Origin of the sequence: Microbacterium sp. CFH 31415, assembly GCF_022538185.1 — a bacterium.
GTDB lineage: Bacteria > Actinomycetota > Actinomycetes > Actinomycetales > Microbacteriaceae > Microbacterium.
The window spans coordinates 112,021-313,024 of the sequence record NZ_JAKYXC010000005.1; the positions used below are offsets into that span (position 1 = coordinate 112,021).

195 protein-coding genes, 3 tRNA genes and 1 pseudogene (1 of these 199 cut by a window edge) are annotated in these 201,004 nt (G+C 68.8%); 104 read left to right on the forward strand and 95 right to left on the reverse strand.

What is annotated here, in order from left to right:
* The 9 genes from MK786_RS07115 to rpmH form a co-directional block, all read right to left on the reverse strand.
* On the reverse strand, nt 1–279 hold the 5' end (the start) of the coding sequence (locus tag MK786_RS07115) for a ParA family protein (protein WP_241111534.1). The gene continues 708 nt to the left of window position 1, outside the view; only the first 279 of its 987 coding nucleotides appear in the window; it begins with the start codon at nt 277–279; its stop codon lies beyond the left edge, outside the window.
* Between the two features lie 359 nt (nt 280–638).
* Complete coding sequence (locus MK786_RS07120; RefSeq protein ID WP_241111535.1) at nt 639–839, reverse strand: hypothetical protein; 201 nt, start codon at nt 837–839, stop codon at nt 639–641.
* Nucleotides 836–1,189 carry a GIY-YIG nuclease family protein gene (locus MK786_RS16530; protein ID WP_374200440.1) on the reverse strand — a complete coding sequence of 118 codons (354 nt, stop codon included), beginning with the start codon at nt 1,187–1,189 and terminating at the stop codon, nt 836–838. The genes MK786_RS07120 and MK786_RS16530 overlap by 4 nt, the downstream gene beginning before the upstream one ends.
* Before the next feature lie 449 nt (nt 1,190–1,638).
* Nucleotides 1,639–2,265: a 16S rRNA (guanine(527)-N(7))-methyltransferase RsmG gene (gene rsmG / locus MK786_RS07125; RefSeq protein WP_241111536.1), complete on the reverse strand. Its 627-nt coding sequence runs from the start codon at nt 2,263–2,265 to the stop codon at nt 1,639–1,641.
* Nucleotides 2,266–2,315: 50 nt separating this feature from the next.
* A complete protein-coding gene (locus MK786_RS07130; RefSeq protein WP_241111537.1) occupies nt 2,316–2,834 on the reverse strand; it encodes a R3H domain-containing nucleic acid-binding protein in 519 nt (172 codons plus the stop codon).
* Between the two features lie 35 nt (nt 2,835–2,869).
* Nucleotides 2,870–4,015 (reverse strand): membrane protein insertase YidC, encoded by a 1,146-nt coding sequence (gene yidC / locus MK786_RS07135; RefSeq protein ID WP_241111538.1) that lies wholly within the window; start codon nt 4,013–4,015, stop codon nt 2,870–2,872.
* An 8-nt stretch (nt 4,016–4,023) separates the two neighbouring features.
* Nucleotides 4,024–4,380 carry a membrane protein insertion efficiency factor YidD gene (yidD, locus tag MK786_RS07140; protein WP_241111539.1) on the reverse strand — a complete coding sequence of 119 codons (357 nt, stop codon included), beginning with the start codon at nt 4,378–4,380 and terminating at the stop codon, nt 4,024–4,026.
* On the reverse strand, nt 4,377–4,712 hold the full coding sequence (gene rnpA / locus MK786_RS07145; protein WP_241111540.1) for a ribonuclease P protein component: 336 nt from the start codon (nt 4,710–4,712) through the stop codon (nt 4,377–4,379). Before rnpA ends, yidD begins: the two co-directional genes overlap by 4 nt.
* A gap of 9 nt (nt 4,713–4,721) precedes the next feature.
* Nucleotides 4,722–4,859, reverse strand: a complete 138-nt coding sequence (rpmH, locus tag MK786_RS07150) for a 50S ribosomal protein L34 (protein ID WP_036304730.1) — start codon at nt 4,857–4,859, stop codon at nt 4,722–4,724.
* A 309-nt stretch (nt 4,860–5,168) separates the two neighbouring features.
* Here rpmH and dnaA point away from each other — a divergent pair, with 309 nt between their 5' ends.
* From dnaA to MK786_RS07205, 11 genes are all read left to right on the forward strand, one after another.
* Entirely contained in the window at nt 5,169–6,617 is a 1,449-nt protein-coding gene (dnaA, locus tag MK786_RS07155; protein ID WP_241111541.1) for a chromosomal replication initiator protein DnaA, read from the forward strand.
* Nucleotides 6,618–7,044: 427 nt separating this feature from the next.
* Nucleotides 7,045–8,196, forward strand: a complete 1,152-nt coding sequence (dnaN, locus tag MK786_RS07160; RefSeq protein WP_241111542.1) for a DNA polymerase III subunit beta — start codon at nt 7,045–7,047, stop codon at nt 8,194–8,196.
* A 70-nt stretch (nt 8,197–8,266) separates the two neighbouring features.
* Complete coding sequence (gene recF / locus MK786_RS07165; protein ID WP_241111543.1) at nt 8,267–9,424, forward strand: DNA replication/repair protein RecF; 1,158 nt, start codon at nt 8,267–8,269, stop codon at nt 9,422–9,424.
* A complete protein-coding gene (locus MK786_RS07170; RefSeq protein WP_241111544.1) occupies nt 9,417–9,944 on the forward strand; it encodes a DUF721 domain-containing protein in 528 nt (175 codons plus the stop codon). The genes recF and MK786_RS07170 overlap by 8 nt, the downstream gene beginning before the upstream one ends.
* Nucleotides 9,945–10,066: 122 nt before the next feature.
* A complete protein-coding gene (gyrB, locus tag MK786_RS07175) occupies nt 10,067–12,100 on the forward strand; it encodes a DNA topoisomerase (ATP-hydrolyzing) subunit B (protein WP_241111545.1) in 2,034 nt (677 codons plus the stop codon).
* A gap of 72 nt (nt 12,101–12,172) precedes the next feature.
* A complete protein-coding gene (gene gyrA / locus MK786_RS07180) occupies nt 12,173–14,782 on the forward strand; it encodes a DNA gyrase subunit A (protein ID WP_241111546.1) in 2,610 nt (869 codons plus the stop codon).
* Nucleotides 14,779–15,183 carry a DUF3566 domain-containing protein gene (locus MK786_RS07185; protein ID WP_191764977.1) on the forward strand — a complete coding sequence of 135 codons (405 nt, stop codon included), beginning with the start codon at nt 14,779–14,781 and terminating at the stop codon, nt 15,181–15,183. The genes gyrA and MK786_RS07185 overlap by 4 nt, the downstream gene beginning before the upstream one ends.
* 125 nt (nt 15,184–15,308) lie before the next feature.
* Nucleotides 15,309–15,385 (forward strand) — tRNA-Ile (locus MK786_RS07190).
* A gap of 13 nt (nt 15,386–15,398) precedes the next feature.
* A tRNA-Ala gene (locus MK786_RS07195) sits at nt 15,399–15,471 on the forward strand.
* A gap of 279 nt (nt 15,472–15,750) precedes the next feature.
* Nucleotides 15,751–16,476 (forward strand): Pr6Pr family membrane protein, encoded by a 726-nt coding sequence (locus tag MK786_RS07200; protein WP_241111547.1) that lies wholly within the window; start codon nt 15,751–15,753, stop codon nt 16,474–16,476.
* 57 nt (nt 16,477–16,533) lie between these two features.
* The gene (locus MK786_RS07205; RefSeq protein ID WP_241111548.1) at nt 16,534–16,956 is read left to right on the forward strand and encodes an NUDIX hydrolase; all 423 of its coding nucleotides are present in this window, start codon (nt 16,534–16,536) and stop codon (nt 16,954–16,956) included.
* Nucleotides 16,957–16,970: 14 nt separating this feature from the next.
* On the opposite strand, the gene MK786_RS07210 is transcribed toward MK786_RS07205, so the two are convergent.
* Nucleotides 16,971–17,444, reverse strand: a complete 474-nt coding sequence (locus MK786_RS07210) for a YbaK/EbsC family protein (RefSeq protein ID WP_241111549.1) — start codon at nt 17,442–17,444, stop codon at nt 16,971–16,973.
* Nucleotides 17,437–17,949: a DNA helicase gene (locus MK786_RS07215; protein ID WP_241111550.1), complete on the reverse strand. Its 513-nt coding sequence runs from the start codon at nt 17,947–17,949 to the stop codon at nt 17,437–17,439. Before MK786_RS07215 ends, MK786_RS07210 begins: the two co-directional genes overlap by 8 nt.
* A 98-nt stretch (nt 17,950–18,047) precedes the next feature.
* Here MK786_RS07215 and MK786_RS07220 point away from each other — a divergent pair, with 98 nt between their 5' ends.
* Both MK786_RS07220 and MK786_RS07225 read left to right on the forward strand, forming a co-directional pair.
* Nucleotides 18,048–18,620, forward strand: coding sequence for a peptidylprolyl isomerase (locus MK786_RS07220; protein ID WP_191764987.1), 573 nt, complete (start codon nt 18,048–18,050; stop codon nt 18,618–18,620).
* 15 nt (nt 18,621–18,635) lie between these two features.
* Nucleotides 18,636–19,526 (forward strand): rhomboid family intramembrane serine protease, encoded by an 891-nt coding sequence (locus MK786_RS07225; RefSeq protein WP_241111551.1) that lies wholly within the window; start codon nt 18,636–18,638, stop codon nt 19,524–19,526.
* A 143-nt stretch (nt 19,527–19,669) separates the two neighbouring features.
* Here the strand turns inward: MK786_RS07225 and MK786_RS07230 are convergent, their stop codons facing one another.
* Nucleotides 19,670–19,909, reverse strand: coding sequence for a cell division protein CrgA (locus tag MK786_RS07230; RefSeq protein ID WP_191764991.1), 240 nt, complete (start codon nt 19,907–19,909; stop codon nt 19,670–19,672).
* Nucleotides 19,910–19,963: 54 nt separating this feature from the next.
* Here MK786_RS07230 and MK786_RS07235 point away from each other — a divergent pair, with 54 nt between their 5' ends.
* Genes MK786_RS07235 through MK786_RS07245 form a run of 3 tightly spaced genes read left to right on the forward strand, consistent with a single transcriptional unit; the run spans nt 19,964 to nt 21,541 of the window.
* Nucleotides 19,964–20,746 (forward strand): class E sortase, encoded by a 783-nt coding sequence (locus MK786_RS07235; RefSeq protein WP_241111552.1) that lies wholly within the window; start codon nt 19,964–19,966, stop codon nt 20,744–20,746.
* Complete coding sequence (locus tag MK786_RS07240; protein ID WP_191764993.1) at nt 20,746–20,901, forward strand: hypothetical protein; 156 nt, start codon at nt 20,746–20,748, stop codon at nt 20,899–20,901. The genes MK786_RS07235 and MK786_RS07240 overlap by 1 nt, the downstream gene beginning before the upstream one ends.
* A 4-nt stretch (nt 20,902–20,905) precedes the next feature.
* The gene (locus tag MK786_RS07245; RefSeq protein ID WP_374200442.1) at nt 20,906–21,541 is read left to right on the forward strand and encodes an aminodeoxychorismate/anthranilate synthase component II; all 636 of its coding nucleotides are present in this window, start codon (nt 20,906–20,908) and stop codon (nt 21,539–21,541) included.
* 24 nt (nt 21,542–21,565) lie between these two features.
* On the opposite strand, the gene pknB is transcribed toward MK786_RS07245, so the two are convergent.
* From pknB to MK786_RS07280, 7 genes are all read right to left on the reverse strand, one after another.
* Nucleotides 21,566–23,242, reverse strand: coding sequence for a Stk1 family PASTA domain-containing Ser/Thr kinase (pknB, locus tag MK786_RS07250; RefSeq protein ID WP_308220029.1), 1,677 nt, complete (start codon nt 23,240–23,242; stop codon nt 21,566–21,568).
* A 96-nt stretch (nt 23,243–23,338) separates the two neighbouring features.
* Nucleotides 23,339–25,090 (reverse strand): serine/threonine-protein kinase, encoded by a 1,752-nt coding sequence (locus MK786_RS07255; RefSeq protein WP_241111553.1) that lies wholly within the window; start codon nt 25,088–25,090, stop codon nt 23,339–23,341.
* Entirely contained in the window at nt 25,087–26,544 is a 1,458-nt protein-coding gene (locus MK786_RS07260) for a penicillin-binding protein 2 (protein WP_241111554.1), read from the reverse strand. The genes MK786_RS07255 and MK786_RS07260 overlap by 4 nt, the downstream gene beginning before the upstream one ends.
* A gap of 64 nt (nt 26,545–26,608) precedes the next feature.
* On the reverse strand, nt 26,609–28,006 hold the full coding sequence (locus MK786_RS07265; RefSeq protein ID WP_241111555.1) for an FtsW/RodA/SpoVE family cell cycle protein: 1,398 nt from the start codon (nt 28,004–28,006) through the stop codon (nt 26,609–26,611).
* Entirely contained in the window at nt 28,003–29,241 is a 1,239-nt protein-coding gene (locus MK786_RS07270; RefSeq protein WP_241111556.1) for a PP2C family serine/threonine-protein phosphatase, read from the reverse strand. Before MK786_RS07270 ends, MK786_RS07265 begins: the two co-directional genes overlap by 4 nt.
* Before the next feature lie 18 nt (nt 29,242–29,259).
* Nucleotides 29,260–29,796 carry an FHA domain-containing protein gene (locus MK786_RS07275; RefSeq protein WP_241111557.1) on the reverse strand — a complete coding sequence of 179 codons (537 nt, stop codon included), beginning with the start codon at nt 29,794–29,796 and terminating at the stop codon, nt 29,260–29,262.
* Nucleotides 29,793–30,539, reverse strand: a complete 747-nt coding sequence (locus MK786_RS07280) for a DUF3662 and FHA domain-containing protein (RefSeq protein WP_241111558.1) — start codon at nt 30,537–30,539, stop codon at nt 29,793–29,795. Before MK786_RS07280 ends, MK786_RS07275 begins: the two co-directional genes overlap by 4 nt.
* Before the next feature lie 155 nt (nt 30,540–30,694).
* On the opposite strand from MK786_RS07280, the gene MK786_RS07285 reads away from it, so the two are divergent.
* Nucleotides 30,695–30,778: transfer RNA gene (locus MK786_RS07285), tRNA-Leu, on the forward strand.
* A 200-nt stretch (nt 30,779–30,978) separates the two neighbouring features.
* On the opposite strand, the gene MK786_RS07290 is transcribed toward MK786_RS07285, so the two are convergent.
* Nucleotides 30,979–32,670, reverse strand: a complete 1,692-nt coding sequence (locus tag MK786_RS07290) for a hypothetical protein (protein ID WP_241111559.1) — start codon at nt 32,668–32,670, stop codon at nt 30,979–30,981.
* Entirely contained in the window at nt 32,667–33,749 is a 1,083-nt protein-coding gene (locus MK786_RS07295) for a site-specific integrase (protein ID WP_241111560.1), read from the reverse strand. Before MK786_RS07295 ends, MK786_RS07290 begins: the two co-directional genes overlap by 4 nt.
* Before the next feature lie 135 nt (nt 33,750–33,884).
* Here MK786_RS07295 and MK786_RS07300 point away from each other — a divergent pair, with 135 nt between their 5' ends.
* Together MK786_RS07300 and MK786_RS07305 are read left to right on the forward strand one after the other, a co-directional pair.
* On the forward strand, nt 33,885–34,301 hold the full coding sequence (locus MK786_RS07300) for a hypothetical protein (RefSeq protein ID WP_241111561.1): 417 nt from the start codon (nt 33,885–33,887) through the stop codon (nt 34,299–34,301).
* A gap of 468 nt (nt 34,302–34,769) precedes the next feature.
* Nucleotides 34,770–35,024 carry a helix-turn-helix domain-containing protein gene (locus MK786_RS07305; RefSeq protein ID WP_241111562.1) on the forward strand — a complete coding sequence of 85 codons (255 nt, stop codon included), beginning with the start codon at nt 34,770–34,772 and terminating at the stop codon, nt 35,022–35,024.
* A 965-nt stretch (nt 35,025–35,989) separates the two neighbouring features.
* Here MK786_RS07305 and MK786_RS07310 read toward each other — a convergent pair.
* Nucleotides 35,990–36,223 (reverse strand): hypothetical protein, encoded by a 234-nt coding sequence (locus MK786_RS07310; RefSeq protein ID WP_241111563.1) that lies wholly within the window; start codon nt 36,221–36,223, stop codon nt 35,990–35,992.
* A complete protein-coding gene (locus MK786_RS07315) occupies nt 36,216–36,899 on the reverse strand; it encodes a hypothetical protein (RefSeq protein ID WP_241111564.1) in 684 nt (227 codons plus the stop codon). The genes MK786_RS07310 and MK786_RS07315 overlap by 8 nt, the downstream gene beginning before the upstream one ends.
* A 110-nt stretch (nt 36,900–37,009) precedes the next feature.
* On the opposite strand from MK786_RS07315, the gene MK786_RS07320 reads away from it, so the two are divergent.
* On the forward strand, nt 37,010–38,092 hold the full coding sequence (locus MK786_RS07320) for a hypothetical protein (RefSeq protein ID WP_241111565.1): 1,083 nt from the start codon (nt 37,010–37,012) through the stop codon (nt 38,090–38,092).
* Here MK786_RS07320 and MK786_RS07325 read toward each other — a convergent pair whose 3' ends face one another.
* From MK786_RS07325 to MK786_RS16430, 7 genes are all read right to left on the reverse strand, one after another.
* Nucleotides 38,093–38,593 carry a hypothetical protein gene (locus MK786_RS07325; RefSeq protein WP_241111566.1) on the reverse strand — a complete coding sequence of 167 codons (501 nt, stop codon included), beginning with the start codon at nt 38,591–38,593 and terminating at the stop codon, nt 38,093–38,095. It lies immediately after the preceding gene.
* On the reverse strand, nt 38,590–38,919 hold the full coding sequence (locus MK786_RS07330) for a hypothetical protein (protein ID WP_241111567.1): 330 nt from the start codon (nt 38,917–38,919) through the stop codon (nt 38,590–38,592). The genes MK786_RS07325 and MK786_RS07330 overlap by 4 nt, the downstream gene beginning before the upstream one ends.
* Complete coding sequence (locus MK786_RS07335) at nt 38,916–40,049, reverse strand: S8 family serine peptidase (RefSeq protein ID WP_308220030.1); 1,134 nt, start codon at nt 40,047–40,049, stop codon at nt 38,916–38,918. The genes MK786_RS07330 and MK786_RS07335 overlap by 4 nt, the downstream gene beginning before the upstream one ends.
* 251 nt (nt 40,050–40,300) lie before the next feature.
* On the reverse strand, nt 40,301–40,582 hold the full coding sequence (locus MK786_RS07340) for a DUF3892 domain-containing protein (RefSeq protein ID WP_241111569.1): 282 nt from the start codon (nt 40,580–40,582) through the stop codon (nt 40,301–40,303).
* A gap of 203 nt (nt 40,583–40,785) precedes the next feature.
* On the reverse strand, nt 40,786–43,359 hold the full coding sequence (gene lanKC / locus MK786_RS07345) for a class III lanthionine synthetase LanKC (RefSeq protein ID WP_241111570.1): 2,574 nt from the start codon (nt 43,357–43,359) through the stop codon (nt 40,786–40,788).
* Between the two features lie 180 nt (nt 43,360–43,539).
* The gene (locus MK786_RS07350) at nt 43,540–44,223 is read right to left on the reverse strand and encodes a response regulator transcription factor (RefSeq protein WP_241111571.1); all 684 of its coding nucleotides are present in this window, start codon (nt 44,221–44,223) and stop codon (nt 43,540–43,542) included.
* Between the two features lie 10 nt (nt 44,224–44,233).
* A complete protein-coding gene (locus MK786_RS16430) occupies nt 44,234–45,529 on the reverse strand; it encodes a sensor histidine kinase (protein WP_241111572.1) in 1,296 nt (431 codons plus the stop codon).
* Nucleotides 45,530–45,836: 307 nt separating this feature from the next.
* On the opposite strand from MK786_RS16430, the gene MK786_RS07360 reads away from it, so the two are divergent.
* The 4 genes from MK786_RS07360 to MK786_RS07375 all read left to right on the forward strand — a co-directional run bounded on the left by MK786_RS07360 (nt 45,837) and on the right by MK786_RS07375 (nt 48,107).
* On the forward strand, nt 45,837–46,412 hold the full coding sequence (locus MK786_RS07360; RefSeq protein ID WP_241111573.1) for a hypothetical protein: 576 nt from the start codon (nt 45,837–45,839) through the stop codon (nt 46,410–46,412).
* A 370-nt stretch (nt 46,413–46,782) separates the two neighbouring features.
* Nucleotides 46,783–46,986 (forward strand): hypothetical protein, encoded by a 204-nt coding sequence (locus tag MK786_RS07365; RefSeq protein ID WP_241111574.1) that lies wholly within the window; start codon nt 46,783–46,785, stop codon nt 46,984–46,986.
* Between the two features lie 62 nt (nt 46,987–47,048).
* The gene (locus MK786_RS07370) at nt 47,049–47,474 is read left to right on the forward strand and encodes a hypothetical protein (RefSeq protein WP_241111575.1); all 426 of its coding nucleotides are present in this window, start codon (nt 47,049–47,051) and stop codon (nt 47,472–47,474) included.
* Between the two features lie 336 nt (nt 47,475–47,810).
* Nucleotides 47,811–48,107, forward strand: coding sequence for a hypothetical protein (locus MK786_RS07375; protein WP_241111576.1), 297 nt, complete (start codon nt 47,811–47,813; stop codon nt 48,105–48,107).
* Nucleotides 48,108–48,220: 113 nt separating this feature from the next.
* Here MK786_RS07375 and MK786_RS07380 read toward each other — a convergent pair whose 3' ends face one another.
* Together MK786_RS07380 and MK786_RS07385 are read right to left on the reverse strand one after the other, a co-directional pair.
* Nucleotides 48,221–48,577 (reverse strand): hypothetical protein, encoded by a 357-nt coding sequence (locus tag MK786_RS07380; protein ID WP_241111577.1) that lies wholly within the window; start codon nt 48,575–48,577, stop codon nt 48,221–48,223.
* Nucleotides 48,578–48,960: 383 nt separating this feature from the next.
* Nucleotides 48,961–49,536, reverse strand: coding sequence for a hypothetical protein (locus MK786_RS07385; RefSeq protein WP_241111578.1), 576 nt, complete (start codon nt 49,534–49,536; stop codon nt 48,961–48,963).
* A 185-nt stretch (nt 49,537–49,721) separates the two neighbouring features.
* Between MK786_RS07385 and MK786_RS07390 the strand changes: the two genes are divergently transcribed.
* On the forward strand, nt 49,722–50,222 hold the full coding sequence (locus MK786_RS07390; protein WP_241111579.1) for a hypothetical protein: 501 nt from the start codon (nt 49,722–49,724) through the stop codon (nt 50,220–50,222).
* 80 nt (nt 50,223–50,302) lie between these two features.
* A complete protein-coding gene (locus MK786_RS07395; protein WP_241111580.1) occupies nt 50,303–50,668 on the forward strand; it encodes a hypothetical protein in 366 nt (121 codons plus the stop codon).
* A gap of 160 nt (nt 50,669–50,828) precedes the next feature.
* On the opposite strand, the gene MK786_RS07400 is transcribed toward MK786_RS07395, so the two are convergent.
* The 4 genes from MK786_RS07400 to MK786_RS07415 all read right to left on the reverse strand — a co-directional run bounded on the left by MK786_RS07400 (nt 50,829) and on the right by MK786_RS07415 (nt 54,943).
* Nucleotides 50,829–51,218, reverse strand: coding sequence for a Pr6Pr family membrane protein (locus tag MK786_RS07400; RefSeq protein WP_241111581.1), 390 nt, complete (start codon nt 51,216–51,218; stop codon nt 50,829–50,831).
* A 276-nt stretch (nt 51,219–51,494) separates the two neighbouring features.
* A complete protein-coding gene (locus MK786_RS07405; RefSeq protein WP_241111582.1) occupies nt 51,495–51,842 on the reverse strand; it encodes a hypothetical protein in 348 nt (115 codons plus the stop codon).
* A 25-nt stretch (nt 51,843–51,867) separates the two neighbouring features.
* On the reverse strand, nt 51,868–54,090 hold the full coding sequence (locus MK786_RS07410; RefSeq protein ID WP_241111583.1) for a glycoside hydrolase domain-containing protein: 2,223 nt from the start codon (nt 54,088–54,090) through the stop codon (nt 51,868–51,870).
* Between the two features lie 25 nt (nt 54,091–54,115).
* Nucleotides 54,116–54,943 (reverse strand): hypothetical protein, encoded by an 828-nt coding sequence (locus MK786_RS07415; protein ID WP_241111584.1) that lies wholly within the window; start codon nt 54,941–54,943, stop codon nt 54,116–54,118.
* 818 nt (nt 54,944–55,761) lie between these two features.
* Between MK786_RS07415 and MK786_RS07420 the strand changes: the two genes are divergently transcribed.
* Nucleotides 55,762–56,325, forward strand: coding sequence for a hypothetical protein (locus tag MK786_RS07420; RefSeq protein ID WP_241111585.1), 564 nt, complete (start codon nt 55,762–55,764; stop codon nt 56,323–56,325).
* Between the two features lie 26 nt (nt 56,326–56,351).
* Nucleotides 56,352–56,768 carry a sce7725 family protein gene (locus MK786_RS07425; protein ID WP_241111586.1) on the forward strand — a complete coding sequence of 139 codons (417 nt, stop codon included), beginning with the start codon at nt 56,352–56,354 and terminating at the stop codon, nt 56,766–56,768.
* A gap of 605 nt (nt 56,769–57,373) precedes the next feature.
* Here MK786_RS07425 and MK786_RS07430 read toward each other — a convergent pair.
* Both MK786_RS07430 and MK786_RS07435 read right to left on the reverse strand, forming a co-directional pair.
* The gene (locus tag MK786_RS07430) at nt 57,374–59,047 is read right to left on the reverse strand and encodes a hypothetical protein (protein WP_241111587.1); all 1,674 of its coding nucleotides are present in this window, start codon (nt 59,045–59,047) and stop codon (nt 57,374–57,376) included.
* The gene (locus tag MK786_RS07435; RefSeq protein ID WP_241111588.1) at nt 59,044–59,787 is read right to left on the reverse strand and encodes a tyrosine-type recombinase/integrase; all 744 of its coding nucleotides are present in this window, start codon (nt 59,785–59,787) and stop codon (nt 59,044–59,046) included. The genes MK786_RS07430 and MK786_RS07435 overlap by 4 nt, the downstream gene beginning before the upstream one ends.
* 24 nt (nt 59,788–59,811) lie before the next feature.
* On the opposite strand from MK786_RS07435, the gene MK786_RS07440 reads away from it, so the two are divergent.
* From MK786_RS07440 to MK786_RS07480, 9 genes are all read left to right on the forward strand, one after another.
* A complete protein-coding gene (locus MK786_RS07440) occupies nt 59,812–60,711 on the forward strand; it encodes an alcohol dehydrogenase catalytic domain-containing protein (protein WP_308220031.1) in 900 nt (299 codons plus the stop codon).
* Nucleotides 60,712–60,780: 69 nt separating this feature from the next.
* Nucleotides 60,781–61,545, forward strand: a complete 765-nt coding sequence (locus tag MK786_RS07445) for an IclR family transcriptional regulator (RefSeq protein WP_241111589.1) — start codon at nt 60,781–60,783, stop codon at nt 61,543–61,545.
* Nucleotides 61,545–62,285 (forward strand): IclR family transcriptional regulator, encoded by a 741-nt coding sequence (locus MK786_RS07450; protein WP_241111590.1) that lies wholly within the window; start codon nt 61,545–61,547, stop codon nt 62,283–62,285. The genes MK786_RS07445 and MK786_RS07450 overlap by 1 nt, the downstream gene beginning before the upstream one ends.
* 130 nt (nt 62,286–62,415) lie before the next feature.
* Complete coding sequence (locus MK786_RS07455; RefSeq protein WP_241111591.1) at nt 62,416–63,294, forward strand: transketolase; 879 nt, start codon at nt 62,416–62,418, stop codon at nt 63,292–63,294.
* Nucleotides 63,291–64,235 carry a transketolase family protein gene (locus tag MK786_RS07460; protein ID WP_277397360.1) on the forward strand — a complete coding sequence of 315 codons (945 nt, stop codon included), beginning with the start codon at nt 63,291–63,293 and terminating at the stop codon, nt 64,233–64,235. The genes MK786_RS07455 and MK786_RS07460 overlap by 4 nt, the downstream gene beginning before the upstream one ends.
* A gap of 292 nt (nt 64,236–64,527) precedes the next feature.
* Nucleotides 64,528–65,250 (forward strand): PfkB family carbohydrate kinase, encoded by a 723-nt coding sequence (locus MK786_RS07465; RefSeq protein ID WP_241111593.1) that lies wholly within the window; start codon nt 64,528–64,530, stop codon nt 65,248–65,250.
* Nucleotides 65,250–66,692, forward strand: a complete 1,443-nt coding sequence (locus MK786_RS07470) for an NAD-dependent succinate-semialdehyde dehydrogenase (RefSeq protein ID WP_241111594.1) — start codon at nt 65,250–65,252, stop codon at nt 66,690–66,692. Before MK786_RS07465 ends, MK786_RS07470 begins: the two co-directional genes overlap by 1 nt.
* A gap of 19 nt (nt 66,693–66,711) precedes the next feature.
* Entirely contained in the window at nt 66,712–67,479 is a 768-nt protein-coding gene (locus MK786_RS07475; RefSeq protein WP_241111595.1) for an SDR family NAD(P)-dependent oxidoreductase, read from the forward strand.
* 275 nt (nt 67,480–67,754) lie between these two features.
* Nucleotides 67,755–68,213, forward strand: coding sequence for a hypothetical protein (locus tag MK786_RS07480; RefSeq protein WP_241111596.1), 459 nt, complete (start codon nt 67,755–67,757; stop codon nt 68,211–68,213).
* Here the strand turns inward: MK786_RS07480 and MK786_RS07485 are convergent, their stop codons facing one another.
* From MK786_RS07485 to MK786_RS07495, 3 genes are read right to left on the reverse strand one after another with little or no spacing between them, the layout of a single operon-like run.
* A complete protein-coding gene (locus tag MK786_RS07485) occupies nt 68,214–69,602 on the reverse strand; it encodes a DUF4238 domain-containing protein (protein WP_308220027.1) in 1,389 nt (462 codons plus the stop codon).
* Nucleotides 69,603–69,627: 25 nt separating this feature from the next.
* The gene (locus MK786_RS07490; protein WP_241111597.1) at nt 69,628–70,524 is read right to left on the reverse strand and encodes a shikimate dehydrogenase; all 897 of its coding nucleotides are present in this window, start codon (nt 70,522–70,524) and stop codon (nt 69,628–69,630) included.
* A complete protein-coding gene (locus tag MK786_RS07495; RefSeq protein WP_241111598.1) occupies nt 70,521–71,357 on the reverse strand; it encodes an MBL fold metallo-hydrolase in 837 nt (278 codons plus the stop codon). Before MK786_RS07495 ends, MK786_RS07490 begins: the two co-directional genes overlap by 4 nt.
* Nucleotides 71,358–71,468: 111 nt before the next feature.
* On the opposite strand from MK786_RS07495, the gene MK786_RS07500 reads away from it, so the two are divergent.
* The 15 genes from MK786_RS07500 to MK786_RS07570 all read left to right on the forward strand — a co-directional run bounded on the left by MK786_RS07500 (nt 71,469) and on the right by MK786_RS07570 (nt 86,332).
* The gene (locus tag MK786_RS07500) at nt 71,469–72,506 is read left to right on the forward strand and encodes a substrate-binding domain-containing protein (protein ID WP_241111599.1); all 1,038 of its coding nucleotides are present in this window, start codon (nt 71,469–71,471) and stop codon (nt 72,504–72,506) included.
* Between the two features lie 80 nt (nt 72,507–72,586).
* Nucleotides 72,587–73,666, forward strand: a complete 1,080-nt coding sequence (locus MK786_RS07505) for an ABC transporter permease (protein WP_241111600.1) — start codon at nt 72,587–72,589, stop codon at nt 73,664–73,666.
* A gap of 1 nt (nt 73,667) precedes the next feature.
* Entirely contained in the window at nt 73,668–74,459 is a 792-nt protein-coding gene (locus tag MK786_RS07510; protein WP_241111601.1) for an ATP-binding cassette domain-containing protein, read from the forward strand.
* Entirely contained in the window at nt 74,456–75,097 is a 642-nt protein-coding gene (gene eda, locus MK786_RS07515) for a bifunctional 4-hydroxy-2-oxoglutarate aldolase/2-dehydro-3-deoxy-phosphogluconate aldolase (protein ID WP_241111602.1), read from the forward strand. Before MK786_RS07510 ends, eda begins: the two co-directional genes overlap by 4 nt.
* A complete protein-coding gene (locus tag MK786_RS07520; protein ID WP_241111603.1) occupies nt 75,094–75,930 on the forward strand; it encodes an SDR family oxidoreductase in 837 nt (278 codons plus the stop codon). The genes eda and MK786_RS07520 overlap by 4 nt, the downstream gene beginning before the upstream one ends.
* A gap of 5 nt (nt 75,931–75,935) precedes the next feature.
* Entirely contained in the window at nt 75,936–77,039 is a 1,104-nt protein-coding gene (locus MK786_RS07525; protein ID WP_241111604.1) for a galactitol-1-phosphate 5-dehydrogenase, read from the forward strand.
* A complete protein-coding gene (locus tag MK786_RS07530; RefSeq protein ID WP_241111605.1) occupies nt 77,036–78,085 on the forward strand; it encodes a zinc-dependent dehydrogenase in 1,050 nt (349 codons plus the stop codon). The genes MK786_RS07525 and MK786_RS07530 overlap by 4 nt, the downstream gene beginning before the upstream one ends.
* Nucleotide 78,086: 1 nt before the next feature.
* Nucleotides 78,087–79,025: a shikimate dehydrogenase gene (locus tag MK786_RS07535; RefSeq protein WP_241111606.1), complete on the forward strand. Its 939-nt coding sequence runs from the start codon at nt 78,087–78,089 to the stop codon at nt 79,023–79,025.
* A gap of 19 nt (nt 79,026–79,044) precedes the next feature.
* Nucleotides 79,045–79,638, forward strand: a complete 594-nt coding sequence (locus MK786_RS07540; RefSeq protein WP_241111607.1) for a glucose-6-phosphate isomerase — start codon at nt 79,045–79,047, stop codon at nt 79,636–79,638.
* A 4-nt stretch (nt 79,639–79,642) separates the two neighbouring features.
* The gene (locus tag MK786_RS07545; RefSeq protein WP_241111608.1) at nt 79,643–80,572 is read left to right on the forward strand and encodes a phosphoglycerate dehydrogenase; all 930 of its coding nucleotides are present in this window, start codon (nt 79,643–79,645) and stop codon (nt 80,570–80,572) included.
* Entirely contained in the window at nt 80,565–81,470 is a 906-nt protein-coding gene (locus tag MK786_RS07550; protein WP_241111609.1) for a MurR/RpiR family transcriptional regulator, read from the forward strand. The genes MK786_RS07545 and MK786_RS07550 overlap by 8 nt, the downstream gene beginning before the upstream one ends.
* 299 nt (nt 81,471–81,769) lie before the next feature.
* Nucleotides 81,770–82,912 carry a sugar ABC transporter substrate-binding protein gene (locus MK786_RS07555; RefSeq protein WP_241111610.1) on the forward strand — a complete coding sequence of 381 codons (1,143 nt, stop codon included), beginning with the start codon at nt 81,770–81,772 and terminating at the stop codon, nt 82,910–82,912.
* A complete protein-coding gene (locus tag MK786_RS07560) occupies nt 82,912–84,468 on the forward strand; it encodes a sugar ABC transporter ATP-binding protein (protein WP_241111611.1) in 1,557 nt (518 codons plus the stop codon). Before MK786_RS07555 ends, MK786_RS07560 begins: the two co-directional genes overlap by 1 nt.
* Nucleotides 84,469–84,485: 17 nt before the next feature.
* Nucleotides 84,486–85,484, forward strand: a complete 999-nt coding sequence (locus MK786_RS07565) for an ABC transporter permease (RefSeq protein ID WP_241111612.1) — start codon at nt 84,486–84,488, stop codon at nt 85,482–85,484.
* A 53-nt stretch (nt 85,485–85,537) separates the two neighbouring features.
* Entirely contained in the window at nt 85,538–86,332 is a 795-nt protein-coding gene (locus MK786_RS07570; protein WP_241111613.1) for an SDR family NAD(P)-dependent oxidoreductase, read from the forward strand.
* A 215-nt stretch (nt 86,333–86,547) separates the two neighbouring features.
* On the opposite strand, the gene glpK is transcribed toward MK786_RS07570, so the two are convergent.
* On the reverse strand, nt 86,548–88,047 hold the full coding sequence (gene glpK, locus MK786_RS07575; protein ID WP_241111614.1) for a glycerol kinase GlpK: 1,500 nt from the start codon (nt 88,045–88,047) through the stop codon (nt 86,548–86,550).
* A gap of 115 nt (nt 88,048–88,162) precedes the next feature.
* Between glpK and MK786_RS07580 the strand changes: the two genes are divergently transcribed.
* A complete protein-coding gene (locus MK786_RS07580) occupies nt 88,163–89,251 on the forward strand; it encodes a zinc-binding dehydrogenase (protein WP_241111615.1) in 1,089 nt (362 codons plus the stop codon).
* Between the two features lie 17 nt (nt 89,252–89,268).
* Entirely contained in the window at nt 89,269–89,817 is a 549-nt protein-coding gene (locus MK786_RS07585) for a hypothetical protein (RefSeq protein WP_241111616.1), read from the forward strand.
* 35 nt (nt 89,818–89,852) lie between these two features.
* Here the strand turns inward: MK786_RS07585 and MK786_RS07590 are convergent, their stop codons facing one another.
* Nucleotides 89,853–90,311, reverse strand: a complete 459-nt coding sequence (locus MK786_RS07590; RefSeq protein ID WP_241111617.1) for a MarR family transcriptional regulator — start codon at nt 90,309–90,311, stop codon at nt 89,853–89,855.
* A 110-nt stretch (nt 90,312–90,421) separates the two neighbouring features.
* Here MK786_RS07590 and MK786_RS07595 point away from each other — a divergent pair, with 110 nt between their 5' ends.
* Entirely contained in the window at nt 90,422–91,627 is a 1,206-nt protein-coding gene (locus MK786_RS07595; protein ID WP_241111618.1) for an MFS transporter, read from the forward strand.
* 91 nt (nt 91,628–91,718) lie between these two features.
* Here MK786_RS07595 and MK786_RS07600 read toward each other — a convergent pair whose 3' ends face one another.
* Entirely contained in the window at nt 91,719–92,648 is a 930-nt protein-coding gene (locus MK786_RS07600) for a LysR family transcriptional regulator (protein ID WP_241111619.1), read from the reverse strand.
* Nucleotides 92,649–92,747: 99 nt separating this feature from the next.
* Here MK786_RS07600 and MK786_RS07605 point away from each other — a divergent pair, with 99 nt between their 5' ends.
* Complete coding sequence (locus MK786_RS07605) at nt 92,748–93,410, forward strand: type 1 glutamine amidotransferase domain-containing protein (protein WP_374200445.1); 663 nt, start codon at nt 92,748–92,750, stop codon at nt 93,408–93,410.
* Between the two features lie 181 nt (nt 93,411–93,591).
* Here the strand turns inward: MK786_RS07605 and MK786_RS07610 are convergent, their stop codons facing one another.
* Nucleotides 93,592–93,954, reverse strand: a complete 363-nt coding sequence (locus tag MK786_RS07610; protein ID WP_241111620.1) for a co-chaperone YbbN — start codon at nt 93,952–93,954, stop codon at nt 93,592–93,594.
* Nucleotides 93,955–94,242: 288 nt separating this feature from the next.
* Here MK786_RS07610 and MK786_RS07620 point away from each other — a divergent pair, with 288 nt between their 5' ends.
* On the forward strand, nt 94,243–94,533 hold the full coding sequence (locus tag MK786_RS07620; protein WP_241111622.1) for a metal-sensitive transcriptional regulator: 291 nt from the start codon (nt 94,243–94,245) through the stop codon (nt 94,531–94,533).
* 46 nt (nt 94,534–94,579) lie between these two features.
* On the opposite strand, the gene MK786_RS07625 is transcribed toward MK786_RS07620, so the two are convergent.
* Both MK786_RS07625 and MK786_RS07630 read right to left on the reverse strand, forming a co-directional pair.
* Nucleotides 94,580–95,065, reverse strand: coding sequence for a GNAT family N-acetyltransferase (locus MK786_RS07625; RefSeq protein WP_241111623.1), 486 nt, complete (start codon nt 95,063–95,065; stop codon nt 94,580–94,582).
* A 27-nt stretch (nt 95,066–95,092) separates the two neighbouring features.
* Nucleotides 95,093–95,731, reverse strand: coding sequence for a GntR family transcriptional regulator (locus tag MK786_RS07630; protein WP_241111624.1), 639 nt, complete (start codon nt 95,729–95,731; stop codon nt 95,093–95,095).
* A 374-nt stretch (nt 95,732–96,105) separates the two neighbouring features.
* On the opposite strand from MK786_RS07630, the gene MK786_RS07635 reads away from it, so the two are divergent.
* The gene (locus tag MK786_RS07635; RefSeq protein ID WP_191765018.1) at nt 96,106–96,312 is read left to right on the forward strand and encodes a cold-shock protein; all 207 of its coding nucleotides are present in this window, start codon (nt 96,106–96,108) and stop codon (nt 96,310–96,312) included.
* A 131-nt stretch (nt 96,313–96,443) separates the two neighbouring features.
* Here MK786_RS07635 and MK786_RS07640 read toward each other — a convergent pair whose 3' ends face one another.
* From MK786_RS07640 to MK786_RS07660, 5 genes are all read right to left on the reverse strand, one after another.
* A complete protein-coding gene (locus tag MK786_RS07640) occupies nt 96,444–98,519 on the reverse strand; it encodes a bifunctional lysylphosphatidylglycerol flippase/synthetase MprF (protein WP_241111625.1) in 2,076 nt (691 codons plus the stop codon).
* Between the two features lie 27 nt (nt 98,520–98,546).
* The gene (locus MK786_RS07645; protein ID WP_241111626.1) at nt 98,547–99,812 is read right to left on the reverse strand and encodes a hypothetical protein; all 1,266 of its coding nucleotides are present in this window, start codon (nt 99,810–99,812) and stop codon (nt 98,547–98,549) included.
* Nucleotides 99,805–100,488 (reverse strand): HAD hydrolase-like protein, encoded by a 684-nt coding sequence (locus MK786_RS07650; RefSeq protein WP_241111627.1) that lies wholly within the window; start codon nt 100,486–100,488, stop codon nt 99,805–99,807. The genes MK786_RS07645 and MK786_RS07650 overlap by 8 nt, the downstream gene beginning before the upstream one ends.
* A gap of 170 nt (nt 100,489–100,658) precedes the next feature.
* Nucleotides 100,659–101,354 (reverse strand): endonuclease NucS, encoded by a 696-nt coding sequence (gene nucS, locus MK786_RS07655; protein WP_241111628.1) that lies wholly within the window; start codon nt 101,352–101,354, stop codon nt 100,659–100,661.
* A 34-nt stretch (nt 101,355–101,388) separates the two neighbouring features.
* On the reverse strand, nt 101,389–102,618 hold the full coding sequence (locus tag MK786_RS07660) for an MFS transporter (protein ID WP_241111629.1): 1,230 nt from the start codon (nt 102,616–102,618) through the stop codon (nt 101,389–101,391).
* 79 nt (nt 102,619–102,697) lie between these two features.
* Here MK786_RS07660 and MK786_RS07665 point away from each other — a divergent pair, with 79 nt between their 5' ends.
* Nucleotides 102,698–103,741: a LacI family DNA-binding transcriptional regulator gene (locus MK786_RS07665; RefSeq protein ID WP_241111630.1), complete on the forward strand. Its 1,044-nt coding sequence runs from the start codon at nt 102,698–102,700 to the stop codon at nt 103,739–103,741.
* Nucleotides 103,742–103,750: 9 nt separating this feature from the next.
* On the opposite strand, the gene MK786_RS07670 is transcribed toward MK786_RS07665, so the two are convergent.
* Entirely contained in the window at nt 103,751–105,298 is a 1,548-nt protein-coding gene (locus MK786_RS07670) for a hypothetical protein (protein WP_241111631.1), read from the reverse strand.
* A gap of 187 nt (nt 105,299–105,485) precedes the next feature.
* On the opposite strand from MK786_RS07670, the gene MK786_RS07675 reads away from it, so the two are divergent.
* The 6 genes from MK786_RS07675 to mnhG are packed head-to-tail and all read left to right on the forward strand — an operon-like array spanning nt 105,486 to nt 111,768.
* Entirely contained in the window at nt 105,486–108,407 is a 2,922-nt protein-coding gene (locus MK786_RS07675; protein ID WP_241111632.1) for a Na+/H+ antiporter subunit A, read from the forward strand.
* Nucleotides 108,404–108,949: a Na(+)/H(+) antiporter subunit C gene (locus tag MK786_RS07680; protein ID WP_241111633.1), complete on the forward strand. Its 546-nt coding sequence runs from the start codon at nt 108,404–108,406 to the stop codon at nt 108,947–108,949. The genes MK786_RS07675 and MK786_RS07680 overlap by 4 nt, the downstream gene beginning before the upstream one ends.
* Nucleotides 108,946–110,547 (forward strand): Na+/H+ antiporter subunit D, encoded by a 1,602-nt coding sequence (locus tag MK786_RS07685; RefSeq protein WP_241111634.1) that lies wholly within the window; start codon nt 108,946–108,948, stop codon nt 110,545–110,547. The genes MK786_RS07680 and MK786_RS07685 overlap by 4 nt, the downstream gene beginning before the upstream one ends.
* Entirely contained in the window at nt 110,544–111,143 is a 600-nt protein-coding gene (locus MK786_RS07690; RefSeq protein WP_241111635.1) for a Na+/H+ antiporter subunit E, read from the forward strand. The genes MK786_RS07685 and MK786_RS07690 overlap by 4 nt, the downstream gene beginning before the upstream one ends.
* Nucleotides 111,140–111,409: a monovalent cation/H+ antiporter complex subunit F gene (locus MK786_RS07695; protein ID WP_191765037.1), complete on the forward strand. Its 270-nt coding sequence runs from the start codon at nt 111,140–111,142 to the stop codon at nt 111,407–111,409. Before MK786_RS07690 ends, MK786_RS07695 begins: the two co-directional genes overlap by 4 nt.
* A complete protein-coding gene (mnhG, locus tag MK786_RS07700; RefSeq protein WP_241111636.1) occupies nt 111,406–111,768 on the forward strand; it encodes a monovalent cation/H(+) antiporter subunit G in 363 nt (120 codons plus the stop codon). Before MK786_RS07695 ends, mnhG begins: the two co-directional genes overlap by 4 nt.
* 22 nt (nt 111,769–111,790) lie before the next feature.
* On the opposite strand, the gene MK786_RS07705 is transcribed toward mnhG, so the two are convergent.
* Together MK786_RS07705 and argG are read right to left on the reverse strand one after the other, a co-directional pair.
* On the reverse strand, nt 111,791–114,412 hold the full coding sequence (locus MK786_RS07705; RefSeq protein WP_241111637.1) for a penicillin acylase family protein: 2,622 nt from the start codon (nt 114,410–114,412) through the stop codon (nt 111,791–111,793).
* Nucleotides 114,413–114,602: 190 nt separating this feature from the next.
* Nucleotides 114,603–116,045 carry an argininosuccinate synthase gene (gene argG, locus MK786_RS07710; protein WP_241111638.1) on the reverse strand — a complete coding sequence of 481 codons (1,443 nt, stop codon included), beginning with the start codon at nt 116,043–116,045 and terminating at the stop codon, nt 114,603–114,605.
* Between the two features lie 89 nt (nt 116,046–116,134).
* On the opposite strand from argG, the gene MK786_RS07715 reads away from it, so the two are divergent.
* Nucleotides 116,135–117,391 (forward strand): DUF1254 domain-containing protein, encoded by a 1,257-nt coding sequence (locus MK786_RS07715; RefSeq protein WP_241111639.1) that lies wholly within the window; start codon nt 116,135–116,137, stop codon nt 117,389–117,391.
* Between the two features lie 31 nt (nt 117,392–117,422).
* On the opposite strand, the gene MK786_RS07720 is transcribed toward MK786_RS07715, so the two are convergent.
* On the reverse strand, nt 117,423–118,193 hold the full coding sequence (locus MK786_RS07720) for a Pr6Pr family membrane protein (protein ID WP_241111640.1): 771 nt from the start codon (nt 118,191–118,193) through the stop codon (nt 117,423–117,425).
* A gap of 78 nt (nt 118,194–118,271) precedes the next feature.
* On the opposite strand from MK786_RS07720, the gene MK786_RS07725 reads away from it, so the two are divergent.
* Entirely contained in the window at nt 118,272–119,558 is a 1,287-nt protein-coding gene (locus MK786_RS07725) for an adenylosuccinate synthase (protein WP_241111641.1), read from the forward strand.
* Nucleotides 119,559–119,693: 135 nt separating this feature from the next.
* Complete coding sequence (locus MK786_RS07730; protein ID WP_241111642.1) at nt 119,694–120,875, forward strand: beta-propeller fold lactonase family protein; 1,182 nt, start codon at nt 119,694–119,696, stop codon at nt 120,873–120,875.
* Nucleotides 120,876–120,896: 21 nt separating this feature from the next.
* Here MK786_RS07730 and MK786_RS07735 read toward each other — a convergent pair whose 3' ends face one another.
* Nucleotides 120,897–122,108 (reverse strand): AI-2E family transporter, encoded by a 1,212-nt coding sequence (locus tag MK786_RS07735; RefSeq protein WP_241111643.1) that lies wholly within the window; start codon nt 122,106–122,108, stop codon nt 120,897–120,899.
* Between the two features lie 124 nt (nt 122,109–122,232).
* Between MK786_RS07735 and MK786_RS07740 the strand changes: the two genes are divergently transcribed.
* On the forward strand, nt 122,233–122,526 hold the full coding sequence (locus MK786_RS07740; RefSeq protein WP_241111644.1) for a chorismate mutase: 294 nt from the start codon (nt 122,233–122,235) through the stop codon (nt 122,524–122,526).
* A gap of 10 nt (nt 122,527–122,536) precedes the next feature.
* Here MK786_RS07740 and MK786_RS07745 read toward each other — a convergent pair whose 3' ends face one another.
* Genes MK786_RS07745 through MK786_RS07755 form a run of 3 tightly spaced genes read right to left on the reverse strand, consistent with a single transcriptional unit; the run spans nt 122,537 to nt 124,529 of the window.
* The gene (locus MK786_RS07745) at nt 122,537–123,232 is read right to left on the reverse strand and encodes a hypothetical protein (protein ID WP_241111645.1); all 696 of its coding nucleotides are present in this window, start codon (nt 123,230–123,232) and stop codon (nt 122,537–122,539) included.
* Complete coding sequence (locus tag MK786_RS07750) at nt 123,229–124,143, reverse strand: ABC transporter ATP-binding protein (protein WP_241111646.1); 915 nt, start codon at nt 124,141–124,143, stop codon at nt 123,229–123,231. The genes MK786_RS07745 and MK786_RS07750 overlap by 4 nt, the downstream gene beginning before the upstream one ends.
* On the reverse strand, nt 124,140–124,529 hold the full coding sequence (locus tag MK786_RS07755) for a GntR family transcriptional regulator (protein ID WP_241111647.1): 390 nt from the start codon (nt 124,527–124,529) through the stop codon (nt 124,140–124,142). Before MK786_RS07755 ends, MK786_RS07750 begins: the two co-directional genes overlap by 4 nt.
* A 353-nt stretch (nt 124,530–124,882) precedes the next feature.
* Here MK786_RS07755 and MK786_RS07760 point away from each other — a divergent pair, with 353 nt between their 5' ends.
* The 3 genes from MK786_RS07760 (at nt 124,883) to MK786_RS07770 (ending at nt 128,157) form a co-directional block, all read left to right on the forward strand.
* A complete protein-coding gene (locus MK786_RS07760) occupies nt 124,883–126,220 on the forward strand; it encodes a glycine betaine/L-proline ABC transporter ATP-binding protein (RefSeq protein ID WP_374200447.1) in 1,338 nt (445 codons plus the stop codon).
* Nucleotides 126,220–127,122: a proline/glycine betaine ABC transporter permease gene (locus tag MK786_RS07765; RefSeq protein WP_241111649.1), complete on the forward strand. Its 903-nt coding sequence runs from the start codon at nt 126,220–126,222 to the stop codon at nt 127,120–127,122. The genes MK786_RS07760 and MK786_RS07765 overlap by 1 nt, the downstream gene beginning before the upstream one ends.
* Before the next feature lie 138 nt (nt 127,123–127,260).
* Complete coding sequence (locus MK786_RS07770; protein WP_241111650.1) at nt 127,261–128,157, forward strand: glycine betaine ABC transporter substrate-binding protein; 897 nt, start codon at nt 127,261–127,263, stop codon at nt 128,155–128,157.
* 57 nt (nt 128,158–128,214) lie between these two features.
* On the opposite strand, the gene MK786_RS07775 is transcribed toward MK786_RS07770, so the two are convergent.
* From MK786_RS07775 to purL, 4 genes are all read right to left on the reverse strand, one after another.
* Nucleotides 128,215–129,153: a hypothetical protein gene (locus MK786_RS07775; RefSeq protein WP_241111651.1), complete on the reverse strand. Its 939-nt coding sequence runs from the start codon at nt 129,151–129,153 to the stop codon at nt 128,215–128,217.
* Nucleotides 129,154–129,229: 76 nt separating this feature from the next.
* Nucleotides 129,230–130,030 (reverse strand): hypothetical protein, encoded by an 801-nt coding sequence (locus MK786_RS07780; protein WP_241111652.1) that lies wholly within the window; start codon nt 130,028–130,030, stop codon nt 129,230–129,232.
* 75 nt (nt 130,031–130,105) lie between these two features.
* A complete protein-coding gene (locus MK786_RS07785) occupies nt 130,106–130,243 on the reverse strand; it encodes a hypothetical protein (RefSeq protein ID WP_241111653.1) in 138 nt (45 codons plus the stop codon).
* A 10-nt stretch (nt 130,244–130,253) separates the two neighbouring features.
* Nucleotides 130,254–132,602, reverse strand: coding sequence for a phosphoribosylformylglycinamidine synthase subunit PurL (gene purL / locus MK786_RS07790; protein WP_241111654.1), 2,349 nt, complete (start codon nt 132,600–132,602; stop codon nt 130,254–130,256).
* A 133-nt stretch (nt 132,603–132,735) separates the two neighbouring features.
* Here purL and MK786_RS07795 point away from each other — a divergent pair, with 133 nt between their 5' ends.
* Both MK786_RS07795 and MK786_RS07800 read left to right on the forward strand, forming a co-directional pair.
* Nucleotides 132,736–133,137 carry a helix-turn-helix transcriptional regulator gene (locus tag MK786_RS07795; RefSeq protein ID WP_241111655.1) on the forward strand — a complete coding sequence of 134 codons (402 nt, stop codon included), beginning with the start codon at nt 132,736–132,738 and terminating at the stop codon, nt 133,135–133,137.
* Between the two features lies 1 nt (nt 133,138).
* Entirely contained in the window at nt 133,139–134,119 is a 981-nt protein-coding gene (locus tag MK786_RS07800) for an SRPBCC family protein (RefSeq protein ID WP_241111656.1), read from the forward strand.
* A gap of 73 nt (nt 134,120–134,192) precedes the next feature.
* Here the strand turns inward: MK786_RS07800 and MK786_RS07805 are convergent, their stop codons facing one another.
* Nucleotides 134,193–135,263: a fatty acid desaturase gene (locus tag MK786_RS07805; RefSeq protein WP_374200448.1), complete on the reverse strand. Its 1,071-nt coding sequence runs from the start codon at nt 135,261–135,263 to the stop codon at nt 134,193–134,195.
* 249 nt (nt 135,264–135,512) lie between these two features.
* Between MK786_RS07805 and MK786_RS07810 the strand changes: the two genes are divergently transcribed.
* Complete coding sequence (locus tag MK786_RS07810) at nt 135,513–136,403, forward strand: TerC family protein (RefSeq protein WP_241111657.1); 891 nt, start codon at nt 135,513–135,515, stop codon at nt 136,401–136,403.
* Nucleotides 136,404–136,544: 141 nt separating this feature from the next.
* Here the strand turns inward: MK786_RS07810 and MK786_RS07815 are convergent, their stop codons facing one another.
* The 3 genes and pseudogenes from MK786_RS07815 to MK786_RS07825 all read right to left on the reverse strand — a co-directional run.
* Nucleotides 136,545–137,507, reverse strand: coding sequence for a hypothetical protein (locus MK786_RS07815; RefSeq protein WP_241111658.1), 963 nt, complete (start codon nt 137,505–137,507; stop codon nt 136,545–136,547).
* Nucleotides 137,508–137,700: 193 nt separating this feature from the next.
* Entirely contained in the window at nt 137,701–138,381 is a 681-nt protein-coding gene (locus MK786_RS07820) for a response regulator (RefSeq protein WP_241111659.1), read from the reverse strand.
* Nucleotides 138,378–140,195 (reverse strand): annotated as a pseudogene (locus MK786_RS07825) (DUF4118 domain-containing protein); the annotation flags it as partial. The gene MK786_RS07820 and the pseudogene MK786_RS07825, both read right to left, overlap by 4 nt.
* Before the next feature lie 181 nt (nt 140,196–140,376).
* On the opposite strand from MK786_RS07825, the gene MK786_RS16295 reads away from it, so the two are divergent.
* Nucleotides 140,377–140,505: a hypothetical protein gene (locus MK786_RS16295; protein ID WP_277397363.1), complete on the forward strand. Its 129-nt coding sequence runs from the start codon at nt 140,377–140,379 to the stop codon at nt 140,503–140,505.
* Here the strand turns inward: MK786_RS16295 and sufU are convergent.
* Genes sufU through MK786_RS07840 form a run of 3 tightly spaced genes read right to left on the reverse strand, consistent with a single transcriptional unit; the run spans nt 140,502 to nt 144,407 of the window.
* Entirely contained in the window at nt 140,502–140,945 is a 444-nt protein-coding gene (gene sufU, locus MK786_RS07830) for a Fe-S cluster assembly sulfur transfer protein SufU (RefSeq protein ID WP_241111660.1), read from the reverse strand. The two genes, MK786_RS16295 and sufU, sit on opposite strands and share 4 nt — an antisense overlap.
* On the reverse strand, nt 140,942–142,222 hold the full coding sequence (locus tag MK786_RS07835; protein WP_241111661.1) for a SufS family cysteine desulfurase: 1,281 nt from the start codon (nt 142,220–142,222) through the stop codon (nt 140,942–140,944). The genes sufU and MK786_RS07835 overlap by 4 nt, the downstream gene beginning before the upstream one ends.
* A gap of 46 nt (nt 142,223–142,268) precedes the next feature.
* Nucleotides 142,269–144,407: an APC family permease gene (locus tag MK786_RS07840; RefSeq protein WP_241111662.1), complete on the reverse strand. Its 2,139-nt coding sequence runs from the start codon at nt 144,405–144,407 to the stop codon at nt 142,269–142,271.
* 107 nt (nt 144,408–144,514) lie between these two features.
* Between MK786_RS07840 and MK786_RS07845 the strand changes: the two genes are divergently transcribed.
* Nucleotides 144,515–145,609 (forward strand): VanZ family protein, encoded by a 1,095-nt coding sequence (locus MK786_RS07845; RefSeq protein ID WP_241111663.1) that lies wholly within the window; start codon nt 144,515–144,517, stop codon nt 145,607–145,609.
* Nucleotides 145,610–145,643: 34 nt separating this feature from the next.
* On the opposite strand, the gene MK786_RS07850 is transcribed toward MK786_RS07845, so the two are convergent.
* The 3 genes from MK786_RS07850 to MK786_RS07860 form a co-directional block, all read right to left on the reverse strand.
* Nucleotides 145,644–146,873 carry an amidohydrolase gene (locus MK786_RS07850; RefSeq protein ID WP_241111664.1) on the reverse strand — a complete coding sequence of 410 codons (1,230 nt, stop codon included), beginning with the start codon at nt 146,871–146,873 and terminating at the stop codon, nt 145,644–145,646.
* Between the two features lie 290 nt (nt 146,874–147,163).
* Nucleotides 147,164–148,183: a LacI family DNA-binding transcriptional regulator gene (locus MK786_RS07855; protein ID WP_241111665.1), complete on the reverse strand. Its 1,020-nt coding sequence runs from the start codon at nt 148,181–148,183 to the stop codon at nt 147,164–147,166.
* A gap of 70 nt (nt 148,184–148,253) precedes the next feature.
* Nucleotides 148,254–149,936, reverse strand: a complete 1,683-nt coding sequence (locus tag MK786_RS07860; protein WP_241111666.1) for a glycoside hydrolase family 13 protein — start codon at nt 149,934–149,936, stop codon at nt 148,254–148,256.
* A 99-nt stretch (nt 149,937–150,035) separates the two neighbouring features.
* Here MK786_RS07860 and MK786_RS07865 point away from each other — a divergent pair, with 99 nt between their 5' ends.
* Both MK786_RS07865 and MK786_RS07870 read left to right on the forward strand, forming a co-directional pair.
* Complete coding sequence (locus MK786_RS07865) at nt 150,036–150,551, forward strand: adenine phosphoribosyltransferase (protein WP_241111667.1); 516 nt, start codon at nt 150,036–150,038, stop codon at nt 150,549–150,551.
* 156 nt (nt 150,552–150,707) lie between these two features.
* Complete coding sequence (locus MK786_RS07870; protein WP_241111668.1) at nt 150,708–151,175, forward strand: hypothetical protein; 468 nt, start codon at nt 150,708–150,710, stop codon at nt 151,173–151,175.
* A 52-nt stretch (nt 151,176–151,227) separates the two neighbouring features.
* On the opposite strand, the gene MK786_RS07875 is transcribed toward MK786_RS07870, so the two are convergent.
* Nucleotides 151,228–152,145 carry a 2-hydroxyacid dehydrogenase gene (locus MK786_RS07875; protein WP_241111669.1) on the reverse strand — a complete coding sequence of 306 codons (918 nt, stop codon included), beginning with the start codon at nt 152,143–152,145 and terminating at the stop codon, nt 151,228–151,230.
* Nucleotides 152,146–152,248: 103 nt separating this feature from the next.
* On the opposite strand from MK786_RS07875, the gene MK786_RS07880 reads away from it, so the two are divergent.
* Nucleotides 152,249–152,686, forward strand: coding sequence for a DUF1761 domain-containing protein (locus tag MK786_RS07880; protein WP_241111670.1), 438 nt, complete (start codon nt 152,249–152,251; stop codon nt 152,684–152,686).
* A 37-nt stretch (nt 152,687–152,723) separates the two neighbouring features.
* Here MK786_RS07880 and purQ read toward each other — a convergent pair whose 3' ends face one another.
* Together purQ and purS are read right to left on the reverse strand one after the other, a co-directional pair.
* On the reverse strand, nt 152,724–153,431 hold the full coding sequence (gene purQ, locus MK786_RS07885) for a phosphoribosylformylglycinamidine synthase subunit PurQ (protein ID WP_241111671.1): 708 nt from the start codon (nt 153,429–153,431) through the stop codon (nt 152,724–152,726).
* Nucleotides 153,428–153,676, reverse strand: coding sequence for a phosphoribosylformylglycinamidine synthase subunit PurS (purS, locus tag MK786_RS07890; RefSeq protein ID WP_241111672.1), 249 nt, complete (start codon nt 153,674–153,676; stop codon nt 153,428–153,430). The genes purQ and purS overlap by 4 nt, the downstream gene beginning before the upstream one ends.
* 260 nt (nt 153,677–153,936) lie before the next feature.
* Here purS and MK786_RS07895 point away from each other — a divergent pair, with 260 nt between their 5' ends.
* The 5 genes from MK786_RS07895 to MK786_RS07915 all read left to right on the forward strand — a co-directional run bounded on the left by MK786_RS07895 (nt 153,937) and on the right by MK786_RS07915 (nt 159,850).
* Nucleotides 153,937–155,211, forward strand: a complete 1,275-nt coding sequence (locus MK786_RS07895) for an ABC transporter substrate-binding protein (protein WP_241111673.1) — start codon at nt 153,937–153,939, stop codon at nt 155,209–155,211.
* A gap of 138 nt (nt 155,212–155,349) precedes the next feature.
* A complete protein-coding gene (locus MK786_RS07900; RefSeq protein ID WP_241111674.1) occupies nt 155,350–156,372 on the forward strand; it encodes a carbohydrate ABC transporter permease in 1,023 nt (340 codons plus the stop codon).
* Complete coding sequence (locus MK786_RS07905) at nt 156,369–157,286, forward strand: carbohydrate ABC transporter permease (protein WP_241111675.1); 918 nt, start codon at nt 156,369–156,371, stop codon at nt 157,284–157,286. Before MK786_RS07900 ends, MK786_RS07905 begins: the two co-directional genes overlap by 4 nt.
* 55 nt (nt 157,287–157,341) lie before the next feature.
* Entirely contained in the window at nt 157,342–158,811 is a 1,470-nt protein-coding gene (locus MK786_RS07910) for a glycoside hydrolase family 1 protein (protein WP_241111676.1), read from the forward strand.
* A gap of 25 nt (nt 158,812–158,836) precedes the next feature.
* Entirely contained in the window at nt 158,837–159,850 is a 1,014-nt protein-coding gene (locus MK786_RS07915; RefSeq protein ID WP_241111677.1) for a LacI family DNA-binding transcriptional regulator, read from the forward strand.
* Nucleotides 159,851–159,906: 56 nt separating this feature from the next.
* Here the strand turns inward: MK786_RS07915 and MK786_RS07920 are convergent, their stop codons facing one another.
* From MK786_RS07920 to MK786_RS07930, 3 genes are all read right to left on the reverse strand, one after another.
* The gene (locus MK786_RS07920; RefSeq protein ID WP_241111678.1) at nt 159,907–160,797 is read right to left on the reverse strand and encodes a VOC family protein; all 891 of its coding nucleotides are present in this window, start codon (nt 160,795–160,797) and stop codon (nt 159,907–159,909) included.
* Between the two features lie 49 nt (nt 160,798–160,846).
* Nucleotides 160,847–162,181 carry a uracil-xanthine permease family protein gene (locus MK786_RS07925; RefSeq protein ID WP_241111679.1) on the reverse strand — a complete coding sequence of 445 codons (1,335 nt, stop codon included), beginning with the start codon at nt 162,179–162,181 and terminating at the stop codon, nt 160,847–160,849.
* Between the two features lie 71 nt (nt 162,182–162,252).
* Nucleotides 162,253–163,212 carry a phosphoribosylaminoimidazolesuccinocarboxamide synthase gene (locus MK786_RS07930; RefSeq protein WP_241111680.1) on the reverse strand — a complete coding sequence of 320 codons (960 nt, stop codon included), beginning with the start codon at nt 163,210–163,212 and terminating at the stop codon, nt 162,253–162,255.
* Nucleotides 163,213–163,359: 147 nt separating this feature from the next.
* Here MK786_RS07930 and MK786_RS07935 point away from each other — a divergent pair, with 147 nt between their 5' ends.
* Complete coding sequence (locus MK786_RS07935; protein WP_241111681.1) at nt 163,360–164,889, forward strand: DHA2 family efflux MFS transporter permease subunit; 1,530 nt, start codon at nt 163,360–163,362, stop codon at nt 164,887–164,889.
* Between the two features lie 146 nt (nt 164,890–165,035).
* Here the strand turns inward: MK786_RS07935 and purD are convergent, their stop codons facing one another.
* Nucleotides 165,036–166,307 carry a phosphoribosylamine--glycine ligase gene (gene purD / locus MK786_RS07940; protein ID WP_241111682.1) on the reverse strand — a complete coding sequence of 424 codons (1,272 nt, stop codon included), beginning with the start codon at nt 166,305–166,307 and terminating at the stop codon, nt 165,036–165,038.
* A gap of 194 nt (nt 166,308–166,501) precedes the next feature.
* Here purD and MK786_RS07945 point away from each other — a divergent pair, with 194 nt between their 5' ends.
* Both MK786_RS07945 and MK786_RS07950 read left to right on the forward strand, forming a co-directional pair.
* Nucleotides 166,502–166,867: a sterol carrier family protein gene (locus MK786_RS07945; protein ID WP_241111683.1), complete on the forward strand. Its 366-nt coding sequence runs from the start codon at nt 166,502–166,504 to the stop codon at nt 166,865–166,867.
* A gap of 66 nt (nt 166,868–166,933) precedes the next feature.
* On the forward strand, nt 166,934–167,269 hold the full coding sequence (locus MK786_RS07950; protein WP_241111684.1) for a potassium transporter Trk: 336 nt from the start codon (nt 166,934–166,936) through the stop codon (nt 167,267–167,269).
* Between the two features lie 28 nt (nt 167,270–167,297).
* Here MK786_RS07950 and MK786_RS07955 read toward each other — a convergent pair whose 3' ends face one another.
* Nucleotides 167,298–167,909 (reverse strand): zinc-binding alcohol dehydrogenase, encoded by a 612-nt coding sequence (locus tag MK786_RS07955; RefSeq protein WP_241111685.1) that lies wholly within the window; start codon nt 167,907–167,909, stop codon nt 167,298–167,300.
* A 114-nt stretch (nt 167,910–168,023) separates the two neighbouring features.
* Between MK786_RS07955 and purM the strand changes: the two genes are divergently transcribed.
* From purM to MK786_RS07970, 3 genes are read left to right on the forward strand one after another with little or no spacing between them, the layout of a single operon-like run.
* Nucleotides 168,024–169,175, forward strand: a complete 1,152-nt coding sequence (gene purM / locus MK786_RS07960) for a phosphoribosylformylglycinamidine cyclo-ligase (RefSeq protein WP_308220028.1) — start codon at nt 168,024–168,026, stop codon at nt 169,173–169,175.
* Between the two features lie 6 nt (nt 169,176–169,181).
* Nucleotides 169,182–170,642, forward strand: a complete 1,461-nt coding sequence (gene purF, locus MK786_RS07965; RefSeq protein ID WP_241111686.1) for an amidophosphoribosyltransferase — start codon at nt 169,182–169,184, stop codon at nt 170,640–170,642.
* A gap of 43 nt (nt 170,643–170,685) precedes the next feature.
* Nucleotides 170,686–171,912: a CynX/NimT family MFS transporter gene (locus MK786_RS07970; RefSeq protein ID WP_241111687.1), complete on the forward strand. Its 1,227-nt coding sequence runs from the start codon at nt 170,686–170,688 to the stop codon at nt 171,910–171,912.
* A 38-nt stretch (nt 171,913–171,950) separates the two neighbouring features.
* Here MK786_RS07970 and MK786_RS07975 read toward each other — a convergent pair whose 3' ends face one another.
* Complete coding sequence (locus MK786_RS07975; protein WP_191765143.1) at nt 171,951–172,127, reverse strand: DUF3073 family protein; 177 nt, start codon at nt 172,125–172,127, stop codon at nt 171,951–171,953.
* Nucleotides 172,128–172,287: 160 nt separating this feature from the next.
* Here MK786_RS07975 and MK786_RS07980 point away from each other — a divergent pair, with 160 nt between their 5' ends.
* Nucleotides 172,288–172,830 carry a universal stress protein gene (locus MK786_RS07980; protein ID WP_241111688.1) on the forward strand — a complete coding sequence of 181 codons (543 nt, stop codon included), beginning with the start codon at nt 172,288–172,290 and terminating at the stop codon, nt 172,828–172,830.
* 60 nt (nt 172,831–172,890) lie between these two features.
* Here the strand turns inward: MK786_RS07980 and MK786_RS07985 are convergent, their stop codons facing one another.
* Both MK786_RS07985 and MK786_RS07990 read right to left on the reverse strand, forming a co-directional pair.
* Complete coding sequence (locus tag MK786_RS07985) at nt 172,891–173,499, reverse strand: helix-turn-helix transcriptional regulator (RefSeq protein WP_241111689.1); 609 nt, start codon at nt 173,497–173,499, stop codon at nt 172,891–172,893.
* Nucleotides 173,496–174,389, reverse strand: a complete 894-nt coding sequence (locus tag MK786_RS07990) for a DUF4097 family beta strand repeat-containing protein (protein ID WP_241111690.1) — start codon at nt 174,387–174,389, stop codon at nt 173,496–173,498. The genes MK786_RS07985 and MK786_RS07990 overlap by 4 nt, the downstream gene beginning before the upstream one ends.
* 138 nt (nt 174,390–174,527) lie before the next feature.
* Between MK786_RS07990 and MK786_RS07995 the strand changes: the two genes are divergently transcribed.
* Nucleotides 174,528–175,307, forward strand: coding sequence for a MerR family transcriptional regulator (locus MK786_RS07995; RefSeq protein ID WP_241111691.1), 780 nt, complete (start codon nt 174,528–174,530; stop codon nt 175,305–175,307).
* Nucleotides 175,308–175,379: 72 nt separating this feature from the next.
* On the opposite strand, the gene MK786_RS08000 is transcribed toward MK786_RS07995, so the two are convergent.
* Nucleotides 175,380–175,544, reverse strand: coding sequence for a hypothetical protein (locus MK786_RS08000; protein ID WP_191765153.1), 165 nt, complete (start codon nt 175,542–175,544; stop codon nt 175,380–175,382).
* 254 nt (nt 175,545–175,798) lie between these two features.
* Here MK786_RS08000 and MK786_RS08005 point away from each other — a divergent pair, with 254 nt between their 5' ends.
* The 5 genes from MK786_RS08005 (at nt 175,799) to MK786_RS08025 (ending at nt 181,640) form a co-directional block, all read left to right on the forward strand.
* Nucleotides 175,799–176,068: a Rho termination factor N-terminal domain-containing protein gene (locus MK786_RS08005; protein ID WP_241111692.1), complete on the forward strand. Its 270-nt coding sequence runs from the start codon at nt 175,799–175,801 to the stop codon at nt 176,066–176,068.
* Nucleotides 176,069–176,117: 49 nt separating this feature from the next.
* Nucleotides 176,118–177,086, forward strand: coding sequence for a DNA topoisomerase IB (locus MK786_RS08010; RefSeq protein ID WP_241111693.1), 969 nt, complete (start codon nt 176,118–176,120; stop codon nt 177,084–177,086).
* Nucleotides 177,087–177,137: 51 nt separating this feature from the next.
* Nucleotides 177,138–177,560, forward strand: coding sequence for a CrcB family protein (locus MK786_RS08015; protein ID WP_241111694.1), 423 nt, complete (start codon nt 177,138–177,140; stop codon nt 177,558–177,560).
* Nucleotides 177,557–177,946 (forward strand): CrcB family protein, encoded by a 390-nt coding sequence (locus tag MK786_RS08020; protein ID WP_241111695.1) that lies wholly within the window; start codon nt 177,557–177,559, stop codon nt 177,944–177,946. The genes MK786_RS08015 and MK786_RS08020 overlap by 4 nt, the downstream gene beginning before the upstream one ends.
* Nucleotides 177,947–178,067: 121 nt before the next feature.
* Nucleotides 178,068–181,640 (forward strand): efflux RND transporter permease subunit, encoded by a 3,573-nt coding sequence (locus tag MK786_RS08025; RefSeq protein WP_241111696.1) that lies wholly within the window; start codon nt 178,068–178,070, stop codon nt 181,638–181,640.
* 33 nt (nt 181,641–181,673) lie between these two features.
* Here MK786_RS08025 and MK786_RS08030 read toward each other — a convergent pair whose 3' ends face one another.
* Nucleotides 181,674–182,753 carry a DUF998 domain-containing protein gene (locus MK786_RS08030; RefSeq protein WP_241111697.1) on the reverse strand — a complete coding sequence of 360 codons (1,080 nt, stop codon included), beginning with the start codon at nt 182,751–182,753 and terminating at the stop codon, nt 181,674–181,676.
* 80 nt (nt 182,754–182,833) lie between these two features.
* The gene (locus MK786_RS08035) at nt 182,834–183,469 is read right to left on the reverse strand and encodes an antibiotic biosynthesis monooxygenase (protein ID WP_241111698.1); all 636 of its coding nucleotides are present in this window, start codon (nt 183,467–183,469) and stop codon (nt 182,834–182,836) included.
* A 59-nt stretch (nt 183,470–183,528) separates the two neighbouring features.
* On the opposite strand from MK786_RS08035, the gene MK786_RS08040 reads away from it, so the two are divergent.
* Nucleotides 183,529–184,146, forward strand: a complete 618-nt coding sequence (locus MK786_RS08040; RefSeq protein ID WP_241111699.1) for a hypothetical protein — start codon at nt 183,529–183,531, stop codon at nt 184,144–184,146.
* Nucleotides 184,147–184,585: 439 nt separating this feature from the next.
* Nucleotides 184,586–186,493: a DEAD/DEAH box helicase gene (locus tag MK786_RS08045; protein ID WP_241111700.1), complete on the forward strand. Its 1,908-nt coding sequence runs from the start codon at nt 184,586–184,588 to the stop codon at nt 186,491–186,493.
* A gap of 65 nt (nt 186,494–186,558) precedes the next feature.
* Here the strand turns inward: MK786_RS08045 and MK786_RS08050 are convergent, their stop codons facing one another.
* Nucleotides 186,559–187,224, reverse strand: a complete 666-nt coding sequence (locus MK786_RS08050) for a TetR/AcrR family transcriptional regulator (protein ID WP_241111701.1) — start codon at nt 187,222–187,224, stop codon at nt 186,559–186,561.
* Nucleotides 187,225–187,299: 75 nt separating this feature from the next.
* Between MK786_RS08050 and MK786_RS08055 the strand changes: the two genes are divergently transcribed.
* Nucleotides 187,300–188,220, forward strand: a complete 921-nt coding sequence (locus MK786_RS08055; protein WP_241111702.1) for an alpha/beta fold hydrolase — start codon at nt 187,300–187,302, stop codon at nt 188,218–188,220.
* Here the strand turns inward: MK786_RS08055 and MK786_RS08060 are convergent.
* Nucleotides 188,217–190,346 carry an intein-containing Rv2578c family radical SAM protein gene (locus MK786_RS08060; RefSeq protein ID WP_241111703.1) on the reverse strand — a complete coding sequence of 710 codons (2,130 nt, stop codon included), beginning with the start codon at nt 190,344–190,346 and terminating at the stop codon, nt 188,217–188,219. The genes MK786_RS08055 and MK786_RS08060 overlap by 4 nt on opposite strands.
* Before the next feature lie 295 nt (nt 190,347–190,641).
* Between MK786_RS08060 and MK786_RS08065 the strand changes: the two genes are divergently transcribed.
* Nucleotides 190,642–191,772, forward strand: coding sequence for a M15 family metallopeptidase (locus MK786_RS08065; protein WP_241111704.1), 1,131 nt, complete (start codon nt 190,642–190,644; stop codon nt 191,770–191,772).
* A gap of 218 nt (nt 191,773–191,990) precedes the next feature.
* Nucleotides 191,991–193,154: an acyl-CoA dehydrogenase family protein gene (locus MK786_RS08070; RefSeq protein ID WP_241111705.1), complete on the forward strand. Its 1,164-nt coding sequence runs from the start codon at nt 191,991–191,993 to the stop codon at nt 193,152–193,154.
* A 338-nt stretch (nt 193,155–193,492) separates the two neighbouring features.
* On the opposite strand, the gene MK786_RS08075 is transcribed toward MK786_RS08070, so the two are convergent.
* From MK786_RS08075 to MK786_RS08095, 5 genes are all read right to left on the reverse strand, one after another.
* The gene (locus tag MK786_RS08075) at nt 193,493–194,341 is read right to left on the reverse strand and encodes an energy-coupling factor transporter transmembrane protein EcfT (RefSeq protein ID WP_241111706.1); all 849 of its coding nucleotides are present in this window, start codon (nt 194,339–194,341) and stop codon (nt 193,493–193,495) included.
* A complete protein-coding gene (locus MK786_RS08080) occupies nt 194,338–196,257 on the reverse strand; it encodes an ABC transporter ATP-binding protein (protein ID WP_241111707.1) in 1,920 nt (639 codons plus the stop codon). The genes MK786_RS08075 and MK786_RS08080 overlap by 4 nt, the downstream gene beginning before the upstream one ends.
* 72 nt (nt 196,258–196,329) lie before the next feature.
* A complete protein-coding gene (locus MK786_RS08085) occupies nt 196,330–196,881 on the reverse strand; it encodes an ECF transporter S component (protein WP_241111708.1) in 552 nt (183 codons plus the stop codon).
* A gap of 42 nt (nt 196,882–196,923) precedes the next feature.
* Complete coding sequence (locus MK786_RS08090) at nt 196,924–197,928, reverse strand: pirin family protein (RefSeq protein ID WP_241111709.1); 1,005 nt, start codon at nt 197,926–197,928, stop codon at nt 196,924–196,926.
* Nucleotides 197,929–197,938: 10 nt separating this feature from the next.
* Nucleotides 197,939–198,259, reverse strand: a complete 321-nt coding sequence (locus tag MK786_RS08095) for a GNAT family N-acetyltransferase (protein WP_241111710.1) — start codon at nt 198,257–198,259, stop codon at nt 197,939–197,941.
* A gap of 113 nt (nt 198,260–198,372) precedes the next feature.
* Between MK786_RS08095 and MK786_RS08100 the strand changes: the two genes are divergently transcribed.
* On the forward strand, nt 198,373–200,883 hold the full coding sequence (locus tag MK786_RS08100) for an RNA helicase (protein WP_241111711.1): 2,511 nt from the start codon (nt 198,373–198,375) through the stop codon (nt 200,881–200,883).
* Nucleotides 200,884–201,004: the final 121 nt, after the last annotated feature.

Genomic DNA, 201,004 nt, shown 5'->3' on the forward strand with positions numbered 1-201,004 from the left:
TCCCAGTGCCGTCGACGCGTTTCCCTGCGGGTCCAGGTCGATCACGAGCACCTTGGCCCCGACGGATGCCAGGGCCGCTGCAACGTTGACGGTGGTCGTCGTCTTGCCGACGCCGCCCTTCTGGTTCGAGACGGTCAGCACGCGGGTGCGACCCGTGAGGTGAACGTCCGCGCTCTCGAGCGCACGGCGTCGTGCGGAGAGATCGGCGAGTTCACGTGCGAGAGGGGTGTCGTCGAACGAGAAGGATGCCGCGGCCGCCGACTCGTCGGGCTGTTTCACGTGAAACACTCTCCCTTTCGCGAGCGATCAACAACGCTTTCCACTCTATCCCGCCCTCACCCCATTCCCGTTCTCTCCCCGGCTCCCTCCCGCCGGTCGAGTAGGCGCGCAGCGCCGTATCGAGCCCCCCGCCCCTTCCCCGCCGGTCGAGTAGGCGCGAAGCGCCGTATCGAGACCCCCGGACGGCGGGCCCCGACTCGATACGCGCGCAACGCGCGCACTCGATCGGCGGGAACGGCCACTCCCAGCGCCGAGCAGGCGCCCAGCGACGCATCCAGACCCCCGCCCCTTCCCCGCCGGTCGAGTAGGCGCGCAGCGCCGTATCGAGACCCACGTGCAACGCGACTCAGTCGGAGTGACTAAGCGCGAGCCGTTTCACGTGAAACATCGCCGCCTCGACTACCGGCCCCCGAGAAGTCCTTCTTGCTCAGACCCGGCAGCTTCTCGATCCGCTCCTTTGCCAGGGCAAGCCGCTTGGCCCGGCTCCAACCCTGCACCTGCTTCTCGCGCAGATAGGCGTCACTGACACGGTCGAACTCCTCGAAATAGAGAAGCTTCACCGACAGTCGCGTTCTCGTGTAGATGGATCGCCGTGTTGGGCCAGCCTGTGTTCGAGGTTGCGCGCGCTTCCGACGTAGGGGGTTCGGTCCGAGCACTCGAGGATATACATGTACGCCATCGGCCCAGGTTGGCCGATCCACGCCCCCTGCAACCGTCTGCGAGGCCATCGGTACGAATCGCGCGGGTGTGAGAGCTGTGTGGAGAAGCCGCGATGGTGGAGGGCCTGCACGAGTCCGACCCGATGCATGCGAAGCGGGTCGCGTACCCGGCAGGTCTCGATACGGTTGCTGGCGAGCCTACCCAGCCTGCGGGGCCGGCTGCATGTTTCACGTGAAACGGTGACACTCATCGCGTGCACGCCTCGTTACTGCGCGCGCCGGCCTACTCGATCAGCAGGGATCGCGTCCGCCGATCGAGCGCGGATCGCACATATCGATGTCGCGAACGGTTGGCGCGGATCCATGCGCTCGCGCGCCTACTCGACGGGCTTGGCACGGGAAGCCGCCGATCGAGCTCGTGCGGCGCGCGTGCGTCGATATCTAGGCAAGAGGTGCAGGTCTCGATCCGGCGCTTCGCACCTACTCGACCGGCGGGGTCGCCCCCCATGTTTCACGTGAAACGAGGGCACATCGCTGCAAGTCTCCGCGCCGCCGGCGTCGGAGCCCCGATCGAGCGCGTGCGTCGGTATCTAGGCGAGACGTGGAGGTCTCGATCCGGCGCTTTGCGCCTACTCGACCGGCGGGGTCGACCTCGATGTTTCACGTGTAACGGCGAGGCGGCACGCCTCCTCGACCGGCGTTAGCGAACGGTGGCGCGCACGACGCGCGACGGCTCGGCAAGAAGGCCCTCACCGACCATCTCAACCCGCGCGTTCGTCACTCGGAACTTGCGCAGCTGCTTCTCGGCCGCCTCGATCTCATTCTCAGCGCTCGCGCCCTTCAGCAGGATCAGCTCACCACCATCGCGCACTAACGGCGCCGTGATCGGTATCAAGGTGCGAAGAGCCGAGACAGCGCGAGCGGTAACGGCGTCGAGCACAGGACCGAAGCGCCAGTCCTCTGCCCGTGCGCGAACGATCTCGACGTTCTCGAGCCCGAGCTCGCCGACCTGCTCGGTGAGCCATGCCACTCGGCGCTCCATCGGCTCGATGAGCACCCACTCGATGTCGGGCCGGGCGATGGCCAGTACCAGCCCGGGGAGCCCTGCGCCCGACCCGACGTCGCCGACGCGACCGGGAGAGAAGAGCGGTGCAATCACCGCGCTGTTCAGAATGTGCCGTGTCCACAGGCGGGGGAGTTCGAGCGGACCGATCAGCCCGCGCTCTTCGCCGTGCTCGGCCAGCGCGGTGGTGAACTGGCGCGCGAGAGCAATGTGGTCGCCGAAGATCTGGATGGCCGCAGCCGGCTCCTGCTCGAGCTCCGTCATTGATGCCTCATCCAACGCAATCCCGATGTTTCACGTGAAACACTCTGGGTTCAGCCGCGGCGGATCACCGTGTGACGGTCAGCGCCTTCGCCGTACGACTCCGACACGAACCCGCGCTCTGCCACGATGTCGTGGACCAGCTTGCGCTCGTAGCTCGACATGGCAGGCAGCGATGCCTGCGAGGCGCCTTCCTCGAGTCGTTCGATCGCGCGGTCGACAAGCGTCGCCAGCTGTGCCTGACGCGTGTTGCGGGAACCGCCCACATCGAGGATCAGACGCGAGAAGCGTCCGGTGCGGTTCTGCACGGCGATGCGCGTGAGCTCCTGCAGTGCCTGCACCGTATCGGGGTCGGCGATCAGCGACACCGAACCGCCCTCCGGCGCCTCCACCGAGACGTAGGCACGTCCGGCCCGGACATCCAGGTCGAGGTCCCCGTCGATGTCGGCGATGTCGAGCAGTCCCTCCAGGAAGTCGGCCGCAATGTCGCCTTCCTCCTCGAGTTGGGCGACGGTGGCGGGCAACCGGTCGTCGGTGGTGTCGACGGGGGCGTGCTCGGAAGGCGTGGTCATGTCGTGATCCTCGTGTGGACGTCGGGTCGGGGCCGTCAGGAAGCGGAGTCGGAGCCGCCGGAGTCGGAGTCGCCGACCGCCGCGGCTGACCCGCCCTGCTTCTGGCCAGGCTGCTTCTGCTGCTTCTGCTGGGCCTGCTTCTTGGCGCGCTGCTTGCTCACCGGCTGCTGGCGCTTCGGGGTCGCGGCACGGGCACGCTCGGCCTCTTCGTACAGACGCTTCTGCTCGGCGAGGTACTTCTCCATCGGCACGACCTTGCCCGACGAATCGATGGCCTTGCCCTTGCGAGCCAGGCGCTCCTCGCGCTCCTTGGCCGCCTCAGAGCCGGGCGTCGGCATCTCGCGGATCACGAGGAACTGCTGACCCATCGTCCACAGGTTCGACACGAACCAGTAGATGACGACACCGAGCGGGAAGAAGACGCCGGAGAAGACGAAGGCGAAGGGCAGCACCCAGAGCATGATCTTCTGCATCTGGTAGGCCTGGCCGGTCTTGGCCTCGGGGGAGAGGTTCTTCGAGATGATCTGCAGCTGCGTGAAGAACTGCGACGCGATCATCAGTACAACGAGCGTCGCAAGGATGGCGATCGCCGCGGTGTTGCCGGTGTTGACGGCATCGATCAGGGTCTCGTGCAGCGACGCGACCCCGAAGAGCTTGGCGTTGTAGAACTCCTGCGTGAGCTCGGCACTCAGCAGTCCGACACCACCGATGCCCGCGTTCGCGTGCTTCGTGACGTCGTTCAGCACGCTGAACAGCGCGAAGAAGATCGGCATCTGAACGAGCAGCGGAAGACAGCTCGAGACGGGCGTCGTGCCGTGCTTCTTGTACAGCGCCATGGTCTCGCGGCTCATCGCCTCGCGCGAGAGCTGATCGCGTTTCCCCTTGTACTTCTCCTGAACTTTTCGCAGTTCAGGAGCGATTTCCATCATCTTGCGCTGGCTCTTGATCTGCTTCACGAAGAGCGGGATCAGTGCCGAGCGCACCACGATGACGAGGCCGACGATCGACAGCACCCACGTGATGCCGTCTGCCGGCGGAAGGCCGATCGCGGTGAAGAGCCAGTGCCAGGCGACCAGCACGGCCTCGACCGCCCACTTGAGGGGCCACAGGATGGTTCCGATCAGGTCGAAGCCACCGTCTGTGGGTGCAGGTGTCGGGGTGGAGGCCAGCAAGAGATCCATGCGGAGGATCAGTCCTTTCCAGAGGAGACTGGCACGACGAACCCGTGGGGGGTCAGCGCATGCCGGAAGTTCGCGTGCGGCGGGACGTCATCGACGCCGCCCTCCGCCCAGGGATGACAGCGAGCGAGGCGGGCTGCGGTGAGCGCCGCACCCTTCAGAGCGCCGTGCTGCTGAACGGCGCCGACCGCGTACGCCGAGCACGACGGGAAGTACTTGCAGACGTCTCCGTACGTGTGCGAGATCGTGGCGCGGTAGCCATGCAGAAGCGCGAGAACGGCGTTGCGGGGGAGCAGGGGCACAGCGCGAAGCGAGCCAGAGGGCTCGAAGTGCGCGTCGCCGAGGGCGTACGCCGGCAGGACGCTCATGCCGCCCTCCGGGCCAGGCATCGGGCGACCTCGTCACGGAGTTCGCTGAACGGCGCCGTTGCCGCACTGGGCAGCGCGCGGATCACGATGTCGTTGCCGTCACGCACAGCCGGAAGCGCCTCGGCGCACAAGGCTTTGAGACGACGGCGGACGGTGTTGCGAACGACGGCCCCGCCCACCTGCTTGCTGACGATGAAACCGAACCGCGCCGGGCCATCGGCCACGGCGCTGTTCACATAGGTCACGGTGTGCGTTCCGGCACACCGACGACCCCGACGGACGACGGCCTTGTATTCCGCTCCGCGGGTGAGTCGGTTCGGCCTCGCCAGCACCGCTCGGGGTCAGGCCGAGAGCTCGGTGCGGCCCTTGCCGCGACGAGCCGAGAGGATGGCGCGACCGGCGCGGGTGCGCATGCGGGCACGGAAGCCGTGCTTCTTGGCACGACGGCGGTTGTTGGGCTGGAAGGTGCGCTTGCTCATGGGATCACTTCCGGATCAGGTGTCACCGGGACTCTGAGACCGGGGACGCTACGTACAAAGGGACTGCCGCGAGGGCATAAGTCAACCGATTTAGGGTACGCCGAGCCGCCTGAGAACTCAAACCGAGGCCGCGGGCCGGCCATTATCCACGGACCGGCACATCGACCCTGGCAACGACACACCCACCCGATCTACAGTGGAGTTTGCTCCCGGGACGCCCGCGAACTAGCGTTGCTCCGGCAGTTATCCACAGGCCCGATGCGCTCGTTCCGCGGCCTCCGGTGGACTCATCAACAACCCGGGGGGGCCATGACACCGCACGAGATTCCAGATGTTCCCGTCTGGACAGCCGTGCTCGATGAGCTCACCCGCGACGAGCGGATCACCCCGCAGCTCCATGGCTTCCTGAGCCTCGCGGTGCCGCAGGGGGTCATGGGCGGAACGCTCTACCTCGACGTCCCCAACGACCTCACGGCCGCGCAGTTCACGAAGCGCATGCGCACCCCGATCATGGAGGCCCTCGCCAACGTCGAGCAGGACGACGCTCAGCGTGCCAGCACGTTCCGTGTTGTGGTCAACCCGGAACTCGTCGACGCCCATGTCACCGCGCCCATCCCGGTGCAGTCGGCCGCGCAGCCGATCTCGCAGCCGACGGCCGCGCCGGCGGCGGTCCTGCATCCACAGCGCGAAGAAGCTCCGGATGCCGCATCCGCCGTCTCCCGCAGCGATACGCGCCTCAACCCGAAGTACACCTTCGACAACTTCGTCATCGGACAGTCCAACCGCTTCGCGCATGCCGCCGCGGTCGCAGTGGCCGAAGCGCCGGCCAAGGCATACAACCCGCTGTTCATCTACGGCGACTCCGGCCTGGGCAAGACGCACCTCCTCCACGCCATCGGCGAGTACGCGATGAGCCTCTACAGCGGCATCCGGGTGCGCTATGTCTCGAGCGAGGAGTTCACGAACGACTTCATCAACTCGATCGCCAACAACCGCGGATCCGCATTCCAGGCGCGGTACCGCGACGTCGACGTGCTGCTGATCGACGACATCCAGTTCCTCCAGGGCCGCGCCGAGACCCAGGAAGCGTTCTTCCACACGTTCAACACCCTGCATGACCACGACAAGCAGGTCGTGATCACGAGCGATGTGCCGCCGAAGCACCTGACCGGTTTCGAGGACCGCATGCGCAGCCGGTTCGAGTGGGGCCTCATCACCGATGTGCAGGCGCCCGACCTCGAGACCCGTATCGCCATCCTCCGCAAGAAGGCGCAGTCCGAGCGGCTCCACATTCCGGACGAGGTCCTCGAGTACATCGCGACGGTCGTCTCGTCGAACATCCGCGAGCTCGAGGGCGCCCTCATCCGCGTCTCGGCGTTCGCCAGCCTCAACAGGTCGACGCTCGACATGTCGCTCGCCCAGACCGTGCTGCGCGACATCGTCGACCAGGACGACGCGAACGTCATCTCGCCGACCGACATCATCACGGCGACCGCACAGTACTTCAAGCTCACCGTCGACGACCTCTACGGCTCGAGCCGTTCGCAGTCGGTCGCGACCGCCCGGCAGATCGCCATGTACCTGTGCCGTGAGCGCACCAGCCTTTCGCTGCCGAAGATCGGCCAGCTGTTCGGAAACCGCGACCACACGACCGTGATGTACGCGTACAAGAAGATCAGCGACCTCATGAAAGAGCGCCGCTCGATCTACAACCAGGTCTCCGAGATCACCGCTCAGCTGGGCCGCAACGGCCGCTGATCCGGGGTGCGGTCATATGCCGCAAGAGGTGCTTGACAGCCGGGCTCGGACAGGGCCATTATTCGCGTTCTTCACAGTGTGGAAAACCTGTGGATAACTCCACAGCCCTGCGGAAACGCTGTGGGCGACGAGTGCAAGCCTGTGGATGAATGTCGAAACGGACCGCGTCGCGCTCGAGCTGTCCAGCACGCCCTCCGCAGCCGTTCCACATCTCACAGAGATGTGATTCCCAACTCCCGTCTGGGATCGGCTGAGTTGTCCACAGTTTCCACAGCCGTTAACACCATGACAAGAAGTATTTGAAGATTCCCGGTCCGATCACCTTGACGGTGGAAAGACCGGTGGAGGGATGCTGCGTCCCATTGGACTGGCATCGTCACGGCCTACCACTAGCATTGGAGGCCCAACCGCAGTCGAGGGAGCATCCGTGAAGTTCCACGTCAATCGCGATGTGTTCAGCGAAGCCGTGTCATTCGTCGTCAAGCTCCTTCCGCAGCGGAACCCGCAGCCGATCCTCGCGGGCGTGCTGATCGAGGCATCCGATGAAGGCCTTTCGCTCGCGGCCTTCGACTACGAGGCGTCCGCTCGCACGACGATCGAAGCGACTGTCGACGAGCCGGGCACGATCCTCGTCCACGGCCGTCTGCTCTCCGAGATCGCGAGCCGGCTTCCCAATGCGCCGATCCAGGTCGAGGTCGACGACGACGGCGGCATCCTCCTCACCTGTGGTTCGGCGCGCTTCACACTCGCATCCATGCCCGTGCAGGAGTATCCGGCGATCCCCGAAGTCACGGGCGACTCCGGTCTCGTCCCGTCCGAGGACTTCGCGACCGCGATCGCGCAGGTCGCCTTCGCGGCGTCGCGCGACGATGTGACCCCGGTCCTCACGGGCGTTCAGCTCGAGGTCTCGGGCACGGGCCTCAGCCTCGTCGCGACCGACCGTTACCGCGTTGCACTCCGGGAGATCCCGTGGGACGGCGGCGGGACGGCGTCCGACGAGTCGACAACCGCGCTGGTGCCGGCGCGCACCCTGACCGAGGTCGGCAAGACCTTTGCCCACGGCGGCGACATCTCGATCGCGTTCTCGGGTTCGGGAGACCGCGAGATCATCGCGTTCACCGCGGGCAACAAGACCGTCACCTCGCTGCTGATCAAGGGCAACTTCCCGCCCGTGCGGCGGCTCTTCCCCGAGGCGACCGATCACCACGCGGTCGTGAACACCGCAGAGCTCGCCGAAGCCGTGCGTCGTGTGTCGCTCGTGCTCGATCGGTCCGCGCCGCTGCGTTTCACATTCACGACCGACAGCGTGTCGATGGATGCCTCGGGCACCGAGCAGGCGCGGGCTACCGAGTCCGTCGACGCGAACCTGGTCGGCGAGGATGTCACGCTCGGACTCAACCCGCAGTACCTGCTCGAGTCGCTGAGCGCCGTGAAGAGCGAGTTCGTGCGCATCACGTTCACCTCGAGCGACAACGCCAACAAGCTGAGCCCGGTGCTGATCACACCGCAGACGTCCGTCGACAAGGCCGGCGCGGACTCATTCCGCTACCTGCTGCAGCCGAACCTCCTCCTGCGCTGATCCCAGCGCCCCTCCCGCGCAGCGGTCGTGAACCGACCAGGACGTCGCCGTCGCTCATTAGGCTTGAGCGGTGATCGTGGAGCAGCTGAGTCTCGTCGACTTCCGCAACTACGCGGCCGCCGACGTCACGCTCGCGCCCGGTCCCAACGTCTTCGTGGGCCGCAACGGTCAGGGCAAGACCAACCTCGCCGAGGCCATCGGATTCTTCGCGACGCTCGGGTCGCATCGTGTATCGAACGATGCCCCGATGGTGCGTGATGGAGCGGATGCCGCGATCATCCGCGCCCGTCTCGCCCACGGTGACCGCCGGGTGCTGCTCGAGGCGCAGCTGAACCGGCAGGGTTCCAACAAGGCCCGCGTCAACGGCGCGCCGGTCAAGCCGGCCGAGCTCCCGCGCTACGCGCAGGTCGTGCTCTTCGCCCCGGAAGACCTGCAGATCGTCCGCGGCGATCCGTCGGCTCGGCGCCGATTCGCCGACCAGCTCCTGGTGCAGCGTGCACCGCGCATGGCCGGCGTGCTCGCCGACTACGAGCGCGTCCTCAAGCAGCGCACGGCCCTTCTCAAGTCCGCCAAGGCACGCGGCATCCGCGGTGACGCGCTCACCACCCTCGACGTGTGGGACGACAAGCTCGTCGCACTCGGCACCGAACTCATCGATGCGCGCCTCGGTCTCGCCGCCGATCTCGCCGAGCCGCTCGCCGCGGCGTACGCCGCGATCGCCGGAGCAGACCACCGTCCCGAGGCCGTCTGGGCGTTGTCGGTCACCGGCGGAGATCCCGAAGAAGGCGCGGACGCACCCGCGGCCGCGGCATCCGGCTCCCGCATCGCGGATCTCTTCCGCCAGGCGCTGGCCGCGCGCCGCACGGCCGAGCTCGAGCGCGGTCTCACCCTGGTGGGTCCACACCGTGACGACCTCGTACTCCGCGTGCGTGGACTGCCGGTCAAGGGCTACGCATCGCACGGTGAATCGTGGTCGGTCGCGCTCGCGCTGCGGCTCGCCTCGGCCGAGCTGCTGCGCGCGGAGTCGCGCCTCGGAGACCCGGTGCTCATCCTCGACGACGTGTTCGCCGAGCTCGACGCCGATCGCCGCGCGCGCCTCGCACAGCTCGCCGGCGGATACGAGCAGGTCGTCGTGACCGCCGCCGTGGAAGAAGACGTCCCGTCGGCGCTGCGCGCGCGGATCGTCCGTGTCGAGGCGGGCACGATTCTGGAGGCGACGGATGCCTGATCCTGACGTCCACGCCGAGGGCGAAGCATCCGCTCCCTCCTCCGGATCCATTCCCGAGACCGTCGCGACCTACCTCCGCCTGCGCGGGCTCGAGCCGTCGGCGCGATCCTTCCGCAAGCGCCGGCGCCGGGTGGTCGACGACGAGAACGCTCCCTTCACGCCCGGGCGTGACCCGCGCGGCGTCGGGGATGTGCTGGCGGCGCTCACCCGCGAGGCGGGCTGGGACAAGGAGCTGGCCCGCGAAGACGTGGTGCGGGCCTGGTCGGATGTCGCCGGCGAAGACACCGCGCGGCACACCAGGCCGGTCGCGTTCTCGGAGGGCACGCTCACCGTCCAGGCCGACTCGACGGCCTGGGCGAAGCAGCTCCAGCTGATGCGCGCGCACATCCTCTCGGAGATCGTCCGGCGGTTCCCCGAGGCGGGGGTCGACGCGATCCGGTTCATCGGGCCGGACGTCCCCTCCTGGAAATGGGGTCCCAGAACGATTCCAGGGCGTGGCCCGCGCGATACCTACGGATAAGTGACGGTCGGAGCTGTCTAAGGGAATTTCAGAGCCTCACAGAGGCGTGTAACGCTCGTGCTGCCCGTGTGAACCGATAGACTGTCGGGGTCCCTATCGAAGGATCCGGAGACCCCGCGAAGATGACGTCCGACACCCCCGACAACGTTCCTGAGGAACCTGAAACGCCTAACCGGGCTCCCAGCGAATACGGGGCAGACGCCATTCAGGTGCTCGAGGGCCTCGAAGCCGTCCGCAAGCGACCCGGCATGTACATCGGGTCGACCGGTGAACGCGGTCTCCACCACCTGGTGTACGAGATCGTCGACAACTCTGTCGACGAGGCGCTGGCCGGGTACTGCGACACCATCGAGGTGACGATCCTGCCCGACGGCGGCATCCGTGTCGTCGACAACGGCCGCGGCATCCCCGTCGACATGCACCGCAGTGAGGGCAAGTCGACCGTCGAGGTCGTCCTCACCGTGCTGCACGCCGGCGGCAAGTTCGGTGGCGGCGGCTACGCCGTCTCGGGCGGTCTGCACGGTGTCGGCTCATCCGTCGTGAACGCCCTCTCGTCGCGCCTCGAGGTCGAGGTCAAGCGCCAGGGGTCGGCGTGGCGTCAGTCGTATCGCGACGGCGGCCAGCCCCAGGCTCCGCTCGCGAAGGCCGAAGACACCGATGAGACCGGCACGACCATCGAGTTCTGGCCCGACGACACGATCTTCGAGTCGGTCCACTTCGACTACGACACGCTGCGCACGCGCTTCCAGCAGACCGCGTTCCTCAACAAAGGGCTGCGCATCATCCTCAGCGACCAGCGTCCCGGCTCGGCCTACGTCGCCGACGCGAAGGACGGCGGTTCCGAGGAGCGACAGCCGCACGACGACTTCCTGTACGAGCGCGGTCTCGTCGACTACGTCGAGTACCTCAACAAGGTGCGTCACGCTGAGGTCGTCAACGACGAGATCATCGAGATCGAGTCGGAAGACACGATCCGCCACATCTCGCTCGAACTCGCGATGCAGTGGACCACAAGCTACACCGAGAACGTGTTCACCTTTGCGAACACGATCAACACGCACGAGGGCGGCACGCACGAGGAGGGCTTCCGCGCCGCGCTCACCACGCGCATCAACGCGTACGCGCGTGACAAGAACTTCCTCAAGGAGAAGGACGACAACCTCACCGGCGATGACATCCGCGAGGGTCTCACCGCCGTGATCTCGGTCAAGCTCTCCGAGCCGCAGTTCGAGGGCCAGACCAAGACCAAGCTCGGCAACACCGAGGCCAAGGCGTTCGTGCAGAAGGTCGTGGGCGACCAGCTCGCCGACTGGCTCGACCGCAATCCGGTGCAGGCGAAGCGCATCATCACGAAGGCGGTCGACGCGGCAACTGCCCGACTGGCTGCTCGCAAAGCCCGCGAGACCGCGCGCCGCAAGAGCGTGTTCGAGTCGGCGGCCATGCCCGACAAGCTCAAGGACTGCACGAGCAAAGATCCGTCGATCAGCGAGATCTTCCTCGTCGAGGGCGACTCGGCCGGCGGTTCGGCGGTCTCCGGCCGCGACCCGCACACGCAGGCGATCCTGGCCCTGCGCGGCAAGATCCTCAACGTCGAACGCGCGCGCCTCGACAAGGCTCTGTCGAACAAGGAAGTCCAGGCGATGATCCAGGCCTTCGGCACGGGCATCGGCGAGGACTTCGACATCGACAAGGCGCGGTATCACAAGATCGTGCTGATGGCCGATGCCGACGTCGACGGCCAGCACATCACCACGCTGCTCCTCACCCTGCTGTTCCGCTACATGCGCGGACTCATCGAGGCCGGCTTCGTCTACCTCGCCATGCCGCCGCTGTACCGGCTCAAGTGGACCAACGCAGCGCACGAGTACGTGTACTCCGACAAGGAGCGCGACGCGCTCCTCGCGGACGGTCTCGCGAACGGCAAGCGGATCCCGAAGGACTCCGGCATCCAGCGCTACAAGGGCCTCGGCGAGATGAACGCGAAGGAACTGTGGGAGACCACGATGGACCACACCACCCGCACGCTGCGGCAGGTGACCATCGACGACGCGGCGGCGGCCGACGAGGTCTTCTCCGTGCTGATGGGCGAGGACGTGGAGTCCCGCCGCACCTTCATCCAGCGCAACGCGAAAGACGTCCGCTTCCTCGACATCTAGCGTCTCGCGCGGCGGAAGCATCCATCGCGCGCACGCGGAGCGACACGAAACGCAGAGAACGAAAGACGAGAGATGGCAGAAGACGAGCGTCCGGACCTGAACGCGGACCACGAGCACGGCCGCATCGATCAGGTCGACCTGCAGCTCGAGATGCAGCGCAGCTACCTCGACTACGCGATGGCGGTCATCATCGGCCGAGCGCTGCCCGATGTGCGCGACGGCCTCAAGCCCGTGCACCGCCGCGTGATCTACGGCATGTATGACGGCGGGTTCCGTCCCGACAAGTCCTTCTCGAAGTGCGCGCGCGTGGTCGGCGAGGTGATGGGCCAGTACCACCCGCACGGTGACAGTGCGATCTACGACGCGCTCGTCCGCCTCGTGCAGCCGTGGTCGCTGCGATACCCCCTCGCGCAGGGTCAGGGCAACTTCGGCTCCCCGGGGAACATGGGCGCCGCCGCTCCCCGGTACACCGAGACGAAGATGGCTCAGCTCGCGCTCGAGATGGTGCGCGACATCGAGGAAGAGACCGTCGACTTCCACGACAACTACGACGGGCAGACCCAGGAGCCGTCCGTCCTGCCCGCGCGATTCCCCAACCTCCTCGTCAACGGCTCGGTGGGCATCGCGGTCGGCATGGCCACGAACATCCCGCCACACAACCTGCGCGAGGTGTCGGCCGGCGCCCTCTGGGCGCTCGAGCATCCGGATGCCTCGCGCGAGGAACTCCTCGACGCGCTCATGGAGCGCATCCCCGGGCCCGACTTCCCGACCGGTGCTCAGATCCTCGGTACCAAGGGCATCCGCGAGGCGTACCGCACGGGCCGCGGTTCGATCACCATGCGCGCGGTCGTCGCGATCGAAGAGATTCAGGGTCGCACGTGCCTCGTGATCACCGAGCTGCCATACCAGGTCAATCCCGACAACCTCGCGGTGAAGATCGGCGATCTCGCCCGTGACGGAAAGATCACGGGCATCGCCGACATCCGTGACGAGACGTCGGACCGCACCGGCCAGCGCCTGGTGGTCGTGCTGAAGCGCGACGCCGTTGCGAAGGTCGTGCTGAACAACCTCTACAAGCACACGCAGCTGCAGGACAACTTCGGCGCCAACATGCTGGCGATCGTCGACAACGTGCCGCGCACCCTGCCGCTCGACGGCTTCATCACGCTGTGGCTCGAGCACCAGATCGAAGTGATCGTGCGGCGCACGACGTTCCGTCTGCGTGAGGCCGAGAAGCGCATGCACATCCTGCGCGGCTACCTCAAGGCTCTCGACGCCCTCGATGAGGTAATCGCGCTCATCCGTCGGTCTCCGACGGTCGATGACGCGCGCGAGGGACTGAAGAAGCTCCTCGAGATCGACGACGACCAGGCCGACGCCATCCTGCAGATGCAGCTGCGTCGCCTTGCCGCCCTCGAGCGTCAGAAGATCGTCGACCAGGCCGCCGAGCTCGAGACGCTCATCGCGGACTACAAGGAGATCCTGGCCAAGCCCGAGCGCCAGCGCGCCATCGTCCGCGAAGAGCTGACCGCGATCGTCGACCGGTTCGGCGACGACCGCCGCACGCAGATCATGCCCGGCTACGACGGCGACATGTCGATCGAGGACCTGATCCCCGAAGAGGAGATGGTGATCTCGGTCACCCGTGCCGGCTACATCAAGCGCACGCGCAGCGACAACTACCGCTCGCAGCACCGCGGCGGCAAGGGCGTCAAGGGGGCGCAGCTGCGCGCCGACGACGTCGTCGAGCACTTCTTCGTCACCACGACGCACCACTGGCTGCTGTTCTTCACCAACAAGGGTCGCGTCTACCGGGCGAAGGCCTACGAGGTGCCGGAGGCCGGCCGCGATGCGAAGGGCCAGCACGTCGCCAACCTTCTCGCACTGCAGCCGGATGAAGAGATCGCACAGATCCTCGACATCCGCGACTACTCGGTGGCGACGTACCTCGTGCTCGCCACGCGGAACGGCCTGGTGAAGAAGACCCGTCTCACCGATTACGACACCAACCGCCAGGGTGGCATCATCGCGATCAAGCTGCGCGGGAACGGCGGCGACGACGAGGAGGCGACCGACGAGCCGAGCGGCCCGGAGGACGAGGTCGTCAGCGCGCTGCTCGTCGACGAGGGCGACGACATCCTGCTCATCAGCCGCCACGGCATGTCGCTGCGGTTCTCGGCGACCGACGGGGCTCTCCGCCCGATGGGTCGTTCCACGTCCGGAGTGAAGGGCATGGACTTCCGCGCCGGCGACACGCTGCTCTCCGCGTCGGTCGCGCGCGACGACCAGTTCGTGTTCGTCGTGACCGAGGGCGGCTACGCGAAGCGAACCGAAGTCGCCCAGTACCGACTGCAGAACCGCGGCGGACTCGGCATCAAGGTGGCGCGTCTCAGCGAGGATCGCGGCGATCTCGCCGGTGGGCTGATGGTCTCCGAAGACGACGAGGTCCTTGTGGTTCTTGCCAGCGGCAAGGTGGTACGCTCTGCCGTGGCCGAGGTCCCAGCCAAGGGCCGCGACACCATGGGTGTCGTGTTCGCCCGTGCCGCCGACGAAGATCGCATCATCGCGATCGCACGAAACGGTGAGCGGGGCTTGGCCGACAACTCAGAGGCCGCCGACCAGGAGTCCGGCACACCCCCCGAGGCCTCTCCCGAGACCCCCGAAGAGAGTACTGACGCATGAGCACGGTAGCCGACAAGCTCGCCAAGAAGTCCACCCACCGCACGTCCGCCAAGCAGGTCCGCCTGCGCCTGGTGTACATCGACTTCTGGTCGGCCGTGAAGCTGTCGTTCCTCGCCGCGATCGCGATCGCGGTGGTGACGGTGGTGTCGTTCGTCCTCGTCTTCTTCGTTCTGCAGGCGACCAACGTGATCACGCGCGCCGACGAGTTCTTCGGCAACTTCACCGATGGCACCATCCTGCTCTCGAACTTCGTGAGCCTGCCGCAGGTGCTGGCCTTCTCGGCGATCGTCGCGATCCTCAACCTCATCGTGGTGACGGTGCTCGGTGCTGTGCTCGCCGGAATCTACAACCTGGCGGTCAAGGTGACGGGCGGCCTGCTGGTCGGCTTCACCTCGAACTGACACCTCTTCACCGAACGGGCCCGATCGACGATCGGGCCCGTTCGTGCGTCCGCCCCCGATTCGTGAAAACGGCCAGGGTCGGGTAAAGTCTCTGAGGTTGATGACGCGAAAGCGTCGCAGCAGACGGGGCTATAGCTCAGGCGGTTAGAGCGCTTCACTGATAATGAAGAGGTCCCAGGTTCAAGTCCTGGTAGCCCCACCAAATCCACAGCCCCGGGGCCTTAGCTCAGTTGGTAGAGCGCCTGCTTTGCAAGCAGGATGTCAGGAGTTCGAATCTCCTAGGCTCCACAACGCGAAGAGGACCGGCCCCCGACGGGTCGGTCCTTCTCCCGTTAACGGGCACTCAATGGACCTGCCCGTGTCGCGGAAAGCGTTTGTCGAAAACGTCCCCCAATCGGTGGACATTATGTATGTCCCACACAACGGATGCCCCATACCGGTGTTCCGTCGTCTGATTTCGACGACAGCATCTCAGCGCGCGACGTACGAGCAGCGATAAACCTTCCTCACGAACTTGGGGCACAGATAGTTCGACTGGGAAGGGGCAAGCAGATGTACTGGTCATGGATGAGGCTCGCAGCCGCGGCCGCGGGGCTGTCAGGTGCAGCCGCCGGCTATATCGTCAATGTCGACCGTGCGACCCGGCAGGGACAGGACCTCGCGGTCGTCCTCGCGAACTACTTCAGCATGTTCACGATCGTGTCCACGCTGATGAGCGTCGCCGCTCTGACCGCAGCAGCGGTGTGGGCGCGGATGCACCCGAACACGGCGCGCGAGCCGCTGGCGATCGCACTCGCGATGGGCGTCGTCACCGCTCCGATGTTGCTGCTCGGCGTGGTCTACAACATCCTGCTGCGAGGTGGACCGAGCGGTGCCGCACTGGGCGACTCTGCGGGGATCGCGATGCTCGACTCATACGCGATCGAGATGCTGCACGTGGTGCTGCCGCTGTACTTCCTGGCAGACCTGCTGTTCGCCCCCAAGCGTCACAGCATCCCGTGGTGGGGGCTGGCCGCGTTCGCCGCCTACCCGCTGACCTGGCTGCTGTACACCATGGTCCGCGGCGAGCTGGTCGCCGACCCGTCCGGCACATCCCCGTTCTGGTACCCGTACCCGTTCCTCGACCCGCACGGTCCCGGAGGGTGGGGTTCGGCGCTCGTCTACATCGCCGGGATCTTCGGGGCGTTCGTGGTGATCGGTGCCGGCATCATCGCGATCGACCGCTACCGCGAGCGTCGCAGCTCGCGCCGCACCACCTCGACGACTCCGACGATCGGCGCTGTCGCAGCGTGAGCCTCGCACCGGCGGACCCCTCCCGTCCGCGAAGGGGTTCGCCGGTTAGGCTGAAGCATGGACCTGCGCGTCGCGGCCTATGCGGTCGTCATGGACGGTGACGGCCGGCTGCTCCTCGCGCACTGGAACGAGGGCCGCCGCGCGGCGTGGACGATGCCCGGCGGCGGCCTCGAACCCGGCGAGGATCCCGAGCGTGCCGCGTGCCGCGAGGTGCGCGAAGAGACCGGCTACAAGGTCGCGATCGACGAACTGCTCGGCATCCATTCGCGGGTCATCCCTCCGGGACGTCGCCTCACCCCCGGCGTGACCGAGCCGCTGCACACTCTGCGCATCGTCTACCGCGCGCACGTCATCGGCGGCAAGCTGCGCAACGAGAAGAACGGGTCGACGGATCGTGCGAGCTGGTTCCCGCTCGCCGAGGTCGACGACCTGCAGCGCGTCAAACTCGTCGACATCGCCCGCGAGATGGCCGGGATCTGAACGAGCGGATGCCGCTACCCGGCGGCCTGTGAGATGTCGGCCACGGTCGCGCCGTAGGCCGAGATCAGATCATCGGCGTCGACGAAGAGACTGTACCCGTGGGCACCCGCCCCCATCGCGACGCGCTGACCCACCATCTGCTCGTCCGCGTAGACGGGCCAGTCGTGCGTGCTCCCGATCGGGACGATCGTTCCCCGCTCATACCCGGTCGCCTCGAGAGCGCGCTGCGGGTCGGGCAGCTGCAGTTTGTTGACCCCCACCACGGCCCGGAGCTTCGGCCAGGAGATCGCACGATCGCCGGGCACGAGCGCGAACAGGTAGGTGTCGTCGCTGCGCTTGACCACGAGAGTCTTCACGATGCCCGCAGGGGCGATGCCGAGGATCTCGGCCGCCTCGGCGAGGCTGTCTGCGGCGGGACGCTCGCGGATCTCGATGTCGAGGCCGCGAGCGGATGCCGCGTCTTTCACCCGGTCGAGGGGATCAGGCATCCGGTGCGCGCAGCGGGTCGTCGGCCACCCACAGCTCGTCGTCGGCACGGAGCGTCTGCCACGCGGCGTACAGCACGCCGAGAGCGGCGGCGACACCGAGGATGATGGCGATGACGCCACCGGCGCCCATGCCCTTCTTGACCGGTGCCGGCGCAGGCTTCTTGAAAGCCGAGAAGTCGAAGCCGCGGCCCGACGCCAGGCGGGAGCGCGTGTCGTTCGCGGCATCCCACACCGACATGGCAGACCCGACGACGGCACCCGCCGCGGGGATCACCGTGCTGTTCACGACGCGCTTGCCCTTCTCGACGTAGGGCGCGGCGTAGGTCTCGTAGCCGGCGGCGACGCGGGGCTTGACCTGCTCGCGGTTCAGGTGGCCGAGCTGCCGGCCGGCTTCTCGGGCGACCGACGCGGCCTCACCGACCAGGACCTGCTGCGACTCCCACAGGCTGGTCGCCTGTGTCTGGAGCTTGCGGAGTTCCTTCTTGCGCTTGCGGCTGAGGCTCACGATGCCCTCCTGATCGAACCGGGGATCTGGTTCGATCCATCTTGCCAGACCTGCGCAGAGGCGGGAGGGGTTGCACAGAACTCTGGAAGAATGTAGCAATGCCGATTCCCACCGCTGTCGCCACTTTCCACACCAACTACGGCGACATCGTCGTCAACCTCTTCGGTGACCACGCACCGCGCACCGTCCAGAACTTCATCGGCCTCGCCGATGGAACGGGTTCCTGGACTCACCCTGCCACCGGCAAGCCCGGCGAGGGTCCCCTCTACAAGGACGTCGTCTTCCACCGCATCATCTCGGGCTTCATGATCCAGGGCGGCGACCCGCTCGGCCAGGGCGTGGGCGGACCGGGCTACACGTTCAACGACGAGATCAGCCCCGAGCTCACCTTCACCGAGCCGTACAAGCTCGCGATGGCCAACGCCGGTCTGCGCCGCAACGCGATCACGGGCAAGGCCGAGGGCACCAACGGCTCGCAGTTCTTCATCACGGTTCCCGGCCAGGGCGGGCGCGGCCCCGAGTGGCTGCAGGGCAAGCACACCATCTTCGGCGAGGTCGCCGACGACGCCTCGAAGGCCGTCGTCGACACGATCGCCGAGGTGCCGACCGCCGCGGGCGACCGCCCGATCGAGCCCGTCGTGCTGCAGTCCGTGGACATCGCCGCGGCCTGAGGCCGCTGCCGCGTCGTGACCGCTGACGATCTCCGTCGCAACAGCGACAACTTCTGCTACCGGCACCCCGATCGGCAGAGCTTCGTGCTCTGCCAGCGGTGCCTGCGCACGATCTGCCCCGAGTGCCAGACTCCCGCTGCAGTGGGCGTCATCTGCCCGGAGTGCCTGCGCGACCAGCAGAAGGCAGCCTCACCCGCACAGCGGAAGGCGGAGCGTCGGTGGTCACGGTCGCGCCCGGTGGCGGTGGCCGACACACGGCCGCTCGTTACCTACTCGATCATCGGGATCACGCTCTTCGTCTACCTGCTCACGCTGATCCCGGGCATCGGCTCGACCATTCAGCAGAACCTGCTCTACTTCGGGCCGGCGCTGTACCCCGAACTCACCGGGCGCTTCGAGCCGTGGCGGCTGCTGACGGTCGCGCTCGTGCACGGCAGCTTCTTCCACGTCGGCCTCAACATGCTGGCGCTGTGGATGATCGGCCGCAGCCTCGAGCCGCTGCTCGGGCGCTGGCGGTTCGTCACGCTGTACCTGCTGAGTGCGCTCGGCGGCTCGGTGGCGGTGACTCTGCTGTCGTTCCTGACACCGGTGGTCGGAGCATCCGGTGCCATCTTCGGGATCTTCGGGGCGCTCTTCGTGATCGGCCGGCACATCGGCGCCAACATCGGCGGCATCGCCATCATCCTCGCGGTGAACCTGGCCATCGGGTTCGTCCCGGGATTCAACGTGTCGTGGCAGGCTCACGTCGGCGGCCTGCTGACCGGTCTGCTGGTGGCGTTCATCTTCACCCGGACGCGGTCGCGTGAGCGCCGCGGGCTTCAGATCGCGCTGCTCGTTGCGGTGTTCCTCGGGCTCGTCGCACTGCTGCTCGTGCCGGTGTTCGCGCCCGGTCTCGTGCTGCGCTGACGAGAGTTATCCACAGGTTCATCCACACATGGGGATGAATCACACCGGTGTAATTCACACCTGTCAACAACGTTGTCAACAAGTCCGCGCAGCGAAAAGCCCCGGTCTCGCCGGGGCTCTTCGATTCGTCGCGGGCGTGCGGGCTATCGCCAGCGAGTGGTCATCAGGAAGCCGAGGAAGGCGATGCCGAATCCGATCACGAGGTTCCAGGCGTCGATGCCGGGGATCGGGTAGCGCATGCCGCTCAGGTAGAAGACGAGCACCCATACGAGTCCGACCAGCATCAGGCCGATCATGATCGGCTTGAACCACACCGGGTTGGGTGCAGCTTCGCCTTCTGCGCGTTCGACGAGCGAGTCGTCCTCTTTGCCGGGTCGTGCCATGCGAGAAGTCTAACTGCCAGGCGCCCCTCAGCGTGCGCTGGCTAGAATCCAGCTGTGGAGGAAGCTGTCGCCGGCGGCCTGGGGGATGCCGGACCCCGTCGCTCACGCGCGCGTGCGCGGCCGCGCACGTCCGTCGTCGGCGTCCTCGGCGAACTGCTCATCACCGCCGGAGTCATCGTGCTCCTCTATGTCGTCTGGCAGCTGTGGGTCGGCGACCTGATCTACGGCGCCGAGCGAAACGCCACCGGCCACGAGCTCTCGCAGGAGTGGGCCGAGGCGTATCCGGGCACCAATGAGCCCGACGCCACCGCCCCCGATGAGCCGGTGACGGCCGAGCCGATCATCCTCGATGAGCCCGGCGACGGTCAGCGCTTCGGCGTGATGCACATCCCCCGCTTCGGCGCCGATTACGCCGTGCCGATGGCAGGCGGGGTGTCGCGGCCAGTGACGCTCGATCCGATCGGCATCGGCCACTACCCCGGCACGAGCATGCCGGGTGAGGCCGGGAACTTCGCGGTCGCCGCCCACCGCACGACGTGGGGCAAGCCGTTCAACCGCATCGCCGATCTCCGCGTCGGCGACGCCATCGTGGTCGAGACCGCGGACGGGTGGTACACCTACCGCTTCCGCACGCTCGAGTACGTGACGCCCGATGAGGTCGAGGTGCTGCTGCCCGTGCCGCAGAAGCTCGACGTGCCCGCCGGAACGAGCTACATCACCATGACCAGCTGCAGCCCCATGTACTCGCTCGCCGAGCGTATCGTCGCCTATGGCGTGTTCGAGTCGTTCACCCCGCGCTCCGCCGGAGAGCCCGCGTCGCTGGCGGTGATCGCCTGATGTACGCCGCGCTGTGGCGGATCCTCCCCGGTCCCTGGTGGGTGCGGGTTCTGATCCTCGTGATCCTTGCAGCGGCGGTTCTCTACGGCCTGGTGTTCTACGCGTTCCCGTGGGTCAGCCAGTTCGTCAACCCGCAGGAAGTCACGGTCGAGTGACCGCATGCCGATGAGCCCGTCGCCGATCCTCGTCGTCGACAACCACGACAGCTTCGTCCACACGCTGGTCGGGTATCTGCACGAGCTGGGCGCCGACACCGACCTGGTCGAGGCGGACGCCGTAGCCGACCCGGCTGCGCTGATCGCGCCCTACCGCGGCGTGCTCGTCTCCCCCGGGCCCGGCACGCCGGCCGACGCCGGCGCGTCGATCGCGGTCGTCCGTGCGGCCGCCGGGCGCGGCATCCCACTCCTCGGTGTCTGTCTCGGACACCAGGCCATCGGCGAGGCCTTCGGGGCCACCGTCGATCATGCGCCCGAACTCATGCACGGCATGACGTCGCCGGTGCACCACGACGGCAGTGCGCTGTACAGGGGTCTCCCCGACCCGTTCACGGCCACCCGCTACCACTCGCTCGCCATCGTGCCCGAGACGCTGCCCGACGAGCTGCTCGTGACGAGCCGCACGCCGGAGGGCGTGATCATGGGCGTTGCGCATCGCATCGCGCCCATCGTCGGGGTGCAGTTCCACCCCGAGAGCGTGCTCACCGAGGGCGGGCACCGGTTGCTGGGCAACTGGCTGGAGACGGTCGGCTACCCGGATGCCGCGTCCCGCGGCGCCGCGCTGAGCCCGCGGCGCTGATCCAGACGCCAGCCCGGCGCACGCCTATTCGCCCGAGCAGAACCCGAGTTCGATCGTGGAGTGGACGGGCACGTCGCCAGGCGCTAGGGACTGCGTCGACACGGTCGGCGGCGCGGCGGCGGGGCACGACGGATCTTCCTTGGTCGTCACGGTGAGCTCGACCGCCTCAAGGTCGCGCTTGGCCCCCTCGACGGTGTAGCCGGTGACGTCGGCGATCGTGACCTTTCCCGAGGCGACGACGATGTTCACGACCGTGCCGACGGCGACGCTCGCCCCCTCGGTCTGATCGGCCGAGATGACGGTGCCGGCAGCGAGGGCGGCGTCGTTGCGCTGCGTCACCGAGCCGAGCGTGAGCCCGGCGTCCTCGAGCGCGGCGGACGCGGCATCCTGTCCGAGACCGGTGAGGGCGGGGACGGTCGCCATCTCCTGCCCGAGCGAGACGTAGACGGTGATCGCCTGGTCGGGGTTGACCGACGCTCCCGCTTCCGGGTCGGTGCCGATGACGATCCCCTCCGCCACGTCGCCGTTCTCGACGTCTTCGCGAATCGAGAGCAGCTCGTTGTCGAGGAGCTCCTGATTCGCGCGGTCGTACGTCATACCGGCCACGTTCGGCACGAGCCGGGCATTGGCGGGCACGTTCTCGGCCGGGTTGATCGAGAGCACCCAGAACAGGATCGAGATGAGCAGCACGGCCAGCACGCCGACGCCGGCCCAGATCCACGCGACCGGCGGACCGGCCTGCGTGCGCTTCATGGTCGTGTCGGTGCTGAGCTGACGGAGCGACCGCGCGGTCTCTGCGGCCTGCTTCGGGTTCGGCCCGTACAGCTCGCTGGTGAGCGCGCCGACCTGCCGCTTGCTGGGCGACCGACCGTCGATGGTGGCGTCGAGCGCCTCGCGGAAGCTCGCCGCGTCCTGGTAGCGCTGGTACGGATCCTTGGCGAGGGCGCGCAGGGCGACCGCGTCGAGCGACCGCGGCACGGACTCGTTGACCTCTGACGGCGGCAACGGCGCTTCGCTCACGTGCTGGTAGGCGACGGCGACCGGCGACTCGCCGCGGAACGGCTGGCGGCCGGCGAGCAGCTCGTATAGGACGACGCCGGCAGAGTACAGATCGGCCCGCGCATCGACGGGTTCGCCCTTGGCCTGCTCTGGCGAGAAGTACGCGGCCGTGCCGAGGATGGCCGTGGTCTCGGCGACGGTCGACGAGCTGTCCGACACCGCGCGCGCGATGCCGAAGTCCATGACCTTCACCTGTCCGGCGTGGGTGACCATGACGTTGCCGGGCTTGATGTCGCGGTGGACGACACCGGCGCGGTGGGAGTATTCGAGCGCTTCCAGGATGCCGTCGACGTAGCGCACCGCATCGGCGACGGGAACCGGCCCGGCCGCGATGATGTCCTTCAGCAGAGAGCCCTTGACGAGCTCCATGATGATGTACGGCACGGGGTGGATCGAGCCGTCGGGATAGGTCACGGTGTCTTCGCCCGCGTCGTACACGCGCACGATCGTCGGGTGGGCCATGCGCGACGCGGCCTGCGCCTCGAGGCGGAACCGGGTGCGGAAGGTGTTGTCGCCGGCGAGCTCGCGGTCGAGGATCTTGATCGCGACGGCACGACCGAGCGTCAGGTCGTAACCCCGGTAGACGCTGGCCATGCCACCGCGCCCGATGAGCTCGTCGATGCGATAGCGCCCCGAAAGCACGCGCGGCTCAGCAGTCACAGTCTCTCCCTGCGTGGTCAACAGCCAGACTAGCCGAGCGGAGGGGCCGCGCCGTCCGGCGTCGACCCCTCGCGAGCCTCAGGGCGTGCCGCCCTCGCCGCCCTCGCCGCTGTTGTCGCCGCCGTCGGCGGGCGCCTGGATCGTCGCGCTCGCCTCGGGAGACGCTCCCGACGTGCGCTCTCCCGACGGACCGCCGCTGCAGGTGACCGTGTAGGTCACGAGCACGTTGCCCGACTGATCGTTCGGCACGGTGACCTGCGCCGACCGATCGGCCTGGCCGAACGACGACGTGGACTGGCCGTTCGCGAACGTGCCCTTCACTGCGGTGAGGTTGTATGCGCTCACCGATCCTTCACCGGGCGGGCAGGTGTACTGCGGCCAGGTGACGTTGATCGTGCCCCCCGGCGCCACCTCGGCCGCATCGAATGCGGGGGCGGACGGCGCCGGCATCGGCGTCTGCGGACCGTAGGCGGTCAGGTTGATCGTCGTGCCCTGCTCGACGCGCCCGGTGGGATTGACGTCGTAGACCAGACCCTGGTCGGCCTCGGTCGGCGCGGCGTTGCCTTCGGCGCAGTTGGCGACGAGGTCGGCACCCTCGACGATGGCGCGCGCGTCGGCGCACGTCTTGCCCATCAGTCCGAGTGCGCTCACGTCGACGCGCTCCGCGGTGGGTGTCGGGGTCGGGGTCGGGGTCGTCGGAGTGACGGAGGGCGTCGTTGCGGTGGGTGTGGTCGGCCCGGGGCCGGGGTCGTCCTGGTTCGCGAAGATCGCCCAGAGCGTTCCGCCGAGCACGAGCAGCAGCAGCACGATCAGCGCGATGAGCGGCCACGTCCACGGGCTGCGCTTCTTCTTGGCGGGCTCTTCTTCGACCTCCACCGCGTCGGCGTCGCCGGCGGGGAGCAGCATGGTCGCCGCGCCGGTGGCTCCACCGGCGGTGAGGACCTGCGTCATGTCGTCGCCGACCGCGGAGCCGGTGGCGATCGCAGGGACGGCCGCGGCGGCGGCTGCGACATCCCCCCGGCGGAGCGCGGTCGCGGCACGCGCGACAGCGGCGGCCGACGCGGGCCGGTCCTCGGGCTTCTTGGCGATCATCGCCATCACGAGGTTCTGCACCGGCACCGCCACCGTCGGCGGCAGCGGCGGCGGCTGCTCGTTGATCTGCGCCATCGCGATGGCGACCTGCGACTCACCCGTGAACGGACGTTTGCCGGCCAGGCACTCGTACGCCACGATGCCGAGCGAGTAGGTGTCGGTGGCGGGGGATGCCGGGTGCCCGGAGGCCTGCTCGGGCGAGAGGTACTGCACCGTGCCCATGACCTGACCGGTCGCGGTGAGCGGCACCTGGTCGGCGATGCGCGCGATGCCGAAGTCGGTGATCTTCACGCGACCGTCGGGCGTGATCAGCAGGTTGCCCGGCTTGATGTCGCGGTGCACGAGCCCGGCCGCGTGGGCGGCCTGGAGCGCGGCGGAGGTCTGGGCGACCACATCGAGCGTCTTGTCGGTCGACAGCGAGCCGTCGCGTTCGAGGATCGTCGAGAGCGCCTCGCCCGGAACCAGCTCCATCACGAGGAAGGCGCTGCCGTTCTCCTCGCCGTAGTCGAAGACACTCGCGATGCCCTCGTGGTTCACGAGGGCCGCGTGCCGGGCTTCGGCGCGGAAACGCTCGAGGAACCCGGGATCGCCCATGTACTCGTCTTTGAGGATCTTGATGGCGACCGTCCGTCCGATGACGTGGTCGGTCGCCTCCCAGACCTCACCCATGCCGCCGATCGCGATCCGCGAATCAAGCTCGTAGCGGCCGCCGAAGGTCACGCCCTGCGTCGGTCTCATCTGCCCAGCACCGCCTCCATGACCTTCTTTGCGATGGGCGCGGCGATGGTGTTGCCGCTCCCTGCCTGACCTTGCCCGCCGCCGTCTTCGACGACGACCGCCACGGCGACCTGCGGGCTCTCCGCGGGCGCGAACCCGGTGAACCACAGCGTGTATGGATCGTCCGGGCCGTTCTCCGAGGTACCGGTCTTACCGGCCACGTCGACGCCCTCTATTCTTGCACCCGACGCCGCGCCATCACTGACATTGGCGACCATCATCGCAACCAGCTCCTCGGCGATGCCCTCGTCCAGCGCCCGGCCGTACTCCGAGCTCTCGTACGTCTGCTGCACCGACAGGTCGGGACCGATCACGCGGTCGACCATGCGCGGATTCATCACGAGTCCGCCGTTGGCGATGCCGGCCGAGACCATCGCGATCTGCAGCGGCGTCGCCGTGACCTGACCCTGACCGAAGCCGGTCAGAGCCGTCTGCGCGTCGTCGAGCGCCCGCGGGTAGCTCGACGGCGTCGACACGAGGGGCAGTTCGAACGAGAAGTTGAAGCCGTACTTCTCGGCCTCCTCGCGGATCGCGGCATCGCCGAGCTCGACGGCGAGCTCAGCGAACGGGATGTTGCAGCTGAGGCGCAGCGCGTCGGCGAGGGTCACCGTCGCTCCCGGGCCGCACGTGCCGCCGCTCGCGTTGTGCACCACGCTGCTCGACTGCGGCAGCTGGTACGTCGCGGGATTCGGGAACGTCGACTCGGGTGTGTAGTTCCCCGATGCCAGCGCGGCCGACGCGACGACGAGCTTGAACGTCGACCCGGGTGGGTTCAGATCGCCGCCGATCGCGCGGTTCGACAGCGGCTTGCCCGGGTCGGCCACGAGCGCGTCGTAGGTCGCGTTGACCTCGGTGGTGTTGTGCGCGGCGAGCAGGTTCGTGTCGAAGCTGGGGCTCGTCACCATCGCGAGCACGCGTCCGGTGGACGGCTCGATCGCGATGATGCCGCCCTCGAGGTCGCCCAGCGCCTCGTACGCGGCGCGCTGCACGGCCGCATCGAGCGAGAGCACGACGTTGGATCCGCGCGGCGGCTGGCCGGTGAAGATCCGCTCGATCCGCGACAGGAACTGCGAGCCCGCGGTGCCGCTCAGGTACGAGTTCATCGCCTGCTCGATGCCGGTGGACGAGCCGAGCGCCGGGTTGATGTAGCCCGTGACGGGTGCCCACATGTCGGCGTCGGTGTACACGCGCTGCCAGCTGTAGACGTCGTCCGACGCGACCGACGACGCGATCGCGGCGCCGCTGGCGATGATCGAGCCGCGCTGCACCTCGAACGAGTCGTACAGCGCGCGCGTGTTGCGGGGATTCTGCGCGAGCTCCTCCGCGTTGACGACCTGGATCCAGCTGGTGGAGCCGAACAGCGCGAGGAACATGATCAGCATCAGGATGCTGAGACGGCGGAGTTCTTTCGTCACGACTCACTCCCCCCCGGAACGTCTTGCGTTGCCGGAAGCAGCGCCGCGCAGCGGTCGAGCGCGTTCATCCGATCACCACCCGGGGGCGACTGCGGACGGCATCCGAGATGCGCAGCAGCAGCGCGACGATGATCCAGTTCGCCACGAGCGACGAACCGCCGGCCGCGAGGAACGGCGTCGTCAGACCGGTGAGCGGGATGACGCGGGTCACGCCGCCGACCATGATGAACACCTGCAGGGCGATCGTGAACGACAGGCCCGTCGCGAGCAGTTTGCCGAAGTCGTCCTGGCCGGCGAGTCCGATGCGGATGCCGCGGCTCGTGAAGACCATGTAGAGGCACAGGATCGCGAACACGCCGACGAGCCCGAGCTCCTCGCCGAGCGCCGGGAGGATGTAGTCGCTCTCGGCGACGGGCGTGAGATATGGACGGCCCTGGCCGAGACCGGTGCCGATCAGACCGCCCTGAGCAAGGCCGAAGATGCCCTGCACGAGCTGATAGCTGCCGCCGTTCGCGTCGATGACCTCGGGGTTGAAGGCATCCAGCCAGTTCGTGAAGCGCCCGTTCACGTAGGACAGCACCTGCGACGCGAGCAGCGCGCCCGCGGCGGCCAGGGCCACACCGATGAGCACCCAGCTGGTCTTGCCGGTGGCGACGTAGAGCATTGCGACGAACATGCCGAAGATCAGCAGGCCCGTGCCCAGATCGCGCTGCATCACGATGATGCCGAGCGAGATCAGCCAGATCACGAGAAGGGGACCGAGTTCACGTGCCCGCGGCCAGGTCACGCCGAGGAACCGCGTGCCGACCGACGTCAGGCTCTCGCGCGTGCGCACGAGGTAGCCCGCGAAGAAGATCGCGAGGGCAATCTTGGCGAGCTCGCCCGGCTGGAACGAGAAGAAGCCGAGCGAGACCCACACGTCGGCGTTCGCGTCGGTGCCGAGGCCCGGGATGATCGGCAGGATCAGCAGGCCGATGCCCACGAAGCCGAAGATGTAGGTGTAGCGGAAGAGCACGCGGTAATTGCGCAGCAGCAGCACCACGAGCACGGCGCCGATGAGGGCGATCGCGGCCCACGCGAGCTGACGGGTCGAGAACGCCTCCCAGCCGTGGCGGTCGCGCGCGATGTCGATGCGGTAGATCATCGCGAGGCCGAGGCCGGTCAGGAGGGTCGCGATCGGCACGACGAAGGGGTCGGCGTCGCGTGCGCGCAGACGCAGCACGATGTGCAGCGCGACGACGAGCGCGGTCAGCCCGCCGCAGTAGACGAGGAAGGTCCAGTCGATCGCGTCGGTGGCGCCCAGCTGCACGAGCGCGACCGCGGATCCGTTGATCGCGAAGGCGAACACCAGCAGCGCGAGCTCGCGGTTGCGCTGCGTCTGCGGCACGCGGATGCGCCGCAGGGCGCGCACGACCGCAGTGTCGGTGGAGACCGCTTCGGTTGCGGTGGTCGGGCCGCTCATCCGCCTCCTCCCGCGGTTTCACTGATGGACTGCACGATACGACGCGCGTCTGAGAGAGAACTCGCCGAGATGGTCTGCTCGACGGTCGCCCGTGCGAACTCCGACAACGAGTCGAGCGGGATCTGCGTGTCTTCGTACGGCGTCGAGAGCGAGATCGGGCCGATGCCCTGCTGCACGCCCTGGAAGATCACGACGGTGTCTTCGTCAGCGCCGACGTAGTAGCGGGTCTGGGTCCACTGGTAGCCGATCCACAGCGCGCCCGCGAGGATCGCGAGCACGAGCAGCACACCGACGAACCAGCCGATCCGGCGCCGGCGCACGCGGCGGCGGTCCTCTTCGATGAGCTCCTCGAGGAACTCGGCCGCAGGCTCGAAGTGCGTCGGCTCGTTCGCGGCCTGGCGGTTCGGGTGCAGCCAGCTCGTCCGCCCGGGGCGCGCCGCGGGCACGTCGACTCCGACCGGGTTCGACGCGGAGCCGACCACCGTGGGGGTGCCGGAGAAGAGTGGATGCTGGCCACCGACGTCGACGATGACGATCGTGACGTTGTCGGGGGCGCCGCCGTCGAGCGCCTGCTTCAGCAGGTTGTCGGCAGTGCGGCCGGGCGCCACCCCCATGGCGAGGGCCTTCGACGTGTGCGAATCGTCGACGACGCCCGAGAGTCCGTCGGAGCAGAGCAGCCAGCGATCGCCCGGCTGCGTCGGCATGATGAAGGTGTCGAGCTCGGGATCGGGGTCCATGTCGCCGAGCACGCGCATCAGCACCGAGCGACGGGGGTGGTAGCGCGCTTCTTCGGGTGTGATGCGTCCCGAGTCGACCAGCCGCTGCACGAAGGTGTGGTCGGTCGTGATCTGGGTGAGCGCGCCATCGCGGAAGAGGTAGATGCGGGAGTCGCCGATGTGGGCGATGACGGCGTAGTCATCGACCATCACGAGTGCGCTGACGGTCGTGCCCATGCCGGCCAGCTCCGGGCGGTCGTGCACGGTGTCGATCAGCTGGGTTGCGGTGTCTCCGATCGCATCGCGCAGTTCCCGCTCCGCCTCGGCCGTCGATCCGTAGGGCCGGTCGAGAGTCTGGAGGCGGGCGATGGCGAGGCTCGACGCGACGTCGCCGCCGGCGTGGCCGCCCATGCCGTCGGCCACCACGAACAGGTTCGAGCCGGCGTACCCGGAGTCCTGGTTGTTGGAGCGCACCTTGCCGGTGTGCGAGATGGCGGCGCTCGAGCCCTGGAAGACCATAGGTGGTGGTGCCCGCCGCTACTTCCGGAGCTCGAAGGTCGTCGCGCCCACCTTGATCGGCGCGCCGATGGTCACGGGCGCGGGAGCGGTGACGCGGGCGCCGTCGTGCCAGGTGCCGTTGGTCGAGTCGAGGTCCTGGATCATCCACTGGTCACCCCACAGCACGAGGCGTGCGTGGTGGCTGGAGGTGTAGTCGTCGCGGATGACGAGGGCCGACTCGCTCGAGCGCCCGATCGTCAGCGGCTCATTGCCGAGGGGCAGCTCGATGCCGGCCTTCGGCCCGCTGGTGATGACGATGCGCGAGACCGAGCCGGCTGTGGCCGGTCCGCCCTTGGGGCCCGCGGGTGGTGCCGCGGCCTTGGCCACCGGCGCGGCGGCTCCGGCGGTGCGCCCGGCCGCGGCCGGTGCCGGAGCGCCCGCGGCGGCGGCCTCCGGCATCTTGCGCACCTTCACGCCGAAGAGATCGGCGCGCAGCGAGTAGATCACGGCGAAGACGAAGGCCCACAGCAGCACGAGGAAGCCGATGCGCAGGAGCAGGAGGGTCAACTCGCTCACGACAGCGGCCCTCCGTCGCGCAGATCGTAGGCGCGTGTGGCGTCCTCGGCGGTCATCGTCGGCTTGGGCGGAGGGGCCGCCTGCGCGATGACGTGGAAGACGATGTCGGTGCGGCCGATGGTGACGGTCGAGTCCGGCGGCAGCGCGGCCTCGCCCACCTTGCGGCCGTCGAGCAGCGTGCCGTTGGTCGACTTGAGGTCGCGGACCATGGCGCGCTCGCCGTCCCACAGGATCTCGACGTGCTTGCGGCTGGTGCCGGCGTCGGCGACGGTGATGTCGGCATCGCTTCCTCGGCCGATCACGGTGCGGCCCTTGACGAGCGGATGCCGCTTCCCGGCGATGTCGACGACGCCGCGCCACGACACTCGGCCGCCCTGCGCGGTCGACGACTCGACCCGGAGCGTGCCCGTGGCGATCTGGTCGTCGCGCTGCAGCGAGATCGAGACGGGACCCGCGAACGAGTACCCCTGCGACTTGGCGTGCTTGTGCACGAGAGTGTCGAGCTCGTGCTGGAGAGCGCCGCCGAGGGCGCCCATCTTCTCGTCGTCGGCGGGCGCGAGGTGCACGGTGAACGTGTTCGGCGCAAGGATGCGGTCGCGACTGACGACGGCAGCCTTCTTGTCGAGCTCGCTCCGCAGTGCGGAGGCGATCTCGACAGGTTGGATGCCGCTGCGGAAGGTCTTCGCGAACGCGCTGTTCACTGCGCGCTCGAGACCTTTCTCGAAGCTGTCAAGTAGTCCCACGGGGCTCCTCGGACGGGGGGTGCCGGTTGGTACATGCTAGTTGCACAGGCTGGGATGCCCGCGACCGCCTCCCGGGAAGCCCGGTTCGGGCGGGCGCGCGGTGCGTGATATCCTCGGGAAGTTGAGTTTCGCGGTGTCCTCGGATGCCGCGGCTCGCGCGAGTGGCGGAATAGGCAGACGCGCTGGCTTCAGGTGCCAGTGCCCGAAAGGGCGTGGGGGTTCAACTCCCCCCTCGCGCACAGCGGGCCGTGTGATTTTATTCACGGCCAGGTGTTCGTTTATTCGAACCGAAACCGGCAGGAGAGCCAATCTCCCGCCGGTTTCGTCGTTTCAACGCCCGCTCGGACCACACAATCCCGATCCGAGGTCCCAGCACCAACACGAGTAGGCCCTCGCGGGCCTTTTCGGTCGTGTTTTCAGTTCCGGAGCGCTCGCCGCGCTAGAGGTGCTGTAGCGGGTTCCCGTCGTCGTCGTAGTGACGGCGGTTCCGCGGAGCGGTTTCGCCGATGGCCGCCGCTGCAGCGTTGGCGATGAAGCTGACGATGCGGCGCATGTTGGATACGGCAGCCGCGATTCCCGCGGTCAGAGCCTGATAGGCGTAGCCGCGCGCTCGCCGCTTGGCGGGGTTGCCGAGGTCGCTGAACCCGTCGTGCTTGAGCCAGTAGTTGTTCTCTTCGACGCGGTTCCGCATGCCGTACCACTTGAGCCAGTCGTCGCTCCGGAGCTCGAACATCTGCAGTTGCTTGATGATGGGCAGGTGCTCGGGGACGTCGGGTGACACGGTCAGCGTCTTCTGCTTGAGGACGACCCTCTTCAGTTCCCGGCCCGTGGCGTGGTCGACGTACGCGTGCTTCACCGTGTCGATGGTCGGGTAGTAGAACCGGAAGCTGCCGTCTTCCTCGGGGCGGCCCTTACCCATGACCCGGTAGGGCGTGCGGGCCTTGAGGCGCGCGTTGTACGTGTCTTCGTCGATTTTCTTGGGGTCGCTGTCTTTGCGGCGGAAGTCGATGGTCGCGTTGATGAGGTCAACCGGCATCCACTTCAGGTACAGGCAGCCGTCGACTTCGATGGCGTCGTCAACGGACCCCCGGCTGGCCTTGTCCTTTTCGTTGGTCTCGCGGACGTCCCAGACCGTGCGGAATCCCATCTTGGCGATGGGGAGCTGGAAGTTCTCGACGGTGAGGCCGGGGTAGAGCATGTCGGTCATCAGCAGGTGACGTTCGTCGCGGGTGAACTCTCGCGAGTGGTACCACATCGCGATGCGGCCGCCGTGGCGAGTACGACCTGGCTGGTGGACCGTCATTCCGGTCGTGAGAACGGGGAACGTGTCGGGGGCGCCTGGCTTGTTGGCGACAGTGACGACGGTCTCCGCCTCCCAGCCGGCCTTGTCTGCCTCGTGCCCGACGCCTTCGTGTGTTCCTTCGCGGCTGTAGCGACCGCTCATCGCGTCGACGTTCCAGCGGTCACGGTCGTTGTGCTTCTTACCTGGGTTGGGCCTGCCGATGACCTCGATGAGGGTGGCGTCGAGGGCGACGTTGCCCTTGTAGGTGGCGCGGATGTCGGCTGGGAGCCGGCGCACGGTTGCCCGGATGACGTCGTTGATGAGCTCGTCCATGCGCGTTCGACGCTCTTCGGAGTAGGAGGCGAGGGCCTTCTGGTACTCCTCCGCAGTCGCCTTCCTCTTGCGGTCTACCGTCCACGGCTCGCAGAGGGCGAGCACCCGGTTCAGTGACCGACGGTAGCGCTGGTACCAGACGCGTTTGGTTCCTCGGAGGCTGGGGACACCCAGGTACGCGCGGGTTTCAGGGGTCATCTGGGCGAACAGGGTGCGGGCCACGGCGTTGTAGCGGTTGTCGCCGGCGTCGATGTGCATCATGTACAGGACGAGCACGGTGCGGAAGGACATGTGTGGTTTGCGGCCAGCGTTGGACTTCCGCTCAGCGCGTGCCCATGCCTCGACCTTCTCGACGACGCCGGATTCGTCGATGAGGCGAGCCCAAAGCTGGACCCGTTCGAGTGACGTGGACGCGGACTCGCGGATGCGCTCGTAGTCTTCGTGGATGTGCCCGGTTGCCTCGAGCATGTGCCGGTCGTAGGTCATGAGGACCTCGGCCTCCTGCGCCGGGGTCACGCCTGGCCCTCCTCACGGAGGAGGCGACGGTATTCGTCGTCGTCGCGGAGTTCGACGAACTCGAGGAGCCGGTGCAGGTGCTGCATCTTCTCGACGCCGATGGCTCGGAAGAGGTCCTTGATTCCGCGGGCGTACAGGTGGTGGGTGAGCCACGTGGCGCGTAGCCGGTCAGCGCGCGGCCGCTTGCTGGCGCCGTAGCTGTTCTCGGTGAATGCGGAAGTGAGGTTGCTGGTGTCCTTCCGGTGAATGTGTCCCCACAGCGGCTCGCCGGCAGGTCGGCGCCCGAGGAGGGCGACCATCCACTCTTCCCATTCCGGGAGCAGTGGGACGTCCCGCGGCGTGTCGGTGGCGACGCGGACGAGGATGCCGTTCTCGTCGGTGGTGACGTGTTCGGGGTGGATGCGGAGGATTTCGTTGGCGCGGATGCCGGCACCTGCGCAGAGGACGAGCATGAGCATCGCCCGGTCGCGCTTCTCGTCAGTGAGTTGGCTGGTGGCCCACGCGCGGAACCCGCGCATCTCCTCACGCGTGTAGGGCGCGGCACTGGTCCTGTTGCTCAGTGAGCTGAGCTTGTCGGGGTGCTCGTCGGGCAGGAGCACTTCACTGATGCGCATGAGCACGGAGCGGTAGTTTCCACGGGTGCCTTCACTCAGGTCGAGGTTCGCGCTTGTCGTGTACCTGTTGATGGCCCGAACGGTGAAGAGGAACTCCACGGTCATCGGCCACCCGCTGTCGCGTACCGCCCACACGACGTAGCGGGCGACGTAGGGCAGCGCGAGGCTGGCCGTGTACGCGGTCTGCGGCGCGGCCACTGCTACCGCGTCCCGAACGAACGCGTCCATTTCGGGGTAGTCCGCTGTTGCAGGCAGCTTCTTGGTCGCCATGACGTTTAGCGCGCCCGCGTCCGGCCTCGTCTTGGTCCTGGCCGCAAGGATGCGGGCGAGCTCGCGCGGCGGATTCGGCATGCTGAGGGAGCCGATGTACTGGGCGACGACGTCATAGCTGTCGGCCGCCCAGCTGGTGTCACCCCAGCGGGTGACGCGGTGGAGGTAGTCGGGGGCTTTGGATTCTTCTCGCATTCCTGTCCTAGGCGGAAGCTCAGGACGTCATGACGGCGACTAAGCCGAGAATCCAGTGATCTAGCCATAAAATCAGCGAGTGTCCGATAACAGGCGCGCTGAAGGGAAGAACTGCTGGTGGGATACAAGTCTGGAATGAAGTTCGAGCCCCGCTCGGTCGTGGCCAGCCCGTCGGCGTTCGGCACAGCCAATGGCGACATCGCACCCGCTGAAGGGGTTTCCGCCTCGGACCACCGGTACCGGTCGGCGATGATCCAGCATCGGATCGCGAGGAACGTCGAAAGCGGACTGAGCATCAGCGAGACGAGCCTGCCCCGATTCCTGGCGGACTTCGAGGGTGTGCCTGGCCTGAGCTTGGACCGGCAGCGCCGGGTGCTGCGTGGCGAGACCACCGCGACATTCGCCGATCTGACGTTCTGGGCGTCCCACTTCCCGCTCGTCGCTGTGTACGTCGCCCAGTACCTCGAGCAGTCGTTCTCACCGAAGTTGAGCGCGAGGACACCCAGGACCCCGGCACCTACGCCGACGCGCACAGCACCACCGCTGCGCTGATGCATGGGGTCTCCTCGCGAAAGTCACGGGATGGCATGCATCCTAGACCTGATATATCAGGTCGTAAATAGATGGCTGTGGCGCATTGGTCGCCCGCGAAGCGGTCAGTGAACGTCCCCTAGGCCGACGAGCTCAGCGAGCGCTGCGTCGAAGACTGTGCGCTGGCGTCCGCTCATTCGGGGGCGCAGCGCCGTCGCGAGCCTCGCGACGAGCAGGAAGCCCGGCTCCGGGCTTCGTCCCGCTTCGATCTTCGCCACGGCTCTCACGCGAGTTCCAGCGTCTCGCGGAGGCGAACCCGCAGTACGCGACATGGCACGATGCGCAGGCCGACACCTGATACGACTGGTCGGCGGGGCCTGCGCGCACGAACCACCGTTGGACATGTCCAACTCGTAGACTCGGGGCATGTATAACAGGCCGTATGCATAGGGTGTGGTTTTGCGGGTCCGTTGCACATCCTGTTTAGCGATGTGGAACGAAGCGAAGGCCGAGCAGTTGGGCGCCACCCTTCGCCGTCTCCGCAACGACCGAGGCCTGTCGCAGGAGTCCCTCGCCTACCAGGCCGGCATCACCAAGAACCAGTTGCAGCTCATCGAGGCGGGCAGGTCCACCGGCCGTAAGGATGGGGCTGGCCCATCCAACCCGCGCATGGCGACGCTGTCCGGCTTGGCTGCCGTCCTCGAGGTCTCGGTGGCCGGGCTCATGGCGGACGCTGAGCTCTAGCCCGCGCATGCCGTTCCCGTTCCTAGCCGGCCCACCACCTCGCGACGTAGGCAGGAGGGCGCAGGTCCACGAGCGTGTCGATGGGTGACCCGGTGGAGCACATCACGTTGTAATCCAGCATCTCGCTCGCCAAGACTTGAAGCTCGTCGTCGAACACTCCGGTCGTGGCCAGCCGGGCTGCCTGCCGACTCCACCGAGAATGTCGGCGACCTGGACGAGTGCCTCGTCGGTCGAGTCCACGAACCGCAGACCCCCGCAGGTCCGCACCCGCGTGCGGTCGGCCGAGCACCATCCCCGGGCGCCCCGCCGCATCCAGCAGCTCGGCCAGAGCGTCGGCGTCGAGGTCGCGGTACTTGTCGGCGACGAATTCGAGGGGCCCGCCCCCCAGCCGCAATGTCCACGTCTGTGGGACGGCGATGAGCGATGGCCACATCGGGTCGAACTGCCGGAGAGTTACGGGACTCGCCCGTCCCAGCGCGACCACGTCGTCATGCCGGGATGGTACGCCGCTCGTCGGCGCGATGCCGCTACCAGTGCGCACGTCGGTCGCTGCAACCGCGCATGGAAGGAGGATGGACGACACCTACTGGGGAGATTTCGGCAATCTCCACCTCCGCGACCCGGACACCCTGACCGACGACGAGCGCGGCTCGCTCGAATAACTCGATGGATTCATCGACGAGTTGCACGGCTACACCCGCGGTACGGAGGCCAGGCGCTGGTTTGTCCGCCGCCGGCAGATCATCGACTTCGTGCGGGTGCACGGTCGGCTCCCGGAGCGCGGTGACAGCGGCGTCCCGGCCGCGGCAGTGCGCTGGCTTGGCGCTCTGCGTCGTGAAGATCTCAGCTCGTTTCAGCGGCTCATGCTCGAGCGCATCCCCGGATGGTCGTGGGACTCATCCGCGGGTGAACTGTCCGGAGATCCCGGATGGTTCGCCCGGAACCGACGAGGATTCCTCGGCAGTTCAATCGCCCAGCTCGAGCAGCGGCCAGAGCTCCTCAGCCGGCGGGTCCGCGACGGTGCCGTACGTGTGGCGGAGCGCTCTCACCTCGTCGAGGAGGATGGCGCCAGCGCGGTCGATGACATAGGTCGCGAGCGCTTCGGGAAGCCCACTGCCTCGAGCGGTCGCCTCCGTGAGCCGCTCGACCACCTCCACCCATTGCCGATAGAGCACCTCGGTGTCGAAGCCCTCATCCATCACGTTCGCGTTCTCTGCGACGTTGTCGGGTTTGGTCCTGGTACCGCCTTCGCAGTCGCCGGAGCTCGGCGTGGCCTTCCTTGGTCCGTGTCAGCCCCAACCACCGGTCCATTCGCTGCACATCGCCCTCCGAGATCCACGAGTTCAAGGTGATGAGGTGCACGGCGGTGAGGAACCGGTCCCGCGGGCCGCGCAGCGCAGCCAACGCGCGTCCGCCCGACATGGGGAGCTGGTCGGTCACCCAGAGAAGCGGGCGGCCCGCATACGACCCGGCAAGTTGGTGCATCTTCCAGCTCAGTACGTCTTCGTGCCGGCCGCTGTCCAGCCGCACGCCGAGTGGGAGAGCGGGGAGGCCCAGCGGATCGGCGAAGTAGACGTTGGCGTACTCGCGCCACGTGCTTGCCCAGACGACCTCTGATCCTTCGGCGAGGACCCTTTTCACCCAGTCCACGCCCAGCCGGGAGAACCAGTGAAGCGCCCGCCACGCCTCCTCGGCGTCCCAGGACGGCTCTGCCCTCGTCGCCGTGGGGTAGACCTGACGCCGCATGGTGATCTCGAGTTCGATGACGTCTGCGGGTGCCGGACCTGGCAGGACCGGCCGTTCGAGGAGCCCGTCGACCTCGATGGCTACCACCGGGCGGTACCGCTCGTTAGATGCATCCCTCTCGCTGTCCATGTCACCTCCCCGGATGACACGCACAATAGCACCATAGAACGGGCCTGATATACATGTCCTGAGCGAGATCGTGCCAGTGGCTCCGGCAGGTATCCCGGTACCGTGGCGGGATGGGGAAGACGACGACCGCCGAGCTGGACACCGCCGCTCGACCGGCCCGGGAGTCCGTCGTCGAGATCGGCGCGTTCGTCCTCATCACCGGAGCGGTGGCGTTCCTGGTGCTCTGGCTGTCCGCTGGGATGGACTGGGTGCGGATGTGGCCCGCGACGGTGCAGGCCGGCGGGGAAGTCCTCGACGAGATCGGGTGGGTATTCGGGGTGTACGTTCCCACCCTTCTCGGCTTCTACGTCCTGGTCACCGGTGAGCAACTGGGTCAGGTGTCCAACGCGGCCTGGAGGCGACGGATCCTCGGCGGGGTGGCGGAACTGAGCTTCGCCGCCATTGTCCCGGCGCTTGTTCTCGTGGTGGTGTACTGCGTGAGCACGACCGGCATGCTGGGACCGCTGTTCGCGGTGATCCCCGCCAGCGGTGTGATGTTCTTCCTGACCGTGCAGTTGGGTGGGTTCGTCGTCTTCGAACCATCCATCCAGCTTGCTGACGCCACCCAGAGTCAGGCCCGGGCTCGCACGCAGCTGGAGGCGCTTCGACCACGCTCGCAGCGGCGTCTGTGGGCTGTGCTGACTGTCAATCTCCTGGCCGTGACGCTTGTGGGCGGGGCGGTACTCGGCGTGACGGGCGGCTGGCTATGGCTCAGCGAATGGCTGACCCTCCCCCTTCTGCTGAGCTGGGCGGCCGCGACGTGCCTGTTCGGTTCGTTCGTCGCCGGGATGCTGGCTGCGAGAACCGTAACCGCGCAGGTGCTGGCGGGCGCCGGGGTTGCGCTCGTCTGGGTGTTCACAGCTGGGATGGTGTTGAGTCTGGGCGAGGCCGTCGACCCGGCGGGGCCATTGACGGCCGCGCTCGTCGCCATCACGGCCGCCGTCAACCTCTCTGCGCTTTGGCCGTTGCGCCGGTCGCCGCGGATTCTGGTGGACTGGACACTGTCGGGAGGGTTCCGCGCGGCGCGGGCTCGACTGTGGGCGCGAAGCTACCGCGACAGCACCCGGACGATTCGGGAGCTGACAGACGTGGGAAGCGGCCCCGGGTTCCGGACGCGGCTGGGCACCGCGTGGGCGGCGCTGACAAACCGCTGACTACTTGTCCGGAGGACCGGCGGGGATCTGAAGCGTGCACAGGTCGAAGCCGAACAGCAGAACGGCCCCAGCCACCGCGGCCAGGGCGATGGTCACCACGGTGAGGTACATCGACCACCGCAGGCAACGCAGACTGGTGCGCACCTCGCCGAGCTCCCAATCCCGTAGCGCCTCCACGCTTGCGATGTTGCGCAGCGCCGGCCAGCCGATGGATGCCCGCAGTCCCAGCCCCACTGCGACCAGCGCAACCACCATGGTCACGGTCAGAACAATCAGCCCCTGCACCAGCTGACGGTCGGTTGCCTCCCGGAGCACCTCCGGGGCTGCAATGATGCCCGCGACCGCGACTGCCCCGCCCGATAGTCCAGCGCCGGTGCGCCAGCGTTCGGCCGCTTGCCGTACCGCTGGCAACTGGTTGGCGGCGATGTCCTTCAGGCGGGTGTGCGCCGCCAGTTCATCCTGTGTAGACCGCCGAATCGCCTTCACCTTGTACGTGGTCATTTCGCGACCTCCACGACGGTTGTCCATCGCTGCCCGCACCCCTGGGTGCCGGGCGGGCGGCCGGGGTGAGGTTCGGTGCACGTGCATTCGATAACGGTGACCAGTTCGCTGACACCCTGGCCGACGGGTGCCCCGGGCACGCTCGGCACCAGTTCCAGATCGACGGTGTAGTTCACCGGGCCCGCACAGTACGGGCACTTCCCGATGAAAGTGAGCCGCTTGCCTTTCGCGGAGGGCGCGAGCATGAACGACGCCTCCAGGTCGTCATTGAAGGCGGCGGACTCGTTCGGGCCCCACGTGGTGGACAGGTGCGGTGGCGTGCTCATGCTCTCGCGCGGGTCCTTCCTCGTGCGTTCAGCTGCGCCTGGGTGAGGGCGTGAAGATTGAGGTCGGACTTGCCGTGAGCGAGCAGCTCCACGGCCAGGGCGTACGTCTGTGTCGGGTACTCCTTCTTCTGCCCCTCCGTCCACGGGCTGTAGGTGTGGGTCACCACCAGGAAGTAGTTCTCGTCATCGACGTTCCACGAGTTCCCCCCTGTGCGGTACCGCCGGCAGAAGACCGTGTCAGCGCCGACTGACTGGGTCCCGGGCCTAAGGCCCGGCCTGTCGTGTCCTGAGGGCAACGGCACAAACTTGAGCCCCTGCTGCTGGCGCTGCTTCCGGGTCGGCTGCTCCCGGTAGATGGCTTTGACCTGCTCCAAGGTGAGGTTGCGGACGAAGTCCACCTCGATGTGGCAGGCGATGTAGTCGCGCCGACTGCGCCGGACGCCAGGGTCGAAGGCCACGGCGATACGAAGCTCCCGGTCCCAGCTCCCTTCGGTGAACTCGTCCGGGATAGGCAGCGGGATTACCTGGTACGAACTGCCGGCGATGGCTCCCTCGTGCACAAGAATCGCGCGGTTGTTCTCACTTTCGAGCACGTTCTCAGCCTGCGGCACCCCGTAGGCGGCGTGCTGCACGGTGGGCATGCGGTCCGGCGGCTCCGCCGACAATGCCGTCAGTGCCCGCAGCAGGTTGGCGCCGGCTGCCGGATACCGTGTGGCGATATCTGCTACTTCGTGGGCGACATACGGGGCGGCGTAGCTGGTGCCGGCGACCGCGGTGAACAGCCGCCCGCCGCTGGCGGGGGTAAGGGTGATGGTTGACACGTTCGAGTCGTTGATGAGCACGTCGTCGATGTCGTGATTCCACGCCCAGCTTCCGCCGTGACCGGCGAACTCGGGCTTCTGCCTCTTCGAACCGGTCGGTCCAGTGCGTGAGAACGGCGACGGCTGACCCGCGGTGGTGATCCGCTGCGCCCGCGGGAACCGTTCGCGGTCCGGTTCGCTCGAGTGCGCCTGGGACCCGACGGTCAGTGCCAACGCGGCCGTGCCGGGGGCAGCAACCCGGGCGTAGGACTCCCTCAGGTACGCGGGGTAGTCGTTGAGCCAGTGCTTTCCGTCGGGCAGCGCCAGCAGATTGCCGCGGTTCTCGCCTTGAGGGGGCGAGTTGCGTTGAGCCTAGTCCCGGGGTGAGCGCTCGCTCGCGCCGTCTGACCGGCCCGGCAGGACGCGCGGAGGACCGTCGGAGCGCTGATGGTAATCGGGTCGCTGAACTCAGCGGCACGTCTCGGTTGAAGGATTCGTCACGCTGTCGCGGACAGCTGAAGCTAGCTCGGGCGATTTCACTCATTCACACGAAGTCCGCACCGCACCAGCCGTCCGCTGCGTCAGAACGTTGGCAGGTTGAGCAGATTGTTCGTCCACGTTCCGTCGGCGTGCGTGCGCAGAAATGGCTGTGCTCCTGTCGGGCGGACGACGCCAACGTCGACGCGGTCGGTTCCGCTGCCGACGTGGGCGGTGTTCTCCGCTTTCCCAACCCAGAGCACCATGGTCGGTTTGTCGTTGTCGCCGGTGGTGCCGGTTTGAATGTTGGTCCATCGGTACCGGACGATGTCGTCCTCAGTTCTTGTGGTGCCACCGAATCGGACGTGGGTGATCTCTATCGCCATGGTGTTGGTCTCCTGACGGCGGTAAGGGGGTAAGTGGTGTGCGAGGCGCGGCAGTCGGTCCGCGCCCCGCACTGGATGTCAGCAGACGCTGGCGGACAGGGTGCTGACGCACGCAGCACTCAACGTGCTGGCGAACATCATGTCGGCCTTGTGGTCATCGGCACGTTCGAGCGCCTGAAGTGACAGGAGGTAGCCCATTCATCTCACCTCCCCCCTTGAACTTGGGCCGCAGCGAACGGCGTAGGTGCGAGGAAGGGAAGGCAGGCAGATTCTCGGGACTGGCCGTTCCGGTGAGCGTTGTAATCGATGAGGGTGGCGAGCACGCCGGCCGCGCCGGTGGCGAGGTCGCAGGAGGCGCGTAACACCCCGTTGCCTGCCAAGCGGACGTGGTTGCCCCGACGTATCGTGTGCAGCTCGAGAGCGCCCACATGCCGGTGCAGGGCGTCGGAGGTGGCGGGCGTGGCCAGTCCGGTGCGCTCAAGCGTGAGGAGGAACTGGATCAGACCGGCGCGGCCCTCGAGGAGACCGCTCTGGGCTGTGAACGGTGCCGTCGCTGCCGTTGCGATGCCATCGAGCAGCTCGAGGTAGCGGCTGTGGCCCGGCAGGTGTGTGAGCAGCTGCGCGAGGACGATTCCGATTCCTGCGGACCCGCTGCCAAGGTAGGGAAGCAGCCGCCACCCCTCATCGACCTGAAGTGAGCCGTCCCTCCCCGGCTGGAGAGAATGGAGGTCGAAGTCCAGAGCCTCGGTCGCCATCCGCAGATGTTCTCGGTCTCCGGTGGTCTCGTAGAGGCGCAGGCTGAAGAGCGCAGTGCCGGTCGCTCCGCGCATAAGTCCGCCTGCGCCGGTGGCAACCCGTGAGGGCGGCTCTGCCTGCCACCGATCCTGTAGCCGCGTGGCGATGTCCACGGTCGCGTCGTTGACACCCTGCGTTCTGCCGGCTTCCGCGAGCATCGTCAGCCCGACCCCAGGCAAGCCTCCATAGAGATTGGACCCGAGCCCGTCTAGGCGACTGTTCATCAGTTGGTCGAGCCGGCGGTCGGCGAGTTCGTGCAGGCCGAGCTGCCGGTATGGCCACACCGTGCCGGCGAAGCCATCGAGCAAGCCGAGCCGTCGCTCGGTGCCGGCCAGGCGTGCTTCCGCGCGTTCTACCCAGGCGAGGTGCTCCGGGGACGGCTCGATGCCTGCGTGATGAAGTGCCACAAACACGCCGAGTGCGCCGTGCGCGAGGCTTGTGGACGGCTGGCGGAACTGGGCCGGGTCCCCCGGCCATAGCCGGTCAGCCCGAGCCGGTGTTGCGTCAGCCACCAGAGTTTCGGCAACGGCGACAAGCGGATCCATGACCACAGTGGCGCCGGCGTCGGCGGCACCTCGCCGGGACAGGCTCGTAAGCTGCCGCTCGATCCACGACGGGGCGAGGTCGAACTGAGTTGCTGCCTCTCGAACCAACGCCCCAGCCTTTGCCTCGTCAAGATTCAGCAGCGGGATCAGAGGCACGAACATGAAGAGTTCGATGCAAGCCAGGGCGTACAGGTCCTGCTCGCTCCCGCTCCTGGCGTCGGGCGCGACATAGCCGGGCGCGCCGATGCGTCCGGTCGCGGAGTCATCGATACGACGAGACATCTCGAGGTCGATGAGGACGACGGTGCGGTCCCCACGGACGAGGACGTTCGCGGGATGAAGGTCACCGTGTGCTCGACCGCTGGCGTGGAGGGCCGAGACCGCGTTCCGCAGTGAGTGGGAGACCGCGGTCGCCCATTCCCGGTACTCGCGACGCTCCCGGTGGGAGGGATGGGAGTTCGCGAGCGGGTGGCGCGAGGCCACGGCGGCGTTCAGCGAGGGTGCATCGATGCGTTCCATCGCAAGGAACGCATGCCCGTGCGCGTCGTACGTTTCGACGACGGCCGGCACCGGAAGGCCAGCCAGCGATTGCAGCAGTGCGGCTTCGTCCTGGAGTCGCTGCACGGCGTCTCGCCCGTCGGGTGTACACCCCACGTGCGGGCGGGCCTCTTTCAGGATCACCGGACGGCCGTCGAGCTCCGCCTCGTACACCCCGCCAGCGTTGGAGAAGTGCAATGCACCTCGCACCTTGGGGAATCCCGCGGGCGCGTCCATGCCCAGCTGGTCGAGCTCCACCTGCAGGAAGGCCGGTATCTGCACCCACGGGGGAACATGGAAAGAGGTCTCGCGGACGTCGGGAACGAGCCGGCCGCTATCCAAGTCGCGTATCGCCGGCACATCCATGCCGTTGTCGTTGACGAACTGACGCACGAACGCGCCATACCGCACGAAAACGGGGCCTCGCTTCCACCGCAGGTCTGTGAGCACGTACGGCCCCGGCATCCCGCCCAGGGCGGTGTCGAGGTTGGTCAGGTGCGACTCGAGGTCTGCGGGCGACGTGGGGTAGATGACGATGAACTTGCCGGACAGGCGGCGGTCACCGTCTTTGGCGAGCGTTGCCTCCAGGATGCGACGCGTTCGCAGGAACTTGAACGGGAGAGCGTTGCGGTGGCAGTAGCGGGATACGTGAGCCAAGACGGCGTTGGCGGTCTGCATCGTCGCGCTGACATGGATCTTCCATCCCTGCTCGGGGAGGGTCGCTCCGCGCGGGGTGCGATGTGACCAGACATCGTCATCGGTTTGCCGCCAGCTGTCAGGCGTGAATTCGACGACCGGAGCGAAACGGTCGGCCTCGTTAGCGGCGGCGATGCGCGGCTTGTCGTAGAAGACCGGGTCGGAGGTTGCGTACAGCGGATAGGTTGCGTCCACTTGGTCCATCAATGTCGGCGAGGGTGGTTGCACGACATTCTGAAGAGCGGCGGGCAGGCTCCATCACCTCAGCCGCCCTCGCCTCGGATTGGCTGAGGAAGGACGGGACCGCTGGTTTGCGCGGTTTCGGCGCGGGACGTGGGATGCGGCGAGCCTTCGTGGGCGACGCGCTCGACGTCGAAAGTTCACTCAAATGAGTGAGTCGACGTCTCGGTCCAAGTGATTGCGGGCGCCCCAGAGGGCGAGCTGCGTACGGTCTTCCATGCCGACCTTTTTCAGGGCGGACTGCATCTGGGAGCGAACCGTGTGAACCGAAACCTGCAGGCGCTCTGCGATCTGCTCGTTGCTGGTGGTCCCGCTGGAAAGCACAGCGACGACACGCCGCTCCGCGGCCGACAGTTGCGCCACCGTCTCGGGGTTGGTCGCGCCACGCCGCGCGAACTCGCGGAGGACCGGCGCCGTGACCACACCCGACAGGAGTGCTTCACCGCGCATCGCGGCTCGGATTGCCGTGAGCAGCTGATCTGTGTCGTGGCTCTTGAGCAGGTAGCCGCTCGCGCCCGCATCGAGGGCGTCAGTGACGTAGCCGTCCAGCGAAAAGGAAGTCATCACAATCACCGCGACTGGCGGCTCGCCGGTTGGTCGGGTGAGTTCGCGCGTGGCCTCGACGCCCGTCATGCCCGGCATCTGGAGGTCCATCAGCACGACGTCAGCGTGCTCGCGGCGTGCGACCGCGACAGCATCTACTCCGTTGGACACTTCGCCGATGACGTGGATGCCTCCGGCGGCTTCCAACTGCAACCGCAGACCTTTTCGCACGGATCGGTTGTCGTCGGCAATCAGGACGCGGATCGGCCTGGGGCGAGTGGTCATCGTCTCAATCTCAGTCGGCTTGGGCGACTGGGATGACAAACCGCACCATCCACCCGCCCTCAGGAGTCGTACCGAATACCAGTGTGCCCCTCAACAGGTCGACGCGTTCACGATTGCCAGTGAGGCCCCATCCGAGGCCAAGCCCATCGACGGGGATGCTCCCAGAGGGCGACACGCCGTTTGCGATGGCCGCTTCGAGGCGGTCGTGGTGAGCGGTGATGCTCACCTCGACGCCGGAACCCGGTGCGTGCTTGGCGGCGTTGGTGATGGCCTCCTGAGTGCATCGGTATGCGGTTGTGGAGACGACAGCCGGCAGTTCGTCGATGGGCCCAGTGGTGGTCAGCTGAATGCTCATGCCTCGCTTCCTCCAGTACTCGACGAGGTCGTTCGCTTGGCGAAGGTCCTGCGTGGTCCCGCGCGGCGCGGCGCCGCCCCCGCGGCGGGCCGCCACCGCGCCCGCCCGCCGGGGCGCGGCGCAACCGCCCGCGGTGCGCCCCTCTTCGACGAGGTCCAGCGCATCCTCTGGACGCGCCGGCGCAATCGTCAACGCGGCGTCGGCCAGAGTGATGAGACCGGCCAGATGCTGTCCGGCTACGTCGTGGAGCTCCTGAGCGATCCGGGCGCGCTCTGCTTGCGCAGCTTGTTGAACGCGGGTGTCGTGCTCCCGTTTGGCAGTCTCCGCCTGGATACGCGCGAGGCGGACGCGCCGGACTTGGGTGCGCCACCAAGCGCCCAGTGCGGTCGCGGCGACGGCGGGCGCGGCGATCCGGATGAGTTCGGGCGTGACGAAGCTGATGGCAACGCTGTACGCCAACCCCATCGTCAGAGTCCAAACAAGCAGCACGGCCCCTGTCACCACCACGACCCCCACCAGCCACACGACCGAGACCGTCAACGCCCGCCGGGCAGCGAGCAGGAACAGTGCCAGGGCGATGACGAGGTACATCCCAATCAACCAGGTCGGCACTGCCAACCCCACGGTCATGCCTATGTACACAGCGGTTGAGACCAGCACTGTTACTTCTGGGCGTCGGTCGCTGACCAGGAATGCCGCCGCCTGCACGACGCAACCGAGAACGAGGACGAAGATCATCAGCGGCGGGGCAAGCGCGAGCGTCCACTCGAACTGGCCCTCGATGAGCACAGCCAGGGGCTGCACGAGCACCTGAACCGTCGTGGTCACCAAGACCGTCAGGGCCAGGACGAACGCGGAACGGCGGGTGCCTAGGAGCCGGTCAGCAGCATCGTCATCATGAAGCGAGATCGTCGAGGCATCGTCGGGGCGGGTGTCGGCGAGGGCGCTCACCCCACGACCTTAGTTTGCCCAGATGTGCTCTCACATCCTCCCCATGTCGTCCATTCGGACGAAGTCGAGTACGGGAATTCATCCGCCCGAAACCACCGTGCTGGGCTGTCCAGTGCGGTCCTCTCACCCCTTCCAGCGCAAGCCGGATGCCAACGGGCCGCGATAACACGGGGTTGTCGGGTCCGGTCCTCCTCCAGCGGGTGCCCCGCTGCGGCGCTGACGGACCGCGAGCTCCGGCATTCAGAGGCCTGCGACCAGATTTGCGCCAGCCATAGCATGCCCGCACCTGATCAAAGAGGAGTGGCCGATGTCCAGAGTCGAACCGTCCGACGTCTCACGCCGCACCATGCTGCGCGTCGCCCTCGCCGGGGCCGCGGTCATCCTGGTTCAGCCTGTGAGCGCTGCGTTCGCTGACCCAGCCCTCGCGGCCGCAGGCGGGCTGTCGGAGAACCAAGCGGCCCAGAAGGCGGCCGGTTGGTTGTCCAAGGCGGCTCTCCCTCCCGGCGCTGAACGTGCTGCCACTAGCCCGTCACCGCTTTTCGACGTGCAGCGAACCGAATGGTGGTACGAGCCGACGGTGGTGAAAACCGCCTACTGGACCATCGCAGGGGCAAGTGTCGCCGCGACAGCGAACTGGCTGGGCGCCCACCCCACGGCCGACCTGGTTGTGCCTACGCATCCCGCCATTCCGGCCGACGAGGACGTCGACCTCGTCTCGCTGGGGAACGTGCCGCTGCAGGGTGCGTTGGAAGGCATTGCGTACACCGTCGCCAAGACAGCCGACGGAGTGGCGGTGCGCGCCGAGATCGGGGTGGTCCCGGGATCAGCCTCGCTGCGCGCGCCGGGCGATGCCGGCGGCCTCGGGGCCCCGGGTCAGGGGTAGGCCGGCGGGCCTGGATTCTCACGTGACCCCGGAATGCAAGGTCGTGCGAGGCGCGGCCGCCCTGGCCGTCACGATCTCTCTGTGTGGGTGCTCCGCCGCCACCACGCCGGAGGAAGCCATCCGCCCCACCTCCCACGCGACCAGCTCGCCCACGACAACTCCGACCGTTTCGACCGCTCCCGACCCGGATCCGTCGCCGACTTCCGTCGATCCTCGAGACAGCGCGTACCTCGCTGAGATCGCTGCCTGGCCTGAGCCGCTGCCACCCGGCTTCTCCTGGCCAGAGTCACTGACGGGCACTCCCGCCGGCGAGTACCCACGCGGCGGCGACTGGGACAGGTACACCACGTCCGCGGGCATCTACCACTGCATGCTCGTCTTCGCTGCGTGGGACGCGTACTTCGTGGAGAACGACCCGGTTGCCGCCAAGGAGTACGCCTCGCGTGCCCAACAGACCACGCCGGACGTGCCCTATCCGAACGTGCTCATTGACGGAGATGGGCGCGTGCGGGACCAGGACCTCGCCAGTGAGAGCGGCGTGTGCAACGGCTTCGTCGGGGACCTGCGCGGGTAAAGCAAAGCCATCTTCACCGCCTTCACGACAGAGGCGATTCGTCTATCGAAAGGAACAACAGAATGGTCACAGTTACAACGACAGGCTCGCATGGAGGCGGAGCCTCGACCTCGGTCACCGGGGTTATCAGTTGGCCCACCATGCGCGCCATGCAGTCTGGCGTCTGTCAGGTGAAGCTCAACTGGTTCACGTGCGACAACTACAAGGATGGTTGCAACACGACCTATCGGAACCTGCCGACGCGTCTCCGCATCGGCCTCCGAAACTCTTCGAACGTCCAGGTTGGGTATGTGGAATGGAACAAGAACGAGCTTGGCGTCACCAAGAACATCAGCATTTCGCCCAGCGGGAACTTCGCGGTCAACAGCCGGTTCTTCTTTGACAACGGCACGATGTATGGGACGGCGCTGCCTGGCCAGAGCTGCTATGAGACATACCCAAAGGTCAGTTTCAGTATCTCGCTGACTTTCACCCCTTACCTTGGCTGAATCCGTGGCTCGCACTGCGCGCAGGCCCCAGCCATGCCAGTGCCCTCGCGGGCCGCTCGAATTGACCAACCACGCAACCCACAACGGAAGGACGACGTGATGAATTCACTAGCGCCTGGAAACCGTCCGCGCAAAACCGAGGATGCGGCGCCCCATTCGACGGGCCTTCGAACGCTCCTCGGGGCCGTCGTGCTGACAAGCACCCTTGCAGTGGCTGGGTGCGCGACGCCGGCGACTGGATCCCAGGCGCCCACCCCCGGCCAGAGCAGCGCCGCAGTCCCCGCATCGGCAGGCGCGGTCACGGACGCCGACACCTGCCTGGCAATCGGTGAGGTCGTGTCAGTCACCTTCAACGCCGATGCCGCGGTGGGCGAGGGTCGCATGGGCGCGCAGGAGCAGGGCGGCTGGTATCGGTTGGCAACAACGGTGCTCGCCAGCGTCCCCACTCGAACTGAGGGCCCGGTGAGCGAGGCTGTTACCGCCTTGCAGGCTGCGGTGCCGCCGGTACCGTTGGCCGCCGCGGGCCGAACCGAGATTGGATCGGACGCCTGGCATGAGCAGCTGGCCGCGGTCTTCAACGCTTGCGAGGAGGCCGGATCCGAAGTGGCGACTGTCGCGTTCACCGGCGGCTGACCGCGCTTCCCGAGGAAGACCGCTGGGAACGACTCCGCCGGCGGTCTCAGCCCGAAGTCGGCAGTCGCCGACGGTGCGCCTCGGAGGCTTGCGTACCGGTTTGTCCTCCGAGGTCACGGCGCGGGGCCGGGACCCGTGTCCCGCAGGTACACCACTCGGAACTCGACACCATCCGGTACGGGCAGGCCGTACACCCACACGGCGCGCCAGTCGAGCAAGTGGGAACCGATCTGAGTCGGCTGCTCCGACAGTCCCATCTGGTCCATCAGATCAACATGGTTCTGTCCGTTCGCGGGCCGGATCGTCACGTAGGTTGTAGCCCGGTACGGCTCCCGCCCGATTCGCGATTCTCCCACCATCGATGCACCGGTCGGCACCGTGATCAGCCACGCTGGGGGAACGGCGTCCTTGACCGTCGCCACGCCGAGCAGCTGCCATACGACATAGCCGCCAAGGACGATGAGGGTCACCGTCCATGCGACGACGCGCCCGTCCTTCCCGTTGAGCGGACCTGGCGACTGGTTGGCCCGTTCGCTTCGTAAGCTCAAGGACACCTCCTCAAGGGCGCGGGACGTCGTCGTCACCTCAAGGACGCATGGGTCCGTTGAATCGCGTAATAGAGGGGCACGAGCTTCCGACCGTAATACACGTTGCCATGCGTCTGATCACGGTGCGTGCGTCCTGTAGGTACACCAGCCGAAACCCCACACCGTCCTCCATGGTCTGTGCCACACGCCGGGAGCGCGACTCATCCCATCGGGTGAAAAATCCGCCCGAATCCCCTGTCGAGACCAAAGCTCGTACGGGCAGACCAAAGCCGTTGCGCCGCGCAAACCGCGGACGGCGGGCGGGATCAGTCGATGGCGACACTCTTAAGGCTCTTGAAATCCCCACCCCGAGCGGCAGCGACCTCGATCCTCAGAAATCCGTCGTTCGGGTCTTCGAGCACCGCCCGACGGACGGGGGACGAGTAGCCAGACTCAAGCTGGTTCAGGGAGCGTTCGACTTGCGCGGAGTCTCCGCGCAAGTGCGCCTCGTAAGCTTCCGTGGCCACCGCGCTCTGCCAGTACAGGTACACCTCGGCTGCGCCGTTGCCGCGCTCCCAGAGGACCTCGGTATCTGCAGACGAAACGCTGGTGAGGGGGTTTGTCAGGCTCGATTCCGCGGGAAAAGTCCAGCCCGAAGGCAGTGCGAAGGGGAACTTGGATGCCGCCTCCCGATACTCCGCGTGGATGCCATCCAGGGTGGTGAGGCCCTTTCGCATGGTCGCCGCCAGGTACGAGTCGACGTCTGCCGTCAGAGCCTCGCCACTCGGTCCGCTGGCTCCGAATGCCGCCCCAGGCTGCAAGACCAGGAGGCTCACCCCTCCGGCGGCAGCAACTTTGAGTACCGCTCGCCTGGAGAGAGCAATGTCACGATTGCGAGGCATTTGTTGATCCTTCGTTCGGCCCATCATCGGGCGGGGCTGTGTCGCCGCAGGACGTCACCGGGTTTCGGGTGGCGTCGTTGGGCACAGAACGTAGCACGCAGCATCTCGTCCGCCTCAACGATCTTCGGGCGGATCCGACTCACAAGCGACTGCAGCGGGTTACCGCTTTCCATTAGCATCGCCGCATGCGGTCAGCCAGCCTCACTCTCGTCGCCCTTCTCGCATTCCTGCTCGCCGGATGCAGCTGGCCGGCACCGAGCGAGAGCGAGGCACGCACCGAGGCTGCATCGCAGTCACTCATGCAAGAAGAAACCACCGGCGACCGCTGCAACCCTGGCGACGAGACTATTCCGATGGTTGATCCCATCGACAGTGGAACGCTGTCGGCGGCGCACTTTGCCCACATGCGTGACCTTGGTTCGCGGGAATTTGCCACAGGTGAAGCTACCGTGAACGCTGACGGGGCCCCCGCCACCTACACTGCCGCGCCGGGCGATGTCGCCTCTGCTGTCGCTGCGCGATTTTGCATCACCGAGATGGAACTCGACCTGCTGAACGCGGTGAGGTTCTGCGGAATCGGCATTTACCCCGGCGATGTCTACAACCTCGATCCCTATACCGTCGCCACTGCCGGCGGTAGAGCGAGCGGTGTCTGCAACAACGAGATCACGTTCTCGCTGCCCTGACCTCATCCCAATCACCGCGATCCCCCAGCTCGAGCGCGCCTTGGCGGGTGCACTCGACGTCGCCCACTCAAAGGAGACCCATGGCTTGGTCCTATGCATACCCCGGTGCGTCGCAGGGCAGTGACAATCCGGTCAACTACTACACCTGGCGGAATCTCAAAGGAACCGTGCAGTTCAGATTCATCGACATCGCTATCGACGGCGGCGCGAGGTGGTACATAGCCGCGGGCACCATCAATCTCATCGACAACAACGGCAAGGTTTGGTCCGACAAATGGGTCAATAAGGAGTGGGGAGTGACGCCAGCTTTCACCGGCCTGTGTTTCATCCCCGGCGGAGCTCTCTGCCGAATGCAGGTGACGATGCACGTGTACAACAGCAACGGGTATCCGCTTTTCAACACCTGGAAGAGCGAACTGCGCTGGGACAACTCCACCGCCAGCTGAGCGGCCTCCCCCAGCGTGTGCCAAAGCGCGCCCGCACAACGCATGCATTTCGAGGAGCGGTGGCCGCGTGTGGGCCACTTGGCGTTTCCGACAAGTCGGCCGACGTCGCTACGACTCGTTTGTGGCTAGCGAGAGCTGGAGCGTCGCGGTGCGACACGAATCAGCGGGTTGGGGAGGACGATTCGTCGTCCGCGGTCACGCGAACGGGTCGCCACGCTCCTCGCGTCCTGCTGGCTGCCCATACAACGATGCCGGCAGCCACGAGCAAGCACAGCAGGCCAGTGACGTGCAGCAAGATCGACGCGGTACCGCGTTGCGGCAGCAGAAACCCGTAGGGGACCCAGCCGTCCGTGACTCCTCGGTAGAGCGTGACCGCGAGCCAGGTTAGCGGGTAAGGCAGCACCACCCAGAGGTGCCGCCACAGTTGCGGCTCACGGTCCCCGATGACCAGCCAGTCCAGCGCCGCCGCCAGAGGAAAAATGCCGTGAAGGACGACGCTGACCCAGACGGGCGCGCTTCCCGTTCCCGGGACGAGAACGTTGTACGACACCCACGAGTATCAGGCAGGTAGTCGCGACTGCGCGAGCCGTGCATAACCAAGTGCCGAGGGCGTCTCGACGAATGGTGGCGATGCCGACGGCGATGAAGGTGAGACTCGTGAGCAGACTCGTGATGTTCGTGAAGTATCCGAAGAAATCGAGCGCGCCTCCATTGCCGGCAACTACGCGCAGCGCATACGCGTACAACAGCACCCCCGCGACGCCGCAACCAGCAGAAATTCGCCACCAACCGACGGCTGTGGTGCTCACCGCGCGCGGTTGCGACCTCAGATCCACACCGAAGCGGGGCTCAGGGTGACTGCGCCGACGATGAGAATCAGCCCGACGCTCGCACTGCACACCACGAGCGCAAGCCCGCGCAGCTTCCTGGGACCTTTCAGGCAGGTGACGGCGACGAGCGCGAGAAGTCCCACCGCGACCGCGAGATAGACGAACGCGACAGCAAGACTGACCGGGCTCTCTGGATTCCATGCGGCCGTTTGGACGAGCCCACCCGGCCCCCACGCGAGTCCCGCCAGGCTCGCCTCACCGAAACTGAGGACGCCGAACACTGTCGCTGCGATGCCCAGCGCGACCGCGCCGAAGATGCGACCCGACTGCTTGTTGGCGGGCACCTGCGTCTCAACGGAACGACTCATGTCAGCGCTGAATCGCGTAGTACAGCTGCATCCGGTTTCGCCCGTAGATCATTCCGCTCTCGCCTTGGCCGGAGTCGTAGAAGGAGTCATTGTAGCCGACGCACATCGCCATGACCTGGCTTGGTGTCATCGACCGCAGTTGCGTTGAAGTGACGCCTCCGGGACGACCAGCCTCAAGGATCATGTTGATTGCTGCGACCCTGATGCAGAACTCTTCGTCCGTGCTCAGCCTCTGCCACACCTCCCAGACGTCCTGCCAACGGGATGGGTCGTATTGGCGGGCGGAGATGAGCCCGACGTTCCGGCCGAAATTGATAGCCCTGATCCCGGTCCGCCCGAAGATCTGGCACACGCCGGTGGAACTGTCATCTGGCCCGAACTCAGGTGGCGTGTTCCCGGCCTCGAGCGCACCGTAGTGCAGCCGCACGAGCTCATCTGCAACTTCGTCGTCGGCGCGGATGACCATTCCCTCCCAGATCAAGGGAGTCATGATCAGCGCCTTGTAGCAGTTGAACTCCTGCGCTAGAGCGGTGATGTAGGCGTCGTGGGCGGCGACGCGCGCTTTCACGAAGGGACGGTTGATCACCATCTGCGCCTGCTGGAAGGGAGAGTCCTCATGCTCATAGCACTCGAGGAACCATTCCGCTTCGAACGCATCCAACTGTGCGGCGGGAATTCGAGGGTCCGAACCGACCCCGATGGCGGGCGCAAGTGATGCGACGCCCGTGTCCCGCCCCGATACGACGTTCTTGTCGATCTGAATTGCGCCTGACCCGCTCCCGAGCGTCGTGGTCTGGATCTGGTCGAAGGCCCAGTTGGCTGGCAGTGGATGCCCGAGATTGCCGGCGTACCCGGTCGACATGTCAGAGACGAAGCTGCTCACCGCGAGGCCGGCGTCGACAATCATCGTGCAGACGTCGCGAGGACCGTATACGCCGACGCGGTAATTGCGTCCGGTCCGACCGATGCGCTGGTGCACGCCCTGGAAGTAAGGGATCACCGAATCCGTGACCTGATATGGGAGTGCGTCGAAATCGACGGAGAAGTAGATGATGGCGTTGTCGGGAAGGCGGTATGCCCACGCCGCGTTGGCGGCTTCCTCGCCGACTTGCTCGCCGCGCTTGTAGTTGAAGTGGCCGATCTGGCCACCGCCGGTCTGGAAGAGAGGAAAGAGGCGTCCACCGGAGTTGAGTATCCGCTGGAGTTCGCCCTCTTTGATGCACTTGTCCAGCCCGTAGTCGGGGGTGTTGGTCAGGTACCTGCCGAAGTACATGTAGCCGGCGTTACGCAGGGTCGCAAGCTTCTCCGTGGTGAGAGTCGTTACGCAGTCCGCGCCGGTCCCGGGCCGGTCGGGGTCGCCGGTGCTGACGAGCAAAGACGCCCAGGTCTGCAAGTTGCCGGTACCCGTCTGCGGGAGAGCGGCGAACTGTTGGAACCCGCTGACCATCGTGCTCATGGCAGTGCTGAAGTAGCCGTCGAAGGGGACGGCGTAGCCGTTCACTCGCATAGCCATCTGGAACAGGTGCACGAAGAACTTCGTCGAATCAGTCGACCCGACGACCAGGTTGGCTTGCTGCTGAAGCCCCGATTTGGTCGCGGGCCCGAAGTTGCCGTTCGCTACACCGTCCGCGAGACCTACTTCGTACTGCACCGCGAAGAGGAGCGCCCTATGCGTCTCCCGCAAGAAGTATCCATCGGTAGGAATGGCGTAGAAGTCTCGCCGATGCAGGTAACGGCCGTTGAGCGCCTGCTGCGCTTGGCGGATGACGGAGTCACCTCCGGCGACCAACTTGGTCGCGTCCATCGCGAGAAGCGCCTTGAACACCTTCGGCGAGATGACGCCCGATCCGGCGGCAAGCCCCATGTCCGTTCGGAGCGAGCGGATCGCCGATTGGGACGTCGAATTCAAAACTCCGGACAGCGCGCCGTTGTCCGAGTTGTAACCCTTGCAGTACAAAGCCCCTTGTGCGATCCGCACGATGTTCGACGGCTGCGAGCCCGGATTGCTGGGAGTGACGTCGCCGAACGCCGTGAGAGCTGCCAGGGTTCCTGAACCGAAGTTGTCGGACAGGGCGGTAAGGCCGAGTTCGTGCTGAAGCGCCCGCGTCAAGGCGAACATCGTGGCCCAACCCGGCTGGCCATCTTCGGAGAGCATCGGGCCGAGCGAGGTGTTGTACTCCACGTTGTACCACTGTTGCGTGGCCAGAACCCAGGGATCACTCATGGACATGCCTCTCGAGGTGGGGACGCTACGCCGTGGGCGCGGCTTCGTAGGAGCTGAGGTTTGTGCCCGAAGTCGTCAGTGGGAAGGCATCCCAGCGCCCGGACTCGCGCAGCCCGGGGTCGACTTTGCGGTTCATCACAAGCCTTGGGACCGCTGATGGATTACTAGCGGGAGCGGAGTCCGATGACTTGTTGGTGAGTATGACCTGAACCCATTCGCCGGCCGGGATAGGTTCTGCGATGGTCAAGACGTACTCGGCCTGTTGCGCTTTGGGCTTCTTTCTTTGCGCAGTCACTGCAGTGGATGCGTTCTGGTGTCTGTCGAGGACAACAGCGTCATCGAGGACATCGGGCGCCGTGAGAACGAACGCGGTGCCTGTCGGTACCGGGCCGGGCCCGGGGCTTGAGAGAACGACCCGAGCTGGAGCGACGGCCCCGCTGAGGGAAACCCAGTCCACTGAGCTCTCGACCGACCAGGGGTTACACGCGGTCTCGGAGACTTCGAAGACGCGCTCGTCGGATATCGCGCGCTCCGGAGTGAGCAGGCGGGCAAGCGAAGGTGTCACGTCGGAAAGGTTCTCGTTGGGGTAAAGGCGCTGCGCTTTTGCGTGGACCACGAGGGATGTCACCCCCGCTGGGAGGAGCGCCTCCATGGCGTGGTCAGATTGCGCGGCCACGGTGAGCGGCTGCACGACATTGCCCGCGATGCCCAACACGGTCTCTGGGCCCGCGAACAGCCGTGGGTCCCACTCGAAGACGACGAGACCGCCCGCCCTGTTGTTGCGTATACGCAAGTTGACGGGGAACGACGCGGCTATCTGCTTTGTCCAGTTGGCGTCGTACACCTGTGTCATTGCCGCCGGGAAGCGAGCCCCCGAGAACGACGGTCCTGACGTTGAGCTTGGAGCGGAGGGTTGGGTTGTCATCACGACAGCCGCCCCCGCCGATGCCCATTGCAACAGGGTTCGTCGGGAGACGACGAGGGCGCTCAGATCGTGCATGGAACTGTTTCCTTTCAGGCGTTACGGCCCGCACTCGGGTCGGATGCCGCACGGCTGGTGATGCTCCCGACATGAGCTCGATCCCGCGCCGCATCCTTGCGTGACGCTTATCCAATCCATGCTGGAATGCGCTGTCTGTCCACCCTTCGGTGGACACTGCAAGGAGTAACCGCTTCTCGGCCGGCGGGAGCCGGCGCAGGAAGTGCCCGCTGGAGGGGAAATTCCGCGTGTTCGAGTCGTGAAGATCTCGCGCCGGCGCAAGGCCAAGACTTGGGCGAAGTTCACTCGAATGGACGACAAGCGGCTCGTTCCAGTGAGCCAGAGAGTGCCGATAGTCGGCGGGTTGGGGCCGCCGTGCGTCCGCATGAGTCCGGGCAGTCGCTCACGGCGAGCTCGGAATCCTCACGCCCTACGACCGGGACCAACGTCGACCTCCGGGGCGGGGACGGCGCGTTGCATACCTCGACGACGTCGGCCCTGGGCTGAACTGCTTCACGCCGTAGGTGCCTGAGATAACCGGAGGGGTGGACCGTGTCGCCGGTGCGCTCGTTGTGACCGGTGAGGAGTTCCGGCGGCTGGTCACCCTCGCGAGTTAGCGTGTGCTGCGGAGCAGCATTCGGATGGCTGGCGCATCCGGTCGGGGTGGCAGTGCCGCGGGAAGGAGGTGCGAGATGGACGCCGAGGCGAGGACGGTGGACGCACTCGAGAAGCGCACGATGACCGCCATCCGGGTGTGTCTCGGTGTGGTCATCGCCGGGCTGGTGATCAGCGGGCTGACCGCGTTCCCGCTGCGCGAGGAGCTCACCTTGGGCTCGGAAGTTCTCCACGCCGTCGATGCCGCGTCCTGGGTGCCAGGGTTGGCCGCGTGGGTGGACAGTGTCGCCGATGCCCTCGTTGTGACCGGTGAGCAGTACCCGTTCCTTGCATACGGGACGGACTGGCTGGCATTCGCGCACCTGCTGATTGCCGTTGCGTTCATTGGGCCGCTTCGTGACCCGGTGCGCAACATCTGGGTCACGCAGTGGGGCCTCATCGCGTGCGCCGGCATCGTGCCGCTCGCGCTCATCGCGGGGACAGTGAGAGGCCTGCCGCTCGGGTGGCAGCTCATCGACATCAGCTTCGGTGTCGTGGCCGCGATCCCGCTGACGGTTGTTCTTGTGCTGACCAGGCGCCTCGAGAAGACGGCACCGGCTGGTCCGAGGGACCCGGCGGTGCGAATGCACCCGCCCGACTGACGAGGCTGACGTACGGGGATGACGCCGTGGCGAGGGCCGCGTGGGCGACCCACCACGTCTGGTTCTCCACCTCAAATACCACCTACGCAGCGTCGGGTCCCCCCGGCTTTGGCGACTACACCGTGCTGGACCCGGCGGTGCGGGACACTCGTGGCGGGGCCCCAGGGGCGGTCGTGATCCATGCGACCTACATCGACACCGCCGGCGCCCTGTGGGTGCGCCACTACCTCTCCGACTGCGTCATCCAAGGCGAGATCTCTGTCGGGGAGAAGCTGCTCGAGGCCATGGCCAAGTTGCACGCCGACCGTTCCATGTTCCTGAGCAGCCCCGGGATGCTGGCCTACGACGCTCAGTACGCGACGGGCCGGGAGACCGCGCCCGGGACGAACAAGCGTCAGCAGATCTCTCACCACATCTACACGACACTTTCGTCGATGATCTGACAGGCGCTCATCGCCGCGGCCGGTTCGTCTGATTCAGTGAATTCAGACCGCCGCAGTCACTTCGCGTCCGCGCTGCGCATCGGGTTCAGCGCGTCGCGCAAGCTCTCTCGTAACCTCAGCTGCACGATGCTTGCCGTCGGACGCGCCCGAAGTCATCGATCCCGCATAGCTGTCGACATGACCGTAACCAACAGCCCCAACCACCCCGATCTCGAGCCTGAGAACGCCCTTGAAAAGCCTTCCGAAGCGTCCGGGATGGTCGACACGAAAACCGGCCCTGATCTGGGCCGTGGAAAAATCCGTAGCGGTTCGTGGAAAACGTCTGGAACGGTGTCGCGCGACCCCTTGAGCCGCCTGGCCTCCGGGATTTCGATACACGGCCACAGCGAAGGCCCTGTTCTTTAATCAGAGCAGCGGTTCTAAGCAAATCGAAGAAAGAAGCCGGTCGGAGGCGAAATCCTCCGCCCGGCTTCTTCGGTTTCGCGATTCGCATCGAAACGCCAACGATCCGTTGGCGTTTCCAGCCCGCACCCACGGACGCAACCAACACGAGTAGCCCCTTTCGGGGCTGCTCGGTTTCTATTCGGTTCGGGGCGTCGCGCTGGCTAGACCAGTAGCTCCGCGGCGCTCGCCGGGTGCGCCAGTCGGTTGCCGTGCTCGTCTCGGCGGCGGCGGGCGCGCAGCAGCTTCGTGGTGAGAACGGTCTTCGCCTGCTTGGTGACGAAGGTGACGATGCGGCGCATGTTCGTGACGGCGACCGCGGCTCCGACCGCGAGGGCCTGGAATGCGTAGCCGCGGGGACGGCGCTTGTCAGTGGCACCGAGGTTGGCGTGCGCGTCGTCTTTCATGTAGCGGTTGTTCGCTTCGGCGTGGCTGCGCAGCCCGGACCATGCGCGCCACTTCTCGCTGCGGTACTCGAAGGCCTGCAGGCTCTGGATGATTCTCATCGCTTCTGGGCTGTCGGGGTGCAGAGTGAGGGTCTTGCTGAGCAGTCGCGGCTCCACCTGCTTCTTGGTTGCGGGGTCGATGCACGTGAGCTTGCTCACGTCGGGGTAACTGAAGCGCTGTCGGCCTTCGGCGTCGGGTCGGCCCTTGTCCTTGAGTGCGTACTCGCTTCGGCCGGCGATGCGCGCGAGATAGGTGGCTTCGTCGATGCGTCCGTACTTGTAGTCGGGGGTGGCGGTTTGGAGGTGTTCGGGCATCCACTTCACGTATAGGTGGCCGTCGACGAGGATGGCGTCGCCGATGGCTCCCTGCTTTCCGCTGCGGTTCTTCTTGAACTTGTAGACGTGGCGGAATCCCATCATGCGGGTGGGGTTCTGGAACCGGTGGGGCTGCAGTCCGTTGTAAGCGCGGTCCACCATGAGGTAGCCGCGCTCGTCGAACAGGTCGGCGTGGAACCTCACTGCGATGAGCCCGCCGTGCTTGATTCGGCCGGGCGGGTGCAGGGTGAGTCCGGTGGTGAGGATGGGGAAGCTGTCGAAGTCGCCAGGCTTGTTGGGGACGGTGACGACGGTCTCCGCCTCCCAGCCGGCGAGGTCCTTACGCTTGCCCTTGCCCTCGTGGCGGCCAGTGCGGGTGTAGGGGCCGCTCATAGCGTCGAGGTTGAGGCGGTCGTGTTCGAGGTCGGTGACTCGGTAGTTGGGACGGCCGGCGATGGGAATGAGGGTGGCGTCGAGGGCTACGTTGCCGCGGTAGGTCGCTCGGATGTCGGCGGGCAGCCGGCGAACGGAGGCGTGGGCGAGCCGGTTGATGAGTTCGTCCATCCGGTCCCGGCGCTCCTGGCTGTAGGTTTCCAGCGCGCGGCGGTACGCGGCCGCACTGAGGAATGTGTTTCGGGGCACGTCCCAGGGACTGGTGAGGGCGAGAATGCGGTTGAGGGAACGCCAGTAGCGGATGTACCACTCGTCCTGCGTGCCGTCGGTCACGGTGATGCCGAGGTATGCGAAGCCCTCCGGGGTGAGCCGGGCGAACAGGGTCTTGGCGACGTCGTGGTACCGGTTGGCGCCGGCGTCGGTGTGCATGAGATGGAGGATGAGGAGGGCGCGGAACGGGATGTGCGGCTTGCGTCCGGCGTTGGACTTGCGGTCCTGCGTGTGCCAACGTTCGAGCGCGTCGGCGGCGCCGGACTCGTCGACGAGGCGCCCGTAGAGCTGGATGTGAGCGAGGGACGTGGGACCGACGGCGCGGACACGTTCGTACTGCGCGAGCGTGTATCCGGTGGCTTCCTGCATGTGGCGGTCGAACCGCTCGGCGGCGGCTTCCTGCTGCGGGGTCACGCGGTCGTCTCCGACCGGAGGATGCGGCGGTAGTCCGCTTCGTCACGGGCCGCGACGTGCTCGAGCAGCTGCGGCAGGTGGTCCATCTTGGCGACTCCGGCAGCCCGGAGCAGTTCCTTCATAGGGATGCCGACCGTGAGGTGGTGGGCGAGCCAGGTGTGCCGGAGCCGGTCAGCGCGGGGCGGCCGGCCGTAGGTGTTCTCGGTGAACGAGGAGGTGAGGTTGTGGGTGGTGCGGCGGTTGACACGGCCCCACAGCGACTCGTCCGTCGGGCGGCGCTCGAGGAGCACCGTCATCCATTCCTCCCACTCGAAGAGCAGCGGGATGTCGCGGGACTCGGTCTCGCTGTCGACGGTGATGAGGATGCCGTCATCGTCGACGGACACATGCTCGTGGTGGATGAGGGGGATTTCGGAGGGGCGGACGCCGGCGCCGGCGCACAGCACGAGCATCAGCATCGCCCGGTCGCGCTTGGCGGCGGTGAGCTGGCTGGCCGCCCAGTCACGGAATGCGGCCATCTCACCCCGCGTGTACGGCTCGGCGGCGTGCTTCTTGTTGAGCGGCGTCGTGCGCTTCGGGTGCTGGTCGGGGACGAGCACTTCGCTGATGCGCATGAGCAGCCCCCGGTAGTTGCGGCGGGTGCCTTCGGAGAGCTGCTGATTGGCGGAGGTTGTGTACTTGTCGATGGTGCGGACGCCCCAGATGATTTCCGGGTCCAGCGGGAGTCCCTTATCCCGCACGCACCAGGGTGACGTCAGGTCCAGATCGCCGTCGAACTGTGCGGGCTGTGCGGGTCAGACGCCCACATCTGGCGGGGCGACGACGGCTACGAATGGGTGGCCGTCGGCAGGGTGCTCGGCCACGAAGTGGTCGGAACGGTCAGCGCTCTCGGCGCGGACGTGACAGGTTGGTGCGTCGGCGACAGGGTGGTGCCCATCGCACAGACGGGGTGCGGACGGTGCGAAGCGTGTGAACGCGACTACGCGAACGGGTGCTTCGAGAAGCTCACCCTAGGGCTCTCGCGAGACGGTGGTGCGGCGCCGTACGTCTGCGTGTCAGCCACCGCGGTGGTAGCCGTGGCGGCGCACGTCCCACCGCTGACCGCCGTGTTGACGGAGCCTGCGTCGGTCGCGGCCCGCGCTGTCAGTCGCGGCAGGATCGCTGCCTCGGACACGGTCGCGGTCAGCGGGCCGGGCGCGGTCGGAATGCTGTGCGCAGTCATGGCTCACGATCTCGGTGCCGAAGTGATACTGGTCGGGACGCCGGCGGACGTTGAAGCTCGGGGGAGCCTCCTTCAGGACCTGGGCATCCCTATCGTCGCGTCAGTACCTCCAGGTTTCACTCCGGATGTGTGGATCGAGGCAGCGGGAGCTGCTGCGCTCAGATCCGCGGCGCAGGCCCTTCCTGTGGCCGCTCGGCTGGTGCTCGTCGCCCTGTACGGCAGTCCTCCCGACGCGCAGCTGAACGTGCTTGTCCGCAGGGAGATCGAGGTCATCACCAGCTACAGCTCGTTCCGCCCCGATTACGACAGAGCCGTCGACGTGTTGTCGCGGCACCCCGACCTGGGTGAGCGTCTGGTGCAGATCTTCTCCGCCGGCCAGCTCGCCGACGCATTCGAGGACATCGGACGGGGCGCAGCGGTGAAGGTGGCACTGGCGCCCTAGATTGCGTCCTGTCCCCGGCATCGCCTACGGTGCGTTGGTACGTCATGTCCGCATCGTGAGAGGAACGTGATGGCGCAGGAGGACGGAGCGGCGGGGCTGAATGTCCTCGCCAAGGCGCAGTCCGCGGTCGAGGAGATAGCCCGGCGCGGTCCACTTACCGCCGCCGATCTGGCGACGCGCCTGGACGAGCCGGCGAGCTCGGTGTACCGACTGTTGACCAACCTGACCCAGGCGCGATGGCTCGAACGCGGCGACGTCCGCGGAGAGTACCGGCTCGGCTCCCGCTTCCTCTGGCTCAGTGACCGGCTCGAAGGGCAGCTGGACGTCCGCTCGGCCGCCCTGCCCAGCCTGCGTGTCCTCAACTCCGCGACCCGCCAGACCAGCTTCCTCTGTGTGCGCAGCGGTGACCGGGCAACCTGCATCGAAAGGATTGACGGTCAGGACGTGCAGATCCAGCGGTTGCGAGTGGGTGACTCCTTGCCGCTGCATGAGGGAGCCGCACCCAGAGTGCTCCTCGCCTTCCAGCCGGAGCCGTTCATCGACGACTATTTCGCATCATCTTTCCCCAAGGCCGGCGACAGTCGCCGGGCACGTGAGGAGCTCGCCCAGATCGTCACACACGGGTACGCCGTCGCCGACGACGAAGCCGCATCAGGCATCCGCTCCGTCGGGGCGCCGATCTTCGACCACCGTGGCGAAGTGACCGCCGCCATCTCCGTCAGCGGCCTCTCCGGTCGGCACATCGTCGACAGTGACGAGACAGTTCAGCTCGTCCGCACGGAGGCCGCTGCCGCGAGCACGAGCCTGGGCTACGCACCGGACCAGGACGCCTGATGGCCACGCCATCCATCAAGGTGCTCGCGAACGCCGACGAGCTCCTCCGCGTCCTCGGGGAGGGTGGGCCGCAGACCATCGCTGATGTCGCGCGGGCCATGAGCATTCCCCGGCCGAGCGTGTACCGGCTCATGGATTCGATGGTGCACTCCGGCTGGGTGACCTCCGACGACGAGGGACGCGTGCGCCTATCGGCAGACATCCTTCGCCTGGGCGAGCGCGCCAAAGACCAGAACCCGCTGATCCGGGCATCCGAGGAGCCGTTGCGGCAGCTACGGGACAGCACCCGCCAGACGGTGTACCTGTGCATCCGGCGCGACGCTGAGATCGTGTGTCTGGATCGGTTGCAGGGCCTCAGTGTGGGACTGCTCGAGCTGGTGCCGGGTGGCACACTGCCCCCGCATGCGGGGGCCACCGCCCGCGCGATAGCCGCGTTCGACGACACCTTCGCCGTGCCCCCCGACGCGCTGACCCCGCTCACCCCGCGCACGCTCACCTCCCCTGAAGAGGTGTCCGCCGACCATCAGGCGATCCGTGACCGCGGATACTCGATCTCCGACGAGGATGTCACGGTCGGAGTCGCAGCGCTTGGTGCGCCGGTGTGGGCTGATACCGGCCGCCTCGTGGGCGCGATCTCGGTGGCCGGCATGCGGGAAGACATCCTGCGCGAGCCCGAGGTCCTGGCGGCCCGTCTGCAGGATGCAGCTGCCGCCATCACGGGCAACCTCGCCGTCGGCTGAACCTTCCGCCGCCCCGGGCCGCTGCGCGGCCCGCTTGGCGTGCGCGGATGCGAATTCTCCCATTGAGTAGACACCGTGTTCGCATCGTGATAACTTCTCTCCACGGCATGGTGGCCGAGAGGAGTAAGCAATGACGACGCTCGAAACGGACCGTCCGGTCTTGGAAGAGCTGGCGCGGCAGGGCAGATGGCATGTCATCAGCACCGTTGCAGCAAGCAAGGCGGGGCACATCGGCGGGCCGCTGTCCGCGATGGACCTGCTCACCGCTCTGTACTTCGGCCACTTGCGCATCGACCCGGAGAACCCGACAGACCCTGACCGGGACCGGTTCATCCTGTCCAAGGGACACTGCGCCATCGGCCTGTACAGCGTCCTCGCGCTGCGCGGATACTTCCCCGTCGACGAGCTCGCCACCTTCGACCACGGCGACTCCCGCCTCCAGGGGCACCCGGACATGAAGCTCACCCCGGGCATCGACGTTTCCTCCGGATCCCTGGGTCAGGGGCTGTCGGCTGGAGCGGGGATGGCGTTGGGCGCCAAGCGCGCCGGCCGCGACTTCCACACCTGGGTGATGCTCGGAGATGGTGAGCTGGAGGAAGGCATGGTCTGGGAGACCATCATCTCCGCACCCAGGTTCGGCCTGGACAACCTCACCGCCATCATCGATCTGAACGGGCTCCAGCAGTACGGGTGGCCACGCAACAGCGCGGACCGGTTCGACCGCAGCGAACCCATGGGCCACGTCGACTTGGAGGCCGTGCTCACCGGTTTCGGCTGGTCGGTCCACGTCATCGACGGTCACGACTTCGACCAGATCCACGCCGCCTACTCCGCCGCCGCGGCAGCACGAGGCGTCGACGGACGACCGTCGGTCGTCCTTGCCCGCACCACCAAGGGGCACGGCATCTCGTTCACCAGCGGCACCTACAAGTGGCACAACGGCGTAGCCAGCGGTGAGCAGTTGCGGCTGGCCCAGACAGAGCTGGGAATCGAAGGAGGACGGTCATGAAAGCGCAACGACAGGTATGGGGCGAGACCCTTCTCGAGCTGTCGCTCCAGGATGACCGAGTGGTCGTCTTGGACGCGGACCTGGCGACCTCGACGATGGCTCACCTCGTTGCCGAGGGCAACCCCAGCGCGTTCATCGAAGTGGGCATCGCCGAACAGAACATGGTCGGGATGGCGTTCGGTTTGAGCACGCTCGGCTACCGGCCGTGGCTTTCCACGTTCGGTGTGTTCCTCACCCATCGGGCGCTGGACCAGATCCGCATGCTCGTCTCGCAGACGGGCGCGCCGGTGCGGATCGCCGCCGCATACGCCGGGCTTCTCAACGGCTCCAGCGGAAAGACTCATCAGGATCTCGAAGATCTCGCCATCATGCGCGCCATGCCTAACATGACGGTCGTCTGCCCCGCCGACGAGTATGAGGCACGGGAGGTGACGCGCTGGGCGTCCACCTTCGACGGCCCTGTGTACATCCGATACGCGCGCGACGCCGTGACACCCGTCTTCACTGACGAGTACCGGTTCGACCCCGCCGCCGTTCACCTCCTCCGGCCGGGAACCGACGTCGCGCTGATCTCCACCGGCGTGCAGTCCTCCCGGACACTCGAGGCCGCCGAACTGCTGGCTGCGCAAGGCATCGACGCACGGGTCGTGCACATCCCCGTTCTCAAGCCGGCCGACGAAGCCGCGCTCGCGCAGGCGATGGACGGTGTGGCGCTGGTGGTCAGTGTCGAAGAGCACACCAAGATCAACGGACTGGGCGCTCTGGTGGCGGAGGTAATCGCGGCCCGGCTGCCGGGGATGAGGCAAGAGCGCATCGGCCTCGCCGACGGCTGGTCCGAGTCGGCACCCAACGACTTCCTCTTGGACAAGTACGGGCTGTCGCCGCAGCGCGTCGCAGAGCAGGTGGTGACCGCGACCCGCGAGCTGGTGGCAGTTCGCTGATGTCCGCGCTCATGGCCATGACGCCGCGGTCCAGCTTGGGCAGCACCGCCACCGCCGTCGTCACCCTCACCCCCCCCCGGCCATCGACCGTGTCCATCTGCTCGATGACATCGCCCTGGGGCGGGTGAACCGGGCACGGCCGGCACTGTCGCACCTCGCAGGGAAAGGGGTCAATGTCGCCGGGTCGCTGGTGCGGGAAGGCCACCCGACGTTGATGGTGCTGCCGTGGTCGGACTCGGGGGGACCGCTCCCGGACCACGCGCGAGCCGTTCACGTGCGCGCCGGTACGTGCGTGAACACCGTCCTTGTCGACGGTGCGGGAGTCACCACCAACATCAATGAGCAGCCCCCGCCGCTGACCGCAGCGGAATGGGAAGCGTTGTGCGACACCGCGGAGGCCGCCGTGCGAGACATCAACGCCCACTGGCTGGTCATCGGCGGAAGCTTCCCGGAGGTTGAAGGCGGCCGCACGGCAGCGCTGAACCGCATGCTCGCCGCCGTCTCCGCGGAAGGCGCCCGCGTGTGTGTCGACTCGTCGGGACCGGTGCTGCGCGAGATCCTCGAACATCACGGCACCCAGGTCGACCTCGTCAAGCCCAATGTCGAGGAACTCGCTGACGCGGCAGGTATGCCGGTGACAACCCAAGCCGATCTAGTGACTGCGGCTGAGGAGCTGCTCGGTCTCGGGGTGAACCGTGCGCTGGTGACCGCCGGCGCGCAGGGGATGTTTCTCATCGGCAGCCGATCTCGCCTGTGGGCGCGCAGCGGCCCGGTCCCCGTCGTCAACACCACCGGCGCTGGCGATGCCGCGCTAGCCGGCTTCCTGTCGCAGGACCGCAGTCCGCTGGCGCCGCTGTCCGCCGTGGAGAGGTCGCTCACACAGGCGATGGCGTGGGGCGCGAGCGCCGTGCAGACCGCCGCTGCGGTCCCCACGCGCATTGTCCCGCTGCCCCACGTCGAAGTCCGGGAGCCGGACCTTGACGCCTCCCTCACGCACGCTGAACCGGAGAACTGATGCTCGCTGGCCTCCCCACCGACCTGCTCATCGACGGCGACTGGCGTCCCAGCCAGACAGAACGCCGGTTCGACGTGCACAACCCCGCCACCGGGGAGGTGCTCGCCTCTGTCGCCGACGCCTCACCCGAGGAAGGGATCCTCGCGCTGGACGCCGCCGTGCGTGCGCAGACGGACTGGGCTCGGACGTCCCCGAGAGCGCGCGGGGAGATCCTCCGCCGCGCGTTCGAACTGGTCACCGAGCGAGCTGACCAGTTCGCCACGGTGATGACCCTGGAGATGGGCAAGCCGCTGCACGAGGCGCGGGCCGAGGTGACCTACGGGGCAGAGTTCCTGCGATGGTTCTCCGAAGAAGCCCCTCGCATCAACGGTCGCTACGGGCTGAACCCAGAGGGCACCGGCAACATGCTGGTCTCCCGGAGGCCCGTTGGTCCCTGCTTCTTCATCACCCCGTGGAACTTCCCGCTCGCCATGGCAACCCGGAAGGTCGCCCCCGCCCTCGCCGCAGGGTGCACGGTCGTCCTCAAGCCGGCGGCTCTGACCCCGCTCACCGCGCTCATTTTCGCTCGCACGCTCCAAGACGCGGGGCTGCCGGACGGTGTGCTCAACGTCGTCACGACCTCCCGGTCCACTGCGCTGTCGGCGCCGATACTCGCTGACACACGATTGCGGAAGCTGTCGTTCACCGGTTCCACGCAGGTCGGTGTCGCGCTGCTCAAGCAGGCGGCCGACAACGTGCTTCGCACTTCGATGGAGCTCGGAGGCAATGCGCCTTTCATCGTGTTTGAAGATGCCGACCTCGATGCGGCCGTGACCGGGGCGATGCAGGCGAAGTTCCGCAACATCGGCCAGGCGTGCACAGCTGCCAACCGGTTCCTGGTGCAGGACAGCATCGCAGGACAGTTCGCCGATGCCGTCGCGGCGCGCATCGATGACATGGTCGTCGGCGACGGCATGGAGCCGGGCACCACCATCGGTCCGCTCATCAACACAGACGCCGTGCACAGCTGCGCACGGCTGGTGGAGGACGCCGTCGCCCGCGGCGCCCGACTTGTGCGCGGTGGCTCGCCGCTGCCGGTTGCCCCCGGCACCTACTTCCCGCCGACGCTGCTGGTAGATGTGCAGCCCGGCAGCGAGATTCTCGAGCAGGAGATCTTCGGGCCGGTGCTCGCCATCTCCACGTTCACCGACGAGGCCGACGCGGTCCGCCGCGCCAACGACACCCCGTACGGCCTGGCGTCGTACGTCTTCACCGCGGATGCCCGCCGCGCCTCCCGCATGGTCGACGAGCTTGACGCGGGGATGATGGGCCTCAATGTCGGCGTCATCTCCAACGCGGCGGCGCCGTTCGGCGGTGTGAAGCAGTCCGGCCTCGGCCGCGAAGGCAGCGCGGAAGGAATCGGGGAGTTTCTGGAGACGAAGTACACGCTCACCGCGGTTTGACGCAGACAGGAGATCACACATGAACACCAGAACAGTTGTCGTGACCGGCGGGGGTCAGGGAATCGGAGCGGCCACCGGCACCCTCTTGGCCTCCCGCGGGTACCGAGTCGTCGTCGCCGACAAGTCGGAGAGCACCGCGGCCGCGCAAGCGGCGGTGCTAGACGAGAAGTTTCCCGTCGAAGGCGGACATGTCGCGGTAGCCGTCGACGTGACCGACGCCACGATGGTCGACGCGGCGTTCGCCAATCTGACAGAGCGATTCGGGAGCTTGGAGGGGCTCGTCAACGGCGCGGGGGTGCTGTTCAAAGCCCCAGCGGAGGAGACCTCCGTGGACCTGTGGAAGCTGCAGCTCGACGTGCACTTGACTGGGGCGCTCCTGTGCAGTCGCGCGGCGTTCCCCGCCCTCGCGCGGGCGGAACAGCCCGCCATTGTCAACATCGCCTCCGTCGGGTCGACGTTCGGGCTTCCCGGCCGTGTGGCCTATGCCACCGCGAAGAGCGGCGTGCTCGGGCTCACCCGGACGCTGGCCGTCGAATGGGGCAAGCACGGCATCCGCGTCAACGCTGTGGCTCCCGGGTACATCGGCACAGAGATGGTCCGCGCCGGCCTGCGCGAAGGAACCCTGGACGAGGGTGCGCTGGTTCGGCGAACGCCGCTGGGGCGCCTCGGTGAGCCGGAGGAGATCGCCAAGGTCATCGCCTTCCTACTGTCCGAGGAGGCCAGCTTCGTCCACGGTGAAGTGCTCCGCGCCGACGGCGGGATCACCATCGACGGGACATTCCAGTAACCCGGTATCTGCGGCAGACGAGCTGACGCCAGCCGCCCCTTTTCCGCGGTACCTTTCCTCATGGCATCCAACTGGCGCAAAGGCGGCATCCGCAGCATCGCCGGTCTCGTCGTTGGCGCAGTTGCGGCGGCGGGCGTCACCATCTACGTCGCGCTCATCGCCGAGTTCGCGGTCCCGCAGCCGGCGGGTGGTTCGCGCCCCTGGCGCTCGTCGAACTCGGCTGCGCCGCCGCGCTCTTCATCATCCAGCGGCGCAAGCTGCCCCGTCGACCCGCGATGGTGGTCGGCGGGATCATCTTCGTGGTGCTGCTCGGGCTCTCCCTGCTCGTCCCGCGGTTCTGGCCGGCGTGGACAGTCGCATGGGAGTTCGATGGGACGAGCCCTGCCGGGACGGGGTGCGCCGACGGCAAGACGGCGGTGATTGTTCATGAGTGGGACGTGCCCGCTGCCGCCGGGGCGGGCACGGTCGCGACCGCCCGCCAGATGTACTCCCCGGAGTGCCAAACCACCTGGGTGCGTGTGCTCACTGCGGACCCCGCCATGGCCACCCTCAAGAAGATCGGTCGTCCGGCCGGAGGCGGACTATGGGCGGTTACCACCGAGGAAGCGTTCGGTGCGCCGACGGATTTGTGGACGTACAGCGAACAGATTCACGCACCGGACTGCGCCGTCGTTGAGGTGTCGGTGCTGGCAGGGGAGGACGTCGTCGGCACCCTTGTCACCGACTGTCCGTAGTCACGGTGCCGGAAGAAGACCGTCGGGGATGTCGGCGAAGTTGATGCGGCCGCCCGCGGCACGGAGCTCGCGGAAGTGCCCCGGCACCAGCGCCGCGTCGTCGGGGTGGTGGAAGATGCGTTCATGCGCGAAGCGCACAGTGGAGTTGTTGAACCTGCTGCGCCGAACCTCGTCTCCGGCAATGGCGGCGTCGGCTTCGCCCGCGACGATGACTTCCATCCCGCCCGGCACGTGTGCGGCGATGCCGGGGTGGTTCATCTGCAGGCCGAGGCGACGGTTCAGAGGGAACAGCAGCGCAAACGCGTTGCCGAGGCCCAGCCCGGCGTCAGCTCCCAGCCGCGGGTCGGGAAGCGCCGTCAATGGAGCGTCGGACGTGATGAGGGACGGCTCGTCGAACGAGATGAGAAGCCACGGCCGCCCTATGAGAACTCCGGCCAGCTCCGGCGCGAGCGCCACAATCTGCTGCAGATGGGTCGCGGTGAGGTCCTCGGCTGAGAGGTCCGGGGACGACACACCGAGACGCTTGAGTTCCTCGGGGCTCAGTCGGCGCAGTAAGTGTTCCGAGAGCTGACGGATCTGCTCGCGGTGGTCCGGTCCTCGCAGGAACTGCAAGGTGATGAAGACGCTGAGTGTGACCCGCTCATCGTGCTGGAGCGGCCAGTAGCCGTGCGCGATCCTCGCCAGGAGGTTGGCTGCCGCGCCTTCGATCCTGCTAAGCGCATCCTCGAACGCGTCAGGGTTGGGATGGTCGGGGACCGCATAGAAGCCCCGCTGCGTGGTCGCGTCGTGCGCGGAGATCCCGTGGGCCTTCCCGGTGTGCACGTTGACGGCCGTGAGTGTGCGTCCGGAGCTGAAGCCGGAGAGGTAGGACTTCGGGACGGTGTGGTGCTGCTTCTTCCTGTTCATCCCGAGCCTCCTCTGTCGAGCGTATTTCAGCCTCCCTGTCGGCGGGCGAGGGGCCGGGCATTCCGCGACCCCTCGCCGCACCCAGTGCGACGTCAGTGTCAGGCCGGGACGCGGTGCCGAGCAGTCCGACCGTGCGCAGGTCGGCGTCCCGCACGGCGGCAGCGGTGGTGTCGGCATGTGGACGGGGATGGTGACCGCGGCTTCGATGTCCTGGGTCACTTTGTGCATGGTGTTCGTGCACAGCACGAGCAGGTCCGCGCCGGCGCGCTCTACGGCGCGAGCCCGGTTCGCGAGTAGATGCGCCGCATCGGCCCAGCGGCCTTCGGCCTGCATGCGTTCGACGTCGGCGAAGTCGACCGAGTCCAAGACGATCCGTGCCGAGTGGTAGCCGCCGAGACGGTCCCGTACCTCTTCGTAGGCGAGGTGATAGCAGTCGGCGGTGGACTCCCAGCTCATTCCGCCGAGCATCCCGATGGTTCGCATACTCGGGTTGTATCAGCCCGCCCGCTTACGCCGAGTCGCGAGCGATGGCGGAGAGCTTGTCGAAGAGCGGTCCTGAGGCGGGGATGTCGATGCCATGGACGACGGCGACCACCCGCGTCCACGAGTAGACGAAGTAGTCCCAGCCGTCGACGACCTCGACGCCTGGCTGCGCGGCCTGCTGCAGGAAGCGCCGCTCGCCCCGGTAGTTCATGTCCCACGCGATTGCGTCCTCGGGGAACCGCACGCGGTCGGTCAATGGGGACCCAGGTCGGTCCTTACCCATGCCTGTCGCGTTGACGACGACGCTCCGCGAAGCCAGTCCGGCCACAAGCCGGTCAGCTGCCTCCGCACTCTCCGTGACGTGGTAGTTGATGGGGATGCTGAACCCGATCTCGCCATGCAGTTTCCGCATCTCGTCGAGCCGGCGAGAGGAGCGAGCGGTGACGTGGATGCGGGCGGGCGCGCCGGGCGCATGGTGCAGACCGAGGGTGGTCGCGACGGACGCTCCGCCGGCGCCGAGAAGCAGCAGTTCACTGTCAGCCCAGTCATGCGGGTCGCGGATGCGGTTCAGCGCGAGCATGCTCGTCTGGTCGTCGAGCGCGGCCCCGTGCAGTTGGCCATCGCGCTTCGAGATGCAGCTGACCTCATGGAGCAGGCGGGCTGAGTCGTTGAGCTCGTGAAAGAGGTCACGGGTCGCGGCGAGGACGTTGAGCTTGTGCGTGGTGATGAGGCCGCCCAGGCCGTTCGGGTCGTCGCGGATCTGCTCGACGGCTGCGCGGTAGTCCGCGGGCGGGGCGTCCAACGGCAGATCGACGCCAACCAGGCGCGCATCGAGCCCGAGCTCCGCCGCCCACCGCGGATAGATCCGCTGGATGGCGGAGGATCCGGTGCTCACTCCGATGAAGGTGAACACGCCGGTCATGCGGGAACCTCCACGGTGAGCGGCTGGCCCAATTGAGGAATCGTCCAGTCGATGTCATGCACGTTGGCAAGGTCTCTTTCCAGGTCGGCGGGGTCGGCGGTGTTGAAACCGAACAATCCCCAGTGGTGGACGAGCAGGCGGGGGATGCCGGCCTCGCGGCAGAGGGTCAGCGCCTCGTCGAGACTGAAGTTGCCGGGCACGCCATTGCTGTTGCGGTCGGGATCGCGGCCGTTGACGGGCAGCAGGGCAAGATCCACCTCGAGGCTGCGGATGATGTCGATCTGCCCGCTGTAGGGGGCGCAGTCGCCCGAGTGGTAGATGCGGAACCCGCCGAAGTCCAGCACGTACCCGAGAAACAGGTTCTGACCGTGCTGGTCCAGCTCGATCTGCTCGTGCGCGGCAGGGACGGCGGTGATGCGCAGTCCGGGCCGTACCCACATCTGCTCGCCAGCATCCAGGCCCAGCAGTCGTGGCAACGGCACTCCCCGACTCATCGCACGCGGGGCCTCGGCCCTGGGCACTACGAACAGCGGGTCACTGGAGATCTGCAGGAACGGAATGGTCCCCAGGTCCATGTGGTCGGTGTGCCCGTGGGTGCACAGCACCGTCGACAGCCCGGTCACCTGCGCAGGCTGCACCGGGGCGTCGTGCAGCCGCCGGTGCGCGAAGCGGCGGCCGGCGTATTTGTCGGCGAGCACGTCACTCAGGTACGGGTCGATGAAGACCAGATCGTCGCGGTAGCGGATGGCGAATCCGGCCTGCCCCAACCACCACAGCGTGAGGTCGGCGTCGCTAGGGAAGCTCGGGTCGATGGGGTCTGCGCTGACAGCCATGGGCGGCTCCTTTGCTCCGGAGGAAATTTCCACACAACACTGTACACAAGAAAATCTTTCCGATATAGTGACTCGTGCTGCGGAAGTCAGCGTTGACCCGAAAGGAACCTCATGCGTTCACACACTCGCGCCGCCGTCGCCGCGACAGTGCTCAGCACCGCGGCGGTGCTGGTCCTGAGCGGATGCGCCGGAAGCGCCCCCGGAAGCGATGAACCGCTCGTCGGCCTGGTCGTGAAGACCCAGGACAACCCCTTCTACGTGAAGATGACCGAAGGCGCCCAGCAGGAGGCCGAAGAACTCGGACTGAACCTGCAGGTCGCCAGCGGCGACGGCCAGAGTGACGTGGACTCGCAGATCAAGTCCATCGAGAACTTCGTCGCTCAGGGCGCCGAAGCGATCCTCGTCACCCCCGCTGGAGACGGGATCATCCCCGCCATTCAGAAGGCCCAGGATGCGGGCGTGCTGGTCCTGGCCCTGGACTCTCCGCTCGGCGAGGGATCCGGTGTCGACGGCACGTTCGCCACCGACAACCACCTGGCCGGTGTCCTTGTCGGCCAGTGGGCCGCCGCCGCTCTCGGCGACACCGAGGCCCGCATCGCGACCCTCGACCTGAGCACCGACCAGATCCCCGTCGACGTCGCCCGCAACCAGGGCTTCCTCGAAGGGTTCGGCATCGATGTCGCCGATCCCACCCGGATGTGGGATGAGACCGACCCGCGACTGGCCGGCTACGAGGTCACCGACGCCAACGAGGCCGGTGGGCGAGCCGGGATGGAGAAGCTCCTCCAGAAGGACCCGACCATCAACCTCGTCTACACGATCAACGAGCCCACCGCCGCCGGCGCCTATCAGGCCGTGGTCGCCGCGGGGCTCGAGGACCAGATCACCATCGTCTCCGTCGACGGCGGCTGCCCCGGAGTGACGAACGTGCAGGAAGGCGTCATCGCGGCGACCTCCATGCAGTTCCCCCTTGAGATGGCCGCGCAGGCGCTGCAGGCAGTGGACGCCTACCTCGCCGACGGGACCAAGCCGGAGAACTCCCCGGGTCTGGACTTCACCAACACCGGCGTCACCCTCATCACCGACCAGCCGCAGGACGGCGTGGAGTCCGAGGACACCACGTTCGGACTGGATAACTGCTGGGGCTGAGCCCCCTCAGCCGTCCGTCCCGGGCCTGGGGCATCACGGCCCCGGCCCGTGGACGACGACGCCCAAGGAGCACCCAAACCATGAACGAAAACTCCCCTGAAGTCGCCGACCCCGTGGCCGCGCGGGTCACGCCGGCAGCGAAGCCGTCCAAGACCGGGCTCGTTGAAATCGAGCAGAGCAGCTCGCTCGGCCCCATCCAATGGATTGAACGGAAGATGCTCAGCCGGCCGCTCATCGGCCCGCTCGCCGTCCTCATCATCGCGACCATCGTCTTCTCCATCGTGTCGCCGAACTTCGGCACGCTGCAGAACTATTCGCTGATCCTTCAGCAGGTGCAGGTCATCGCGATGCTCGGCATCGCGCAGACCCTGATCATCCTCACCGCCGGCATCGACCTGTCCGTGGCAGCCGTCATGCTGCTGGCCCAGGTCGCGATGGGCAAGTTCGCCGTCAACCTCGGGGTGCCCGTCGAGCTCGCACTCATCCTGGGCATCCTCGTCGGCGTCGCATGCGGCGCCGTCAACGGGCTGGTGGTCACCAAACTCAACATCCCGCCGTTCATCGCCACCCTCGGAACGCTCAGCATCTTCTACGCGCTCAACATCTTTATCTCCGACGGCGAGAGCGTGCCTTACGCCGAGGTGCCGGCACTCTTCAACTGGCTGGGAACCGGATTCCAGGTCGCGGGGGCCACATTCACATACGGACAGGTGCTCACGCTGCTGATGTTCCTGCTGTTCGCATACATCCTCCGCAACACCGCCTGGGGCACCCACATCTACGCCGTTGGTGACAACATCGAAGCCGCTCGACTGACCGGTATCCGCGTCAACAGGGTGCTGATGAGCGTGTACATCGTCGCCGGCCTCATCATCGGCATCACCGCCTGGCTGCTCATCGGCCGGATCGGCTCCATCTCGCCCACGGCCGGTGTCGGCTACAACCTCGCCTCCATCACCGCTGTCGTCATCGGCGGAACGTCCCTGTTCGGTGGCCGCGGCCGCATCATGGGCACCCTCCTCGGCGCGCTCATCGTCGGCGTCTTCTCCAGCGGGCTCTCGCTCGCAGGCTTCGACAGCCTCTGGCAGGAATTCACCATCGGCGTGCTCATCATCGGCGCGGTCGCCGTCGACCAGCGCCTGCGCAAGATCGGACGTTGACATGACCACCACCTCCACCGAGCTCGTGATGCAGGCCCGCGGCCTGGTCAAGCGCTACGGCCACGTCGTCGCACTCGATGAAACCGACTTCGAGATCCGGCAAGGCGAAGTCCTCGCCGTCATCGGAGACAACGGTGCCGGCAAGTCCTCGCTCATCCAGTGCCTCGCCGGAGCGGTGCAGCCAGACGAAGGCGAACTGCTCATCGAAGGCGAGGAGGTCTCGCTCCGCTCACCCGTCGAAGCACGCCGTCGCGGCATCGAGACGGTCTTCCAGAGCCTGGCCGTCTCCCCGGCGCTTGACATCGCCAGCAACATCTTCCTCGGCCGCGAATTGCGCCGTCCCGGCATCGCCGGATCGCTGTTCCGCATGCTCGACAAGAAGAAAATGCGCGAAGAGGCCCTCGAGGTCATGTCGCAGCTGGGACTGCAGACGCTGCAGAACATCGGCCAGTCTGTCGAAACGCTCTCCGGTGGTCAGCGGCAGGGTGTCGCCGTCGCCCGGGCCGCTGCGTTCGGTTCCAAAGTCGTCATCCTCGACGAGCCGACTGCGGCACTGGGCGTCAAGGAGTCCGGCCGGGTCGTCAAACTCATCAAGGACATCAACGCCCGCGGCATCCCGGTCGTGCTCATCAGCCACAACATGCCGCAGATCTTCGAAGTCGCCGACCGCATCCACATCCAGCGGCTGGGCAAGCGCATCGCGCTCGTTGAAACCTCACAGATCGACATGGCCGACGCGGTCGCCCTGATGGTCGGGGCCAAGACACCCGCAGAGCTCGGGATCGCGTCATGACCGGCACCCGCACCCCGCGCGGCATCGTCCCCGTCGTCGCCGTGAACTCTGCCGATGAGGGACTCAGGCTCACCGACGCGCTCCTTGCAGGCGGCATCGATGTCATCGAGGTCACCTTCCGCACCGACGCTGCTGCCGACGCCATCTCTGCCATCACGCGGGCGCGGCCCGAGATGCTCGTCGGCGCCGGCACCCTGCTCAGCACCGAGGCCGTCGACATCGCCGTGGACGGCGGCGCCGCGTTCGGCGTCGCGCCCGGGCTGCGCCCGCCGGTGGTCGAACACGCCGTCAGCCGCGGGTGGGATTTCGTGCCCGGCGTTGCCACCGCCAGCGAACTCGAACTCGGTCTCTCCCTCGGCCTGGACTTTTTCAAGCTCTTCCCCGCCGAACCCTCCGGCGGTGTGGCGCTCATCGACGCGCTCGCCGCCCCGTACCCGAGCGCGTCGTTCATGCCCACCGGCGGCATCCGTCCCGACAACGTCGCGGCATACCTGCAGCGTCCGTCGGTTCGAGCGTGCGGCGGCACATGGATTGCCTCGCGGTCGCTCCTCGATGACGAACGCTTCGACGAGATCGCCCGCCGCGCGGCGGACGCGGTCAACCAACAGAACCTCAGCCGAAAGGAAACCGTCCGATGATTCCCGACTACCTGCCCGAGCCTGGCACCGCACTGACTGGGAAGGTCGCCATCGTCACCGGCGCCGCCTCCGGCATCGGCGAAGCGGTCAGCCGCACCTACGCCGCAAACGGCGCCCGCGTCACCATGGTCGACATCGACACCGCCCGCCTGGCGGAAGTCGCCCAGGACATCCGCGACCGCGGCGGCGATGTCGTGGAGGTCGTCGCCGACGTCGTCGACGAAGACGCCGTGCGCGCGTTCTTCGCCGACACCGTCACCCGCTGGGGCCGGCTGGACTTGCTCATCAACAGCGCCGGACGCGACTCCCTGTCGCCCCCGGTCACCGAGGTCACCCTCGAGGAGTGGAACAAGACCATCGGCCCGAACCTGACCGGAGTGTTCCTCTGCTGCCGTGAAGCGTTCCTCATCATGGAGAAGCAGGAGAGCGGCGGACGCATCATCAACATGGGCTCGTCCTCGACCCGGGTTGCCTCCGGACCCGGGCACAGCCCGTACCGCGCGTCCAAGCACGGCATGCTCGGCTTCAGCAAGAACATCCTGCTGGAAGGTGTCGGGAAGAACATCGGCGTCACCGTCCTCAACCCGTCCCACGTGCGCACCCCGATGACGGAGATCATCGACAAGGGCCTGTACGACGGAAACCTGCCGGCGTACACCGACGGCTGGCTGGACGAGCACGAGATCGAGCACGGCATCGCCGCCAGCTGCATCGACGTGTCCAACGTGGCCGAGGCGTCACTGTACATCGCCACCCGTACCCCGGACGTCACCATCCCGACCTTCTCGCTGTACCCCACTCAGAAGGCGCACCGCTACGGCATGGAGGTCTGACACGCATGCGTGCCGCAGTGTTGCGCGATGTGCGCCGCATCGACGTCGCCGACATCCCCGAGCCGGAGCCTGTCGGGGCGGACTCCGTGCTGGTGGAAATTGGCGCGGTGGGGGTGTGCGGGTCCGACGTTCTCCGGTTCGGCGTCGGCAAGGGATACGGGTTCCCGCTCGTGCTGGGCCATGAGATGTCCGGGACGGTGCTCGAGGCTTCCGCCGACGGGTCGGTGCAGCCCGGCGACCGGGTGGCGATCTTCCCCTGCCTCCCCGACCCGGCAGACCCGATGAGCGAGATCGGCGAATACGCCCTCGGCAGCGCCTACGACTACTTCGGGTCCCGCCGCGACGGTGGCCTGCAAGAGCTGCTCCGCGTCCCCGCCCGCAACCTGTTCCGGCTACGTGAGGACGTCTCCCTCATCGAGGGCGCGCTCGTTGAGCCGGCGGGCGTGGCGCTGCACGCTGTAAGGAAAGCTCCCGTCCCGCCCAACGCGACTGCGCTGGTCATCGGCGCCGGACCCATCGGCCTGCTGGCTGCGCAGTGGCTGCGAGTCGGCGGCGTCTTCCGCGTGCTGGTCGCCGACATCGATCCGCGCAAGCGCCGCATTGCCGAGCGCCTGGGCTTCGAAGCCATCGACCCCACCGACACCGGCAGCGATGTCATCGCAACGGAGCTGACCGGTGGGCGAGGCGTGGACATCGCGGTGGAAGCCAGCGGCCTGGCCGTGACGTTCCTGCAGGCCATCCACGCCACCGCCCACCGCGGCCACGTCGTGCTCCTGGGCGACCTCAGCAACGATGTCGCTCTCTCCAAGGAGACCGTCTCCCGGGTCCTTCGCCGCGAGCTCACCCTTCACGGCACCTGGAACGCCCGCATCGCTCCCCGCGGCAACAGCGAATGGGACATGGTCGTCGCAGCAGTCGGACGCACCGTGAACGTGCGTGACCTGGTCAGCGACGTGGCGCCATTCGAGGACGCCCAGCGAGTGTTCGAGGATCTCGCTGACCGGCGGGTATGGGCGAACAAGACGGTGTTCGCGGTGTCCGAAGCAGCCCGGACCGAAGCGCCCGGCCTGTTGGACAAGTCCGCGTCTCACGCGGAGGCCAAGCGATGAGAGCGGCTGTCTTCCACGAACCGGGTCGCATCGAGGTCACCGACGTTCCAGTTCCAGCCCTCGAGCCGGGCGACGTGCTGATGCGTGTGCGCGCCGCCAGCATCTGCGGAACCGACCTACGCATCATGAAGCACGGGCACTTCAAGATCCCCGCCGGCACACCGCGCGTGCTCGGTCATGAGGTGGCGGGCGAGATCGCGGAGGTCGGGGACGGGGTCAGCGACTACCGCGTTGGTGACCGCGTCAGCATCACCCCCAACGTCGGATGCGGCCACTGCGAGATGTGCGTGCAGGGCTTGAACCAGCTCTGCCCGACCTACGATGCGTTCGGTATCACCTTGGACGGCGGGTTCGAGGAGTACATGCGCGTGCCTTCCTGGGCCATCGCCCGAGGAAACCTGGTCCCCCTCCCGGACGCCGTCCCGTTCGACAAGGCGGCGCTGATGGAGCCCGCCGCGTGCTGCCTCCATGGCCAGCGGAAGATCGACGTCGGACCTGGCGACGACGTCCTCATCATCGGCGCTGGCCCCATCGGCTGTCTTCACACCCTCATCGCCAAACGGCGCGGTGCGCGCAGGGTCATCGTCGCCAACCGGCGACAGTCGCGCCTGGACATCGCCGCGACGATGGGCGCGGATGTGCTTGTGAACGTCACCGACACGGCCCTCCACGAAGAGATCATGCGACTGACCGAGGGACGGGGGGTCGATGTGGTGATTACTTGCGTGTCCAACCCGGACGTCATCGCCTCCGCAACAGACCTGCTGGCACGACTGGGTCGCCTGAATGTCTTCTCCGGGCTGGGTGACGCCGCCCGCCCCGCCATCGACGTCAACGCGCTGCACTACCGAGAGTTGGTGATGACAGGGACGACCGGTGCGAGCAACAAGGACTACCGGGACGTGCTGGACCTGCTCGGCCGCGATGACGTGGACCTGTCGCCCATCATCAGTCAGCGGTTCTCCGTGGAGGACATTCAGGCAGCCTTTGACCACGCCGCGTCCGGGGCCGGCATGAAACCGCTGATCTCTTTCGAAGGAGCCTGACATGGCGACCGTGTACACCCCTGACACCCTCGAGCACGCGCACGAGCCGACGTTCTCATTCATTGGTGTGACGACTGGGTCGTCCTCCATCATGCGTGTGTTCCCGGCATGGGCGGACCACCTCGGTATCCCCAGCCGCATTGTCGGCGTCGACATCCCGCTAGACGCGTCCCCGGAGCAGTACCGCAGTGTCGTGTCGTTCATCGCGTCCGATGAGAACTGGCGCGGATCGCTGGTGACCACGCACAAGCTGAACTTGTACAACGCCACCCGCGACATGTTCGCGGACGTGGGGGAGTCAGCGCGGCTGCTGGACGAGATCAGCAGCATCTCCAAGGGCCCCGACGGGCTCCACGGGCATGCCATGGACGACGTCACAGCAGGCTTGTCCTACCAGGACGCGGTTGGCCCGGGGTTCACCGGCGAGGTGCTGCTTCTGGGCGCCGGCGGCGCGTCCCTCGCGCTGACCCTCTACCTGCACCGGCGTCAGCAGGCGGCGGCCCCCGTCCCGTCTCGACTGGTGGTGACCAACCGTCGCCCCGCGCGGCTGGAAGAGATGCGTGACCTGCACCGCCGCCTGGGGTTCCGGATTCCCGTCGAGTACCGGACCGCAGGTCAGCCCGAAGCCAACGACGCGGCGCTGTCGACGATGGCCGAAGGAACTCTCGTCATCAACGCCACCGGACTCGGCAAGGACCGCCCCGGATCACCGCTCACGGCGCAAGCGGTGTTCCCCGCGGGCGCGGTCGCATGGGACTTCAACTACCGCGGAGACCTCGTTTTCCTCGACCAGGCGAAGGCGGCCGGTGTTCGCACCGTCGACGGCTGGTTCTACTTCCTCCACGGCTGGACCCGGGTGATCGCCCAGGTCTTCGACCTGGACATCCCCACCAGTGGGCCGCAGTTCGACGAACTGGCCCGCATCGCCCGCGCTGCATGAGCGCAACGAAAGGACCATCATGAGCACCCCCAACACCGTTCCCACCACCGTCGCGGTCGGCACCCAGTTCGACCTGACCACCGGCCTGGCCGACTCCCGCCCATCCCTCCGGCGTCCGCTGTCGGCGATGCGCGGCATGTACGCCGACACCGACGCGTTCGACGCCGGCGTCGCCGCCGGAGACCCGCTCACCTACGAGTTCTACGACATGGGTGTCCCGTCGTTGGAGACGGAGATCGCGTATGGCACGAGCATCACCTATCCCGGCAAGGTCGGCGACGAGTACCACATGACCAAGGGGCACTTCCACGAGCGGCTCGAATCGGCCGAGATCTACTTCTGCATCTCCGGGTCCGGGCTGATGCTCATGGAGAGCCCGGAAGGTGATGTGCAGGTCGAGGAGTTCGTCCCCGGTCGCGCGGTATACGTGCCGGGCCGTTACGCGCACCGCAGCATCAACACCTCGCCGGACGAGCCGCTCATCACGTTCTTCGCTTTCCCCGGAGACGCCGGTCACGACTACGGCACCATCGAGACGAAGGGCTTCCGCAAGATCGTCGTCGAGCGCGACGGCCAGCCGGTGCTCCTGGACAACCCGCGCTGGGGAGCGTGACCTCATGACCGACCGTCCCCGCGTCATCGTCACTCCGCGGTCAGCGCCGGGCCATCCGTCGCTGACCCGACTAGCCCAGGCCGGCTACGACGTCGTCTTCCCGGCGCCGGGCCGGGTCCCTTCTGAGGACGAGCAGCGGAGCCACCTGGCGGGGGCGGTCGGTTATCTCGCCGGTGTCGAGACCATCTCACGGGACACGCTCACCAGCGCACCCTCCCTGCGAGTTATCTCACGCAACGGGGTCGGAGCCGATGCCATCGACCTGGCCGCGGCCGAGGAGCTCGGCATCGAAGTCCTGCGGGCACCCGCAGCCAACGCCCAGGGCGTCGCCGAACTGGCTGTCGGACTGATGCTGGCCGCCGCCCGGCACATCCCGCTGGCGGTAACGGCCATCGCCAACGGCCAGTGGACGCGTGAGATGGGCACCGAACTCGCTGGTCGCACCCTCGGAATCATCGGATGCGGGAACATCGGCCGGCGCGTGGCCCGCGTGGCCGCAGCCATCGGCATGCAGATCATCGGCTACGACGCCTACCCTGACCCGCAGTACCGCCAGGACGGATTCCGGTACGCCTCACTCGATGAGGTGCTCGAGACCGCCAACGTCATCACACTGCACGCGCCGCCCGCCGACAGGCCACTCATCGATGACGTGGTTCTCACCCGCACCAAAACCGACCTCATCCTCGTCAACACCGCTCGTGCTGCACTCGTCGACGACAATGCGGTACTGGCCGCGCTGAACTCGGGACGTCTCGCCGGCTATGCCGCGGACGTGTTCGACCCCGAACCGCCCGGTGAGACCGCCCTCACCCGCCATCCGCGTTTCATCGGCACGCCCCACATCGGCGGTTTCACCCGCGAAAGTGTCGATAGGGCGATGGATGCTGCCGTAGATCAGCTCATCGACCGCCTAGACTCGGGCCGTGGATGACGCGCCAATGAGCACCAACCTGCTCCACCGGATCTCGCGGAAGTCCACGTCGCTGAGCCCCGCGCTGCGCGGTGTGGCAGATGTGATCCTCGCCCACCCTGAGGAGGCGCAGGAACTGTCCATCACCGAGCTCGCCAACCGTGCCGGTGTCGCCGACTCGACGGTGTCCCGGTTCCTCCGAGAGCTCGACCTCGACGGCTACAACCAGCTGCGTCTGGGCATCGCCCAAGCCATTTACTCCAGGGACCCCGCGCCCGCGGAGCAGCGGTCCAGCTGGGTATATGAGGGTGTGCTCAAGGGAGACAGCACGGAGCAGATCGTCGACAAGGTGCTCCACGGCAGCCTCGACTCATTGCGGCGGACCACCGAGCGCCTGGCGCCGGAGGTCATCGACGCCGTCATCGAGCGCATCTACGACGCACCCGCGCTCTACTTCTCAGCAATGGGCGCCTCGTCCACCTCGGCGGAGAACGGCGTGATGCGGTTCGTCCGCGCCGGGAAGCGGTGCCACCTCTTCCGCGACCAGAGCATCCAGTCGATGGGAGCTGCAACGCTGCGTCCCGGTGATGTTCTTATAGCTATCAGCGACTCCGGCGAATCGACCTCCGTTGTCACGACCACCGAGATCGCTAGTTTCCATGGCGCGTTCACCGTCGCCATCACCTCTAACCTCGCATCTCGCCTTGCGCACGCGGCCGACACCGTTCTACTGACTGCGTCCTCCGTCGCCAGCAGCGACGTGTACGGCGAGAGCGTTACCTCCAAATGGGGACAGATGCTGGCCATCGACGCCCTGTACGCCGCGTACGCATCCCGGTACTACGAGGAGACCGCCGACTACCTTCAAGAGGGTTATCTGTCGGTCATCAAGCCCACCCGCGGTCCCGCGGGAAACTGATACCTGCGCTGCGGCGGCGCGTTCCTAGTGCCACCTAGTCGCGGATCCCGTTGCGGCCGACGCCCCGGGCGCCGTCCACGCTGCCCCTCCGGCGTGCAAGGTCATCCGTGCGTCGACCTCCCTGGACGGATATGGACTCTGTCGAAAAAATATCGCACGGCACCTTGCGATAGAAGAAACTTCTAGTGAATACTGGCTGTGCCCGAAAATTCCCGAGATCGTCACAGCCGACGGTCCCGGCCGGAAGCAAAGGAACGATGATGTTCACTTACGTACACGCGCGCGCACGCGCCATCCTGGTGGGAGTCGGCGCCGTCGGTGTCGCGCTGACGTTGGCCGGATGCGCGGGCGGCGGCGCCGAAGCAGGGTCCTCGGCAGGCGCCTCCGACTCAGACGTTGCAGCGTTCACCGAGACCGCTCAGACAGCTGTCACGGAAGCGTCGGCACCGCAGACGCCCGAGACTGCCCCCGTTCCTGCCGGCGGCCCGGCACCGGCATCGGACGTCAGCGTCACCATCATCCCGTGCTCGATGGCGGTGGAAGGCTGTGCGCGTCCGGCCCGGTCCGCACAGGACGCCGCTGAGGAGCTCGGCTGGTCGGCAACCATCGATGACCCGTCGACCGGGCAGGGCGGTGCGTCCGCTGCGGTGCAGCGAGCCATCGCCACCGGCACGGACGCCATCCTGTTGACCTCCATCGACGCCGGAGCCATTCGCGCAGATGTGCAGGCCGCGCGCGACGCTGGCATCGTGGTCGTCGCCAACATGGCCGGAAACGCCGACGACCTCTACCAGGCCGTCGTTCCCGAGCTCGAGGCGAACTTCGACGCCGGCTACCTTCTCGGGCAGCAGGCATTCGTCACCGCCCAGGAGCGCTATCAGCAGCCGGTCAAGGCCATCATCTTCGAAGACCAGGAGTTCGCCACCGTCAAGGAACGCGTTGCCGGATTCGTGCAGTTCATCGACGATTGCAGTGCCGCTGGCGCCGGGTGCGAGGTCCTCTTCCAGGGCAAGCACCTTGCCGCAGACATCGCCACTACCCTCCCGAACCAGGTCGTCCAGACCATCAAGCAGCACCCGGACTACAACACCTTGTTCCTCGGCTTCGATGCCGCGCTGAATGCTGTCGTGACACAGGGACTGCTGCCCGCTGGTCTGGCGGATCCGACCAAAGCACAGGGCCTGTCCGTGGACTGCGACGTCGCCAACGCCACGAGCATCGCGGAAGGTGGCTACCAGACCGCGTGCGTCGGGTTCGCGTTCCTGCGCGCCGGCTATGGCCACATCGACAACATCAACCGGCTCCTCGGCGGCCAAGAACCGGCCGAACAGGGCCTCGTTGGAAAGCTCATCACCGAGGACAACGCCGCCACCGACGGGCAGGCCTGGGACGGCGACTTCGACGCTGTGGCCGAGTACCGGGCCGCGTGGGGCCTGGACTAATGACCGACCACGTCTCCGAGGACCCCCGCACCGTACTAGCGGTGCGGGGGCTCTCGAAGAGCTTCACCGGACAACTCGCGCTCAACGACGTGGACCTGGACGTGCGCGCCGGTGAAGTGCACGCACTCATCGGTGAGAACGGTTCCGGCAAGTCCACCCTCATCAAGTGCCTCGCCGGGTTCTACGTTCCCGACCCCGGGGGAGCGGTGGAGCTCGACGGGCGCTCCATCGCCCTGCCGCTCACGACAAGCGAGGCAGCACGACTGGGTCTGGTCTTCGTCCACCAGGACCTGGGGCTCATTCCCACGCTGTCTGTCGCCGAGAACTTCGCCATCGCCCGCCGATACGAGACAGGGATCCTCGCGCAGATCCCTTGGAAGAAGACCCGGGCACACGCCCGAGCGGAGCTGAGCAAGCTCGGGTGCGGGCACATTGACGTGGACGTGCCGATGTGGCGGCTGCCCATCGCGGTCCAGACCATCGTCGCCATCGCTCGCGCCCTCAGCTCAGCGGAGGCAGGCGCCCGGGTGCTCGTACTCGACGAGCCCACTGCTGCACTGCCAGACGCCGAAGCCGAACTGCTGTTCGACGCCATCCGAGAAGTGACCGCGCAGGGCGTCGGCGTCGTCTACGTGTCCCACAAGCTCGACGAGATCATCCGGCTTGCCGACCGGATCACGGTCCTGCGCGACGGGGTCAAGATCGAGACGGTCCAGGCGGTCGGTCTGCGCGAATCCGACCTGGTGCGCATGATTGTGGGCCGGGCAGTCGACCTCGCCGAACGGGAGGCGCGCGCGGTTAGCACCCGCAAGGTGCTCTCCGTACGTGGGCTTGCTGGCAAGGCGCTCGCGGACGTTTCGTTCGACGTCCACGGCGGAGAGATCGTCGGGTTGTGCGGCATGCTCGGATCCGGTCGAAGCGAACTTGCCCGCACGCTTTTCGGCGCGCAGCATCCGCGAGGGGGAGTCATCGCAATCGACGAGTCCCCGCAAGAGTTCCGCTCGCCCGCAGACGCCATGCGCGCCGGCGTGGCCCTCATTCCCGAGAATCGACGCCGCGACGGTGGGGTGCTCGACCAGTCGCTGGCGGAAAACATCACGCTGCCGTCGCTGCGGCAGTACACCAGGCTCGGTCGTATCTCTGCATCGGCGGAGCGTCGAAGCGTCGCGCAGCTCACCCGCGACTACGGCGTCCGACCGGCGATGCCTTCCCGGGCGTTCAAGTACTTCTCCGGCGGCAACCAGCAGAAGATCGTCATCGCCCGGTGGATGAACCGCACGCCGAAGCTCATCATCTTCGACGAGCCCGTCCAAGGCGTCGACATCGGAGCCCGCGTGGAAATAGTCGGGCACGTGCGAAAGGCCGCTGCAGGAGGCGCGGGAGTACTGCTCATCTCGACAGAGATCGACCTGATGCTGAGCGTGTGCGACCGGCTGCTGGTACTTCGAGACGGACGAATCATCGAAGACATCGCGCACAACGAAATGGATCGAGCAGCGATCTCAGAGCTGGTCTACTTCGGCCACCTCGACGACCGCACGACAGGAACATCATGACCACTCCCATCGCCACAGTGCCCCTCGACCCCGCCGAACAGGGCCGCACCATCCGGCTTCCCGGTGGCCGCCGCGAGCCGGTATCGATCTTCGCAGCACGCATCGCGCTCCCCGCGCTGCTGGTCCTGTTCATCATCGTGTTCTCCATACTGCGACCGGACACGTTCTTCACCGTCGCGAACCTCACCACCACCCTGGCGCTTCAGGCCGTGCTGGCCATCCTGTGCCTGAGCCTTCTGCTGCCGTTGATCGTCGGCGAACTGGACCTGTCCGTAGCCGCGGTGCTCGGCCTGTCGGTCGTGCTCGTGACAGGGCTCACCTCACAGAACGGCTGGCCGCTGCCGCTTGCCACCCTCGTCTCACTGGCGATCTGCGGTGCAATAGGGCTGGTGAACGGCCTCCTCATCGCAGGCGTCGGCGTCAATGCGTTCGTGGTGACCATCGCGATGTCCGCCCTCGTCACCGGCGCTATCGGCGCATACACGCAGGGAAACGTCTTCTACGAGAACATCCCGCAGGGCCTCGTTGACCTCGGTCGAGGCGACTTCTTCGGGATTCCAAAGCCCGTCGTGTACGCCGGCGTCATCGCCGTGGGTCTGTGGTACCTCCTGTCCAGCACTCCGCTGGGCCGCTACCTGTACGCCATCGGCGGCTCGAAGGACGCCGCAGCGCTGAGCGGTATCCCCGTCAAGCGGCTGACCGTGCTGGCGTTCACCAGCGCGGGGCTGCTCGCCGGTGTGGCTGGGGTGGTGCAAGCCGGAATCCTCGGCAGCGGCAACCCCACCGTGGGCGCGCCATTCCTGCTTCCCGCCTACGCGGCTGTCTTCCTCGGGGCTACCGCTATCCAGCCGGGCGTATTCAACGTCTGGGGCACTGTCATCGCGGTTCTGACGGTTCAGGTCGGAACGACCGGCCTGGTACAGCTCGGCGCGCCATTCTGGATTCAGCCGGTCTTCGAGGGCACCGCGCTGCTCATCGCGGTCATCGTCTCCCGCTGGCTCAAGAAAGAGGCGTAGGCAATGGGACCGCTCATCAAACTTCCAGCAGACCAGAGAGGACGCACACAGGAATGAACATCGACCTGACGGGCAAGACAGCCATCGTCACCGGGTCCACCCAGGGGATCGGACGCGCCATTGCCGCCGGCCTGGCCGCCGCGGGCGCCCGCACCATCGTCAATGGGAGGACAGCCGAGAACGTCGAGGCCGCCATCGCCCAGATCCGGGCAGCCGTGCCGGACGCGGACCTCACTGGCGTGTCTGCCGACGTCACGACCGTCGAAGGTGTCGCTGCGATGCGGGCGGCGGTCTCGGACCCGGACATCGTGGTGAACAACGTCGGCATCTTCGAGCCCGAGTCGTTCTTCGACATCACTGACGAGAGCTGGTACCGGTTCTTCACCGTGAACGTGATGAGCGGCATCCGACTCACCCGCGAGTACCTCGCCGGCATGCAGGAGCGCGGCTGGGGCCGGGTGATCTTCCTCTCCAGCGAGTCCGCGCTGCAGATACCGCCGGAGATGATCCACTACGGGCTGACCAAGACCGCGCAGCTGGCGCTGTCACGAGGCCTCGCAGAGCTCAGCGCCGGCACCGGTGTGACCGTGAACTGCGTGCTCCCCGGCCCGACCGCCTCCGAAGGGGTCTCAGACTTTGTGGCGAAACTGAACCCGCAGGATAAGCGCAGCCCCAACGAGCAGCTCGACGACTTCGTCCGCGAACACCGCCCCACTCAGCTGCTGCGCCGCGCGGCGACCCCCGAGGAGGTCGCGAACATGGTCGTCTACCTGTCGTCTGAGCAGGCTTCAGCCACCACCGGAGCCGCACTGAGCGTCGACGGCGGAACGCGTCGGGCGATCTTCTAGGTCCAGACCCGCCCCGGCAAGACTGATGCGGCGTGCCCACGGGCGCGTCGCATCAGCTGTCGCATCCGGGGCACCGCCACGACCCGCGCGCAAACGGTCGCCGCATGCTGAGGCGCGTCCGAGTTCCAGGCTCGCGCGTCGCGAGGCCGTCACGGCAGCTGGCGCCACGGATGCGGGTGGGCACAAGGCCCCCTACGGCGCCTGCGGGCGCTACCTCAGTGAGTTACCCAGTCGCGTGAGCGGGCGACCGCCCGAACCCACCCCTCATACAGGTGGTTGCGGGTGGCTTCGTCCATCTGCGGTTGGAACGTCCGCTCGATCTCAATCGAGCCGTCCAACTCATCCTGCCCCGCCCAGAACCCGACGGCCAGACCGGCGAGGAACGCCGCGCCCCGAGCCGTGGACTCGGTGACCACCGGGCGGTGAACAGGCACACCGAGCTGGTCGGCCTGGAACTGCAGGTGGAAGTCGTTCGCGGCCGCGCCGCCATCGACCCGCAGTGAGGGCAGCTGATTCCCAGACTCCGCGGTCATAGCATCGATGACATCGCGGTACGAGTAGCTCATGGACTCCAGCGCGGCGCGGATAATCTGCGCTCGTCCTGTTCCCGAAGTCATGCCGACCAGCGTCGCGCGAGCGTGCTGATCCCAGTGCGGGGACGCAAGTCCAGTGAAGGCAGGGACCAGGTACACGCCGCCGGTGTCCTCGATGGATCCGGCGATGGCAGCCGTATCGGCCGCGTCGTCGATGATCTGCAGTTCGTCCCGCAACCACTTCACCGTGGCGCCGACGCCGAAGAAGACGCCCTCGAGTGCGTACTCGACGTGACCGTTCACGCCCCACGCGATGGTGGTGATGAGCCCCGCGTCCGAGAACACCGGGGTAGTGCCAGTGTTCATCATCACGGAGCCACCGGTGCCGTAGGTGGCCTTCACCGACCCGGGGCGGAAGCACGCCTGTCCGAACAGGGCCCCCTGCTGGTCACCGATGGCGGCTGCAACAGGGATGGGTGTGTCAAAGCCGGCCTCATCCCCGGTGACGCCGTACACCTCTGAGGAGGGCCGCACCTCTGGGAGGATGCCGCGGGGGATGTCGAAGATGGACAGCAATGCGTCGTCCCATTCCAGGGCACGGATGTTGAACGCGAGGGTGCGTGAGGCGTTGGAATAGTCCGTGACGTGAGCCGCACCGCCGGTCAGCTTCCAGATCAGCCACGAGTCGACGGTCCCAGCGGCGAGCTCACCTGACTGAGCGCGCTCCCGCGCTCCTTCGACATTGTCGAGGATCCAGCGCAGTTTCGTGGCGGAGAAATACTTGTCGATGGGCAGTCCGGTCGCCGCCCGCACCTGGTCCGCCAGCCCCTGACCGACCAGATCGTCGCAATGGTCCGCCGTCCGCCCGTCCTGCCACACCAGCGCTCGGTGGATGGGCTCACCTGTCCGGCGGTCCCAGACCACGATGGTCTCACGCTGATTGGTGATGCCGATGGCGGCCACGTCTGCCGCCGTCAGACCCGTCTTCTCCAACACCTCGTGAGCGACGCGCAACTGCGCAGTCCAGATGTCCATAGCGTCGTGCTCCACCCAGCCGGGCTGAGGGTAGTGCTGCGCGAACTCTTCCTGTGCGATGCCGGAGATGCAGCCCTCACGGTCGAACAGGATGGCGCGCACACTTCCGGTGCCGGCGTCCAGAGCCATGACATGCGTCGCGTTCATCGGCGATTAGGTCCCACTTCTTCGTGATGTTGACGGATCATTCCGCACTCCCTAGAGTACGGGAGTAAATTTCGATTGCAAGCGGCATCGACGAAAAAATTTCTAGGAGCGACCAATGCGAGCAGCGTTGCTCACGTCCCCAGGCCAGGATCTCACCGTCCGGGAGGTACAGACAGCAGCGAACCTGCGCGCGGACGAGGTTCGCGTTCGCACCGCGGCGGTCGGCTTGTGCCACTCAGATCTCCACGTCATCGACGGCCTGGTCCAGCGCCCGATGCCCGTCGTGCTCGGGCACGAGGCCTCGGGTGTGGTGGTCGAAGCCGGGTCGGCGGTCGAAGGCGTGAGGGTCGGTGACCACGTCGTGGTCTGCTTCGTCGTCTCGTGCGGCGTGTGTCGTATGTGCCGGGCGGGAAGACCGGCGATGTGCCAGGACCGCGAGGCGACGATGCGGGGCACGGACGAGGAGCCCCGGTTGAGCCTGGCGGGGCGTGAGGTTCATCAGTGGACGAACATCGCCGGGTACGCCGAGGAGATGGTCCTCCACCACAGCGCGGTCACCGCCATCGACGAGAGGATGCCCTTGGACCTAGCCGCACTCCTCGGGTGCGCTGTCGCGACGGGCATCGGATCCGCTCGCACCGTCGCTCAGATCGCCCGGGGTGAGCACGTTGCCGTCATTGGCTGCGGCGGCGTCGGGCTCAACGTGTGCCAGGGTGCGTCCCTCGCCGGCGCAGCGACGGTCATCGCCATTGACCGCAGCGACGCCAAACTCGAACTCGCCCGCACAAGATTCGGTGCCACCCACACCATCAACTCCGACCGCGAGGACGCCGCTGCCGCAGTGCGAGCACTGACCGACGGAGGGGTCGACCACGCGTTCGAGGCGGTGGGCTTGACGCCACTGGTGTCCTTGGCGTTGGACCTGACAGTGCGCGGCGGGACGGTCTGGGCGGTGGGCGTATTCGGCGACACCGCGGAGATCCGCATCCCCGCCGGGCACCTTCACGCGGGGAAGGGCGTTCACGGGGTGCGAGCCGGTTCCCTCGTGCCCTCCCGTGACATACCGGCGCTTGTTCAGGCGTACCTCGACGGTCGGCTCGAGTTGGAGGCACTCGTAGGCGAACGAATCCCGCTGGACCGTATCAACGAGGGCATCGCCGACCTGCGCACCGGCACCGGCGCGCGCACCATCGTCGTCTTCTGACAGAGAAAGAAGCATCCATGAAGAACAGCTCGCAGCTCATCGCCACGCGGCGCCCGAACTGGCACCTGGCTCACGGGCGGGTAGCGCTCAGCGGCCCCGTCGTGCTCTTCGATCTGGACGGTGTGCTCGCTGACGCCGGCCACCGGCAGCACTTCCTCCACCTTGCCGAGCCCAACTGGGAAGGCTTCTACGGCGGGGTCAGCGCCGATGCGCCGCTTCAGAACGGACTTGCGCTGCTCGATGCCATCCGACCCGATCTGCCCGTCGTCATCTTGACTGCGCGCATCGACGACATCGCCCAAACCACCATCGAATGGCTGAAGCAACACGGAGTCCGCTGGGACATGCTTGTCTGCCGCCCCCCGGCGGACAGCGACGAGAGCACCATGGCCGTGGACTACAAGCGCCTCGAGGTGCGGGCGCTGCTAGACGCCGGCATCACCCCCGTCCTCGCTATCGACGACAACCGGAAGATCGTTGCGATGTACGAAGAATTCGGGATCGTCGGCGCGTACGTTCCGAGCGGCTACTACGACAACTCCGCCAGGTACGACGGCGGCGTGTAGTCGGCGCCCCGGCGCTGGACAGGCGGGGAGGTCAGTCAGACGGGAGCCGTGACGTCGGACCCGTGAAGCGCCCGCACGACAGGGGCCAGCTCCGGTTGCGCGGCCGCCTCTGCCAATACCCGCTCCAGAGTGTGGTCGTGGATGGGGCGAGCCCGCTCGTGCAGTTCGCGGCCCGACTCCGTGAGCTCGGTGTAGATACCACGTCTGTCGTCTGCGCATAGGATCCGCGTGAGTAGCCCGCGCGTCTCCAGCCGGTTCACCAACCGCGTCGTCGCGCTGGGGCTGAGCGCGGCGGCGCGCGCAAGCTGCTGCATCCGCATATGCCAGCCATCCTGGCGATTGAGCGCGTCCAACACGGTGTACTCCACGACGGAGAGGTCCACGCCACTCACTCCGAGCGCGCGTTCCAGTTCCGCCTCGATCTGCGCGTGAAGCGCTGCAAGAGTGCGCCACCCTTGCGCCCGCACCTCGACAGCGTCGTCTGCGATGCCCATAGCTCCTCCTCGATAGTTGCGTGCGCTTTATATTTGCGTGTGCAACAATATCTTTCACGACGCAACATCCCGCGTCTGCAACTAACTCTCATACTAACAGGAGAATCGTCATGCCACTTGGACTGATTGCGCTGGCCATCGGCGCTTTCGGCATCGGCCTCACCGAGTTCGTCATCATGGGGCTGCTCCCTGAAGTTGCCGCCGACTTCGGGGTCACTGAGGCCGCTGCGGGCTGGCTGATCTCGGGCTACGCACTCAGCGTCGTCGTCGGCGCTCTCGTGCTCACCGCTGCAACTACGCAGCTGCCGCGCAAGCCCGTGCTGCTCGGCCTCATCGTCCTCTTCATCGTCGGAAACGTTCTGACTGCAATCGCCGAGGACTACGGCGTAGCCATGATTGGCCGCATCATCGCAGCCCTGTGTCACGGCGCGTTCTTCGGCATTGGTTCGGTGGTCGCGGCCAGCCTGGTCCCCGCAGAGAAGAAGGCGGGCGCCATCGCCATCATGTTCACCGGCCTCACCGCCGCCAACGTGCTCGGCGTCCCCTTCGGCACGTTCCTCGGCCAGCAGATGGGTTGGCGCTCGACGTTCTGGGCGATCTCGGTCATCGGCGTCCTCGCGTTCATCGGCATCGCCGCCCTGGTGCCGACGTTGCACAGCCCGGAGGAGCGCATCAGCATTCGCGGCGAGCTGCGAGCCTTCCGCTCCGGTCAGGTGTGGCTGTCGCTGCTTGTGACCGTGCTGGCCTACGGCGGCATGTTCGGAGCTTTCACCTACATCGCCTACACGCTCACCGAAGTGAGCGGATTCGACAGCTCCGCCGTGCCCTGGCTGCTGGTTCTCTTCGGCGCCGGACTGATAGTCGGTAACTGGCTCGGCGGCAAACTCGCCGACCGCTCAATCGACGGCACACTGGTGTTCTTCATCGCCGCGCTCGTGGTCGTCCTCGCCCTGTTCGGGATCTCGGCCCAGTCGCCCGCCGCGACCATCGTTGCCCTGTTCCTCATGGGCGGGTTCGGGTTCGGAACCGTACCGGGGCTGCAGAGCCGGATCATGAACTACGCCGGGCAAGCGCCCACCCTCGCCTCGGGCGCCAACATCGGCGCGTTCAACGTCGGCAACGCCCTCGGCGCATGGGCAGGCGGCGTCGGTATCGCCGCGGGCCTCGGGTACACCTCACCGATCTGGATCGGTGCGACCATCACCGCGTCCGCCCTGGTCGTCATGGTCATCGCCGCCGCCGTCGCGCGCGCCCGCTCCACGCGCACCGTCTCGGTCTCCCCCGCCCCCACCCCCGCGGACAAGGTGACCCGGTGACCGATTCCCCGCAGCGGAACTCGTCCAAGCCGCAGGCCGTGGAGGATGCACTGCCGGAGAGGCCGCGGCTCTGACTTGAAGTCCGTCAGCTTCACGAGGCGGCTTCGTCGGCGATGACCTCTTTCACCCGCCCCATGAGTACGCCCAGTACACGCTGGACGTTCGGGCGCTCAGCGGCTGTGTGTCGGGTGACGGTGAACAGGGTGTTGATGGGGGGATCGTCCGTGGGGCAAAGGTCCACCAGGTCGCCTCTGTTCAACGCAGCGCGACACAGGTAGCTCGGCAGGACCGTTGCGCCGGCTCCCGAAACGGCCGCATCGCGCAGTGCGCGAAGGTCGGGAACGACGAGCGAGGGCTCTCGCTCGAGGCGGCTGCCGAACACGTGCCGCCAGAACCGTCGCAGCACCGGAAGGTCGGGGGCGTATGCCAGGAGCGGGGTTGTGTCCAGCGCCGCGGGCAGGGCGGGACGGCTGGCGACTGCTCTCGCGACCTCGGGGCTGGCGACCAGGACGAACGTCTCGTCCACAAACGGGCGGGCGAGAACCGATCGACCGCGAGGACGCTCAGAGACGATGGCTGCGTCCAGGATGCCGGCCCGCACGCCCTCGACGAGCGAAGTCGTGGGACCGGGTGTGACGTGTATGCGCACCCCGCGAGCGACGTCGTCGCTGAGCGAGGGGACGACCACTTCGCTCAGCAGCTCCAAGGCTCCACCGATGCGTACCGCCGGCTGCACGGTCACATCCTCGTCGCCGGCTAGGGCAGATGCGAGCGCGTGAAAAGGACCGGCGATCCGCGCCGCCAGCTCGTCCGCGCGAGGCGTGGCGAGAACTCCGCGTGCACCGCGAAGGAACAACTGCTCACCCACAAGGTGCTCCAACGCCTGCAGCTGCGCCGACACCGTCGGCTGGGTGACACCCATGCTCCGGGCCGCGGCGGACAGTGAGCCCGTCGTGTGCACTGCCAGGAACGCGCGCCACAACGGGAGGTGCGCCAACCCATCAGGAAAGCTATAGCTCACATCGGCAATCTATCGGAAGTGCCGCAGCCGCCCGGTGGTTTCATCCGATGCCGGCCACGAGGCCGAGACCACACGATTGGAGAAGCTATGTCCGCCGTATTGTTCGTCGTCACCGCTGCACGCACCTGGACCCTCTCGGACGGCACCGCCCATCCCACCGGCTACTGGGCCGAGGAGCTTCTGATTCCGCACCGTCTGCTGACGGAGGCCGGCCACACGGTCGCTTTCGCCACGCCCGGAGGTGTAGCGCCCGTCGCCGACGAAGCGTCGCTGGGTGATGAGGCCGAGGAGATTCGAAGCGCTCTGGTAGCCATCGCCGGACTGAGCGACCCTTTGCGCCTGGAGGATGTGGATCTGTCGACCTACGACGCAGTGTTCTACCCCGGCGGTCACGGTCCGATGGAGGATCTGTCGCGGGATGCGGCCTCCGGGGCGCTCATCTCGCAGGCGCTGAACGCTGATCTGCCCTTGGCCCTGGTGTGCCACGGCCTCGCGGCGCTCCTCGCAGCGACCGGCGAAGATGGCGCCGCGGCGGCCGCAGGACGACGGGTAGCGGCGTTCACGGACGCGGAGGAGATTCAGGCCGGGCTTGCCGACCGCGCGCCCTGGCTGCTCGAGTCGACGCTGCGTGAGCGTGGAATTGTCGTCGAGGCCGCTGATCCGTGGTCCGACCACGTCGTCGTCGACGGCAACCTCGTCACTGGTCAGAACCCGCAGTCGTCGGGTTCTGTCGCGCGTACACTGCTCGAGCGTCTCGCGTGAGCGTTGTGGGGGTGACCACAGCGGCCACCCCCACAACGTAGGCGCGTCATCGAGCGCAGGTGCAGCGGTCGGCTTCGGGAATGCCCGCGAGGGCCTCGTCGACATGCTGGCCGCAGCCGGCCCAGGTGGGCTTGCCGCAGGAGGAGCAGGTGATCTGTGCGCACATGTGAATTGCCTCCGGTCAGTTCTCGGTTTCGGCGATCTGCCGACGGATGTCGTCCATGTCCAGCTCCCGCGCCTTCTCGATCAGCAGCTCGAGCTGCGCCGCGGGCAGCGCCCCGGGCTCTTTGTAGACGAGCACGCCGTCGCGGACCACCATCAGGGTGGGGATGGACGTGATGCGGTGGGCGGCGGCGAGTTCGCCCTGCGCCTCGGTGTCGACCTTCGCGAAGGCGATGTCGGGGTGTCGGTCGGATGCGGCTTCGTAGACCGGCGCGAACGCGCGGCAGGGACCGCACCACTCCGCCCAGAAGTCGACGAGCACGATGCCGTCGCCTCGGATTGCGGCGCCGAACGTCTCGGTCGTCAGATTCGTCGTCGTCATGGCCTGGTCACCGTCCGAAGAGGCGCGCGAAGAGTCCGCTGCGCTCGGATTGTGCGGCGTGAACCTCCTGGCGAGTGTGGCTGCCGTTGCACCACTCCGACGCGGGCACGCTCTTGCGCACCGTGGCGACGTGCTGACCGCAGCCGGCCCACGTCGTCTTCCCGCACGTGCGACACGTCGTCGCTCGACACATGATCTCTCCTGTCCGTATACCCCCTCCAGTATCGGAGTGGGTAGCCCCATAATACCCATGGGAGTATGCTGGATGTCAATTCGAAGGAGTTCTCCATGGATGATGCAGCCGCGCTCGACGCACTCGGTCACGACCCTGAGGCGAAGCGAAAGGTCGTCAACCGGCTGAAGCGAGCCCACGGGCAGCTGGCTGCCGTGATCAACGCCGTCGAGAACGACGCGCACTGCCGCGACGTGGTGCAGCAGCTCGCCGCCGTCTCGAAGGCCCTCGACCGGGCCGGCTTCCTCGTGATCTCCACCGCCCTGCGCGAGTGCCTGACCGACCCCGACGGGGCGGAGGCCACTCAGCCCGAGGAGCTCGAGAAGCTCTTCCTGTCTCTCGCGTGATCGACCGCGTCCGTCGGGGAGCCGCGCCGCCTTCGGACCGCCGTCGCTATTCCAGCGTCGGCACGAGGGTGAAGACGATCTCCTCGACCTCGCGTCCGAGCCCGGGTGCGTAGTCGACGTTGCGCGACACCTCGGTGAAGCCGAGCCGTGTGAGCACGGTGATCGACCCGACGTTGTGGGCCGCAGCGCGCGCGAAGAGCGGACGAGCCGGCTCGCGCGACACGAGCTGACGCATCGCCGCCGTCGCGACGCCGCGGCCGCGGGCATGCGGTGCGATCCAGAAGCTGACCTCGCGGTCGCCGTCGATCGTGAAGGCGGCGGCGGTGCCGGCGAACCCGCCGTTCTCGGTCACGACCTGCAGAAGGACGTCGGGGTTCGAGCGCTGGCGGCCGATCCACGCGTCGAACGCCGGACGATCGTCGGGGTCGGAGGCGGTGAAGGCCGCCATCGCGATCCCCTCGGGATCGCGCATCATCTCGAACACGGCATCGAGGTCGTCATCGTCGAGGTCCCGCAGCTCGATGTGGCTCACACGACCACCGTAGCGAGCGCCGCCGACTCAGGTCAGGCCGTGGAGTTCTCGCAGCAGCGACTCGGCCCTGTCGCCGTCGCGCCGGGCGAGGGCATCCCGGAACTCCTCGTATGACGAGGACCGGCCGAGAGGACACTCGATGGTCGGTCGCCATGTCGCGATGTTCCGCCGGATGGCCAGCTCGGCCTCGCGCATGAACAGCAGGATCGCGACGTTGCCGGTGGCGCGTGTGAGTGCGGCGAAGAAGACATGACTCGTGCGCATGAGCTCGGCATAGTCGTCGGCACGGGATGCCTCGATCACGGCGTCGAGCTCGGCGACGACGCCGTCGAGCACGTCGTCGGACGCGTGGACGATCGCCATGCGGGCGGCGTTGCACATGAGATAGGCCACGAACTCGAGGGTGTCCGCCTGCGCCTTGCTGTTGGGGGTGGAGACCCGCGTATAGCGGTGGGGCGAGACCTCGACGAGTCCGACCCGCGCGAGGCGCTGCAGCGCCTCGCGCACCGGGGTGCGCGACACCCCCAGCCACTCCGCCAGATCGTGGTCGCGCAGGCGCTCGCCGGGCGCGAGGCTGCCGTCGAGGATCGCCTCGCCCAGGCGCGCGTAGACCTCGTCACCGAGAACGGTGCCGCGGGGAACGAGAGGGGCGAGGGGCACGGACATGCTGGCGACCAGTGTACGACGCCCGGATTCAGGTGCATGGACTCTCCCTGACCTCCGCGGAGGCTCGCTCACCTGTGCGGGAACGCCCCTCGAGACCTGGTGCGGACCGCCGTTTCGACCTCGCCGTTCAGCCGATATATCGGTACGATGTGGGGGTCACGCTTCTGCGTGGCCTATCCGGGGGGATCCGTCGACGCCCGGGCTTCGAGCACTGCTCAGCCCGGGCGTCCGATGGGACTCGCGGGCTTCCCTGCGCGCACTCTGCAACATTTCTGTCACGCCCGCGAAAACCCCTAGCGCACACGCCCCCTTACACCATTACGTTGGAGGGGACTCGTCGCATCAGCGCGGGCACCATCAAGGAACGGCAAGTAATGAGCACGCAGGGCACCGTCAAGTGGTTCAACTCGGAGAAGGGCTTCGGCTTCATCGCTCCCGATGAGGGTGGCGCAGACGTCTTCGCGCACTACACCGCCATCGCGGCGAGCGGATACCGCTCCCTCGAGGAGAACCAGCGGGTCGAGTTCGAGATCGCCCAGGGCCCCAAGGGCCTGCAGGCGGAGAACATCCGCCCCATCTGATCCTCCCGGACCCTCGGGTCCGGCTTCCACGGAGCTGCGCCGCGGCACTCCCTGCCGTCTCGGACGGAGAGCGGATGCCCCGGCCCAGTCACGCGCCCGGCCATCGCCGGGCGCTTTCCTTTTGCGCTGAGTCACTCGCGGTCGCCGCGCACCAGTTCCATCCCCGCACCCGCGAACTGACGCAGCGTCGCGTCGGGGAGGAACGCGCGGGTCAGCCCCGCGCCGATGCGCGTGAGGTCGGCTTCGTCGCGGAAGAGCAGATACATGGTCTCGTAGCGCGGATGGAACTTGCTCTTGAAGCGATGCAGGGACTGGAAGCCGTAGACGGGCTCGAGCGAGTCGGCCAGCCAGTCCGAGAGCGAGGCGATGGCGCCGGCATCCGGTGAATAGTCGTGCGCCAGCGGCGCACCCGACAACGACATGATCTCGGCGCCCTCCTCGGAGAACTGGCGAGCGGAGGAGCCGATGAGGAACTCCATCACCGGCCCGAACCCGCCGTCGCGCCGCCGCATGAGGTCGAGCGTCCACCCGCGCACCGTACCGTCGCCGCCGTAGACGGGCAGCCACGACAGGAAGCCGTCGACATCGCCCTGCGGAGAGATGGCCAGCGCGAGCCGCACCTCGGGGTCCTCGGCCTGGTCGAGCGTGCCGAGCGTGAACCCCATCTCGGGCAGGCCCTTGTCACCCACCCACATCTCCGAGATCGCACGCAGCTGCTGGCGGATGCCCCACGGTTCGTCGGCGAGCCGCGTCAGGCGGAACGTCATCTCCTCGCGTCCGGCCCGGTTGAGCGAGGTGCGCACCGCGCTCCACTGCTTGCCGGTGAACTCGAGGCCGGGAAGGTCGACGATCGTGTCGTCGGCGACCACGATGCTGCGCCAACCGGCGGGCACGGCTGCGCGCGTCGCCTCGCCCGCACTGAAGAAGCACGGCACGAGGCCCGCGTGCTCGGCAGTGCGGATGAACTCGGCGACGGACGCGGTTCGGGATGCCTCGGCCCCGAGCGGGTCGGCCAGCACGATCGCCACTCCGGCCCGGCGCTGGTAGGCGATGATGCCGCCGGACTCGGTGCGGGCGTAGCTGTTGCCATCCCACGTGGTCATCCACGACAGGGTGCCGCCCCCGTGCGCCCGGAGCGCGTCCTTGACGTCGTCGAGCGTGGGCGCCGGCTGCACGCCGAGTGTGCTCTTGCGCCGCGCGCGGAACGCGCGCCGCACCCAGACGAGGTACACGAGGAGCAGGAGCCACATCGCCGACTGCGCGAGCGCGACGTTGAAGTCGCCGATCTGGTCGTCGAGGCGCTCCGGCCCCAGCACGACCGCGAGCACGATGATGAGCGCACCGGTGAGCACGTTGACCACGGCGAGCACGATCGTCCAGATCCACGCCCAGCGCCGCCCGCGGCGCAGGCCGTTGGCGAGGATCGCGATGACCACCACGTCGAGGGCGATGTCGAGGAATGAGCCGCCGGCGGCCTGGGTGTGGCCGAATGGGCCGTCGGTGGGCACGAGCAGGGTGAGCACCTCGACCGCCAGGATCACCAGCACCGCCACGAACGCGATGAGCCGCTGCTCACGGACCGTGGTGCGCTGGATGCGCAGCGAACGGTCGACGAACAGCACCAGCAGCACGGCGAACGCGTGCTCGAGGTCGGCCAGCGAGCCCCAGAAGAACAGCGTCACGAAGGAGAAGCCGAGCACGATGAGCCACGCACGCACGCGCCACGGCGAGACCAGCAGGCCGGCTGCCGCCGCGATCCCCGCGAGCGTGCCGCCCGAGGGCCCGACGTCGAGCACCGTCGCCTCCATCTGCGCCCACGGCCACGGCAGGGCCGACGCGACCCACAGGAACAGCGCGCTGGCGAAGATCGCGAAGAGCTGGCCGATGCCGAAGTAGCCGAGTGCGGCGAGCGAGCCGCGGCGGTGCTCGAGGTACGCGAGGCCGGCGAAGCTGGGGATCACGAAGGCGTAGACGATCGGGTGGTCCACGAAGAACGTGCCGGTGACCGGCGTCCACCATCGTCCTTCGACCAGCGCCGGCAGACCGTAGGCGACGGCGTCGAACAGCGGATCGTCTCCGAACGGGCGCCACAGCCCGCCCCACACGATCCCCGCCAGCAGCACGATGCCGATGAGCGACAGCGTGACGGGGATCCGTGCGAGGACGGCGAGGACAGGACGGCTCGATCGCGACTCGGCGTCGGTCATGCCCTCACGATAGCGAGGGGGTCCGGATCAGCGCCCGCCGAGCCGGGAGTACTCGGCGAGGGCCTTCGCATCCTCGGCGTGGCGGAGGGCGCGGCGAGCGGCGTCGAGCGCGGCGACCGGGTCGTCGACCTGCCGCGCGCGGGCCAGCTCGTCCTGGGCGGAGAGCAGGCGTGCGCGCGCGTCTGCGCCGCCGTGGGAGTGCGCGACGGATGCCTCGGCCCGCGCGATGGCGCTGCGTGCGGCGGCGAGCGTCCCCGGCAGCGCCGTGCGCGCTCCGCGGATGCGCTGCTGCGCGGTGCGTGCGTCGCCGAGGGCGAGGTCGAGCCGGCCGCGCAGGCGCGCGATGCGGTCGACGGAGCGCGACGGATGGCGCGCAGCATCCGCTTCCACCGTCGTCAGCTCCGACTCGATCGCGCGCAGCTCCGCACCGAGCCGCTCGGCGTCGCCGGGGTCGAGGTGCTCGCGCGTCACGCCGGCCTGGCGCAGCGCAGTGCACGCGGCGTCGATCTCTCCGGGCAGCGCCTGCGCGGCCTGGAGCACGAGCCTGTGCGTCTCCTCGAGGATGCGGGCGTCGGCCTCGGCCGTCCGCAGGGCCCGCTCGGCGGAGGCGAGCTCGGCGAGGACGCTCTGCGACGGGTCGGCGGCCCGTGCTTCCGCCGCGTCGAGCAGGCGAGACGCCTCGTCGGCAGCGGCGGCGGCGGCGTGGGCGGCGCGCGAAGCATCCCTCCACTCCTCCTCGGCGAAGCGAGCCGAGAGATCGCCGACCAGCGCGGCGGGGTCGCCCATCGATGCGCGCAGCTGGGCGAGGCGCTCGCGGGCGGAGGCCACCTGGCTCGCAGCGGACACGTTTGCGCGCACCCACTCGGCATGCTCGGCTCGTGCGCTCGCGATCACCGTGAGGGCGTCGGCCGACCGGCGGTCGATGCGCGCGGCGAGGCGGCGGATGTCGGCGGGAGCGGCGTCGGACGCCGACAGCGCGCGGTACTCGTCGAAGGACTCATCGCGCACATGCTGGGCGGTCATGCGCGCCCGGCGCAGCGAGACCGGCCCCCCGCCCCCGTAGAGCGCGCCCGACAGGCCGACCTCCAGATCGAGCTCGGCGACCGCGTCGTCGAGCCGGACCAGCGTCGCGCCGGCGCGCGTGCGCTCCTGCTCGGCTGCCGCGCGAGCGCGGGGAGAACGGCGGGCACGGCGGATGCCCCAGGCCAGGACGGCGACGAGGATGGCCGTCACGCCGAACACGACCAGCGCGGGCACCAGCCACGCGAGGATCGCCCCGACGCTCTCAGCCATCGGAGTCCTCGAACAGGAGCAGCGTGCGCAACCGTGCCACGTCGTCGACCGCGGCCTGTGCACCGTCGGCCTCGTGCGGCCAGCTGAAGCCCCAGCGCACGAAGATCACCGGCACGTCGTTGGCCGCCCCGCCCTCGACGTCGTGATGCCGGTCGCCGACGAGCACGGGGCGGCTCGTGTCGGCCCCGGCCGCAGCGAGACGCCGCAGGGCCTCCGCCACGATGTCGGACTTCGCGCTGAGCGTCTTCTCGTCGGGCGTCGCGCCCACGATCGCGGTGAGCGAGGTGGAGAGATCGAAGTGGTCCATCAGGGCGACGACCTGCACCTCGGGTTTCGAGCTCGCTGTCGCCTGCGGGATGCCGGCTGCCGCGACATCCCGGATCAGCACATCGATGCCGTCGAAGAGCTTGGCGCCCGTCGTGTACCCGTCGGCTTTGCCGAGCACGCGGTAGAACGCGACCGCCTCGCTGGACTCGGCGGGCGACATGCCGACGTTGACCTGGAACGACTCGTACATCGGCGGGCCGATCCAGTGCACCAGCTCGGCGCGGGTCGGCGGACGCTTGCCGAAGTGCTCGAGGGTGACCGTCAGCCGCCGCAGGATGCCGTCGGACGCGTCGACGATCGTGCCGTCGACGTCCCACAGCACACAGGTCCAGGGCGATCGGCTCGGCATGCCTCCCACCTTATTCGCCGACGCGTTCCCCCTCGTCTATCGCGAGACTGCATCGGTGCCCCGAGACTGCGTCCCGTGGCAGCACGTTCGGTGCACGGATGCGGTCTCGCGGCGCAGGTAGGAGCGGGGGGCGCCGGGCGGGGGGCGCCGGGCGGGGCGGGGGCGCCGGGTCAGAACAGGCGGGGGGCGCCGGACTCGATGCCCTTCATGCCCTCGTAGTCGAGGGTGACGCAGCGGATGCCGCGGTCGGCGGCGAGCACCTTCGCCTGCGGCTTGATCTCCTGCGCGGCGAAGACGCCGGTCACGGGGGCGAGGTGCGGGTCGCGGCCGAGAAGCTCGAGGTAGCGCGTGAGCTGCTCGACGCCGTCGATGTCGCCGCGGCGCTTCACCTCGACCGCGATCGTGCCGCCGGCGGGATTGCGCAGCAGCAGGTCGACCGGGCCGATCGCCGTGGGGAACTCGCGGCGCACGAGCGTGAGGTTGTCGCCGAGCACGTCGACCTGCTCGGCCAGCAGGCGCTGCAGGTCGGCCTCGACGCCGTCCTTCTGCAGGCCGGGGTCGATGCCGAGCTCGTGCGACGTGTCGTGCAGCACCTCGTAGATGCGCACGAGCAGCGCGTCACCGGTCTTGGCGTGCGTCACGCGCCAGTACTCGCGCACTCCCGCGGCGGCGGACTCGGCATCCGGCTCCTCCACCTCCAGGCGGCACGGCGGACTCATCCAGTTCAGCGGCTTGTACGAACCGCCGTCGGAGTGCACGAGCAGACTGCCGTCGCCCTTATGAACGAGCAGACGCGTCGCGAGCGGGAGATGCGCGGTGAGCCGACCGGTGTAGTCGACGGAGCAGCGGGCGATGACGAGACGCACCCGAAGAGCCTAGCCCGCGCCCGGACCGCTGCGATCAGTGGTGCGGGTGACCCGCACCGAGCTTGGAGCCGGCGATCGGCTTGGCAGCGCCCGACGCGAGACCCGAGAGCGCGATGAGGCCGACGATGATCCACAGCGTGGGCAGGATGCCGATCTGGTTGCTGATCCAGCCGAGCGCGGGCGGGCCGCACAGGAAGGCGAGGTAGCCGATCGTGGCGGCTGCCGAGACGGATGCCGCGGCCTTGGCCGGATCGTCGGCGGCCGCCGACATGCCCAGCGGGAAGCCGAGCGACGCTCCTGCACCCCACAGGGCGATGCCGACGAACGCGATCGGCAGGTTCGGCGCGAGGATGAACAGGATGAGTCCGACGCCGGCGGCCACGGCGAGGACGCGGAGCGTCCACACGCGACCGATGCGGTCGACGATCGGGCCGCCGAGGACGCGGAAGACGGTCATCGACACCGAGAAGACGGTGAGGGCGATCGCGCCGACCGCCTCGGTCTCGCCGTGGCCGTCGACCATCGCGATGGTCAGCCAGTCGTTGGCGCTGCCCTCTGCGAACGCCATGCCGAGCATGATCGCTCCGATGGCGTACGTGCGCGGATCGCGCCACACGGCGAGCTGCTCAGCGAGCCGCTCGCGGCGGGTGGCGGGCGTCGCCGGATCGTCGTGCATGGTCTCGCGGATCGGCACCGCCCGCAGGGCGGCCAGCCCGGCGATCAGCACGAGGATGCCGACGATCCACAGGTGCCAGGCGACGCCGACGTTCCAGACGGCCATCAGCACGCCGATGCCGGCGCCGGCGACGGTGCCCAGGCTGAAGAAGGCGTGGAAGAGCGGCATCAGGGTCTTCTCGAAGGCCTGCTCCACCGCGGCCGCCTCGACGTTCATCATGACGTCGGTCGCGCTCATGCCCACGCCCATGAGCGCGAGCCCGATCGCGGTTACGGCGTAGGACGCGAGGAACTCGACACCGAGACCGACCACAGCGACGCCGAGTGAGAACGTGACGATCGTCAGGAACATGCCGCGGCGGGCGCCGAGCCGCACGACGAGCACGTTCGCGATCGACAGGCCGACGATCGCCGCAGCACCGGAGATGAACAGCAGGATGCCGATCTCGGCGTCATCGATGCCGAGGTCCCTCTTCACAGCCGGCAGGCGCGACGCCCAGGACGCGAAGCCGAGGCCCGTCACGAGGAAGATCGTGAAGACGGCGGTGCGCCAGTTGACCAGCTGAGAGCGCGAGAGAACCTTATCCACCCGACAACGGTAGCGGCCGACTCTGCGCTTGTCGAATCGATTCGACGCCCGTCCTGACGCCGGGTACCATCGAACCGACATGAGCACGCGCCGAGCCACCATCGCCGACGTCGCACGCGAAGCGGGCGTCTCGCCGTCGACCGCGTCCGTCGTGTTCAGCGGCAAGACCAAGGTCTCCGACGCCACGCGCCGCCGCGTGCTCGACGCCGCGTCGGCGCTCGGCTACACCGGACCCGATCCGAGGGCCGCCTCGCTGCGCCGCGGCCGCTCCGGCATCGTCGGCGTCGTGTTCGAGGAGCACCTCGGAACCGCCTTCCTCGACCCGGTCAAGACGCTCATGATGGACGGCCTCTCCGACGGCGTCGCGCCGCTCAGCGCCGGCCTCCTGCTGCTGCGCGACACCGAGCCGGACGGCGGCACGTCGCTCACGACCGCGCCGCTCGACGCCGCCGTCCTCGTCGGATGCAGCGGGCACCTGCGTCGCTCGCTCGATGCCGTCAAGGCACGCGGCATCCCGGTCGTCGTCATCGAGGGGGATGCCGGTGACGACGTGCCCCGCATCGGCCTCGACAACCGCGAAGCCCAGCGCCAGGCCGCGAGCCACCTGCGCTCGCTGGGGCACACGCGGGTCGCGATCGTCGCGCTGCCGGCCCGCGCCGGCTGGGAGGGCGGCTGGATCCTCGACGGCACTGCGATCACGGTGGACGTCACGCGAGAGCGCCTCGCCGGGGCCATGGACGTGTTCCCGGATGCCGCGGCGTACGCCGCCGCCGGAAGCTTCATCGACGAGGGACTCGCGGCCGGCCGGCTGATCTTCGCCGACCCCGCCGAGCGGCCGACCGCCGTCATCGCGCAGAGCGACCTGCTCGCCGCGGGGGTGATCCGCGCCGCCGAAGAGGCGGGACTGCGTGTTCCCGAGGACGTCAGCGTGACCGGCTTCGACGGCATCGTGGTCGACGGGCTCGCGCCGTACGAGCTGACGACGCTCGTGCAGCCCGCCGCGGACAAGGGCCGTGCGGCCGGCCGCGCGGTGACCGCGATGCTCGACGGTGACCGCGCGGCGTCGATCAGCTTCACGTGCGAGTTCCGCGAGGGCAGCACGACGGGCCCCGCACCCGCCTGACCGGGCAGGTCAGGACCGCTGCGGGCCGAGCGTGAGTCTGCGTTCGCCGAAGTCGGCGATCGTGTAGCGCCCGCAGTCGATCAGCTCGGCGTCGTCGAGCGAGGCACCGCCGGGCAGGGCGAACGGCACCGACTGGTCGTCGATCACGAGGAACGACACGTTCCCGACCCGGAAGTCGTCGCGATTGACGAGCCACGCGTAGCCGCGCAGCTCATGGTCCACCTGCACGAGGCTCCGCGGGTCGTCGAGGTGCGCCTTGGCCGGCCGGACCGTCCAGAACTGACCGGCTCCGGTGCGGGACGCGGCATCCGTCCACTCCACGACGCAGTCGAGGTCGGCATCGGGCGCGTTCGCGGCGGACGCGAGGCGAGGGGTGCCGACGGCCGACGCGAGCAGCAGCGCAAGGGCCGTCGCCCCGGCGAGCACCGGGAGGCGGAGGGGGCGCGCCGTCCGGTGCGGCAGCAGCGCGGGCAGGACCACGAGGCCGAGCACGGGCGCGAACCCGATGGGCTGCAGGTAGCGCGCGGCATGCGTCCCGAGGACGACGGCACCCACGACGACGATGACCGGCATCACCCACCCGCACGCCGCCACGATGGCCGCGCCGACGTCGCCCCGCCGGACCAGCAGGACGGACGCCCACACGCACCACACCCAGAGCACGAACCCGAGCGTCACCCCGAGCGCGCCGACCGGGGTGCTCGCGCGCTCGCCGAGGAGAAACGCGTAGTAGCCGGCCGACTCGAGCCAGCGCGACGGATCGGCGTAGCCGGCGCCGGTGTTCGCGATCATCCCGGCGAGCGGCAGTCGCAGCACCAGACCCGCGACCGATCCGCCCACGAGCGCGGCGATCAGCCACACCGCGGTCCGGCGCCGCGACGTGCCACCGCGCCACGCGACGACGGCCAGCACGGCCACCACGGGAACGACCGCCCACGCCGCGAACAGCGGATTGGTGAGGACGGATGCCGCGCCCACGGCCGCCAGCACCCAGGCCGGTCCGCTGCGTCCCGGCCGATCGAGCGCGCGTCGCACGAGTCCGACCGCCACCACCGAGGCGATCACGGTCGCGCTGTAGTACGTCGTCGTCAGCAGAAGCGATGCCGGCTCGAGCGCATCCCGGCTCGGCGACGACTCGGTGATCGCGAGCAGCCCGACCCCCGACAGCGCGAGAAGGGCCCCCGCGATCGGCGCGCGCTCCGCGCCGGCGGCGCCGGCGGCGAGCCGCAGCGCTCCGTACAGCGCGAGCAGCGTGACGATCGCGGCGGTGACGAGCGTGCCGGCGATGCCCAGCCCGAGCAGGGAGAGCAGCACGACGAGGGCGCTCTCGGGCAGGAAGAGCACCGTCGACATCGCCCAGTCCTGCGGCTGACCGACGGCGATGGAGCGGGCCACGAGCGTCGTGACGAGCGAGTCGCCGTCGCGGAACAGCAGAACCGACCTCGGCCCCGCGGCGACCGCAGCGGTGACCGCGATCGCGATCGCGAGTGCCGCGAGGGCGCCCAGCATCTCGCGCGGCCAGCGTGCTGCGCGCGTCACGGCGGGATCGACGGCCACGGGTCCACTCTGGCACGCCGGGTCGCGGCATCCGCTCCGCTCTTCGTGCGTCCGGATGACCTGCGCTCGCCGCTTCGGATGCCCCGCGCGAACGCACCCGCCGTTTCACCCCGGTAGACTTCACGAGACATCTGATCGCCCGAGCTGCGCGCGGGAGCCCCCGGCCGACGACCATGAGGAGGCCCCCATGCTCCTCATCCTCGGTGCGTTCGCGCTCCTGCCGCTCGTGCTCCCGTGGCTGGTCGGCCGCATCGGCGCCCGCGCCTTCTACGTCGCAGCCGTGCTGCCGCTCGTCGGCCTCGGGCACGCCGTCGCCGCGACGCCCGCCGTGCTGGCAGGCGACCCGCCCTTCGAGTCCTACGACTGGATCTCGCCGCTCGGCATCGAGCTCTCGATGCGGATGGACACCCTCGAGTGGCTCATGACGCTCATCGTCACCGGCGTCGGCGCGCTCGTGATGATCTACTGCCGCTGGTACTTCCGGGGCAAGAGCGAGAACCTCGGCCAGTTCTCCGCCGTGCTGCTCGCCTTCGCCGGCGCCATGTACGGACTCGTGCTGACCGACGACCTCGTCGTGCTCGTCATGTTCTGGGAGATCACGAGCATCCTGTCGTACCTGCTCATCGGCTACTACAACCAACGAGCCGCGAGTCGCCGTGCCGCTCTGCAGGCCCTGCTGGTGACGACGCTCGGCGGCCTCGTCATGCTGATCGGCGTCGTGCTGCTCGTCGTCGACGCAGGCACGTCGAGCATCTCGACGATCCTCGCCGAGGCCCCCTCCGGACCGGTCGTCGATGCGGCACTCGTGCTGCTGCTCGTCGGCGCGCTGAGCAAGTCGGCGATCTTCCCCTTCCACTTCTGGCTGCCCGGCGCCATGGCCGCGCCGACCCCGGTCAGCGCGTACCTGCACGCCGCGGCCATGGTGAAGGCCGGCATCTACCTCATCGCGCTCCTCGCGCCGGTGTTCGCCGTGGCGCCGACATGGCGCCCGATCGTGATCTCGCTCGGCGTCTTCACGATGCTGCTGGCTGGCTTCCAGGCGCTCCGCGAAACCGACCTCAAGCGCATCCTCGCGTTCGGGACGGTCAGCCAGCTCGGGCTCCTCACCGTCGTGCTCGGTTTCGGCACCCGCGACACCGCGCTCGCCGGACTCGCGCTGCTGCTCAGTCACGCCCTGTTCAAGTCGGCGCTGTTCCTCGTCGTCGGCGTGATCGACCGTCAGCTCTCGACGCGCGACATCGCCGAGCTGAGCGGCGTCGGCCGGCAGGCGCCGGTCATGGCGACGTTCTCGTTCATCGCGGTCGCCTCGATGATCGGCATCATCCCGACGATCGGCTTCGTCGCGAAGGAGGGCGCGCTCACCGCTCTGCTCGACGAAGCGCTCGCCGGCTCGCCGTGGGGCATCGTCGCCTTCGCCGGAGTCGTGCTGGGATCGGTGCTCACGGCCGCGTACGGCTTCCGCTTCCTGTGGGGCGCGTTCTGGACGAAGAAGGATGCTTCGCGCCAGGCCGTGCCCACGACCGAGTGGCCCGACCCGCCGATCGGGTTCCTCGCAGCCCCCGTCGTGCTGGCGGCCCTGACCGTTGTGGCCGGCTTCCTCGCGCCGCAGCTCGATGTCGCGTTCGCGGGCTACGCCGACCAGGCGCCCGCCGGTGCGGCCGAGCATCCCGCCCATCTCGCGCTCTGGCACGGCTTCGAACCGGCGCTGTGGTTCTCGCTCGGCACGATCGCGGCCGGCGCCGTCGTGTTCTGGCTGACGGCCCGTGCGGGATGGTCGAAGCGGACGCTGCCGTTCACCGCGGCCGACGTCTACAACGGCGTCCTCCGCGGCATCGCCCGGCTCTCGGTGGTCACGACGAGCTTCACGCAGCGCGGTTCGCTTCCCGTCTACGTCGGGACGATCTTCGTGGTGTTCGTCGCGGCCGAGGGCACCGCGCTGATCGCGAGCCCGTCCTGGCGGGCGGAACTCGACCTGTTCCAGACGCCGACGCAGCTCGTCGTCGCCCCGATCATGATCGTGGCCGGGCTCGTCGCAGTCCGGGCGCGCAAGCGCTACACCGGCGTCGTGCTGGTCTCGGCAACGGGCCTGGGCATGGTGATGCTGTTCGCGACGAGCGGTGCCCCCGACCTCGCACTCACGCAGATCCTCGTCGAGACGGTGACGCTGGTCGCCTTCGCGCTGGTGCTCCGGCGGATCCCTGCGCGCCTCGGCGAGCACAACGCCTCGGTGTGGCCGGTGGCGCGTGCCGTGCTCGGCGCCGCGGTCGGCGCGACGATGGCGGCGATAGCCCTGGTGGCGACCTCGGCGCGCAGCACGAAGCCGATCTCGGAGCGCTTCCCCGAGCTCGCATACGAGCTCGGCCACGGCAAGAACGTCGTGAACGTCGCACTCGTCGACCTGCGCGGCTGGGACACCATGGGCGAGCTGTCGGTGCTCATCCTCGCCGCCACCGGCGTGGCATCCCTCGTCTTCGTCACGCACCGCGCCGACACGTGGTCGCGCGTCATCGCGCCGCTCCCGGCGGCCGTCGCGCGCACCCGCCGGCCGCTCGTCGAGACGGCCGAGGGCGTCAAGCCGCGCGGCTCGGGCGGCGGCCGCATGGCGTGGCTCGTGGGCGGTCAGCGCGTGCGGCCCGAGAACCGCTCGATCATGCTCGAGGTGATCGTGCGCATCCTCTTCCACACGATCATCGTCGTGTCGCTGTACCTGCTGTTCGCCGGCCACAACCTGCCGGGCGGCGGCTTCGCGGGCGGCCTCGTCGCGGGCATGGCGCTGGTCATGCGCTACGTCGCCGGCGGCCGCTACGAACTCGGCGCTGCGGCCCCCACCGACGCCGGGCGCCTTCTGGGCATCGGCATGTCGATCGCCGTCGCCTGCGCGATCGTGCCGCTGTTCTTCGGTGCCGCCCCGCTCACGAGCTTCTTCTTCGAGGCGGACCTTCCGGTCCTCGGGCACGTGGAGTTCGTCACCTCGACGCTCTTCGACATCGGCGTCTACCTCGTGGTCATCGGGCTCGTGCTCGACGTGCTGCGCAGCCTCGGCGCCGAGGTGGATCGCCAGGCGCTCGAAGCCGGCGAGGGCCACCGGCCGGAGGTGACCGTCTCATGACCGTCTCCGGAGTCCTCATCATCGTCATGGCGGTGCTCTTCGCGTGCGGCGTGTACGCGATGCTCGAGCGCAGCCTGACCCGCGTGCTCATCGGCTTCCTGCTGCTCGGCAACGCCGCCAACCTCCTGCTGCTGATCGTGATGGGCGAGCCCGGAGTCGCCCCCTTCTTCGGCGCCGCGGCCGATCCCGAGGACATGTCCGACCCGCTCCCGCAGGCGCTGACGCTCACCGCCATCGTCATCACGTTCGCGGTGTCGGCTTTCCTCCTCGCCCTGATCTACCGCTCCTGGCAGCTCGGCCAGGCCGACACCGTCGAGGACGATGAGGCCGACCGCGCCGTGCGCGAGCGCACCGCCGACGTCGACGAGACGATGGACGAGGAGATCGAGATCGAGGACGAGGACGACGACGCGACGACGGACTTCGTGGGGCTCGACACCTCGCCGATCACCGTGCTCGGTCCGCGCGACTTCGCCGGCCTGCGCGACGACGCGCCCGTCGACAGCCGTCGCCCCGAGCGCAAGGACGGTGACGACGCATGATCGGCTTCGCCCCCGCCCTGGTGCCGCTGCTGGTGACGCTGCCCCTGCTGGGTGCGGCCATCGCGCTGATCGCGGGCCGTCACCGGCACACCCAGGTGGCCGTCTCGGTGACGACCTTCTCACTCACGACCGTCATCTCGGCCATCCTGCTCTACGTCGTCGACTCGACCGGCGACGCGATCGCCGTCTCGGTGGGCGGGTGGCCGATCCCGTTCGGCATCGTGCTCTACGTCGATCGGCTCGCGGCCCTGCTCGTGCTCGTCTCGAGCATCGTGCTGCTCGCCGTCCTCCTCTTCTCGGTCGGGCAAGGCGCCGCCGACGGCGACGATGAGACGCCGGTCTCGATCTTCCACCCGTCGTACCTGATCCTGGCTGCCGGCATCTTCAACGCCTTCATCGCCGGCGACCTCTTCAACCTCTACGTCGGCTTCGAGATCCTGCTCGTCGCCTCCTACGTGCTGATCACGCTGGGATCGACCGAGTCGCGCATCCGCACCGGCGTGGTCTACATCGTCGTGTCCCTCGTGTCGTCGATCCTGTTCCTCGCGTCGATCGCGATGATCTACGGCGCCCTCGGCACCGTGAACATGGTGCAGATCTCGGAGCGCATGGGAGAGCTGCCGCAGGAGACCCAGCTCGTTCTGCACCTCATGCTGCTGCTCGCCTTCAGCATCAAGGCCGCCGTCTTCCCGCTGTCGTTCTGGCTGCCCGACTCGTATCCGACCGCGCCCGCACCCGTCACGGCGGTGTTCGCCGGCTTGCTGACCAAGGTCGGCGTGTACGCGATCATCCGCACCGAGACCGAGCTCTTCCTCGACAACGACGTCAACCAGCTGCTGCTCTGGGTGGCCCTCGCGACGATGATCGTGGGCGTGCTCGGTGCCGTGGCACAGGCGGAGCTCAAGCGCATCCTGTCGTTCACGCTGGTGAGCCACATCGGCTACATGATCTTCGGGCTTGCGATCGCGACGCCCGCGGCGATCGGCGCGACGATCTACTACATGGTCCACCACATCGTGGTGCAGACGACCCTGTTCCTCGCCGTCGGACTCGTCGAGCGCCGCGCCGGCAGCACCTCGATCCTTCGGGTGAAGGGCCTGATGAAGGCTGCCCCGGTCATCGCCGTGCTCTACTTCATCCCCGCGGTGAACCTAGGCGGTCTGCCGCCCTTCTCCGGGTTCATCGGCAAGTTCGCGCTGTTCGACGCTGCGGCCGAGGTGGGAACGCCGATCATGATGGTGCTCATCGTGGGCGGAATCGTCACCTCGCTCCTCACGCTCTACGCGCTCATGCGCGCATGGAACCTCTCGTTCTGGCGCGAGGAGGACGACTCGGCCGAAACGGAGGCGCGCATCTCGTACCTGGGTGCATCGCCCGGCGGCGTGAACACCGAGCGTCGCGTCATCCCGATGATCATGACGGCATCGACGGCCGGCATGGTGGCCGTGACCGTCGCGCTGACGATCTTCGCGGGGCCGCTCTACGACGTGTGCACCCGCATCGGTGCGGCCCTGCTCGAGCCGGTCACCCTCGTGCAGCTCGAAGAGCAGCACGAGGTCAGCACCGGCGTCGACGACGGGGAGGTGGTGCTGCCATGAGCGAACCGGTCGACACCGTCCCGCCCGGCGGCAAGCGGATGCTGCTGACCCAGCTCTGGCGTCAGCTGCCGTTCTTCCTGTGGCTGATCGCGCTGTGGATGCTGCTGTGGGGGCAGTTCACCTGGGTGGCATTCCTCACCGGGCTGATCGCCGCGATCTTCGTCACGCGCATCTTCCGCCTGCCGCCCGTCGAGCTCTCGGGCCGCGTGAACGTCGGGTATGGCGCCGTCTTCGTGCTCGCGTTCCTCGCCGCCCTGGTGCGCGGATCGCTGACCGTCGCCGCACAGGTGCTCGACTTCCGGCAGCAGCCCGGGACGGCCATCATCGCAGTGCCGATGATCACCGACGATGACCTGATCATGACTCACACGGGGGTCACCGCCTCGCTCATCCCCGGCTCGCTCATCGTCGATACCGACCGCGACCGCCGCATCCTGTACCTCCACGTCATCGGGGTCCGGAGTGCACGGGACGTCGAGCGGCAGCGGGCCAGCGTGCAGACGTGGGAGCGCCGCATCGTCATGGCGGTCGGCTCGCGCGCGCAGGTGGCGGCAGTGCGAGCGGATGCCGCGTCCCGCACCGGAGGTGCCTCATGAACGTTCTGCTGCTGGCCATCTACGTCGTGTTCGGCGTCGCCGCACTGCTCACGGTATGGCGCATCATCATCGGACCATCGATCCTCGACCGGGCCGTGGCATCCGATGTGCTCCTGACCGAGGTGATGTGCGTGCTCGGCGCGGAGATGGCGATCAACCACCACACCCGCACGCTGCCGGTGCTGCTGATCATCGCCGCCGTCGGGGTGTTCGGGTCGATCTCGATCGCCCGGTTCGTCGCGCGAAGGGACAACGCACAGCGATGACCATCGATGCCTGGCTGGACCTCTCCGCGCTGATCCTGATCCTCGCGGGGGCGATCCTGTGCCTCACCGCCGCAATCGGTCTGCTTCGGTTCCGCGACGTGCTCACGCGCCTGCACGCGGCGACCAAGCCTCAGGTCCTCGGCCTCATCCTCATCTGCCTGGCGATCGCACTGTCGCTGCGGTCGTGGCCGGTCGTCGCGTTCCTCGTGCCGATCGTGCTCGTCCAGCTCGCGACCGCACCGTTGTCGGCGCACATGGTCGGCCGTCAGGCCTACCGCAACGGCACCATCGACGAGCCGAATCTGTTCGTCGACGAGCTGGCCGACTCGCGCCGCACCCCGCCCGCTGCCGGCGGCTGAGCGCGGTTCCTCTCGCGGCGGGTCAGCCGGCGGGGGTGAGGGTCAGGGTGTTCGTCGTCGCCTCCGCGATGGCGTCGCGCGAGAACGCCCACGGCGTGAGCTGCGCCTCCTGCCAGGCCGCCGTCTGGTCGATGTAGTTCGGGTGGAAGGCGTGCCCGCTGGTGCCGGTCAGCTGGTTCCAGCTCGAGTCGTCGAAGTCGGCCAGGTCGACGATCATGCGCATCGAGGGAACGGTGACGGTGGCGAAGCCGTCGGCGTCCATCACCCAGCCCGTCGCGTTGACGACCGATGAGCCGCCGCCGACCGGGAACGGGCCGCGGTTGAAGAGCCACTCGATCGGCGCGATGCCCGACGACCCGAAGGTGTCGCTGCGCAGGGGGAGCGCATGCAGCGAGCCCCAGTTCCACTTCGACGGGTTCTCGCCCTGCAGCTCGACGATCCGCTGGTAGGCGTCGACGGCCGAGCGCTCCAGCATCTCCTGCTGGTTCGCAACGCCGAGCGCCTCGTTCGTCCACCACTCCGAAGCGGGATCGCGCAGCAGCCCGTCGACGACGAGGAACAGGCGGGCCTGGTCTGACAGCGGGACAGGATTCTCGCGCCCCTCGACGAAGAGGTTGCGGGCGAGCTCGCTCCACAGGACGTTCGCATAGGCCGCGGCCGCGGAGGAGGCGTCGTTCTGCGCGTCCCACGTGCGCAGCAGGTCGAGCGCGGCATCCGTCCCCTCATCACCGGTCTGCAGCTCGCTGTAGGCACCCGACAGGCGCATGCCGAGGAAGAAGCCGTTGTCGGCCTGGATGTCGCGCATGTCCTCGGCCGTCAGAGGAGCATTCGCCGAGGCGCGCTGCAGCAGGTCGACGATGCGCGCCGCGCGCCAGCCGTAGTCCCAGTCGCGCGTGAGGAAGTGCGGGTACTCGTCGCCGACCACGGCGTTGTTGGCCGTGACGATGTAGCCCTCGTCCGGGTTGTAGGAGACGGGCAGCTCCTCGAAGGGGATGAAGCCCTGCCAGTCGTACGCCGAGTCCCAGCCGGGCTGCGGCATCGAGCCGTCGCCGGCACCGCGGATCGGCAGCGAGCCCGGCGTCTGATACCCGATGTTGCCGTCGACGTCGGCATAGACGAGGTTCTGTGCGGGCACGGCGAAGAGCGCCGCCGCGCTGCGGAACTCGTCGAAATCCTGAGCTCGGTTGAGCGCGAAGATGGCCGACGGGGTGGTGGACGGCGTGAGGGCCGTCCACTGCAGGCTCACCGCGTAGTCGCCCCCCGGAGCGCCGGACGGCTGCGTGACGGTGCCGCCGGTGCCCGTGTACGGGTCGTCGCCGACGGACGTGTAGGCCTCGGTGAGGCCAGAGATGATCGGGCCGTGCACCGTCGAGCGGATCTCGAGCTCGACGTCGTCGCCACCGGCCACCTCGAGGGTCTCGGTGCGCACGTCGAGCGGCACGAGCGCGCCGTCGCGCCAGTAGCTGTCGCCCTCGACCTTCTCCAGGTACAGGTCGGTGACGTCGGTGGTGAGGTTGGTGAATCCCCAGGCGATGCGGCCGTTGTGCCCGATGATCACACCCGGCACGCCCGAGAGGCCGAACCCGGCGACGTTGTACGCACACTCCTCCGAGACGACCTTGCACCTGAGGCCGACCTGATGCCACACGCTCGGGAGCGAGGCGCCGAGGTGCGGGTCGTTGGCGAGGAGCGGCTTGCCGCTCTCGGTGAGGTCACCCGAGACGACCCACGAGTTCGAGCCGATGCCCTCACCGACACCGCCGACCAGCGTGCTCACGGCCTCGATGACGCCGTCGACCTCCGACCACTCGATCGACGCGGTCGCCGCCTTCGCCTCGGCGTCGGGCACGATGTCGGCCAGGGTGCCGACGGCGGGGACCGAGGAGATCGACGGCACGATCACCGGGTTGCGGTCGAAGGGATACGCGGGGTACAGCTGCTGCATCTGCTCCTGGCTGAACCCGGGCGCCATGACGGCGCGCTCCGTCTCCTCCTCGAGGTTGGAGCGGAGGTCCCAGGCCATCGCCTTGAGCCAGGCGACCGAGTCGGCCGGCGTCCACGGCTCGATCTCGTACGCGTCGTTCTGCAGTCCGAGCACGGCGTACTCGAACGAGGCGTCGGCGCCCTGATGATCAGCGAGGTACGCGTTCACGCCGTCGGCGTAGGCGTCGTAGTACGAGCGGGTGGTCTCGTCGAGCGCCTCGACCTCCTGCTCGGCGATCGCCCGCCAGCCGAGCGTGCGCAGGAACCGGTCGGTCGGCAGCTGCGACTCGCCGAACAGCTCCGACAGGCGGCCGCTGGTCACGTGGCGGCGGAAATCCATCTCCCAGAAGCGGTCTTGCGCGTGGACGTACCCCTGTGCGAAGAAGAGGTCGTCGGCCGTGGTGGCCGTGATCGTCGGAACGCCGAGCACGTCGCGCTGGACGGTGACCTCTTCGCCGAGTCCGGCGACGGCGACGGCGCCGTCGAGCTGCGGGAACGAGCGCTGGATCGTATAGACGACGAACCCGGTCGCGATCAGCGCGAGCACGACGATGCCGGCGACGATGCTGTAGACCGTGAGGCCGATCGTGCGGCCGACGGAGCGGCGGCGCGGCACCTCGGTGGTCTCGGCGTCGACGTGCTCAGGGGAGGACTTCAGCATTGAAGAGCTTTCGGATCGGGCGCGGGTAGGACGCGATGTCACGCACCGCGAACCCCAGTGTCGCGCATTCGGGTTCGCGCGGCACCGCCCTGCATCGTATCCCGGGCCCGATCACGCGGCCAATCCTCTGGGGAGAACATGCCATCCCGGTCTCCCCGGGCGGGAGGTCGCGTCGCGAAGTCGTCGCGGGTCAGTCTGTGCCGGCGTCGTACATCGCCGACTCGGATGCCGCCTCGATCGCCTCGTCGAGGGCCTCGGCCGCGGCATCCTGCGACTCGACGCGCCCGGTGATCTCGTCGGCCTCACCCGCCGTCACGCGGCCCACGAGGTCGCCGGCCGCTCCGCCGATGATGCCGGCGGCGGCATAGTGCTCGAGGCGGCTGCGCGAGTCCGCGATGTCGAGGTTGCGCATGGTGAGCTGACCGATGCGGTCGGTCGGGCCGAACGCGGCGTCGCCCACACGCTCCATCGAGAGCTTCTCGGGGTGGTACGACAGACCGGGGCCGGTGGTGTCGAGGATCGTGTAGTCCTCGCCGCGGCGCAGGCGCAGCGTCACCGAGCCGGTGATCGTCGAGCCGACCCACTTCTGGATCGACTCGCGCAGCATGAGGGACTGCGGCTCGAGCCAGCGGCCCTCGTACATGAGGCGGCCGAGGCGACGGCCCTGCTCGTGGTAGGTCGCGAGCGTGTCTTCGTTCAGGATGCCGTTGACCAGGCGCTCGTACGCCGTGAACAGCAGCGCCATGCCGGGCGCCTCGTAGACTCCGCGAGACTTCGCCTCGATGATGCGGTTCTCGATCTGGTCGCTCATGCCCAGGCCGTGACGGCCGCCGATGCGGTTCGCCTCGAAGACGAGCTCGACGGGGTCGGCGTACTCCACGCCGTTGAGGGCGACCGGGCGACCGGCTTCGAAGGTCACCGTGACGTCTTCGGCCTCGATCTGCACCGACGGGTCCCAGAAGCGCACGCCCATGATGGGCTCGACGGTCTCGAGTGAGACGTCGAGGTGCTCGAGGGTCTTGGCTTCGTGCGTGGCGCCCCAGATGTTCGCGTCCGTCGAGTACGCCTTCTCCACCGAGTCGCGGTACGGGAAGCCGTGTTCGACGAGCCACTCGCTCATCTCCTTGCGACCGCCGAGCTCGGTGACGAAGTCGGCGTCGAGCCACGGCTTGTAGATGCGCAGCGCGGGGTTGGCCAGCAGGCCGTAGCGGTAGAACCGCTCGATGTCGTTGCCCTTGTAGGTCGAGCCGTCGCCCCAGATGTCGACGCCGTCGTCCTTCATGGCGCGCACGAGCAGTGTGCCCGTCACCGCGCGGCCGATCGGCGTGGTGTTGAAGTAGGTGCGCCCGCCGGAGCGGATGTGGAAGGCGCCGCAGGCGAGGGCGCCGAAGCCCTCCTCGACGAGCGCGGGCTTGCAGTCGACGAGCCGCGAGACCTCGGCGCCGTACGTGAGGGCACGGTCGGGGATCGACTCGATGTCGTCTTCGTCGGGCTGGCCGAGGTCACCGGTGTAGGTGCACGGGATCGCGCCCTTGTCACGCATCCACGCCACGGCGACGGAGGTGTCCAGACCCCCGGAGAAGGCGATGCCGACGCGCTCGCCGACGGGCAGGGACTGAAGGACCTTCGACATGTCTCCAGTCTAGTTGCGGGCATGATCGCACATTTTCGGTGTGACGGGGCGGAATGGCGCGAGAGCCCACAAAGGGCCAAGGTTGGAGTATGAGCATTCACGTGAACGCCGACAATTTCGCGCGTGCGGAAACCGACCGCATGTTCGCGGACATCCAGCGCGATGCCGGCGGCGTGAACACCTTCCGGCATAACCGCGAGCCCGCGTCGATCGACGCGCAGACGGTCATCCGGCTGAACCGCGACACCCTCTACAGCTTCGCGATCGTCGACCTGTCGGAGGGGGCCACGCTCGTCGTCCCCGACGCCGGGGAGCGGTACCTCTCGGTGATGATCGTCGACCGCGACCACTACGTGCGCGCGGTCCTCCACGACGCCGGTACCTACGACCTCGCCGAACGGGCGCCGGGCGCGGACTATGTGCTCGTCGCCGCCCGTACGCTGGTGGATCCCGACGACCCCGATGACCTGGCGCGCGTGGCCGAGGTGCAGGACGCCCTGCAGCTCGAGGCCGCATCGGCGGTCGCCTTCGTCGGCGACGAGTACGACCCCGCGTCGCTCGACGCCACGCGCAGCGCGCTCCTCGCGCTCGCCGCAGGACTCCGCTCATTCGAGCGCACGTTCGGCTCGCGCGACGAGGTCGACCCGGTGCGGCACCTGATCGGAACCGCCGCCGGATGGGGCGGCCTGCCGGTGTCGGAGGCGTCGTACGTCGGCGTGGACCCTCAGCTTCCGGTCGGCTTCTACGACCTCTCGATGCACGACGTGCCGGTCGACGCATTCTGGTCGGTCTCGGTCTACAACGCCGAGGGCTACTTCCAGCCGAACGACGAGGGGCGCTACACCGTCAACAGCGTCACGGGGCACCGCGACGACGACGGCGTCGTGACCGTGCACTTCACGCCGCCGGGGGCGGCGACAGAGCCCAACAGCATCCCGCTTCCCGAAGGCTGGAACTACCTCATCCGCCTCTACCGCCCGCAGCCGGCGTTCGCCGCCGGCGAGTGGCATGTGCCCGATCTGGTGCGCCGTCGCGACCGTGAGGCGGAATTCGCCGCCGATCATCCGACAGATGAGGGGACGGATGCCGCGGCCGGCGACGACGTGATCGACGCGGTTCCGCGGCACCACGACGGCGTCGGTGCGGGTGAGCCGGACGCAGCCGGGTCTGACGGGGCGGCCGACGCGGCGCCCTACGCTGAGGCGGCCGTCGACGCCGAGGCGGCCACCGACGCCGAGGCCTACGAGGGCCCCGACGTCGAGGTGTCCGACGACGTTGCACCGCCCGCGAACGCGGCCGACGGAGCACATCGCGAGGCCGACACCGGAGCCACTCCCGTCGCGTAGCGGGCGCGGCGCGGCATCCGCTCTCTCGGTGTCAGCGCCCCTCGACCTCCGCCTGCCGCGCTTCGCCCCACTCGTCCTCGAGGTGGTCGCCGGTGAGGTGATCGAGCTCGCGCTCGGCGCCGACACGGCGGCCCCACCACACGATGAGCGTGGCGAGGACGAGGAAGGCGGTCGAGATGACCACGATCCAGAACATCACGGTCGACCAGCCGCCGGAGCCGTACGGGTTCAGGAACGGATAGGGGTACCAGTACGGGTCACCGGTGACGGGGTTCGTCACGAGCGACCCGCGCAGCATCGTGTAGAGAACCCACAGGATCGGGAACGCGATGATCGCCCATACGGCGCGCCACGGCAGCGCCCGCCGCAGGGGGCCGACGAACAGGTCGGCGAGCAGGAACAGCGGGCCGATGAGGTGGAGCACCTCGTTCGACCAAGGGATCGGCGCGCTGCCCTGGTCGAGCTCGATCTGACGCAGCAGCAGGTTGTAGACCACGCCCGTGATGATCATGTACGTCGTCACGCAGGCGAGCGACAGCGCGAGCGCGGGCGGCTCCGCGTCGGCCTGACGGCCGCGCGTGAAGAACCACACCGCAGCCCAGATCAGCACGACCGCCGTGAGGCTGTTCGAGAGGATCGTGAAGAAGCTGAAGAAGTTCGCCAGCGTGGTGCCGACATCCCGCCCCAGTTCCGCCGCCGTCGACAGCGACTTCGCCAGCTGCGCGACGACGGCGGCGATGATCAGGGCGGCCATGGCGAGCCGCATGACGGACCAGGTCTGCGCCCACGCCTTCGATCGCATGGCGCCACCTTAGCGGCGGGCGCGCAGCGCGCCCCCGATAGGATGGGGTGTAACCGTCCGATAACGGGGGAGTAGCCCATGCCAGGCATCGTGATCGTCGGAGTCCAGTGGGGAGACGAGGGCAAGGGCAAGGCCACCGATCTCCTGGGCGACCGCACCGACTGGGTCGTCAAGTTCAACGGCGGCAACAATGCGGGCCACACCGTCGTCATCGGCGACGAGAAGTACGCGCTGCACCTGCTGCCCAGCGGCATCCTGTCGCCCGGCGTCAACGCCGTGATCGGCAACGGCGTGGTGATCGATCTCGAGGTGCTCTTCGCCGAGCTCGAGGCCCTGCACGCGCGCGGCGTCGATACCTCTCGCCTGCGGGTGAGCGCCAACGCCCACATCATCACGCAGTACCACCGCACGCTCGACAAGGTCACCGAGCGGTTCCTCGGCAAGCGACAGATCGGCACGACCGGTCGCGGCATCGGCCCTGCGTACGCCGACAAGATCAACCGCGTCGGCATCCGCGTGCAGGATCTCTTCGACGAGAACATCCTGCGCCAGAAGGTCGACGGCGCGCTCGACCAGAAGAACCACCTGCTGGTGAAGATCTTCAACCGCCGCGCCATCACCGCCGACGAGATCGTCGAAGACCTCCTCTCGTATGCCGACCGCCTGCGCCCGATGGTCGCCGACACCGGACTGCTCCTCAACGAGGCGCTCGACGCGGGCGACGTTGTCGTGTTCGAGGGCGGCCAGGCCACGATGCTCGACGTCGACCACGGCACGTACCCGTTCGTCACGTCCTCGTCGGCGACCGCCGGCGGCGCCGCGACCGGCTCGGGCGTGGGCCCCAACCGCCTCGACCGGATCGTCGGCATCGTCAAGGCCTACACGACCCGCGTGGGTGCCGGCCCGTTCCCGACCGAGCTCTTCGACGAGAACGGCGACTTCCTGCGTTCGCGCGGGTTCGAGTTCGGCACGACCACCGGTCGCCCTCGCCGTGTCGGCTGGTACGACGCGCCCATCACCCGCTACGCGACGCGCATCAACGGCATCACCGACCTGGTGCTCACGAAGCTCGACATCCTCACCGGGCTCGACCAGATCCCGGTGTGCGTCGCGTACGAGGTCGAGGGGGAGCGGTTCGACGAAGTGCCGGTCAACCAGTCGGACTTCCACCACGCCAAGCCGATCCTCGAGTACTTCCCCGGCTGGAAGCAGGACATCTCGACCGCGCGCACGTTCGACGACCTCCCGCGCGAGGCGCAGGAGTACGTCCTCGCGCTCGAGGCGATGAGCGGCACACGCATCTCGGTGATCGGCGTCGGCGCCGCGCGCGACGCAGTCATCGTGCGCCACGACCTCATCGACTGACCCGGGCTGCCGGACGACCTTCCGCGCGACCTTCCGCCTTGCTCAGAACAGGAGTTCTGGCGGAGAAAGGCCCATGGACGGCGATAACGTCCTGTTCTCGCCGGAACACCTGTTCTCGGACCGTAGGAGTGCTGCATGAGATTCTGGCTGGGCGGGTACACCTCCGACATGGACGGCGTCGCGAGCGGGATCGGGATGCTGCACGCCGGTGCCCCGGACGACGGATCGGCGGGCGGTCCCCTGAGCTTCGCGGGCGAGGTCGCGCACACCGACTCCCCCTCGTGGGTCGCCGCCCATCCCACGCGCGACGTGGTCTACGCGGCCCTCGAGGCGCGGGGCGCCGTGCAGGCATTCCGGCGCACGGGCGAGGCATCCTTCGTCCCCCTCGGCGAAGCCGTCCCCGCGGGTGAGGCGACCTGCCACGTCGCTGTGGCGCCGGACGGCGGGTCGCTGATCGCGTCGTGCTGGGGCGACGGCCGCGTCGTGCGCATGTCGCTGGATGCCGCGGGCCGGCCCTCGTCGCCGGTGATCGCTGCGGCGGCCGTCGATCCGCATGGCCCCCGCGGCGATGCGGCGGGCGCCGGCCCGGCCGACCTCGACCTGGCCGCTGCCGCGCGCGCCCTGCGCGACGCGGCGGGGCCGGAGTACGCGCACCTCGTGCCCGGACACGACGCGGCGGCCGCCGCCGACGGAGACGCGGGGGCCGCGGCATCCGCTCGCCCGTCCCGCGCCCACCAGGCCACGTTCCTGACCGGCGGGCTCATCGTGACGACCGATCTGGGGCACGACCTCGTGCGGTTCTGGCGCGCCGGCCCGACGGGACTGCGACCCGGTCAGCAGGTCGTCCTGCCGAAGGGGAGCGGCCCCCGGCACGTGGTCGTGCACCCGAGCGGCCACCTGTACGTGGTGACGGAGTTCTCGTGCGAGGTGTTCGCGCTCGCCGCGTCGGCGGACGGCACGTGGCGGGTCGTGGGCGGGACCGCGCTCGGCGCCGGCGGCGTGCTGCCGGGCGACTCGGCGGCCGAGCTCGCGCCATCGCGTGACGGCGAGTTCCTCTACGCCGGTGTGCGCGGCAGCAACACCCTCGCGACCGTGCGCGTGCGCGGCGCCGGCGAGACGCTCAGCCCCGTCGCGCTCGTGGACGCGGGAGTGGACTGGCCGCGCCACCACGTCGTCGTGCGCGACACCCTGCTGGTCGCGGGGCAGCGCTCCGACGAGGTGGCGTCGCTCACGCTCGACCTGCGCACGGGTGTGCCGGGTCGGGTGCGCCACCGCACCCCTGCGCCGTCTCCGACCTGTCTTCTTCCGGCGGCCTGACGCTCCGAGCCTCCTCGTGGACTAGCGCTTCGCGTCCTGCCGCGGGATGAACACCTGCTTGATGATCAGCAGGATCGACGCGGTGACCGGGATCGCGACGAGCGCTCCCAGCAGGCCGAGCAGCGTGCCGCCGACCATCGCGCCGATGACCACCAGCGCACCCGGCACCGAGATCGCCTTGTTCATGACGCGCGGCGTCAGCACGTAGGCCTCGAGCTGCATGTAGATCAGGTAGACGATCGCGAAGATCAGCGCGGGCAGCCAGCCGGTGAACAGGGCGATGATCGTGGCGGTGATCCAGTAGAGCACCGAGCCGATGAGCGGGATGAGGGTGATGAGGAACGCGAGCACGCCCATGAGCGCGGGGAAGGGCAGACCGAGGAACAGGTGGAGGAAGAAGGCCACCAGCGAGTTGCAGAACGCCAGCACGACCATGCCCATCAGGTAGGCGCCGATCGAGTCGGTGATCTGGTTCGTCATCTCCGTCGCCTTCGGGCGGTTCCGGGCGGGCGCGAACTGCATGAACGCCACCTTCATCGCGGGGAGCCCGGCCAGGAAGTACAGGCTCAGCACGAGCACGATGATGAGACCGGAGATCGTCGTGCCGACGCTGAGGGCGAAGTTGAGCACGCCGCCGCCGATCGCGGCGATGTTCGCGGGGTTGGTGAGGAAGGTCTCGACCTGCTGCAACATGGTGCCCACCTGCGTGCCGAAGGTGTCGCTCAGCCACGCGTAGAAGTCGGAACTCTGGAACGCGTCTATGGTCGCGGGAAGATCGCCGAAGAAGGCCGTGATCTGCTTCACGAGCGCCGGCACGACGAGCAGCAGCACTCCGGCGAAGATGACGGCGAAGACCGTGTAGACGATGATGATCGCCCACGCGCGGCCGACCTTGTGCCTTTCGAACCACCGCACGACGGGGTCGAGGCCCAGCGCGACGAAGAGCGCGAACACGACGTAGATGATGATCGTCGAGAGATTCCAGAAGGCCAGGCCGAGAAGGATGGCGACCAGCCCGCCCAGCGTCAGCAGCAGGCCGAGGCTGAACGGGTGATTGAGGTTCGCCCAGAAGGTCTTCGACTCGGGGGCCTCACCCGAGAACTCCGCGACGCCGTCGGGCACCGCATCGCCCTGCGCGTGCGCCGCGTTCGTGCCCGACGCCGGATCGGCGGCCAGCGGAGCGAGGGTCTCGGCGTCGCTCGCGCCCAGCGAGGAGGAGGCGTCGTCGGTCATGCGTCACACTCTAGGGGCGGGGGTCGGATCGAACGACGGGCCGCTCCGCAAATCACCCCGTGCGGGCGACACGCGCCGGATTCCGGCCGAACCGCTCGGGTATCGTCGTTGCGGAGGAGGACCCATGACCGAGGACCCGACGACCACGCTGCACCGGCTGCGCAGCAGCATCGACAACATCGACGCCTCGCTCGTCTACCTTCTCGCCGAGCGCTTCAAGGCGACGAAGCAGGTCGGTCGCCTGAAGGCCGAGCATGGGATGCCGGCGTCCGACCCCGCCCGCGAGGAGCAGCAGGTCGCCCGCCTCCGGCGCCTGGCCGAGGAGGCCGACCTCGACCCAGCGTTCGCCGAGAAGTGGTTCAACTTCGTCGTCGCCGAGGTCATCCGCCACCACACCGAGGCGGCCGACAGCCGCTGAGCCGCGAGGGCTACGGGACCGCGCGGCGGAGCGTCAGGTACGACACCCCGGCCAGCACCGCGCCGAGCAGCAGCCCCCACAGGGCCAGTCCGAGGGCGCCCTGCGTCGCGAACCAGGTGAACACCTCGGCCCAGGCATCCATCCGGCCGACGAGATACATCCACAGCACCAGCAGCGCGCCGAGCCCGACGAGCACCAGCGTGACCGCGATCGTGCCGGCCCGCTTGTAGATGGTGGCCGCCCAGAAGCCCGAGACGAAGACCAGCATCGCGGCGGTGAACCAGAACACCAGCGCGACGGCGGGCCCGCCCTCCCACACCCAGGGGAGGTAGAAGAAGTAGCCGTTGAGTCCCCAGCCGCCGGTCGCGTTCTCGATGGCGCCGCCGACGACGTACACCGAAGCGAGGACGAGGCTCGACGCCGCCGCGGTGAGCAGGGTGCCGATGTAGAACTCGCGCCGCGTCACGCTCATCGCCTGGGAGAAGGGGAAGCTGAGGGTGAGGGACTGGACGCCGACGACGCAGAAGTACCACAGCGGTGCCTGCGCGCCGCCGCCGTACTTCTCGCCGGTCACGCCCGCGCTCTCGAGCATGGCGTAGATGGCGAGGGTGAGCAGGAAGGCGCCGCCCAGCACGAGCAGCGGAACCCAGATGTAGGTCTGCCGGTTGATCAGCTGCATGCGGACGACGTTGACGGTGCGGCTCATCGCAGTGCTCCTTCGTCGAGGGGGGTCTGTTCCGTGACGCCGGCGGCGTGCTGGGTGGTGCGCACGATCAGCTGCTGCAGCGACACCGGGGCGACCTCGAGGCCCTCGGCGTCGAGCCGCGCCCGGTCGGCGTCGGTGAGGGCGCCGAGCACCGTCACCGACGAGACGTGGCCCAGGCTCTCGCGGTGGATCACCTCACGGCCGGCGATGAATCGCTCGACCGCGGCCGAGGGGCCCACGATGTTCGCGGCGCGGTCCCGCACGGCATCCGTGTCCTCATCCATGATGATGCGGCCGCGGTCGATCACGATCACGCGCTCGATGAGGTTGGAGACCTCGTCGATCAGGTGGCTGGACAGGATGATCGTGCGCGGGTGCGCGGCATAGTCGGCGAGCAGCCGATCGTAGAAGATCTGCCGGGCGACGGCGTCGAGTCCGAGGTAGGGCTCGTCGAAGAACGTGACTTCGGCGCGCGACGCGAGCCCGATGATGACGCCGACGGCCGAGAGCTGACCGCGCGACAGCTTCTTGATGCGCCGGTTCATCGGCAGCTGGAAGTCGTCGATGAGGCGGTCGGCCAGCTCCTGGCTCCAGTTCGGGAAGAACAGCCGTGCCGTCTTGAACGCGTGCGCGGGCTTCGCGTCGTCCGGGTACTTCTGGCTCTCGCGCACGAAGCACATGCGCCCGAGTACCTTCGCGTTCTCGTAGGGGTTCTCGCCGAACACGCGGACCTCGCCGTGCGTGGGGAAGTTCTGCGCGGTGAGGATGGACATGACCGTGGTCTTGCCGGCGCCGTTGCGCCCCAGCAGACCATAGATCGTGTCCTTCTCGATCGTGAAGGTCACGTCGTCGACGGCGAGCGTCTCGCGGTAGCGCTTGGTGAGCCCCTTCACCTCGATCACGTGCGTCATCGTGCGTCTCCTTCGGTAGCGGCTGCGAACGCGTTCGCGCGGTCGCGGATCAGGTCGGTGAGGTCCTCGGCAGCGAGGCCGAGGGTGCGCGCCTCGGCGAGCAGCGGCTCGACGTAGCGGTCGGCGAAGGCGGCGCGTCGCTCTGCGAGCAGGCGCTCGCGGGCGCCGGCCGCGACGAACATGCCGATCCCGCGCCGCTTGTAGATCACGCCCTTGTCGACGAGCATGGCGATTCCCTTCGCGGCAGTGGCGGGGTTGATGCGGTAGAAGCCGGCGAGCTCGTTCGTCGACGGGGCACGGCCCTCTTCGGGCAGGCTGCCGTCGACGATGGAGTCCTCCACGCTCTCGGCGATCTGGAGGAACAGCGCCCGGCCTTCTTCGATCACACTGACCTCGCCTTGTCGGTTACTTACCCGACTAACTAACCATAGAACCGGATGCTGCGCAAGTGCCGGTACGGCAACTGCAGGCCCGGCCCCGCGGCCCGCACGTGCTGATATCACGCGTGCGCGGCTAGCGAGCAGGTCGACACCTGTCGAATTTGCCTTGCTCTGACAAGGATGAGACGTTGGATCAGGCCCACTGCGGGCCACTCCCGACCAGTCCGCGGTCGCGGCAGAGCCCTGGGGGGCCACGCCGCGCACGTACGGTCGGCGGCCTTTGCGCGGATCCGACATCCGCTGCCGAGTCGGCTCACCCCTGTGCGGCGAGCCCCGTGGCCGCCACCCGGGCGCAACCGATGCAGCTCCCTGCACCGGGGCTGCCGAGGTGCAGTGTGATCCTTCCGCCTGCCATCGAGGCGAAGAACCTGTTCAAGGTCTTCGGACGCAATCCCCACAGCATCGTCGAGCGCCTGCGCGCCGGCCAGACTCGCGCCGAGGTGGCGGACTCCGGCACCGCCGCGGTCATCGACGCCGGCTTCACCGTCATGCCCGGAGAGATCTTCGTGATCATGGGGCTCTCCGGATCGGGCAAGTCCACGATCATCCGCATGCTCAACGGGCTGCTGCCGCCGACCGCGGGAGAGGTGCTCGTCCATGGGCAGAGCATCACCGCCGCGTCCCCGCAGCGACTGCGCGGGGTGCGCCGCGAGTCCGTCTCCATGGTGTTCCAGCACTTCGCGCTGCTGCCGCACCGCACCGTGATCGACAACGCCGCGTATGCGCTCGAGATCCAGGGCGTTCCGCGCACCGAGCGCCGCGAACGAGCGCTCGAGATCCTCGCGAAGGTGGGACTCGACGATCGCGCGGAGGCGATGCCCGACGAGCTCTCGGGCGGCATGCGTCAGCGCGTGGGTCTCGCCCGCGCGCTGACCGCGGGGACGGACATCCTCCTCATGGATGAGGCGTTCTCGGCGCTGGACCCGCTGATCCGCCGCGAGATGCAGGAGCAGCTCGTCGAGCTGCAGCGCGAGCTCGGCCGAACGATCGTGTTCATCACCCATGACCTGAACGAGGCGATGTACCTGGGCGACCGCATCGCCGTCATGCGCGACGGCCGCATCGTCCAGACCGGGACGCCGGAGGAGATCCTGACCGACCCCGCGAACGACTACGTCGCGCAGTTCGTGCAGGATGTCGACCGCGCACGCGTGCTCACCGCGGGCTCGGTCATGGCGCCGCCCGCGGCGGCGACACCGCTCAGCGCGGGTGTGCGAGGAGCCCTGCGTGTCATGCGCGACCTGCAGGTCGGATCCGTCGCCGTCCTCGAGGGCCGTCGCTACCTCGGAGCGGTGAGCGACCGTGGAGTCGTCCGCGCCGTGAAGGCCGGCAGCACCGATCTGCGCTCGCTCATCTCGAACGCGCAGCCCGTCGTGTCGCCGAACGACCCGCTCACCGAGGTGGTGGAGCGCGCCGTCGAGAGCCCGATCCCGATCGCCGTCGTCGACGACCAGCGTCGCCTCCTGGGCACGATCCCGCGGGTCACCCTGCTCGCCGCACTGGGCAACGTCGACCCCCAGACGACCGAGATCCCGATCGTCGAGACGCCGTCATCGGTGCCGCAGGCAGAGCTCATGAGCTCTCTCGTGGCGGTGGGCGAGTCCGTGGGCAAGCCCGCCACGGGAGGAGGTGCGTGATGGAGGGTCTCCGACTCCCGCTGGGCGACGCCGTCGAGGCGTTCGTCGGCTTCCTCGGCGACGCATTGGGGTGGCTCTTCGATGCGATCGCACTCGCGCTCGCCGTCGTGTACGACGGTCTGGACTGGGCGCTGCGCACGCCGCCGTTCTGGGCGGTGATCCTCGTCCTCGCCGCAGTCGCCCTCTGGGTCAAGGGCGTCAGGCTGGGGGTCGGCACCGCACTCGGTCTCGTCCTGATCGTGGCCGTGGATCAGTGGGATGCGGCGATGGAGACGCTCGCGCTGGTGCTCGTGGCATCGGCGATCGCCATCGCGATCGGCATCCCGGTCGGCATCTGGGCGGCGCGCAACGACCATGTCTCGCGCGTGGTGCGTCCCGCACTCGACTTCCTCCAGACGATGCCGGCGTTCGTCTATCTGATCCCCGCCATCATCTTCTTCGGCGTAGGCGCGGTGCCGGGGATGATCGCCACGATCCTTTTCGCGCTCGCGCCCGGAGTGCGCCTGACCGAGCTCGGCATCCGAGGCGTCGACGCCGAGGTGGTCGAGGCGGGTCACGCCTTCGGTGCGACACCCGGTCGCATCCTGCGCCAGATCCAGCTGCCGCTCGCACTTCCGAGCATCATGGCCGGTGTCAACCAGGTGATCATGCTCAGCCTGTCGATGGTCGTCATCGCCGGCATGGTCGGCGCCGGCGGACTCGGCGGCGAGATCGTCCGCGCGATCGGACGCATCGATGTGGGCCTCGGGTTCGAGGCCGGCATCGCCGTCGTGATCATCGCCATGATCCTGGACCGCACGACATCGGCGCTCGCGGTGCAGAGCCGGCGCACGGGCCGAGGAAGGCGTGCATCCACGCGCCCCGCGTCCGCGCCGGCGGAGACCGCGGCCACTGCGGCGTGAGGCGAGCGGATGCCTCGGGCCGAGGCATCCGCTCATCACAGACCAGGCGGGAGCATCGCCCGCCGGAGGTGCGCGACCTTCGCGCGCCTGACCAAGACCGATCCGTGCGACAGCAGCGCGGATGGAGAGGAAGTCACGATGATGACCAAGAGAAAGCATGCGCTCGCGGGAGTCGCGCTCTTCGGCGCTGCCGCCATCGCACTCAGCGGCTGTGCGGGCGGCGCCGGGGAGGCCGGCGACGGTCCGGCCGACCGGCCGATCGAGATCGCGGTCTTCAACGGCTGGGACGAGGGCATCGCCGCGTCGCACCTGTGGGAGAGCGTCCTCGAGGCGCAGGGGTACGACGTCAATCTGACCTACGCCGACGTCGCTCCGATCTACGCCGGTCTGGCCAAGGGCGACTTCGACCTCGTGCTCGACACGTGGCTGCCCACGACGCACGCCGACTACCTCGAGCAGTACGGTGACGACATCGTCGATCTCGGGGCATGGAACGACGAGGCCTCGCTGACGATCGCGGTGAATGAGGACGCCCCGATCGACTCGCTCGAGGAGCTCGCCGCCAACGCGGACGAGTTCGGCGGCCAGATCGTCGGGATCGAGCCGGGGTCCGGTCTCATGCGCATCACCGGTGACGAGGTCGTGCCCGGCTACGGTCTGGAAGACATGACGCTCGTGGAGTCGTCCACGCCCGCGATGCTCTCGGAGCTGAAGTCGGCGACGGACGGCGGGGAGAACATCGTCGTCACCCTGTGGCGGCCGCACTGGGCGTACAACGCCTTCCCGCTCAAGGACCTCGAAGACCCGCAGGGTCTGCTCGGCGACGCCGAGAGCATCCACTCGGTGTCGTCCGCGACGTTCGCCGACGAGTTCCCGGAGGTGAACGACTGGATCGCAGGCTTCCAGATGCCCAGCGAGCTGCTGTACTCGCTCGAGGACGCGCTGTTCAACGGCGAGTCCAGCGGCGACTACGCGCCCCTCGTCGAGACGTGGATCGCGGACAACCAGGAATGGGTGGACGGCCTCACGTCCTGACAGCCGGAAACACCGCGGGCGGGCGCGGCGGAGCGCGGCTCCGTCGCCCCCGTCCTGTCAGGGGTGGGACTTCGGGTGGATCACGCGGCCCGGCGGCGCGGGATCGCCGGTCGACCGGGCCGGGATCGGCCACGGCGCCGGCTGCGGCTGCGGGGCCGCGTCGGCCTGGGGGCCGGGCGCCGGTGCTGTATCCGCCGGAGGCGGGGTCGTCGAGGGGCGCGCGGGCGCGGCATCCGCCGCCTTCTCGGCCTGCGCGGTCGACGGAAGCTCGAGCGAGACCTTCGACTCGAGCACCTCGATCGCGCCGTCGGAGAGCGAGATGAGGCCGTCGAGCTCCTGCCGCACGCGACGGTAGGCGAGCTGCCGCTCGGCGGGCGTCGCGGCCTGGTCGATCGCGACGGTCAGCAGCTGCTTGGCGGTGTCGAGGCGTTTGCGCTCGACTTCGGTGAAGCTGGAGTCCTTGAGCCGGCGCGCGTCGCGCTCGGCGACGTCGAACGCCACCTCGAAGTCGGCGACGGCGCTGCGGTACTCGGCGAGCTGCTCCTTGGTCAGCCGCGCCTTGGGTGACGCGGGCCGCAGCCCGTCGGCGATGCGCTTCGCGCGCAGGAACGCCGCAGTGAGCGGCTGGCGTCCGTCGCTCATCGCCGGGAACGCGATGATCTTGGCGACGTCGAGCTCGTACTCGAGCCAGCGGTGGGTGACCGAGTCGTGCGTCGCGAAGAGGCGCTCCAGCTGCGTGGCCTGCGTCTCGCGCGACGCCTGCGGACTGCCGACCGTGGTCGCCGTCGGTGAGGTGACGGGCGGGAGGGATGCCGCGGCCACCGCCTGGCCGCGCGCAGCCGCCTTCAGCTCAGCCTTGGCGTGCAGTACCTCGAGCCGGCGCTTGTGCCGCCGGCGCGCGCCCCGTTCCCAGGCGCCACCGACAGCGCTCATCACGCCGAAGAGCGGGAAGATGAGCCACCAGTACTGGCCCAGGAAGTCGAAGAACGGCTCCACCCTGTCATGGTAACGGGCATGCCTGACCTCGTCGCGCGCTCTGGGCAGGCGCCCAGCCTGGGTGGGCAGGGCGTTGTCAGCGCGGCGCCGAGTCCGGCGGCTTCGCCGAGAACCGGCGCGGCAGCACGACGGCCGACCGGAGCCCCTCGATGACGGGGATGGCGGCGTCGATCATGTCGGCGACCGAGCCGAGCACGCCGGCCACGCCGCCCTGCGGAGCGGGGGTCGTGCCGGGCACTCCCGCCTGCCGCTCGGCCTCGGCGAGGGCGGCATCCATCGCGGCGACGGCATCGCGGTACCGCACATACTCTTCCGGTGCGATGCGGCGTCCGGCGGTCGGGCGCAGCCACTGGGCCTCGCGCTGTGCGTGGAGGAAGGCGACGGTGGCGGGATGCCGCGAGTCGGTCAGCTGCGGAAAGGCCAGGGCCTTGTCGACGTCGGTCTCGTACGAGAGCCACCGGGCGTTCACGGCGTCCTGCGCCGCGTAGAGCCGCTCGATCGGCAGCGGCTCGGCGGTCGACGACGCGCGGTACTGGCTGTACGAGGCCTTCACGCGGGCGCGGCTCGCGCGCAGCGCGTACGACGCAGACTTCTCGGCGTTGCGGGCCGTCTGCAGAGCGCGTTTCGCCTCGAGGGGCACCATCCCCGTCGTGCGCGAGCGGGCGGCGAGCACGTCGGCCTGGGCGACGCGCACCTGCGCCCGCGCGGCGACGAGCGCGCGGTAGGCCTGCGACTCCTCGTGGCGGGCGGCGTCGAGCTCGAGTCGTCGCGCTCGGCGACGACCCGTCGTCAGGCCCATGTAGGAAGCGGCTCCGACGCCCGCGGCAGCCGGAGCGGCCCACCACCAGCCCTGTACGAGCAGGATGAGAGGCTCCACCCTGCCATGGTAGCCGCGGCGCCGCGTGCCGTGCCGCGGTCGCGGGGAACGCTCAGCCGGTCGATCAGCGCGAGGTCAGCCGAAGAGCAGCGCGAAGACCGTGGCGCCGCCGCCGACGAGGATGAGGGCGACGATCGTCACCCACGCGATGACCTTGACCCGCTTCTGCCGCGTGTCGTTGAAACCGCTGTACTCGTCGTCGTCCGCCGCCATGGTTTCGATCTTAGGCGGTGTGCTCGGTGATGATCGGGCCGAAGGCGTCGGGCAGTGTCGAGGTCGACGCGTCGCGCAGCTCGGCGAGCGGCACCGTGAACAGGCCCTGCACTTCGAGCGCCGGTGCGTCGCCGTCTGCGGCGACGTCGGTCACGCCGATGCGCAGCACCGGGTAGCCCCGGCCCTCGCACAGTCCGCGGAACTTCACGTCGTCCTCGCGCGGGACCGACACGATCACGCGACCCGTCGACTCCGAGAACAGCGCGGTCGCGGCATCCACTCCATCGCGATCCTGGATCTCGTTCAGCCACACCCGCGCACCGACGCCGAAGCGCATGACCGCCTCGGCGAGAGCCTGGGCGAGTCCGCCGGACGACAGGTCGTGCGCGCTCGAGACGAGCGACTGCTGCGACGCCGCGTGGATGAGCTCGGCGAGCTTCTTCTCCTGTGCGAGGTCGACCGCCGGCGGGCGTCCGCCGAGGTGGCCGTGGATGGTGCCGGCCCACTGCGAGCCCGAGAGCTCGGTGGCCGTCACGCCGAGGAGGTAGATGTTCTCGCCGGCGTCCTGCCAGCCCGACGGGATGCGGCGGGCGACGTCGTCGATGATGCCGAGAACGCCGACCACCGGCGTCGGGAAGATCGGCTGATCGCCGGTCTGGTTGTAGAACGAGACGTTGCCGCCGGTGACGGGCACGCCGAGTTCGAGGCAGGCGTCGGACAGCCCGTCGACGGTCTGCGAGAACTGCCACATCACCTCGGGGTTCTCGGGCGAGCCGAAGTTGAGGCAGTCGGTGACGGCGGTGGGCACCGCGCCGGTGACGGCGACGTTGCGGTACGCCTCGGCGAGGGCGAGCTTCGCGCCCTGGTACGGGTCGAGCTGGCAGTAGCGGCCGTTGCAGTCGGTGGCGATCGCGAAGCCGATGCCCGAGTGCTCGTCGACGCGGATCATGCCCGCGTCGTCGGGGAACGACAGCGCCGTGTTGCCCATGACGTAGTAGTCGTACTGGTTAGTGATCCACGACGTGTCGGCGAGGTTGGGGCTCGCGACGAGCTGGACGAACTGGCGGCGCAGCGTGTCGGGGTCGACGTCGCGGGTGAGGGCGGAGGCCGAGTCGTCGCGCAGCGCGTCGATCCACGTCGGGTAGGCGACGGGGCGCTCGTACACCGGGCCGTCGACCGCGACGGTCGAGGGGTCGACGTTCACGATCTCCTCGCCATGCCAGAAGATCTGCAGCCGGCCGTCGCCGGTCACCTCTCCGAGCACGCTGGTCTCGACATCCCACTTCTCCACGACCGCGAGGAAGGCGTCGAGCTTCTCGGGAGCCACGATCGCCATCATGCGCTCCTGGCTCTCGCTCATGAGGATCTCCTCGGGCGTGAGAGTGGGGTCGCGCAGCAGGACGTTCTCGAGGTCGACGCGCATGCCCGAGCCGCCGTTCGCGGCGAGCTCCGACGTCGCGCACGAGATGCCGGCGGCACCGAGGTCCTGGATGGCCTCGACGAGCTCGTCGCGGTAGAGCTCGAGGCAGCACTCGATGAGCACCTTCTCGGCGAACGGGTCGCCGACCTGCACGGCGGGGCGCTTGGTCGGGCCGCCGTCGGCGAAGGTGTCGGAGGCGAGGATGGATGCTCCGCCGATGCCGTCGCCGCCGGTGCGGGCGCCGAACAGCACGACCTTGTTGCCGGCGCCGGTGGCGTTGGCGAGCTTGAGGTCTTCGTGGCGAAGCACGCCGACCGCGAGGGCGTTCACGAGGGGGTTGCCCTGGTAGACAGCGTCGAACACGGTCTCGCCGCCGATGTTCGGCAGGCCCAGGCAGTTGCCGTAGAACGAGATGCCGCTCACGACACCGTGCACCACGCGCGCGGTGTCGGGGTTGTCGATGGCGCCGAAGCGCAGCTGGTCCATGACGGCGACCGGACGCGCCCCCATCGAGATGATGTCGCGGACGATGCCGCCGACGCCCGTCGCGGCGCCCTGGAACGGCTCGATGTAGCTGGGGTGGTTGTGCGACTCGACCTTGAAGGTGACGGCCCAGCCCTCGCCGATGTCGACCACGCCGGCGTTCTGGCCCATGCCGACCATGAGGCGTGTCTTCATCTCGTCGGAGACCTTCTCGCCGAACTTGCGGAGGTAGATCTTAGACGACTTGTACGAGCAGTGCTCCGACCACATGACGGAGTACATGGCCAGCTCGCCCGAGGTGGGGCGGCGGCCGAGGATCTCACGGATCCTGTCGTACTCGTCGGGCTTGAGTCCGAGCGCCGCGTACGGCTGCTCCTTCTCCGGCGTGGCGGCGGCGTTTTCGACGGTGTCGGCAGCCGGGCGTGCGGCTGCGGGCGTCGGAGAGGGGGTGGTCACGCGGCTGAGCTCCAGGAATCGGGGATGCCGGACCCGACCAGTCTAGTTCGGCCGCGGCATCCGCTCGCCCTGTGCGTCGGCGGGAGCAGGAGAGGGTTGACGGATGCCGCGACCCGGCGTAACGTACAACCAAATGGTTGTAGATTCAGGACTCAGCGATGAACAGATCGACCGCGTGTTCCACGCGCTCGCCGCGGCGACGCGGCGCGATATCCTTCGGCGAGCGATCGAGGACGAGTACTCGGTCTCGGCACTCGCCGGCGAGTACGACATGTCGTTCGCGGCGGTGCAGAAGCACGTCGCGGTGCTCGAGGCGGCCGGTCTCATCATCAAGCGCGCCGAAGGGCGCGAGCGTCTCGTCCGGGCGGACCCGGTCATGATCGCCCGCGCCCGCGCACTCCTCGCACGTTACGAGGAGCTCTGGCGCTCGCGCATCGACCGGCTCGATGCGCTGCTCGCCGAGCCCGCACCGGGGAACAGCGGCCGTCCCGGCCGTCCCGGCAGCGACAACACCGATCCCACCCAAGGAGCATGAGATGCCCGTCACCGATGTCACCACCGATCCCGAAGCGCTCACCATGACGCTCACGGCCGACTTCGACGCGCCCGTCGAGCGGCTGTGGGCCGCCTTCACCGAGCCGCAGCAGCTCGAGCGCTTCTGGGGCCCCCCGGGATGGCCCGCGCGCTTCCCGACGTTCGACTTCTCGGTCGGCGGCCGCGCGGTCTACTACATGACCAGCCCGCAGGGCGAGAAGTCGTACGGCTCATGGGAGTTCCTCGAGATCGACGCGCCGCGCGGCTTCACCGTGCTCGACAACTTCGCCAACGAAGACGGCGCGCCGCTCGAAGGCATGCCGGTGATGCGGGTCGTCTTCACCTTCGAGCCGACTGCGACCGGCTCCCGCATGGTCAATGTCTCGCACTTCGCATCGGCCGACGCGCTGCAGCAGGTCGTCGACTTCGGCGCCGTCGAAGGTTCGACCATGGCGATCAACCAGCTCGACCGGGTGCTCGAAGGGCTGCGCGCCTACGCCGCGGGCAAGGGCACGCAGACCGAGATCCTCGACGACACCCACGTGCGCATCACGCGCCTCATCGAGGGACCCATCGACCTGGTGTGGCGCGCCCACCAGGAGCCGGAGCTGCTCGAGAAGTGGATGCTGGGTCCCGACGGCTGGCGGATGACCGTGTGCGAGGTCGATCCCGCCGTCGGCGGGAAGTACCGCTACCAGTGGGCGCCCACCGAGGGCACCGAGGGCGAGCCCTTCGGCTTCGACGGCGAGACGGTGCTCTCGGAGGCGCCGCGCCGCGCGGTCACCACCGAGCACATGACCGGCACCGACTACCCGTCGACGCTCAACGACCTCAACCTCGACGAGGAGGACGGCGCGACCCTCATCACACTGCTCATCGAGTACCCCGACAAGGAGACGCGCGACATCGTGCTCGGCACCGGGATGACCGAGGGCATGGAGGCCAGCTACGCCCGCCTCGAAGGAGTGCTGGCCGCGGTCTGACCCGCGCTCACGACGAACAGAACGGGGGACGGATGCCGCGGCATCCGTCCCCCGTTCTCCGGTGTCGGGGGCGTCAGGCCGCTCGGAACCTGTTCACCATCGGGCAGTCGAACGGGTCGCGCGCGGCGAGACCGACGCGGTTGAGGTAAGCGATGACGATGCCGTACGACTCGATGAGGCTCGTCTCGGTGTACGGCACGCCGCGGGTGCGGCACTGCTCGATCACGATCTCGCGCGCCTTGGAGAGGTACGGCCGGGCCATGCTCGGAAAGAGGTGGTGCTCGACCTGGTAGTTCAGGCCGCCCATGAGCGCGGTCGCCCACCAGCCGCCGCGGATGTTGCGCGAGGTGCGCACCTGCTTCGAGAAGAAGTCGAGCTTGGCGTCGGGGGCGATGATCGGCATGCCCTTGTGGTTCGGCGCGAACGATGCGCCCATGTAGACGCCGAAGACGGCGAGCTGCACGCCGAGGAAGGCGAAGGCCATGCCCACGGGAAGGAAGAGGAAGAGCGGGGTGAGGTACAGGGCGAAGCGCATCGCGATGAGCCCGAGCTCGATCCAGCGGCCCTTGACCTCACCGCGGGAGAAGAGGTGCTTGAGACCGAGCGCGTGCAGATTCGCGCCCTCGAGCGTGAGGAGGGGGAAGAACAGCCACCCCTGCTTGCGGGTGATGAGCGCGCCCAGCCGGCCGACCTTTGCGGCATCCTCGTCGAGGAAGCGGATGGTGTCGACCTCGATGTCGGGGTCCTTGCCCACGCGGTTGGGGTTGGCGTGGTGGCGATTGTGCTTGTTGTTCCACCAGGAGAGGCTGATGCCGACCACGCCGGCGGCCAGGAAGCGGCCGAGTCGGTCGTTCGCGGGGCCCGACGCGAGGATCTGCCGGTGCGCGGCCTCGTGGGCCAGGAATGCCACCTGCGTGAAGAGGATGCCGAGCGCTCCGGCGATCAGCAGCTGGTACCAGGTGTCGCCCAGCAGGATGAAGCCGGTGATGGCCCCGCCGAATCCCAGCACGATGGCGGTGCCCACGAGGGCGTAGAACCACTCGGCGCGGCGCAGCAGGCCGGTCTCCCGAACGACCTGCGATACCTCGGTGTAGGCACGGGCCACGGGCGGGAACGTCTCGGCCCCGGCGTACGTCTGGCGCACAGCGCCGAGACGACCTTCGGGGGCGGAGGTGGTGAGGATGGCGATGATTGCACCTGCTCTGGGTCGGATGCCGACCTCGAGGTCGACGCGGAGCCACAGGCGGATGCCGATCGCTTAGGCCCACCCTACGCACGTGCATATGGCCCGACCGGAATGGGTGCGGACTCCCAGGTACCTCGGTGAGCACGCACAGAAACCATCCGCGCGCAACGCCGGGTCCGGCATCCGTCCCCCGCTTACGATGGCCTCGTGGACTTCTCCCTCGAATTCACCCCTGACCTGATCGCCGTCTTCCTCACGCTCTTCGTGCTCGAGGTGGTCCTGGGTGTCGACAACGTCATCTTCATCTCGATCCTCGCGTCCAAGCTGCCGAAGGAGCAGCAGGCGAAGGCCCGCAACCTCGGCCTGACGCTCGCGATGGTCATGCGGGTGATCCTCGTGCTCTTCGCGGGCTGGATCATCACGCTGAAGGAGGACGTCTTCTTCATCGGCGAGATGGGCTTCTCGTGGAAGGATCTCATCCTCATCGCGGGTGGCCTGTTCCTTGTCTACAAGGCCGTCACCGAGATCCACCACAAGCTCGAAGGCGCCGAGGAGGAGCACGGCGGTGTGGGTCGTAAGACGATCACCTTCGGCTCGGTGCTCCTGCAGATCCTCCTGCTCGACCTCGTCTTCTCGCTCGACTCGGTCATCACCGCTGTCGGCATGACCGAGAGCCTGGTCGTCATCATCACGGTCGTTGTGCTGTCGTTCGGCATCATGCTGTTCGCGGCGCGGTTCATCTTCGCCTTCGTGAACAAGCACCCCACCGTGAAGATGCTGGCGCTGTCGTTCCTCCTCCTCATCGGCGTGTTCCTCATCGCCGAAGGCTTCGAGATCAAGATCGACAAGGCGTTCATCTACGGGCCGATGGCGTTCGCGATCTTCGTCGAGGGACTCAACCTCTGGGCGGCCTCGCGCAAGGCGAAGCGCGAGCAGCGTCGCCGCATCCCAGTGCAGCTGCGCCCGCAGTACCCCGATGTCGACGAGTCCGTCGCCGTCTCCTCGGCGCTCGGCGCCTCGGGCGGCGCGGTGGGCCTCTCCCGCAAGCCCGTTGCCGGAGACACGACCGCCGAGAACGAGCGCGCCGGCCTGGGCTGAGCCCTTCCCGTCGTCTCGCGTCGTCCCGCGCCGGCTCGCGCCGGCCCGCCCTGCCGACTGCTGCTGTTTCCTGCGACCGCTGCGCCGATCGACGCAGCAGTCGCAGGAGAGTGCCGCACTCGGCGCGTCATGTCGTGCCCTCTATCGGGCGGGGCGCGGTCGAGACGCCGGCAGCCCAGCGCCGACGAGGATGTCGTAGAGCACGCGAGGGGACCTCAGCGCCGGGATGCGCCACCGCGAGAACGCAGCCACCTGGCGGCGCAGGTCGTCCTCGCGGTCCTTCTCGGCGAGGAGCACCTCCTCGGGCGTGCGGCCCCGCAGAATCGCGGGGTCGCGGTACTTCCCCGCGCCGTCGAACTCGCCGATGTGGCGATGCTCTGGCCAGAGGAAGTCGGTGAATGCCTCGCGACCGTCGGCGAGGATGAATCGCGCCTGGAGCCGCGGCTGCGGAAAGCCCATCGCTGCGATCAGCACCCGGCTCTGCGACTCGCGGACGCTGTCGGCGAGGCTCGTCGCGAAGTCGGCGGCCCGTGCCGCCCGTGCGGAGCCCCGGCCGATCACCGAATACGCGCGATCGCGAAGAGCGGATGCCTCGCCGAGCGGCCCGCCGGGCCGCCGGGCCCACAGCGCCTGATCCGCCGCGATCACGCCGTCGAGGAACCGGACCGCCGACATCAGATCGACTGCCGTCTGCAGCGGGGTCGTCACGGCATGCCGCTGCCACGGAACGGTCTCGAGGTCGGACAGGCGCCGACCGTGTCTTCGCATGACCCCGCTCGACCGCCCGCCGGACGCGAGCTCGGTGCTGACGTCGATTCCGGCCGGCCAGGCGCCGATGAGATCGATGCCGTGCAGCGCCGCCGCAGCATGGTGCGAGATGACGAGCTGAGATCGGGCGCGCGCGGCGGTCTCCCAGACGCGTTGCGCGTGACGAGCCATCGGCGTGAGGCGCTCCCAGTCCGCGCGCGTGGCGAACGAGCCCGGAGCGATGCGCACGATCTCGCCCGCCGCGAGCCGAGCCCTCAGCCGACGGTCGTCGACGGGTTCGCCGTCGTTCTCACGCCGCCGGAAGACGGTCGCCAAGGGCGGTTCGAGCATCCACATGAGACCACCATCGAGCCGGTGGAGCGCGCGCCGCGCCCGCAGCGACGCTCCGTGGACTGCTCGGACCGCAGCCGCGATGGGCAGGAGCCGCGAGTGCTGGTGTTTCCTGCGACTGCTGCGCCGATCGACGCAGCACTCGCAGGTAAGTGCAGCACCCGTCGCGGCGCCCGTCGGGCCGAGCCGCGGTGGGCGGTCAGGGGCGGTCGATCACGAGCCGGTAGCCCATGCCCTGCTCGGTGAGCAGGTGCCTCGGCCGGGCCGGATCCGCTTCGAGCTTCTTGCGCAGCTGCGACAGGTACAGGCGCAGGTAGCCGGTGTCGGTGACCTGCTCGGTGCCCCAGATCTCCTTCAGCAGCGCCTGCCGCGTCACCAGCGCCCCCGGATGCCGCACCAGCACCTCGAGGATCTGCCACTCGGTCGGTGTGAGGTGCACCAGTGCACCGTCACGTGTGACGGCACGTGCAGACAGATCGACCCGCACATCGCCGAACGACACGACGGGCTGGTCGTCGGATGCCGGAGCACGGCGCGACAGGGCGCGCAGGCGTGCCAGCAGCTCGTCGATCTGGAACGGCTTCGTCACGAAGTCGTCGGCTCCGGCATCCAGCGCGTCCACCTTGTCGGCCGAGCCGGTGCGCCCCGACACCACGATGATCGGGGCGGTGGTCCAGCCTCGCAGGGCCTCGATGACCTGCATGCCGTCGAGGCGCGGCATCCCGAGGTCGACCATCACGATGTCAGGGCGCTCCTTCGCGGCGAGGGCGATGGCTGCAGCGCCGTCCGGGGCGGCGATGACGTCGTAGCCGTGCGCCGACAGCGTGATGCGCAGCGCGCGCACGAGCTGCGGGTCGTCGTCGGCGACGAGCACCTTCACGGCGCGCTCCCCGCGATCGGCAGGGCGACCACCATCGTCAGCCCTCCTCCGGGCGTGTCCTCGGGCGTGAGCGTACCGCCCATGCCGTCGGTGAAGCCCTTCGACAGCGCAAGCCCGAGTCCGAGGCCTGCGGTGTTGTCGGTGTCCCCGAGGCGCTGGAACGGCGCGAACATCTCGTTCCGCCGCTCCGGTGCGACGCCGGCGCCGTGATCGGCGATGCGCACCTCGACCATCGTCCCGCTCACCCTCGTGCCGATCTCGACGCGCGTGCCGTCGGGCGCGTGGCGCTGGGCGTTGGCCAGGACGTTGACGAGCACGCGCTGCAGCAGCACGGGGTCGACCGCGATCGCCGGAAGCTCGGCGTCGAGCGCGAGGTCGACGGCGTCGGGTCCGAGATCGAGCTCTTCGAGCGCGGAGAGGATCGCCTCCGCGGCGTCGACCGGACGCAGCGAGACGGCGAGCACGCCGGCCTGGACGCGGCCGACGTCGAGGAGGTCGGTCACGAGCGTCGACAGGGTCGCGAGGCTCTCGTCCGCGGTGGTGAGGAGCTCCGACCGGTCGGCGTCGGAGAGGGCCGGCCCCGCGGCGCGCAGGCCGCCGACGGCGGCGATGGCGGCGGCGAGGGGTCGCCGCACGTCGTGACTCACCGCCGACAGCAGCGCGCTGCGCACCTGGTCGGCGACCGCGAGCGATTCCGCCGCGCGTGCTGCCTGCGTGAGCTCGGCACGTTCCAGCGCGGCACCGAGCTGGGCGACCACCACGTCGAGCAGGCGGCGCTCCGAGGCATCCAGGGCGCGACCGTGGAGCTCGAGCACCGCTCGGGGCTCGCCGTTGCGCCTGCCGACGGGCACGGACTCGAAGCGGCCGTCTCGCACCGGCTCGCCGTCGGTGGCGAGCAGTGTGCCGTCGTCGTCGACGAGCCGTACCCCGGCGAGGCCGAACGCCTCGCGCGTGCGGTCGACGAGGGCGGGCACCGCGCTCTCGCCGCGCAGCACGTTGCCCGCCACGGTCGCCAGCAGCTCGGCCTCGGCCGTCGCGCGCTGCGCGATGCGAGCGCGTCGGGCCGCCTGGTCGACGATGTAGCTCACGAGCAGCGCGATGAGCACATAGAGGAAGAGCGCCCACAGGTGAAGCGGGTCGGATACGGCAACGGTGAACAGCGGCGCGACGAAGAGGAAATCGAGCGTGAGCCCTGACAGCACGGCGGCGAACAGCGCCGGCCAGATGCCGCCGACGAGCGCGACGATCACGACGAGCAGCTGGAAGGCCAGCACGTCCGACGTGATCGACTCGGGTGTGCGCGCGCTGTAGAGCAGCCAGGTGAGCAGAGGGCCGAACACGAGCGCGACGGCGAAGCCCAGCACGACCCGCTCCCGGCTGAGGGCACCGCCGGTCAGGCGCGGAAGTGCCGATCGCCCGCCCGCTCGGGCATGGGCCACCACATGCACATCCACGTCTCCGGCGTCGCGCACGACCGTCGACCCGATTCCCGGTCTCGACAGCGCGGTGGCGATTCGCCCGCGGCGGCTGACGCCGACCACGAGCTGTCCGGCGCGCTGGGCGCGCGCGAACTCGACCACCGCGCGGGCGATGTCGTCTCCGATGACCTGGTGGTAGGTGCCGCCGAGCGACTCCACCAGGGCCCGCTGCGCCGCGAGCTCCGTGGGCTCGACCGGGCGGCCGACGCCCTCGGTCGCGACGTGCAGGGCATGCAGCTCAGCGTCTCCGGCGCGTTCGGCGATGCGCGCGGCGCGACGGATCAGCGTCTCTCCCTCAGGCCCGCCGCTCAGCGCGACGACGACGCGCTCGCGCGCGCCGGTGCGGTCATCGATTTCGCCCACGTCTCGATCCAACACCCGTGTGCGCCCGGATCCCCCGGTCCTCACGCTTTCCATGCGGACCGGGCGGGTCGATCACGCCTCGGCTGTGGAGAGTCAGCGCTTCCGCAGGACGCGCCGTCCTAGTCTCAGGGGATGACGCAGGGACTTCCTTTACGTGCTGATCATCGCGGTCGTCGCCGTCGTGCTGTACGTCACGGTGCGCCTCGCGGTGCTGCACGCGCTCAAGGCGCACACGCGCTGGGTTGCGGCGAAACCCGGTCCTGAATCGCTCCCGCCGGTCTAGGCGCGCGCCAGGTCGTCCTCGAGGGCGACCCATGCGAGCATCGCGCACTTGACGCGCGCGACGTACTTCGAGACGCCCGACAGTGCGGCCGCGTCGAGGTAGACGTCCTCGTCGAGCTCGATCGTTCCGCGCGAGCGGAGCGCCTCGCGGAAGCCGTCGATGAGAGCGGATGCCTCGGCCCGAGGCATCCCTTCCGCCATCTCCGCCAGCATCGACGCCGACGCCTGCGAGATGGAGCAGCCGGCGCCCTCCCACGTGACGTCGCGGATGGTCTCGCCGTCGTCGCTGAGCCGCACGCGCACCGTGAGGTCGTCGCCGCACAGCGGGTTGTGCTGGTGGGATGTCGCGCTGCGACCCTCCTCGTCGGCGAGGCCGAACCCGACCTTGCGCCTGGAGTGGTCGAGGATGAGCTCCTGGTAGAGCGACTCGAGCCCGCTCATGCGCCCGCTCCGAAGAACGCGCGCACGCCGGCGACGGCTTCGAGCAGCTGGTCGACCTCATCGGCGGTGTTGTAGAGCGCGGCCGAGGCGCGCACGGAGGCGGTCAGACCGAAGCGGCGGTGCAGAGGCTGCGCGCAGTGGTGCCCGACGCGCACCGCGATGCCGCGGTCGTCGAGGAACTGACTCACGTCGTGCGCGTGCACACCGTCGACGTCGAACGCCCAGAGGCCGACCCGTTCGACGCCCTCGGCGTCGCCCAGCAGCCGGACGCCGGGGATCTGGCGGAGCCCCTCGCCCATGCGGGCCTCGAGTGCGCGCTCGTGCGCGTGCACGGCGGGCATGCCGACGGCGTCGAGGTAGCGCACGGCGGCGGCGAGCCCGATCGCCTGCGACGCGGGCTGGGTGCCGGCCTCGAACCGCTGCGGCGGCGGCAGGTACTCGGCCTCGTCGAGCGTGACGGTGGTGATCATCGACCCGCCGGTGAGGAACGGCGGCAGGTCGCCGAGCACGTCGGCACGGCCGTAGAGACCGCCGATCGCGTAGGGGCCGAGCATCTTGTGACCCGAGAAGACGGCGAGGTCGACCCCGAGCGCCGGCAGATCGAGGGGCAGATGCGGGGCGGACTGGCAGGCGTCGAGCACCGTCAGCGCACCGACCGCCTGCGCCAGGGCAACGAGTTCGGCGACCGGGTTGACGATGCCCAGCACGTTCGAGACGTGGGGAAAGGCGACGACGCGCGATCGGTTCGAGATGACGGCTGCCGCGGCATCCAGATCGATCGTCCCGTCATCCCGCACCGGGATGTGCCGCAGCACGGCGCCCGTGCGCGCGGCGAGCTCCTGCCACGGGATGAGGTTCGCGTGGTGCTCGCTCTCGGTGACGACGAGTTCGTCGCCCGGGCGCAGGACGAAGCGAGCGCTGCCGGGGGCACCGCGCCCCGCGGTCGCGTTGCCCAGGGAGTACGCGACGAGGTTGAGGCCTGCCGTCGCCCCGTTGGTCCAGACGAGCTGTTCGGGAGGCGCTCCGACGAAGCCGGCGACGGTCGCCCGGGCGTCCTCGAACAGCTCGGTCGCCTCGGCGGCGAGCGTGTGGGCGCCGCGGTGGACGCCCGCGTTCGTACGGGTCAGGAACTCGACCTCGGCGTCGATGACCGCCTGCGGCTTCTGGCTCGTCGCCGCCGAGTCGAGGTAGACGAGGGGTGCGCCCCCGACCCGTTCCGAAAGGAGCGGGAAGTCGGCGCGGATGGCCGCGAGGTCGAGCACGGCAGAAGATGACACCCATCCAGGCTACGCGGGTCGGCGCCGCGGCGGGTGGGGTCGAGGCTCACCCCGGCGGGATCTGCACGCCGGCGGACTCGGGATGCTCGACGCCCGGAGCGGGCGGCCCCGCTGGGCGGGTCGCGCGGCGCCCGTGCGTGCGCACCGCGGGGTATGGCGCAGGGCGGCCGGCCCGCTCATCGCCGGGAAGCGGCCGCGACCGGCGCCCGTAGATGAGCTCGGACGAGTCGAGCAGCCACGGCACGAGCGTGATCGAGACGCCGTGCACGAGCATGAGCGCCTGGGCGATGCGCCGCGACCGCCGATTGTGCAGCAGCGACTCCCACCAGTGGCCCACGATGTACTGCGGCAGGTAGACGGTGACCACCGACGAGCCGAACTTCTCGCGGTACTGCTTGATGAAGCGGGCGACGGGGGTGGCGTACGAGCGGTAGGGCGACTCGATGATCACGAGTTCCATGGGAACGCGATGCTCGACCCACTGGCGCTGGAGCTCGGCGGCATCCTCCTCGCTGACGGCGACATGCACCGCGATGGTCCTGTCGTGATCGGCGGCGAGGGCGTAGTCGACGGCCTTGAGCACGGGCTTCTGCAACCGGTTCACGAGGATGATCGCGAGGTCGCCGTCGGCGCCGAACCGGGTCGTGTCGTCCGCGCGGATCTCCTGCTCGACGTCGCGGTAGTAGCGGTTCACCCCGATCATCAGCACCGAGAGCACCGGGATCGCGATGAAGACGAGCCATGCGCCGTGCGTGAACTTCGTGATCGTCACGATCAGCAGGACCGAGATCGTCATCGCCGCTCCGAGGGCGTTGATCGCGAGTCCGCTGTAGGCCGAACGGCGTTCACGGCGAGCGGATGCCGCGGCCGCAGCATCCCTCGACGATCCGGTCAGCTCGCGCAGCGCCCGCCTCCAGTGGCGCACCATGCCGATCTGGCCGATGGAGAACGAGACGAACACGCCGATGATGTAGAGCTGGATCAGCGTCGTGAGATTCGCGCGGTAGATGATCAGCACCGCTATCGCGGCGATGCCCAGGAGGATCATGCCGTTCGAGTACACGAGACGGTCGCCGCGGGTGTTGAGCGCCTTCGGCGCGAAGCCGTCGCGGGCGAGCACGGCGCCGAGCAGCGGGAAGCCGTTGAACGCGGTGTTGGCCGCCAGCAGCAGCACGCACGCCGTCGCGGCCTGGATGACGTAGAAGGGGATCGATCCCATCCCGAAGGTGGCGGCCGCGACCTGCGCCATGAGGCTGGGCTGCGGCTGAGTCGCGCAGTCGAAGCCGATCAGATGACAGGGGTTCTCGGCGTAGTGCACGCCCGAGACCAGGGCGAGGGCGGTGAGCCCGGAGAACAGCAGGATCGCGATGCCGCCCATGAAGGTCAGCGTCATCTGGGCGTTGCGGATCTTCGGCTTGCGGAATGCGGGCACACCGTTGGAGACGGCCTCGACGCCCGTGAGTGCGGAGCATCCGCTCGAGAACGCGCGCAGGACGAGGAGGATCACCGCTGCCTGCGTCAGCTGCTCGGCCTGGACGCCATACTCCGCGCTCGACGCGACCGGCGGATCACCCCACAGGGTGCGGGCCAGGCCGACGACGATCATGACCGCCACCGACCCGACGAACACGTACGTCGGGATCGCGAAGGCGAAGGACGCCTCCCGCACGCCGCGCAGGTTCACGATGATGATCAGGATGACGAAGCCCACCGCGAGCTCGATGCGTCCCAGGTCGAGTTCAGGGATCGCGGAGATGATGTTGTCCACGCCGGAGGCCACGGACACCGCGACGGTGAGCACGTAGTCGACCAGCAGCGCCGCCGCGACGACCACGCCGGGGCCCTCGCCGAGGTTCTTCCGGGCGACCTCGTAGTCGCCGCCTCCCGACGGGTACGCCTTGATGAGCTGCCGGTAGCTCGCGACGACCACGACGAGGAGCACCACGACCGCGACGGCGACCCACGGCGAGAACGCGAGGAACGCGGTGCCGCCGATGAGCAGGATCATCAGCAGCTCCTGCGGGGCGTACGCCACCGAGCTCAGCGCATCCGAGGCGAAGATCGGCAGGGCGCGTCGCTTGGGCAGCAGCTGCTCGTCCAGGGTCTCAGACGTGAGCGGGTCGCCCAGGATCAGGCGCTTGGCGAGCGGCGGTCCGTCGCCCGGCTCTCGTGGTTCGCTTGTCACGGCAGGCGACACTACGCTCGCGGCACCGGGGCGAGCGGCATCCTCACGGAATCCATGCGCGCCCCGGGAGCTGGGGCGGTCGCAGGCGCTCTGGGATGATCGGAGGCGTGGACGATCGGGTGATGCTCGGTGCCTTCGCGATCGCTCTCGGCGTGGTCGCGGGCGTCGTGCTCTTCGTGCCGTTCGTCGCGATCAGCTACCGTCGCCGCGGAGGTCTGGGCCTCGGCCGTTTCGCGCTGTGGGCTTCGGCGCTCGTGTACCTCATGGCGATCTGGACGTATACGCTCCTGCCACTCCCCGACCCCGACGTGCTCACCTGTGCGGGCGTGAACCTCGAGCTCCTCGCCTTCGTCGGCGAGCTCCGCGACGCCGGACTGCGGCCCGGAACCCTCCTGTCCGATCCGATTGCGCTCCAGCTGCTCCTCAACGTGCTGCTGTTCATCCCGCTGGGCTTCTTCCTGCGCGTGCTGGGCGGCCGGGGCATCCTGATCTCGGCGCTCGCGGGCCTCGGCCTCTCGGCCTTCATCGAGTTCACGCAGCTGACCGGCGTGTGGGGCCTGTACCCGTGCGCCTACCGCGTGTTCGACGTCGACGACCTGCTGGCCAACACGCTCGGCGCCGTGCTGGGCTCGGTCCTCTCCCTTGCCGTGCCGCGCGCGTACCGAGGGATGGCGCGTGCTGCCGACGCCGACCGGCCGCGGGCCGTCACGCGCTCCCGCCGGCTGCTCGCGATGGCGTGCGACCTCGTGGGGTCGTGGCTCGTCGCGCTCACGATCGGGGTGCTCTTCCAGCTCGCCCTCTACGCGCTCGGCGCGCGCGACGAGGTGCGCACCGGCGGCGCGGCGGCGGTCGTGTCGTCCGTCGTCACGCTCGTCGTCTGGCTCACCGTCGTGCTGGCGACGGGGCGCACGGTGGGCGACCTGGCGGTGCGGCTGCGGTTCCAGGGCGGCCCGCTGCCGGTCTGGCTCGCCCGCGTGCTCCGCTTCGCCGGCGGGATCGGCGGGTTCCTCGTCCTCTTCGCGCTGCCCGGAGCCTGGGACTTCGTGGGCTGGCTCTTCGCCATCGGCTCGCTGATCCTCGTGTTCGCCACGCCGGACGGACGCGGGCTGCCCGGTGTCGCGTCGGGGCAGTACGTCGCCGACGCGCGCGAGCCGCTCGACCCCGACGAGCCGAGGCGCCCGCGTTCCGCCCGCTGGCGATGACGGAGAGCGGATGCCGCGCCGCGGCATCCGCTGATCACTCGGCCGAGCGCGTCTCCAGGAACTCGCGGGCTGCGACGACCAGGTTCGCGACGCCGTTGACGAGCGTCGGCTGCAGCACCGGTGCGAAGAACGGCGAGTGGTTGGTGGGGATGTCGCGCTCGACCGAGTCCGCGGCGACGGCGGCGGCATACACGTCGGGGTCGATCCCGCCCCAGAACCAGAAGACCAGGGGCGCGCCGGACTCGCGGGCGAACCACGACACATCCTCGCTGCCGGTGAACATGCCGGGGTCGATCACGGTGCCCTCGCCGAACGCGGCGTCGAACGCGGTCCGCAGGCGCGCGGTGGCGTCGACGTCGTTGATCGTCGGCGGGAGCGAGTGGTCGATCGTGATCACGGGCGGCTCTTCGGCCCCGGATGCCTGCGCCTCGGCGCGCACGACCCGCTCGACCTTCTCGAGCACGCGCGCGCGGGCCTCGTCGTCGGGGTAGCGCAGGCTGAGTTCGAGCTTCGCCTCGGCCGGGATGATGTTGTTCTTGAGCCCGGCGTGGATGGATCCGACCGTGACGACGGCGACGTCGCGCGGGTCGACCTCGCGCGAGACGATCGTCTGGAGCCGCATCACCGTGGCGGCGGCCATGACGACGGGGTCGATGGTCGAGTGCGGTCGGGAGCCGTGCCCTCCGCGGCCGAGCAGCTTCACGACGAGCCCGTCGGAGGCGGCCATCTGGGTGCCGCTGCGCACGCCGATCGTGCCGGCGGGGAGCGGGGTGACGTGCTGGCCGAGCACGATGTCGGGCTTCGGGAAGCGGTCGAGCACGCCGTCGGCGATCATCGCCTGCGACCCGGCTCCGTACTCCTCGGCGGGCTGGAAGACGGCGACGATCGTGCCGCTCCACTCGTCCTTCGAGCTCACGAGCCGCTCGAGCGCACCCAGCATGGCCGAGACGTGCATGTCGTGGCCGCACGCGTGCATGACCGGCACGTCGGTGCCCGAGGGATCGGTGCCGCGCGCGGTGCTCGCGTACTCGAGGCCGGTCTGCTCGGGAACGGGTAGGGCGTCCATATCGGCGCGCAGCCACACGACCGGGCCGTCGCCGTTGCGGATGATGCCCGCGACACCGGTCTTGCCGATGCCCTCCTGAAACTCGATGCCGAGGTCGGCGAGGTGCCGCGTGATGACCCCTGCCGTGCGCGTCTCCTGGAACGACAGTTCGGGATGCCGGTGCAGATCGGTGTACAGGGCCTCGAGGTCGATCGTCATGCGGTCGAGCCTATCCGGGGTGCTGGAGCGGATCTCGCGGGGGCGAGGGGGCCTGGGTGCGAGGGGGCCTGGGTGCGAGGGGGCCAGGGTGCCTCACCTGTCACGATGTGCCGCTTCGGACGGCGTTTCGTGACAGGTGAGCGAGTGAATCGGTGGCCCACGATCGCTCGCCTGTCACGATGTGCCGCTTCGGGTGGCGTTTCGTGACAGGTGAGAGGGGGGCGAGCGAGGGGTCGGGTGAGCGACGGGGCCGGATGAGCGCGGGGCCGGGTGAGCGGGGGGGGGCGGGGTCAGCCGGGCAGGCGGGCGGTCGAGCCGCGCACGATCAGCTCGTACGGCAGCTCGCCGGGCTGGTGGACGGGGGGCGTCGCGTTCTTCGCCTCCAGCTCGGCGAGGATCGCGTCGGCCGCGCGCTCGCCCTGGCCCTTCGGGAACTGGTCGACGGTGGTGAGGCGGAAGAACTCCCCGAGCTCGTGGCCGTCGATGCCGACGACGGAGAGGTCCTCGGGCACGCGGTAGCCGAGCTCGCGCGCGGCGAGCAGGGCTCCGATCGCCATCTCGTCCGAGGCTGCGAAGATCGCCGTCGGACGCCCGCCCGGCTTGCCCAGCAGCTGCTTGGCGGCGCGGAATCCGCCCTCGATCGTGAAGTCGGCCGGCTCGAAGAGCGACGGCTTGACCTCGATGCCGGCGTCCGCCAGAGCCTGCTCGAAGCCCTGTCGGCGGTGCGTCGGGATGTGGAAGTCGATGTCGAACTCGGGACTCGCGCCGATGTGGGCGATCTCGCGGTGACCGAGTGCGAGCAGGTGCTCCGTCGCCAGCCGGGCGACCGCCACGTCGTCGACCGTCAGGGTCGTCAGCCGCGGGTTGGGCCCGCCGATCGCGATGACGGGCAGGTCGAGGGCGAGCAGCTGCTGCGACTCCTCGTCGCCGATCTCGATCGAGATCGCGATGACGCCGTCGACGCGCTGGCGACGAAGGAACGTGTCGAAGACGTCCCGCCGCTCGGCGCGATCCGCGGTCAGGCTGTAGAGCGTGATGTCGTAGCCCCGGCGCATGAGCGCCGATGCGATGCCGCTCAGCACCGTCGAGAAGAACCAGCGGTCGAGGAACGGGACCAGCACGCCGATGTTGCGCCTCCGGCCGGAGGCGAGGCTGGACGCCGACGCCGAGACGACATAGCCGAGGCTCTTGGCCGCCGCCTCCACCCGGGCCTTGGTCGAGTCGGAGACGTGCCCGCGGCCGCTCAGCGCGCGCGAGACGGTCGCCGTCGAGACGCCGGCCTGCCGGGCCACCTCGTCGATGCTGACCACGTCGTCACCTCTCCCCGCGGATCGGGACGGCGTCCCCCGCGCTCATCGTCCGGCGCGGTGCCGGACGCACTCAGTCGTCGGCGAGCCACACCGTCGTGTCGGCCGGAAGCTCGTTCCCCAGGACCGGTCCGCTCGATGCGATCACGATACCGGCCGGCATGGGCACCGGCGTGGCGCCGGTGTTGCCGACGACGGTCACGCTTCCGTTGCGGAAGGCCACGACGTCGGTTCCCAGGCCTTCGACCCACTCGAGCGTGCCCGCACCGAGGCCGCGTGCGCGGCGAGCGGCGATGAGAGAACGGTAGAGCGAGAGCGTCGAATCGGCGTCGTCGACCTGGACGTCGCGGGCGAGCGCAGCCCACTCCGCAGGCTGCGGCAGCCAGGAGTCGCCCGTCGGGCTGAACCCGTAGGCCGGGGCGTCCGACGTCCACGGAATCGGCACGCGGCAGCCGTCACGACCGTAGCGCTCGCCGTCGGTGCGGAACCACGTCGGGTCCTGACGGGCGTCGCCGGGGATGTCGATGACCTCGGGCAGGCCGAGCTCCTCGCCCTGGTAGAGGTACGCCGAGCCGGGCAGGCCGAGCATCAGGGTGGTCGCGGCGCGAGCACGGCGGAGGCCGACCTCGGGAACCGGCTTGCCGGGGGAGTCCGGGCCGATGCCGTGGCCCTGCGGATTCTCGGCGGTCAGCGCGAGACGCGAGGCGTGGCGCACGACATCGTGGTTCGAGAGCACCCAGGTGCTGGGGGCGCCGACCGCGGCGTAGGCCGCGATGGACTCGGCGATCACAGCGCGGAGGGCCGGGGCCGCCCACGCGGTCTCGAGATAGGCGAAGTTGAACGCCTGGTGCATCTCGTCGGGGCGCACCCACAGCGCGGTCTGCTCGGGAGTGGGCAGCCACGCCTCGGCGCACAGCGCGCGGTCGCCGTCGTACTCGGCGAGAAGCGTGTGCCAGTCGCGGTACACCTCGTGCACGCCGTCCTGACCCCAGTACGGCACGTTCGCCTCTTCGCCGCCCATCGACCCGGCCTCGGGGTCGGGCGTGTAGTCGGGCAGGCCGTCGGCCTTTACCAGGCCGTGGGCGACGTCCACGCGGAAGCCGTCGACGCCGCGGTCGAGCCAGAAGCGCAGGATGCGGCGGAACTCCTCGCGCACCTCTTCATTCGACCAGTCGAAGTCGGGCTGCGACGAGTCGAAGAGGTGCAGGTACCACTGACCGGGAGTGCCGTCGGCCTCGACGACGCGGGTCCACGCCGGGCCGCCGAAGACGGACTCCCAGTTGTTCGGGGGCAGCTCGCCGCCTCCGCCCTTGCCGTCGCGGAACATGTAGCGTGCACGCTCGGGACTGCCCGGGGCGGCCGCCAGTGCCTGCTGGAACCACTCGTGCTGGTCGGAGGAGTGGTTGGGGACGAGATCGACGATCAGGCGGATGCCGCGCGCATGCGCGCCCTCGAGCATGTCGTCGAAGTCGCCCAGCGTGCCGAACAGCGGGTCGACGTCGCAGTAGTCGGAGACGTCGTAGCCGGCGTCCTTCTGCGGGGAGCGCTGGAAAGGGCTCAGCCAGATGGCGTCGACGCCGAGATCGCGCAGATCGTCGAGACGCGAGGTGATGCCGGGGAGGTCGCCGATGCCGTCGCCCGAGCTGTCGGAGAACGAGCGCGGGTAGATCTGGTAGATGACGGCGGTGCGCCACCACTCGCCGCCGGTGGTGTCGATCGGCGCGTCGGCGCGCTCGGCGGTCTGCGAAGAAGTCATCCCGACAGGATACTGCAAGCGCTTACATTCCTTGTGCGGACTGGCCGCATTCATAGCAGCGCGCCAGGTGGGCGGCATCTCGAGCGGTATCGTGAGTCGGTGAACGAAGCCCTGTCCCGTGCCGAGTCGCTCATCCGCACGATCCCCGACTACCCCGAGGCTGGGGTGCTCTTCCGCGACATCACGCCGCTCCTGGCGGACGCCTCAGCGCTCCGCGCTGTGATCCACGCGCTCGTCGAGCCGTTCGCGGGCGAGTTCGACGTCGTCGCCGGAGTCGAGGCGCGTGGCTTCCTGCTCGCGGGGGCGGTGGCGATGGACGCGGGCGCGGGCCTGGTGCCGATCCGCAAGGCGGGCAAGCTGCCCCGGCCCGCGGCATCCGTCGACTACGCCCTCGAATACGGGACTGCGACGATCGAGGCGCACGACGACATCCGCGATGGCATGCGCGTGCTGCTCGTCGACGACGTGCTCGCCACCGGCGGCACCCTGGTCGCGGCGCACGCGCTGGTCGAGCGCCTCGGCGGCTCCGTGGTGGGCACGTCCGTGCTGATGGAGCTCGAGGCCCTCGGCGGCCGCGCCCTCGTCGGCGACGTGCACGCCGTCTTCGCCGCCTGACCCCGCCCGCCGGCGCGCTCGAGCGAAGCCCGGGTCGAAGCGCAGGGGGCTCCACCCACACGTCGGCGTGCGAGGGCGGCAGGATGCCGGTCGCCCCGACCGTTCGACCGCCGCGCGCAGACGCTACGCTGTGGCCAGCTCGCCGAAGGAGACGTCATGCTCGGTCACCGTCGCGTACTCGCGCTCATGCTCGCCGTGGCGGGTCTGGCCACGCTGAGCGGGTGTACGCCCGCTCCGTCCAGTGCGGAGGGCGGGTTCGGGCTCCCGCGGCTGCCGGCCGCCGAGTCTGCGGGCATCGCGACGGACACGGAACGGCTCGAGGGCGCCCTGCAGGTGGGACCGAACGGATGCTTCCTCCTCGCCATACCCGGCGACTCCGCCGCCGCGGCGCATGGCACGTGGATCGTGTGGCCCGAGACCGCCGAGCAGGACGGTGCAGCGGTGGTGCTCGCGGACGGCACACGGCTCGGCGACGGCGACGCGCTCACAGGCGCGGGTGAGGTGGTCGGACTCGAGGCGCTCCCTGACGGGATGAGCGACAGCTCGTACTTCGGATCATTCGGGCGCTTCTGCGGCGCGGACGAGCGTCGTGTTCTCGTGCTGACGAGCGTGACAGCCGACTGACTCGCCCCCGAACGCGCTCGAATCACGTTTTCGCGCCTGCCGGCAGCGCTCGCTACCCGCCGAGGACGACGTTGCGGGGCTCCTCGCCCGCCAGCATCCGATCGATCTGCGAGCGGACGAGCCGGGCGATGCGCGGGCCCATCGCCGAGGACGCACCGCCCACGTGCGGCGTGATGAGCACGCCGGGAAGCGACCAGAGCGGATGCCCCGGCGGCAGCGGCTCCGGATCGACGACGTCGATCGCCGCGCGAACCCGGCCGCGGCGCACGTGGTCGACGAGCGCGTCGGTGTCGATGAGCGACCCGCGCCCGACGTTCACCACGAGCGCACCGTCGGGCAGAGCCGCGAGGAATGCATCGTCCACGATGCCCCGCGTCTCGTCGCCGCCGGGCAGGGTGAGGATCACGATCTCGGCCGCGCCGAGGAGGCTCGGCAGCTCGTCGACGCCGTGCACCGGCATCCCGTCCTCCTCACGTGCGCTGCTCGCGACCAACGTCAGCTGCACCTCGAACGGTGCCAGCCGCGCGGCCACCGCCTTGCCGACGCCGCCGTAGCCCAGCAGCAGCACGTGCCGGTCGGCGAGGCTCTGCGTGAAGGCGGGCTGCCAGCGTCCGGCGGCGGTGTCGACGGCGAACCGGTCGAGGTGACGCTGTGCCGCGAGGGCGAGTCCCACCGCGAGCTCGGCCGTCGACGTCTCGTGCACGGTGGCGGCATTGGCGAACGTCAGCCCGCGCGGGAGCACCTCGTCGACGCCTTCGTAGCCGATCGACTGGCTCTGCACGAGACGCGTCGGCACGCCTTCGAGGCGCGCGAGCACCTTCGCCATCTCCATGTACGGCGGCACGACGATATCGAAGCGCGGGCGCGGCGCGGGCCCGTCCATGGGCCACACGACCAGGTCGACATCGGCGGGCAGCGCGCCGAGGTCGGCGGCCAGCTTCTCGGTCGGAACGCTCACGGTAAGAGTCACGCCTCCACGGTATCGGCGTGCTGGGGCGACGGCGCGGGCGTGCGGCGCTACGCTCACGTCGAGCGGCGGCGATGCGGCCGGCCGCGGTACGGAGGAGGCGACGATGGTTCCCGAGATCAACTACTGGGCTGTGCTGGTGGCGACGCTGTCGACCATGCTCGTCGGTTCCATCTGGTACGCGCCGAAGGTCTTCGGTACGCGCTGGGCGAAGCTGGCGAACGTCGACATGAACCGCGACCAGACGGCGCTGCAGGCGTGGATGCCGATCATCGTGACGGTCTTCGTGAGCTTCGTGTCGGCGTGGGTGCTCGCCGGCGCGACCGCCATCTCATGGCACTTCTACGGCAGCGGGTTCCTGCTGGCGGCGCTCGGCACCGCCGTGATCCTGTGGGCGGGCTTCACCGCGGCGCGCTTCATCACGCACGACCAGTTCGAGGGGCGTCCGACGTCGCTGACCGTCATGAACATCGCCCACGAGCTGGTGACGTTCGTGGTCATGGCCATCATCATCGGCGTGTGGCCGCCGGCCGGCACCGTCTGAGCGCTCGGCGGCGGCGTGGCGGCGGCGTGGCTGCGCGTCAGGCGGCGGCGCCGACCACCGCGGCGAGCGCCGAGGTGAAGAACGGCAGGCCGTCGACACCCGAGCGCATGGCGGCGGAGGTGTCGGGGCCGAATCCGGCCTCGACGGCGTGCTCGGGGTGGGGCATGAGTCCCACCACGTTGCCGCGCTCGTTGGTGAGGCCGGCGATGTCGCGCAGGGAGCCGTTGGGATTGACGCCGAGGTAGCGGAACGCGACGAGCCCTTCGCCCTCGAGGCGGTCGAGCTCGGACTCCGAGGCGATATAGCCGCCGTCGGCGTTCTTGAGCGGGATGACGATCTCCTGGTCGGTGGCGAAGTCACTCGTCCAGGCGGTGTCGTTGTTCTCGACGCGGAGCTTCTGGTCGCGGCGGATGAACTGCTGGTGCGCGTTGCGGATCAGGCCGCCGGGCAGCAGGTGCGCCTCGACGAGCATCTGGAAGCCGTTGCAGATGCCGAGCACGGGCATGCCCTTGGCCGCGGCATCCTTCACCTCCGACATGATCGGCGCGAGCGCCGCGATCGCTCCGGCACGCAGGTAGTCGCCGTAGCTGAATCCGCCGGGGAGCACGAGCGCATCGACGCCCTCGAGGTCGTGCGAGCCGTGCCACAGGGCGACCGCCTCGCCGCCGGCGAGTTCGATCGCGCGCCGGGCGTCGCGGTCGTCGAGCGAGCCGGGGAAGGTGATGACACCGATGCGGGCGGTCACTCGACCACCTCGACGCCCACCACATCCTCGATCACGGAGTTGGAGAGGATCTCGTCGGCGACCTGACGCGCGGTGGCGAGCACGTCGTCGGTGACCTCGCCATCGACGGTGAGCTCGAACCGCTTGCCGATGCGCACCGAGGTGAACGCGTTCTGGCCCAGACGCGCGAGCGCGCCGGAGACGGCCTTCCCCTGCGGGTCGAGCAGCTCGGCCTTGGGCATGACGTCGACGACGATGGTGGGCATACGAGAGCTCCAGGAGTCGCGGGAAGGGGTCGAGCCCAGTCTACGGGCCGCGGCATCCGCTCGTCTCCCGGGGTCGTGGATGTGTCGTGATGCAACCGTGACACGTTCGTGGGAGCGCTCCCTTGACATTTGTGGGAGCGATCCCATACGGTGATCCTCAGTCCGGTGGGAACGCTCCCATGGCACTGCGGTCCGGAACCCGTCCCGAGCCGCTCACACCCTGCAACACATTTCGACCCTGACAACACAAAGGAGTGACAGTGAACTCACGCGCCTTCCGTCGAAGCGCCGTGGCAGTTGCCGCCTTCTCGGCCTCGGCCATCGTCCTCGCCGGCTGCGCCGGCGGCGGCGGCAGCCAGCCGTCGGCAGATTCCGACGAGCCCATCACGCTCACGATCGCCACGTTCAACGACTTCGGCTACACCGACGAGCTCCTCCAGGAGTACATGGACGAGAACCCGAACGTGACGATCGTCCACAACCGTGCCGCCGAGTCCGGCGACGCGCGCGCGAACTACTTCCAGAAGCTGGGCAAGGAAGGCCTCGCCGACATCGAGGCCGTCGAGATCGACTGGTTCGCTGAGGCGATGCAGTACTCCGACCTGCTCGCCGAGGCTCCCGACAGCGTCAAGGGCCGCTGGCTCGACTGGAAGGAAGCCGCCGCCACCGACGGCGACGGACGTCTCGTCGGCTTCGGCACCGACATCGGCCCGCAGGGCATCTGCTACCGCGCCGACCTGTTCGAGGCCGCCGGCCTGCCCAGCGACCGCGAGGGCGTCGCCGAGCTGTTCAACGGCGACTGGGAGAACTTCCTCGACGTCGCCGACCAGTACAAGGAAGCCACCGGCAAGCCGATGATCGACTCGGCGAACTCGGTGCTCCAGGGCATCGTCAACCAGATCGAGTACACGTACACCGAGCCCGACGGCACGGTCATCGCCACCGACAACCCCGAGATCCAGGCCGCCTACGAGCTCGTCACCGAGCGCGCGGTCCCGAACTCGGCGTACGCCGGCCAGTGGTCCGACGACTGGTTCGCCTCGATGGCCAACGGCGAGTTCGCCACGATGCTCTGCCCGGGCTGGATGCTCGGCGTCATCTCGGGCAACGCTCCCGACGTCACCGGCTGGGACATCGCCGATGTCTTCCCGAACGGCGGCGGCAACTGGGGCGGCTCGTACCTGACCGTTCCCGCCAACGGCGCCAACGTCGACGCAGCGCTCGCGCTCGCCGACTGGCTCACCGCCCCCGAGCAGCAGGTCAAGGCGTTCACCAACGCGGGCACCTTCCCCAGCCAGCTCGAGGCGTACGAGGACCCGACCCTCACCGACGCGACGAACGAGTACTTCAACGACGCTCCGACCGGTCAGATCCTCAGCGCCCGCGCCGAGGCCGTCACGGTCGCTCCCTTCAAGGACGCGAGCTACTTCAAGTACCACGACGCGCTCCAGAACGCGGTCACGCGCGTCTTCGACGGTGTCGAGGACGAGCAGACCTCGTGGGACACCTGGGTCGCCGAGGTCGAGGCCTTCTGATAGGCGTCGTCTAGCCACCACGGCTGCTCGCCCGGCCGTGGCCTGACCGAAGGAGGAGTGTGCGCGGGTCTCACCCGGCCCGCGCGCACTCCTCCTGCACCGCCCGCCTCTTCCCCGAACAACGAATCGGAGCCTCCGGTGACCTCGACCGCAACCCGCCCCACGGCATCCGGGCCGGCCGACCGGCCGACTCCCGTACGCCAGCCGCGCGTGATCTCCTTCTCCCACCGCCTCAGCCGCTGGGACCTCAAGCTCTCGCCGTACCTCTACATCTCGCCGTTCTTCATCGTCTTCGCGATCGTCGGCCTGTTCCCGATCGCCTACACCGCGGTGATCTCGTTCCAGAACTGGGACCTGGTGCGCAACTCCGGGGAGTTCGTCGGGTTCGACCAGTACATCTGGATCCTGCAGAACCCGCAGTTCTGGACGGCGCTGCGCAACACCTTCAGCATCTTCCTGCTGTCGACGGTGCCGCAGCTCATCCTCGCGATCTTCATCGCCGCGATGCTCGACCGCAACATCCGCGCCAAGACGTTCTGGCGCATGGGCGTGCTGCTGCCCTATGTGATGGCGCCGGTCGCCGTCGCGCTGATCTTCAGCAACATGTTCGGCGACAACCACGGCCTGGTGAACAACATCCTCACCGACCTCGGGATCCAGCCGATCCCGTGGCACAAGGACCCGTTCTGGAGTCACATCGCCATCGCCACGATGGTCAACTTCCGGTGGACCGGTTACAACGCGCTGATCCTCCTCGCCGCGATGCAGGCCATTCCGCGCGACTACTACGAAGCGGCGACCGTCGACGGCGCCGGCGCGTTCCGCCAGTTCGTCTCGATCACGGTGCCCTCGCTGCGCCCGACGCTGATCTTCGTGATCATCACGTCGACGATCGGCGGTCTGCAGATCTTCGACGAGCCGCGCATGTACGACAACACCGGTGAAGGCGGGGCGGCGCAGCAGTGGCTGACGATCACCCTGTTCCTCTACAACATCGGCTGGCGCGAGTGGAACTTCGGGCGGGCGGCGGCGCTCGCGTGGATCCTGTTCCTCATCATCCTCGTGATCGGCCTCATCAACCTCATGGTCACCCGAAGGCTCGTCCGAGATGAGGGCGGCCGTGGCGTCGTGTCACCGCGCAAGAAGGGATTCCGCCGATGAGCATCAGCACTCCTCCGCCGCTCGCGACCATCGAAGAGGGCATCCCGCGCGAAGCCGCGCGTCGTCGCAACAACCGCACGACCAAGATCCGCGGCTACCGGCCGGGGTTCTGGGTCTACGCCGGCCTCGGCATCGTGATCCTGTCGGCGGTGTTCCCCTACTACTGGTCGTTCCTGATCGGCTCGGGCGACTCGTCGACGATCAACGACCCGAACATGTCGTGGATCCCCGGCGGCAACTTCATCGCCAACGCGACGTCGGTGATGAACGACCCGGCCGTGAACTTCTGGCCCGCCCTGTGGAACTCGATCTACAGCTCTACCCTCATCGCCGCCGCGGTCGTCATCACCTCGACGCTCGCGGGCTGGGCGTTCGCGAAGCTGCGGTTCCCGGGCAGCAAGGCGCTCCTCGTCTTCGTGGTCGCGACCATGGCGGTGCCGATGCAGCTGGGCGTCGTGCCGCTCTACATCCTGTTCGCCGACCTCGGCTGGACCGGTCAGATCGGCGCGATCATCATCCCTGCGCTGACCAGCGCGTTCGGCGTGTTCTGGATGACGCAGTACCTGCAGCAGTCGGTCCCCGACGAGCTGATCGAGGCGGCGCGCGTCGACGGGGCCTCCATGATCCGCACGTTCTGGGTCGTCGGCGTGACAGCGGCGCGACCGGCCGCGGCGATGCTGTTCCTGTTCACGTTCGTGGGCGCCTGGAACAACTTCTTCTGGCCGTTCATCGTGCTCGACCGGCAGAACCCGACGCTGCCCGTGGCGCTGTCGCTGCTGCAGTCGAACTACTTCGTCGACTACTCGGTCGTCCTCGCCGGGGTGCTGCTGTCGACCATCCCGCTGCTGATCCTCTTCGCCTTCGCGGGCAAGCAGCTCGTCAGCGGCATCATGGCCGGCGCCGTCAAGGGCTGACCGGCGGCATCCCGCTTCCCTCTCTTCGGACCACTTCAGAAAGGACGCCGTCCGCATGACCGCGACCACTGCGCGCGCCTTCCCGTCGAACTTCCTCTTCGGCGCGGCCACCGCCGCCTTCCAGATCGAGGGGGCCGCCCTCGAGGACGGCCGTCGCGCCTCCATCTGGGACGCCTTCTGCCGCGTGCCGGGAGCCGTCATCAACGCCGACAACGGCGACGTCGCGTGCGACCACTACCACCGCTACGCCGACGACGTCGCGCTGATGAAGTCGATGGGCCTGCAGACGTACCGCTTCTCGACGTCGTGGTCGCGCGTGCGTCCCGACGGCGGCGCGCTCAACCCGCAGGGGGTCGACTTCTACAAGCGGCTGGTCGATGAGCTGCTGGATGCCGACATCCTGCCCTGGCTGACCCTGTACCACTGGGACCTGCCGCAGGCGCTGCAGGAGAAGGGCGGCTGGGCCGACCGCGACACCGCCGACAGGTTCACCGAGTACGCACTCGACATGCATGACGCACTCGGCGACCGCGTCAACGTCTGGACGACGCTCAACGAGCCGTGGTGCTCGTCGTTCCTGAGCTACACGGCCGGTCTCCACGCGCCGGGCCACTACAGCGTCGAGGAGGGCGTGCTGGCCGCGCACCACCTGCTGCTCGGCCACGGTCAGACCGTTCGCGAGCTGCGGGCGCGCGACGCGTCGCTCAACCTCGGCCTCACGCTGAACCTGACGGTCGCCGACCCGGTCGATGAGAACGACCCCGCCGACCTCGACGCCGCGCGCCGAATCGACGGCCAGTTCAACCGCTGGTTCCTCGACCCGGTGTTCCGCGGTGCGTACCCGGCCGATGTGGTGGATGACATCCGCACGGTGGATGCCGCGGCCATCGCCGCATGGGAGTCCGCGGTGCGCCCGGGCGACCTCGAGGCCATCTCGACGCCCATCGACACGCTGGGCGTGAACTACTACCACGGCGAGTTCGTCGGCGGACACGCGCCCGCGGTGGCGCCGATCGGCGGCGACGCGCCGACCGACCGGCCCGGCGCTTCGCCGTTCCCGTCGCATGAGGGCATCTTCTGGCACGAGCGCGGCCTGCCGCGTACGCCGATGCATTGGGAGGTGCAGCCCGAGGGCCTCACGCGCCTGCTCGGCCGGGTGTGGGACGAGTACGCCCAGCCGGCCGGCACGGTGCTCTTCGTCACCGAGAACGGCGCCGCCTACGACGACGAGCGCGTCGTCGAGGACGGCGAGGTGCGTGTGCACGACGCCGATCGCGCCGACTTCGTCCGCTCGCACCTGGGTGCGATCCTCGATGCGGTGGAAGCCGGGGTCGATGTACGGGGATACTTCTACTGGTCGCTCCTCGACAACTTCGAGTGGGCGTGGGGGTACGAGAAGCGGTTCGGCATCGTCCGGGTCGACTACGACACCCAGCTGCGCACGGTGAAGGACAGCGGTCGCGAGTACAGCCGCATCATCGCCGCGCGCGAGCTGGAGCGAGAGACGGCGACCGTCGGGTCGTAGCATCCCGGAAGGAAAGGCAGACGGCATGACGACGGACGCGATGCGCGGATCGGTGACGATCGAGGAGGTCGCCGCGGCTGCGGGTGTCTCCCGATCGACGGTCTCGCGGGTCGTGAACGGCTCGACGGCCGTGAGCCCCGAGGCGCTCGAGGCGGTCAAGCGCGCGATCTCGGACCTCAACTACGTGCCCAACCGCGCCGCCCGCTCGCTCGCGAGTCGGCAGACGCACGCGATCGCGCTGGTCGTTCCCGAAGACACCACGCGCTTCTTCGGAGACCCCTTCTTCGCGGCGATCGTGTCGGGCATCAACGCGCGGCTGAGCCGGTCGGACTACGTGCTGAACCTGTTCATCGCGAACGACGACCCGGGCGACAAGACCACGAGCTACGTGCGCAGCGGCGCGGTCGACGGCGCGATCATCGTGTCGCACCACACGAGCGACAGCTTCATCGACCGCATCGCCTCGGCCGTGCCGGTCGTGTACGGCGGTCGGCCCGTGCGCGAGCGCGAGCGCGACTACTACGTCGACGTCGACAACGTCCGCGGTGGACACGACGCGACGACCTACCTGATCGAGCGCGGACACCGGAACATCGCCACGATCACCGGACCTCTGACGATGCCCGCCGGCGTCGACCGCCTGCAGGGCTACCGCGACGCGCTCCGGGCATGGGATCTGCCCGAGGGCGAGGTCGTCGACGGCAACTTCACCGCCGACGGGGGCGCCGACGCGATGCGCACGATCCTCGCTGCCGGCGAGCGTCCCGACGCGGTCTTCATCGCGAGCGACCTCATGGCCCGCGGCGCCCTCACGGTGCTGGCCTCGGCCGGACTGCGCGTGCCGGAGGACATCGCGATCATGGGCTTCGACGACTCGCCGGTCGCCACGTCGGTGACGCCGCAGCTGACGACCATGCGCCAGCCGTCGTTCGCACAGGGTGAGCGCATGGCGACGGTGCTGCTCGACCTGCTCGCCGGCCGCCACCCGCGGCACGTGACGATCCTCGAGACCGAGCTCGTCGTCCGCGACTCCGTCTGAGCACCCGCGCCGTTCCCCGCGTCCTCCGAACCAACCTCGAGAGGGCGGACAGGGGCTCAGCCGCGGCCGGGCGACGTCGCGACGAGAAGGTTCGCCCAGGGGTCGTCGAACGACAGGTCGCGGCCGTCATCGCGCACCTGGAACCCGTGGTGCCGCAGCCGCTCGGAGAGCTCGCCCATCGCGTCGGCGTCGGGCAGCGCGATGTCGACGCGTCCGAGGCCGAGCGCGGGCATGCGGGGGCCGGCTCCGCGCGAGTTCCACACGTTCATCGCCATGTGGTGGTGGTAGCCGCCGGCGCTCACGAACAGCGCCTGGTCGCCCAGCGTCGCGGTCGCATCGAACCCGAGCGCGTCGATGTAGAAGGAGCGGGCGGTCGCGACATCCCCCACCGAGAGATGCACGTGACCGACGGATGCCGCATCCCCGGCCGTCGCGCCGAGTGCGGCCTCCTCGGTGAGGTGCTGACCGAGGAAGCCGTTCGGGTCGAGGTACAGGGTCGCCATCTCGACCTGCCCGTGCGTCCACGACCACTCCGTGCGCGCGCGGTCCCAGTACAGCTCGATGCCGTTGCCCTCGGGGTCGGTGAAATAGAACGCCTGGCTGACGAGGTGGTCTGCCGATCCGGTGAACGTTCCGGGCGCATGACGCGCGACCGAGTACAGCGCCGCAGCCAGGGCGGTCTGCGTCTCGAAGAGGATCGCCGTGTGGAACAGCCCCGCCGACCCGGGCGTCGCCTGCCGGAGCGACGGCTCGTGCCGGAGGATCACGATCGGGCGCCCGGCGCGGCCCAACGTGACGGTGTCGCCCTCGGCGGCGAGCACCTGCAGCGTCACGACGTCGCGGTAGTACGCCGTCATCGCGTCGAGGTCGCCGACGAGCAGCGTCACGGCGCCCATCGACGTGTCGGCGGCGAGCCGGTCGCCGTGGTCTGCGGGAAGGTCAGTCATGTGTACCTACAACTATCCTCCGGCGCCGGTTATTCCCGAAGTGACTGCCTCAGCGCACCGCAGCGTTCTCGGGGTCGCCGCCGAGCGGGCCGACCGCCGGGATCGGGCCGCCGTCGTCGGCCCCGGTGCGGCGCCAGCGCGCGATCGCGTTGCCGAGGTGGTAGATCAGCAGGGCCGCCGCGGCGCCGATCACGATCGCGCCGAGCTGGAACTCGCCCCACTGCATCGTGAAGCCCGCGATCGCGATGACAAGGGAGACGGCGCCGGTGTACTGGTTGACCGGCCGCGAGAAGTCCACGCGGTTGTCGACCCAGATCTTGATGCCGATGATGCCGATGAGTCCGTAGAGCGCCGTCGTCACACCGCCGAGCACGCCCGCCGGCACCGAGGCGATGACGGCACCGATCTTCGGCGACAGCGCGAGCAGCACGGCGACGATGCCCGCGACCCAGTAGGCGGCCGTCGAGTACACGCGGGTCGCGGCCATGACGCCGATGTTCTCGCCGTACGTCGTCGTTCCCGAGCCGCCGAAGAAGCCGGCGAGCGTGGTCGCGGCCCCGTCGGCGATGAGTGCACGGCCGGTGTGCTGGTTGACCGAGGCATCCGTCATCGTCGCCACACCGCGAACGTGACCCACGTTCTCGGCGATCAGCACGAGCACCACGGGCAGGAACATCGCGATGACGCTCCACGTGCCCGGCGCGGCGAAGTCGGCGAGGTGGAACTCGGGCAGTCCGAACCAGGCCGCCTCGTCGGCGGCGGAGAAGTCGACCTCGCCGAAGAGCAGGGCGACCACGTAGCCCACGATCACGCCGAGGAAGATCGAGATGCGGCCGAGGAAGCCGCGGAACAGCACGCTGAACAGGATCACCGCGATGAGGGTGATGGATGCCGTCACCGGCTGCTGCTCGAAGTTGTCCCACGCGACCGGGGCGAGGTTGAACCCGATCAGTGCGACGATCGCGCCGGCGACCACCGGCGGCATGAGCTTGTCGATCCAGCCCATGCCCGCGAACTGGACGACGAAGCCGACCGCCGCGAGGAGGATGCCGACGGCGACGATGCCGGCGAGGGCGGAGCCCATGCCCTGCGACGCGGTCGCCGCCGTCACCGGCGCGATGAACGCGAACGACGAGCCCAGGTAGCTGGGGAGCTTGTTGCGGGTGACGACGAGGAAGAGCAGGGTGCCGATGCCCGAGAAGAAGAGGGTCGTCGAGACGGGAAAGCCCGTGATAACCGGAACGAGGAACGTCGCGCCGAACATCGCCACGACGTGCTGCGCGCCGATCGCAACGGTCGCCGGCCAGTTCAGCCGCTCGCCGGGCGCGACCACCTGGCCGGGTTCGACGGTCCGGCCGTTGCCGTGAAGGGTCCACAGAGGCATGCGCGCTCCTTGCGCTCGAGGATGATGCGTCCCTCACCCTAGCGACGGTGCGGGACGACGGAGATCCGGGGTCAGGCGGCCGTGAGGCGCTCGAGCAGCTCGCGGTAGCGGGCCGTGGTGCGCTCGATCACGTCGGCGGGGAGCGCCGGCGGCTCGCCCTCGCGCGGCGGCGGCCAGTTCGCGGCCAGCCAGTCGCGGACGATCTGCTTGTCGAAGCTCGCCATGCGCTCCTCGGGGGTCGTGCCCGAGGCCCAGGCCGCGGCATCCCAGTACCGCGACGAATCGCTCGTGAGCACCTCGTCGGCGAGGGTCAGCACCCCGTCGTCGTCGACACCGAACTCGAACTTCGTGTCTGCGAGGATCACACCGTGCTGCTCGGCGGTGCGCGCGGCCCGCGTGTAGATCTCGAGCGACAGGTCGCGCAGCTCGGCGGCGCGCTCCGCGCCCACGAGCTCCACGGTGCGCTCGTACGAGATGTTCTCGTCGTGCTCGCCCATCGGGGCCTTCCACGCCGGAGTGTAGATCGGCTCAGGCAGCCGATCGCCGTTGTGCAGCCCGGCCGGCAGGACGATGCCGCACACCGTGCCGTTTTCGCGGTACTCGGCCCAGCCCGAGCCGGTGAGGTAGCCGCGCACGACGCATTCGATCGGCTGCATGTCGAGGCTCTTCACGACCATGGCGCGGCCGGTGACGGCATCCGGGATCAACGACTGCAGATCATCGGCGGTGTTCGCCTCGCCGTCCGCGCCGAGGGTCAGCACGTGGGACGATGCGAGATGATTCGGGATGCCGCGGCCGCCGTCCGCGCCCGCCAGCTGATCGAACCACCAGAGGCTGAGCGTGGTAAGCAGCACGCCCTTGTCTGGGATGCCGGGCGACAGCACGTGGTCGAACGCGCTCACGCGGTCGCTCGCGACGACGAGCATGCGCTCGGCCGTGGCGGCGTCGGACGCGTCGGCGGGGACGTAGAGGTCGCGGACCTTGCCGGAGTACACATGCCGCCAGCCGGGCAGTTCGAGAGGGCTCGTCACCTGCCCATTATCCCGGGCCGCGCTCGCCGCTGAGCGTCGCGTGCGCGCGGGGCGTCGCGCGCGGAGTTCGGGGAATCGACCCGGGCGGGCGCCGAGGAGGCGTAGAGTCCCCCCCGACTCTCGACACGGAGCGACATGAAGGATGCGATGACCGAACAGACGACTCGGGCCGCGGCATCCGCTCGCCCGTCCAAGGCTCCCCGCAGTCCGTGGCCCGCGCTGTGGGCACTGGTCATCGGGTTCTTCATGATCCTCGTCGACACGACGATCGTGTCGGTGGCGAACCCGGCCATCAAAGCGGCGCTCGACCCCGAGACGAACAACCTCGACAACGTCGTGTGGGTGACGTCGGCATACCTCCTGGCGTACGCGGTGCCGCTGCTCATCACGGGTCGCCTGGGCGACCGCTTCGGACCGAAGAACATCTACCTCATCGGGCTCGCGGTGTTCACCCTCGCCTCCCTCGCGTGCGGCCTGTCACCGACCCTCGGCGCGCTGATCGCGTTCCGGGCCGTGCAGGGCCTCGGCGCGGCGATGATGACGCCGCAGACGATGGCGGTCATCACCCGCACCTTCCCGCCGAATCAGCGCGGGGCGGCGATGGGCCTGTGGGGCGCCACCTCGGGGGTCGCGATGCTCGTCGGCCCGCTCGCCGGCGGTCTGCTCGTCGACAGCCTCGGCTGGGAGTGGATCTTCTTCATCAACCTCCCGGTGGGGATCGTCGGCTTCGTCCTCGCCTGGATCCTCGTGCCGAAGCTCGAGACGCACCCGCACAGGTTCGACCTCGTGGGCGTCGTGCTGAGCGCGGTCGCCCTGTTCCTCATCGTGTTCGGCCTGCAGGAGGGCGAGACCTACGACTGGGGCGTGATCTGGGGTCCGATCACGGTGTGGGGGCTGATCCTCGCCGGCGCCGTCGTGCTCGCGCTGTTCATCTGGCAGCAGGCGAAGACGAAGAGCGAGGCGCTCGTGCCGCTGGAGCTGTTCCGCGACCGCAACTTCTCGGTGGCGAACCTCGGCATCGCGACCGTCGGCTTCACCGTGACGAGCATGTCGCTGCCGCTGATGTTCTTCATCCAGCTCGGTCGCGGGCTCACTCCGACCGAGGCGGCACTGCTGCTCGTGCCGATGGCCGTCGCGGCCGGCGTGCTCTCGCCGATCGCCGGACGCTGGCTCGACCGCACCGACCCGCGCGTCCTGCTCGTCCCCGGGCTGCTGCTCGTCACGGGGTCGCTCGTCCTCTACTCGTTCCTGATGAACGTCGACACCCCGATCTGGATGTTCCTCATCCCGTCGTTCATCATGGGCGTCGGCAATGCCGGCATGTGGGGTCCGCTCGCGACGACCGCGACGCGCAACCTCGCGCCGCGCCAGGCGGGCGCCGGAGCGGGCATCTACAACACCATGCGCACGATCGGCTCGGTGCTCGGCTCGGCATCGATCGCCGTGTTCATGCAGGCGCGCCTCGAGGCGAACCTCCCGGGTGCCTCCGAAGCGCCGGCGGGGTTCGGCGAGGGCGCGCTCCCTCCGCAGATCGCCGAGCCGTTCTCGACAGCGATGGCGCAGGCGATCCTGCTGCCGGCGGCCGTGCTTCTGATCGGCGTGGTCGCGGTGCTGTTCCTTCGTCGCCCGTCGCCGACGCCGACCGCCGAGTGGCAGGCCGCCGAGGAGGCCGTGTAGGACGGAGGCGTTCAGCCGCGCCGAACTGCGCCGCGTCGCGGCGAGAGGCCGCGAAACGGCGCGGTTGAGGGCCCGGTGCCCCGGCTCAGCCGCGCCGAACTGCGCCGCGGGCCGGCGGAAGGCAGCGAAACGGCGCGGTCGAGCCGTCAGTCCTCGACGACGCGCGCCGCGATGTCCGTGCGATGCTGCCCGCCCTCGAGCTCGATCGCGGCGATCGACCGGTAGACGCGGTCGCGGGCCTCGGCGAACGTCGTTCCCAGCCCGACCACGTTCAGCACGCGGCCGCCGGTCGCGACGAGCCCGCCATCGGTCTCGGCCGTGGCCGCGTGAGCGAGATGCACGCCCTCGACGGCGGCCGCAGCATCCAGTCCGCTCAACGGCCGGCCAGTCACGGGTGACTGCGGATATCCCTCGCTCGCCAGCACCACGGTCACGGCGACCGCGTCGGCGAAGGCGGGCCGAGGGCGACTCTCGAGATTGCCGGATGCTGCGGCCAGCAGCAGCTCGGACAGCGGGTCGACGAGCCGGGGCAGCACGACCTGCGTCTCGGGGTCGCCGAAGCGCGCGTTGAACTCGATGACCTTGACACCGGCATCGGTGAGGATGAGCCCGGCGTAGAGGAGACCGATGAACGGTGTTCCCTCGGCGTCGAGTCGGCGGATGACCGGCTCGGCCACCTCGCGCGTGACGAGGTCGACGAACTCGTCCTCGCCGCCGAAGCGCTCCGACAGCCACGGCAGCGGCGAGTACGCGCCCATGCCGCCGGTGTTCGGGCCGGCGTCGGCGTCGAGCAGGCGCTTGTAGTCCTGCGCGGGGCTGAGCGGAAGCACGTGGTCGCCGTCGCTCAGGAAGAACAGCGACACCTCGGGCCCGGAGAGGAACTCCTCGACGAGCACCGGCCCGGAAGAGAGGTAGGCGTCGGCGTGCTCGATCGCCGCGCCGCGGTCGTCGGTGACGATGACGCCCTTGCCCGCAGCCAGGCCGTCGGCCTTCACCACATAGGGTGATCCGAGGTCGTCGAGCGCGGCCTCGAGCTCGACGCGGTTCGCGGCCCGCAGCGCGCGGCCGGTGGGGACGCCCGCGGCGTCCATGATGCGCTTGGCGAACGCCTTGGAGCCCTCGAGCTGCGCCGCGGCCCTGCCGGGGCCGAACACCGGGATGCCGCGCTCGCGCAGGGCGTCGGCGACGCCGGCCACGAGTGGAGCCTCGGGCCCGATCACCACGAGGTCGACGGCGTTCCCGTTCGCGAAGACCGTGACGGCGGCGGGGTCGTCGGCGTCGAGCGCCACCACCTCCGCGTCCTGCGCGATGCCGGCGTTGCCCGGAGCCGCGAAGATCTCGTGCTCCGTGTCTTCCGAGCGCAGGGCGAGGATGATGGCGTGCTCGCGCGCGCCCGAGCCGAGTACGAGGATCTTCACCCGACCAGCCTACCGAGCGCTTCGCATCGTGTTCAGGCCGGCCGAAGTCAGGCGACACGCGGGTCGGCGCGGCTGTGCGAAGCGACGAGCACGGCGTGTTTCCTGACGGTGGCACCGGAGTGGCCGGTGCTGCGGGAACCGGACGCGACGGCGTGGCCGCCCTCACCGTGCTCCGCGCGGCGTAGCGTTGACCCATGCCGCGAAGGATCACGACCGACGAGGGACGAACCGCTCTCGAAGCCGTGCATGCGGCGGGCGAGGCATCCCTCCCCTCCCGCACCGACCTCGCCACGGCCGTGCGCTACCTGCTGCAGCTGCTGGCGGAGAAGGCTCCGGGCAACTCGGTCGAGGTGCGCGTGCCGCCGTTCGGTGCTGTGCAGGTCGTCGAGGGCCCGCGCCACACCCGCGGGACGCCGCCGAACGTCGTCGAGACCGATCCCGCGACGTGGATCGCCCTCGCAACCGGACAAGAGCTGTGGACGGATGCCGCCGCCCAGGGCCGCATCCTCGCGTCCGGCACGCGCGCCGACATCTCCGACCTGCTCCCGCTGCGCCCCTGACCGCAGCCCCCGCCTCTCGACGGCCGGGACGGTGCCGCCGCTCGGGAGGAGTGGGACAATGGAGACATGCCGGATCACGTCGAAGACCACATCGAGACCGTGCGCGTCCGCCGTGCACCGAAGATCTCGGTCTTCCTGCTTGCCGGCGCCGCGCTCGGCGTCGTGGTCGCGATGATCCTCACGTTCGCGTTCGACGGCTCCGCCGAGAAGAGCCCGAACACCGGGCTCGTCTACTCGCAGGGCCAGGTCTTCGGCTTCCTGCTCCTCGTCTGCATCCCCGTCGGGCTCGCGCTCGCCGGCTTCGTCGCGCTGTGGTTCGATCGTCGTTCGAACAAGCGCACGCGCGAGGTCACCGTCGATCACGAGTCGGTGCAGGTCGACGAGGACCGCCCCGCCTCCTGACGCCGGCGCGCCTCAGCTCGCGCTCACCTCACGCCAGCTCGGCGATGATCGGGTGGATCGCCGCGTCGAACGCCGCGACGTCGCCGCGCAGGCCGTCGGTGACGGCGATCGTGAGGGAACCGATCCACCACACGCCGCGCTGAGTCAGCGGCAGCACCTGCACGTTGAGCTCGAACGAGTGGGCGCGCCGGCCGACCTGGCGCTCGTGCTCGGCGATCGCGCTCGCGTAGGCCCGGTACGCCGTTCCGGTGCCGGGGCTGGCGTCGCGCCGGTAGCGGGCATGGGCGGACTGCGTGAACGCCAGGGCCTCCGCCGCATGCGGTGCGACGGCGGCGCGCAGCTCGTCGCAGCCCTCCGACGGCAGCGCGAGGAGCGTGTCGAACCCATCGACCAGGTCGAGCGGAACGGGAGACGGGTGCGCCTGCGGCTCGACCGTCATCGCCCAGTACTCGCGCCACTGGCGTTCGAGCAGGGCCTGGGCCTCTTCGGACCGCTCATTGACGCGGGGAGGGATGCCGCGCAGCTGCGGCAGCTCGTCAGGGGAGCGGATGCCCAGCACCTGTCGCAGATAGAGCGCGAGAAGGACGGGCTGACCGGCGTCTTCGCGGATCAGCCACTCCGGAGCTCCGGTGCCGCCCATGCCGCCATTCTAGAACCGGCCACTCCCATCGAGCCCGCGATCTCGCCACTCGACGGAGCAGGAGGCCGCCGTCACGCGGCATCCGCCGCGCCGTCGCGCCGGTAGGCTGGAGGCGTGGCCTCCTCTTCGCCCGATGCCCCCTCTTCCACGCCGGTGAATCCCTATGCGGCCGCCGGAGTCGACACCGCCGCCGGCGACCTCGCCGTCGAGCTGATGAAGTCGGCCGTCCGCCGCACGCACGGACCCAAGGTGCTCGGCGGGGTCGGCGGTTTCGCCGGGCTCTTCGACGCGTCGGCCTTCAAGACGTACAACAAGCCGCTGCTCGCGACGAGCACCGACGGCGTCGGCACCAAGGTCGCGATCGCCCAGGCGATCGACAAGCACGACACGATCGGGCTCGACCTGGTCGGGATGGTCGTCGACGACATCGTCGTGGTGGGTGCCCAGCCGCTCTTCATGACCGACTACATCGCGTGCGGCAAGGTCTTCCCCGAGCGCATCGCCGACATCGTCCGCGGCATCGCCGCCGGCTGCCACGAGACCGGCACCGCCCTCGTCGGCGGAGAGACCGCCGAGCACCCCGGCCTGCTCGGCATCAACGACTACGACGTCGCAGGCGCCGCGACCGGCGTAGTCGAAGCGGGTGACGTGCTCGGGGCCGACCGCGTGCGCGACGGCGACGTCGTGCTCGCGCTCGCCAGCTCGGGCCTGCACTCCAACGGCTATTCGCTCGTGCGCCACATCGTCGCCGGCGCCGGCATCCAGTACGGCGACCGCGCCGCCGACCTCGGCTCGCACGTCACCTGGGGCGAGGTGCTGCTGGAGCCCACGCGCCTCTACACCCAGCCGCTCCTGCGTCTCATCGCCGAGACCGACGACGCCGTGCATGCCCTCAGCCACGTCACCGGCGGCGGCATCGCTGCGAACCTGGCGCGCGTGCTCCCGCAGGGCACGTGGGTCGAGGTCGATCGGTCGACCTGGTCGCCGCCGCCCGTCTTCCGCGTGCTGGCCGACCTCGGCGATCTCGCTCTGGAGTCCACCGAGGGCACCTGGAACCTCGGCATCGGGTTCCTGGCCGTCGTGTCGGCAGAGAAGGCGGAGGCCGCGGCATCCGCTCTCACCGCCGGAGGCATCGCGACCTGGCAGGTCGGCGTCGTGCGCGGCGGGAGCCGGCCGGACGGCGAGTTCGAGCAGGGCGCCAAGGGCGTCGACGGCGGCGCGGTGCGCCTCGTCGGCGCATACGGCGACGACAACGGAGCGAAGTAATAGCCCATGTGCGGAATCGTCGGGATGGTGGGCCGCGGCTCGGTCAACCAGGAGATCTACGACTCACTCCTCCTGCTGCAGCATCGAGGTCAGGACTCCACGGGCATCGCCACCGCCGAGACCAACGGCGTCTTCCACGTGCACAAGGAGAAGGGCCAGGTGCGCGAGGCGTTCCGCACGCGCGATATGCGTGCGCTCCTCGGCAACCTCGGCCTCGGTCACGTGCGCTACGCGACCAAGGGCACGGCGTCGAGCGAGGAGGAGGCCCAGCCGTTCTATGTGAACGCGCCGTACGGCATCGTCCTCGTGCACAACGGCAATCTCACCAACACCCGCGAGCTCACCGACGAGCTCTTCCACAAGGACCGCCGGCACCTCAACACCTCGTCCGACACCGAGCTGCTCGTGAACGTGCTCGCCAACGAGCTGCAGAGCTCGATCTCGGGCGTCGAGCTGGAGCCGGAGCAGATCTTCCAGGCCGTGACACGCGTGCACGAGCGCGTCGAGGGGTCGTATGCCGCCATCGCGCTCATCGCCGGACACGGACTGCTCGCATTCCGCGACCCGTACGGCATCCGTCCCCTCATCCTCGGCACCCGCAAGAACGACGACGGCAGCTACGAGTGGGTCGTCACGAGCGAGTCGCTCGTCCTGGAGAACGGCGAGTTCGAGGTCGTGCGCGACGTCGACCCCGGCGAGGCGGTGTTCGTCGACCTCGACGGCCACCTGCACACCCACCAGTGCGCGGTCGATCCGAAGCTGGTGCCGTGCTCGTTCGAGTACGTGTACCTTGCACGGCCCGACTCGGTCATGAACGGCATCTCGGTCTACGAGGCCCGGCTGCGCATGGGCGATCGCCTGGCCGACACGATCGCCAAGTACACGCCTCCGGGGGCGATCGACGTCGTCATGCCCATCCCCGACTCCTCGCGCCCCGCCGCGATGCAGGTCGCGCGCAAGCTGGGCATCGAGTACCGCGAGGGCTTCTACAAGAACCGCTACGTGGGCCGCACGTTCATAATGCCCGGACAGGCGGCCCGCAAGAAGAGCGTGCGCCAGAAGCTCAACGCGATGTCGAGCGAGTTCAAGGGCAAGAACGTGCTGCTGATCGACGACTCGATCGTGCGGGGAACGACGTCGAAGCAGATCATCCAGATGGCGCGGGATGCCGGGGCCAAGAGCGTCACGTTCGCGTCGGCGGCCCCGCCCGTGCGCTACCCGCACGTCTACGGCATCAACATGCCGTCGCGTCACGAGCTGGTCGCGCACGGTCGCACGATCCCCGAGATCGCCGAGGAGCTCGGCGCCGACTACATGGTGTACCAGGAGGTCGAAGACCTGAAGGCGGCCATCCTCGAGGGGTCGGATGTCGACGACCTCGACATGAGCTGCTTCGACGGGCGCTACGTCACCGGAACAGTGACCGAGGAGTATCTGACCTGGGTCGAGGGCTCGCAGGAGTCCTGACGCACGCGCGGCCAGGGCATCCGGCGGCACGTAGGCTTGACCGGTGAGTTCCCCTGCCCGTCCGCTCTGGCACGGGCGCGCACTCGCCCTCGTCGGCATCGTGCTCTTCGCGTTCTCGCTGCGCTCGGCTGTCGCCTCGCTCTCGCCGCTGTTCGACCAGATCTCAGCCGAATTCGACGTGCCGGCCGCGGTGATCGGGCTCATCGGGACCGTGCCGCCCGTCTGCTACGCGGTGTTCGGCCTGTTGACGCCCGCACTCGAGCGCAGGTTCGGCCTCGAGCGCCTCGCCGTGGCTGCGATGGTGGTCGTTGCGATTGGGCTGATCGCTCGCGCGCTCGCGCCGAACTCCGGCCTGCTGCTGGCGGGGACCGCGCTCATCTTCGCGGCGGTCGGCAGCGGCAACATCCTCTTGCCGCCGCTCGTCAAGCGGTACTTCCCCGATCGCATCGGCCTCATGACGACGGTGTTCTCCACCACCATGGCCGTGTCGACGTTCGTTCCCCCGCTCTTCGCCGTCCCGGTGGCGGATGCTGCGGGCTGGCGGCTCTCGCTGGGACTCTGGGCCGTCTTCGCCGTCGTCGCGGCGGTCCCCTGGATCGGCCTCGCGCTGCGACAGCATGCCGCAGCGAGCGATGACGACATCGAGCAGCCACCGCCGGGCGTCCTGGGACGCATGTGGCGCGTCCCGCTCGCCTGGGCACTGACGGTCGGCTTCGCCGTGTCCAGCACCCTGGCATACACGTCGTTCGTCTGGCTGCCCACGATCCTCGTGGATGTCGCGGGCGTCACCCCCGTGGTCGCGGGAGTGCTCCTCGCGCTCTTCGCCTTCATGGGCCTGCCGGCGTCGCTCGTCGTGCCGTTGCTGGTGACGCGCTGGAACGCGACTCGCGCGCTGTTCGGCGTCTCGGTGAGCACCGGACTCGCCGGCATCGCGGGCCTGCTCTTCGCGCCGTCGACGGCGCCGTGGCTGTGGGTCGGACTGCTCGGGCTCGCTCCCCTGCTGTTCCCGATGATCCTGGTGCTGCTCGGGCTGCGTACGCGCACCCACGAGGGAGCCGTCGCCCTCAGCGGGTTCGTGCAGAGCGTCGGGTATGCGATCGCGGCACTGTTCCCGTTCGGGATCGGCCTGATCCACGATCTCACCGGCTCGTGGACAGTGCCGCTCCTCATCCTCGCCGCGGTGGTCGCGGGGGCGATCCCGGCGGGAGTGGTCGCGGCACGCAGGCACACCGTCGAAGATGACTGGGAGCGCCGTCACGGCGCGTGGTGAGGCATCCGCTCAGGGGGAGCCGGAGGAGTGCGTAGGGGCTACGCCTTCTCGTCTTCGTACTCGTCGGAGTACTGGTCTGCCCACTTGTCGACGTACTGGTCGTCGGACGGGTGTCCGAGCTCGCGCTCGAGCGCCCCGTAGTTGACGCTGTGCACGTCGTACTTGAGTTCGCGGGCGATCTTGGTGTGCTTCGCCTTCTGACGGCCACGCCCCATGCGAGACCCCCTCATTTGTGAGTCGCGGGCAATCTGTCGGCCCGCCGCAACGACGCCGGCTCGAGGCCGGTAAGAGTAGCATTCAGGATAACACGGAGCCTCCGCACCCCGGCGGGCTCCGCCGCTGTTGTGGCATCGGCAAGCGAGGAAGCGAGGACGCATGACGGACGAGGCATCGGACCGGGCGGAGACCGCCCCGTCGAACGAGGCGGTGATGGGCGCGGTCATCGTGGGGGTCGTCCCCGACCAGTCCACCCGCGTGCTGGGCGAGGGAGCGCGCTACGCGAAGCTGCTCGGCGCCCCGCTCCTCGTCGTGCATGTCGACGTCACTCGGTTCGTCACGTACGAAGACCCCGACGGGTATGTCCACTCCGCGCCGATCGACCTCAACATCGCCGCGGGCGAGGGTGAGCTCGCCAAGGTCACCGAGACGGTGACCGCATTCCTCGCCGGACATGACGTCGACTGGAGCATCCAGCAGCTCGTCGGCGACCCTGCTATGGCGATCAAGCATCTGGCCGAGAAGATCGACGCGAAGCTCATCGTCGTCGGAACGCGAAAGCGCGGGCTCGGCGAGTCGATCCGCGAGTTCTTCACCGGCTCGGTGGCCGCCCGGCTCGCGCACAGGCAGCACCGCAGCATCCTGGTCGTGCCGCTCGGAGAGCCGGTGGCCGACGACGAGGACATCTGGCCGGGGCAGTAAGCCGCTCCAGCCGGGGTCCCGCTGCGCTCGACGAACGAGCGCAGCGAGACGGTTCCGGAGTCAGCCCTTGAGCGTGCGGGTGACGTCGCGCGCGATGCGGTCGAGGTCGTCCGCGAGGTCGTCCACGAACGTCGCGGCCAGGACACCGCCGCGGGCCACGTGCGACCGGAGGTCGCTGCGCAGCCGTGCACGGAACTCGCTGATCGCGGCATCCGCTCGATGCAGCTGTTCCCGCGTGAGCACGCGCGGGTCGTCGCTCTCTGTCGGCTGCGGCGCGCTCTGACGCTCGCCCGCGCTCGCGGCGGCGAGGTCGGCTCGCAGGCTCTTCATCGCCTCGCGCACACTGCCGCGCACCTCTTCGGCGATCAGGCGCACCGAGTCGGCGAGGCCCGCCTCGATGCCCTCGAGGTCACCCGCGCGAGACTGCACCTCGGCGTGCCCGGCCTCGGTGATCGAGTACACGGTCTTGCGGCCGTCGATCGACTTGGTGACGAGTCCCTCTTCCTCGAGCTTGGCGAGGCGAGGATAGATCGTGCCTGCGCTGGGCGTGTACGTGCCGCCGGTACGGTCAGACAGCGCCTGCATGATGTCGTAGCCGTGCCGGGGACCCTCGTCGAGGAGGTTCAGCAGGTACAGGCGCAGGTCGCCGTGGGAGAAGACGGGGCTCATCGCCACTCCTCCTCAGGCGACTCGTCCGCGGACTCGACCGCAGGGCCGGTCGACGCGGCGGGCGCAGCCGGCGCGGAGGACCGGCGGAGCACCGTGACGTCTCCCGAGACGGAGTTGGCGCGCACATCGGCGAAGTTGCCACTGAGCTCGCCGACGGATCCCGAGAAGTTCGTCGTGGGACCGGTGCCCTTGCCCGAGCGGACGACGCCGTCGATCTGCACGCGACCGCTGACGCTGCGCACCACGAAGTTGGCCGGGTAGCCCTCATCGAGGCGGACGGTCGACGCGCCGCTGACCGTGTTGAGGTTCACGGCGTGGAGCTCGCCCGTCGAGTCGATCAGCATCGACCCCGAGACGGTGTCGACCGTCGCCTTGCGCAGCGAGCCGGTGGCGGCCACGTCGCCCGAGACGCTGTTGGCGTTGAGCGAGCCGACCAGCTCGCGCACCTGCACGTCGCCGGAGACGGCGTTGACGGTGAGGTCGCCGGTGAGCCCGTCGACGATGATGTCGCCGGAGACGGTGTTGAGGCGCGCGTCGGTGTGAAGTCCCGACACGAGGGCGCTCGCGCTCACGACGCCGAGCGTCAGCGCCACCGAGCGGGGGACCGCGACGCTGATCTCCGCCTTGGGGCCGCCGTCGCCGAAGTTGCGGAAGACCTCGAGGAAGTTGTCCCACCGCAGCTGCGGGTGGTCGATCTCGATCTGGTCTCCGACGACCTCGATGCGGAGGTCCTTGATGGTGACGCCGTGCACCTCGATGCGGGCGCCCGGCTCGTCGTGGGCGATGACGTCGATCTGGCCTCCGACCAGGCCGACCTTGAGGCGGCTGACCGTCTCCAGGTCGATGACGCGCGTCTCGCCCGGGTGGATGATCCACTTCTCCAGGGTCATGGTGTTCTCCAGGGGTATCAGGGATGGTCGCGATATATCGCGTGTGGTGAGACTAACACGATATATCGCGACATTGTCAAGATGGGTTCGCGAATCAAGCTTGACCTTGACGCGACGTCAACCTTTAGCGTGGTGGACATGAACGAGGACGAGTGGTCGATCCAGCAGATCGCGAAGCTCGCCGGCACGACGAGTCGCACCCTGCGGCACTACGGCGACATCGGGCTGCTTCCCGCGTCGCGCGTCGGAGCCAACGGCTACCGGTACTACGACCAGGCCGCGCTCGTGCGCCTGCAGCGCATCCTGCTGCTGCGGGACCTCGGCCTCGGACTTCCGCAGATCGCGGATGTCCTCGGCCGCGACTCGTCCGAGGCGCATGCCCTCGAGAGCCACCTCGCGTGGCTCAGGCAGGAACAGGATCGGCTGACGCGACAGGTCGCAGCGGTCGAGACGACCATCACCGCATTGAAAGGAGGTGAACGACTGATGGCAGAGAACATGTTCGACGGCTTCGACCACACCCGGTACCAGGACGAGGTCGAGGAGCGCTGGGGCAAGAAGGCCTACGCCGACAGCGACCGCTGGTGGCGCGGCATGGGCGCCGACGACAAGAAGGCGTGGCAGCAGTGCGTGTCAGACCTGGGTCGCGACTGGATCGCGGCCGCCGAGAGCGGCATCGCGCCCGACAGCGACGAGGCGCAGGCCGTCGCGCGACGGCACGTGGAGTGGCTGACCGGCATCCCCGGCACGCCCGCCGCGGTGCCCGGCGGCGACGTGAAGTCCTACGTGATCGGGCTCGGCGAGATGTACGTGGCCGACCCGCGATTCGGCGCGAACTATGCGACGAGCGCGGGCGGCATCGCCGGCGCGGAGTTCGTACGGGACGCCCTGCGCGTCTACGCCGACGCGAACCTCTAGATCGGAAACACGGATGCCGCGGCCCGATGGGCCGCGGCATCCGTGGTCTCCGGAGAGATGGCTCCGGGTGTGTCAGACGCGCCGGCTGCCACCGATTACTCGGAACAGGAACGCGATGAGGGCGATCACACCGACGATCAGGGCGACCCACAGCAGCCAGCTCAGGGCACTGTTCAGGCCTCCGACGATCGCCAGCACGACAGCGACGACGATGATGATGATCAGGGCGAGGTTCATGGAGGTTCTCCTTCTCCTTCGTCGGTGCGCGGGGTCTGCGCATCGGATGCCTTTCGGGGCAGTCACACCACAGTGGCACCCGCGATTCCGCGTCGACAAGGGCTTGACGGCCCCTTGTCCACGGTGATAGCCCGGCGTGCGGGGTGATGCGGTGTATGCCGTAGGCGGGCGGGCGCGCGCTGTCAAGCCCACCGCACTCCTTCCTCCCGGGCTCTACCGTGGCGTCACCACTCCCACACCATCGAGGAGGAGCCATGCCTCGCGGACGCGGTTCTGCCAGCCTCAAGGATCCGGAGCTCTACGAGGAGCTCCGCGATGACGGGGCATCCAAGGAGAAAGCCGCGCGCATCTCGAACGCCGCCGCGCGCGACGGGCGCAAGAAGGTCGGCGAACGCGGCGGGGAGTCGGGTTCGTATGACGACTGGACGGTCGACGACCTGCGCACACGGGCCAAGGAACTCGGGATCACGGGATACTCGGGAAAGAAGAAGGCCCAGCTCATCGACATGCTGCGCAACCACTGACACGCGCTCCGGGGGCGAAGCCACCGCGAACAGAAGGAAAAGGTGACGGATGCCGAAGCTCATGCGCGTGCGCCCCTTCCAGGACCCCGGATACACCCGGCGGCGCGCGGGTACGGGCTTCCGTTACGTCGATGCCAAGGGAGAGGCCTGCCCCGATGGGCACCTCGAGCGCATCCGCGCGCTGGTCATCCCGCCGGCGTGGGAGGACGTCTGGATCTGCGTCCGCCCCGACGGTCACATCCAGGCCGTCGGCACCGATGACGCCGGTCGACGTCAGTACATCTACCACCCGGACTGGACGGCCGGTCGCGACAAGCGAAAGTACGCCCGCGCCCTGCAGCTCGCCCAGACCCTGCCCCGCGCTCGCGCGCGGGTGACGACGTCGTTGCGTCGCAGCGCGCTCGACCGCGAACGCGTCCTGGCGGTGGCGTTCCGCCTGCTCGACCAGGCCGCCCCGCGCATCGGCTCCGAGCGGTATCTCAACGCGCACGGCAGCCGCGGGCTTACCACCTTGCAGCGGCGGGATGCCTCGGTCGAGGCATCCGTCGTCACTCTCTCGTTCCCCGGCAAGAGCGGCAAGCGACAGTACCTCGAGGTCGACGACGGCGACCTCGCCGCGGCCGTCGAGATCCTCGCCGCCGGCCGACCCCGGTCGGCGCTTCTCTCATGGGAGCGCGGACGTCGGCGCGTGGCGCTCACGCCGAGCGAGGTGAACGACTACGTGCGCTCGCTGACCGGCGGGCGGTTCACGGCCAAGGACTTCCGCACGCTGCGGGGCACGATCCTGGCCGCGGAGGCTCTGGCCCGCATCGGCACCGTCGACACCGCGACCGACCGCAAGCGCGCCGAGAACCTCGCGGTGCGCGCCACGGCCGAGGCCCTCGGCAACACACCCTCCGTCGCGCGGGGCTCGTACATCGACCCCCGCGTCTTCGTCCGCTACCGCGACGGCCAGCTGCTCGACCTGTCGATCTCGCCGGAGTCGGCGATCCTGGCGCTCATCCGGGGTCGGCGCTGAGCCGAGTGCCGTGGCTCCGTCCGAGTGGTTGATGGCCGCTAGCGTGTGGGGATGACCGCGCGCCGGCAGCCCATCGACCTGCGCACGCTCGGCTACGTGGTGGTCGGCGGTGCGCTGGGGGTGTTCGCGCGGGCGGTCCTGCTCGCCCCGGTCGACGACGCCGCGGTCCTCCCGTGGCTGACGCTCGCGGTCAATGTGACCGGGTCATTGCTGCTCGGAGTGGTCGTCGGCGTGCTCGCCGACCGGCATGCGCACGCCCGCGCCTTCTTGGGCACCGGAGTGCTCGGCGGGTTCACCACCTACAGCGCGCTCGCCGTGCAGACGGCCGGATGGCTGGCCACGCCGTGGCCGGCGCTCGGGCTGGCTGCGGCATCCGTCCTCCTCGGCGCACTCGCCGCGCTCGCCGGACTCGTCGCGGGCCGCGGGCTGGCCGGACGCCCGGTCGCAGTCCCCGAGCCGGGGGAGGCCGAGTGAGCCGCTGGCTGGAGCTGCTGGTCGTCGCCGTCGCCGGAGGGGCGGGGGCGGGCCTGCGTTACGTGCTCGACCGCATCATCGGCACGCGCTGGCGAGGCGAGTTCCCGCTCGGGATCCTCGTGGTCAACATCACGGGCTCGCTCGCACTCGGCCTGCTGACAGGGCTCGGCACGATCGTCCTCCCGCAGCTGGCCATGGTGCTCGGCACCGGACTGCTGGGCGGGTACACCACCTTCAGCGCCGTCTCCGTCGACTCCGTCCTGCTCGCCGAACGAGGACGGTGGCGGGATGCCGCGGTCGACCTGTTCGGCACGCTCGTGCTGTGCGTCGCGGCGGCCGCGGCGGGTGTCGGCGCGGGGCTGTGGATCGCCGCCGTCGCGGGCTGAGGCTGAGGGCGAAAGCTCAGGCCGCGAGGCCGGACGCGGATGAGATACTTGACCCGATACATTCCCGTATCCGTCACGCTCCGGCGCGCATCACCGCGTCCCCATTCCCGCGAAGGCATCCGTGTCGAACCTCGCCGTCCTCAGTCTCAAGAACCGTGCCCTGATCGCACTGATCACGATCGTCGCCGCGATCTTCGGCAGCCTCGCGCTCGTGAACCTCAAGCAGGAGCTCATCCCCTCGATCGAGTTCCCGGGGCTGATCGTCGTCTCGTCCTACCCCGGTGCCTCGCCCGAGGTCGTCGCGACGGATGTCTCCAGCCCGATCGAGACCGCCATCCAGGGCGTCCCGGGCCTCGAGGCCAGCACGGCGACGAGCACGACGAACGCGTCGGTGATCCAGGCGTCGTTCTCGTACGGCACCGACCTCGCGACCGCCGAGCAGAAGATGACGCAGGCGATCAACCGCATCAAGGCCCAGCTGCCCGAGGGCGTCGAGCCGAACGTGCTGAGCGCGAGCATCGACGACTTCCCGGTGATCGCCCTCGCGGTGAGCGGCTTCGACGATGCCGAGTCGATCCAGGCCCAGCTCGAGGCGTCGATCGTGCCCGAGCTCGAAGACGTCGCCGGAGTCAACGCCGCCCAGGTCGTCGGCGGCGTGGGGGAGCGCGTCACCATCACGCCCGATCCGGCCGCACTCGCCCGGTCCGGCTTCAGCCAGCAGGCGATCCGAGACGCTCTCGAGCAGAACGGCGTGCTCTTCCCCGGCGGCGAGATCACCGAGGACGGCGAGACGCTCACCGTGCAGACCGGGTCGAAGATCACCACGGTCGACGAGATCGCCGCGCTGCCGCTCGTGCCGGCGAACGCGGAGCAGATCGCCGCAGGCGTCACGACCATCGGCGGCGTCGCCGCCGTCGTGCAGGAGCAGGACCCGATCACGAGTATCTCGCGCGTGGACGGCGAGCCGGCGCTGACGATCGCGGTCACCAAGCTGCCCGCCGCCAACACCGTCGACGTCTCGCGCGGCGTGCTCGCCGTGCTGCCCGAGCTCGAGGAGACGCTCGGCGGCGCCGAGTTCACCGTCGTCTTCGATCAGGCCCCCTACATCCAGGAGTCCATCGACACGCTCGCGAAGGAGGGCCTGCTCGGCCTCGTCTTCGCCGTGCTGGTGATCTTCGTCTTCCTGCTCTCGGTGCGATCGACGCTGGTCGCGGCGATCTCGATCCCGACGAGCGTGCTCATCACCTTCATCGGCATCCAGGCGTTCGGGTACTCGCTGAACATCCTGACGCTCGGCGCCCTCACGATCGCGATCGGACGCGTCGTCGACGACTCGATCGTCGTCATCGAGAACATCAAGCGCCACTATGTCGGCGATGCCGACAAGGGCGACGCGATCCGCCGTGCCGTGCGCGAGGTCGCGGCGGCCATCACCGCGTCCACCATCACGACGGTCGCCGTGTTCCTCCCGATCGCCTTCGTCGGCGACGTCACCGGCGAGCTGTTCCGGCCGTTCGCCCTGACCGTGACGATCGCGATGACGGCCTCGCTGCTGGTCGCGCTCACGATCGTGCCCGTGCTGGCGTACTGGTTCCTCAAGCCCGGCAAGCCGATCCTCGACGAGCAGGGCGCTGCGATCGACCCCGAGGACCCTGCCGCGCCGCCGAGCCGACTGCAGAAGTCCTACCTGCCGATCCTGCGCTGGACGCTCAAGCACTCCTGGGTCACCCTGCTCCTCGCCGTGCTCGTGCTCGTGGGCACGGCGGCGGCCGCGCCGTTCATGAAGACGAACTTCCTGGGCGACTCCGGCCAGAACACCTTCACGATGACGCAGGACATAGGTCCCGCTCCGAGCCTCGACGCCGAGAGCGCCGCGGCCGCGGAGGTCGAAGCGGTGCTCCTCGGCATCGAGGGCGTCGAGACCGTTCAGGTGTCGATCGGCTCGAGCGGCTCGGCGCTGCGCGACGCGTTCGCGGGCGGCGGCACCGGCATCACGTACTCGATCACGACCGACCCGACCGTCGACCAGGTCGCCCTGCGCCAGGAGGTGCAGGAGGCCGTCGCCGACCTCGAGGACGCCGGCCAGATCACCGTCTCGACCGCGCAGGGTGGCTTCGGCTCGAACGACATCGAGATCGATGTCACGGCGCCGGACTCCGACACGCTCACCGAGGCGGCGGACGCCGTCGTCGCAGCGGTCGAGGGCGAGGACGGCATCGGGCAGGTCTCGAGCAACCTCGCCGCGTCGCTGCCGTACATCGCCGTGACGGTCGATCGCGACGCCGCCGCGGAGCTCGGTCTGTCGGAGGTCGCGGTCGGCGCACTTGTGTCGAACACGATGCAGCCGCAGCGGATCGGCACCGTCGAGATCGACGACACGGCGCTCACGGTCTACCTCGCGGCCTCGGCCACTCCCGCCTCGCTCGACGAGCTGCGGCAGCTCACGGTGCCCAGCGCGCGCGGCCCGATCCCGCTCGAGCAGGTCGCCACCGTCGAGGAGAGCGTCGGACCCACGTCCATCACGACCCAGCGCGGCCAGCGCACCGCGACCGTCACCGTGACGCCTTCCACGGACGACCTCGCGACGGCGTCGGCCACCGTCACGCTCGCGCTCGAGGACGCCGACCTGCCCGCGTCGGCCGACGCGTCGCTCGGGGGCGTGGTGACGCAGCAGCAGGACGCCTTCTCGCAGCTCGGCCTCGCCCTGCTCGCCGCGATCCTGATCGTCTACATCGTGATGGTCGCGACGTTCAAGTCGCTCCGCCAGCCGCTGCTGCTGCTGATCTCGGTGCCGTTCGCCGCCACCGGCGCGATCCTGCTCCAGATCATCACCGGCGTGCCGCTCGGCGTCGCGTCGCTCATCGGTGTGCTGATGCTGATCGGCATCGTCGTGACGAACGCCATCGTGCTCGTCGACCTCGTGAACCAGTACCGCGAGAAGGGCCTGTCGGCCTACGACGCGACCGTCGCCGGCGGATCGCGCCGTCTGCGGCCGATCCTCATGACGGCCCTCGCGACGATCTTCGCACTGACCCCCATGGCCATGGGCATCACGGGTCAGGGCGGGTTCATCTCGCAGCCGCTCGCGATCGTGGTGATCGGTGGACTGGTGTCGTCGACCGTGCTCACGCTGCTCGTGCTGCCCACGCTCTACAACCTCGTCGAAGGCGCCAAGGAGCGCCGCCTCGCGCGCCGCCGCGGTGCGGGGGACGCTGTCGCGTCGACCGGGTCGCCGACGGGTGGAGCGGATGCTGCGAGCCCCGAGCTCGTCGGCGCGACCTCGGGTGCTGCGGCGATGACGCGCCGCGAGCGGCGTGCACTGGCGGCCGGCGCCGCGGCCCCGGTGGTCGTGGCGGAGCACGTCGCTGACGGGGAACCTGAGGCCGAGGCCGAGGCCGAGGAGGCCACGTCTGCGGACACGGAGCGCGTGGTGGAGGCCGAGGTCGAGGAGGCCACGTCTGCGGACACGGAGCCCGTGGTCGAGACGGAGCCCGTGGTGGAGACCGAGCCCGTGGCGGCCGATGACGCCGAGATCGACCCGCCCGCGGCCGACGACGAGCCGGTCGTCGACACCGAGGATGAGCCCGGGGCCGAGCCAGTCGAGTCCGCGGAGCCGGCCGAGGAGCACCCCGCCGAGGAGCACCCCACCGACGGGCACCCCGAGGGCGACCCCGACCAGCACCGCGAGGAGTGACCCGGCGCGCCATCCCGTGCGGGTGGCGCCGGGTCAGTCGCGCTGACCGGCGACGCCGAGGAAGCGGATGAAGACCGCGATCCACCCGAAGATCAGCGCGAACACGATGATCTCGAACGCGGTGAGGGAGAAATAGCCCACCGCGGGAACGAACAGGATCACCGACAGCAGCGTCGCCCCGAGGAACGCCCACGACGAGACGAAGTAGGTGCGCGGCATCCCTCTCAGCAGGATGGGTCCGCTGATGAGCAGCACCAGGAACATCGCCGCCATGCCCGAGGCCGACAGGTTGTGGAGGAGCAGGTTCACGTCGACGGGGAAGATCCCGACGCACGCGAGCATGACGCCCATGACGACGAACAGCGCAGGCACGACTTTCGCCCCGCGGGGGTGGGTGAGAACGCCCGCGTCGGCGAGGGCGCTCATGTCGTTGGCGATATAGACCGCGAACGTCGTCACGAGCAGGCCCCCCGCGATGAGCGTGCCGTTGAAGACCCAGCTCGACAGGTTGTCGAAGGTTCCGAGCTGGCTGAAGTGCACCATCCACCATTGCGGATCCGGTGTGGTCACCATGGCGGTGAGCGTTCCGATCACGATGAACGCCATGAGCAGCGACGACATGCGCTGCGTCGTCATGCGCGACACCGACAAGTACACGATGTACGCCGTCAGTCCAAGAGTGACCGTCATCAGGACGACGGCCCAGAACACGATGACGGGCAGCCCGATGAACCCGAGGGCGAGCACACGGTACAGCGCGTACGTCGCGAGGAATGCGAGCACGGTGTGCACGATCACGACCGAGATCGTGTTGACCGTGAACTTCCACGAGGGAAGGGTCCGTCGCCACTCCTGGCCCGGCTGGTTGCGCGTGCGCCAGTAACCGGCGGCCGAGACGACCGCAGCGACGATCGCTGAGCCGCCGGCCGCCCAGAGCGCGAACGGGTCGTCGCCCGCGAGGCTGAGCGAGGGGGCGACGAGCGCGACGACGAGGCCGTAGAGTGCGCCGAGGACGCCGGCACCGAGAGCGAGGTAGACCGCCTCGGACTCCGTGCGCCGAGTGGGGACCGGACCGGGGCCGTCGACTGCGGCCGCCGTGCGTGGCGAGGTCATGGCGTCAGTGTAGGACGGCGGGATGCTGCGTCCTCGCGACGCGCGCGGAGGATGTCGCGCGCCCGTGCCGGGCGCGGGAGTCAGCCGGCGCGGTGCAGCCACGGGCGCAGCAGGCGCGTGACCCAGGGCAGCACGACGTAGGTCATGATCGGCGTCAGCAGCAGGGTTGTGAAGAGGACGCGTACGACGAGAGGCCAGTCGCCGAAGCCGGGGACGAAGCCGAGCAGCCATGAGGCGAGCAGATTCGTGGGGAAGAAGCCGAGCCAGATCGCGGCGGCCTGCTTCCACCGGGGCGGAGCTGCGGGGATCGGCTGCTGGATCGGGCCGGTCGAGGCAGCGGCATCCGATCGCTCTCCTGATTCAGGACGCTCGACGTGAGTCGCGAAGGAAGCATCGAACCAGCCCTCGATGCCGGTGCGGCGCTCGACGCGGACCTCACTCGCGAATGCGCGGCCCGAGTCGAGCCACCATTCACGCTGGGGCGACTGCTCCCACGCTTCGAGGGTCGGGATGTCGCGGAACCGGTAGAGCATGTACCAGAGGTCGCTCCCCTCGCCGGCTCTGACCCAGCCTGAACCGAGAAAGCCTGTGAAACCGGTCGCGAGATCCGTACCGGCCTGCATCCAGCTGGTCGCTTCGACAGTGCGGGACGGGTCGATCCGCCGTTCGATCGCGACGGTGATGGGGTGGGCCACGGGTTCTGCCATGTCGTCCATTCCACACGATCGGCGGGCGCCATCGCGGCCCCCGCGGGGAACGGGGACTCCTGAGCCGGGTGCGCGCACGCGGCGAGCACGCGCGGCAGCACGATCAGCCACGCGCCGACGGAAGCGAAGCCGAAGAACTCGAAGCAGGCGAGGGTGATGACACCGGACGTGAGCAGGACCATCCCCGAGGCGAGCAGGGCGACGCAGCCGCTCGACGCCACGCGGAACACGCGCGTGAAGCCGGGGATGCCGAGGCTGCACGCCACGATGGCGAGGAGCGACAGACCGAGCCCGGCCGCGGCGAGGTCGTGCAGCTCGGTGCTGACCGTGAGGGGGATGAGGCCGACGACGGTGAGGTGCAGGCCCGCCGAGACGACCGCCGTGCGGAAGGCCCGGGATACCAGGCGGCGGGTGGTCCGGGGGAGGACGGTGACGACGACGACGCCGTAGGTGGCGAGCAGGAATCCGGCGATGATCGCGGTGGAGTTGAAGACGTGGGCGGAGAAGTCATCGAACGTGCCGAGCTGCGAGAAGTGCAGCTGCCACCACAGCGGATCGCGGGTGGTGAGCACGGCGACGAGCACGCCGGCGACGAGCGCGGTGATCGCGCCACGGCTGAAGTGGTGTGCAGTATGAGGCGGGTGCTCCCGTGCGGAGAGCACCCCTATGGTCTGTGTGGCGCTTGAGCGCTCAGGCGGTGCGAGGAGGGTCAACGTACTCACGTTCTCTATGTGCGCCGATACTCCGAACACGCCGACCCCCCAAGCCGTACGCCTCGGAGATCGCCGCGCTAACGCGGACTTGATCCCCAGATCGCGAATGAACCGCTGGGCATATGATAACGCCCTGTACATGAGAACCTGCAAGGTGTGTGGTTTTCCCACCGGCGAGTTCCCAGACGCTTCGGGTAATCTCGACAGGTCGGCTCTGGACACCGCGCGGTGCGCGTGGATGGGTTTGTGAGTCCAAGGGGCCGATGGTGGAGACGATTCCGTCTCGACGACCATCCATCGAATGGCCCCCGGCCGACGACAGTCCGGGTTACTCCCCGCCGCCAGAGCGGCGTCGCACGCGTGCGATCTTCAGGAGTGCTGTTCTGACAGAACAACCCAGAAGGACACCACCATGCCCAAGAGCAAGAAGCCGGCCGGCGGCCGCCCCGCCAAGAACTTCGAGCCGCGCTACGCGGCCAAGTCGAGCTACCAGGACCGCAAGCGCCGGCCCGGAGATGCGTCCGCCGGCAAGCCCGGCAGCAAGAGCCCGAGCCACCGGGGCTACCGCCCCGAGGAATCGACGGATGCTGCGCCTAAGCGCCGCTGGTCTGCGCAGGAGCGCGCGGGCCGCGACCAGGCACGCGGCATCCGCACCCACTCGGGCGCCGGTCGTGACGACCGCGCTCGCCGCGACGACCGCCCGGCCCGTTCGTACGATGATCGGCCGAAGCGTTCGTTCGACGACCGGCCGCGCCGCGACGACCGTCCGGCCCGTTCGTTCGATGACCGTCCGCGTCGCGATGACCGCAGCGGACGCCCGGCGCACCTCGACCGCGTCGACCGCGATGACCGCCGCTCGTTCGGCGACGCCCGCCCTTCGTACCGCCGCGACGACCGCCCGGCTCGCTCGTTCGATGACCGTCCGCGTCGCGATGCCCGCCCGGCTCGCTCGTTCGATGACCGTCCGCGTCGCGATGCCCGCCCGGCTCGCTCGTTCGATGACCGTCCGCGTCGGGATGCCCGTCCGGCTCGGTCGGATTGGAATGCGCCCGCCCGCACGGCTGCGCACGAAGCGCACGTCGACGTCGTGCACGAGCGCCTGCAGGCCGAGGCCGTGCAGGCCGGCGAGGTCGCCGATGTGACGTTCGCAGACCTGGGTCTCGGCGACAACATCGTCCGCGCGCTCGCCGACCTCGGTGCGGCGACGCCGTTCCCGATCCAGGCCGCCACGATCACGCCGATCCTCGAGGGCAAGGACGTGCTCGCTCGCGGCCGCACCGGCTCGGGCAAGACGATCGCCTTCGGGGCTCCGCTCGTCGAGAGCGTCCTTCGCTCGCAGGCGGGTCAGCGTCGTGAGTTCGGCCGCGCGCCGAAGGCCCTTATCCTCGCCCCCACGCGCGAGCTCGCGCTGCAGATCGACCGCACGATCCAGCCGATCGCGCGCAGCGTCGGCCTCTTCACCACGCAGATCTACGGCGGTGTGCCGCAGGGTCGTCAGGTCGGTGCGCTCAAGAAGGGCGTCGACATCATCATCGGCACCCCGGGCCGCATCGAGGACCTCGTGAACCAGGGCAAGCTCGACCTGTCGCAGATCCGCATCGCGGTGCTCGACGAGGCCGACCACATGTGCGAGCTGGGCTTCCTCGAGCCGGTGCAGCGCATCCTGCGTCACACGGCAGACGGCAGCCAGAAGCTGCTCTTCTCGGCGACGCTCGACCGCGAGGTCGCCGCGCTGGTCGACGAGTTCCTCGTCGAGCCGGCCGTCTATGAAGTGGCCGGCGAGGATCAGGACTCCGGCACCATCGACCACCGCGTGCTCGTCATCGAGCACCGTGACAAGGGCGAGATCCTCGAGTCGCTCGTCGAGCGTGACGGCAAGACCCTCGTCTTCGCCCGGACGCGCGCTTACGCCGAGATGCTCGCCGAGCAGCTCGACGACGCGGGCATCCGCGCGCTCGCGCTGCACGGCGATCTCAATCAGGCCAAGCGCACACGTAACCTGGAGCGCCTGACCTCGGGCCGGGTGCAGGTGCTCGTCGCGACGGACGTCGCGGCACGTGGCATCCATGTCGACGACATCGACCTCGTGGTGCAGGCCGATGCTCCCGACGAGTACAAGACGTACCTGCACCGCTCGGGCCGTACCGGCCGTGCCGGGCGCTCGGGCACCGTCGTCACGCTGATCACCCGTCAGCGCCGGCGCCGCATGACGGAGCTGCTCGACCGCGCCGAGATCGACGCTCCGTTCGATGAGGTGCGTCCCGGCGACGATCTGCTCGAAGAGCTCAGCGGTCGCCAGCTGTCGAACGTCGACGCGTAAGAAGCACCGCCGCGAAGGCCTGATCCCGCACGGGGTCGGGCCTTTCGCACGCTCCAGGGCGCGGGTCAGGCGCCGGTGGCCACGCGTCCGATCTGCGCGACGACTTCGGGGTCACCGCCGAGCGCCAGCAGGCGCGTGCGCAGTGCGGTTGCAGCACGGTCGTAGGGCTCGGCGCTGCCGTGCAGCAGTGAGCGCGTGTTGGCCGCCTCGAGGAACGAGACCGATTCGAACGTCAGCTGCCGCGCGTCGTCGAGTCCGGGCAGTTCGCCGGCATCCATCGCGCGCTGGATCGAGAGTGCGAGGTAGTCCTCCCACTCCATCGACGCTGCGACGACGGCATCTCGGATCGGTCCCGGCTTGGCGTCGTACTCGACCGAGGTGGCCGCGAAGAAGCAGCCGCCGCGGAACACGCGATCGTCCGAGTAGGCCAGCCACGCCCGGATGAGCGCGCAGACCCGCGTCAGCCCATGCCCGGACTGGGCACGTGCCGGGGTCACCACGCGGTCGATGAAGACCTCTCGCGCGGCGGCGACCGTGGCGAGCTGCAGCTGCTCCTTCGAGCCGAAGAGCGTCGCGACCCCGCTCTTGCTGTGGCCCGCGGCATCGGCCAGACGTCCGATGGTGAGGCCCTCGAGCCCCTCCACTGATGCGGTGTCGATCGCGTGCGCGAGGATCGCGCGGCGCGATTCGTCGCCTCGCACGCGGCGGCCGTCACGTTGCTCTTGCGCCATGTCCACATGTTACCGTACGATCGTTCGTATTCATACGTACGACCGTTCGTACATCTCCCTCGGATCGGAGCAATCGTGAATCTCGCACTCTCGACGGCCGGCGCCTTGGTGCGCACGGGTGGCCGTCTCTCGCCCGAACTCGGCGCGGCGATCGCACTGCCCTTCTTCGCTCGCATCGCGCGCACCCGCCCGGTCACCGCGGGTGCGCAGGACACGATGTGGGCCGCTCGTCGCTCGACCGTCCGCATCCCGGGACTCACACGGCGCGGGGTGGACGTGGTGGTGTACGAGTGGGGCGCCGGTGACGACGTCGTGGTGCTCGCCCACGGCTGGGATGGGCGGGCGAGCCAGTTCGCCGTCCTGGTGCGCGACCTCGTCGCCGAGGGGTACCACGTCGTGGCGTTCGACGCTCCGGCGCACGGCGACACGATCGCGCGCGGAAGCTACCTGATCGACTGGCTCGACATCCTCGAGGCGATCCAGCGTCGCTTCGGCCGTCTGAACACCGTCGTCGGCCACTCGTTCGGCGGTCTGGCGACGCTCGTGGCCGCAGCCGACGGGCTGACTGTCGACCGGGCGGTGACTGTGGCGGCCCCGGCGGACGCCGACCTGTTGCTGCGGCAGTTCCAGACGATGCTGCGCTTCGACGACCGCACCGCAGCCGCGTTGCGCGTGCGGTTCGCCGAGCATTACTTCCCGGGGCATCGCGATCCGTTCGCACGGCTGTCGCCGGTGCGGCGGCCAGTGCCCCGCGGAGTGCGGCTGCTCGCCGTCCACGACGAGGCCGACCGCGTCGTGCCGTTCGGCGAGCTCTCGCGGATCACCGGCGCCAACCCCGGAGCCGAGGTCGTCGAGACCCGCGGTCTCGGCCACAACCGCGTCCTGGAATCAGACGTGTTCCTCGACGCCGTGCTGGAGTTCGTCGCCGAGCCGGCGCCGGTGGCCGTGCCGGGGCCGGACCAGGCGGAGGCCGCGGCGCAGTTCTCTCGCCCCTAGAACAGTCGCGGCTCGGCGATGGCCGCGGCAGATGCTCGCCCGCGCGAGGTCGTGACGATTCCCGACGCCCGGGCGTCGGCGCGAGCGGCGAGTCCTGAGACGGGGGTGCCCCTCGGGTGGTCGTCCTCGGCGCGTCCGTCGAGTCCGTGCACCCGCAGCAGGGGGCGCACGCGCTTCGCGAGCCAGGTGCGATATGCCTTCGGAGCGTTGGCGGACGCACCCGGGTACAGCCCGAGATACGACGACACGAGTTCGGGATGCTGCCGCTCCAGCCACTGCATGAACCACTGCTTCGCGCCCGGTCTCAGGTGCAGCGCCCCGTAGACCACGCGGGTTGCGCCGGCCGCTCTGATGCGGGTGAGGGCGTCGTCGATCGCCGCGATCGAGTCGGTGAGGTGGGGGATGATCGGCATGAGGAACACCGTCACGTGGAAGCCCGACTCGGTCGCGGCGCGCACGGTCTCGAGCCGCGCGCCGGCGGTCGGCGTTCCGGGCTCGATGAGGTGCTGGAGGGAGTCGTCGAAGATCGCGATCGACATGGCGATCGATACCCGGACGGATGCCGCGGCCTCACGCAGCAGCGGCAGGTCACGGCGCAGGAGCGTGCCCTTGGTGAGGATCGAGAACGGGGTTCCCGACTCGGTCAGCGCGCTCACGATGCCGGGCATCAGCTTGTAGCGGCCCTCTGCTCGCTGGTACGGGTCGGTGTTGGTGCCGAGCATGACCGGCTCGTGCGCCCAGGAGCCGCGGCGCAGTTCCTTCTCGAGCACTTCGGCGACGTTGATCTTGACGATGACCTGACTGTCGAAGTCGCGGCCTGCGTCGAGCTCGAGGTACTCGTGCGTGCCGCGGGCGAAGCAGTTGTGGCTCACGACGCCGTTGGCGATGAAGTCCCCGGTCGACGTCGTGATGTCGACCATGTCGATCGTCTCGCCTACGTCCTCGATCGACACGATCCGCAGTGGGGCATCCGACTTCACGGCAGCCCCGAGAAGCGCGAGCTTTCGCGTGATCGCCGGCTGGACGAGTTCGAAGAATCGCCGGCGCTCGGCGAGGCCGCCGCGGAGCCGCACGGACGTGACGCCCTTCGGTCGGATGGGCTCGATCGCGACGTCGAAGTCGTAGGCGACCAGCGCGTTGTGGATCGCCGCTATCATCTGAGGATCCTTGTTCGAGATGCGCAGAATCCCCTGGCTGCAACTCCCCTCCGCATCGAAGACGCCCGCCAGGAAGCCGCGGTGCCAGTCCGGCGACGGGTCTTGCGGCCACGACACCAGAGACGTGATGGCCTCATAGTCAGCGGCGCGCGACGTGAAGATCGCGTCCATCGCTCGACGGTTCGCGGTGGCTTCGGCGAAGACGCGGGTATTCGTCTTCACGCCGCTCACCGCGAGGTAGCGGCGCGATCGGTCCAGAGCCTCCGTGTCGGCGAGTGCCAATCGGAAGCGGTGGGCGATGTAGGTCCCACGGCCGTTGGTGCGCGGATACTCGCGCTCAAGCATCATGGCATCGCCGCGGATCATGCCCGTTAGATAGCCGGTTCGGTATTCCTGGGACTCGGAGTGGCCGATGGCCATCGGGCCTATGCCGAAGCCCAGCAGCTTGTTGTTCGTCGTGAGGTACGGTCGCTGGGGCGACCCGCCCGACGCCGGCCGGACGTACTTCCAGCCCCGCTCCGTCAGGAAGCGGTGATCGGCGCTGGCGATCAGTTCTGTGCCATCGGCGAGCAGCACGCGGTAAGCGGCCTTGCGCGTGGACCGCTTGGCCGTGACGGTGGCCGCCGCGTAGTGACGGTACGAGCCCTCGCGGTTCGTTCCGACGACCATGTCGCCGACCGCGACGTCTCGCAGCGCTTTGCTTCGGCCGTCTGCCATCAGGATCATCGTCGACGGATCCAGGCAGTACACACACGCATGACTGCATCCGCGATAGGGGTTCACCGTCCAGTCGAACGGCATCGCCGACGCGCCGGGAACGTGGTTGAGCGCGGTCTTGCAGAGCACCTCGTGGAACGTCACGCCGGCGAACTCGGGTGTGGTCACCGACTGGACGAGGCTGTTCAGGTGCTCGAGGCCGGGCAGGGCCGCGGCATCCGCCACTCCCAATTCCTGACCCTGCCACCGCATCCCTCAATGGGAACAGATGTTCGAGAGTCTGTCAACAGCACATACCGCGCAATCGAACACCGCCGAGTCGTGGTCGCGCCTCCCTGTGCCGGGCGCCGACTCGGGAGAGAATGGAATGGTGACGGCACCCGGTTCGTCCGACTCCCCGGTTTCTCGTCGTGCCGCCAGAGAGCAGCGCGAAGAGGCTGCTCGGCGCGCCCGCCGGACGGCGTCCGAGGCACCCGCGGGATTCGACCTCCCTCACGGCGAGCACGCACCGCGCGTCGCTCACGCGCCGGAAGTCAACCCCTTCGTCTTGCCCGCCGAGTTCCGCGCCGCCGTCGCCCAGTACGCCGCGCCGGCCACACGCGCGACGTCGCACTCGCGGGTCTCGGCCCAGCCTGGTGCGCTTCGGCGCAGTCACCGGACCGAGCCGATGGTGCGCGAGAGTGCTCGACGAGCGGCGCGGGCCGAGCGACTGCTGACTGCCGACGACGCCGAGGGTCCCCCACCGCGGCATGTTCGTCCGCGGTTCGCGCGCGGCGGCGTCGCGCTGCTGATCGCGGTGGGGGGCGCCCTGCTTCTCGGGTCGACCGCAGCCGTGACGGCGCTCGTCTCGGGGGGCACACCCGATGTCGCGGCCCAGGCGCAGCTGCTCTCCGATGCGCCGCCGTCGGTCTCGGCCCTTCCGGTGCCGGTCGTGAAGCAGATGCAGGTCGCCGCGGACATCTGCGGCGTGCCCGCGGTCATGCGCGCCCTCGAGGCCCACGACGACGCCGGCGCGATCACGGCGGCGGGCGGTGCCGAATCGTTCCGCTCCGCGGTCGCCGAGGGCCGGGCGAGGTGCGTCGACCTCGGAGATCCGACGCGCGTGTGGACCGTCGTGAACAAGGCGCGTCCGTACTCGCCCGTCGACTACCGCCCGACGGGACTCGTCATGCCCGACGGTGTGCGGAGCATCGAAGGCGGGGCGCTGCGATCGGACGCGGCATCCGCGCTCACCGCCATGGTCACCGCGGCGCGCGAAGCCGGCGTCGGCGAGATCGCGCTCGAGAGCGGCTTCCGCTCGTACTCGACGCAGCAGGGGAGCTACGGTCGCCACGTCGATCAGCGGGGCCAGGACGGCGCCGATCTGGTGAGCGCACGGCCGGGCCACAGCGAGCATCAGTCGGGCCTCGCCGGCGACGTCGTCGCCTGCGCGGGTGGCTGCGGCACGCTCGACGACCTGGCCGCGACGGCGCAGGGCGCGTGGATCGTCGACCACGCATGGGAGCACGGCTGGATCGTGCGGTACGTCGCGGGCGCGACCGGCGTCACCGGCTACTCACCGGAGCCGTGGCACCTGCGGTACATCGGCCCCGAGCTCTCGCGGGCGTACCACGACGGCGGATGGACCTCGCTCGAAGAGTTCTTCGGGCTCGAGCCCGCACCCGCCTACGTCGGCTGAATCGCGTTTCGCCGTCGCTCGCGGCACGGTGAAACGGCCGGTCCGGGCCGGTTTGAGGCATCCCACAAACAGCGGTACCCAGTTTCACGATCCTTAGGACGCGATCTCACAGACGGCCCGATCCCACCGCGCGCGACCTTTATGATCGAGTCGAGCCACGGGCGAGCGGCACGACCGCGCGCCGACGACATGCTCGAAGACGAGAGGAAGGCGCACATATGGAGCGCAACATCTACGACGAGGACCACGACGCGTTCCGCGACGTCGTCAAGGAGTTCATCAAGCGCTACGCGTCCGACGAGAAGCGCAAGCAGTGGGATGCCGCGGGCGAGATCGACCGCGAGACCATGCTCGCAGCGGGCCAGTCCGGCATCATCGGCCTGTCCGTTCCGGAGGAGTTCGGCGGCGCGGGCATGCTGCAGGACTTCCGCTTCCGCTCGATCGTGCTCGAGGAGACGATCGGCGCAGGCCTCGGATCGCTGGCCGGCGCGCTGGGCATCCAGGACGACCTCGCGATCCCCTACATCGTGCACATGGGCACCCAGGAGCAGAAGGAGAAGTGGCTCCCCGGCATGGCGACCGGCGAGATCCTCGGCGCCCTCGCGATGACCGAGCCCGGCGCGGGCAGCGACCTGCGCGGCATCAAGACCACCGCCAGGAAGGTCGACGGCGGCTACATCGTCAACGGCGCCAAGACGTTCATCTCGTCGGGCAAGACGGCCGACATCGTCGTGACGTTCGTCAAGACCGGCGAGGGCAACCGTCCCGACGCGTTCAGCCTCCTCATCCTCGAGGACGGCATGGAGGGCTTCGACCACAGCAAGAAGCTCGAGAAGATGGGCTTCCACGGCTGGGACACCGCCGAGCTCTCGTTCAGCGACGTGTTCGTACCCGAAGCCAACCTCATCGGGGGCAAGGAGGGCCTCGGCTTCATCCAGCTCATGATGAACCTGCCCCTCGAGCGCCTGTCGATCGGTGTCGCGGCCGCTGCTGCCGGCGAGGCCGCCTTCAACTGGACCCGCGAGTACGTGCTCAGTCGCGAGGCCTTCGGCCAGCCGATCGCCGACTTCCAGAACACGCGCTTCAAGCTCGCCGACATGGCGACCACCGTCGACGTGATGTGGGCGTACAACGACCGCGCGATGATGCTCTACAAGGACCAGAAGCTCACCGCCGAGGAGGCCGCGAAGGTCAAGTTCTGGTCGACGGACCGCGAGTGGGAGCTGCTCGACATCGGCGTGCAGCTGCACGGAGGCTACGGCTACATCACCGAGTACCCCATCGCCCGCGCGTTCCTCGACGCGCGCGTGCACCGCATCTACGGCGGCACGAACGAGATCATGCGCGACCTCGTGAGCCGTCAGATCGTCGGCAAGCGCTGATCGCACGCTGACGACGCGGTTCCGGATGCCGCGGCCCCGCCCCTCTCGCGAGGGTGTGGGCCGCGGCATCCATCGTCTCACCCTCACCCGAAACAGGAGATCTGGCGGAGACAGGACGATTCTGCCGAGAGCGTCCTGTCTCCGCCGGATCACCTGTTCTCGCGCGGCGGCGCCGGGCGACAGTCGGCCTCGGTCCTCGGTCCTCGGTCCTCGGTCCTCGGCCTGCGGCCTGCGGTCTGCGGCCCGTCGTCCGTCCTGCTCACCTGTCGCGAAGTGCTGCTTCGCTCGGCACTTTGTGACAGGCGAGCCGGGTGGGGATGGGATGTCGGAGCCCGGCGCTAGGCGAGGCCCCAGGGGAACAGGGCCCAGAACAGGGCCGCCGAGACCGCCCAGAAGAGCACGATGAACACGACGTCGCGTGCGCGGAACGGCACGAGGTGGCGCTCGGTGCGGTCGGCGTGAGCGCCGAACGCGCGCGCGTCCATCGCCAGAGCGACCCGCTCGGCGTGCCGGATGGCACCGGCCATGAGCGGCACGATGTACCCGAACCAACGGGCGATCGCGGCGAACGGCCCGCGGCCGCCGTGGGCGCCGCGCACGCGGTGCGCCTGGCGGATGACGTCGAGCTCGTGCCCGAACCGCGGCACGAACCGGAACGCCGCGAGGGCCGTGTAGCCGATGCGGTACGGCACGCGCAGCTGCTGCACCGCGGCCCGCACGAAGTCGGGACCGGTCGTCGACAGCCCGACGAGCAGGGTCAGCGCCACGATCGCCGTGATGCGCAGGCCGGTCGCGAGGCCGACTTCGAGCGCTCCGCCGTACAGGGTCCAAGAGCCGATCTGCCAGATGACGACGGACTGGTCGCCCCGCGCGGCATCCGCCCACACCGAGAAGCCGAGGCCGACGACCGCCGCGGCCGCGGGCAGCGCCACGAGGATGGCCGCGAGGCGTCCGGTGAACGTCACGCCGATCAGCAGGATCGCGTAGCTGAGAGCGAGGAAGGCGAGCGGGGTCGCGGCATCCCGCACGAACACCAGCAGCACCATCGCGGGCAGCGGCGCGACGATCTTCGCCAGGGGATTGATGCCGTACAGGAACCGCACGGGCGAGGCGGTGGGGCGCTCGGCGTAGGGGTCGGCGCCGTCGCGCAGCGACCGCGCGGCCGAGAGGGGGCCCGTCGCGCTCATGCCGGGCCTCTCCTCGTTGCGGGAAGGTCGGCGAGGCGGGCGAGGCCGGTGAGCTCAGGATGCCGCTCCAGGCCGAGCAGCGCTCGCTGCAGCGGCGGCAGGCGAAGCCCCGCGCCCTCGATCAGCTCGGCGTCGGCGAACACGTCGGCGGTGGGGCCTGCGGCGCGCACCCGTCCGTCGGCGAGGATCACCGTTCGGTGGGCGTACTCCGTCACGAGCTGCATATCGTGGGTCACGACGACGATCGTCGTGCCCTCCTCATTGAGCTCGCGAAGCAGAGTGAGCAGTTCGTCGGCGCGGGCGCGGTCCTGCCCGAACGTCGGTTCGTCGAGCACGAGGACGGGTGCGCCGGCGACGAGGGCCGTTCCCACCGAGAGACGCCGCTTCTGGCCCCCCGACAGCAGGAACGGGTGCGTGTCGGCCTTGTCGTCGAGTCCGAAGCGCACGAGCAGCTCCATCGTGCGGCGGCGGACCTCGTCGTCGGCGAGGTGCTGGCGGCGCAGGCCATGGGCCACCTCGTCGAAGACGGTGTGCGCGATGAACTGGTGCTCGGGGTTCTGGAACACGAAGCCGATGCGGGCGGACAGGGTGCGCGCGTCGACTCGGCCCACGTCGAGGCCGCCGACGCGCACCGTCCCCTTCGGGGGCGGAACGACGCCCGCGAGCGCCTGGATGAGGCTCGTCTTGCCAGCGCCGTTCGCCCCGACGATCGCGACGAACTCGCCCGCGGCGATGTCGAGGTCGATCCCATGCAGCACCTCGGTGCGCCCGCGGCGGAGGGTGAGGCCGCGCACCGAGATGAGCGGGGTGGGGGCGGGGCGGTTCGGCGTACCGTTCGCAGGAACGGTGTGCGGATCGGGAGCGTCTCGGCCCGGATCAGCCTTGTCGGCAGGATCGGTCCTGCGAACGGTACGCGCGGCCGCGTCGGCGGGATCGGCGGCGACGGGGGCGACGGGTGCGTCGGCGGTGGCCGCGGCGTCGGCGGGGCCCAGGGCACCCGGGGCCGCGGAGTCAGGTGCGTCGGCGGAGTCGAGGCCCGCCCGCAGTTCTTCGGGAGTAAGCGGCAAGGGCTCGAGCGCGTAACCGGCCCGACGCAGCCGCAGCGCCGCGATGGCCGACACGGGCAGCCACACGCCCATCGCGTGCAGCTCCTCGGCGCGCCCGCGCAGCACCTCGTCCACGCTGCCGTCCGCCGCGACGCGTCCGCCGTGATCGAGGACGACCACGCGGTCGACGAAGCCGATGGCGGCATCGAGGTTGTGCTCCACCAGCAGGATCGCGCGGTCCCCGGCTGCGACGAGGTCGGCGAGGGCCGCGTAGACCTCCTCGATGCCCTGCGGGTCGAGGTTGGCGGTCGGCTCGTCGAGCACGAGCAGCGGCGAGCCCATCGCCAGCGCGCAGGCGATCGCCAGCCGCTGCCGACCCCCGCCCGAGAGTAGGTCGGGGTTGTCGCCGCGGCGCTCCCACAGCCCGACGCGGCGCAGCGCGGCCTCGGCCCGGGCGAGCACGTCGGCCACCGGCATCCGCAGATTCTCCGGGCCGAAGGCCACCTCGTCGAGGAGTGTGCCGGTCACGAGCTGCGCGTCGGGGTCCTGGAACACCATTGCGACGTGCGTGCTCAGCGCCGCGACGGGCGTCGTCGCGGTGTCGAGACCGGCGACCTCGATCGATCCGCCGAGGTCGGCAGGCACGGCGTGGGGGATCAGTCCGTTGAGCGCGAGCGTGAGTGTGGATTTGCCCGAACCACTGGGACCGAGCAGGAGCACGACCTCTCCGGCGGTGATGTCGAAGGTGACGGATGCCGGCACCGCCGCCCTCTCACCGTCATAGGTCACCGCGAGATCGCGGATCCGCACGAGGGGGACGCCGGAACCCGCCGCGAGCGCGGCGGAAGGGTCGCGCTGTGGTGCGGTCACGGGGCTTCCTGGCGGAGTGGACTAAGTCTCTCCTAACTTAGTCGACCCTAACCCGGACGCGTACGGGGGCGGTCAGCGCGTGCGAGGCCGTGCCACGCCGGCGCGGCGCAGAGCGCGCCCGACGCCCAGGCCGACGGCGGTCCAGGCGACGGGCCCGAGCACCGACAGTATGAGGTACAGGATCTGCGCCCACAGCGGCATCGCGCCGAGGTGGGCGGCGAAGAAGACCGCGAGCGCGACGACGACGCCGATCACGAGGGCCGAGACGAAGAAGCGCCACGGCGCCCACGAGCGGTAGCGCACGAGTGCGGCGACGAGCTCTTGGATGCCGCCGAAGAGGATCGCCGTGCCGATGTACTGCCCGGCGTAGATGGGGGCGATCGCGATGCCGACGAGCGCCGCCACACCGTGCGTGATTAGCGCGACCCACGGCAGGCGCAGCGCCTCCTGGGCGATGATGCCGGGAAGGACGTGCACGCCGAGCACGAAGCCGTAGACGATCGGGAGGGCTGCCAGGACGGGGACGGTGATCCACCCGGCGATGCCGCCGAGGACGCCTGTCGCGACGCCGATAGCGGCGCAGGTGAGCAGAACGCTCGTCGAGAGTCGGGTGTCGGCGGCCACCAGCCCAGCGTACTGTCCGCCGACCCGGCCCTCGTCCGGTGGTCAGACCCGTCGGCGACGCCGGGTGAGTCGCACCGCGGGCAGCGGCGGGGCGGGGATGCGCTCGTCGCCGTGGTCCACGACGTGCCCGAAGCGCTCGCCGCCGGCCTCCCATGCCTCGCGGGCTTCGACGATCTCCTCGTGGGTGCGGCCGACGAAGTTCCACCACATGACGATGTCGTCTTCGAAGGGCTCGCCGCCGAGCAGGAACATCGTCGCGCCGCCCACGCTCGACACGTCGACGTGGTCGCGACCGAGTCCGAGGTACAGCAGGTGCGCGTCGTCGAGGCCGATGTCGCCCTCCGTCTCGGTGTGCACGGCGAGGTCGCCGTCGATGCCGACGAGCGCGTGCTCCCACTGGCCCCGGAGCGGCAGGCGCAGGCGCGAGCCCGCCGGCACGCGCACCTCGGCGCCGACGATCGGGGTGTAGGTCGTGGCCGGCGACGCCGTCCCGGCGAACTCGCCCAGTACGACGGCGGCCGCCCCGTCCGTGCCGGACTCGGCGGCGATGACCACCTCGGGGAGGACGCTGTGCTGCTCGAACGCCGGTACGCCGTGGCGGCGGGACTCGGGGAGCGCGACCCAGAGCTGGAGGGCGTCGAGGGGGGCGGCATCCTCCCCCCGCGAATACTCGGAGTGCGCGATGCCTGCACCGCTCGTCATGAGGTTGAGCGCACCGCGGCGCACCATCACGTCACTCCCGATCGAGTCGCGGTGGCGCACATCACCCTGGAACGGCCACGTGACCGTCTGCAGTCCGATGTGCGGGTGCGGCTCGACGCGCATGCGCGTCACCTGCGGACCGAAGCGATCGAGGAAGCACCACGCCCCGACGAGGGGCAGGTCGCGCTGGGGCAGCGCGCGTCGCACGGACATCGCCCGCACCCCGCCCAGCGGCACCTCACGGGCCTCGAGCAGCAGCGCCCGCGGTCCGTCGCCGCCGGATGCCGGCTCCTGCGCCTGGCCGACGGCAGTGGTCACCGCTTCGTCGGCGTCGAGCCTCGTCATGGCGTGCGGGTCATTCCGGGTGCGGCTGCGCGGGCCACTCGATCGTCAGGCCGGGGACGTCGTGCTCGCGGAGGTATTTCGCGACGACGGGGCAGTGGGGCACCACCGTCTCGCCGCGCGCCGCGGAGTCCGTCATCGCCGCGGCGACGACGGCCTGTGCCAGTCCTCTGCCGCGGAACGCCGGGTCGACTTCGGTGTGGGGGTAGAGGTAACGGCCCCGGCGGTCCACGCGGAACTGCGTGAATCCCGCGAGGACATCACCGACATGGACTTCGTAGCGGGAGTCCTCGTCGTTGCGGACAACGGTGATCTCGTCGGTGGAGGCGGGCATCGGCATCCTTTCGTCGTCTGTCTCAACGTAGGCGGGGTCACCGGTGTTCCGCCACCGTGCACAGAGCTCGGGGGCGGCGCGCCTCAGCCCGACGCGCCTGGCAGACTCGGGGAATGCCCCTCTCGCTGCTCGACGCCGTGCCGCGCGGCGCAGACGACGACGCCGTCTATCTCGGGTTCGTCGAGTGGGCGGCCGACCGCGGTCTGACGCTGTACCCCGCGCAGGACGAGGCGGTGATCGAGATCGTCTCGGGATCGAACGTGATCCTGTCGACGCCGACGGGCACGGGCAAGTCGCTCGTCGCCGTCGCAGCGCATGCCGCCGCCCTCGCGCGCGGCGGCCGCACCTACTACACCGCACCGATCAAGGCGCTGGTGAGCGAGAAGTTCTTCGCACTCGTCGACATCTTCGGCGCGGCCAATGTGGGCATGGTGACGGGCGACTCGTCGGTGAACGCCGACGCTCCGATCATCTGCTGCACCGCCGAGATCCTGGCGAACCTCGCGCTGCGGCGCGGGGCAGACGCCGACGTCGACCAGGTCGTGATGGACGAGTTCCACTACTACGGCGACCCCGACCGTGGGTGGGCGTGGCAGGTGCCGCTTCTGCTTCTGCCGCGCGCGCAGTTCGTGCTGATGTCGGCGACGCTGGGCGACGTCACCGCGATCGCCGACGACCTCTCGCGCCGGACCGGTCGCCCGACGGCGCGGATCACCGGCGTCGAGCGACCGGTGCCGCTGCATTTCTCGTATGCGCGCACGCCCGTGCACGAGACGGTCGAGGAGCTGCTTCAGACCGGGCAGGCGCCGGTGTACATCGTGCACTTCTCGCAGGCCGCGGCGATGGAGCGCGCGCAGGCGCTGTCATCGATCCGCGTGGTGGCCCGTGAGCAGCGGGACGAGATCGCCGAGGCGATCGGGGGCTTCCGCTTCACGACGGCGTTCGGCCGCACGCTGTCGCGCTACGTGCGCGCCGGCATCGGGGTGCACCACGCCGGCATGCTGCCGCGCTACCGGCGCCTGGTCGAGACGCTCGCACAGCGCGGCCTGCTTCGCGTGATCTGCGGCACCGACACCCTGGGCGTCGGCATCAACGTGCCGATCCGCACCGTGCTCGTGACGGCACTCGCCAAGTACGACGGGCAGCGGATGCGGCAGCTCAGCGCCCGCGAGTTCCACCAGATCGCCGGCCGCGCCGGCCGCGCCGGGTTCGACACCGCCGGGACCGTCGTCGTGATGGCACCCGATCACGAGATCGAGAACACGGCCGCCCTCGCCAAGGCCGGTGACGACCCGAAGAAGCTGCGGAAGGTCGTGCGCAAGAAGGCGCCCCAGGGCTTCGTCAACTGGAGCGAGGCGACGTTCGACCGGCTCGTCGAGGCTGAGCCCGAACCGCTCGTGCCGCAACTGCAGCTCACCGCCGCGATGCTCATCAACGTCATCGCGCGGGGCGGGAGGGTGTTCGAGAACGTCCGTTCGCTCGTGCGCGACAACCACGAGCCCCGCGCCCGCCAGTTCGAGCTCGCGCGTCGCGCGATCGCCATCTTCCGCACGCTGCTCGCCGCCGACGTGGTCGAGATCCAGCCGGACGGCGCGGTGCGCCTGACCGTCGACCTCCAGCCCAACTTCGCCTTGAACCAGCCGCTGTCGCCGTTCGCGCTCGCCGCGATCGGGCTGCTCGACCCCGAAGAGAAGCCTGGCGGCGCCGGCACCGGCCACTACGCGCTCGACGTGGTGAGCGTGATCGAGGCGACGCTCGACGATCCGCGGCCGGTGCTGTCGCAGCAGCAGTTCCTCGCGCGCGGCGAGGCCGTCGCGGCCATGAAGCGCGAGGGCATCGAGTACGACGAGCGCATGGAGCTGCTCGAGGACGTCACCTACCCGAAGCCCCTCGAGGAGCTGCTCGCCCAGTCGTACGAGGTCTTCGCCTCGAGTCAGCCGTGGGTGCGTGACTTCGAGCTCAGCCCGAAGTCGGTCGTGCGCGACATGTTCGAGCGCGCGCTGTCGTTCGCCGAGCTGATCAACCACTACCAGCTCGCCCGCAGCGAGGGTCTGGTGCTGCGCTACCTCAGTGATGCGTACCGCGCGATCCGCCAGACCGTGCCCGCCGAGGCGCAGACCGAGTCGCTCCACGACCTCGTCGCGTGGCTCGGCGAGCTCGTGCGCCAGGTCGACTCGAGCCTCGTCGACGAGTGGGAGGCCCTGGTCAATCCCCACGAGGATCCGACCACCCCAGTCGTGCCGCCCGCACCCCCGTCGGTGCTCACCAACCGGCGCGCGTTCCTGGTCCTCGTGCGCAACGAGCTCTTCCGCCGCGTGCAGCTCGCGGCGTTGCAGCGCGACGATGCGCTCGTCGAACTCGACCCCGACGTCGACTGGCCGGCCGCGCTCGATCGCTACTTCGACGAGCACGACGAGATCCTCACGGGCGGACCGGCCCGGTCGCCGAGGCTCGTGACGATCGATGAGACGGATGCCGCAGCATCCGGTGTCTGGAGAGTCGAGCAGACGATCGACGATCCCGAGGGCCATCACGACTGGCGCATCCGCGGGGTGGTCGACCTCGCGGCGTCCGAGGAGGAGGGCTCCGCCGTCGTGCGGATCACCGAGGTGCTGAGGCTGTAGCGGCGCGGGCCGGTTGCGCGGCGGGGTGCCGGGTTCCACCGCGCAGAACCGCTCTCCGGCCGTTGCCTCCGCAGCGCTTCGGCGCGGTTGAAGGCCTGGGCCGGGAGTGAACCGGGGGGGG

Coding starts and splice junctions, on each gene's coding strand:
- MK786_RS16530 (WP_374200440.1), bottom strand. CDS start 1,189: ATGAGTGTCACCGTTTCACGTGAAACATGCAGCCGGCCCCGCAGGCTG.
- rsmG (WP_241111536.1), bottom strand. CDS start 2,265: ATGACGGAGCTCGAGCAGGAGCCGGCTGCGGCCATCCAGATCTTCGGC.
- MK786_RS07130 (WP_241111537.1), bottom strand. CDS start 2,834: ATGACCACGCCTTCCGAGCACGCCCCCGTCGACACCACCGACGACCGG.
- yidC (WP_241111538.1), bottom strand. CDS start 4,015: ATGGATCTCTTGCTGGCCTCCACCCCGACACCTGCACCCACAGACGGT.
- yidD (WP_241111539.1), bottom strand. CDS start 4,380: ATGAGCGTCCTGCCGGCGTACGCCCTCGGCGACGCGCACTTCGAGCCC.
- rpmH (WP_036304730.1), bottom strand. CDS start 4,859: ATGAGCAAGCGCACCTTCCAGCCCAACAACCGCCGTCGTGCCAAGAAG.
- dnaA (WP_241111541.1), top strand. CDS start 5,169: ATGACACCGCACGAGATTCCAGATGTTCCCGTCTGGACAGCCGTGCTC.
- MK786_RS07170 (WP_241111544.1), top strand. CDS start 9,417: ATGCCTGATCCTGACGTCCACGCCGAGGGCGAAGCATCCGCTCCCTCC.
- gyrB (WP_241111545.1), top strand. CDS start 10,067: ATGACGTCCGACACCCCCGACAACGTTCCTGAGGAACCTGAAACGCCT.
- gyrA (WP_241111546.1), top strand. CDS start 12,173: ATGGCAGAAGACGAGCGTCCGGACCTGAACGCGGACCACGAGCACGGC.
- MK786_RS07185 (WP_191764977.1), top strand. CDS start 14,779: ATGAGCACGGTAGCCGACAAGCTCGCCAAGAAGTCCACCCACCGCACG.
- MK786_RS07200 (WP_241111547.1), top strand. CDS start 15,751: ATGAGGCTCGCAGCCGCGGCCGCGGGGCTGTCAGGTGCAGCCGCCGGC.
- MK786_RS07205 (WP_241111548.1), top strand. CDS start 16,534: ATGGACCTGCGCGTCGCGGCCTATGCGGTCGTCATGGACGGTGACGGC.
- MK786_RS07210 (WP_241111549.1), bottom strand. CDS start 17,444: ATGCCTGATCCCCTCGACCGGGTGAAAGACGCGGCATCCGCTCGCGGC.
- MK786_RS07220 (WP_191764987.1), top strand. CDS start 18,048: ATGCCGATTCCCACCGCTGTCGCCACTTTCCACACCAACTACGGCGAC.
- MK786_RS07230 (WP_191764991.1), bottom strand. CDS start 19,909: ATGGCACGACCCGGCAAAGAGGACGACTCGCTCGTCGAACGCGCAGAA.
- MK786_RS07240 (WP_191764993.1), top strand. CDS start 20,746: ATGTACGCCGCGCTGTGGCGGATCCTCCCCGGTCCCTGGTGGGTGCGG.
- MK786_RS07245 (WP_374200442.1), top strand. CDS start 20,906: ATGCCGATGAGCCCGTCGCCGATCCTCGTCGTCGACAACCACGACAGC.
- MK786_RS07255 (WP_241111553.1), bottom strand. CDS start 25,090: ATGAGACCGACGCAGGGCGTGACCTTCGGCGGCCGCTACGAGCTTGAT.
- MK786_RS07265 (WP_241111555.1), bottom strand. CDS start 28,006: ATGAGCGGCCCGACCACCGCAACCGAAGCGGTCTCCACCGACACTGCG.
- MK786_RS07270 (WP_241111556.1), bottom strand. CDS start 29,241: ATGGTCTTCCAGGGCTCGAGCGCCGCCATCTCGCACACCGGCAAGGTG.
- MK786_RS07295 (WP_241111560.1), bottom strand. CDS start 33,749: ATGCGAGAAGAATCCAAAGCCCCCGACTACCTCCACCGCGTCACCCGC.
- MK786_RS07300 (WP_241111561.1), top strand. CDS start 33,885: ATGAAGTTCGAGCCCCGCTCGGTCGTGGCCAGCCCGTCGGCGTTCGGC.
- MK786_RS07305 (WP_241111562.1), top strand. CDS start 34,770: ATGTGGAACGAAGCGAAGGCCGAGCAGTTGGGCGCCACCCTTCGCCGT.
- MK786_RS07310 (WP_241111563.1), bottom strand. CDS start 36,223: ATGGATGAGGGCTTCGACACCGAGGTGCTCTATCGGCAATGGGTGGAG.
- MK786_RS07315 (WP_241111564.1), bottom strand. CDS start 36,899: ATGGACAGCGAGAGGGATGCATCTAACGAGCGGTACCGCCCGGTGGTA.
- MK786_RS07320 (WP_241111565.1), top strand. CDS start 37,010: ATGGGGAAGACGACGACCGCCGAGCTGGACACCGCCGCTCGACCGGCC.
- MK786_RS07325 (WP_241111566.1), bottom strand. CDS start 38,593: ATGACCACGTACAAGGTGAAGGCGATTCGGCGGTCTACACAGGATGAA.
- MK786_RS07330 (WP_241111567.1), bottom strand. CDS start 38,919: ATGAGCACGCCACCGCACCTGTCCACCACGTGGGGCCCGAACGAGTCC.
- MK786_RS07340 (WP_241111569.1), bottom strand. CDS start 40,582: ATGGCGATAGAGATCACCCACGTCCGATTCGGTGGCACCACAAGAACT.
- lanKC (WP_241111570.1), bottom strand. CDS start 43,359: ATGGACCAAGTGGACGCAACCTATCCGCTGTACGCAACCTCCGACCCG.
- MK786_RS07350 (WP_241111571.1), bottom strand. CDS start 44,223: ATGACCACTCGCCCCAGGCCGATCCGCGTCCTGATTGCCGACGACAAC.
- MK786_RS07360 (WP_241111573.1), top strand. CDS start 45,837: ATGTCCAGAGTCGAACCGTCCGACGTCTCACGCCGCACCATGCTGCGC.
- MK786_RS07365 (WP_241111574.1), top strand. CDS start 46,783: ATGCTCGTCTTCGCTGCGTGGGACGCGTACTTCGTGGAGAACGACCCG.
- MK786_RS07370 (WP_241111575.1), top strand. CDS start 47,049: ATGGTCACAGTTACAACGACAGGCTCGCATGGAGGCGGAGCCTCGACC.
- MK786_RS07385 (WP_241111578.1), bottom strand. CDS start 49,536: ATGCCTCGCAATCGTGACATTGCTCTCTCCAGGCGAGCGGTACTCAAA.
- MK786_RS07390 (WP_241111579.1), top strand. CDS start 49,722: ATGCGGTCAGCCAGCCTCACTCTCGTCGCCCTTCTCGCATTCCTGCTC.
- MK786_RS07395 (WP_241111580.1), top strand. CDS start 50,303: ATGGCTTGGTCCTATGCATACCCCGGTGCGTCGCAGGGCAGTGACAAT.
- MK786_RS07410 (WP_241111583.1), bottom strand. CDS start 54,090: ATGAGTGATCCCTGGGTTCTGGCCACGCAACAGTGGTACAACGTGGAG.
- MK786_RS07415 (WP_241111584.1), bottom strand. CDS start 54,943: ATGACACAGGTGTACGACGCCAACTGGACAAAGCAGATAGCCGCGTCG.
- MK786_RS07420 (WP_241111585.1), top strand. CDS start 55,762: ATGGACGCCGAGGCGAGGACGGTGGACGCACTCGAGAAGCGCACGATG.
- MK786_RS07445 (WP_241111589.1), top strand. CDS start 60,781: ATGGCGCAGGAGGACGGAGCGGCGGGGCTGAATGTCCTCGCCAAGGCG.
- MK786_RS07450 (WP_241111590.1), top strand. CDS start 61,545: ATGGCCACGCCATCCATCAAGGTGCTCGCGAACGCCGACGAGCTCCTC.
- MK786_RS07455 (WP_241111591.1), top strand. CDS start 62,416: ATGACGACGCTCGAAACGGACCGTCCGGTCTTGGAAGAGCTGGCGCGG.
- MK786_RS07460 (WP_277397360.1), top strand. CDS start 63,291: ATGAAAGCGCAACGACAGGTATGGGGCGAGACCCTTCTCGAGCTGTCG.
- MK786_RS07470 (WP_241111594.1), top strand. CDS start 65,250: ATGCTCGCTGGCCTCCCCACCGACCTGCTCATCGACGGCGACTGGCGT.
- MK786_RS07475 (WP_241111595.1), top strand. CDS start 66,712: ATGAACACCAGAACAGTTGTCGTGACCGGCGGGGGTCAGGGAATCGGA.
- MK786_RS07480 (WP_241111596.1), top strand. CDS start 67,755: ATGGTGGTCGGCGGGATCATCTTCGTGGTGCTGCTCGGGCTCTCCCTG.
- MK786_RS07485 (WP_308220027.1), bottom strand. CDS start 69,602: ATGCGAACCATCGGGATGCTCGGCGGAATGAGCTGGGAGTCCACCGCC.
- MK786_RS07490 (WP_241111597.1), bottom strand. CDS start 70,524: ATGACCGGCGTGTTCACCTTCATCGGAGTGAGCACCGGATCCTCCGCC.
- MK786_RS07495 (WP_241111598.1), bottom strand. CDS start 71,357: ATGGCTGTCAGCGCAGACCCCATCGACCCGAGCTTCCCTAGCGACGCC.
- MK786_RS07500 (WP_241111599.1), top strand. CDS start 71,469: ATGCGTTCACACACTCGCGCCGCCGTCGCCGCGACAGTGCTCAGCACC.
- MK786_RS07505 (WP_241111600.1), top strand. CDS start 72,587: ATGAACGAAAACTCCCCTGAAGTCGCCGACCCCGTGGCCGCGCGGGTC.
- MK786_RS07510 (WP_241111601.1), top strand. CDS start 73,668: ATGACCACCACCTCCACCGAGCTCGTGATGCAGGCCCGCGGCCTGGTC.
- eda (WP_241111602.1), top strand. CDS start 74,456: ATGACCGGCACCCGCACCCCGCGCGGCATCGTCCCCGTCGTCGCCGTG.
- MK786_RS07520 (WP_241111603.1), top strand. CDS start 75,094: ATGATTCCCGACTACCTGCCCGAGCCTGGCACCGCACTGACTGGGAAG.
- MK786_RS07525 (WP_241111604.1), top strand. CDS start 75,936: ATGCGTGCCGCAGTGTTGCGCGATGTGCGCCGCATCGACGTCGCCGAC.
- MK786_RS07530 (WP_241111605.1), top strand. CDS start 77,036: ATGAGAGCGGCTGTCTTCCACGAACCGGGTCGCATCGAGGTCACCGAC.
- MK786_RS07535 (WP_241111606.1), top strand. CDS start 78,087: ATGGCGACCGTGTACACCCCTGACACCCTCGAGCACGCGCACGAGCCG.
- MK786_RS07540 (WP_241111607.1), top strand. CDS start 79,045: ATGAGCACCCCCAACACCGTTCCCACCACCGTCGCGGTCGGCACCCAG.
- MK786_RS07545 (WP_241111608.1), top strand. CDS start 79,643: ATGACCGACCGTCCCCGCGTCATCGTCACTCCGCGGTCAGCGCCGGGC.
- MK786_RS07560 (WP_241111611.1), top strand. CDS start 82,912: ATGACCGACCACGTCTCCGAGGACCCCCGCACCGTACTAGCGGTGCGG.
- MK786_RS07570 (WP_241111613.1), top strand. CDS start 85,538: ATGAACATCGACCTGACGGGCAAGACAGCCATCGTCACCGGGTCCACC.
- glpK (WP_241111614.1), bottom strand. CDS start 88,047: ATGAACGCGACGCATGTCATGGCTCTGGACGCCGGCACCGGAAGTGTG.
- MK786_RS07580 (WP_241111615.1), top strand. CDS start 88,163: ATGCGAGCAGCGTTGCTCACGTCCCCAGGCCAGGATCTCACCGTCCGG.
- MK786_RS07585 (WP_241111616.1), top strand. CDS start 89,269: ATGAAGAACAGCTCGCAGCTCATCGCCACGCGGCGCCCGAACTGGCAC.
- MK786_RS07590 (WP_241111617.1), bottom strand. CDS start 90,311: ATGGGCATCGCAGACGACGCTGTCGAGGTGCGGGCGCAAGGGTGGCGC.
- MK786_RS07595 (WP_241111618.1), top strand. CDS start 90,422: ATGCCACTTGGACTGATTGCGCTGGCCATCGGCGCTTTCGGCATCGGC.
- MK786_RS07610 (WP_241111620.1), bottom strand. CDS start 93,954: ATGACGACGACGAATCTGACGACCGAGACGTTCGGCGCCGCAATCCGA.
- MK786_RS07620 (WP_241111622.1), top strand. CDS start 94,243: ATGGATGATGCAGCCGCGCTCGACGCACTCGGTCACGACCCTGAGGCG.
- MK786_RS07630 (WP_241111624.1), bottom strand. CDS start 95,731: ATGTCCGTGCCCCTCGCCCCTCTCGTTCCCCGCGGCACCGTTCTCGGT.
- MK786_RS07635 (WP_191765018.1), top strand. CDS start 96,106: ATGAGCACGCAGGGCACCGTCAAGTGGTTCAACTCGGAGAAGGGCTTC.
- MK786_RS07640 (WP_241111625.1), bottom strand. CDS start 98,519: ATGACCGACGCCGAGTCGCGATCGAGCCGTCCTGTCCTCGCCGTCCTC.
- MK786_RS07645 (WP_241111626.1), bottom strand. CDS start 99,812: ATGGCTGAGAGCGTCGGGGCGATCCTCGCGTGGCTGGTGCCCGCGCTG.
- MK786_RS07650 (WP_241111627.1), bottom strand. CDS start 100,488: ATGCCGAGCCGATCGCCCTGGACCTGTGTGCTGTGGGACGTCGACGGC.
- MK786_RS07665 (WP_241111630.1), top strand. CDS start 102,698: ATGAGCACGCGCCGAGCCACCATCGCCGACGTCGCACGCGAAGCGGGC.
- MK786_RS07675 (WP_241111632.1), top strand. CDS start 105,486: ATGCTCCTCATCCTCGGTGCGTTCGCGCTCCTGCCGCTCGTGCTCCCG.
- MK786_RS07680 (WP_241111633.1), top strand. CDS start 108,404: ATGACCGTCTCCGGAGTCCTCATCATCGTCATGGCGGTGCTCTTCGCG.
- MK786_RS07685 (WP_241111634.1), top strand. CDS start 108,946: ATGATCGGCTTCGCCCCCGCCCTGGTGCCGCTGCTGGTGACGCTGCCC.
- MK786_RS07690 (WP_241111635.1), top strand. CDS start 110,544: ATGAGCGAACCGGTCGACACCGTCCCGCCCGGCGGCAAGCGGATGCTG.
- MK786_RS07695 (WP_191765037.1), top strand. CDS start 111,140: ATGAACGTTCTGCTGCTGGCCATCTACGTCGTGTTCGGCGTCGCCGCA.
- mnhG (WP_241111636.1), top strand. CDS start 111,406: ATGACCATCGATGCCTGGCTGGACCTCTCCGCGCTGATCCTGATCCTC.
- MK786_RS07705 (WP_241111637.1), bottom strand. CDS start 114,412: ATGCTGAAGTCCTCCCCTGAGCACGTCGACGCCGAGACCACCGAGGTG.
- argG (WP_241111638.1), bottom strand. CDS start 116,045: ATGTCGAAGGTCCTTCAGTCCCTGCCCGTCGGCGAGCGCGTCGGCATC.
- MK786_RS07715 (WP_241111639.1), top strand. CDS start 116,135: ATGAGCATTCACGTGAACGCCGACAATTTCGCGCGTGCGGAAACCGAC.
- MK786_RS07720 (WP_241111640.1), bottom strand. CDS start 118,193: ATGCGATCGAAGGCGTGGGCGCAGACCTGGTCCGTCATGCGGCTCGCC.
- MK786_RS07725 (WP_241111641.1), top strand. CDS start 118,272: ATGCCAGGCATCGTGATCGTCGGAGTCCAGTGGGGAGACGAGGGCAAG.
- MK786_RS07730 (WP_241111642.1), top strand. CDS start 119,694: ATGAGATTCTGGCTGGGCGGGTACACCTCCGACATGGACGGCGTCGCG.
- MK786_RS07735 (WP_241111643.1), bottom strand. CDS start 122,108: ATGACCGACGACGCCTCCTCCTCGCTGGGCGCGAGCGACGCCGAGACC.
- MK786_RS07740 (WP_241111644.1), top strand. CDS start 122,233: ATGACCGAGGACCCGACGACCACGCTGCACCGGCTGCGCAGCAGCATC.
- MK786_RS07745 (WP_241111645.1), bottom strand. CDS start 123,232: ATGAGCCGCACCGTCAACGTCGTCCGCATGCAGCTGATCAACCGGCAG.
- MK786_RS07750 (WP_241111646.1), bottom strand. CDS start 124,143: ATGACGCACGTGATCGAGGTGAAGGGGCTCACCAAGCGCTACCGCGAG.
- MK786_RS07760 (WP_374200447.1), top strand. CDS start 124,883: ATGCAGCTCCCTGCACCGGGGCTGCCGAGGTGCAGTGTGATCCTTCCG.
- MK786_RS07765 (WP_241111649.1), top strand. CDS start 126,220: ATGGAGGGTCTCCGACTCCCGCTGGGCGACGCCGTCGAGGCGTTCGTC.
- MK786_RS07770 (WP_241111650.1), top strand. CDS start 127,261: ATGATGACCAAGAGAAAGCATGCGCTCGCGGGAGTCGCGCTCTTCGGC.
- MK786_RS07785 (WP_241111653.1), bottom strand. CDS start 130,243: ATGGCGGCGGACGACGACGAGTACAGCGGTTTCAACGACACGCGGCAG.
- MK786_RS07795 (WP_241111655.1), top strand. CDS start 132,736: ATGGTTGTAGATTCAGGACTCAGCGATGAACAGATCGACCGCGTGTTC.
- MK786_RS07800 (WP_241111656.1), top strand. CDS start 133,139: ATGCCCGTCACCGATGTCACCACCGATCCCGAAGCGCTCACCATGACG.
- MK786_RS07815 (WP_241111658.1), bottom strand. CDS start 137,507: ATGTGGATGCTCGAACCGCCCTTGGCGACCGTCTTCCGGCGGCGTGAG.
- sufU (WP_241111660.1), bottom strand. CDS start 140,945: ATGAGCGGGCTCGAGTCGCTCTACCAGGAGCTCATCCTCGACCACTCC.
- MK786_RS07850 (WP_241111664.1), bottom strand. CDS start 146,873: ATGACGATCGACCTCGAGGCCCTGTACACCGATCTGCACCGGCATCCC.
- MK786_RS07860 (WP_241111666.1), bottom strand. CDS start 149,936: ATGACTTCTTCGCAGACCGCCGAGCGCGCCGACGCGCCGATCGACACC.
- MK786_RS07870 (WP_241111668.1), top strand. CDS start 150,708: ATGCTCGGTCACCGTCGCGTACTCGCGCTCATGCTCGCCGTGGCGGGT.
- MK786_RS07880 (WP_241111670.1), top strand. CDS start 152,249: ATGGTTCCCGAGATCAACTACTGGGCTGTGCTGGTGGCGACGCTGTCG.
- purS (WP_241111672.1), bottom strand. CDS start 153,676: ATGCCCACCATCGTCGTCGACGTCATGCCCAAGGCCGAGCTGCTCGAC.
- MK786_RS07905 (WP_241111675.1), top strand. CDS start 156,369: ATGAGCATCAGCACTCCTCCGCCGCTCGCGACCATCGAAGAGGGCATC.
- MK786_RS07910 (WP_241111676.1), top strand. CDS start 157,342: ATGACCGCGACCACTGCGCGCGCCTTCCCGTCGAACTTCCTCTTCGGC.
- MK786_RS07915 (WP_241111677.1), top strand. CDS start 158,837: ATGACGACGGACGCGATGCGCGGATCGGTGACGATCGAGGAGGTCGCC.
- MK786_RS07920 (WP_241111678.1), bottom strand. CDS start 160,797: ATGACTGACCTTCCCGCAGACCACGGCGACCGGCTCGCCGCCGACACG.
- MK786_RS07925 (WP_241111679.1), bottom strand. CDS start 162,181: ATGCCTCTGTGGACCCTTCACGGCAACGGCCGGACCGTCGAACCCGGC.
- MK786_RS07935 (WP_241111681.1), top strand. CDS start 163,360: ATGACCGAACAGACGACTCGGGCCGCGGCATCCGCTCGCCCGTCCAAG.
- MK786_RS07945 (WP_241111683.1), top strand. CDS start 166,502: ATGCCGCGAAGGATCACGACCGACGAGGGACGAACCGCTCTCGAAGCC.
- MK786_RS07950 (WP_241111684.1), top strand. CDS start 166,934: ATGCCGGATCACGTCGAAGACCACATCGAGACCGTGCGCGTCCGCCGT.
- MK786_RS07955 (WP_241111685.1), bottom strand. CDS start 167,909: ATGGGCGGCACCGGAGCTCCGGAGTGGCTGATCCGCGAAGACGCCGGT.
- purF (WP_241111686.1), top strand. CDS start 169,182: ATGTGCGGAATCGTCGGGATGGTGGGCCGCGGCTCGGTCAACCAGGAG.
- MK786_RS07975 (WP_191765143.1), bottom strand. CDS start 172,127: ATGGGGCGTGGCCGTCAGAAGGCGAAGCACACCAAGATCGCCCGCGAA.
- MK786_RS07980 (WP_241111688.1), top strand. CDS start 172,288: ATGACGGACGAGGCATCGGACCGGGCGGAGACCGCCCCGTCGAACGAG.
- MK786_RS07985 (WP_241111689.1), bottom strand. CDS start 173,499: ATGAGCCCCGTCTTCTCCCACGGCGACCTGCGCCTGTACCTGCTGAAC.
- MK786_RS07990 (WP_241111690.1), bottom strand. CDS start 174,389: ATGACCCTGGAGAAGTGGATCATCCACCCGGGCGAGACGCGCGTCATC.
- MK786_RS07995 (WP_241111691.1), top strand. CDS start 174,528: ATGAACGAGGACGAGTGGTCGATCCAGCAGATCGCGAAGCTCGCCGGC.
- MK786_RS08000 (WP_191765153.1), bottom strand. CDS start 175,544: ATGAACCTCGCCCTGATCATCATCATCGTCGTCGCTGTCGTGCTGGCG.
- MK786_RS08005 (WP_241111692.1), top strand. CDS start 175,799: ATGCCTCGCGGACGCGGTTCTGCCAGCCTCAAGGATCCGGAGCTCTAC.
- MK786_RS08010 (WP_241111693.1), top strand. CDS start 176,118: ATGCCGAAGCTCATGCGCGTGCGCCCCTTCCAGGACCCCGGATACACC.
- MK786_RS08015 (WP_241111694.1), top strand. CDS start 177,138: ATGACCGCGCGCCGGCAGCCCATCGACCTGCGCACGCTCGGCTACGTG.
- MK786_RS08030 (WP_241111697.1), bottom strand. CDS start 182,753: ATGACCTCGCCACGCACGGCGGCCGCAGTCGACGGCCCCGGTCCGGTC.
- MK786_RS08035 (WP_241111698.1), bottom strand. CDS start 183,469: ATGGACGACATGGCAGAACCCGTGGCCCACCCCATCACCGTCGCGATC.
- MK786_RS08045 (WP_241111700.1), top strand. CDS start 184,586: ATGCCCAAGAGCAAGAAGCCGGCCGGCGGCCGCCCCGCCAAGAACTTC.
- MK786_RS08050 (WP_241111701.1), bottom strand. CDS start 187,224: ATGGCGCAAGAGCAACGTGACGGCCGCCGCGTGCGAGGCGACGAATCG.
- MK786_RS08060 (WP_241111703.1), bottom strand. CDS start 190,346: ATGCGGTGGCAGGGTCAGGAATTGGGAGTGGCGGATGCCGCGGCCCTG.
- MK786_RS08070 (WP_241111705.1), top strand. CDS start 191,991: ATGGAGCGCAACATCTACGACGAGGACCACGACGCGTTCCGCGACGTC.
- MK786_RS08075 (WP_241111706.1), bottom strand. CDS start 194,341: ATGAGCGCGACGGGCCCCCTCTCGGCCGCGCGGTCGCTGCGCGACGGC.
- MK786_RS08090 (WP_241111709.1), bottom strand. CDS start 197,928: ATGACGAGGCTCGACGCCGACGAAGCGGTGACCACTGCCGTCGGCCAG.
- MK786_RS08095 (WP_241111710.1), bottom strand. CDS start 198,259: ATGCCCGCCTCCACCGACGAGATCACCGTTGTCCGCAACGACGAGGAC.
- MK786_RS08100 (WP_241111711.1), top strand. CDS start 198,373: ATGCCCCTCTCGCTGCTCGACGCCGTGCCGCGCGGCGCAGACGACGAC.